Annotated in this window: 206 protein-coding genes, 7 tRNA genes, 6 rRNA genes, 1 other RNA gene, 2 pseudogenes, 1 CRISPR repeat array and 1 riboswitch (2 of these 224 cut by a window edge); of the genes and pseudogenes, 98 read left to right on the top strand and 124 right to left on the bottom strand. The window is 57.3% G+C overall.

Annotated elements, in window-relative coordinates; all coding sequences use genetic code 11:
* The 4 genes from CVE23_RS02160 to lptF form a co-directional block, all read right to left on the bottom strand.
* Positions 1-586: the beginning of a tyrosine-type recombinase/integrase gene (locus CVE23_RS02160; protein WP_100848767.1), read on the bottom strand. It extends 665 nt beyond the left edge of the window; 586 of the gene's 1,251 nt are visible here — the first part of the coding sequence; the start codon lies at positions 584-586; its stop codon lies beyond the left edge, outside the window.
* A 219-nt stretch (positions 587-805) separates the two neighbouring features.
* Positions 806-890: transfer RNA gene (locus tag CVE23_RS02155), tRNA-Leu, on the bottom strand.
* Between the two features lie 190 nt (positions 891-1,080).
* On the bottom strand, positions 1,081-2,151 hold the full coding sequence (gene lptG / locus CVE23_RS02150; protein WP_100848766.1) for an LPS export ABC transporter permease LptG: 1,071 nt from the start codon (positions 2,149-2,151) through the stop codon (positions 1,081-1,083).
* Between the two features lies 1 nt (position 2,152).
* Complete coding sequence (lptF, locus tag CVE23_RS02145; protein WP_049855261.1) at positions 2,153-3,271, bottom strand: LPS export ABC transporter permease LptF; 1,119 nt, start codon at positions 3,269-3,271, stop codon at positions 2,153-2,155.
* 283 nt (positions 3,272-3,554) lie between these two features.
* On the opposite strand from lptF, the gene pepA reads away from it, so the two are divergent.
* The 3 genes from pepA (at position 3,555) to CVE23_RS02130 (ending at position 8,514) form a co-directional block, all read left to right on the top strand.
* On the top strand, positions 3,555-5,063 hold the full coding sequence (gene pepA / locus CVE23_RS02140; protein ID WP_013316104.1) for a leucyl aminopeptidase: 1,509 nt from the start codon (positions 3,555-3,557) through the stop codon (positions 5,061-5,063).
* 114 nt (positions 5,064-5,177) lie between these two features.
* On the top strand, positions 5,178-5,645 hold the full coding sequence (locus CVE23_RS02135) for a DNA polymerase III subunit chi (RefSeq protein WP_100848765.1): 468 nt from the start codon (positions 5,178-5,180) through the stop codon (positions 5,643-5,645).
* Between the two features lie 13 nt (positions 5,646-5,658).
* Positions 5,659-8,514: a valine--tRNA ligase gene (locus CVE23_RS02130; protein ID WP_100848764.1), complete on the top strand. Its 2,856-nt coding sequence runs from the start codon at positions 5,659-5,661 to the stop codon at positions 8,512-8,514.
* Between the two features lie 156 nt (positions 8,515-8,670).
* Here the strand turns inward: CVE23_RS02130 and CVE23_RS02125 are convergent, their stop codons facing one another.
* The 4 genes from CVE23_RS02125 to CVE23_RS02110 all read right to left on the bottom strand — a co-directional run bounded on the left by CVE23_RS02125 (position 8,671) and on the right by CVE23_RS02110 (position 12,893).
* A complete protein-coding gene (locus tag CVE23_RS02125) occupies positions 8,671-10,290 on the bottom strand; it encodes a methyl-accepting chemotaxis protein (RefSeq protein ID WP_038662925.1) in 1,620 nt (539 codons plus the stop codon).
* 155 nt (positions 10,291-10,445) lie between these two features.
* Positions 10,446-11,513 (bottom strand): alpha/beta fold hydrolase, encoded by a 1,068-nt coding sequence (locus tag CVE23_RS02120; protein WP_100848763.1) that lies wholly within the window; start codon positions 11,511-11,513, stop codon positions 10,446-10,448.
* A gap of 282 nt (positions 11,514-11,795) precedes the next feature.
* Entirely contained in the window at positions 11,796-12,278 is a 483-nt protein-coding gene (locus CVE23_RS02115) for a GNAT family N-acetyltransferase (RefSeq protein WP_100848762.1), read from the bottom strand.
* Between the two features lie 27 nt (positions 12,279-12,305).
* Positions 12,306-12,893, bottom strand: a complete 588-nt coding sequence (locus CVE23_RS02110; protein ID WP_100848761.1) for a helix-turn-helix domain-containing protein — start codon at positions 12,891-12,893, stop codon at positions 12,306-12,308.
* Positions 12,894-13,217: 324 nt separating this feature from the next.
* On the opposite strand from CVE23_RS02110, the gene CVE23_RS02105 reads away from it, so the two are divergent.
* A complete protein-coding gene (locus CVE23_RS02105; protein WP_049855257.1) occupies positions 13,218-13,721 on the top strand; it encodes a GNAT family N-acetyltransferase in 504 nt (167 codons plus the stop codon).
* Positions 13,722-13,796: 75 nt separating this feature from the next.
* Here CVE23_RS02105 and rraB read toward each other — a convergent pair whose 3' ends face one another.
* The gene (gene rraB, locus CVE23_RS02100) at positions 13,797-14,225 is read right to left on the bottom strand and encodes a ribonuclease E inhibitor RraB (protein ID WP_038917641.1); all 429 of its coding nucleotides are present in this window, start codon (positions 14,223-14,225) and stop codon (positions 13,797-13,799) included.
* A 162-nt stretch (positions 14,226-14,387) separates the two neighbouring features.
* Between rraB and argF the strand changes: the two genes are divergently transcribed.
* Positions 14,388-15,404: an ornithine carbamoyltransferase gene (argF, locus tag CVE23_RS02095; protein ID WP_038917640.1), complete on the top strand. Its 1,017-nt coding sequence runs from the start codon at positions 14,388-14,390 to the stop codon at positions 15,402-15,404.
* A gap of 105 nt (positions 15,405-15,509) precedes the next feature.
* Here the strand turns inward: argF and CVE23_RS02090 are convergent, their stop codons facing one another.
* Complete coding sequence (locus CVE23_RS02090) at positions 15,510-16,946, bottom strand: 6-phospho-beta-glucosidase (protein WP_049855255.1); 1,437 nt, start codon at positions 16,944-16,946, stop codon at positions 15,510-15,512.
* Positions 16,947-17,012: 66 nt separating this feature from the next.
* Positions 17,013-18,437 (bottom strand): PTS transporter subunit EIIC, encoded by a 1,425-nt coding sequence (locus CVE23_RS02085; RefSeq protein ID WP_038917638.1) that lies wholly within the window; start codon positions 18,435-18,437, stop codon positions 17,013-17,015.
* 71 nt (positions 18,438-18,508) lie between these two features.
* Here CVE23_RS02085 and CVE23_RS22845 point away from each other — a divergent pair, with 71 nt between their 5' ends.
* The gene (locus CVE23_RS22845) at positions 18,509-18,661 is read left to right on the top strand and encodes a hypothetical protein (RefSeq protein WP_157987366.1); all 153 of its coding nucleotides are present in this window, start codon (positions 18,509-18,511) and stop codon (positions 18,659-18,661) included.
* An 8-nt stretch (positions 18,662-18,669) separates the two neighbouring features.
* Here CVE23_RS22845 and CVE23_RS02080 read toward each other — a convergent pair whose 3' ends face one another.
* Positions 18,670-19,137 (bottom strand): NanQ anomerase/TabA/YiaL family protein, encoded by a 468-nt coding sequence (locus tag CVE23_RS02080; RefSeq protein ID WP_038917637.1) that lies wholly within the window; start codon positions 19,135-19,137, stop codon positions 18,670-18,672.
* 410 nt (positions 19,138-19,547) lie between these two features.
* On the opposite strand from CVE23_RS02080, the gene pyrB reads away from it, so the two are divergent.
* The 3 genes from pyrB (at position 19,548) to ridA (ending at position 21,464) form a co-directional block, all read left to right on the top strand.
* Entirely contained in the window at positions 19,548-20,483 is a 936-nt protein-coding gene (gene pyrB / locus CVE23_RS02075) for an aspartate carbamoyltransferase (protein ID WP_100848760.1), read from the top strand.
* Positions 20,484-20,499: 16 nt separating this feature from the next.
* On the top strand, positions 20,500-20,964 hold the full coding sequence (pyrI, locus tag CVE23_RS02070) for an aspartate carbamoyltransferase regulatory subunit (RefSeq protein ID WP_038662952.1): 465 nt from the start codon (positions 20,500-20,502) through the stop codon (positions 20,962-20,964).
* 113 nt (positions 20,965-21,077) lie between these two features.
* Positions 21,078-21,464, top strand: a complete 387-nt coding sequence (gene ridA, locus CVE23_RS02065) for a 2-iminobutanoate/2-iminopropanoate deaminase (RefSeq protein ID WP_033570393.1) — start codon at positions 21,078-21,080, stop codon at positions 21,462-21,464.
* 86 nt (positions 21,465-21,550) lie between these two features.
* On the opposite strand, the gene CVE23_RS02060 is transcribed toward ridA, so the two are convergent.
* Together CVE23_RS02060 and CVE23_RS02055 are read right to left on the bottom strand one after the other, a co-directional pair.
* Positions 21,551-21,880, bottom strand: a complete 330-nt coding sequence (locus tag CVE23_RS02060) for a type II toxin-antitoxin system RelE/ParE family toxin (protein ID WP_049855273.1) — start codon at positions 21,878-21,880, stop codon at positions 21,551-21,553.
* The gene (locus tag CVE23_RS02055; RefSeq protein WP_071605140.1) at positions 21,849-22,085 is read right to left on the bottom strand and encodes a ParD-like family protein; all 237 of its coding nucleotides are present in this window, start codon (positions 22,083-22,085) and stop codon (positions 21,849-21,851) included. Before CVE23_RS02055 ends, CVE23_RS02060 begins: the two co-directional genes overlap by 32 nt.
* 359 nt (positions 22,086-22,444) lie before the next feature.
* On the opposite strand from CVE23_RS02055, the gene CVE23_RS02050 reads away from it, so the two are divergent.
* The 4 genes from CVE23_RS02050 to CVE23_RS02035 are packed head-to-tail and all read left to right on the top strand — an operon-like array spanning position 22,445 to position 26,389.
* On the top strand, positions 22,445-23,884 hold the full coding sequence (locus CVE23_RS02050; protein WP_038917635.1) for a circularly permuted type 2 ATP-grasp protein: 1,440 nt from the start codon (positions 22,445-22,447) through the stop codon (positions 23,882-23,884).
* The gene (locus tag CVE23_RS02045) at positions 23,878-24,807 is read left to right on the top strand and encodes an alpha-E domain-containing protein (RefSeq protein WP_049855251.1); all 930 of its coding nucleotides are present in this window, start codon (positions 23,878-23,880) and stop codon (positions 24,805-24,807) included. The genes CVE23_RS02050 and CVE23_RS02045 overlap by 7 nt, the downstream gene beginning before the upstream one ends.
* Complete coding sequence (locus CVE23_RS02040; protein ID WP_100848759.1) at positions 24,804-25,625, top strand: transglutaminase family protein; 822 nt, start codon at positions 24,804-24,806, stop codon at positions 25,623-25,625. The genes CVE23_RS02045 and CVE23_RS02040 overlap by 4 nt, the downstream gene beginning before the upstream one ends.
* A gap of 29 nt (positions 25,626-25,654) precedes the next feature.
* Complete coding sequence (locus CVE23_RS02035) at positions 25,655-26,389, top strand: proteasome-type protease (protein WP_100848758.1); 735 nt, start codon at positions 25,655-25,657, stop codon at positions 26,387-26,389.
* Positions 26,390-26,512: 123 nt separating this feature from the next.
* On the opposite strand, the gene CVE23_RS02030 is transcribed toward CVE23_RS02035, so the two are convergent.
* The 9 genes and pseudogenes from CVE23_RS02030 to CVE23_RS01990 form a co-directional block, all read right to left on the bottom strand.
* Complete coding sequence (locus CVE23_RS02030) at positions 26,513-26,893, bottom strand: lysozyme inhibitor LprI family protein (protein ID WP_100848757.1); 381 nt, start codon at positions 26,891-26,893, stop codon at positions 26,513-26,515.
* Positions 26,890-27,300 (bottom strand): lysozyme family protein, encoded by a 411-nt coding sequence (locus CVE23_RS02025; protein WP_145958392.1) that lies wholly within the window; start codon positions 27,298-27,300, stop codon positions 26,890-26,892. Before CVE23_RS02025 ends, CVE23_RS02030 begins: the two co-directional genes overlap by 4 nt.
* Positions 27,300-27,479 carry a lysozyme family protein gene (locus CVE23_RS02020; protein WP_100848755.1) on the bottom strand — a complete coding sequence of 60 codons (180 nt, stop codon included), beginning with the start codon at positions 27,477-27,479 and terminating at the stop codon, positions 27,300-27,302. The genes CVE23_RS02025 and CVE23_RS02020 overlap by 1 nt, the downstream gene beginning before the upstream one ends.
* 63 nt (positions 27,480-27,542) lie before the next feature.
* A pseudogene (locus CVE23_RS02015) lies at positions 27,543-28,021 on the bottom strand (Hcp family type VI secretion system effector).
* 112 nt (positions 28,022-28,133) lie between these two features.
* Positions 28,134-29,729 carry an ABC transporter ATP-binding protein gene (locus tag CVE23_RS02010; RefSeq protein WP_100848754.1) on the bottom strand — a complete coding sequence of 532 codons (1,596 nt, stop codon included), beginning with the start codon at positions 29,727-29,729 and terminating at the stop codon, positions 28,134-28,136.
* Positions 29,722-30,543 carry an ABC transporter permease gene (locus tag CVE23_RS02005; protein WP_038917627.1) on the bottom strand — a complete coding sequence of 274 codons (822 nt, stop codon included), beginning with the start codon at positions 30,541-30,543 and terminating at the stop codon, positions 29,722-29,724. The genes CVE23_RS02010 and CVE23_RS02005 overlap by 8 nt, the downstream gene beginning before the upstream one ends.
* Positions 30,544-30,570: 27 nt before the next feature.
* The gene (locus CVE23_RS02000; RefSeq protein ID WP_100850389.1) at positions 30,571-31,569 is read right to left on the bottom strand and encodes an ABC transporter permease; all 999 of its coding nucleotides are present in this window, start codon (positions 31,567-31,569) and stop codon (positions 30,571-30,573) included.
* Between the two features lie 16 nt (positions 31,570-31,585).
* Positions 31,586-33,127, bottom strand: coding sequence for an ABC transporter substrate-binding protein (locus CVE23_RS01995; protein ID WP_049855247.1), 1,542 nt, complete (start codon positions 33,125-33,127; stop codon positions 31,586-31,588).
* Between the two features lie 138 nt (positions 33,128-33,265).
* Positions 33,266-34,174 (bottom strand): homocysteine S-methyltransferase family protein, encoded by a 909-nt coding sequence (locus tag CVE23_RS01990; RefSeq protein ID WP_100848753.1) that lies wholly within the window; start codon positions 34,172-34,174, stop codon positions 33,266-33,268.
* A gap of 379 nt (positions 34,175-34,553) precedes the next feature.
* Here CVE23_RS01990 and nrdD point away from each other — a divergent pair, with 379 nt between their 5' ends.
* Positions 34,554-36,692, top strand: a complete 2,139-nt coding sequence (gene nrdD / locus CVE23_RS01985) for an anaerobic ribonucleoside-triphosphate reductase (RefSeq protein WP_100848752.1) — start codon at positions 34,554-34,556, stop codon at positions 36,690-36,692.
* A gap of 98 nt (positions 36,693-36,790) precedes the next feature.
* Positions 36,791-37,255 (top strand): anaerobic ribonucleoside-triphosphate reductase-activating protein, encoded by a 465-nt coding sequence (nrdG, locus tag CVE23_RS01980; RefSeq protein WP_100848751.1) that lies wholly within the window; start codon positions 36,791-36,793, stop codon positions 37,253-37,255.
* A gap of 111 nt (positions 37,256-37,366) precedes the next feature.
* On the opposite strand, the gene CVE23_RS01975 is transcribed toward nrdG, so the two are convergent.
* From CVE23_RS01975 to CVE23_RS01965, 3 genes are all read right to left on the bottom strand, one after another.
* Positions 37,367-37,819 (bottom strand): YhbP family protein, encoded by a 453-nt coding sequence (locus CVE23_RS01975; protein ID WP_038917619.1) that lies wholly within the window; start codon positions 37,817-37,819, stop codon positions 37,367-37,369.
* 223 nt (positions 37,820-38,042) lie between these two features.
* Complete coding sequence (locus CVE23_RS01970; protein WP_100848750.1) at positions 38,043-38,417, bottom strand: PIN domain-containing protein; 375 nt, start codon at positions 38,415-38,417, stop codon at positions 38,043-38,045.
* Positions 38,417-38,878, bottom strand: coding sequence for a helix-turn-helix domain-containing protein (locus tag CVE23_RS01965; RefSeq protein ID WP_100848749.1), 462 nt, complete (start codon positions 38,876-38,878; stop codon positions 38,417-38,419). Before CVE23_RS01965 ends, CVE23_RS01970 begins: the two co-directional genes overlap by 1 nt.
* Before the next feature lie 547 nt (positions 38,879-39,425).
* Between CVE23_RS01965 and CVE23_RS01960 the strand changes: the two genes are divergently transcribed.
* The gene (locus tag CVE23_RS01960) at positions 39,426-41,102 is read left to right on the top strand and encodes a methyl-accepting chemotaxis protein (protein WP_100848748.1); all 1,677 of its coding nucleotides are present in this window, start codon (positions 39,426-39,428) and stop codon (positions 41,100-41,102) included.
* A 57-nt stretch (positions 41,103-41,159) separates the two neighbouring features.
* Positions 41,160-42,654: a CRISPR direct-repeat array (repeat unit 29 nt; unit sequence CGGTTTATCCCCGCTGGCGCGGGGAACAC).
* An 84-nt stretch (positions 42,655-42,738) separates the two neighbouring features.
* Here CVE23_RS01960 and cas2e read toward each other — a convergent pair.
* From cas2e to CVE23_RS01920, 8 genes are all read right to left on the bottom strand, one after another.
* The gene (gene cas2e, locus CVE23_RS01955) at positions 42,739-43,032 is read right to left on the bottom strand and encodes a type I-E CRISPR-associated endoribonuclease Cas2e (RefSeq protein ID WP_012883104.1); all 294 of its coding nucleotides are present in this window, start codon (positions 43,030-43,032) and stop codon (positions 42,739-42,741) included.
* A complete protein-coding gene (cas1e, locus tag CVE23_RS01950) occupies positions 43,029-43,952 on the bottom strand; it encodes a type I-E CRISPR-associated endonuclease Cas1e (RefSeq protein ID WP_100848747.1) in 924 nt (307 codons plus the stop codon). Before cas1e ends, cas2e begins: the two co-directional genes overlap by 4 nt.
* 12 nt (positions 43,953-43,964) lie before the next feature.
* On the bottom strand, positions 43,965-44,612 hold the full coding sequence (gene cas6e, locus CVE23_RS01945; protein WP_100848746.1) for a type I-E CRISPR-associated protein Cas6/Cse3/CasE: 648 nt from the start codon (positions 44,610-44,612) through the stop codon (positions 43,965-43,967).
* Positions 44,612-45,346 carry a type I-E CRISPR-associated protein Cas5/CasD gene (gene cas5e / locus CVE23_RS01940; protein ID WP_100848745.1) on the bottom strand — a complete coding sequence of 245 codons (735 nt, stop codon included), beginning with the start codon at positions 45,344-45,346 and terminating at the stop codon, positions 44,612-44,614. The genes cas6e and cas5e overlap by 1 nt, the downstream gene beginning before the upstream one ends.
* Before the next feature lie 7 nt (positions 45,347-45,353).
* Positions 45,354-46,415 (bottom strand): type I-E CRISPR-associated protein Cas7/Cse4/CasC, encoded by a 1,062-nt coding sequence (gene cas7e, locus CVE23_RS01935; RefSeq protein WP_100848744.1) that lies wholly within the window; start codon positions 46,413-46,415, stop codon positions 45,354-45,356.
* Positions 46,412-47,077, bottom strand: a complete 666-nt coding sequence (gene casB, locus CVE23_RS01930) for a type I-E CRISPR-associated protein Cse2/CasB (protein ID WP_038917608.1) — start codon at positions 47,075-47,077, stop codon at positions 46,412-46,414. The genes cas7e and casB overlap by 4 nt, the downstream gene beginning before the upstream one ends.
* Positions 47,070-48,605: a type I-E CRISPR-associated protein Cse1/CasA gene (gene casA, locus CVE23_RS01925; protein ID WP_100848743.1), complete on the bottom strand. Its 1,536-nt coding sequence runs from the start codon at positions 48,603-48,605 to the stop codon at positions 47,070-47,072. Before casA ends, casB begins: the two co-directional genes overlap by 8 nt.
* Before the next feature lie 651 nt (positions 48,606-49,256).
* Positions 49,257-52,022, bottom strand: coding sequence for a CRISPR-associated helicase/endonuclease Cas3 (locus CVE23_RS01920; protein ID WP_100848742.1), 2,766 nt, complete (start codon positions 52,020-52,022; stop codon positions 49,257-49,259).
* A 485-nt stretch (positions 52,023-52,507) separates the two neighbouring features.
* Between CVE23_RS01920 and CVE23_RS22965 the strand changes: the two are divergent.
* From CVE23_RS22965 to CVE23_RS01885, 8 genes and pseudogenes are all read left to right on the top strand, one after another.
* Positions 52,508-52,624, top strand: a pseudogene (locus CVE23_RS22965) (type II toxin-antitoxin system HicA family toxin); the annotation flags it as partial.
* A gap of 46 nt (positions 52,625-52,670) precedes the next feature.
* Entirely contained in the window at positions 52,671-53,030 is a 360-nt protein-coding gene (locus CVE23_RS01915) for a type II toxin-antitoxin system HicB family antitoxin (RefSeq protein ID WP_049855234.1), read from the top strand.
* Between the two features lie 153 nt (positions 53,031-53,183).
* A complete protein-coding gene (locus tag CVE23_RS01910; RefSeq protein ID WP_038917605.1) occupies positions 53,184-54,107 on the top strand; it encodes an aminoimidazole riboside kinase in 924 nt (307 codons plus the stop codon).
* Between the two features lie 193 nt (positions 54,108-54,300).
* Positions 54,301-55,917 (top strand): carbohydrate porin, encoded by a 1,617-nt coding sequence (locus CVE23_RS01905; protein ID WP_100848741.1) that lies wholly within the window; start codon positions 54,301-54,303, stop codon positions 55,915-55,917.
* 83 nt (positions 55,918-56,000) lie between these two features.
* A complete protein-coding gene (locus CVE23_RS01900) occupies positions 56,001-57,371 on the top strand; it encodes a sucrose-specific PTS transporter subunit IIBC (RefSeq protein ID WP_038663021.1) in 1,371 nt (456 codons plus the stop codon).
* Entirely contained in the window at positions 57,371-58,783 is a 1,413-nt protein-coding gene (locus CVE23_RS01895; protein WP_100848740.1) for a glycoside hydrolase family 32 protein, read from the top strand. The genes CVE23_RS01900 and CVE23_RS01895 overlap by 1 nt, the downstream gene beginning before the upstream one ends.
* A 49-nt stretch (positions 58,784-58,832) precedes the next feature.
* Positions 58,833-59,852 carry a substrate-binding domain-containing protein gene (locus tag CVE23_RS01890; protein WP_100850388.1) on the top strand — a complete coding sequence of 340 codons (1,020 nt, stop codon included), beginning with the start codon at positions 58,833-58,835 and terminating at the stop codon, positions 59,850-59,852.
* Positions 59,853-59,979: 127 nt separating this feature from the next.
* Entirely contained in the window at positions 59,980-60,630 is a 651-nt protein-coding gene (locus CVE23_RS01885; protein WP_038917601.1) for a Qnr family pentapeptide repeat protein, read from the top strand.
* A 130-nt stretch (positions 60,631-60,760) separates the two neighbouring features.
* Here CVE23_RS01885 and exbD read toward each other — a convergent pair whose 3' ends face one another.
* Together exbD and exbB are read right to left on the bottom strand one after the other, a co-directional pair.
* On the bottom strand, positions 60,761-61,180 hold the full coding sequence (gene exbD / locus CVE23_RS01880) for a TonB system transport protein ExbD (RefSeq protein ID WP_038663030.1): 420 nt from the start codon (positions 61,178-61,180) through the stop codon (positions 60,761-60,763).
* A 4-nt stretch (positions 61,181-61,184) separates the two neighbouring features.
* Complete coding sequence (gene exbB / locus CVE23_RS01875) at positions 61,185-62,120, bottom strand: tol-pal system-associated acyl-CoA thioesterase (protein WP_072093571.1); 936 nt, start codon at positions 62,118-62,120, stop codon at positions 61,185-61,187.
* Positions 62,121-62,381: 261 nt separating this feature from the next.
* Here exbB and metC point away from each other — a divergent pair, with 261 nt between their 5' ends.
* A complete protein-coding gene (metC, locus tag CVE23_RS01870) occupies positions 62,382-63,575 on the top strand; it encodes a cystathionine beta-lyase (RefSeq protein ID WP_100848739.1) in 1,194 nt (397 codons plus the stop codon).
* Positions 63,576-63,906: 331 nt separating this feature from the next.
* A complete protein-coding gene (locus CVE23_RS01860; RefSeq protein ID WP_038917599.1) occupies positions 63,907-64,566 on the top strand; it encodes a DedA family protein in 660 nt (219 codons plus the stop codon).
* 65 nt (positions 64,567-64,631) lie between these two features.
* Here CVE23_RS01860 and CVE23_RS01855 read toward each other — a convergent pair whose 3' ends face one another.
* Positions 64,632-65,546 carry an AraC family transcriptional regulator gene (locus tag CVE23_RS01855; RefSeq protein ID WP_100848737.1) on the bottom strand — a complete coding sequence of 305 codons (915 nt, stop codon included), beginning with the start codon at positions 65,544-65,546 and terminating at the stop codon, positions 64,632-64,634.
* Positions 65,547-65,757: 211 nt separating this feature from the next.
* Between CVE23_RS01855 and CVE23_RS01850 the strand changes: the two genes are divergently transcribed.
* The 3 genes from CVE23_RS01850 to dkgA all read left to right on the top strand — a co-directional run bounded on the left by CVE23_RS01850 (position 65,758) and on the right by dkgA (position 68,707).
* Positions 65,758-66,498: an NADPH-dependent oxidoreductase gene (locus CVE23_RS01850; RefSeq protein WP_100848736.1), complete on the top strand. Its 741-nt coding sequence runs from the start codon at positions 65,758-65,760 to the stop codon at positions 66,496-66,498.
* A 21-nt stretch (positions 66,499-66,519) separates the two neighbouring features.
* Positions 66,520-67,683 (top strand): alcohol dehydrogenase, encoded by a 1,164-nt coding sequence (yqhD, locus tag CVE23_RS01845; RefSeq protein WP_038917596.1) that lies wholly within the window; start codon positions 66,520-66,522, stop codon positions 67,681-67,683.
* Between the two features lie 178 nt (positions 67,684-67,861).
* Positions 67,862-68,707, top strand: coding sequence for a 2,5-didehydrogluconate reductase DkgA (gene dkgA / locus CVE23_RS01840; protein WP_038917595.1), 846 nt, complete (start codon positions 67,862-67,864; stop codon positions 68,705-68,707).
* 75 nt (positions 68,708-68,782) lie between these two features.
* Here the strand turns inward: dkgA and ftsP are convergent, their stop codons facing one another.
* The 3 genes from ftsP to parC all read right to left on the bottom strand — a co-directional run bounded on the left by ftsP (position 68,783) and on the right by parC (position 73,562).
* The gene (gene ftsP, locus CVE23_RS01835; protein ID WP_049855170.1) at positions 68,783-70,192 is read right to left on the bottom strand and encodes a cell division protein FtsP; all 1,410 of its coding nucleotides are present in this window, start codon (positions 70,190-70,192) and stop codon (positions 68,783-68,785) included.
* 87 nt (positions 70,193-70,279) lie between these two features.
* A complete protein-coding gene (locus CVE23_RS01830) occupies positions 70,280-71,017 on the bottom strand; it encodes a 1-acylglycerol-3-phosphate O-acyltransferase (protein ID WP_038917593.1) in 738 nt (245 codons plus the stop codon).
* A 238-nt stretch (positions 71,018-71,255) separates the two neighbouring features.
* The gene (gene parC, locus CVE23_RS01825; protein ID WP_038663060.1) at positions 71,256-73,562 is read right to left on the bottom strand and encodes a DNA topoisomerase IV subunit A; all 2,307 of its coding nucleotides are present in this window, start codon (positions 73,560-73,562) and stop codon (positions 71,256-71,258) included.
* A gap of 276 nt (positions 73,563-73,838) precedes the next feature.
* Here parC and CVE23_RS01820 point away from each other — a divergent pair, with 276 nt between their 5' ends.
* A complete protein-coding gene (locus CVE23_RS01820; RefSeq protein WP_038663063.1) occupies positions 73,839-74,420 on the top strand; it encodes an NAD(P)H-dependent oxidoreductase in 582 nt (193 codons plus the stop codon).
* A gap of 64 nt (positions 74,421-74,484) precedes the next feature.
* On the opposite strand, the gene CVE23_RS01815 is transcribed toward CVE23_RS01820, so the two are convergent.
* The 6 genes from CVE23_RS01815 to nudF all read right to left on the bottom strand — a co-directional run bounded on the left by CVE23_RS01815 (position 74,485) and on the right by nudF (position 80,166).
* A complete protein-coding gene (locus tag CVE23_RS01815) occupies positions 74,485-75,381 on the bottom strand; it encodes a LysR family transcriptional regulator (protein ID WP_100848735.1) in 897 nt (298 codons plus the stop codon).
* 12 nt (positions 75,382-75,393) lie between these two features.
* Positions 75,394-77,289, bottom strand: coding sequence for a DNA topoisomerase IV subunit B (gene parE, locus CVE23_RS01810; RefSeq protein WP_038917588.1), 1,896 nt, complete (start codon positions 77,287-77,289; stop codon positions 75,394-75,396).
* Between the two features lie 185 nt (positions 77,290-77,474).
* The gene (gene yqiA / locus CVE23_RS01805) at positions 77,475-78,056 is read right to left on the bottom strand and encodes an esterase YqiA (protein ID WP_038917587.1); all 582 of its coding nucleotides are present in this window, start codon (positions 78,054-78,056) and stop codon (positions 77,475-77,477) included.
* The gene (gene cpdA, locus CVE23_RS01800; protein WP_100848734.1) at positions 78,056-78,883 is read right to left on the bottom strand and encodes a 3',5'-cyclic-AMP phosphodiesterase; all 828 of its coding nucleotides are present in this window, start codon (positions 78,881-78,883) and stop codon (positions 78,056-78,058) included. Before cpdA ends, yqiA begins: the two co-directional genes overlap by 1 nt.
* Positions 78,884-79,090: 207 nt before the next feature.
* Complete coding sequence (locus CVE23_RS01795; protein ID WP_188726099.1) at positions 79,091-79,513, bottom strand: DUF1249 family protein; 423 nt, start codon at positions 79,511-79,513, stop codon at positions 79,091-79,093.
* Positions 79,513-80,166 (bottom strand): ADP-ribose diphosphatase, encoded by a 654-nt coding sequence (gene nudF, locus CVE23_RS01790; RefSeq protein WP_100848733.1) that lies wholly within the window; start codon positions 80,164-80,166, stop codon positions 79,513-79,515. The genes CVE23_RS01795 and nudF overlap by 1 nt, the downstream gene beginning before the upstream one ends.
* Positions 80,167-80,569: 403 nt before the next feature.
* Here nudF and tolC point away from each other — a divergent pair, with 403 nt between their 5' ends.
* The 3 genes from tolC to CVE23_RS01775 all read left to right on the top strand — a co-directional run bounded on the left by tolC (position 80,570) and on the right by CVE23_RS01775 (position 84,117).
* A complete protein-coding gene (gene tolC, locus CVE23_RS01785; protein ID WP_038917584.1) occupies positions 80,570-81,982 on the top strand; it encodes an outer membrane channel protein TolC in 1,413 nt (470 codons plus the stop codon).
* Positions 81,983-82,171: 189 nt separating this feature from the next.
* The gene (locus tag CVE23_RS01780) at positions 82,172-82,945 is read left to right on the top strand and encodes a DUF1190 family protein (protein ID WP_100848732.1); all 774 of its coding nucleotides are present in this window, start codon (positions 82,172-82,174) and stop codon (positions 82,943-82,945) included.
* A gap of 11 nt (positions 82,946-82,956) precedes the next feature.
* Positions 82,957-84,117, top strand: a complete 1,161-nt coding sequence (locus tag CVE23_RS01775; RefSeq protein ID WP_100848731.1) for a glutathionylspermidine synthase family protein — start codon at positions 82,957-82,959, stop codon at positions 84,115-84,117.
* A 73-nt stretch (positions 84,118-84,190) separates the two neighbouring features.
* On the opposite strand, the gene ygiD is transcribed toward CVE23_RS01775, so the two are convergent.
* From ygiD to rsmI, 4 genes are all read right to left on the bottom strand, one after another.
* Entirely contained in the window at positions 84,191-84,979 is a 789-nt protein-coding gene (ygiD, locus tag CVE23_RS01770) for a 4,5-DOPA-extradiol-dioxygenase (protein WP_100848730.1), read from the bottom strand.
* A gap of 167 nt (positions 84,980-85,146) precedes the next feature.
* Positions 85,147-85,956: a shikimate 5-dehydrogenase gene (locus CVE23_RS01765; protein ID WP_100848729.1), complete on the bottom strand. Its 810-nt coding sequence runs from the start codon at positions 85,954-85,956 to the stop codon at positions 85,147-85,149.
* Between the two features lie 265 nt (positions 85,957-86,221).
* Positions 86,222-86,600, bottom strand: an RNA gene (gene rnpB, locus CVE23_RS01760) — RNase P RNA component class A.
* A 41-nt stretch (positions 86,601-86,641) separates the two neighbouring features.
* The gene (gene rsmI, locus CVE23_RS01755) at positions 86,642-87,511 is read right to left on the bottom strand and encodes a 16S rRNA (cytidine(1402)-2'-O)-methyltransferase (RefSeq protein WP_100848728.1); all 870 of its coding nucleotides are present in this window, start codon (positions 87,509-87,511) and stop codon (positions 86,642-86,644) included.
* Positions 87,512-87,570: 59 nt separating this feature from the next.
* Here rsmI and CVE23_RS01750 point away from each other — a divergent pair, with 59 nt between their 5' ends.
* The 4 genes from CVE23_RS01750 to dolP are packed head-to-tail and all read left to right on the top strand — an operon-like array spanning position 87,571 to position 91,183.
* The gene (locus CVE23_RS01750; protein WP_100848727.1) at positions 87,571-89,616 is read left to right on the top strand and encodes a penicillin-binding protein activator; all 2,046 of its coding nucleotides are present in this window, start codon (positions 87,571-87,573) and stop codon (positions 89,614-89,616) included.
* Entirely contained in the window at positions 89,613-89,969 is a 357-nt protein-coding gene (locus CVE23_RS01745; RefSeq protein WP_174213758.1) for a YraN family protein, read from the top strand. The genes CVE23_RS01750 and CVE23_RS01745 overlap by 4 nt, the downstream gene beginning before the upstream one ends.
* A gap of 37 nt (positions 89,970-90,006) precedes the next feature.
* The gene (diaA, locus tag CVE23_RS01740) at positions 90,007-90,597 is read left to right on the top strand and encodes a DnaA initiator-associating protein DiaA (RefSeq protein ID WP_013316039.1); all 591 of its coding nucleotides are present in this window, start codon (positions 90,007-90,009) and stop codon (positions 90,595-90,597) included.
* A gap of 10 nt (positions 90,598-90,607) precedes the next feature.
* Positions 90,608-91,183 carry a division/outer membrane stress-associated lipid-binding lipoprotein gene (gene dolP, locus CVE23_RS01735; RefSeq protein WP_038663100.1) on the top strand — a complete coding sequence of 192 codons (576 nt, stop codon included), beginning with the start codon at positions 90,608-90,610 and terminating at the stop codon, positions 91,181-91,183.
* A gap of 97 nt (positions 91,184-91,280) precedes the next feature.
* Here dolP and CVE23_RS01730 read toward each other — a convergent pair whose 3' ends face one another.
* The 5 genes from CVE23_RS01730 to mnmL form a co-directional block, all read right to left on the bottom strand.
* Complete coding sequence (locus CVE23_RS01730; protein ID WP_100848726.1) at positions 91,281-92,582, bottom strand: alginate lyase family protein; 1,302 nt, start codon at positions 92,580-92,582, stop codon at positions 91,281-91,283.
* A gap of 93 nt (positions 92,583-92,675) precedes the next feature.
* Positions 92,676-93,425, bottom strand: a complete 750-nt coding sequence (gene mtgA / locus CVE23_RS01725) for a monofunctional biosynthetic peptidoglycan transglycosylase (protein WP_049842483.1) — start codon at positions 93,423-93,425, stop codon at positions 92,676-92,678.
* Positions 93,422-94,075, bottom strand: coding sequence for an isoprenoid biosynthesis glyoxalase ElbB (gene elbB, locus CVE23_RS01720; RefSeq protein ID WP_038917574.1), 654 nt, complete (start codon positions 94,073-94,075; stop codon positions 93,422-93,424). The genes mtgA and elbB overlap by 4 nt, the downstream gene beginning before the upstream one ends.
* Before the next feature lie 236 nt (positions 94,076-94,311).
* Positions 94,312-96,651: an aerobic respiration two-component sensor histidine kinase ArcB gene (gene arcB / locus CVE23_RS01715; protein WP_038917572.1), complete on the bottom strand. Its 2,340-nt coding sequence runs from the start codon at positions 96,649-96,651 to the stop codon at positions 94,312-94,314.
* Between the two features lie 93 nt (positions 96,652-96,744).
* A complete protein-coding gene (mnmL, locus tag CVE23_RS01710) occupies positions 96,745-97,674 on the bottom strand; it encodes a tRNA modification radical SAM protein MnmL/YtqA (protein WP_100850387.1) in 930 nt (309 codons plus the stop codon).
* Positions 97,675-98,392: 718 nt separating this feature from the next.
* On the opposite strand from mnmL, the gene gltB reads away from it, so the two are divergent.
* Positions 98,393-102,853, top strand: coding sequence for a glutamate synthase large subunit (gltB, locus tag CVE23_RS01705; RefSeq protein ID WP_100848725.1), 4,461 nt, complete (start codon positions 98,393-98,395; stop codon positions 102,851-102,853).
* Between the two features lie 9 nt (positions 102,854-102,862).
* Entirely contained in the window at positions 102,863-104,281 is a 1,419-nt protein-coding gene (locus CVE23_RS01700) for a glutamate synthase small subunit (RefSeq protein WP_038917570.1), read from the top strand.
* A gap of 71 nt (positions 104,282-104,352) precedes the next feature.
* Here the strand turns inward: CVE23_RS01700 and CVE23_RS01695 are convergent, their stop codons facing one another.
* From CVE23_RS01695 to rplM, 5 genes are all read right to left on the bottom strand, one after another.
* A complete protein-coding gene (locus CVE23_RS01695) occupies positions 104,353-104,763 on the bottom strand; it encodes a GFA family protein (protein ID WP_038663113.1) in 411 nt (136 codons plus the stop codon).
* Positions 104,764-104,897: 134 nt separating this feature from the next.
* Positions 104,898-105,395, bottom strand: coding sequence for a ClpXP protease specificity-enhancing factor (gene sspB / locus CVE23_RS01690; protein ID WP_100848724.1), 498 nt, complete (start codon positions 105,393-105,395; stop codon positions 104,898-104,900).
* 4 nt (positions 105,396-105,399) lie between these two features.
* Complete coding sequence (gene sspA, locus CVE23_RS01685) at positions 105,400-106,041, bottom strand: stringent starvation protein SspA (RefSeq protein WP_024104257.1); 642 nt, start codon at positions 106,039-106,041, stop codon at positions 105,400-105,402.
* A gap of 318 nt (positions 106,042-106,359) precedes the next feature.
* Complete coding sequence (gene rpsI, locus CVE23_RS01680; RefSeq protein WP_013316025.1) at positions 106,360-106,752, bottom strand: 30S ribosomal protein S9; 393 nt, start codon at positions 106,750-106,752, stop codon at positions 106,360-106,362.
* A gap of 15 nt (positions 106,753-106,767) precedes the next feature.
* On the bottom strand, positions 106,768-107,196 hold the full coding sequence (gene rplM / locus CVE23_RS01675) for a 50S ribosomal protein L13 (RefSeq protein ID WP_012883052.1): 429 nt from the start codon (positions 107,194-107,196) through the stop codon (positions 106,768-106,770).
* Between the two features lie 473 nt (positions 107,197-107,669).
* On the opposite strand from rplM, the gene yghX reads away from it, so the two are divergent.
* A complete protein-coding gene (gene yghX, locus CVE23_RS01665) occupies positions 107,670-108,557 on the top strand; it encodes a YghX family hydrolase (RefSeq protein ID WP_049854026.1) in 888 nt (295 codons plus the stop codon).
* A 55-nt stretch (positions 108,558-108,612) separates the two neighbouring features.
* Here the strand turns inward: yghX and zapE are convergent, their stop codons facing one another.
* A complete protein-coding gene (zapE, locus tag CVE23_RS01660) occupies positions 108,613-109,743 on the bottom strand; it encodes a cell division protein ZapE (RefSeq protein ID WP_100848723.1) in 1,131 nt (376 codons plus the stop codon).
* A 210-nt stretch (positions 109,744-109,953) separates the two neighbouring features.
* Between zapE and zapG the strand changes: the two genes are divergently transcribed.
* From zapG to degS, 3 genes are all read left to right on the top strand, one after another.
* The gene (zapG, locus tag CVE23_RS01655) at positions 109,954-110,358 is read left to right on the top strand and encodes a Z-ring associated protein ZapG (RefSeq protein WP_038663124.1); all 405 of its coding nucleotides are present in this window, start codon (positions 109,954-109,956) and stop codon (positions 110,356-110,358) included.
* Positions 110,359-110,595: 237 nt separating this feature from the next.
* On the top strand, positions 110,596-111,966 hold the full coding sequence (gene degQ / locus CVE23_RS01650; RefSeq protein ID WP_038917566.1) for a serine endoprotease DegQ: 1,371 nt from the start codon (positions 110,596-110,598) through the stop codon (positions 111,964-111,966).
* An 88-nt stretch (positions 111,967-112,054) separates the two neighbouring features.
* Positions 112,055-113,116: an outer membrane-stress sensor serine endopeptidase DegS gene (gene degS, locus CVE23_RS01645; protein WP_100848722.1), complete on the top strand. Its 1,062-nt coding sequence runs from the start codon at positions 112,055-112,057 to the stop codon at positions 113,114-113,116.
* A gap of 53 nt (positions 113,117-113,169) precedes the next feature.
* On the opposite strand, the gene murA is transcribed toward degS, so the two are convergent.
* The 7 genes from murA to mlaF all read right to left on the bottom strand — a co-directional run bounded on the left by murA (position 113,170) and on the right by mlaF (position 118,041).
* Complete coding sequence (murA, locus tag CVE23_RS01640; protein ID WP_038917564.1) at positions 113,170-114,432, bottom strand: UDP-N-acetylglucosamine 1-carboxyvinyltransferase; 1,263 nt, start codon at positions 114,430-114,432, stop codon at positions 113,170-113,172.
* A 53-nt stretch (positions 114,433-114,485) separates the two neighbouring features.
* Positions 114,486-114,740: a BolA family iron metabolism protein IbaG gene (gene ibaG / locus CVE23_RS01635; protein ID WP_038663133.1), complete on the bottom strand. Its 255-nt coding sequence runs from the start codon at positions 114,738-114,740 to the stop codon at positions 114,486-114,488.
* A gap of 132 nt (positions 114,741-114,872) precedes the next feature.
* Positions 114,873-115,175, bottom strand: coding sequence for a lipid asymmetry maintenance protein MlaB (mlaB, locus tag CVE23_RS01630; RefSeq protein WP_038663136.1), 303 nt, complete (start codon positions 115,173-115,175; stop codon positions 114,873-114,875).
* Positions 115,168-115,800 carry a phospholipid-binding protein MlaC gene (mlaC, locus tag CVE23_RS01625; protein ID WP_100848721.1) on the bottom strand — a complete coding sequence of 211 codons (633 nt, stop codon included), beginning with the start codon at positions 115,798-115,800 and terminating at the stop codon, positions 115,168-115,170. Before mlaC ends, mlaB begins: the two co-directional genes overlap by 8 nt.
* 11 nt (positions 115,801-115,811) lie before the next feature.
* Positions 115,812-116,441, bottom strand: a complete 630-nt coding sequence (gene mlaD, locus CVE23_RS01620) for an outer membrane lipid asymmetry maintenance protein MlaD (protein WP_038663142.1) — start codon at positions 116,439-116,441, stop codon at positions 115,812-115,814.
* A gap of 4 nt (positions 116,442-116,445) precedes the next feature.
* Complete coding sequence (mlaE, locus tag CVE23_RS01615; RefSeq protein ID WP_038917563.1) at positions 116,446-117,228, bottom strand: lipid asymmetry maintenance ABC transporter permease subunit MlaE; 783 nt, start codon at positions 117,226-117,228, stop codon at positions 116,446-116,448.
* 3 nt (positions 117,229-117,231) lie between these two features.
* Positions 117,232-118,041 (bottom strand): phospholipid ABC transporter ATP-binding protein MlaF, encoded by an 810-nt coding sequence (gene mlaF / locus CVE23_RS01610; RefSeq protein WP_038917562.1) that lies wholly within the window; start codon positions 118,039-118,041, stop codon positions 117,232-117,234.
* A 281-nt stretch (positions 118,042-118,322) separates the two neighbouring features.
* Here mlaF and CVE23_RS01605 point away from each other — a divergent pair, with 281 nt between their 5' ends.
* From CVE23_RS01605 to rnk, 12 genes are all read left to right on the top strand, one after another.
* Positions 118,323-119,285 carry a calcium/sodium antiporter gene (locus tag CVE23_RS01605; protein WP_038663150.1) on the top strand — a complete coding sequence of 321 codons (963 nt, stop codon included), beginning with the start codon at positions 118,323-118,325 and terminating at the stop codon, positions 119,283-119,285.
* Positions 119,286-119,315: 30 nt separating this feature from the next.
* Positions 119,316-120,302: an arabinose-5-phosphate isomerase KdsD gene (kdsD, locus tag CVE23_RS01600; protein ID WP_038663153.1), complete on the top strand. Its 987-nt coding sequence runs from the start codon at positions 119,316-119,318 to the stop codon at positions 120,300-120,302.
* Positions 120,303-120,351: 49 nt separating this feature from the next.
* Complete coding sequence (gene kdsC / locus CVE23_RS01595; protein WP_038663157.1) at positions 120,352-120,918, top strand: 3-deoxy-manno-octulosonate-8-phosphatase KdsC; 567 nt, start codon at positions 120,352-120,354, stop codon at positions 120,916-120,918.
* Entirely contained in the window at positions 120,915-121,484 is a 570-nt protein-coding gene (lptC, locus tag CVE23_RS01590; RefSeq protein WP_038917560.1) for an LPS export ABC transporter periplasmic protein LptC, read from the top strand. The genes kdsC and lptC overlap by 4 nt, the downstream gene beginning before the upstream one ends.
* Positions 121,462-122,040, top strand: a complete 579-nt coding sequence (gene lptA / locus CVE23_RS01585) for a lipopolysaccharide ABC transporter substrate-binding protein LptA (RefSeq protein WP_038663163.1) — start codon at positions 121,462-121,464, stop codon at positions 122,038-122,040. Before lptC ends, lptA begins: the two co-directional genes overlap by 23 nt.
* Before the next feature lie 15 nt (positions 122,041-122,055).
* A complete protein-coding gene (gene lptB / locus CVE23_RS01580; RefSeq protein WP_022631820.1) occupies positions 122,056-122,781 on the top strand; it encodes an LPS export ABC transporter ATP-binding protein in 726 nt (241 codons plus the stop codon).
* 49 nt (positions 122,782-122,830) lie between these two features.
* Positions 122,831-124,264, top strand: a complete 1,434-nt coding sequence (rpoN, locus tag CVE23_RS01575) for an RNA polymerase factor sigma-54 (RefSeq protein ID WP_038917559.1) — start codon at positions 122,831-122,833, stop codon at positions 124,262-124,264.
* Between the two features lie 24 nt (positions 124,265-124,288).
* Positions 124,289-124,576, top strand: coding sequence for a ribosome hibernation promoting factor (hpf, locus tag CVE23_RS01570; protein ID WP_022631818.1), 288 nt, complete (start codon positions 124,289-124,291; stop codon positions 124,574-124,576).
* 92 nt (positions 124,577-124,668) lie between these two features.
* Positions 124,669-125,157: a PTS IIA-like nitrogen regulatory protein PtsN gene (ptsN, locus tag CVE23_RS01565; RefSeq protein WP_024104239.1), complete on the top strand. Its 489-nt coding sequence runs from the start codon at positions 124,669-124,671 to the stop codon at positions 125,155-125,157.
* Between the two features lie 148 nt (positions 125,158-125,305).
* The gene (gene rapZ, locus CVE23_RS01560; protein ID WP_013316003.1) at positions 125,306-126,160 is read left to right on the top strand and encodes an RNase adapter RapZ; all 855 of its coding nucleotides are present in this window, start codon (positions 125,306-125,308) and stop codon (positions 126,158-126,160) included.
* Positions 126,157-126,429 (top strand): PTS phosphocarrier protein NPr, encoded by a 273-nt coding sequence (npr, locus tag CVE23_RS01555; RefSeq protein WP_038917558.1) that lies wholly within the window; start codon positions 126,157-126,159, stop codon positions 126,427-126,429. The genes rapZ and npr overlap by 4 nt, the downstream gene beginning before the upstream one ends.
* Positions 126,430-126,652: 223 nt before the next feature.
* Positions 126,653-127,063, top strand: coding sequence for a nucleoside diphosphate kinase regulator (gene rnk, locus CVE23_RS01550; protein WP_038917556.1), 411 nt, complete (start codon positions 126,653-126,655; stop codon positions 127,061-127,063).
* A 59-nt stretch (positions 127,064-127,122) separates the two neighbouring features.
* On the opposite strand, the gene pmbA is transcribed toward rnk, so the two are convergent.
* A complete protein-coding gene (pmbA, locus tag CVE23_RS01545) occupies positions 127,123-128,463 on the bottom strand; it encodes a metalloprotease PmbA (RefSeq protein ID WP_038917555.1) in 1,341 nt (446 codons plus the stop codon).
* 190 nt (positions 128,464-128,653) lie between these two features.
* On the opposite strand from pmbA, the gene yjgA reads away from it, so the two are divergent.
* Positions 128,654-129,202 carry a ribosome biogenesis factor YjgA gene (yjgA, locus tag CVE23_RS01540; RefSeq protein WP_038663181.1) on the top strand — a complete coding sequence of 183 codons (549 nt, stop codon included), beginning with the start codon at positions 128,654-128,656 and terminating at the stop codon, positions 129,200-129,202.
* A 31-nt stretch (positions 129,203-129,233) separates the two neighbouring features.
* Here the strand turns inward: yjgA and CVE23_RS01535 are convergent, their stop codons facing one another.
* Complete coding sequence (locus CVE23_RS01535; RefSeq protein ID WP_038917553.1) at positions 129,234-129,860, bottom strand: LysE family translocator; 627 nt, start codon at positions 129,858-129,860, stop codon at positions 129,234-129,236.
* Positions 129,861-129,975: 115 nt separating this feature from the next.
* Between CVE23_RS01535 and CVE23_RS01530 the strand changes: the two genes are divergently transcribed.
* The gene (locus tag CVE23_RS01530; protein WP_038917552.1) at positions 129,976-130,476 is read left to right on the top strand and encodes a DUF1543 domain-containing protein; all 501 of its coding nucleotides are present in this window, start codon (positions 129,976-129,978) and stop codon (positions 130,474-130,476) included.
* A 12-nt stretch (positions 130,477-130,488) separates the two neighbouring features.
* Here the strand turns inward: CVE23_RS01530 and aaeB are convergent, their stop codons facing one another.
* The 3 genes from aaeB to aaeX are packed head-to-tail and all read right to left on the bottom strand — an operon-like array spanning position 130,489 to position 133,610.
* Positions 130,489-132,438 (bottom strand): p-hydroxybenzoic acid efflux pump subunit AaeB, encoded by a 1,950-nt coding sequence (gene aaeB / locus CVE23_RS01525; protein WP_100850386.1) that lies wholly within the window; start codon positions 132,436-132,438, stop codon positions 130,489-130,491.
* Positions 132,439-132,451: 13 nt separating this feature from the next.
* Entirely contained in the window at positions 132,452-133,375 is a 924-nt protein-coding gene (gene aaeA / locus CVE23_RS01520) for a p-hydroxybenzoic acid efflux pump subunit AaeA (protein ID WP_080762624.1), read from the bottom strand.
* A 31-nt stretch (positions 133,376-133,406) separates the two neighbouring features.
* The gene (gene aaeX / locus CVE23_RS01515) at positions 133,407-133,610 is read right to left on the bottom strand and encodes a p-hydroxybenzoic acid efflux pump operon protein AaeX (protein WP_022631808.1); all 204 of its coding nucleotides are present in this window, start codon (positions 133,608-133,610) and stop codon (positions 133,407-133,409) included.
* A gap of 337 nt (positions 133,611-133,947) precedes the next feature.
* Here aaeX and aaeR point away from each other — a divergent pair, with 337 nt between their 5' ends.
* Entirely contained in the window at positions 133,948-134,892 is a 945-nt protein-coding gene (aaeR, locus tag CVE23_RS01510; RefSeq protein WP_038663193.1) for an HTH-type transcriptional activator AaeR, read from the top strand.
* A gap of 46 nt (positions 134,893-134,938) precedes the next feature.
* On the opposite strand, the gene tldD is transcribed toward aaeR, so the two are convergent.
* The 8 genes from tldD to csrD all read right to left on the bottom strand — a co-directional run bounded on the left by tldD (position 134,939) and on the right by csrD (position 147,503).
* Positions 134,939-136,384, bottom strand: coding sequence for a metalloprotease TldD (gene tldD, locus CVE23_RS01505; RefSeq protein WP_038917549.1), 1,446 nt, complete (start codon positions 136,382-136,384; stop codon positions 134,939-134,941).
* A gap of 46 nt (positions 136,385-136,430) precedes the next feature.
* Positions 136,431-140,267, bottom strand: a complete 3,837-nt coding sequence (gene yhdP / locus CVE23_RS01500; protein ID WP_100850385.1) for an AsmA2 domain-containing protein YhdP — start codon at positions 140,265-140,267, stop codon at positions 136,431-136,433.
* A 109-nt stretch (positions 140,268-140,376) separates the two neighbouring features.
* On the bottom strand, positions 140,377-141,846 hold the full coding sequence (rng, locus tag CVE23_RS01495) for a ribonuclease G (protein WP_038663199.1): 1,470 nt from the start codon (positions 141,844-141,846) through the stop codon (positions 140,377-140,379).
* Entirely contained in the window at positions 141,836-142,429 is a 594-nt protein-coding gene (locus tag CVE23_RS01490; RefSeq protein ID WP_038917548.1) for a Maf family protein, read from the bottom strand. The genes rng and CVE23_RS01490 overlap by 11 nt, the downstream gene beginning before the upstream one ends.
* A 24-nt stretch (positions 142,430-142,453) precedes the next feature.
* Positions 142,454-142,942, bottom strand: a complete 489-nt coding sequence (gene mreD, locus CVE23_RS01485) for a rod shape-determining protein MreD (RefSeq protein ID WP_033570505.1) — start codon at positions 142,940-142,942, stop codon at positions 142,454-142,456.
* 13 nt (positions 142,943-142,955) lie between these two features.
* Positions 142,956-144,095 (bottom strand): rod shape-determining protein MreC, encoded by a 1,140-nt coding sequence (mreC, locus tag CVE23_RS01480; protein ID WP_049854032.1) that lies wholly within the window; start codon positions 144,093-144,095, stop codon positions 142,956-142,958.
* A gap of 103 nt (positions 144,096-144,198) precedes the next feature.
* Positions 144,199-145,242: a rod shape-determining protein MreB gene (gene mreB, locus CVE23_RS01475; protein WP_012883014.1), complete on the bottom strand. Its 1,044-nt coding sequence runs from the start codon at positions 145,240-145,242 to the stop codon at positions 144,199-144,201.
* 314 nt (positions 145,243-145,556) lie between these two features.
* Complete coding sequence (gene csrD / locus CVE23_RS01470) at positions 145,557-147,503, bottom strand: RNase E specificity factor CsrD (protein WP_038917545.1); 1,947 nt, start codon at positions 147,501-147,503, stop codon at positions 145,557-145,559.
* Between the two features lie 152 nt (positions 147,504-147,655).
* Between csrD and acuI the strand changes: the two genes are divergently transcribed.
* The 11 genes from acuI to fis all read left to right on the top strand — a co-directional run bounded on the left by acuI (position 147,656) and on the right by fis (position 157,507).
* Entirely contained in the window at positions 147,656-148,642 is a 987-nt protein-coding gene (gene acuI, locus CVE23_RS01465; protein WP_100848720.1) for an acrylyl-CoA reductase (NADPH), read from the top strand.
* 276 nt (positions 148,643-148,918) lie between these two features.
* Positions 148,919-149,920, top strand: a complete 1,002-nt coding sequence (gene msrP, locus CVE23_RS01460; protein WP_100848719.1) for a protein-methionine-sulfoxide reductase catalytic subunit MsrP — start codon at positions 148,919-148,921, stop codon at positions 149,918-149,920.
* 68 nt (positions 149,921-149,988) lie between these two features.
* Positions 149,989-150,588 (top strand): protein-methionine-sulfoxide reductase heme-binding subunit MsrQ, encoded by a 600-nt coding sequence (gene msrQ, locus CVE23_RS01455; RefSeq protein WP_049854035.1) that lies wholly within the window; start codon positions 149,989-149,991, stop codon positions 150,586-150,588.
* A 238-nt stretch (positions 150,589-150,826) separates the two neighbouring features.
* A complete protein-coding gene (gene aroQ / locus CVE23_RS01450) occupies positions 150,827-151,279 on the top strand; it encodes a type II 3-dehydroquinate dehydratase (protein ID WP_029456545.1) in 453 nt (150 codons plus the stop codon).
* A 35-nt stretch (positions 151,280-151,314) separates the two neighbouring features.
* On the top strand, positions 151,315-151,776 hold the full coding sequence (accB, locus tag CVE23_RS01445; protein ID WP_038917541.1) for an acetyl-CoA carboxylase biotin carboxyl carrier protein: 462 nt from the start codon (positions 151,315-151,317) through the stop codon (positions 151,774-151,776).
* An 11-nt stretch (positions 151,777-151,787) separates the two neighbouring features.
* Positions 151,788-153,131 (top strand): acetyl-CoA carboxylase biotin carboxylase subunit, encoded by a 1,344-nt coding sequence (accC, locus tag CVE23_RS01440; RefSeq protein WP_038917540.1) that lies wholly within the window; start codon positions 151,788-151,790, stop codon positions 153,129-153,131.
* A gap of 172 nt (positions 153,132-153,303) precedes the next feature.
* Complete coding sequence (locus CVE23_RS01435; RefSeq protein ID WP_033570481.1) at positions 153,304-153,546, top strand: YhdT family protein; 243 nt, start codon at positions 153,304-153,306, stop codon at positions 153,544-153,546.
* Positions 153,536-154,987, top strand: coding sequence for a sodium/pantothenate symporter (panF, locus tag CVE23_RS01430; protein ID WP_049854037.1), 1,452 nt, complete (start codon positions 153,536-153,538; stop codon positions 154,985-154,987). Before CVE23_RS01435 ends, panF begins: the two co-directional genes overlap by 11 nt.
* 14 nt (positions 154,988-155,001) lie before the next feature.
* Positions 155,002-155,889, top strand: a complete 888-nt coding sequence (gene prmA, locus CVE23_RS01425; protein WP_038917538.1) for a 50S ribosomal protein L11 methyltransferase — start codon at positions 155,002-155,004, stop codon at positions 155,887-155,889.
* A gap of 332 nt (positions 155,890-156,221) precedes the next feature.
* Positions 156,222-157,187, top strand: a complete 966-nt coding sequence (dusB, locus tag CVE23_RS01420) for a tRNA dihydrouridine synthase DusB (protein ID WP_100848718.1) — start codon at positions 156,222-156,224, stop codon at positions 157,185-157,187.
* A gap of 23 nt (positions 157,188-157,210) precedes the next feature.
* Positions 157,211-157,507: a DNA-binding transcriptional regulator Fis gene (gene fis, locus CVE23_RS01415; protein ID WP_012883002.1), complete on the top strand. Its 297-nt coding sequence runs from the start codon at positions 157,211-157,213 to the stop codon at positions 157,505-157,507.
* A 144-nt stretch (positions 157,508-157,651) separates the two neighbouring features.
* Here the strand turns inward: fis and CVE23_RS01410 are convergent, their stop codons facing one another.
* The 3 genes from CVE23_RS01410 to CVE23_RS01400 are packed head-to-tail and all read right to left on the bottom strand — an operon-like array spanning position 157,652 to position 159,899.
* Complete coding sequence (locus CVE23_RS01410; RefSeq protein WP_049854038.1) at positions 157,652-158,704, bottom strand: NAD(P)-dependent alcohol dehydrogenase; 1,053 nt, start codon at positions 158,702-158,704, stop codon at positions 157,652-157,654.
* 30 nt (positions 158,705-158,734) lie between these two features.
* Positions 158,735-159,475 (bottom strand): SDR family oxidoreductase, encoded by a 741-nt coding sequence (locus CVE23_RS01405; RefSeq protein ID WP_100850384.1) that lies wholly within the window; start codon positions 159,473-159,475, stop codon positions 158,735-158,737.
* A 28-nt stretch (positions 159,476-159,503) separates the two neighbouring features.
* Complete coding sequence (locus CVE23_RS01400) at positions 159,504-159,899, bottom strand: (R)-mandelonitrile lyase (RefSeq protein ID WP_038917535.1); 396 nt, start codon at positions 159,897-159,899, stop codon at positions 159,504-159,506.
* A 351-nt stretch (positions 159,900-160,250) separates the two neighbouring features.
* On the opposite strand from CVE23_RS01400, the gene CVE23_RS01395 reads away from it, so the two are divergent.
* A complete protein-coding gene (locus CVE23_RS01395; RefSeq protein WP_100848717.1) occupies positions 160,251-161,144 on the top strand; it encodes a LysR family transcriptional regulator in 894 nt (297 codons plus the stop codon).
* A 53-nt stretch (positions 161,145-161,197) separates the two neighbouring features.
* On the opposite strand, the gene CVE23_RS01390 is transcribed toward CVE23_RS01395, so the two are convergent.
* Together CVE23_RS01390 and CVE23_RS01385 are read right to left on the bottom strand one after the other, a co-directional pair.
* Entirely contained in the window at positions 161,198-162,043 is an 846-nt protein-coding gene (locus CVE23_RS01390; RefSeq protein WP_100848716.1) for an SDR family oxidoreductase, read from the bottom strand.
* 246 nt (positions 162,044-162,289) lie between these two features.
* Positions 162,290-163,432: an endonuclease/exonuclease/phosphatase family protein gene (locus CVE23_RS01385; protein ID WP_100848715.1), complete on the bottom strand. Its 1,143-nt coding sequence runs from the start codon at positions 163,430-163,432 to the stop codon at positions 162,290-162,292.
* 245 nt (positions 163,433-163,677) lie between these two features.
* On the opposite strand from CVE23_RS01385, the gene CVE23_RS01380 reads away from it, so the two are divergent.
* The 8 genes from CVE23_RS01380 to CVE23_RS01345 all read left to right on the top strand — a co-directional run bounded on the left by CVE23_RS01380 (position 163,678) and on the right by CVE23_RS01345 (position 170,684).
* Positions 163,678-164,448 (top strand): amino acid ABC transporter substrate-binding protein, encoded by a 771-nt coding sequence (locus CVE23_RS01380; protein WP_038917532.1) that lies wholly within the window; start codon positions 163,678-163,680, stop codon positions 164,446-164,448.
* A 25-nt stretch (positions 164,449-164,473) separates the two neighbouring features.
* Entirely contained in the window at positions 164,474-165,139 is a 666-nt protein-coding gene (locus CVE23_RS01375; protein WP_038917530.1) for an amino acid ABC transporter permease, read from the top strand.
* A gap of 114 nt (positions 165,140-165,253) precedes the next feature.
* Positions 165,254-165,949, top strand: coding sequence for a CTP synthase C-terminal region-related (seleno)protein (locus CVE23_RS01370; protein WP_100848714.1), 696 nt, complete (start codon positions 165,254-165,256; stop codon positions 165,947-165,949).
* Between the two features lie 297 nt (positions 165,950-166,246).
* On the top strand, positions 166,247-167,272 hold the full coding sequence (locus CVE23_RS01365; RefSeq protein ID WP_038669033.1) for an amino acid ABC transporter substrate-binding protein: 1,026 nt from the start codon (positions 166,247-166,249) through the stop codon (positions 167,270-167,272).
* Positions 167,273-167,344: 72 nt separating this feature from the next.
* Positions 167,345-168,523 carry an amino acid ABC transporter permease gene (locus CVE23_RS01360; RefSeq protein WP_038663268.1) on the top strand — a complete coding sequence of 393 codons (1,179 nt, stop codon included), beginning with the start codon at positions 167,345-167,347 and terminating at the stop codon, positions 168,521-168,523.
* Positions 168,524-168,532: 9 nt separating this feature from the next.
* Positions 168,533-169,627, top strand: a complete 1,095-nt coding sequence (locus tag CVE23_RS01355) for an amino acid ABC transporter permease (RefSeq protein WP_038917525.1) — start codon at positions 168,533-168,535, stop codon at positions 169,625-169,627.
* An 8-nt stretch (positions 169,628-169,635) separates the two neighbouring features.
* Complete coding sequence (locus CVE23_RS01350; protein ID WP_038663273.1) at positions 169,636-170,397, top strand: amino acid ABC transporter ATP-binding protein; 762 nt, start codon at positions 169,636-169,638, stop codon at positions 170,395-170,397.
* Between the two features lie 65 nt (positions 170,398-170,462).
* Complete coding sequence (locus tag CVE23_RS01345; protein WP_225622630.1) at positions 170,463-170,684, top strand: P-loop NTPase family protein; 222 nt, start codon at positions 170,463-170,465, stop codon at positions 170,682-170,684.
* 179 nt (positions 170,685-170,863) lie between these two features.
* Here the strand turns inward: CVE23_RS01345 and rrf (CVE23_RS01340) are convergent.
* The 4 genes from rrf (CVE23_RS01340) to CVE23_RS01325 all read right to left on the bottom strand — a co-directional run bounded on the left by rrf (CVE23_RS01340) (position 170,864) and on the right by CVE23_RS01325 (position 175,903).
* A 5S ribosomal RNA gene (rrf, locus tag CVE23_RS01340) occupies positions 170,864-170,979 on the bottom strand.
* A 120-nt stretch (positions 170,980-171,099) separates the two neighbouring features.
* Positions 171,100-174,006 (bottom strand): 23S ribosomal RNA (locus CVE23_RS01335).
* 193 nt (positions 174,007-174,199) lie between these two features.
* A tRNA-Glu gene (locus CVE23_RS01330) sits at positions 174,200-174,275 on the bottom strand.
* 86 nt (positions 174,276-174,361) lie between these two features.
* Positions 174,362-175,903 (bottom strand): 16S ribosomal RNA (locus tag CVE23_RS01325).
* The 16S, 23S and 5S rRNA genes sit together here with 1 tRNA gene alongside, the layout of an rRNA operon.
* Positions 175,904-176,503: 600 nt before the next feature.
* Between CVE23_RS01325 and purH the strand changes: the two genes are divergently transcribed.
* Entirely contained in the window at positions 176,504-178,093 is a 1,590-nt protein-coding gene (gene purH / locus CVE23_RS01320; RefSeq protein ID WP_100848713.1) for a bifunctional phosphoribosylaminoimidazolecarboxamide formyltransferase/IMP cyclohydrolase, read from the top strand.
* Between the two features lie 15 nt (positions 178,094-178,108).
* The gene (purD, locus tag CVE23_RS01315) at positions 178,109-179,398 is read left to right on the top strand and encodes a phosphoribosylamine--glycine ligase (protein WP_100848712.1); all 1,290 of its coding nucleotides are present in this window, start codon (positions 178,109-178,111) and stop codon (positions 179,396-179,398) included.
* A gap of 81 nt (positions 179,399-179,479) precedes the next feature.
* Here the strand turns inward: purD and CVE23_RS01310 are convergent, their stop codons facing one another.
* From CVE23_RS01310 to nudC, 6 genes are all read right to left on the bottom strand, one after another.
* On the bottom strand, positions 179,480-180,190 hold the full coding sequence (locus tag CVE23_RS01310) for a DUF1481 domain-containing protein (RefSeq protein ID WP_100848711.1): 711 nt from the start codon (positions 180,188-180,190) through the stop codon (positions 179,480-179,482).
* 4 nt (positions 180,191-180,194) lie between these two features.
* Entirely contained in the window at positions 180,195-180,467 is a 273-nt protein-coding gene (gene hupA / locus CVE23_RS01305; RefSeq protein ID WP_012882985.1) for a nucleoid-associated protein HU-alpha, read from the bottom strand.
* Between the two features lie 311 nt (positions 180,468-180,778).
* Positions 180,779-181,369: a YjaG family protein gene (locus CVE23_RS01295; protein WP_038663285.1), complete on the bottom strand. Its 591-nt coding sequence runs from the start codon at positions 181,367-181,369 to the stop codon at positions 180,779-180,781.
* 91 nt (positions 181,370-181,460) lie between these two features.
* Positions 181,461-182,135: a deoxyribonuclease V gene (nfi, locus tag CVE23_RS01290; RefSeq protein WP_082202678.1), complete on the bottom strand. Its 675-nt coding sequence runs from the start codon at positions 182,133-182,135 to the stop codon at positions 181,461-181,463.
* Positions 182,135-183,208 (bottom strand): uroporphyrinogen decarboxylase, encoded by a 1,074-nt coding sequence (gene hemE / locus CVE23_RS01285; protein WP_038917520.1) that lies wholly within the window; start codon positions 183,206-183,208, stop codon positions 182,135-182,137. The genes nfi and hemE overlap by 1 nt, the downstream gene beginning before the upstream one ends.
* A 55-nt stretch (positions 183,209-183,263) precedes the next feature.
* Positions 183,264-184,037, bottom strand: a complete 774-nt coding sequence (gene nudC / locus CVE23_RS01280; RefSeq protein ID WP_039695248.1) for an NAD(+) diphosphatase — start codon at positions 184,035-184,037, stop codon at positions 183,264-183,266.
* 103 nt (positions 184,038-184,140) lie between these two features.
* On the opposite strand from nudC, the gene CVE23_RS01275 reads away from it, so the two are divergent.
* The 7 genes from CVE23_RS01275 to thiH all read left to right on the top strand — a co-directional run bounded on the left by CVE23_RS01275 (position 184,141) and on the right by thiH (position 190,391).
* Entirely contained in the window at positions 184,141-184,590 is a 450-nt protein-coding gene (locus CVE23_RS01275) for an Rsd/AlgQ family anti-sigma factor (RefSeq protein WP_038663305.1), read from the top strand.
* Positions 184,591-184,647: 57 nt separating this feature from the next.
* A riboswitch (TPP riboswitch) is annotated at positions 184,648-184,763 on the top strand.
* Between the two features lie 148 nt (positions 184,764-184,911).
* Positions 184,912-186,879, top strand: a complete 1,968-nt coding sequence (gene thiC, locus CVE23_RS01270; RefSeq protein WP_039695250.1) for a phosphomethylpyrimidine synthase ThiC — start codon at positions 184,912-184,914, stop codon at positions 186,877-186,879.
* Positions 186,879-187,514, top strand: coding sequence for a thiamine phosphate synthase (gene thiE, locus CVE23_RS01265; protein ID WP_049854499.1), 636 nt, complete (start codon positions 186,879-186,881; stop codon positions 187,512-187,514). Before thiC ends, thiE begins: the two co-directional genes overlap by 1 nt.
* Before the next feature lies 1 nt (position 187,515).
* Positions 187,516-188,265: a HesA/MoeB/ThiF family protein gene (locus tag CVE23_RS01260; RefSeq protein ID WP_100848709.1), complete on the top strand. Its 750-nt coding sequence runs from the start codon at positions 187,516-187,518 to the stop codon at positions 188,263-188,265.
* Positions 188,262-188,462 carry a sulfur carrier protein ThiS gene (thiS, locus tag CVE23_RS01255; RefSeq protein WP_038917511.1) on the top strand — a complete coding sequence of 67 codons (201 nt, stop codon included), beginning with the start codon at positions 188,262-188,264 and terminating at the stop codon, positions 188,460-188,462. The genes CVE23_RS01260 and thiS overlap by 4 nt, the downstream gene beginning before the upstream one ends.
* A gap of 1 nt (position 188,463) precedes the next feature.
* Entirely contained in the window at positions 188,464-189,243 is a 780-nt protein-coding gene (locus CVE23_RS01250; protein WP_100848708.1) for a thiazole synthase, read from the top strand.
* Positions 189,243-190,391, top strand: coding sequence for a 2-iminoacetate synthase ThiH (thiH, locus tag CVE23_RS01245; RefSeq protein WP_039695259.1), 1,149 nt, complete (start codon positions 189,243-189,245; stop codon positions 190,389-190,391). Before CVE23_RS01250 ends, thiH begins: the two co-directional genes overlap by 1 nt.
* A 55-nt stretch (positions 190,392-190,446) precedes the next feature.
* Here thiH and CVE23_RS01240 read toward each other — a convergent pair whose 3' ends face one another.
* Together CVE23_RS01240 and CVE23_RS01235 are read right to left on the bottom strand one after the other, a co-directional pair.
* Positions 190,447-191,880, bottom strand: a complete 1,434-nt coding sequence (locus CVE23_RS01240) for a heavy metal sensor histidine kinase (RefSeq protein WP_100848707.1) — start codon at positions 191,878-191,880, stop codon at positions 190,447-190,449.
* The gene (locus CVE23_RS01235; RefSeq protein WP_038663326.1) at positions 191,877-192,548 is read right to left on the bottom strand and encodes a heavy metal response regulator transcription factor; all 672 of its coding nucleotides are present in this window, start codon (positions 192,546-192,548) and stop codon (positions 191,877-191,879) included. The genes CVE23_RS01240 and CVE23_RS01235 overlap by 4 nt, the downstream gene beginning before the upstream one ends.
* A gap of 164 nt (positions 192,549-192,712) precedes the next feature.
* Here CVE23_RS01235 and CVE23_RS01230 point away from each other — a divergent pair, with 164 nt between their 5' ends.
* The 5 genes from CVE23_RS01230 to CVE23_RS23205 all read left to right on the top strand — a co-directional run bounded on the left by CVE23_RS01230 (position 192,713) and on the right by CVE23_RS23205 (position 195,615).
* Positions 192,713-193,336, top strand: a complete 624-nt coding sequence (locus CVE23_RS01230) for a hypothetical protein (RefSeq protein ID WP_038663328.1) — start codon at positions 192,713-192,715, stop codon at positions 193,334-193,336.
* Positions 193,337-193,349: 13 nt separating this feature from the next.
* Positions 193,350-193,949: a cytochrome b/b6 domain-containing protein gene (locus CVE23_RS01225; protein ID WP_100848706.1), complete on the top strand. Its 600-nt coding sequence runs from the start codon at positions 193,350-193,352 to the stop codon at positions 193,947-193,949.
* Positions 193,942-194,709, top strand: coding sequence for a molybdopterin-dependent oxidoreductase (locus tag CVE23_RS01220; protein WP_100848705.1), 768 nt, complete (start codon positions 193,942-193,944; stop codon positions 194,707-194,709). Before CVE23_RS01225 ends, CVE23_RS01220 begins: the two co-directional genes overlap by 8 nt.
* A 203-nt stretch (positions 194,710-194,912) precedes the next feature.
* Entirely contained in the window at positions 194,913-195,290 is a 378-nt protein-coding gene (locus CVE23_RS22590) for a hypothetical protein (RefSeq protein ID WP_145958391.1), read from the top strand.
* A 22-nt stretch (positions 195,291-195,312) separates the two neighbouring features.
* The gene (locus tag CVE23_RS23205) at positions 195,313-195,615 is read left to right on the top strand and encodes a DUF2645 family protein (RefSeq protein WP_100848704.1); all 303 of its coding nucleotides are present in this window, start codon (positions 195,313-195,315) and stop codon (positions 195,613-195,615) included.
* 155 nt (positions 195,616-195,770) lie between these two features.
* Here CVE23_RS23205 and CVE23_RS01210 read toward each other — a convergent pair whose 3' ends face one another.
* Positions 195,771-197,201: an aminotransferase-like domain-containing protein gene (locus CVE23_RS01210; RefSeq protein ID WP_100848703.1), complete on the bottom strand. Its 1,431-nt coding sequence runs from the start codon at positions 197,199-197,201 to the stop codon at positions 195,771-195,773.
* A gap of 161 nt (positions 197,202-197,362) precedes the next feature.
* Here CVE23_RS01210 and CVE23_RS01205 point away from each other — a divergent pair, with 161 nt between their 5' ends.
* Both CVE23_RS01205 and CVE23_RS01200 read left to right on the top strand, forming a co-directional pair.
* Positions 197,363-197,569 (top strand): DUF1127 domain-containing protein, encoded by a 207-nt coding sequence (locus CVE23_RS01205; protein WP_082202679.1) that lies wholly within the window; start codon positions 197,363-197,365, stop codon positions 197,567-197,569.
* Between the two features lie 259 nt (positions 197,570-197,828).
* The gene (locus CVE23_RS01200) at positions 197,829-198,011 is read left to right on the top strand and encodes a DUF1127 domain-containing protein (protein ID WP_072093542.1); all 183 of its coding nucleotides are present in this window, start codon (positions 197,829-197,831) and stop codon (positions 198,009-198,011) included.
* A gap of 273 nt (positions 198,012-198,284) precedes the next feature.
* On the opposite strand, the gene CVE23_RS01195 is transcribed toward CVE23_RS01200, so the two are convergent.
* The 15 genes from CVE23_RS01195 to CVE23_RS01125 form a co-directional block, all read right to left on the bottom strand.
* Complete coding sequence (locus CVE23_RS01195) at positions 198,285-199,382, bottom strand: DUF1176 domain-containing protein (protein ID WP_100848701.1); 1,098 nt, start codon at positions 199,380-199,382, stop codon at positions 198,285-198,287.
* Positions 199,383-199,468: 86 nt separating this feature from the next.
* On the bottom strand, positions 199,469-199,804 hold the full coding sequence (locus tag CVE23_RS01190; protein ID WP_225622629.1) for a hypothetical protein: 336 nt from the start codon (positions 199,802-199,804) through the stop codon (positions 199,469-199,471).
* A 134-nt stretch (positions 199,805-199,938) separates the two neighbouring features.
* Complete coding sequence (gene rpoC, locus CVE23_RS01185) at positions 199,939-204,162, bottom strand: DNA-directed RNA polymerase subunit beta' (RefSeq protein ID WP_038917499.1); 4,224 nt, start codon at positions 204,160-204,162, stop codon at positions 199,939-199,941.
* 107 nt (positions 204,163-204,269) lie between these two features.
* A complete protein-coding gene (gene rpoB / locus CVE23_RS01180) occupies positions 204,270-208,298 on the bottom strand; it encodes a DNA-directed RNA polymerase subunit beta (protein WP_038663343.1) in 4,029 nt (1,342 codons plus the stop codon).
* 323 nt (positions 208,299-208,621) lie between these two features.
* Entirely contained in the window at positions 208,622-208,990 is a 369-nt protein-coding gene (gene rplL, locus CVE23_RS01175) for a 50S ribosomal protein L7/L12 (protein ID WP_015855383.1), read from the bottom strand.
* Between the two features lie 66 nt (positions 208,991-209,056).
* Positions 209,057-209,554, bottom strand: a complete 498-nt coding sequence (rplJ, locus tag CVE23_RS01170; RefSeq protein WP_012882962.1) for a 50S ribosomal protein L10 — start codon at positions 209,552-209,554, stop codon at positions 209,057-209,059.
* Between the two features lie 314 nt (positions 209,555-209,868).
* Positions 209,869-210,573 carry a 50S ribosomal protein L1 gene (gene rplA, locus CVE23_RS01165; protein ID WP_038917498.1) on the bottom strand — a complete coding sequence of 235 codons (705 nt, stop codon included), beginning with the start codon at positions 210,571-210,573 and terminating at the stop codon, positions 209,869-209,871.
* Positions 210,574-210,576: 3 nt separating this feature from the next.
* Positions 210,577-211,005 carry a 50S ribosomal protein L11 gene (gene rplK / locus CVE23_RS01160; protein WP_015855385.1) on the bottom strand — a complete coding sequence of 143 codons (429 nt, stop codon included), beginning with the start codon at positions 211,003-211,005 and terminating at the stop codon, positions 210,577-210,579.
* 149 nt (positions 211,006-211,154) lie between these two features.
* Positions 211,155-211,700: a transcription termination/antitermination protein NusG gene (nusG, locus tag CVE23_RS01155; protein ID WP_015848189.1), complete on the bottom strand. Its 546-nt coding sequence runs from the start codon at positions 211,698-211,700 to the stop codon at positions 211,155-211,157.
* Between the two features lies 1 nt (position 211,701).
* On the bottom strand, positions 211,702-212,085 hold the full coding sequence (secE, locus tag CVE23_RS01150) for a preprotein translocase subunit SecE (RefSeq protein ID WP_033568032.1): 384 nt from the start codon (positions 212,083-212,085) through the stop codon (positions 211,702-211,704).
* Positions 212,086-212,319: 234 nt separating this feature from the next.
* Positions 212,320-213,504: an elongation factor Tu gene (tuf, locus tag CVE23_RS01145; RefSeq protein WP_012882957.1), complete on the bottom strand. Its 1,185-nt coding sequence runs from the start codon at positions 213,502-213,504 to the stop codon at positions 212,320-212,322.
* 106 nt (positions 213,505-213,610) lie between these two features.
* Positions 213,611-213,686 (bottom strand) — tRNA-Thr (locus CVE23_RS01140).
* 9 nt (positions 213,687-213,695) lie between these two features.
* Positions 213,696-213,770, bottom strand: a tRNA-Gly gene (locus CVE23_RS01135).
* Positions 213,771-213,907: 137 nt separating this feature from the next.
* Positions 213,908-213,992, bottom strand: a tRNA-Tyr gene (locus CVE23_RS01130).
* Between the two features lie 17 nt (positions 213,993-214,009).
* Positions 214,010-214,085: transfer RNA gene (locus CVE23_RS01125), tRNA-Thr, on the bottom strand.
* Positions 214,086-214,458: 373 nt separating this feature from the next.
* Between CVE23_RS01125 and CVE23_RS01120 the strand changes: the two genes are divergently transcribed.
* Together CVE23_RS01120 and coaA are read left to right on the top strand one after the other, a co-directional pair.
* Complete coding sequence (locus tag CVE23_RS01120; RefSeq protein WP_038663360.1) at positions 214,459-215,007, top strand: GNAT family N-acetyltransferase; 549 nt, start codon at positions 214,459-214,461, stop codon at positions 215,005-215,007.
* Between the two features lie 215 nt (positions 215,008-215,222).
* Positions 215,223-216,173, top strand: a complete 951-nt coding sequence (gene coaA / locus CVE23_RS01115; protein ID WP_038917496.1) for a type I pantothenate kinase — start codon at positions 215,223-215,225, stop codon at positions 216,171-216,173.
* Between the two features lie 25 nt (positions 216,174-216,198).
* Here coaA and birA read toward each other — a convergent pair whose 3' ends face one another.
* The 10 genes from birA to pepQ all read right to left on the bottom strand — a co-directional run bounded on the left by birA (position 216,199) and on the right by pepQ (position 227,829).
* Complete coding sequence (gene birA / locus CVE23_RS01110) at positions 216,199-217,158, bottom strand: bifunctional biotin--[acetyl-CoA-carboxylase] ligase/biotin operon repressor BirA (RefSeq protein WP_100848700.1); 960 nt, start codon at positions 217,156-217,158, stop codon at positions 216,199-216,201.
* Positions 217,155-218,192, bottom strand: coding sequence for a UDP-N-acetylmuramate dehydrogenase (murB, locus tag CVE23_RS01105; protein WP_049854925.1), 1,038 nt, complete (start codon positions 218,190-218,192; stop codon positions 217,155-217,157). Before murB ends, birA begins: the two co-directional genes overlap by 4 nt.
* 227 nt (positions 218,193-218,419) lie before the next feature.
* Positions 218,420-218,535: ribosomal RNA gene (gene rrf / locus CVE23_RS01100) — 5S ribosomal RNA — on the bottom strand.
* Between the two features lie 120 nt (positions 218,536-218,655).
* Positions 218,656-221,562: ribosomal RNA gene (locus CVE23_RS01095) — 23S ribosomal RNA — on the bottom strand.
* A 193-nt stretch (positions 221,563-221,755) separates the two neighbouring features.
* Positions 221,756-221,831 (bottom strand) — tRNA-Glu (locus tag CVE23_RS01090).
* An 86-nt stretch (positions 221,832-221,917) separates the two neighbouring features.
* A 16S ribosomal RNA gene (locus CVE23_RS01085) occupies positions 221,918-223,459 on the bottom strand.
* A 373-nt stretch (positions 223,460-223,832) separates the two neighbouring features.
* Positions 223,833-224,372 carry a menaquinone-dependent protoporphyrinogen IX dehydrogenase gene (hemG, locus tag CVE23_RS01080; protein ID WP_038920530.1) on the bottom strand — a complete coding sequence of 180 codons (540 nt, stop codon included), beginning with the start codon at positions 224,370-224,372 and terminating at the stop codon, positions 223,833-223,835.
* 18 nt (positions 224,373-224,390) lie between these two features.
* A complete protein-coding gene (gene trkH / locus CVE23_RS01075) occupies positions 224,391-225,842 on the bottom strand; it encodes a Trk system potassium transporter TrkH (protein ID WP_013319883.1) in 1,452 nt (483 codons plus the stop codon).
* 41 nt (positions 225,843-225,883) lie between these two features.
* A complete protein-coding gene (locus CVE23_RS01070; RefSeq protein WP_100848699.1) occupies positions 225,884-226,498 on the bottom strand; it encodes an IMPACT family protein in 615 nt (204 codons plus the stop codon).
* Positions 226,498-227,829, bottom strand: coding sequence for a Xaa-Pro dipeptidase (pepQ, locus tag CVE23_RS01065; RefSeq protein WP_100850382.1), 1,332 nt, complete (start codon positions 227,827-227,829; stop codon positions 226,498-226,500). Before pepQ ends, CVE23_RS01070 begins: the two co-directional genes overlap by 1 nt.
* Before the next feature lie 181 nt (positions 227,830-228,010).
* On the opposite strand from pepQ, the gene fadB reads away from it, so the two are divergent.
* Together fadB and fadA are read left to right on the top strand one after the other, a co-directional pair.
* Entirely contained in the window at positions 228,011-230,200 is a 2,190-nt protein-coding gene (gene fadB, locus CVE23_RS01060) for a fatty acid oxidation complex subunit alpha FadB (protein ID WP_100848698.1), read from the top strand.
* A 12-nt stretch (positions 230,201-230,212) separates the two neighbouring features.
* Positions 230,213-230,686 carry the start of an acetyl-CoA C-acyltransferase FadA gene (gene fadA / locus CVE23_RS01055; protein WP_100848697.1) on the top strand. Its footprint extends 690 nt past the window's final position, so only the first 474 of its 1,164 coding nucleotides appear in the window; its start codon is at positions 230,213-230,215; its stop codon lies beyond the right edge, outside the window.

Raw genomic sequence — 230,686 nt, 5'->3', positions numbered from 1 at the left:
TTAATGCCCCGCTCATGTCACTGGCCGGGTTAGAGTCAATATAATCGTTCTGCACGGCATAGCGCATAATCGCCGTAACACGCTGTTGCAGGCGTTGTGCTACATCGTGCTTGCCGCTGGCATCCACCGCTTTTATCGGCGCTAACAGATGGCTGGTTTTGAGTTTACGGATATCTGCCGTGCCAATATGCGGAAAAATGTACAGTTCAAGATAACGCATCACCCGTGCGCGGTGATAATCGCCCCAGCGCTTGTTGCTGGCGTGCCACTGCCGGGCGATAGTCTCAAAGGTATACGCCCCCGCAGTTTCAGCCTGTGCCTCTTTTTGTTCAGCCTTTGGGTCAATACCTTGCACCAGCAGCTTTTTAGCTTCATCACGTTTAGCGCGAGCCTCAGCCAGGGTGACTGTCGGCCAAACACCAAAAGCCAGCCGATCTTCTTTCTTGTCATCTGGACGCCGATACTTCATGCGCCAGTATTTTGAACCGCGTGGGGTAATCTCAAGGTATAAGCCGCCCCCATCCGCCATCTTGTAGGTTTTCTCTTTGGGCTTGGCAGTCTCGACCTGACGGGCATTGAGCTTCATTTTGGGGGCACATATCTTATCGAAGTGGAGATGCCCCCCATTATGCCCCCAACAACTTCTGGATTACAACGGATGCAAAAAGACCATTGTGGAAAAAACGCACAATCCACACAGACAATAAAATTAGATTAAATTTTTATTTAACAATTACATATGGAAGTTACTGGACGATAGCGGACACAAAAAAAGCCACCCGAAGGTGGCTTGATTTTTGAATTTTGGTGCCGAAGGCCGGACTCGAACCGGCACGTATTTCTACGGTTGATTTTGAATCAACTGCGTCTACCGATTTCGCCACTTCGGCACGAAGTAGTACTTTGCGGAAAACGTGGTGGATTATACCGTGGTGCGGGCCCGGCGCAACCCCAATCCGTCGTATGGCGTTGCGAGCGCTGAAAAAATCGCCGTTGTCGGGACGATATCGGTGGATGGCAGAGTAGTCTGATAAAAAAACGGGCGAACCGCAGGCCCGCCCGTTTGGTGGAAAAGGTGAATCAGCGCCGTTTCAGCAGCAGCGTGATGCTGATACACAGGAACAACGCACTCGGCAACAGAGCGCCCAGCACCGGTGGAATGTGGTACACCAGACTGAGCGGGCCGAAGATCTGATCCAGCACGTAGAACATAAAGCCAAAACTGATGCCGATGATGATACGCACACCAGCCGGCACGCTGCGTAGCGGACCGAAAATAAATGACAGCGCCATCAACATCATCACCGCCACCGACAGCGGGGCAAACAGCTTACTCCACATATTGAGCTGATAGCGGCTCGCTTCCTGGCCGCTCTGGTGCAGGTAGTTGATATAGTCGAACAGACCGCGGATCGATAACGCATCCGGATCCAGCGCCACCACGCCGAGCTTGTCCGGCGTCAGGTTAGTTTTCCACTCTCCACTCACCGTCTGGCTGCCGCCAATCTGCTTGTTGTCGCGCAGGTCGGATTCTTCCACCTGCGACAGTTTCCAGGCGCCGTTCTCATACACCGCCGACGACGCATAGCGTATCGATAACAGTTTGCTCTGTTTGTCGAAGTGGTAGATATTGACCCCGGCCAGCTCGTTTTCTCCCGCCACCCGCTGGATGTAGACAAAATCATTGCCGTCTTTGGCCCATAACCCGCCCTGGGTTGATAACATCGAGCCGCCGTACATCATCTGGGAACGGTAATTGCGGGCCATCTGCTCGCCCGCCGGCGCCAGCCATTCACCAATCGCCATAGTCAGCAGCACCAGCGGAATAGCGGTTTTCATCACCGCGGCGGCAATCTGTAAACGGGTAAAGCCGGAAGCCTGCATCACCACCAGTTCACTGCGGGTCGCCAGTGTGCCAAGCCCGAGCAGGGCACCCAGCAACGCGGCCATCGGGAAGAAAATCTCAATATCTTTCGGCACGCTGAGCAAAGTATACAGCCCGGCGCCCATCACCGAGTAACCGCCCTGCCCGACTTTGCGTAACTGATCGACAAATTTGATGATGCCGGAGAGCGACACCAGCATGAATAACGTCATCATGATGGTGTTGAAAATGGTTTTACCGATATAGCGGTCCAGTACGCGAAACATCTCAGGCCGCTCCTTTTATTTTCTGACGATTGCCCGATTTCAGGCTGGCGCGAATTTTACGCGCCGGCACGCTGTCCCACAGGTTCAGGATGATGGCAAACGAAAGATAGGCCAGATTGGTCAGCCACATCCACATCATCGGGTCAAGCTTACCTTTGCCGGCGTTGGAACGTAGCGAACTCTGCAACAGGAAGAACACCAGATACAGCAACATGGCGGGCAACATGCTCAGTACCCGGCCCTGACGCGGGTTAACCACGCTCAGCGGCACCACCATGATAGCCATCACCAACACCGACAGAATTAGCGTCAACCGCCAGTGAAACTCGGCTCGGGCGGCGATATCCGACGAACGCCACAGCGTTTGCATATCCATCTGATCGACGTTATTCGGATCGAGCGCGACCGGCTGGTAACCGATAATCGCCTGATAATCGATGAAATCGGTAATGCGAAAATCGCGCAGCATCGCCGTGCCTTCATAGCGGGTGCCCTTGTTCAGCGTCACCACCTGGGAACCGTCGCTGCGTGCCGCAACCGTGCCGCTCTCCGCCACGACCACCGACGGTCGGGAGTTCTCGCGCGGATGCAATTGCGCCAGGAACACCCGCTCAAAATCACTGCCGTTCGCCTTGCCGACGAACAACACCGAGTTGCCGTCCTGCGTCTGCTGGAACTGGCCTTCCGCCAGCGACGCCATGCCCGGGTTGGCGCGCGCCTCCGCCAGCACTTCATCCTGATGGCGCGACGACCAGGGGCTCAGCCACAGCACGTTTGCGGCGGCGAGCGCTCCCGTCAGCAGCGACAGCAGCAGCGCGGCCTTGAGCAACACGCCTTTGCTCAGCCCGCAGGCATGCATGACGGTGATTTCGCTTTCAGCATAGAGCCGCCCGAAGGTCATCAGCAGCCCGAGGAACAGACTCAACGGCAGAATCAGTTGCGCCATCGCAGGCACGCCCAACCCCAGCAGGGACAAAACCAGATTCGTCGGGATGTCGCCGTCCACGGCAGCGCCCAATATCCGCACCAGTTTCTGACAGAAAAAAATCAGCAACAGGACAAACAGAATGGCCACCTGGCTCTTAAAGGTTTCCCGTACCAGATATCGAATGATGATCACGCTTAATTACGCCTGTGAAAACTTGTATTTTTGCAGGAAAGTCGATAGTTTTTTCGCTAACTCGCCATTTACACTCATTTGTGGCAACCTTCGTAGCTAAAGCTTTATTAAAACATCCCTGTTTGTAGGATGTTTATCAGAACCTGCTGAGTATCCTCTGCACAGATTCGCTACGTCGTTTAGATTAACACAGGTTATGTTAACGCAACGGCGGGAAAATATTACGGAATGTCACATTCTAGCCGTAGATCCCGCCGTTGTCTTTAAAGATTCAGGAGAGTACATGGAGTTCAGCGTAAAAAGCGGTAGCCCGGAAAAACAACGCAGTGCCTGCATTGTCGTCGGCGTGTTTGAACCGCGTCGGCTGTCCCCTATCGCAGAACAACTCGATAAAATCAGCGACGGTTACATCAGCGCGCTACTTCGCCGTGGCGAACTGGAGGGCAAGGTCGGGCAATCCCTGCTTTTGCACCATGTACCCAATATTCTTTCCGAACGCATTTTGCTGATTGGCTGCGGCAAAGAGCGCGAGCTTGATGAACGTCAGTACAAGCAGGTGATCCAGAAAACCATCAACGCCCTCAATGAAACCGGCTCGATGGAAGCAGTCTGCTTTTTGACCGAACTGCATGTAAAAGGCCGCAACACCTACTGGAAAGTGCGTCAGGCGGTCGAAACCGCCAAAGAGACGCTCTATACCTTTGATCAACTGAAGACCAACAAGGTCGAGCTGCGTCGCCCGTTGCGCAAGATGGTGTTCAACGTGCCGACCCGCCGCGAGCTGACCTCCGGCGAGCGCGCCATCCAGCACGGTCTGGCGATCGCCTCCGGCATCAAGGCGGCCAAGGATCTGGGCAACATGCCGCCCAACATCTGCAACGCCGCCTATCTGGCCTCGCAGGCGCGTCAGTTGGCCGACGGCTACAGTCAGGTCACCACCCGCGTCATCGGCGAACAGCAGATGAAAGAGCTGGGTATGAACGCTTATCTGGCGGTAGGACAGGGCTCGCAGAACGAATCGCTGATGTCGGTGATCGAATACAAGGGCGACCCGGACAACAACAGCAAACCGATCGTGCTGGTAGGCAAGGGCCTGACCTTTGACGCCGGCGGCATCTCCATTAAACCGGCCGACAGCATGGACGAAATGAAGTACGACATGTGCGGTGCGGCCTCGGTTTATGGCGTGATGCGCGTGGCGGCGGAGCTGGCGTTGCCGCTCAACATCATCGGCATTCTGGCTGGTTGCGAAAATATGGTCGATGGCCGTTCCTATCGCCCCGGCGACATTCTGACCACCATGTCCGGCCAGACGGTGGAAGTGCTGAATACCGACGCCGAAGGCCGTCTGGTTCTGTGCGATACCCTGACCTACGTCGAGCGCTTCGAGCCGGACGTGGTGATTGACGTCGCCACCCTGACCGGCGCCTGCGTCATCGCGCTGGGGCACCACCTGACCGGGCTGATGTCGAACCACAATCCGCTGGCGCACGAACTGCTGGGCGCGTCGGAACAAGCGGGCGACCGCGCCTGGCGCCTGCCGCTGGGTGATGAGTATCAGGAACAGCTGGACTCCAACTTCGCCGACATGGCCAACATCGGCGGCCGTCCAGGCGGTGCAATCACCGCCGCCTGTTTCCTGTCGCGCTTTACCCGCAAGTACAGTTGGGCGCATCTGGATATCGCCGGCACCGCCTGGCGTTCCGGTAAAGCTAAAGGCGCGACCGGCCGCCCGGTGGCGCTGCTGTCGCAGTTCCTGCTGAACCGCGCCGGGTTGAATGACGCCGAGTAACCATCGGCAATCGCCACCGCTGGCCGGTGGCGCATTCATCCCCTTCCGGCCTGATCCCCGCGCTTGCGGGGATTTGTTATTCTGTCTGTGACCCTCATCGGTATGCGGAGCACCATGAAAAACGCGACCTTCTATCTTATTGATCATGAAAGCCTTATTGATCACGATCACCCCAGCGGCGAACTGAACGCCTGCGAGGCGCTGGCCTGCTCCCTGGCGGCGGCGCGCTGGCGTGCCGGCCAGCGAGTGCTGATCGCCTGCGAGGACGAGCAGCAGGCATTAAGGCTGGACGAGGCGTTGTGGCAACGCGAACCTCACGCGTTCGTGCCGCATAATCTGGCGGGAGAAGGGCCGCGACAGGGCGCGCCGGTGGAACTGGCATGGCCGCAGAAGCGCGGCAACGCGCCGCGCGACGTGCTGATCAGCCTGCAGCCGCAGTTCGCAGATTTTGCCACCGCTTTCCATGAAGTGATAGACTTCGTCCCTTACGAAGAATCTCTGAAACAGTTGGCGCGCGACCGCTACAAGGCCTATCGCAGCGTCGGCTTCCAATTGACCACGGCGACGCCGCCAACTCACTGACTTTTTGAGCATAATGGAAAAGACATACAACCCGCACGACATTGAGCAGCCGCTGTACGAGCACTGGGAAAAACAGGGCTACTTCAAGCCCAACGGCGACACCAGCCAGGAAAGCTTCAGCATCATGATCCCGCCGCCCAACGTCACCGGCAGCCTGCACATGGGTCATGCTTTCCAGCAAACCATTATGGATACGATGATCCGCTACCAGCGCATGCAGGGTAAAAACACCCTGTGGCAGGCCGGGACCGACCACGCCGGTATCGCCACCCAGATGGTAGTGGAGCGCAAGATCGCCGCCGAAGAGGGCAAAACCCGCCACGATTACGGCCGTGAAGCGTTCATCGATAAAATCTGGCAGTGGAAGGCGGAATCCGGCGGCACCATTACCCGTCAGATGCGCCGTCTGGGCAACTCGGTAGACTGGGATCGCGAGCGTTTCACCATGGACGACGGCTTGTCCAACGCGGTGAAGGAAGTGTTCGTCCGTCTGTATAAAGAAGACCTGATCTACCGCGGCAAACGCCTGGTGAACTGGGACCCGAAACTGCGCACCGCCATTTCCGATCTGGAAGTGGAAAACCGCGACGTCAAAGGCTCAATGTGGCACCTGCGCTACCCGCTGGCGGACGGCGCCAAAACCGCTGACGGCAACGACTATCTGGTGGTCGCCACCACCCGTCCGGAAACCGTGCTGGGCGATACCGGCGTGGCGGTCAACCCGGAAGATCCGCGCTACAAGGATCTGATCGGCAAATTCCTGATCCTGCCGCTGGTCGGCCGCCGCATTCCGATCGTCGGCGACGAACACGCCGATATGGAAAAAGGCACCGGCTGCGTGAAGATCACCCCGGCGCACGATTTCAACGACTACGAAGTCGGTAAGCGTCATCAGTTGCCGATGATCAACATCCTGACCTTTGACGGCGATATCCGTCAGGAAGCGGAAGTCTTCAGCACCAACGGTGAAGCCAGCACCGCCTACAGCAGCGAAATTCCGGACGCTTTCCGCGGGCTGGAACGTTTTGCCGCCCGTAAAGCAGTCGTGGCCGCCTTTGACGAACTGGGCCTGCTGGAAGAAATCAAAGCGCACGACCTGACGGTGCCGTACGGCGACCGCGGCGGCGTGGTTATCGAACCGATGCTGACCGACCAGTGGTACGTGTGCGCCGGCGTGCTGGCTAAGCCGGCCGTCGAAGCGGTGGAAGACGGCCGTATCCAGTTCGTGCCGAAACAGTACGAAAACATGTACTTCAGTTGGATGCGCGATATTCAGGACTGGTGTATCTCCCGCCAGCTGTGGTGGGGTCACCGTATCCCGGCGTGGTACGACGACAACGGCAAGGTGTATGTCGGCCGCGATGAAGCCGAAGTGCGCCGCGACAACAACCTGAGCGCCGATGTAGCGCTGCGTCAGGACGAAGACGTGCTGGACACCTGGTTCTCCTCCGGGCTGTGGACCTTCTCCACCCTGGGCTGGCCGGAGCAGACGCCGGAGCTGAAAGCCTTCCATCCGAGCAGCGTGATGGTCAGCGGCTTCGACATCATTTTCTTCTGGATTGCCCGCATGATCATGCTGACCATGCACTTCATCAAGGATGAAGACGGCAAGCCGCAGGTGCCGTTCCACACCGTGTACATGACCGGCCTGATCCGCGACGAGGAAGGCCAGAAGATGTCCAAATCCAAGGGCAACGTGATTGACCCGCTGGATATGGTGGACGGTATTTCGCTGGAAGCGTTGCTGGAAAAACGCACCGGCAACATGATGCAGCCGCAGTTGGCGGAAAAAATCCGCAAGCGCACCGAAAAACAGTTCCCGAACGGCATCGAGCCGCACGGCACCGATGCGCTGCGCTTTACGCTGGCGGCGCTGGCTTCCACCGGCCGCGACATCAACTGGGACATGAAACGTCTGGAAGGTTACCGCAACTTCTGCAACAAGCTGTGGAACGCCAGCCGCTTCGTACTGATGAATACCGAAGAACAAGATTGCGGTTTCAATGGTGGGGAGAAAGTACTGTCGCTGGCAGACCGCTGGATTCTGGCGGAATTCAACCGCACGGTGAAAACCTACCGCGAAGCGCTGGACGGCTACCGTTTCGACTTGGCCGCCAACGTGCTGTACGAGTTCACCTGGAACCAGTTCTGCGACTGGTATCTGGAACTGACCAAACCGGTGATGACCGGCGGCAGCGAAGCCGAACTGCGCGGCACCCGCCATACGCTGGTCACCGTGCTGGAAGCGCTGCTGCGTCTGGCGCACCCGATCATCCCGTTCATTACCGAAACCATCTGGCAACGGGTGAAAGTGCTGAAAGGCGTGACTGCCGACACCATTATGCTGCAGCCGTTCCCGGCCTTTGACGCTGCGCTGGACGACGAGCAGGCGTTCAACGATCTGGAGTGGATCAAACAGGCGATCGTCGCGGTGCGCAACATCCGTGCCGAAATGAACATCGCGCCCAGCAAGCCGCTGACGCTGCTGCTGCGTGATGCCTCCGCCGATGCCGCCCGCCGCGTACAGGACAACCTCGGCTTTATTCAGACGCTGGCGCGTCTGGAGAGCATCACGCTGCTGCCGGCTGGCGACAAAGGCCCGGTATCCGTTACCAAACTGGTGGATGGCGCCGAGTTGCTGATCCCGATGGCGGGTCTGATCGACAAAGTGGCCGAGCTGGATCGTCTGGCAAAAGAAGTGGCGAAGCTCGAACTGGAAATCAGCCGCATCGACAGCAAGCTGTCCAACGAGGGTTTTGTCGCGCGCGCGCCGGAAGCGGTTGTCGCCAAAGAGCGCGAAAAACGCGACGGTTACGCGGTCGCCAAAGCCAAGCTGCTGGAACAACAGGCCACCATCGCCGCGCTGTAATCAGGTCATTGGCCGGCGCAGATAAACGCGGCGTCGGTCTTGATTGATTCAATAATCAGCCTCTCCCCAGTGGAGTTTAACGCTGACAGTAAAAAGCCCCGCTTTTCATCGCGGGGCTTTTTCATTGATGTGATTCTACTTTATATCCGGCGTGGGTTACTGCGCGCCGACCAACGCCACGCGCGGCTGCGCATTGAGGCTGCCGCCCAGCACCGGCTGCGTCTCATTGTCGAGACGGAAGCTGGCGATCGACTGTTGCAGATGCGTCACCTGCGCCTGCAGCGAACTGGCGGCGGTCGCCACTTCCGCCACCAGGCTGGCGTTCTGCTGGGTCACCCCGTCCATCTGGCTGATGGCGATATTGATCTGCGAAATGCCCCGGCTCTGCTCGCCGGAAGACAGCATGATTTCGCCCATGATATCCACCACCTTGCGGACATCCGACAGGATCTCATCCATCGTCTTGCCGGCCACTTCCACCAGCCCGGCGCCTTTTTCGATACGGCTCAGCGAGTTATCGATCATGTTGCCGATCTCTTTGGCGGCCGTGGCGCTGCGCTGCGCCAGCGTGCGCACTTCGGACGCCACCACCGCGAACCCTTTGCCCTGCTCGCCCGCCCGCGCCGCTTCCACCGCCGCGTTCAGCGCCAGCAGGTTGGTCTGGAAAGCGATGCCGTCGATGACGCCCACGATGTCGGAAATGCGGGACGAACTCTGCTGGATAGAACGCATGGTATCCACCACTTCCGTCACCACATCGCCGCCGCGGGATGCGGAATCCGACGCTTTCTTCGCCAGATCGTTGGCCTTGCGGGTGTTGTCTTCGTTATTGCTCACCGTCGCCAGAATCTGTTCCATACTGGCGGCGGTTTCATCCAGCGATGCGGCCTGCTGCTCAGTACGACTGGACAGATCGATGTTGCCGGACGCGATCTCCTCGACGCCGACGCTGATGGCGTCGGTGCCGTTACGCACCGCAAGCACCATATCTTCCAGCCCATCGCGCATATGCTGTACCGCGCCAAACAGCTGGGCGATTTCATTATTGCCGCGAATCTCAATTTTCGCGCGCAGGTCGCCTTCGGCAATCCGGTCAAACACGGTAATCGCCTGATTGAGCGGTTTTACCACCAGATTGGTCAGAATCGACCAGGCCAACGCCGCCAGCACCAGCGCGCACACAATCACCACGGTCAGAATGACCTGCATACGGCTAACGCGCGCATTAGAATCACTGTACGCCTCATCAATGCTCTGACGTTTGTACTGCACCAGCTTTTTCGCCGCGCCGTCAAAATTGGCGTACAGCGAAGTGGATTTACCCGCCCGCTGGCGATACTCATCCAGATTACCGGCTTCCAACGCGATAAACGCCGGGTTGATGAATTCATTCATCAGGGTGTCGCGTTTGGTCGCCATATCGGAAGAAATGGCCTTTTCCTGTTCGAACTGCGGATACGTCAGATACTCCTGCCACTTCTTGCCGGCGTCATCGATTTTGCCTCTGGCGCGCTTGAGCGCCACCGTGGCGGCATCCTTATCTCCGTTGCTCATCAGCGACTCGTACAACCGTAAATCCAGACGGGCGCGCAATAACAATTCCGAGCTTTCATTCAGCGCCACCAGCCCCGGCAGCACCACATTATCCACATGCGCAAAAGATTTATTACCCGACTGGACGGCTACCAGCCCCAGGATGCCCACAATCAATGACAGCACCGCCAGAGAGAACACCATAATACTGAGCGTTGTGCGGATCTTTATCTTACGAAACATAATTGTCCCTGTTGTTTGGTAATGAAAACCATGAGCTTCAGCTCACACGTAAACCGCAACAAAAATGAAAAGGAAATATCATGAAAGGAAAAGGCCGGCGTTATTGTATAGACATCATTGTGTAGTAGTCGCCGGCCCAGTGTTTTCAATTTCCGTTATTTATTATGTGGCGGAACCGCCGCCAGGAATTCACCCAGCTTATTTTTGTAAAACTTCGCCGACATCATGGTGGCGTGTCCGCTGGTTTCTTTACTTGCCGGGATCAAAAACAGCTCGGCGCGTTTCACTTTTTTCAGTTCACTTTCCAGTATTCCTGTTTCAACCGGATTACGCTCATCGTCGGCGGAATTGATCACCAGCAGCGGCGCCTTGATGCGGCTTAATTCCGGCGAGGCGTTATAATCCGCCGAGGAATTCCAGATATAAATAAAGTCGTTGGCGTCGCTGGTTACCGGCGCGGCCAGACGCTCGTCCACCAGTTTGTCCGCCTGCGCGCGGGTCGGCGCTTTGCTCTGGTAGGCCAGCGTACCGCCCGTGGTGGCGATGCTGAACATGATGTTGGCGGTCTGCAACGACGGCGGCTGGCTAGTGTAATCGCCGTTTTTCCACGCCGGATCGCGCTTGATGGTCTCAATCAGCATGCGGCGTAGCATCCAGTTGCGGCCCGAGAGTTCGTTCGGCTGCGACGCCATCGGCACCAGCGCATCCATCATGTCCGGGTATTTTTCGCCCCACATCCAGGTATGCATACCGCCCATCGAATATCCCATCACCAGACGCAGATGCTTAATGCCAAGACCTTCGGTCAGCAGGCGATATTGCGCCAGCACCATGTCATCGTAGTTATATTGTGGGAATTTAGTACGCAGGCCGTCGGACGGCTTGGCGGATTTTCCGGAACCGATGCTTTCAGGAATGATGATGAAATATTTGCTGACGTCCAGCGGCTGGCCGGGACCAAATAATTCACCGCCAAAACCGGCGGCCAATAAGGCGATGATCGGCTGATTAGTGCCGTGCAGCAATAATACGGCCGGCTTTTTACTGTCGCCCAACGTGTAATAATGAATACGGAGATTGTTGACGGTTTCTCCGGTATGGAATCGGAATTCAGGCGCGGCCCAATTTCCTTCTTGTGGTTGTAGCGTTTGTGCAGTCGAAAAAGGGGATAAAACAAACAGAAAAACCAGACCAGCCAGTCCAGACAACAAGCGATTAACCATAGAACAACTCTTCCGTAATCATAGGCGGGGGACCCTGATGTTAATATTTCCTGTAAAATATCCCAATAATGCTCGCAGACTAATGATTGAAAAAATAATTATATGCCGCCAATTTTAGTTATCGCGGCATATAATTTAGTCCTGAACAATACTCATGAAATAATCCGTGTCCCGATTCTGTTCAGGCATACGCCGCTAACCGCAAAGGACGCCCGCCGTTACCCTCCGGTTGCCGATATTGTCGCCTGTGCGCAGCGGCAAAGAGATGAACCAAGCCGTCATTTACAGTGGCAGATGCAGGAACTGATTGAATTCGCTGGCTGTATACTCAGCGAACGCCTCGCCATTCACGAAACCCTGTTTACGATACAGCGCCAGCGCCGGTTCAAATGCCGGACCGCTGCCGGTTTCCAGACTCAGGCGACACAAGCCGCGCCGACGCGCTTCGGCCAGAATATGGGCCAGCAGACACGCGGCCACGCCCTGACGCAAACACTGCGGATGGGTGCGCATCGATTTCAGTTCTCCGCTGCCGTCCGGCAGCATTTTCAGCGCGCCGATACCGGCGATCTGCTCGCCGCGCCAGACGCTCCAGAACGTGACGTCCGGTGCCTGTAAACCGGACAAGTCCAGCGCAAATACCTGCTCCGGCGGCGAATTATCGTGCATTCCAGTCAGATGCAGGGCCACCAGCGCTCGCGTGGCCTCGCCGGTCAAGTCATCGTTGCGGATCACCAGCGGATCACGTGGGGATGTGTTTGTCATTATCATCAGCTCCGTTGCAAAAAAAGATCAGGGGGCGCAGATAGCAATCAGGTAGCGAACCGGACCCGGACCGGGATTATGGAAACCGGACGCGCCATACAGGCGATAGCGCAGGCTGTCCCGCGGGCCAAGCGTGTGCGCCACGCCTTCCAGCGTCATAACCAGTTGGCCATCGAGCACATACAGATGATGTTCCAGGCCCGCCAGCGGCGGCACGGCGTAATCGATAAGCACGCCGGCCGGCAGCTCGCCGTGGATCACTTCGGCGCGAAACCCGGCGGAAGGGGGAGAAATACTGCGCCGGACAAACCCGGTTTCCGGGTCAATCCATACCGGTTGTTGCGCTTCGCTCAGCTTCTGCGGCAACTGAGTTTCCACCTCGGCCAGCAGGCACGATAGGGTACAGCCATACACCGCACACAGGCGGCCCAGCAACGCCGCCGTCGGGCTGGACTCCATACGTTCCAGCCGGGATAAGGTTGCGCGGCTGATGCCGCTGTTCTGCGCCAGTTCGTCCAGCGACCAGCCGCGTTCACGTCGCAGCCCCGCCAGCCGCCCGGCCAAGCGACGATCGGTTTCGGAAAGACGATCGGTTTCAGAAATGGAAGGTTCCATCGCGTCTCCTGAAATATCAATTTTGATAAAAAATCTCATAAATGAGAAAACAGATCAAGATATGTTCAGAATGAGACGCAATGGGAACGGATTATTCAGCTGTATGTTTAACGCGGGATCCACATCATTGTCGGGCGATTACCGCTGCGCTAATCCGCTGTTGCGCTTTTTGTTACGCGCCTTTATCAATAACAGGGTTTTGAGCCGGCGCGTCGGTACGTATAATCGGTGATACGTGTAAACGACGGTACGTATCATCGGGAAACGCCAGCCGATTACCGCCGTTTTCGACCTGACAGGATTCTGCCGACAAGAGTGAGCAACATGACAACTTCAGCGTCCACACCACTGCTGACCCGCCCGATTACGGCCGCGGATAACGCGGCGATTGCCAGCGTGATACGCCGGGTTTCCGCTGAATTCGGCCTGACGGCCGACAAGGGATATACCGTGTCCGACCCGGATCTGGACCGGTTGTTCGAACTCTACTGTCGCCCCGCCAGCGCTTACTGGGTGGTGGAATGCAACGGCGAAGTGGTGGGCGGCGGCGGTCTGGCCCCGCTGTCCGGCGGCGAGCCGGATATTTGTGAATTGCAAAAAATGTATTTTCTGCCGCTGGCGCGCGGCCAGGGCATTGCCCGGCAACTGGCGGAACTGGCGCTGACGTTTGGCCGCGAGCAGGGGTTTCGCCGCTGCTATCTGGAAACCACCGCGCACCTGACCAGCGCCATCCACCTGTATGAAAGACTCGGCTTCGAGCATATCCCGCATGCCATGGGCAACACAGGTCATGTGGACTGTGAAGTCAGAATGCTGAAAACGCTGTAAGGGCGCAGGCGCCGTCATTGCGCTGCGTAGAAAACACATCGCCCGGCGGGTGCCGGGCGATAGAGAACACGAGAATCAGTGACGTTTGCCGTCGTCATCCTCATCGTAAAAGTCTTCGTCTTCCCCGAATTCGTCTTCATCCTCGCCGTCCGGGTCTTCGAAATAGGTGCCCCAGCCGTCGTAGTTGACGCCATGACGCTCGGCCAGCGACAGCAGTTGTTCCACCTGCTGATCGATCAGCTCGGCGCTCAACGCCACCTCGCTGATAGCATCGCAGCACATCAGCACCACGCCGTCTTCCATTTCCATTTCTTCGGCGTCGGTAACTTCGTAACCCAGTTTGAACGCATCCACCGCCACTTTTTCCAGATCTTCAAACTTCTCGGCGGAGAAATGGTGTTCGATGGTGTAGAGCGCATCGGGATCGCTGCCGTCCTCCAGCAATTCCTCAATGATCAGACGGGTCTCTTCACGTTGTTCTTCCAGCAGTTCGCGGTTTGCCATGTCTCAGTCCTCATAAAAGCGGCAAAGATAGGGTTATTTTCCCACAGGCTAGCCTCTCTCTCCACCATAAAGTTTGAACGCGGCACTTGAATTTGAATATTTACACATATAAAGTGAATTTTAATTCAACCTTCAGTGTTGAGCCACATGGAGAAGACAACGATGAACCCGTTCTACAAACGCCATTTTTTACGGCTGATGGATTTCACGCCGGCTGAAATCAGCAGCCTTCTGGCTCTCGCCGCCACGCTCAAAACCAATAAGAAAAACGGCGCCGAAGCCCGCTACCTGCAAGGTAAAAACATCGCACTCATCTTCGAAAAAGATTCGACCCGCACTCGTTGCTCTTTCGAAGTTGCTGCATACGATCAGGGCGCGCAAGTCACCTACCTCGGCCCCAGCGGCAGCCAGATCGGTCATAAAGAATCAATGAAAGACACCGCCCGGGTGCTGGGCCGCATGTACGACGGCATCCAGTACCGCGGTTACGGTCAGGAGTTGGTGGAAACGCTGGCCGAGTTTTCCGGCGTGCCGGTCTGGAACGGCCTGACCAACGAATTTCACCCGACCCAGTTACTGGCGGACCTGCTGACCATGCAGGAGCACCTGCCGGGTAAATCGCTGTCGGGCATGAAGCTGGCCTACGTGGGCGACACCCGCAACAATATGGGCAACAGCATGCTGGAAGCCGCCGCCATCACCGGGCTGGATCTGCGATTAATCGCCCCGAAAGCCTGCTGGCCGGATGCCGGTCTGGTGGCGGAGTGTCAGGCGGCGGCAGCCAAAACCGGCGGTTCGATTACGCTGACAGAAGACGTGGCGGCCGGGGTGAACGGTGTGGACTTCATCTATACCGATGTGTGGGTTTCGATGGGGGAACCGAAAGAAGTGTGGCAGCAGCGTATCGACCTGCTGCGGCCGTATCAGGTTAACGCCGCGATGATCGCCGCTACCGGCAACCCGCAGGTGAAATTCCTCCACTGCCTGCCGGCGTTTCACGACGACCAGACTACGCTCGGCAAACAGATGGCGGAGCAATACGGCCTGCACAACGGTATGGAAGTCACCAACGATGTGTTTGAATCCGCCCACAGCATTGTGTTCGATCAGGCGGAAAACCGCATGCACACCATCAAAGCGGTGATGGTGGCGACACTGAGCCAGAGCGTCGAGATTTAAGTAGCGAGAATATGAGCCAAATCCACAGGTGATTTGGCTCAGCGTATGGGCCGGATAAACCAACGTTATCGGCCCAGTCACAAATCCCGGCGCTTCCGGCCCGGCTTACAGTTCTTCGCCGTTCGAGGTAATCACCCGCTGATACCAGTGGAAGGATTTCTTCGGCGTACGTTTTAACGTCCCGGTGCCGTCGTCATGCTTGTCGACGTGGATGAAACCGTAACGCTTCGCCATTTCACCCGTCGTGAACGACACCAGATCGATGCAGCCCCACGGCGTATAACCCATCAGGTCGACGCCATCTTCCCACACCGCCGCCTTCATGGCTTCAATATGGGAACGCAGATAATCGATACGGTAGTCATCCTGACACACGCCGCTCGCGTCCGGCTTATCGACGGCGCCCAGCCCGTTTTCCACGATAAACAGCGGCACTTCATAACGTTCATACAACGTCACCAGCGCATAGCGCAGCCCGGTCGGATCGATCTGCCAGCCCCAGTCGCTGGCTTTCAGGTGCGGGTTGGCAATCGAATGTTCGGAACTGCCGTCCATGCTGGCGTCAATATCGTTCTGCACATCGTGTTTCACCACGTTCGACATGTAATAGCTAAAGCCGATGTAGTCCGCCTTACCTTCCTGCAGAATCCGCTCGTCCTCCGGCTCCATATGGATGTGGTAGCCCTTGAGCGCCCACTCGCGTTTCGCATAGGCCGGATAGTGGCCGCGCACGTGCACATCGGAGAAGTAGAAACGGTCATGCATCGAACGCGCCGCCAGCATCACGTCTTCCGGATGGCAGGAATACGGGTAGTACGGCACAAACGAGCACATGCAACCCACTTTTATATCCGGGTTGATGTCATGCGCGGTTTTCACCACCAGCGCGCTGGCGACGAACTGATGATGCACCGCCTGATACATCGCTTCTTCCGGTTTTTCCTTCTGCGGGAACTTCACCCCGGAACACATCCAGCCGAAAATCTCGGCCGACACGTTCTTCTGGTTGTTGATCTCGTTGAAGGTCATCCAGTACTTCACTTTGTGCTGATAACGTTCGATCACCGTGGCGGCGAAATGCACGAAGCAGTCCAACGTCTTGCGGCTCATCCAGCCGTCGTACTGCTGCACCAGATGCAGCGGCATCTCGAAATGACTGAGAGTCAGCACCGGCTCGATACCGTGTTTGAGCAGTTCGTCGATCAGGTCGTCGTAAAACTTCAGCCCTGCTTCGCACGGCTCCGTTTCGTCGCCGTTGGGGAAAATACGCGTCCAGGCGATGCTGGTGCGAAAACATTTGAAGCCCATTTCCGCAAACAGCGCGATATCGTCCTTATAACGATGATAAAAGTCGATTGCCTCATGGTTCGGGTAGGACTCGCCGGGAATCACGCCGTCGGTAATGCGCCGCAGTTTGCCGTGCGCGCCGGCGGTCAGCACATCCACCACGCTGACGCCCTTGCCGCCTTCATTCCAGCCGCCTTCCAGCTGATGCGCAGCCACCGCGCCCCCCCATAAGAACCCTGCGGGTAATTGACTCATACTCTCCACCTCCTCTTTAAATGCCGTCATACGCCGACGGCAAGGCACTCAATATTCACAGTCATATCAAACCGATGCGCTGGTCCGGGTCGACGCCGCCTCCGCTGGCGCCGCGGCCGTTTCCTCCACCGGATCGTCAAACCCCACCACCATCACCAACCCGATAGTCAACACGATTGCCACGCCGCAGCCGGCCAGCTCGCCGATAAACGACATCGGTGCGGACGGGCTGATGGCGTTGATCACCGTCAGCACGCCCGGCAATGCGGCATAGGCGTAATACAGCGATCCGAACAGGCTGGCGACGACCGCCCCCACCGCACCGCCGATGCAGCCGCAGATAAAGGGTTTCTTGTAGCGCAGCGTCACCCCGTAAATAGCCGGTTCGGTGATGCCGAAAATCGCCGTCACCCCCGCCGACATCGAACGCGCTTTCAGTTCACGGTTGCGCGTTTTCAAAAAACAGCCGAAAGCGGCCGCCATCTGGGCGACCACGGCGACGGTCTGGAACGCCTGAAACGAGTCGTAACCGTTCAGATCAAAGTTGGCGACCACTACCGGCGTGATGCCCCAGTGCACGCCGAAGATCACAATGATCTGCCACACGCCGCCAATAATCGCGGCCGCCAGCGCCGGGAAAGCATTGAACAACGCGTTGTAGCCGGCGGCGATCCCGGTGGCGACCCAGGTACTGGCCGGGCCGATCAACAGCAGCGTCAGCGGCACCACAATCACAAAGCAGATCAACGGGGTAAACAGCGCGCTGACGATATCCGGCAATCGCTTTTCCACCCGGCGCTCCACCCACGCCAGCACCCACACCAGAAACAGCGGCGGCAACACCGACGCGGTATACACCGTCTTCGCCAGCGGCAGCCCCAACAGAGTGATCGACTCGCCGGCGGCGATTTTCCCCGCCATCGCCGTCCATTCCGGGTTGATCAGCGCGCAGCAGCACAGCACCGCGATATAGGTATTACAGCGAAAATGACGGGAAGCCGTCAGGGCGATAAACACCGGCAGAAAGGCAAACGGCGTCCAGGACATGAAATTGAGCACACGATAGGTGCCGGTCAGCGTAAAACCGGCGGAGAACTGCTGAATAACGATCAGTATGCCCTGCAGTATCCCTGCCGCCGCCAGAATATACACAATCGGCGCGAACACCGCCGACATGGTGGCGATCACCGTATCCAGTACGCGCCGACGGGGCTCTTCGCCGCGCTTTGCGCCTTCGCCGAGCAACGCCGCCATCTGGCTATACACTTCCGCCACATGCACGCCGATGACAACCTGAAACTGACCAGCGCTCTCCACCACCGCAATCACGCCGGGCAGGCTCTGAACGCGCGCTTTCGCGTTATCAGGCGTTTGCGCCAGTATCAGGCGTAGCCGGGTGGCGCAGCGGGAAAAATCGACAATATTCGGTTGACCACCCACTTCCTGCAGAATGCTTTGCGCTAATTTCGCGTAATCTCGAATCCCTGACATGGCGCTACCTCACGTTGATATTCGGTAACCACTTCGTTGATCGGCTACAACTGAAACCGGTTTCAGACTGCATGAAAGCCATGATTACTGCAACCGGTTTCATAAAGCCTTACGTCGGTTTTACGGGCGGGATCACATCAGATACGCTGTTAACAGAAGGGATATCAGGAGAAAAAACGAGGCCGGTCAAAATACAAAAGGCGCTGCTGCGCCTTTTGTCATGAATAGCAGATTACAGCACCAGCGAGGCGTCGATCTTCACCACCGCCTTGCGCACGTGGGCCGGGGCGCCGACCGCGCACAACGGTTTGTGCACTTCACCGGGGAAGAACACCACGAAGTCGCCTTTATGCAGCACAAACTGTTTTTCCTGTTCGCCGGCCGGCAGGAACGCGATGTCCTTGTCCGCCAGCCAGTCCACGTCCGGTTTGCCCGCCGGCAGGTTACTGAAGGTCATGCCTTCGGTGCCGTTCAGCACAATCTGGATATCCAGGTATTTGGCGTGATACTCGGCGCGGCGTTTCTCAAACAGATCCGTGCTGTCGTTCGACACCAGCACAAACACCTTATTGCCGTCGATATCGTGCTTACCCAGCGGAGTATCGGCGTTGATATGCTGCTTCACATACTCAATTGCCTCGCGCAGTTTAATGGGCAGATAGGGAACCAGCTCCAGATGGTCGACATTACCGGTAATCATGATCGCTCCTTAAATAAATAAACTGAAACAACGTTTTGATTCCTTATACTCCTGTCGGTATCGGGCCGCCAGCCAGCGATAGTAAAAAAGTGATCCGAACGATGCGTTTCTTCTTACTGTGAAACAATCAACCGCAACCGATTGCCTATCGCGAAAAGACAGCGTTTTTCTGCTTGAATTCACCTCTTCGGCGCGTATAATTCCGGACAATTTGCCGGGAGGGAACATGTCTGACGCTGCTGTTTTTGTGAGTGCCGAACCGCAACTGCCTGTTGGCGGCATGACAGCGTTTTTCCTTCCGTTGCCTGACAGATTCGTAAAAAAAGCCCCTCGTTGAGGGGCTTTTTTTTGCCTGTCGCCGCCAGTCATACCGTTTGTTTACCGGGCCTAACCGAGGGGAGCATAGCCAAATGGTCAATCCGCTATATAAAAGACACATCATCTCAATCAACGATCTCAGCCGGGACGATCTGGAACTGACGCTCAAGGTGGCGGCCAGCCTGAAAGCCCGTCCGCAGCCGGAACTGCTGAAGCACAAAGTGATTGCCAGCTGTTTCTTTGAAGCCTCCACCCGTACCCGCCTGTCGTTTGAAACCGCCATTCACCGGCTGGGCGCGTCGGTGGTCGGGTTTGCCGACAGCAACAACACCTCGCTCGGCAAGAAAGGCGAAACCCTGGCGGACACCATTTCGGTCATCAGCAACTATGTGGACGCCATCGTGATGCGCCACCCGCAGGAAGGCGCGGCGCGACTGGCGACCGAGTTCTCCGGCGGCGTACCGGTGTTCAACGCTGGCGACGGCGCCAACCAGCACCCGTCCCAGACGCTGCTGGACCTGTTCACCATTCAGGAAACCCAGGGCCGTCTGAACAACATCAATATCGCCATGGTCGGCGACCTGAAGTACGGCCGCACCGTACACTCGCTGACTCAGGCGCTGGCCAAGTTCGACGGCAACCGCTTCTACTTCATCTCCCCGGACGCGCTGGCGATGCCGGATTACATCCTCAATATGCTGAAAGAGAAAGATATCCCCTACAGCCTGCACACCAGCATTGAGGAAGTGGCGCCGCAACTGGACATTCTGTACATGACTCGCGTGCAGAAAGAACGGCTGGACCCGTCGGAGTACATCAATATCAAGTCGCAGTTTATCCTGCGCGCCGCCGACCTCAGCAGCGCCCGCGACAATCTGAAAGTATTGCACCCGCTGCCGCGCATCGATGAAATCACCACCGACGTGGACAGCACCCCTTACGCCTACTACTTCCAGCAGGCGGGCAACGGTATTTACGCGCGCCAGGCTCTGCTGGCGCTGGTTCTGAACAGCGAACTGGTTCTGTGAGAGAGGAGCATACAGCATGACTCACGACAACAAATTGCAGGTAGAAGCCATCAAACGCGGCACCGTGATCGACCATATTCCGGCGCAGGTGGGCTTCAAGTTACTGACACTGTTCAAACTGACCGCCACCGACCAGCGCATCACCATCGGCCTGAACCTGCCGTCCAACCATCTGGGCCGCAAGGATCTGATCAAGATCGAAAACATCTTCCTGACCGAAGAACAGGCCAACCAGCTGGCGATGTACGCGCCGCAGGCCACCGTTAACCAGATCGACAATTACGAAGTGGTGCGCAAGCTGCACCCGCAATTGCCGTCGCACATCGAAGGCGTACTGACCTGCCCCAACAGCAACTGCATCAGCCGCAGCGAGCCGGTCAACTCCTCCTTCGGCGTGAAACAGCGCGGCGACGACGTGCAACTGAAATGCAAATACTGCGAGAAAGAGTTTGAACGTCAGGCGGTGCTGAACAGCCACTGATACGCGGTTGCCGTCAGGAAAACGCCGCCTATCGGATTGCGGTATTGGCCTGACGGCAGGCTTTTTGGAATAATGCGGAAGTCGCATCATTTCAGACATAATCAGGAGAAAACATGTCACGCATTATCAGTACGGAACAGGCTCCGGCCGCCATCGGCCCTTATGTTCAGGGTGTTGACCTGGGCAGCATGATCATCACCTCCGGTCAGATCCCGGTGGATCCGAAAACCGGTCTGGTGCCGGACGACGTCACCGCACAGGCCCGTCAGTCGCTGGAAAACGTGAAAGCCATCGTGGAAGCGGCCGGTCTGAAAGTGGGCAACATCGTCAAAACCACGGTGTTCGTGAAAGATCTGAACGACTTCGCCACGGTTAACGCTGCGTACGAAGCCTTCTTCACCGAGCACAACGCGCCGTTCCCGGCTCGCTCCTGCGTGGAAGTGGCCCGCCTGCCGAAAGATGTGAAAATCGAGATCGAAGCTATCGCGGTTCGGGGTTAAAAACCAACCGGCATCTCTGCAATAACGACAGATTGCGAATAGAGTTATTGTTAAATGACGAACCCCGGTTAGTACCGGGGTTTCATTTACCTGATGAGTTTTAAATCTGACTTTCTCATCCTTTTCTGTTCCTGATAAAAGTTCTCATGAGAACCCAAACTTAACAGGTGGATGATAAGCTGGTTCTGGTTCCAACTGTATCCCAGCAATATTAACTGGTTGTTCAGCTTGAACTTATGAACTCTTAAATAACTCAAGTCGCCTTTCTTGAGCTCACCCAGTTCAGGGTTTTCAACAATCAAATCAATCTCATCTTCAACAACGGATCTGAACTGCTGCGGCAATTTGTCCAATGCTTTTTCAAACCGGTTGGTCTGATAAACCTCAATCTCTGCTCGGTTTTGTTCTTCGGACATAACGAGAAACCTTACCATTCTCTGCTTCGCTTCGGGCGAGCAAAGTTTCCATAATAAATTCGTATGTCAGATCGGGATTATCCTCAGCAATCCTGCCGATTCTGGCCCAGTGTTCTATCTGCTTGGGCACACTACGGCTGGATGCTTCTGCATACACCTTTACTTCGGTGACAAAATCTTCATCCAATCGAATGCTGATAGCCATACTGTTGATACCTATATGAATTCGTAGTGTTCGTAGTGTTCACTGTAGCCGCAGGCATTTGCTATAGCGTATTAAGATACTAGGACATTAAATCGCAACACGCAACATTTTGTCGCATCAAAGCATCTATCCAATATTAATGGTGCTTACCCAAATAGGTGCGCCCGCCTCCGCTATCGCACCATTCTCTCTCGTTATTTTCGCTGCATCACCCCGCCATAGCGCACCGTTCGTCGTCATTTGCACCAGCGAAGTGCAGTTTTCCCCCGCCGCCAGCAATAAGCACCTCATTTACCACGCTGGCATGTTTTCTGCATTTTTCTCAGTATCTTCCATCAAGCGGAATGCAGGGGACGACAATGATAAAAATGACGCTTCCGACCGCGCCTTACTACGATGAGATGCTCAGCGCAGAAGGCGGGCAACGCCAGCACTACGACGCCTACTGGCAATGGTTGCAACAGACCGACCAGCACGCTATCCGCCAGAAGAAAGAACAGGCGGAACTGCTGTTCCACCGGGTGGGGATTACCTTTAACGTGTATGGCGAAGAAGGCGGTACCGAGCGCCTGATTCCTTTTGACAGCGTGCCGCGCATCATTCCGGCCCATGAATGGCGCATGCTTGACCTTGGCATCCGCCAGCGCGTCAAAGCCCTCAATGCTTTCCTCTACGACATCTACCATCAGCAACACATTCTCAACGCCGGCATCGTGCCCCGCGAACAGGTGCTCGCCAACGAGCAGTATCAGCCGTGCATGCAGGGCGTCGACTTGCACAACAATATCTACGCCCACATCACCGGCATCGACATGGTGCGCAACAGCGACGGCCACTATTACGTGCTGGAAGACAATCTGCGCACGCCATCCGGCGTGTCGTATATGCTGGAAAACCGCAAGATGATGATGCGGCTCTACCCGGACCTGTTCGCCAGCCAGCACATCGCGCCGGTGGAGCGTTACCCCAGCTACCTGTTGCAGACGCTGCGGGAAAGTACCCACGTCGACGACCCGACGGTGGTGGTAATGACGCCCGGCCGCTTCAACAGCGCCTATTTCGAGCACAGTTTCCTCGCCCAGCAAATGGGGGTGGAACTGGTGGAAAGCGCCGATCTGTTTGTCAAAGAAGGCGCGGTGTATATGCGCACCACCGAAGGCCCGTGCCGGGTGGATGTGATCTACCGCCGCATCGACGACGCCTTTCTTGACCCGCTGGCGTTCCGCGCCGATTCGATGCTCGGCGTGCCGGGGCTGCTGTCGGTGTACCGCGCCGGCGGCGTGGTGCTGGCGAACGCCATCGGCACCGGCGTGGCGGACGACAAATCCATCTACCCTTACGTGCCGGAGATGATCCGCTTTTACCTGTCCGAAGAGCCGATTCTCGGCAATATTCCCACCTGGCAGTGCCGCAAGCCCGACGATCTCAGCTACGTGCTGGCTCATCTGGACAGCATGGTAGTGAAAGAGGTTCACGGCGCGGGCGGCTACGGCATGCTGGTCGGCCCCAAATCCACCCGCCAGCAAATCGAGGATTTCCGTCAGCGATTGCTGGCTAACCCCGGCAACTATATTGCTCAGGACACGCTGGCGCTCTCCACCTGCCCGACGTTTGTCGAGGAAGGACTGGCGCCGCGCCACATCGACCTGCGCCCGTTCGTGCTGTACGGCGAGGAGATCCGGCTGGTGCCCGGCGGGCTGACCCGCGTGGCGCTGACCGAAGGCTCGCTGGTGGTGAACTCCTCGCAAGGAGGCGGCACCAAGGACACCTGGGTGATGGAGGAGGACGAATCATGCTAAGCCGTACCGCCAGCGAACTGTACTGGATGGCCCGTTATCTGGAACGGGCGGAGAGTTTTGCCCGCGTGCTGGACGTCACCTACAAGCTGTCGATGATGCCGCGTCACAACCAGCAGCAGCATGACCTGTCGCTGCCGCTCAACCTGACGTTTACTCACGAGCTGTTTCAGCAGCGCTACGCCCGCTTCACCATGAACAACCTGCTGAACTTCTTTGCGCTGGACAGCCACAACCCCAGCAGCATCTACAGTTGCATCGAAATGGCGTGGAATAACGCCCACGCGGTGCGCGGCAGTCTGTCGTCCGAAGTGTGGGAATGCATCAACACCACCCGCATCGATATCCGTAATCTGCGGCAGTCCGGGGTGGACAAGATCGGCATCGACGCCTTTTTCGACTGGGTGAAAGAGCGTGCGCACCTGTTTCGCGGCGCCATGTTCGGCACCCTGCTGCGCAACGACGCCCAGTGTTTTATTCGCATAGGCACCCTGATCGAACGGGCGTTCGCTACCGCGCAATTGCTGGCGGTCAAGGATCAGCAGCTCAACAACGACCCGGACCCGGTGCGAGAATACTACCGGCTCGACACCCTGCTGCGCGCGGTGAGCGCCCGCGAGGCGTACCACAGTATTTATCGCCAACCCATCAGCCGGGAAACCGTCACCGAATTGCTGGTGCTGCGCAACGACGTGCCGCGCTCGCTGCACGCCTGCGTGGGCGATCTGGTGCAACAGCTGGAGATGATCGGCAGCGAGCGGGCGCGCATCCCGCAGCGGCTGGCCCACCTGCTGCACGTGGAGCTGCGCTTCGGCTCGATCGACGACGTACTGGCTGACGACCTGCAACATTACCTCAGTCGTTTCCTCATTAAAATCAATGGACTGGCTGACAGCATCCGTCATACCTATCTGGAGGCGCTATGAAACTCACCATCAATCACCTGACCCACTACCGTTACGATGAAGAAGTGAAGTTCAGCACCCAGTACCTGCGGCTCACGCCGCAGAGTTCCGCCCGCCAGCGCATCCGCGACTGGAAGCTGACGCTGCCGGCCTCGGCGGTCGCCACCACCGACGCCTACGGCAACCTGATGCACGTGCTGACGCTGGACCATCCTCATCACGACATTCTGATCCACGCTCAGGGTGTGGTGGAAATCGCCGATAATGGAGAAGAGCAGCCCGAGGAGAGCAGCGAGTCGCTGTCGCCGCTGGTGTTCCTGCGCGGCACCGAGCTGACCGAGGCGGACGAGCCGATCCGCGAGTTTGCCCGGCGCTATTACCGCGAGGCCGATCCGGCGGGCAGCCTGGAAACGCTGATGGCGGAACTGCGGCTGAAAATGCCGTATACTCCCGGCGCCACCCGGGTGCACGATACCGCGGCGGCGGCTTTTGCCAAAGGCAAAGGGGTGTGTCAGGATCACACCCACGTATTCCTGGCCTGCTGTCGCAGCCTGCGCATTCCGGCGCGCTACGTCAGCGGCTACGTCTACAGCCGGGATACCGAGCACGTGGCGATGCACGCCTGGGCCGAAGCCTGGCTGAACGAGCGCTGGCACAGTTTTGATATCACCAACAATACTCGCCGGCTCAATCAGCACTTGCGGCTGGCGGTGGGGATGGATTATCTGGATGCCTGCCCGGTGCGCGGCAGCCGCCTCGGCGGTGGTTGTGAAGAGATGTTTTCCGAGGCTGAAGTGAGCCTGTTTGAGCGACAGCAGCAGGTGCAACAACAGCAATAGTGAGCACTGTTTAACTCAAAAGGTGTTGTATGACCTACTGTGTGGCCATGCGTCTGTCTGACGGTCTGGTTTTCGCTTCCGACTCCCGCACCAACGCGGGGGTCGACCACATCGCAACCTTCAGAAAGCTCCATGTGTTCCGTCAGGAAGGCGAACGGGTGCTGGTGCTACAGTCCGCCGGCAATCTCGCCACCACCCAGAGCATCATCAGCCTGCTGAACGCCCGCATTCAGGACCAGCACACGCCGAACCTGATGCAGGTCAGCACGCTGTACGACGCCGCCACGCTGGTGGGCGAAACCGTGCGCGAGGTCATTCACCGCGACAGCCAGGCCCAGCAAAACGGCAGCAGCACCAATTTCGGCTGCAACCTACTGCTGGGCGGTCAGATTGGCGACGAAACGCCGCGGCTGTTCCACATCTATCCGGAAGGCAATTTTATCGAAGCCACCGTCGATACCCCCTACTTTCAGATCGGCGAAAGCAAGTACGGCAAACCGATTATCGACCGGGTACTGACGGCGGACACCTCGCTGGAACAGGCGATGTGCTGCGCGCTGATTTCCATCGACTCCACGCTGCGCAGCAACCTATCGGTCGGCCTGCCGCTGGACGTGATGATTTATCGCACCGGCAGCTTCGATGCCAGCGAACAGCACCGCATCACCGAAAGCGACCCTTACTTCGTCGCCATCCGCAAAGCCTGGTCGGAAGGCCTATTGAATACCTTTCGGCAACTGCCGCCGTTTCCGGCGCAGGGATAAGGTGTGCGTTGTCGTCGAGGAGTATTCAAAGATTGCCCTCGACCCTAAACAATTTGAGTGACAGGTGCGTTGGTTTTCCTGCAACTCAAATTATTTAGGGTATAGATACATTGCATTAAAAAATCAGAATGGATAATTTTTATAAAAAGTCACTCTGATTCTGTAAGCTTTAATCATGCACTCATTATAAGCGATAGCGTAAGCTGGAGAGTCTTTGATGTTTAACAACCCTTCAGCCTGGCACTCACTGGCAATATATTTTTCCCAAAAAACTTTAGCACTATTAGTCGATTCAATAAAATCATTATAATTAGCTAAATCTTCACGACGAATACTTTTGATGAAACTATCATATTCATCATGGTATTTTTTATTCTCATCATGAGCTAAAGCCTCCATGCAACTCTGAATATACGCCGTCACTTTTTTGTCATAACAGGATTGAATGTCTTTTGCCTGAGATGAGAATGATAAAAATAAAACAACAAAAATTATAAATTTCATTGCCCCTCCTTTAAATAGATGATTCTTTTTCTGCTTTTATCATAAGCAGCCAAACTGGGTGTTTTCTTTATAAGCAGAATAACATCTTCAGGATCATTTCTCTCAAAAGAAGAGATATATCTAACTCTCATCGCACCTTGATAAATCATGTCAATAAATATATCTTTCATTCTGCTATTCATATCTTCCCAAGAGACGGCATTAGAGTTTTTATACTTATTATAAAAGCCTTTAGCTCTTGTAATATACATAGAAAATGATAGTTTAAAAAGATTAGCTTGCTGAGAATGCGTTATTTCACCAACTTTATCTCTGTTTTGCATAACAAACGCTGATGCTTCACATCCATGCATTCCTGCTCCTTCTGAGATCATAATTGCCTTATCTTGTGGAATACCTGCACTCATCAGGTGATAATATGACTCAGTTTGAGTTCTTCGAATCCTCTTCCTATCGTCACTCCAGATGCTATGTCCTTGCAAATAGACAGATTACCAGGCCAATGGATCTTTCTTGAAAAATAGAGACTATTAGGAATGTCATCACCCTCAGCATTGAAGGTAAATAGGCCTTCTTTGATATCCATTCCCTTCCCCTCTATATAAATCCTTTATTAATTATAAAAAATCAGGATTGAGCCCATGAAATATCATTCACAATCATCATTCCATATACTATACCCTGACGTCCCTGCTGTTTTATGTGACCACTCTATTGACTTGTACTTCAATCTAATCACTTCATATGGCAGAGTTTCATTACTATTAATGGAGTGAGGATAGAAGGAGGATACATCCACAACTCTGGCATCTATTAGCTTCAGCTCATAGAAAATCTCTAATTGCCCAGCAGAGTCGTTCTATAAAAAAAGAAATTAGCAGTGAGTTTCTCATTAGAAGTAATAGACATACCAAGTAATGGTGATGACTTATCTATCGGTTTAATTAGTTGTATAGGATGATGAGCAATATTATCATCTCTGGTTATAGAGTGACTTAAGCCTAATACTTGTATCTGGTCCTCATGCCCACTTTGATATCTATTTCCAATAGAGTCAAAGGTTGAACAACCAGAAGAAATTAATCCTTGCTGGTTTCCCTCTAGCGTTAAATAAATCAGATGTGACATAAAAATACTCCTTGTTCACTTAGATCATCATAAAGTCCATGTAAAGATCCCCCCAAGTATATCCTTCAACATATAGCGCGCAAGGCAAACAGAACCTGATAATCACAGCTAATCATAGCCCCTTATCCATCACTTCCCGCAGCCAGCCGCAGCGCATTTCCGGCACCGCCAGCAGCAGTTGCTGCGTGTAGTCGTCCAGCGGCGGTGACAGCGCTTGCGCCACCGGCCCTTGCCGGACAATGCGCCCCTGGCGCAGCACCGCCACGGTATCGGCCACTTCCCGCACCACGTGTAAATCGTGGGTGATGAACAGGTAGGCGACGCCGGTTTCCTGCTGGATCTGGCGCAGTAGCGAGAGCACGTCGCGCGCCACCAGCGGGTCCAACGCCGATGTCGGTTCGTCGCAGACGATAAGCGACGGCTGCGCCGCCAGCGCGCGGGCGATACATACCCGCTGTTTTTGACCGCCGGACAGCGCGGTGGGATAACGCTGCGCCATCTCCGGCGGCAATCCGACCTGATGCAGCAGGTCGTTCACACGCGAACGTCGCGTCGCGGCGTCCAGTTGGGTCAGGCACACCATCGCCCGCTCAATCTGCACGCCGATCGGCAGACGCGGGTTGAGCGCGGTATCCGGGTGCTGGTGAATCATCTGGACAGCTTGCAACTGGGCGCGACTGCGCTGCGCCAGTCGCGGCGGCAAGGCGTCGCCATTCAGTCGAATCTCACCGCCCGCCGGAGCCAGCAGCCCGCACAGGGTACGCCCAAGCGTCGATTTGCCGGAGCCGGATTCGCCGATCACCGCCAGTGTGCGTCCGCGCGCCAGTTGCAGCGACACGTCCTGCAATACCGGCTGTTGCTGGTAACGGGCATCAAGATGGCGGATATCCAGCAGGACGTCGCCGGTCGCCGGTTGCGGCGTTTTCGGCTCGCCGCGCGCCTGTAGCAGCGCGCGGGTGTACGCTTCGGCTGGGTTTTCCAGCAATGGCGCGGTGTCGCCGGTTTCCACCTGACGGCCGTGACGCAGCACCATGATGCGGTGGCTGATTTGCGCCACCACCGCCAGATCGTGACTGATATACAGCGCGGCCACGCCGGTCAGGCGGATAATATCATCGATGGCGTTGAGCACCCCGAGCTGGGTGGTGACGTCCAGCGCGGTGGTCGGTTCGTCAAAAATAATCAGATCGGGGCCGGCGCACATCGCCATCGCGATCATCGCTCGCTGCAACTGTCCGCCGGACACCTGATGCGGGTAGCGCTGGAAAAAGATCTGCGGTTCCGGCAGCGACAACTGTGCAAACAGTTCGATCGCCCGCGCGATGGCCTGCTGACGCGACAGCACGCCGTGGCGTACCGCCGTTTCAATCACCTGCTCGCCGATGCGCTGCGCCGGGTTGAACGACGCGCTGGCCGACTGCGCCACATACGCGATGCGCGCGCCGCGCACCCGCCGTAACTGCCGCTCCGATAACGCCGCCAGGTCGCTGTTGTTATCGCCGTTCTGAAACCAGATATGCCCGCTGTCGATACGCATGCCGTGACGGCAGTGGCCGAGAATCGCCTGGCCGATGGTGGACTTGCCCGCGCCGGACTCGCCAATCAGCCCCAGCACTTCGCCTTTATTGAGGGTAAAGCTGATGTCCTGCACCAGCGCCCGACCGCCCGCCGTGACGCGCAGATGTTCAACCCGCAGCAACTCACTCATGACGGCCTCCGCGCCAGTTACGCCCATCGCGGCTCAGCAGCCAGTCGGCCACCACATTGAGCGACACCGCCAGCAGGGCGATAGCCGCCCCCGGCACCAGCGCCGCCCACACGCCAAACAGAATGCCGTCTTTGTTGTCGCGCGCCAGCCCGCCCCAGTCGGCGGTCGGCGGCTGGATCCCCAGCCCCAGAAACGACAGCGCCGACAGAAACAGCAGGATGAAGATGAAGCGCAGCGCGAACTCCGCCACCAGCGTGTTGCGCGCGTTCGGCAAAATTTCGCGCCACAGAATCCAGCCCATCGACTCGCCGCGCATGCGCGCCGCTTCGATGAACTCCTGCGTGGCGATATCCACCGCCAGCGCACGCGAAACGCGCAGCACGCGGGTGGCCTCCAGCACGCCCAGCACCAGAATGATGATCAGCGTGCTTTTCGGCAGCATCGCCAATACCACCAACGCCAGAATCAGCGTCGGGATCGCCATCAGCACGTCGTTAACGCGGGAAATCAGTTGGTCGACCCAGCCGCCGCACACCCCGGCCAGAAACCCCAGCCCGGCGCCCAGCACAAACGCCAATGCGGCCGCCAGCGCGGTCACCGCCAGCGAAGTGCGGGTACCCCAGACTAAACGGGAGAACAGATCGCGCCCGATATTGTCGGTGCCGAGCCAGACCTGCGGCATCGGCCCCAGCCAGGCGCCGCCGACCACCTTGTCGGCCGGGTAAGGCGCAATCCAGGGCGCAAACAGCGCCACCCCAATAAACAGGCCCAGCCCCAGCAGGCCGAACGCCACGGAAGGTTTCACAGCAGGCATGTACAGATATCCATTCGGTTGACGGTATTACCGCCGGGCATGGCGCAAACGCGGATTCGCCATCAGCGATACCACGTCCGCCAGCAGATTAAGCAGGATGTAAATCGTCGCCAGCACCAGCGCGCAGCCCTGAATCACCGGCATGTCGCGCTTGCTGATGCTGTCGACCATGTACTGCCCCAGCCCTGGGTAAACAAACACGCTTTCGACGATCACTACCCCCACCATCAGATACGCCAGATTGAGCACGATAACGTTGATGATCGGCCCCCAGGCGTTGGGCAGCACGTGGCGCAGCAGGATAGCGGAAGGCGACATCCCTTTCAGCAACGCCGTGTCGACATAGGCCGCGTTTTGAGCGCCGATCAACGCCGCGCGGGTCATGTTGCTCATGTGCCCCAGCACCGCCAGCACCAGCGTCAGGCACGGCAGCGCGATGGCGGTCAGATGCGCGCCGAGCGGCATACCATCGTTGACGCTGCTGTTGCTCGGCAGCCAGAACAGGGTGATGGAAAAAATCAGAATCAGCAGGTAGCCGGAGAAAAACTCCGGCAGCGCCACCGCGACGCGGGTAAACAGGTTCAGTAGCCTGTCCAGCCAACTGCCCTGATAACGCACCGACAGAAAGCCGATCAGCAGCGCCAGCGGCACCGCAATCACCGCCGTGCACCCGGCCAGAAACAGCGTGTTTTCCAGCCGCCAGGCCAGCACCGGCGCAATGCTCTGACGGCTGGTGAAGCTGTGGCCGAAATCGCCGCCCAGCACGCCCCACAGCCAGCCGAGATAGCGCGAAACCGCCGGCTGATCCAACCCCAGTTGGGCGTTCAGCGCCCGCACCGCTTCCGGCGTCGCCGTCTGCCCCAGAATGGCGGTGGCGGCGTTGCCCGGCAACAGTTGGATACCGGCGAAAATCAGCGCCGATACCACCGCGATCATCGCTACGCCCGCCAGCAGACGCCGCAGAATCAGCGTCAGCAGCGGGTAGCGCTCGGTCCATCGGTAAAGATCGGTCCATCGGTGAAGAATCGTCACGTTACCCGCCTCAGGCCAGCCACACTTTTTCCGCCGCGCGGTTGCCGCTCAGCGGGAAGCCCGGAATGGCGGTCAGCCCTTTCACCTTATTGCTGCAGGCATCGAGCGCGTCAGCGTATAGCGGGATGATTTCGCTGCCCTTGTCCACCAACATCACCTGAATGTCGTGGTAGATCTGACGACGCTTTTCTTCGTTCACTTCACCGCGCGCCGCCTGCACCAGTTGGTCGAAGCCGGCGTCTTTCCAGGCGGACTCGTTCCACGGCGCCTGACTGGTGAACACCAGCGACAGCAGTGCATCGGCGGTCGGACGCACCGACCAGTTGGAGGAGACGAACGGTTTTTTCATCCACACATTGTCCCAGAAAGCGTCGTCCGGCACGCGCTCCACATTCAGCGGAATACCGGCTTTCTGCGCAGACGCCTGATACAGCTGGCCGGCGTCCACCGCGCCGGGGAAACCGGCATCGGCGACCGACAGCGTCAGCGGGCCGCTGAAGCCGGCTTTCTGCCAGTGCCATTTGGCTTTTTCCGGATCGTACGGACGCTGGGGAATGTCTTTGGCGAAATAACGGTTGGACGGGAAAATCGGGTTGTCGTTGGCTACGCTGGCGTAGCCGCCCAGCACGGTGTCGATGATCTGCTGGCGATCGATGGCGTATTTCAGCGCCAGCCGGCCGTCTTCGGTGTTGAACGGCGCCACATTGCCGAGGCCGGGGAAAGTGAAAATCTGGCTGTCGCGCGAGCGCAGCAGTTGCAGGGTCGGCATGTTCTGGATACGGCCGACGATGCGCGGGTTAACGCGGTTAATGATGTGCGCCGAGCCGCTCACCAGCGCCGCCACGCGGGCGGTGGAGTCGTTCATCGCCAGCGTTTCGACCGAGTCGACGTGGCCGCGTTCGCTGTTCCAGTGATTCGGGTTACGTTTCACCAGCGTGCGCACGCCCGGCTGGAAGCTCTCCAGCATAAAGGCGCCGGTGCCGATGCCCTTGTCGAAGCTCTCGTTTTCCGGGGTAATGGCAAAGTGCACGTCGCTCAGCAGCGCGACGAATTCCACGTTCGGCTCACTCAGGCGGATAGTCACTTCGTGACTGCCGGTGGCGTCCATCGCCATCACCGGGTCCAGATAGCCTTTCACCGACGAACTGGATTTCTCGCCGCGGTGATGGTTGAGCGAGTAGATCACGTCTTTGGCGCCGAGCGCACGGCCATCGTGGAACTGCACGCCTTTGCGGATGTGCAGCACCCAGGTGCGGCCGCCGTCTTTGCTGTCCCAGGATTCGGCCAGCGATGGCGCCAGTTCGCCTTTTTCGTCCAGTTCCAGCAGGTTGTTGAACAGTTGGGAACCCACGAAGTACATATAAGTCTCGAACCAGAACGCCGGGTCGAGGCGGTCGGTGCTGGAGGCGTTGTCCACGCCGACAATCAGGTGACCGCCCTTTTTCGGTTGTTCACCGCCTTCCGCCCCCCAGGCGGCGCTCAACGGCCAGCCGGTAGCGGCCGCGGCGACAGACAGGGCGCAGGCGCTCTTGATAAAATGACGACGATTCATGTTGTGTTCCCTTCGTGAGTGTTCATCCATTATGAATACGGATGATTATTATCCCCGTCATACTTCAAGTTGCAGGTGCGTTGGCTTTCCTGTAGCTCGAATTATTTAGGGGACATATCGTTATATTTTTCGCCGCCATCAGGACTGACGGTGAAATGCCTGCGCCAGACGGGCGATGTGCTCCGGGCCGATGCCGCAACAGCCGCCGACCAGCGACGCCCCCTGCGCCACCCATTCCTGCGCCCATTGCAGGTAACCTTCCGGGTGCGTGTCGGTACGTAAACGGCTCAGCCCTTCGTTAGCACCGCGCTGGTTATCTTCCGGCTCGAAGGCGTTGGCATACACGCCCACGCCGATATTGGCGGGCTGCGCTTGCAGCACCACGCTCGCCTGCGCCACCGCCGGCGCCATCACTTCCGGCCGACTACAGTTAAACAGCACATTGGCGGCGTGCAGGCGGGCAGCCGTTTGCGCCGCGTCCGTCACGGTTTCGCCGGAACGCAGGCGGGCGTGGCCGTCGGCATCCAGTTCATCCTGCAACGTAAACGACAGCCACAGCTCGCGCGGATCGCTCGCCAGCAGCTCGCGCACCAGCGTCACCTCCGCCAGCGAACTCTGGGTTTCCGCCAGCCACACATCCACGTAGGGATTCAGGGCGTCGATGAGCGTTTTCAGAATCGGCGTCGCCGCGGCGGCGTCGAACAGATCCGGACGATAAGAACCCAGCACCGGCGGCAGCGAACCGGCGACGCGCACCGAATGCGCAGCGGCATCCGCCGCCTGACGGGCCAGTTGCCCGGCCAGCGCCGCCAGCGCCTGACCGCGCGCGTTGAACACCGCCTCGCTGATATGGAAAGGCACCACGGCGTAGCTATTGGTGGTAATCACCTGCGCGCCGGCGGCAATAAAGCTGTCATGCACCTGCCGCACATGCTGCGGCGACTCCATCAGCGCCAACGCCGACCACTCCGGCTGGCGAAAAGGCGCGCCGATGCGTGCCAGTTCACGCCCCATTCCCCCGTCCAGAATCAGAACGTTGTCTGCCATCGTCTTTCCTTATCGCGTAAAAAAATTTCCCGCCACCATACAAAAAACCCTATATGGATGTCTAGATGCCTTGATAGCCAAAAAGCACAGACTGTCGTCAGGCCAGTGATGACGGGGCTGCATCACGGCCGGTCACTTTTGTGCGTTATTTGTACAAGACTGATTTATCTACGATGCCGGAATTTCCTTGAGCCAGGTCAATTTCGGCGCAATAAAACCGGGTCCCCTCCCAGGCGAATTCAATATATAGTGTCTATCCTTTTACAAGAACCTACATATTGTGTTTATCCACAAGAACATCCACAGCCTCCGCATCCGTTGTCAGCCGCGGCTTCCGCCTGTGGATAACATCAACAAAGGAAGAACACCGAGGAACAACATGAAACCAGTAGTGATTAAACGGGACGGATGTCAGGTACCTTTTGACGAAAACCGAATCAATGACGCAGTCATCAAAGCGGCAAAAGCTGCCGGCGTGGATGATGCGGACTACTGTGCCACCGTCGCCGGCGCCGTCGCTCAGCAGGTGCAGGGAAAAGCGCGCGTTGACATTCGCGAGATTCAAAACGTGGTGGAAAACCTGCTGATGTCCGGCAAGTACAAGCAACTGGCGCGTACCTATATCGAATACCGCCACGATCGCGATGTGGCTCGTGAGCGTCAGGGGCGGTTGAATCAGGAAATCCGCGGACTGGTGGAGCAAAGCAACGTCGCCCTGCTCAACGAAAACGCCAACAAGGACAGCAAGGTCATCCCTACCCAGCGCGACCTGCTGGCGGGGATTGTCGCCAAACATTACGCCAAACAGCACATCCTGCCGCGCGACGTGGTGCTGGCTCACGAACGCGGCGAGATCCATTACCACGACCTCGACTACTCGCCGTTCTTCCCCATGTTCAACTGCATGCTGATCGACCTCAACGGCATGCTGACGCAGGGTTTCAAGATGGGCAACGCGGAAATCGAGCCGCCCAAGTCCATCTCCACCGCCACCGCGGTCACCGCGCAGATCATCGCGCAGGTCGCCAGCCATATCTACGGCGGCACCACCATCAACCGTATCGATGAAATTCTGGCGCCGTTCGTCACCGCCAGCCACGAGAAGCACTGCGCCGTGGCGCGCGAATGGCAGATTCCGGACGCCGAAGGCTACGCGCTCAGCCGTACCGAGAAAGAGTGCTACGACGCTTTCCAGTCGCTGGAGTACGAAGTCAACACCCTGCACACCGCCAACGGCCAGACGCCGTTCGTCACCTTCGGTTTTGGGCTTGGCACCAGTTGGCAATCGCGGCTGATTCAGCAGTCGATCCTGCGCAACCGTATCGCCGGACTGGGTAAAAACCACAAGACGGCGGTGTTCCCGAAACTGGTGTTCGCCATCCGTGACGGCGTTAACCACAAACCGGGCGACGCGAATTACGACATCAAGCAACTGGCTCTGGAGTGCGCCAGCAAGCGCATGTACCCGGATATTCTCAATTACGACCAGGTGGTGGAAGTCACCGGCTCGTTCAAGACGCCGATGGGCTGCCGCAGTTTCCTGGGGATATACGAAGAAAACGGCGAACAGATCCACGACGGCCGCAACAACCTGGGCGTCATCAGCCTGAACCTGCCGCGCATCGCGCTGGAAGCCCACGGCGACGAAGCCCGCTTCTGGCAATTGCTGGACCAGCGGCTGCTGCTGGCGAAAAAGGCGCTGATGACGCGTATCGCGCGGCTGGAAAATGTAAAAGCCCGTGTAGCGCCTATACTTTATATGGAAGGGGCATGCGGAGTACGCCTGAAGGCGGACGACAATATCGCCGAGATTTTCAAGAACGGCCGCGCTTCCATTTCGCTGGGTTATATCGGGGTGCATGAGACCATCAACGCCCTGTTCGGCAATCAGGTTCATGTGTTCGATGATGAAACCCTGCGGCAGAAAGCGGTGGCGATTATCGCCCGTTTGAAGGCCGCGACCGAAAGCTGGAAGGAAGAGACCGGTTATGGTTTCAGCCTGTACAGTACGCCAAGCGAAAACCTGTGCGACCGCTTCTGCCGTCTGGATACCGCTGAATTCGGCGTAGTGGCCGGCGTCACCGACAAAGGTTACTACACCAACAGCTTCCATCTCGACGTGGAGAAAAAGGTCAATCCGTACCAGAAGATCGATTTTGAGGCCCCTTATCCGCCGCTGGCGAATGGCGGTTTTATCTGTTACGGCGAGTATCCCAACCTGCAGCACAACCTCAGGGCGCTGGAAGACGTATGGGACTACAGCTACACCCGAGTCCCTTATTACGGCACCAACACGCCTATCGACGAGTGCTACGAGTGCGGCTTTACCGGCGAGTTCGACTGCACCAGCAAAGGCTTTACCTGCCCGCAGTGCGGTAACCACGACTCCTCGCGCGTCTCGGTGACGCGGCGGGTGTGCGGCTACCTGGGTAGCCCGGATGCGCGTCCGTTCAACGCCGGCAAGCAGGAAGAGGTCAAACGCCGGGTAAAACACCTTGCCAGCGGACAACTGGGCTGACAGTCTGCGCCGCGCTCCTTCTGGGCGCGCGGCCTCATGCACGACTGCGGCGTTAGGCTGATGCCGCCCGGTGGGCGGCCTTTTGGACGGTAATCGCTATGAACTACCATCAATACTACCCGGTGGATGTGGTCAACGGTCCGGGAACGCGCTGTACGCTGTTTGTGGCAGGCTGCGAGCACCAGTGCGCCGGCTGCTATAACCAGAGCACCTGGCGAGTGAACTCCGGGCACCCTTTCACGCAGGAAATGGAAGATCGCATCATCGCCGATCTGCAAAACACCGACGTACCGTTGCAGGGACTGTCGCTGTCGGGCGGCGACCCGCTGCACCCGCAAAACGTGCCCGATATCCTGCGGCTGGTGAAACGGGTGCATGACGAATGCCCCGGTAAGAATATCTGGATGTGGACCGGTTATCAGCTGGATGAACTGACGCCGGAACAGCGCGACATAGTGGATCTGATCAACGTGCTGGTGGACGGCCGGTTCGTGCAGGAACAGCGGGATTTGACGCTGATATGGCGCGGCAGCCGCAATCAGGTGATTCACCATCTGCGCTGAGCCGGCGGCGGGTACAGACACACCGCGTGGCGCAGGCATCGCTCCACGCGGATACCGTTAGATGAAAACGGCACATATATGGAAAACCGGCACACGGAAAACCGACGTCGGTTACATCGGTTCCGTCACCGTATCACGACGCCAAAGGTGCTTTTTTCCAAACCCCAGCGCGTTATCGGTCATTTTCATTTCATTGATCGACAGCTTCCAGACCGGCGCGCCGCTGCTGCGGGCAATCGGAAAGCGAACGTTATAGCGACTGCGCGCCTGCGCTTCTTCATCGCCGCTCAATCGGCTGATCTCGCCCAGAAACTGCACGCCTTTAATCAGCAGCACGCTCTTCGGCTGACCATTGACCGTGCCCGCCACCTGTGGGCATCGCCGCATAATCTCGCCATGCCTCGTATCCGGCTCCGTCATCAGATAAAAGGCGATCTGTTCATCATCAAACACATAAAAGCAGTTAGCACACCATAAATCGTCATCGTCGCTGACACACAGCGTCAGCACATGCAATTTCTTCAGATAGCGGGAAATAACTCCCAGGGTATTCTCTGCCTCCACGGCCCCTCTCCCGGTAGAACGTCGTTAATCCTTGCCTGACCGGATAGCATCAGTCCCTGTTATCACGAACTGCACATAATGCCACTTCCCGGGCAAAATACAGACCTGTTGCGCCGATATTTTGCCCGAGATTGATAGAAAAAACGGATAACGTCTTCACAGAAAGGGAAATTTTGGTGATGTTGGCGGTGGGTTGGATTGTCCGCTATGGTCACCAAGCAGACTAAATCAGGGCGTGGAATTTACTCAATTCTTTTACTGTTTGCGGTAAGCTCTGCCGGAGTAACGCATCAAGATACTCATCAACCGATTTAGGCGGTTTTCTCATGCTGTGACGCTGCCTGCTTACTGCGGATAACACAAGCGCCTGATTCAAATCGAGCAGGTCTGTGATGAAATCATCCGGGTGTAGCGCTTCAATGCCAAAGTTATCGATCTCGGGATGGGGAAAATCTTTCAGGTTAAACGTAACGATGATTTCAGCGTTACTGCGAATGGCGGCTGCAACCACATGCTGATCATCAGGATCAGGGAGCGTGATGCCTGGAATGAGCGCTTCAAACCCAGTAATCATCGCATCAGGAATAGCCTGATTCATCAGTACAATCCAAGCTCTTGGCCATGATCTGCCAACGCCTGCATTGCTCTACTGCTTTCATTATCCCTCTGGTGTTTATAGTCCATCAGGTCAGCGAAAAGCACACGGCGGTGGCGACCGGTTTTATGAAAAGGTAGTTTCCCATCCTCCAGAAGCTTCACCATGTGAGGGCGTGAAACATTCAGAATGTTGGCTGCCTCCTGTGTCGTTAATTCAGCATGAACAGGAACAACCTGAACCGCGTTACCCACAGCCAGCTCGCCTAAAATCGACATCAATAATGTCAGTGCCGACGTCGGTAATTCGACCTGACGAGTGTTGTTATCTGCATCCTGAATCGAGATTTTTTGTGTTTCCATCTTTGTGGAGAGATAGGCAGCAAGCTCCCTTTGTCCACGAACAGCCGCCTCAATCTCCCCCGGTGCCGGAAGGCTCAGGCTATCAAGAATTGAGTTTGTCATTTTGGGTATTCCATTTTCAGTTTGAGGTCTAGTGATAACCGTAACGGTTGCAATCAGACTATACGAAATAAACGAAAAGCACAACAAACGAAATAAACGAAACAACGCCGAGTTCGACAAGCAACCGCAGAGGTGCATGGTTTATCCCCGCTGGCGCGAGGAACACCTCGGCGGTAGGGTCGTCACGGGGGCGCTCAGCAGCCAAAGAACCCTGGCTTATTTTCAGCAGCACAGACGAGTTTAAGCCACGTGAAGTGATGAAAAATTAGCGGAGAATGTCCTGCGACACTCTCCGCTAATGTTAAGACGAACGGTGCTGAGCACCGTTCTTAACCACCTCGCCAACACCTACTGGAGTATGGTGTTGGTTTATTAGCGCTGATTTTATGGGGATCCCTCAGGACCTCCGTGGGGAAAAAGAGTCAACACAAATCCGGCGAGCCTGCTGCACACCTGAGAATATCTGCTATACAAATCACTGAGCATATCCGTTACGTCGAACATAAGAAAATCTGACAAACAGCGACAGAGAAACCCAGGAGTAAAAATGAAAAACTACAACATTGGTATTCGGCTATCCATCGGGTTTGGGATACTTATCGCATTTTCGTTAACCATGCTTGCCAGCGGCATCTATCAACTCCGCCAGATTAGCCAAAACGCGGAGCAGATTATGCAAATACCGCTGCGCAAAGAACGGCTGGTGGCGGACTGGGGAGCGGCTCTCGCCGCCGGCATACAGCGGGCCACCGCCACCGCGCGCAGCAGTGATGCCTCACTGGCGCAGGTGTTCGCGGCGGATAACGCCAACGCCACCAAAGAGAACAATGAGCGTGCGGCGCAATTTACCGCGCTGGTGTCTTCGAGTGAAGAAAAGGCCCTGCTGGATAACTTAAACACCAACCGTCAGGCGTACATCAAAGCGCGGGATGACATTTTCGCCGCCAAGTCAGCGGGAAACTCGGAACAGGCCAAGCAATTCTTTGAACAAAGATTGCAGCCTATCGCCATCGAGTACCAAAAAAGCATGAACATCTTGCGCGACTACCAGCGCACCAGCATTGACCGGATGCGGATGGACATTGCCGAACGCGCCAGTAACAGCTATTTCTTTCTCGGCGGGCTGGGGGTGTTGATTACCGTCATCGGTTCGCTGCTCGCCTGGATGCTGACCCGCAGCATTGTGCGCCCGCTGCAAAAAGCGGTACTGATAACGCATGCCGTCGCCAAAGGCGATCTCACCGCAGAGATCTCCCCGCAAGGCCGCGATGAACTGGCGCAGTTGCAATTCGCGCTAAAAGCCATGATCGCCCAGTTACGGACGGTGGTCGGAGAGGTGCGCGAAGGGGCGGAAGCCATCGCCGGCGCATCGTCGCAGCTCTCGGCGGGCAACCTGGACCTCTCGAATCGTACCGAAGAGCAGTCCGGCGCGCTGCAAGAAACAGCGTCCTCGATCGAACAGCTCACCTCGACCGTTCGGCACAATGCCGATAACGCCAGACAAGCCAGCCAGTTGGCGCAAGATACCGCCATTCAGGCGCAATCCGGCGGGCAACTGGTCAGCGAAGTGGTGCAAACCATGGGCGCTATCGATAGCTCTTCCAAAAAAATCGTCGATATCATCGGCGTCATCGACAGCATCGCGTTTCAGACCAATATCCTGGCGCTCAATGCAGCGGTTGAAGCGGCTCGCGCCGGCGAGCAAGGCCGGGGGTTTGCGGTGGTGGCAAGCGAAGTGCGCAGCCTGGCGCAACGCAGCGCCTCGGCCGCCAGAGAAATCAAAGAGCTTATCGGTCATTCGGTACAAACGGTGGACGCCGGGAACCAACTGGTGGAAAAAGCCGGCGCCTCAATTCAGGGGATTGTGGATGGCGTGCGCAAAGTGAGCGAGTTGGTGGGGGAAATCAGCGTCGCCAGTCAGGAGCAGTCGCTTGGCATCGAACAGGTGAATATGGCGATCAATAAGATGGAGCAAACCACCTTGCAAAATGCCTCGCTGGTCAGAGAAGGCAACACCGCCACGCAAGCCTTGCAACAGCAGGCCGAACAGTTAAAACAGGTGGTCAGCATCTTCCATCAGGAAGAAACCAGCCCCCGCGCTTATAGCGCACCCGGCAACAAACCCCGGCTTTCAGCCCCACCCGCCGCGAAAACACTGGCGTTAAAACCGGCGGCATCCTCGGGCAAGGCATCAGGCAGCGAGGACGACTGGCACGCGTTTTAACCCAAACCTGGGTAGTGGCTTTTCGTAACCGGCCGCCGATCAGGCTATCTTAATCAACGGGTTATCCCCGCTGGCGCGGGGAACACATCATTGAGCTGATGCGCAAAGAGGCCGCCCGCGGTTTATCCCCGCTGGCGCGGGGAACACATGCTGAGAAACTGAACGCACCGCGCCCCGGTCGGTTTATCCCCGCTGGCGCGGGGAACACATCGGTGGAACAGACAACCCGTTGTTGACGTGCGGTTTATCCCCGCTGGCGCGGGGAACACAGCGACACGTTTTCTGCAATGATGGCATCAACCGGTTTATCCCCGCTGGCGCGGGGAACACGCAGGTAAGTTTTGCCGTTAAGCTCGTGAATCTCGGTTTATCCCCGCTGGCGCGGGGAACACTGAGGGATAAAGGTGCTGGTCAGGATGTTACGCGGTTTATCCCCGCTGGCGCGGGGAACACTGTTACAGGAAGAGGAAGTTCGCCAGGAGTAGCGGTTTATCCCCGCTGGCGCGGGGAACACTCGGAAGAAATATATATCTGTCTTGCTGCATCCGGTTTATCCCCGCTGGCGCGGGGAACACTTACCCGCTCGGAATAAGTGCCGTTCGTAATCCGGTTTATCCCCGCTGGCGCGGGGAACACTTTTCCTGATTTTCCGTCTTGATACCGGTCAGCGGTTTATCCCCGCTGGCGCGGGGAACACGTTTTCAGACGAGCCTGGTCGGCCGCGATGAGCGGTTTATCCCCGCTGGCGCGGGGAACACTAGGATTGATGCGTGCGTTGTTCAAAAGAAGGCGGTTTATCCCCGCTGGCGCGGGGAACACGGGCAGAGGTGGCTACGGCCTGCGCGGTCGCTCGGTTTATCCCCGCTGGCGCGGGGAACACCGCTGTACCGCTACTGTGCTGTGTCTAGCGCACGGTTTATCCCCGCTGGCGCGGGGAACACACAGCCTCGGTGAGGGCGTACGCAGCAAGGCCCGGTTTATCCCCGCTGGCGCGGGGAACACGTTCATTGCCATGAGTACCAGCTACCTAGCATACGGTTTATCCCCGCTGGCGCGGGGAACACGCATGCTGGTACTCTGGATTGTATTTGGCGTACGGTTTATCCCCGCTGGCGCGGGGAACACTACAGCCCCGGTAATAACCGAATCAACGTATGCGGTTTATCCCCGCTGGCGCGGGGAACACACAGCGGTATCTGTACGGCAACAGGTAAACCGCGGTTTATCCCCGCTCTCGCGGGGAACACCTGACGCAGAACCAGTTTGATGCGCTGGTTAGCGGTTTATCCCCGCTCTCGCGGGGAACACGCCGTGTCCGTCCGGCTGTAATTCCGGCAGCTCGGTTTATCCCCGCTCTCGCGGGGAACACATCCCGGAGTCCTGCCAGCTGGCGGGTCTGCCCGGTTTATCCCCGCTCTCGCGGGGAACACGTGACGAATACCACCAGAGATTCATGACAACGCGGTTTATCCCCGCTCTCGCGGGGAACACGGCAACGCCAACTGGCTGACGGGTATACCTCACGGTTTATCCCCGCTCTCGCGGGGAACACTCTAAAAGTATATACCTGTTTTATAAGGCATTTTAAAGGCAGGAAAATTCCACCGATTTTACCCGGTTGTTAAAGAACATTAACCTATTGATTTTCAACAGGGTGAAATGAGACTAACCGCAGTCCGTCGAGGTCCACCGGCATCCGGCGGTTTTCACCGAAGGTCTGGAACTCGAAACCGGATTCGGTATTGGTGGCCCAGGCCATCACCACGTTGCCCTGCTCCGCCAGTTCCACCACCTGTTGCCAGATCATCTCCCGCACCCGACGCGAGGTGTCGCCCACATATACGCCGGCGCGCACTTCCAGCAGCCAGACCGCCAGCCGACCGCGCAGGCGCGGCGGCACATTCTCGGTGACCACCACCAGCATACTCATCCGCCATGCCCCCGGTGACCGGCGTCGCCAAACGGCGTCGGCTCGGGAATGGCCGGCGGTTGCGCGTCCGGCGGTGCCTGTGGCGGCGCGATCTCGCCGGCGGCCAGCACGTCTTCAATCAGCGGAATCAGTTTGGCCAGCGTCTGCTGGCTGCGGAAAATATCGCGACACGCCACCCGCACGTCGCGATCCGGTTCCAGCGGATTACGGGCGGCAATCTCGAACGCTTTAGGCACCACGCCCTCGAACTTGATGATGTCGGCGATATCGTAGACAAACGATAACGGCTTGCCGCTGTGGACAAAACCGATGGCGGGCGCGTAGCCTGCCGCCAGTACCGCCGCCTCGGTAATGCCGTACAGGCAGGCGGTGGCGGCGCTGATGCACTGGTTGACCGTGTCGCCGCGTTCCCAATCTTTCGGGTCGTAGCGGCGGCCCTGCCATTTCACGCCGTACTGCTTCGCCAGCAGGCTGTAGGTCTGGCGTACCCGCGCGCCTTCAATGCCGCGCAGTTGATCCACCGAGCGTCGACTCGGCGCCGGTTCGCCAAAACGCAGCTCAAACATGCGTCTGACTACTTTCAGCCGCAATTCTTCATCCAGCGCCAGCTTCGCCTGATACAGCAACCGGTCGGAACGCGCGCCGCCCGGCTGCCCGGCGGCGTACAGCCGCACCCCGGCCTCGCCCACCCACACCAGCAACGTGCCGACGGTAGCCGCCAGCTTTGCCGCCGCGTGGGAAACGCGGGTGCCCGGCTCCAGCATAATGCAGGCCACCGAGCCGACCGGGATATGGGTGCGCACACCGTTTTTGTCGATCAGCACAAAAGCGCCGTCAATAACGTCAATCTGCCCGTATTGCAGGAAGATCATCGAGGTACGGTCTTTTAGCGGCAGCGGGTTAAGCGGAACAAACGACATTCACCCTCCCGTTCAGGCGCGTCGCAACAGCAGCAGCCCACACCCCAGCGACCGGCTTTTGCCCAGCCCCTGACTGACCGCCTGGGCAAAACGCCCGGCGTCGGTGATACGCAACAGGCCGTCGAAATCCACCGAACTGAAGCTGACCGGCGCGGTCTGCTGCGGTTTATACAGCCGATGACGCTGATAACCGTCAACGCGACAGGCGTTCACCTCAAACCCGCAGCGCTCGCCCTGACGCGCCAGCCAGTCAGCGGCGGCCTGTTGCTGGCGCGGCCAGATCTCCGCCTTGTCCGCCCCTTGCGCTTTGGCGTGGTATTTGGCGTCCATCAGCACATCACTCCGCTGCCGTTGGCGCGTCACCACCGGATTGGCGCGCAGGGAAAACGCCAGTTGCATCCCGACGCTCAGCTGTGGCTGCCAGGGTTTGGTTTCCACCACAAACAGGTTGTGATCCTGCCGGGGCGCGCAGGCCGAGAGCAGGTAATAGCGGCTAAGCGTCGCATGGTCGTCCTGCCGAAACAGAAAACCGCGTTGCGCTTCCTGCGGGAACAGTTGCCACAACCACTGATGGCTGGCGTAGACCGGCGAGGTCTGCCACTTGTCCGCCATCACCGATGGCAGCGCCGCCGGTTGCAGCGTCACCCGGGAAAAGAACATCACTGACCTCCTTTCAGCACGCCGCGATACTGTACCCGCGTGGTAAATTGCCAACGCCGACGGCTGGCGGGCTGATCGCCGCGCAACACCTGCATCACCCCGTCCGCCGCCACATCCTCACCCGCTTCCCAGTAGCAGGTGCCGTCCGGCTGATTGATGAACTGCAGATCCGGGTCGTTTAACAACGGCGACCCATCAACCTGTTGCCATACCTCAGGGAGCGAGCCGCTGAACAGGTGCGGCGCCATCGGCAACGCCAGCGGGCAGCTTTTGCGGCCGAGATACAGCGGGAACACCGGCGTGCGCAGCGCGTCGGCCAGGTGCGCGAGCGTGACCGGCGCGCCGTCGGTGGCGCTCACCGCCACGTGGTAGTAGGCGTCGCAGCGGTATTCGCGGGCGGTCAGCAGCGTTTCCAGCCCTTGCGCCGGGTCTGAACACAGCTCATCGCGACGGGTGTGGCGCACCCGCTTGCGTTCTTCACGCGGCATTTGCACGGTATGGTAGTCACGCAGCCAGCCCTCCCGGCGGGAAAGCGGCCTGACCGCGAAGCGGTAGTGGGCGTTGAATTGCGTCAGCCGTTCTTCGTCGTCGCGCCGGATGCCGAGCGCCGCCGCCAGCAGCCCCAGCAGCGCGGAACGGCTGGGCACCGGCGAGGTATGGCGCACCTCGCCCACCGCCGGTTCCCCCCAGGACGCCAGCGGCGCGTAAAGCTGAAACACCAGATACTCAGTCATGCCGCCCTCACTGGCTGATGAAATCCAACAGTTGCGGCAGGCTGCCGGCTCCGGCTTCCACATCCAGCACATAGTCGGTCATGCCGTCGGCGCCGTAGGCGCGATTGAACTTCTCCTGCTGGTTTTTCAGCGCGCTAATCGCCGTTTCCAGCGGTTCGGCGCTGCGCACCGGTTTGAAAAACGCCACCGACAGCGCGCGCGGCTGCGCCGAGCCACGTTCCGCCAACACGTAAGAGGCATACGCGCGGGAGGCGAAACTGTTCTGCTTGCCGGTGGGCGACACGGTGAGCGCGGTTTCCCCCAGCGCCCGCAGCGTGCGCTGCACCAGCACCTCGTCACCGCCGAGGTTTTCCCGCAGCCGGTCGCGGTCGATGCAGATATATTGATAGAACAGCGCCGAGGCAAAGCCTTGCTCGCCCATATGGCCGGAGCCGCTGTTGTCCTCGCCGGTGTTGAGGTCATCCACCGCGGTGAAGAAATCGTCTTCTACCGTCACCGCGCTGACGCCCAGCGCGTGCGCCACCTGACAGGCGGCCTCCACGTTAAATTCCGGGCTGGACGCCAGCATACGGCCGAACAGCGCGATATCGACGCTCGCCACCTCTTTGCGCAGCAGTTTCAGCTCTTCGCTGTTGGGTTCGCGGGATTCGGCAATCAGCGCATCCACCAGTTGATCCACCCGCGCCCGCTCCGGCACGCTGACGTGCGCCAGTTGTTCGATGTCGAACTTCTCCAGCGGGTCGGGGCTGTTTTTCTCTTCTTTTTTCAGCTTGCCGAACTGCCCGGCAATTTTCTTCGCGGCTTCCTCCGCGGTTTTGGTCGCCACGCCGCCGTCGGTAAGCGCCTTATACACCACTCGCCCCAATTGGCGGGTACGTTTGCCTATGTGCTCGCCCAAGGCGGTTTCAAACACCTCGGAGGTGCGCCAGGCGCGTTTGAGACTTTGTGACGACACCCGCAGCCGCTCTACCCCGCCGACGATGGCGGTTTTCGGGCGGCCGGTGTCGTCCCGGTTCAGGTTGGCTGGTGCGTAAGCGGTCAAAAAATGCAGTTGAATAAAGGTGGTCATGCCGGTTCCTTGTTGTCGGTCGGGTGATTTCCGGTCGGTTCGTTGGCGGTATGGGCTGATGGCGTATCGTCCGGCGCGGGATCCAGCGACGTCTGGTTGTATTCGCAAGCCCAGCGCACTGCGTTGCGTTTTAACGGATTGGGTTGTGCCGGTAGGTTGTGCTGTCGGTCGTACCATTCGTCCATCCACAGCAGAATGCCGTCGGCCAGCGACGGCAGATTGACCCCGTCGCTGCCGCGAATCGTGACGGCGCGGATCAGCAGGCGGCACAGTTCCTCCGGCGTCTGCGCCCTCAGCAGGCGTTCAAAGCGCAGTTCGGACAGGTAGCGCCGGTCGCTGCCGGCAGTGACCTTTTCCCCCAGTTGCGCGGCGAAACTTTTCTTGCCGTTATGCTCGTCCGCATGAACCGCCACCGCCGCGAATATCGCCACCGCCAGCAGGCGATGTTCCTTATCGCCGATTTGCGACGCCAGTATCCGCGCAATCCGTTGAAATCCTGGACAGGTCAGCGCGCCATAAGGGGCGGCGGCGCGCCGCAACGCCGCCCGATCCGCCCGCCCGTTGTAGTTGTCGTTATGCCGGTTCTGTAATGCGTAAAACCAGGCACTGATTTTCGCCGCCGCCGGCGCGTCTATCACCAGCAGCGTTGCGGTATTACCCATTCACCGCCTCCTCCTGAGGTTGCATTTGTTTAAACTGCTTCATCGATTTCTGACCGTAGAACAGCTTCACCATGTCGCTGCGTGCTTTCACCGCCTGCGTCAGGTCGCCCAGTTGGTCCGGGTTGCCGAACGTCAACCGGTCAAAGGTGCCGAGCAGGTATAAATAGAGCTGGTTCTGCCAGGCTTTCAGCGCGCTGATGGCGCACTTGCCGCTGGCGATGGAGCGGTAAAGCTGGCGGAAAAACTGTTCGGTTTCCTGCCAGAACGACACATCGATAATACTGAAATCGCCGCCCACCTCTTTCGGCCGACGGAACCAGGCCGCCTTCACCGACTGGCGCAGCAGTTGCTGAGCCTCGTGAGCCATCTGCAAGCCCAGCGGCAGGTAGTCGTGCACCGCCGGGGGGATCTCTTTCCACACCGGCACATGGTGTTCGTACCAGCAGCGCGCCTTCATGTTGTCCATGTCGTAGCCGAAGCACCACAGCCCGACCTTGTGCAGCAACGGCGCCCGTTGCTGGTTGAGGCTCACCACGCGGGCGGGCAATGTCTGGCTGAGCGCATCCTGCGTGCCGATCACCAGCCCCAGCCAGTCGCGGTACGACAACCCGCCCGGCTGACCTTTTACCGACAGCAACATGCCGTCTTTGTTCGACAGGCGATACGGCGTCAGCGGGTGCTGCCAGTGTTCGTACTGTACGCCGTAGTTTTTGGTGCGGTAGTGCGTCAGCAGTTGCTCCGACTTATCGCCGCACAGGTCGCAATGCCCGGCCTCGGTGTGGCCGAAATCCAGTTCAATGCGACGCGGCATACCCCAGAACGCCTGCAACCGATGCGTGTTTTCCGGCGTCACCTTGTCTTTATCGCCTTCGCTGGTGCGGGTGGCCGCCAGCCAGGGGAACACCGCCGCCACGCAGTCGCCGCGCTCGCCGGGCGTGACGTTGGCCCACAGCTTGCGCCACAGCGGCACCGGGTTTTGCGCGTCGTAAGGCATCAGCAGGGTGGTGATCGGCCCGCCGCCGCGCACGCCGACCCGGTGCCCCACCCCGCCCGACGGCGCGTTGGTTTGCAGCGTGTACAGCGCCAGCGCAGCGCAGTGCGGGCAGATGGCGTTCACCGTGCCTCGCTTGACGAAGTGGTCTTTATTGAGCTTGAGGGTATTGCCGCCCGGCGCATCGATCAGCAAACCGGAAATCGGGCTGTCATCGGCATCCAGTGGGGAAAAGTCCTGCATAAACGAGGGCTTGTCGGCACCGAAATTGAGCGCCGGCGCCAGCGTGTCGAGCGCGCGCACCCAGCCGTCGCCCAGCCCGTCGCGCCAGATGTCCTCCCAGTCTTCCTCATCCGAGGGAGCGTACGCGGTTTGCAACAGGCCGATCAGCAGCTGCCAGGCCGCGCCCTGAAAATCGGGTCGTGGACACGCCAGATCGATAATCCGGTCGTCGGCCAATTGCCGTGGAGAAATGTGGGTGCGGTGTCCGTCCGCGCCCACTACGGGTAACCAGGGTGTGTCAATCAGTGAAAACATGAACCTACCTCTTCAGTAAGGCCTCATCCGTGAGGTCGTCATGATTCCTGTTATTGTTTTCTGCCCCGGCGCGGCCAGAGTTCGCGCCAGTGGCACCGATGTTTCCCGGTGGTTTTTGGTGTAGAGCAAACAGTTGTGTTTTCCATGTTTTTACCGCCAGAGCGGTAGACATGGATATTAATTGTTATAGATATCGGTATTGGAAACATGTGCAATTCCTGAACAAAGGTTGTCTAAAGCAGGACGCACAATTATTATGATCAATGCCACTCGACCCATTTCTGTGTGCCCCGCGACTTCGGTAACGGTTCACCATTAATGGGTCAACTCATCACCTGCACAGACTTTACCTCATAAAAAACAAAAACAGAAGGGTGCATCAATTTATTCAACTATATTTTTATCTACACTTTCACAAAGTTTAATTTTTTCTCATAGTCTCTATTGCTAAAGTAACTTCCTTCCCCGGGCAATCGGGGATGAACCGGGTACATCAATGTATTCAGCTACGTTCCCCGCGCCAGCGGGGATAAACGCTCCAGACACCTCTCGGCATCGAGACTGTCGGGGCGACCACAGGGGTGAGGTGTCCCTCCGGGAACCTCCCCCCTGTGTTTCCCCTGATACCCCAGCCATCGCGAACTTGCTTCTTCAACATGTGATCTGGCTATCGGCCACCGGGGTTAACCCCTGTCGCTCGCTATAAAACGCCGCCGCTTCGCCCAGCGCCAGCAACAGCACTTCGGCGCCGGGGCGGTGCAGTTGTTGCCGGAAGCGCTCCAGCGCGTCGCCCTGTAAGGTCGGCCACTGTTTTTCGTGCTGTTGCCACCAGTGCTGGCGCACCGACAGGCGGCTTTTCTCCCAGCCAAATTCCCCCTCACCGGCATAGGGCTGAGGTAAAGCGTCGTCGCTGTCCGCCCGCCATGCCAGATAGACATCCTGCGATGTCTCGCCTGAGCGGGTGAACAGTTCGGCGTCATCGCGCCAGCCGCGCTGACCGGCGGCGGCGCAATACCCCAGCTCAAATGCCAGTGACGACTGCGACGCGATGGTACGATCGCCCAAACTTTTCCCTTCAGCCTGATAGCCGCGCTCCTCCAGCGCCGCCGGTGCCGGTATGCGTTGTTCATAAACGCTGTCTATCAGCAAACGCGCCTCTTCCGGCATGCGCAGCGCGCCGCATTCTCGCAGCATCGCCTGCGTGCGCCACAGCACCGCATGATGCTGATACACCGCGCCGGTACCGCTCAGTTCCACTCCCAGCCAGTCAGGACCGGCCTCGGGCTGCCATTGCGGCGCCAGAACCCACAGCACCGGCGGGGCGCGGTCATCCTGCTGCGGCGCAGCGTCGTCCAGCTGTTTACAACGACCATCTGCCCGGCGGATATGACGTTGCAGGCGCCCGGCGCGCTGGATCAGCAAATCCACCGGCGCCAGATCGCTTATCATCACATCCACATCAATATCCAGCGACTGTTCCACCACCTGGGTGGCGATCAGCACCTTGCCGCGCCGCTGTGCGCCTGTGCTGTGCTTGCCGAAGCGCTCAACCGCCGTGTCTTCAATCACCATGCGGTCGCAAAACGCAAACCGGCTGTGGAACAGCAGCACATCGTCCGCTGTTATCTCGCTGCACTGGCGCAACTGCCGCCAGGCGTCAATCGCCTCATCCACCGTGTTGCGAATCCAGCAGACGCACTGCCCGGCGGCCACCGCCTGACGAATCAACGCGATGGCTTCCGACCGGCGAGACAGCCAGTCAACCGTCACCGTGCGCCGGACCTCGGCGCGGGTTTCCACCGGCCACTCCCGCAGCGCCTGCGCGCTCACCTGGGTAAACCACGGGTATCCGGCCTGCTCCGCCAGACGGCCGGGCGGTTGCTGCATCCCCCGACAGAACGCCTGCACCAGCCGCTCCCGCTGAGACGCCGCCAGCGTGGCGGTAAGAATAATCGCGCTGCCGCCCTGACCGGCGTGGAAGGTCAGCAGGCTTTCCAGCAGACGGCCGGTATAAGCGTCGTAGGCGTGCACCTCATCCAGCAGCAGAATTTTTCCGCCCAGCCCTAACAACCGCAGCGACTGGTGGCGAAACGCCATCACCGCCATCAGCGCCTGATCGAGCGTACCGACGCCGACATCCGCCAGCAGCGCTTTCTTGCGCGAGTCGGCAAACCACTGATTGCAGGCGGCGCTGGCGCTGTCTTCATTATCCGGCCCGTACCGCATCTGCCCCGCCTGCGCTGGCCCCCATAGCGACAGGCGGAAATCCGTCACCATGTCGCGCGCGCCGTGCGCCAGCATCAGCGATGGCGCCACTCGTTCGTCAAACAAGGCGCGATACGCCTTCGCCAACCGCCGGTACATGGCGTTGGCGGTCGCCATCGTCGGCAGGCCGACATACAGCCCGTCGCCGCGACCGGCGCTCATCAGCCGGTGCGCCAGCGCCAGCGCGGCTTCGGTTTTGCCCGCCCCGGTGACATCCTCCAGTACAAACAGCTGCGGGCCAGGCGCGTCAATCTCGACCGCCATCGCCTGCTGCTGCAACGGCGTCGGCCGGGTGATAAAGGGAAAGAGGTTGCGCATTCCCGTAAACGGCGCAGCCACAGCGGCGGCCGGCAGGCGAGACACCGACCGCTCGGCCTGCGGCAACGCGCATTGCCGCCAGTATTGCGCCAGCGTCAGCGTCGGCTCCGCCCGATAGGGGAAATCGTCCTGCGATGAGCCAAGCCAGTCCGCCAGTACCACGCTGCCTGCCAGCGGCCAGCTTTTCTGTTGCAACAACACCCGCCAGTTTTTGTCGCTAAAACTATCGGGAAATGCCGTTAGTTCAGGAAACACGGCGTGCAGATCGGCCAGATAAGCCTGTGCGGCCAGAATATCGTCAGGGTGGAAAGCCAGCGCGCCGTTGCCCTCTTCCCGCGGCGGCTGTCCATGATGGCCGCATACCAGCCGCAGCCATACATCCATCGCGTAATGCAGTTTTTCCGGTCGGGATGTGGCGGGCAGCCAGTCCGTTTGCTCCCGCCAGTTGTCATGCAGCTTAAAACGCCACAACCACAACCCCAGCGAGTCATGGCGCATTGAATAAGCCTGCCCCGCCCCACGCACCAGCGGCGCGGCAGGGTTCTGGTAGAGCTGTTGAAAACCACGGGCGAACTTGCCGATATCGTGCCAGGCCAGAAACCAGGCCAGCCATAACGCGGCGCACTCTTCATCCAGTCCCAACGCCTGCAAATGGTCACGGACATGAAAACGGTTATTTTTCACCAGCCAATAGCCACAGGCCGCCACATCCAGACAGTGATAAGGCAATAAATGATAAGGCGCGCCGTTTTCGTTATTGGAAAACGTTCGGGCTTTTCCCCAGTAACGAAAATAGGACTCAGACAACAGTTCCGAATGGACTGCCTCGGGCATCGGCTTACCTCACCACTAAAAACACGTGACTATTTATTAAGTATGGAAAACAAATAGGCGGTGACAAGATAATTTTTATAAATAAAAAAGCGACTTATCACATATGTGACATTCATTAGCCGATGAATAGCATTTGAGAATAAATATAACGTTATCCCAATAATAATTATTGGAAATTATTTCGCATTCCGGCGAGATAATTATTTTCTATGACCGCAGTTCCGGCTTTTTTATTGTCATAAATTCAACCAGCTGCCATTAGCGACTTCCCCGGATTACGCCGCTATACAATCATTCTTCAAGTTGCAGGTGCGTCGGCTTTACTACACTACTCCGCTCATCCCTGAGCCTCTCCCCGCGGGCTGGATACCCACAAAATCAGTTAGAGAATGAGAGGCGTCCATATAATACATGACTTCATGACTTAACTTCACTTATGGTGGTTTTGATAATGACTTCAGGAAGTGACGTCGTGAGGCGAGGGAATGAAAGCGCAGGTTTCATCACTACGGAAGAGGCAAAAAAGTACGCTTGAACAGGTGTTTAAATCGCCCGTCCAGTCAGGCATCAAATGGGCCGATATCGAGTCACTGATAAAGGCGCAGTAGCCAACCTGCGCGACTGGCTTGAAAGCATAGGAGTGAAGCCATGAGCAAACCATCCACGCCAAACACCATTGAGATAGCCGGACAACTGGCTGTTATCAGTTATGTGCCGGAACTTGGCGCATTTCGTGGCAAGTTTCTGGGTCTGACCGGCTATTGTGATTTTGTGTCGGACAGCATTCAGGGGCTGAAAAAAGAAGGTGAAATCTCACTGCGCGAGTATCTGGATGACTGCAGCGCAGCGGGCATTGAGCCATACGTCCGCCAGGAAAGGATTAAAACATTTACGTTACGCTACCCTGAGTCGTTCGGGGAACGTTTGAATCAAGCTGCTGCCGAGCAGGGAACCTCTGTCAACGCCTTCATCATCGAGACGCTAAACGAGAGAATGAAACACGCGTGACGGCGGTTTCAAACTGCTTAGGGTATACACCACAACCATAAACCGCGTTCCTGATGAGCTTTTCATGCCCCTCGCCGATCAACGAGTTGATTAGCTAAACCGTTTCTTCTATTTTAGCCAACAGTTTAACTATCCCCGATAAAGAGTGTAATTATGTCTCACAAAGTATGGGTAATGGGCGATGCGGTGGTCGACCTCATTCCGGAAGGCGAGGAGCGCTATCTGAAATGTCCGGGGGGCGCGCCCGCCAACGTCGCCGTGGGCGTCGCCCGATTGGGCGGACACAGCGGCTTTATTGGCCGCGTCGGCGAGGACGCGTTCGGTCACTTCCTGCGCGACGTACTGGCCCGCGAGCAGGTGGATGTCCGTCACATGCAACCGGATGCGGAACACCGCACCTCCACCGTGGTGGTGAGTCTGGATGCCCAGGGTGAGCGCACCTTCACGTTTATGGTGCGCCCCAGCGCCGATCTGTTCCTGCAACCGTCCGACCTGCCGGCGTTTCAGCGCAGCGAATGGCTGCACCTGTGCTCCATCGCCCTGTCGCGTGAACCGTCGCGCAGCACGGCGCTGGAAGCGATAACGCGGATTCGCGCCGCCCAAGGATGGGTCAGTTTTGACCCGAATATCCGCGCCGACCTGTGGCACAGCGAGCAGGAGTTGAGAACCTGTCTGGATCAAGTGCTGGCGCTGGCGGACGTAGTGAAACTGTCGGAAGAGGAATTCCGGTTTCTCAGCGGCAGCGAGGACATTCGTCAGGGCAGCGCCAACCTGATGGCCCGATACCCCATCAAGCGGTTGCTGATTACTCAGGGCGGCGACGGCGTCTGGCTGCATGACGGCCACCAGTTGCGCCATTTCCTGGCGCACCGCGTCACCCCGGTCGACACCACCGGCGCGGGCGACGCCTTTGTCGCCGGCATGCTCGCCGCACTGGCCGGCTACGATAGCCTGTACCAGATTGACGACTGGCATACCGTACTCACGCAGGCGCAGCGCTGCGGCGCGCTGGCGACCACCGCCAAAGGCGCGATGACGGCGCTGCCGTTCGCCCATCAACTCACCGCCTCGCTATAGCCTTTCAGAGCCTGTTCCCGACGACCGCATTGCACCGTCGGGAGCGGGTTTTGTTGTCATGATCACAGTTAGCACAGCAAGAAAACAAAATTCCTTGCCAACCCCTTCGGCCCCATTTAGCTTTCGCTGCATAACCGGTTTAGCAATTTAGCAAAACAAAAAAACCATCTGACCATCCAAGGGAAAACCCAACATGATAAAGCCAGGTTATCTTGCCGCCGCCGTGGGACTCGCACTCTGTACCTCTCAGGCGCTGGCAGCCCCTTCTGATAGCATTGAAGCGCGTCTGAACGCGCTGGAGCAGCGTCTGTTGCAGGCGGAGCAACGCGCGAAGCAAGCGGAAGCCCGCGCCGACGCCGCCGAAAAACAAGCTAAACAACTGGCGGCTCGCACTGCGCAGGTCGAGCAGAAAACCCAGCAGGTGGAACAAACCACCCAGCAAGTGGCGCAGCAAACCCAACAGGTCGCGGCGCGCGCCACGCAAAACGAACAGCAGACCCAGCAGGTAGCGCTGAAAACCGACTCGCTGGCCAGCAAGCGCAGTATCGCCGATGGCTTTGAGTTCCACGGTTATGCCCGTTCCGGCCTGGCTATCCACGATTCCGTCACCAGTTCGAAGGCGAACATCGGCCCCAGTATGACGCCGGCCGGTGAAACCGGCGGCCATGTCGGCCGTCTGGGCAACGAAGACGACACCTACCTGGAACTGAAGCTGGAACACCGCACCAAACTGGATAACGGCGCCACCACCCGTTTCAAAGTGATGATGGCGGACGGCCAGCGCAGCTATAACGACTGGACCGCCAGCACCAGCGACCTGAACGTGCGCGAAGCGTTTGTGGAGTTGGGCTCGCTGCCGACGTTCACCGGCGCCTTCAAGGACACCACGCTGTGGGCAGGTAAGCGTTTTGACCGCGACAACTTCGACATCCACTGGATCGACTCCGACGTGGTGTTCCTGGCAGGAACCGGCGGCGGTATCTACGACGTGAAACCGGTGGATGGCTGGAAAACCAACTTCTCCCTGTACGGCCGCAGCCTCGGCGAGATCACCACGCTGGACAATGAGATCCAGAACTACATCGTCACCAGCAATAACTTCGTCGGCCCGTTCCAGTTCATGCTGAGCGGCCTGCGCGCCCGCAACAACGACATAAAAGAAAATACCGGGCGCAACAACGCCAACAACGTCACCAACACCAATGCCGGCGACAGCGGTTATCACGCGCTGGCCGCCTGGCACGGCGACAGCTTCTACGGCCTGCGCGACGGGACGTCCAAAGTGGCGCTGCTGTACGGCCACGGCCTCGGCGGCGAAGTTAAATCCATCGGTTCCGACGGCAACCTGACCCAGAATGCCAGTACCTGGCGCCTGGCGACCTACGGCACTACCGCGCTGAATAAAACCTGGAGCTTCGCCCCGGCGATTCTGGCGCAAAGCAGCAAAGATCGTTACGTTCAGGGGGATGACTATCGCTGGGTGACATTTAATGCGCGCTTTATTCAGGAAATCACCGAAAACTTCGCACTGGCCTATGAAGGCAGCTATCAATATATGAATCTGGATCCTCAGGGATACTTATCGCGTAATCAGGTAAGCGGCGGGTTCTACAAGCTGACTTTCGCCCCGACGTTCAAAGTGGGCGATATCTCCAATTTATTAAGCCGTCCGGAACTGCGCGTCTTCGCCAGTTACATGGATTGGGACAAGCGGCTGGATAACTACGCCAGCGACGACGCCTTCGGCTCCACCGGCTTCAAAGCCGGCGGCGAATGGACCTTCGGCGTCCAGATGGAAACCTGGTTTTAACGGTTAACGCGGCCGTCACCGGCAAGGCTTATGCTACCGGTGACGGGTGACCGCACACCTGTTATTGATAAAAGAGGAATACTATGGATATTCATGCCACTGCGGCATCCCTGATTCCCTTGCTGGGCGGCAGGGAAAATATCGCCAGCGCCGCGCACTGCGCCACCCGCCTGCGGCTGGTGCTCAACGATGACAGCCTGGCCGATAAAACCGCCATCGAAAGCGTCGAGGGCGTCAAAGGGTGTTTCCAGAATGCCGGCCAGATGCAGATCATTTTTGGCTCCGGGCTGGTGAACAAGGTCTACGCCGAGTTCATCAAGGCCGCCGGCATCAGCGAAACCAGCACCGCCGAAACCGCCACGCTGGCGGCGCAAAAGCTCAACCCGCTGCAACGGCTGGCGCGCTTGCTGTCGAACATTTTCGTGCCGATTATCCCGGCGATTGTCGCCTCCGGCCTGCTGATGGGCCTGCTCGGCATGATCAAGACCTACGGCTGGGTCGACGCCGGCAGCGCCATTTTCGTGATGCTGGATATGTTCAGCTCCGCCGCTTTCATCATTCTGCCGATTCTGATCGGCTTTACCGCCGCGCGTGAATTCGGCGGCAACCCTTATCTGGGCGCGACGCTGGGCGGCATCCTCACCCACCCGGCGCTGACCAACGCCTGGGGCGTAGCCGGCGGTTTCAAGACCATGCACCTGTTCGGTCTGGAATTCGCCATGATCGGCTATCAGGGCACCGTGTTCCCGGTATTGCTGGCGGTCTGGTTCATGAGTCTGGTGGAAAAGCGCCTGCGCAAGGTGGTGCCGAACGCGCTGGATATCATCGTGACGCCGTTCCTGACCGTGATCATTTCCGGCTTCGTCGCCATGCTGGTGATTGGCCCGGCGGGCCGTATGCTGGGCGACGGCATTTCCTTAGTGCTGAGCACCCTGATTGCCCACGCCGGCTGGCTGGCCGGGCTGCTGTTCGGCGGGCTTTATTCGGCTATCGTCATCACCGGCGTGCACCACAGCTTCCATGCTATTGAAGCCGGGCTGCTGGGTAACCCGTCCATCGGCGTCAACTTCCTGCTGCCGATCTGGGCGATGGCTAACGTAGCGCAGGGCGGCGCCTGTCTGGCGGTGTACTTCAAAACCCGCGACGCTAAAATCAGAGCCATCGCCGTGCCGTCGTCGCTTTCCTGTCTGCTCGGCATTACCGAAGCGGCGATCTTCGGGATTAACCTGCGCTTCATCAAACCGTTTCTGGCCGGGCTGGCGGGCGGCGCGCTGGGCGGCGCCTGGGTCGTCGCCAACCACGTCAACATGACGGCGGTCGGGCTGACCGGCATTCCGGGCCTTGCCATCGTACAGGCAGGCTCAATCCTGAATTATCTGATTGGCATGTTGATCGCCTTTGGCGCAGCCTTCCTGATCTCTCTGTTGCTGAAATACAAAACGGACAACGCATAATGAAGGAAATCCATCTGTTAAAACGCATGGCCTACGCCCTGATGTCCGGACCGTCACGGCAAACCTATGACCCGCATCGTCCGCAGTGGCACCTGTCGCCGCTGGTCGGGCTGCTGAACGATCCGAATGGCTTCGTGCAGCATAAGGGGCGTTACCATCTGTTTTATCAGTGGAATCCGCAGGCCTGCGCCCACGGCGCCAAGTTCTGGGGGCACTGGAGCTCCGCCGATCTGGTGCACTGGCGTCACGAACCGGTGGCGCTGGTGCCATCAGAAAGCTATGAAAGCCACGGCTGCTACTCTGGCTCCGCCGTGGTGGACAACGACGCTCTGGCGCTGATTTATACCGGCAACGTGAAATACGACGACGGCTCACGCACCGCGTATCAGTGCCTGGCGCGCGCCAACGACGACGGCGAATTCGACAAGGTCGGCCCGGTGCTGTCATTGCCGGAAGGGTACACCGGCCACGTCCGCGACCCGAAGGTCTGGCGTCATCAGGACAACTGGTACATGGTGCTGGGCGCACAGGATGTGGATTTACAGGGCAAAGTGCTGCTGTATCGGTCATCCGACCTGCTGCAATGGCATTCTCTGGGTGAAATCGCCGGCTCCCGCCTCAACGGGCTGGGCGATTTCGGTTACATGTGGGAATGCCCGGACCTGTTCGCACTAGAAAACCATGAGGTGTTGATCTGCTGTCCGCAAGGGCTGCCAGCCGAAGAAGAGCGCTACCTGAATACCCATCAGTCCGGTTATTTCATCGGTTCGCTCGACTACGACAACGGCAGTTTCCCCCATCAGGCGTTCCACGAACTGGATCTGGGCTTCGAATTTTACGCACCGCAAACCACGCAGAGCGAAGATGGCCGCCGTCTGCTGTTCGGCTGGATGGGCGTGCCGGATCAGGACGAATTCTTTCAACCGACAATCACGCACGGCTGGATCCATACCATGACCTGCCCGCGCGAACTGACGCTGCGCGATGATCGGGTTTATCAGCAACCGGCGCGCGAGCTGCAAAGCCTGCGTCATCTGGAACATCTGTGGCAGGGCGTCGCTAACTACGCGCCCGCGCTGCCCGCCAGCAGCGCGGAACTCATGCTGGACACACAGGGTGAATTTCAGATCAACTTCGCCGGGGTGATGGTGCTGTGCTGGGACGGCGAACGCCTGACCCTGAGCCGTCGCAATCGCCGCACCAACGAGCCGGAACACCGTTACTGGCATGACGGCCCGCTGCACCACTTGCAGATTCTGTGCGACCGCTCCAGCGTGGAAATTTTTATCAACCACGGGCAGGCGGTGATGTCATCACGCTATTTCCCCACCAGCGACGCCATGGTCAGCTTCAGCGGCTCGGGTCGCATCACGTTGCAACACTGGCTGTTGGCACCGTGCGTGATAGAATAAGGTTCCTTTTCATGCCATTAAAGGCACATTGTTCTCTAAAGATACCACGGTGAAACAGACCAAACGCGTCACAATCAGCGACATCGCACGACTGGCGGGAGTATCCAAATCCACCGCCAGTCTGGTTCTCAATGGCCGCAGCAAAGAGTTCCGCGTTTCGGACGAAACCCGTGACCGGGTGCTGGCGCTGGCGCAGCAGCAACGCTATCAACCCAGCATCCACGCCCGCTCTTTGCGCTCCAGCCGCAGCAACACGCTGGGGCTGGTGGTGCCGGAAATGACCAACTACGGTTTTGCGGTGATCTCCCGCGAACTGGAGTGCCTGTGTCGGGAAGCCGGGTTGCAATTGCTGATTGCCTGTACCGATGAGAACGCCAGCCAGGAAATGATGGCGGTCAACAGCTTGATTCAGCGTCAGGTGGATGGCCTGATCGTCGCGTCCAGCATGCTGAGCGATGTCGAATACCAGAAGATTAACCAGCAGTTGCCGGTATTGCAGTTCGACCGGGTGATCGGCGAGTCCGACCTGCCGATGGTGGTCTCCGAGGCGGTGGAATCGACCGCCACGCTGGTGGAAAACATCGCCCGTCAGCATCCGGACGAATTCTATTTCATCGGCGGTCAGCCGCGCATTTCCCCCACCCGCGATCGATTGGCCGGTTTTCAGCTCGGGCTGGAGCGCGCCGGCGTCGAGTGCCGCCCGGAATGGATTATCCACGGCAACTATCATTCCAGCGCCGGTTACGAGATGTTCGCCCAACTGTGCGCCCGCCTCGGCCGCCCGCCCAGGGCGCTGTTTACCGCCGCCTGCGGCCTGCTGGAAGGGGTGCTGCGCTACCTGAACCAGCACAACCTGATGGACTGCGACATGCGGCTGTGCAGTTTTGACGATCACTACCTGTTTGATTGCCTGCCGATGAAGATCGATACCGTGGCGCAGGATTGCGAGACGCTGGCGCGCAACAGCTTCGGGATGATCAACGCGCTGATTGAAGGGCAGCCGTTGCAGGAAAGCCGCGTGTATGTGCCGACCCGCCTGCACTGGCGTCACCCGGACTCCCGCGCCTGAAGGCGATGCATCTGGAAGACCTCACTGAAGAGATAGCGTGACAAAAAGAGAAGCGCGACAAAAAGTAGCTTGCGAGGCTGGCGACCGGTAAGATAACCGACAACTGGTTATATTTACAGGTATGATAATGAATGCCCAGACCTTTGAAGAGCAAAAGTTTAGTGCGGATCGCTTCACCCATCAGCGCGTCGAAAACTGTAAATTCCATAATTGCGACTTTGCCGGCTGCGATTTAACTGATACTCAGTTTTTGGACTGCCAGTTTTTCGATCAAGAAAGCCAAATGGGCTGTAATTTTTATAGAGCGACATTGAAAGACGCCAGCTTTAAAAACTGTGATTTGTCGCTGTGCAATTTCCGCTCGGTGAAGGCTCTGGGCATTGAAATACGCGACTGCCGGGCGCAGGGCGCTGACTTCCGGGACGCCAGCTTCATGAACAGGATTACCGCCCGCACATGGTTTTGCAGCGCCTACATCACGAAATCAAATTTAAGTTACGCCAACCTGTCGGGCGTCATACTGGAAAAGTGTGAGCTTTGGGAAAACCGCTGGACGGGCGCGAATGTCAACGGCGCCAGCTTTGTCGGCTCCGATTTATCAGGGGGAGAGTTTACTTCTTTTGACTGGCGTTCCGCCGACTTTACGCAATGCGATTTAATCAACTCAGAATTGGGGGAGCTTGATGTGCGCTCGACAAACCTCGAAGGCGTGAAGTTAGATAATTATCAGATAAATACGTTGATGGAGCGTCTTGGAATAATCGTGATTGAACAATAGTTGAAAGCCGCAAGAATCCGTCAGGCGCCGCCAGCTCTCTCGGTTTATTCGCGGCAGCGTGCAAAAAACCAGACGCCCATAAAAAAACCACCGCCGGAGCGGTGGTTCAGTGCAGGCAGCAAACCGCGACTCAGCGTGCTTTCTCCGCGCCCATCAGGCCAATTTTGAGATAGCCCGACTCACGCAGCGAATCCATCACCCGCATCAGGGTTTCATAATCCACACTCTTGTCTGCCTGAAAGAAAATGGTGGTGTCTTTATTGCCCAGGGTTTTGGCTTCCAGCGCCTGAGCCAGCGTCGCTTCGGTGATCGCATCGTCGCCCAGATAGAGCTGTTTATCGGCCTTCACCGTCAGGAACACCGGTTTTTCCGGGCGCGGCTGCGGCGTGGCGCTGGAGGCCGGCAGGTTGACCCGCACATCCACCGTCGCCAGCGGCGCCGCCACCATGAAGATGATCAGCAGCACCAGCATAACGTCGATAAACGGCGTCACGTTGATGTCATGCATTTCACCGTTTTCACTCTGCCCGTCGTTCAGATGCATCGCCATCGACTTACCCTACCCGCAGTTTCTGCGCCGGTGAAGAAGAGGCGTTGCCGGTACTGGCTGCAATATCCAGATCGCGGCTCTGCAACAGCAGAATCTGCGCGGCCACATCGCCTACTATCGCCTTGTAGCTGGCCGTCCAGCGCGCGAACACGTTATAGATCACCACCGCCGGAATCGCCGCGACCAGACCGACGGCCGTCGCCAGCAGCGCTTCGGCGATACCCGGCGCCACCACCGCCAGATTGGTGGTCTGCGACTGGGCGATGCCGATAAAGCTGTTCATGATGCCCCAGACGGTACCGAACAGACCGATAAACGGCGCGATAGCGCCCACCGTCGCCAGATAACCGGTGCCGCGCCCCATCTGACGCCCGGTAGCCGCCACCCGGCGTTCAAAACGAAACGCGGTGCGCTCTTTGATGCCGTTATTGTCGTCGGAACGTTCGGACAGCTCCTGCTCATTGCGGGCATCCGCCAGCAGTTGCAGCGAAACGCTGCCCGGCTTGAACACGCCGGCGATATCCGACGCGTCATCCAGCGAGCGGGCATCGTCCAACGCCTGATACTCTCGACGGATGCGCTTTTTGGCGCTCATCAGGCTGGCGCTCTTGCCGAAGAAGATCGCCCAGGTAACCACGGATGCCAGCAACAGGCCGATCATCACCGTTTTTACCACCACGTCAGCGTGCTGATACATTCCCCAGACGGACAGATCCGTGCTCATCAGGCTGCTGACGGCTCCCGGCGGCGCGGACGGAGCAACCGTCGCCGCTGCCGTGCCGGTCGCGATCGGCGCCGACGTCGGCGCGGCCAATGCGCCGCCTGCCATGCCCAGCAACGCGAACGCCATCAGACGATGAGTAAAGCCCCCGAACACACGGCCGGACTTACGCCAGACTGATGATCCCCGTTGGTTAATATTCTTGTCAGCCGTATACACGCTGTGCCTCCACCAATCATTTTCATGCCACTTTAATCTGGCGAAAATGATACCAAACCCAGAATTAATTGATAGTCGTTCTCATTATTATTTACGCATTTTGCTGCACGCTTTACCTCTAACGCGCCGTTTCCCGGCACATTCGCTGCATCGCATCAACGACATATTCATCTTGATAAGAAAAGCCGCCCCCCTGTCATCCCAGCCGTGATAACGTACGGGAATAGACGCAAGGAATGTTTGAGCTACAGGTGATGCCGTATGACGAGTAAAAAAATCGCCACCGCGCTGGTGGCCGCCGGGCGCAGCAAAAGAGTGACCCAGGGGGCGGTAAACCCGGTGATTCAGCGCGCCTCTTCGCTGGTATTCGACAGCGTGCAGGACAAGAAACACGCTACCATCAACCGCGCCAAAGGCGCGCTGTTTTACGGTCGCCGCGGCACCCTGACCCACTTCGCTTTTCAGGACGCCATGACCGAACTGGAAGGCGGCGCGGGCTGTGCGCTTTACCCCTGCGGCGCCGCGGCCACCGCCAACGCCATCGTATCGTTTATCTCGGCGGGCGATCACCTGTTGGTCACGGGTTCCGCCTATGAACCGACGCAGGATTTTTGTAACAAAGTGCTGAACAAAATGAACATCAGCACCACCTTTTTCGATCCGATGATCGGCGGCGACATCGCCAGTCTAATCCAACCCAATACCCGGGTCGTGTTTCTGGAATCTCCCGGTTCCATCACCATGGAAGTACAGGACGTTCCGGCGATTGTCGCCGCCGTGCGCCGCGTTAACCCGGATATCGTCATCATGATCGACAACACCTGGGCGGCCGGCGTGCTGTTCCGGCCGCTTGATCTTGGCGTAGATATTTCGATTCAGTCCGGCACCAAATACATCACTGGTCACTCCGATGTCATGATTGGCACCGCCGTCGCCAACGCGCGCTGCTGGGATCAACTGCGCGAGCAGTCCTACCTGATGGGGCAAATGGCCGACGCCGACAGCGCCTACATGGCCAGCCGCGGGCTGCGGACGCTCGGCGTCAGGTTGCAGCAGCATCAGGAAAACGGCTTGCGCGTGGCGCGCTGGCTGGCGGAACGCCCGGAAGTGGCGACGGTCAACCACCCGGCGCTGCCCGGTTGCAAAGGGCATGAATTCTTCGTGCGGGATTTCAGCGGCGCCAACGGCCTGTTCTCATTCGTGCTGAAAGAGAAGCTAAACCGCGAGCAACTGGCCCATTATCTCGACCATTTTAGCCACTTCCGCATGGCCTATTCCTGGGGCGGTTTCGAATCGCTGATTCTGGCTAATCAGCCGGAAGAACTGGCGGCGATTCGCCCGGCAGGCGGCGTCGACTTTACCGGTACGCTGGTACGGCTGCACATCGGCCTGGAAGATTGCGACGATTTGATCGCCGATTTGGAAACCGGCTTCAGGAGATTGCGGGAAATGTGACGCCACTATCCCTCCGGCCCCCTGATGCCGCTGTGGTAAGTGAGGCAAAGCGTATATGATGAACAGTAACAATGATGATAATACGTTTACCTTTTTTACCCTATCCTGATGCTCGTCTTTTCAGGCTTAGAGCCTATCCCAATAGGCGTCATTGGCGCAGCCAGTTTGGACGCGGACAGCGCGCAGAACCCGGAGCGTACACGTAGTACGTGAGGAGTTCGAGCACTGCCCAGGTCCAAAATGGCAAGTAAAATAGCCCTATTGGGATAGGCTCTTAGTGCGGCGTATTTACGCGGCTTCAGGGGTTATAGCAAACCAGACAGGATGCGATATGAGTGTTGTTCATGAAATTATTCAGGCGCTGTGGCAACAAGACTTCAGCGCGCTGGCCGATCCACGTGTGGTATGGGTCATTTATGGCGTGCTTTTCACCACCCTGTTTCTGGAAAACGGTTTGCTGCCCGCCTCCTTTCTGCCCGGCGACAGCCTGTTGCTGCTGACCGGCGCCATGATCGCCAAAGGCGTGATGAGCTTTATTCCCACTATGGTGCTGTTGACCGTGGCCGCCAGCCTCGGCTGCTGGCTGAGTTACCTGCAAGGGCGCTGGCTGGGCGATACCCGGCTGGTGAAGAAATGGCTGCATCAGTTGCCGGCTCACTATCATCAACGCACCCACAACCTGTTCCACCAGCATGGGCTGGCAGCGCTGCTGATTGGTCGTTTTCTGGCGTTCGTGCGGACCTTGTTGCCGACCATTGCCGGGGTGTCCGGACTGAGCAGCACCCGCTTTCAGATTTTCAACTGGTTGAGCGGTTTTCTGTGGGTCACCGGTATCGTCACGCTGGGCTACGCTCTCAGCCAGATTCCGCTGGTCAAACGCTATGAAGATCAGGTCATGACCGCGCTGTGCATTCTGCCGCTGGTGTTGTTGTTCAGCGGGCTGGTGGGGATGCTGCTGGTGTTGTGGCGTAAAAAACGGGCGATGGCCTGAGAAATACAATTACCGGCGGAGCAAACACGCGCCGCCGGATAATCGATATGCGGTTCATGCGCGGTTCAACTGCTCTCCACCACCCCTGACCCCGAACGCAGTCTGGCGACTTCATCGCCTGGCGTAACGCCAAAGAAGCGCTTGAATTCCCGGCTGAACTGCGAAGAACTTTCGTACCCCACCTGCATGGAGGCCGCATTGGCTTTCAGCCCGTCATGCACCATCAACAAACGCGCCTTGTGCAGCCGGTAGGACTTCAGGTACTGCACGGGCGAGGTGTTGGTCACCGCCTTAAAGTTATGGTGAAACGCCGACACGCTCATGTTCACTTCCATTGCCAGCCGCTCCACGCTCAGGTTGTCCGCGTAATGGTTTTCGATATAGCGCAGCGCGCGGGCAATCTGGCTGAAATGGCTGTAGCGGTTCATCAGCGCCTGTAACGAATCGCCGCAGGGTCCGCACAGCACATGGTAGAGAATTTCACGCACAATCCACGGCCCCAGCACCCTGGCGTCGCGGGTGTTCGCCATCGCCTCCAGCAATCGCTCCGTCGCACACAGGATGGCCTCGTTAAGCGGCACGCTGTTGATGCCGGCGCTATCGGCACGTCGTTTCTCGCCGCAGCCGTCATCCCCCATCTCGATCAACAGATCTTGCAGAATCGGGATATCCACCCGGATGGAAATGCCGACCAGCGGATTTTCCGGGCTGGCGAAACTTTCGCACTCGAACGGCAGCGGCACCGTCATCAGCAGGTAGTTGTCCGGGTCATACTGGAAGACCTTGTCTCCCAGATACCCCACCTTGTGACCCTGAAAAACGATCACGATACGAGGGTCGTACAGCACCGGCGCCCGCGCGCCGTGGCGGTCGATGTAAATCACCTTGACCTGCGGAATCGGGGTCTGACTGACGCCATTGCCGGCGGTGTGCAGCATCGCCAGATTGACCAAACGCTGGCGTGGGCTAGGACTTTGCATATATTCATCTCTTACTGACAACGGAAATAAAGTGACATATATGTGCGATAGAATCACCCTTTTCTCCTAAGCTTTGCAGAAACAGGCAATACATAGCGAGAAATGAGCATTGCCGGAACACCGGGAGAAGCCGAGAATAAAATCCACATTAATGTACGCCGTTCCACCAGCCATCACGTAATGGCTCGGCCGTGCATGACAAGGAATCCCCATGAATCAAACCATTGAGTTACTCACTCATCATCGCAGCGAGCGCAGCTATCTGGACAAACCGATTCCGGAAGAGGTGCTATCCACCATTATCGAGGCCGCGCGTCTGGCGCCGACGTCGGTGAATTCGCAGCAGGTTTCCATCGTAGTAACCCGTGACCCGGCCCGGCGCGCCCGCATCGCCGAACTGGCGGGAGGACAGCCCTGGATCGCCCAGGCTCCGGTCTTCCTGACACTGGTTCTGGACATGCACAAAACCGCGGCCGGCATTGCCATGAGCGGCAAAGAACAGCACGCCAACGAGAGCGTCGAGAGCATCGTTTCCGGCTCCACCGATGTCGGCATCGCGCTGGGTACTCTGATCACCGCCGCCCACGCCTTTGGCCTCGGTATTGTGCCAATCGGCGGCGTGCGCCGTAATCCACAGGGTATGATCGACCTGCTGGAACTGCCGCCGCTGACATTCCCGGTCGTTGGATTGGCGCTAGGCTATGTAGACCAACCGGCGTACCAGAAACCGCGCCTGCCGCTGAATACGTTCCGCCACGACGAGGTTTACCGCACCGAACCTCTGGCAGCAGCGATCGAACAATATAACAACACCCTGATTAACCACTGGAAGCAAACAGGACGCAGCGATGGCGAAGCCTGGGGCAGCAATACCGCCAGCTACTATCAATACGTCTATTACCCCCATGTCCTGCCTGCGCTGTTACAGCAAGGCTTCAAACTGGACCAGTAACCTTACAAGGGATTTATAACCATGCAGAATTTTACTCTCCATACCCCGACCAAAATCCTGTTCGGCGAAGGGCAAATCGCCAGTCTGGCCGATCAAATCCCGACGGACGCCCGTATCCTGATCACCTACGGCGGCGGCAGCATCAAGAAAAACGGCGTGTTCGACCAGGTGATCAACGCGCTGAAAGGCCATAACGTACTGGAGTTTTCCGGTATTGAACCGAACCCGACCTACGAAACGCTGATGAAGGCGGTTGAGATTGTCCGTAAGGAAAAAATCGACTTCCTGCTGGCCGTGGGCGGCGGTTCAGTGGCGGATGGCACCAAGTTCATCGCCGCGGCGGCACACTACAGCGCAGCAGAAGATCCGTGGCACATCCTGCAAACCTGGGGCGCACAGGTCGAAACCGCCATTCCGCTGGGCGTGGTGCTGACCCTGCCGGCGACGGGCTCCGAATCCAACAGCGGCGCGGTCATCACCCGCAAGAGCAGCGGCGACAAACAGGCGTTCATGAATCCGCTGGTGTGCCCGCGCTTCGCCGTGCTTGACCCGGTAGTCACGTACACCTTGCCTGAGCGCCAGATCGCCAACGGCGTGGTGGATGCCTTTGTCCATACCGTCGAACAGTACCTGACCTACCCGGCTAACGCCAAAGTACAGGACCGCTTCGCCGAAGGGCTGCTGCTGACGCTGGTCGAAGAAGGTCCGCGCGCGTTGCAAGAGCAACAGAACTACGACGTACGCGCCAACGTGATGTGGAGCGCCACCATGGCGCTTAACGGCCTGATCGGCGCCGGCGTGCCGCAAGACTGGTCGACCCACATGCTGGGCCATGAAATCACCGCCATGCATGGGCTGGACCACGCCCAGACGCTGGCTATCGTGCTGCCGGCGATGCTCAATGAGCGCCGCGTCCAGAAACGTGAAAAACTGCTGCAATACGCAGAACGCGTCTGGAACCTGCGCGACGGCACCGAAGACCAGCGCATTGATGCGGCTATCGCCGCCACCCGCGCCTTCTTCGAACAGATGGGCGTACCGACCCGCCTGTCCGACTACCAGTTGGACGGCAGCTCCATTCCGGCGATGGTGGCGAAGCTTGAAGAGCACGGCATGACCGCGCTGGGCGAGCACCACGACATCACGCTGGACATCAGCCGCCGCGTGTACGAAGCCGCCCGCTAACCGCGGCAGGCTGACTTTCGACTACACTTAGGGCATGCCGCCGGGCACCGCCTGATGTGAAAACCGGCATTCAGACGCCGCCGTTCGGGCGGCGTCTTTGTCTCATCGCCACATCACCGCCATAACGTCTGGCTCCCTCAAGCGTCGGGCGTAGAAAGCGCATAACAAGGAGAATGACATGACGATGCAACCTCTGGTTAAACTGGCTGACGGCAATATCATGCCCCAGCTAGGGCTTGGCGTCTGGCAGGCCAGCAACGAACAGGCTGCCGCTGCCGTTACCGAAGCCCTGAACATCGGTTATCGCGCCATCGATACCGCCGCCATTTACAAGAACGAAACGGGTGTTGGCAAAGCATTACAGGAAACCAATATCCCGCGCAGCGATATTTTCATCACCACCAAACTGTGGAACAGCGATCAGGCGCATCCGCGTCAGGCGCTAGAGGAAAGCCTGCGCAAACTGCAGCTGGAGTACGTCGACCTGTATCTGATCCACTGGCCGTTGCCGGAGCAGAACACCTACGTCGAAGCCTGGCGCGGATTGCTTAATCTCAAGGAACAGGGGCTGGCGAAAAGCGTCGGCGTCTGCAATTTCAACCCGCACCACCTGCAGCGCCTGAAAGAAGAAACCGGCGTGATGCCGGTCATCAATCAGATAGAGCTGCACCCGCTGTTCCAGCAGCGCATGCTGCACACCTGGAACACCACCCACCACATTCAGACCGAATCCTGGAGCCCGCTGGCGCAGGGCGGAGAAGGCGTATTCGACCATCCGGTGATTCACGCGCTGGCGAAAAAATACGGCAAGACGCCGGCGCAAATCGTGATCCGCTGGCATCTGGACAGCGGTCTGGTGGTGATCCCCAAATCCGTTACCCCAGCGCGTATTCGGGAAAACTTCGAGGTATTTGACTTCAGGCTGGAGAAAGAAGAGTTAAGCGAGGTGGCGACGCTCGACTGCGGCAAACGGCTGGGACCGGACCCGGATCAGCCGCGCACCGATGCGCCGCGTAAAGACTAGCATTGCCAAGACTAACATCGCGCCCGCGCCTGACGCGCGGGCGACGCTTATCAGGGCTGCGCGACTAAACGCCCATCAGGGCTGAACTACCAATTGAGCCGTGGAGCCGCGATCGGCCATTTCCAGCGTGTGGCTGTAATACAGGAACGGGAACTGCGGCGTGGAGAACTGGCCGAAATACACCAGCAGTTCCACGTCATTTTCCACCCACACCGTGTCTTTCCAGCCACTGTCCTCCGGCGGCGTCAGGCCGCCGTTCACGCTGCGCACCAGAAACATCGCGCCCTGAACGTGGAACGGCTGCGGCTGATCGGCATGCACAATCCAGCGCTCATAGCGCCCGACCTGCGTTTGCACATCCACACGATTCATGTCCCACATGGCACCGTTGATGCCCGGCAGGCTGTCGCCGAGGCGGAATTCTCGCGTCCGGCTGACCGCGCCGTCGATGATATTGTCGGCCAGCAGGCGCATCGGCAGGGTGTTGGTCACCAGCGGCAGCAGGCCGGTGGGCCGCAGGGTCAGAATCGCCGATGACACCAAAATAGTGGAGGGTTCGAACAATCCGCGCAGCCGCTGCATGATGCTGGCGGATTCGCCGGCGGTCAGCGTCGCCTCGTTGCCCTGGGACATATCAACCAGCACTTCGCGGCGCTCGCCGGGCGCCAGCGAAACCTGATTCAACGCCATCGGCGCAGGCAGAAAACCCTGATCGTTGGCGATCAGGTGCAGCGGCCGGCCGTCGCTCATGCGCATCACGTAGCGACGGGCGTTGGAAGCGTTGAGCAGACGCAGACGCACCCAGCCGCGGGAGACTTCCACATACGGGCTCCGCGCGCCGTTCACCAGCAGCGTATCCCCCATAAAACCGCCGCTGCCGGGCGGGTTGTACAGCGGCGCGCCAAAGTTATCCAGCCGTTTGTCCTGAATAATCAGCGGGAAATCATCTACGCCGTAATGATTCGGGATAGGCAGCGACTTGCTGAGGTTGTCTTCCACCAGCCACAGGCCTGCCAGCCCGTTATAGACGTGCGGCGCCATGCGGTTGGGCGTATTGGCGTGATACCAGCAGGTAGCCGCCGCCTGACGAACCGGCAATACCGGCGACCAATCCATATTCGGCTGAATCATGCGGCCGGCGCCGCCCATCAGCGAACCCGGCACCTGCAGGCCGCTGACGGTCATCGACACCGGTTCATTAAGGCGGTTGCTGTAAATCAGCTTGACGTCATCATTGCTGAACACCCGCACCGTCGGGCCGAGATAGCGGCCGTTAAACCCCCATACCGGATTTTTTCGCTCGCCGGAGAAGGACCACTGCGCCTGTTGCATGGTCAGAAAGACCGGCTGCCCGCGGCGGGACTCCAGCAAAGGGGGAACGGGCAGCGGGTTTTGCCCGCCATCGGCTCTGGCCGTCAGCGGCATTGCACCCGCGCACAGCGCAATGCCCGAGGCCTGAAGAAACTGACGCCGACTCAATGACATAATGACTCCGAAAACCTATTCAATCCTTTACTCCATCCCGGGCCGATATTCCGCCCGTAAGGTCACGCCGCGCATCCTCGCGCTGACTTAGCGTTTTTCCGCCGCTTCGCGCTGCGCGACTTCGGCGTCCAGCTGTGCGATTTTCGCCGCCATCAGTTCATGGCAATAAGCGGCCAGTTCGCGGACCTGTTCTTTACCGTAAGCGCTGCAGTCGACCGGCGGCAGCACCTCGACGATCACATGGCCGTTGTTCCAGCGGTTCAGCTTCACTTTTTTATGAGTGGTGGACACGCAGATCGGCACCACCGGCACGCCGGCGGCAATCGCGGCATGAAACGCGCCGGTTTTGAACGGCAGCAGGCCGCGCCCACGGCTGCGGGTGCCTTCCGGAAACATCCACACCGAAATGTTGCGCTCTTTAATATGCTTCACTACCTGCGAGATAGTGCCGTGCGCTTTGGCGCGGTTATCCCGGTCAATCAACAGATTGCCGGTGAGCCAGTACAACGGGCCGAAAAACGGGATCCACACCAGACTCTTCTTGCCCACCGTCACGGTGCCCGGCATCACCACGTTTGCCGCCGTCACCATGTCATAGTTGTTCTGATGATTGGCGATATAGATACAATTACCGTCAAAGTGGGACGCCTGCGGATAACGGATTTCCACCTTGAGGCCAAACACCACCGACAAGCGCCCGAACAGGCGACCGAACCGGGAAACATGGCGGGGATCTTTCGGGGTAAACAAGCAGTAAACCAACCCTGCCAGACAGATCACCACAGAACAGACGATCACCACCAAAAACCGGAGAATGAATAACATAGCAACCTCATTAGCCAACAGCCGCCGCTAGTATAGCGGCTTCGCGATAAAACACACGGCGAACCTTGCCGCAGCAGATCGCATTGTCCACCCCAAAGCGGCTATCGGACGTACAGGGAAAGACGAAAAGGGAATCCCGACGGGAAATGCCATCGGCATCGGCGCCTATCGAAAAAAAAGACGTCCCGTTTACGGCCCGCCGCACACAGCGACGGGCCGCCAGCTTCCACAGGAAGGACTATTCTTCGCTGCTGCCGGCGCTTGCGATACCGGCAGGCGCGTCAACCTCGATGCGATCGACTCGCTGCAGACCGCGCGGCAGTTGCGTGCCTTTGCAGCCCCGGCTGGCCTGATACTTCTGCAGTTCTTCCGGACGCAGCGAGTACTTACGTTTGCCAGCATGCAGCGTGATGGTGGATTGCGGCGCGATCGCCATCAGCCACAAGATCCGATCGTCGCCGCTGGCCAGGTGCGCCGCCGGGATCGAGACGATCTTGTTGCCCTTGCCTTTGGACAGCTCCGGCAGGTCGGACACCGGGAACAGCAACATGCGGCCGGCCGCTGTCACGGTCAGCAGCAGATCATCGTCGCGTTGAAGCTCCAGCGGCGGCAGCACGCGCGCATTGTCCGGCAGGGTCAGCACCGTTTTCCCCACCCGGTTGCGGGCCACCAGATCGGCAAAGGTGCAGATAAAGCCGTAACCGGCGTCGGAAGCCAACAGCAACCGCTGATTGTCCGCCGCCATCAGCACCTGCTCGATGCTGGCGCCCGGCGGCAGCGTCAGCTTACCGGTCAGCGGCTCGCCCTGACCGCGCGCCGACGGCAGCGTGAGCGGATCCAGCGCATAGCTGCGCCCGGTGGAGTCCATGAACACCACCGGCTGGTTGCTCTTGCCGCGGGCGGCGGCACGGTAAGCGTCGCCGGCCTTATAACTCAGGCCGGACGGGTCGATATCGTGCCCCTTAGCGCTGCGCACCCAGCCCATTTCCGACAGCACGATGGTCACCGGTTCGGACGGCGACAGGTCATGCTCGCTCATGGCTTTGGCTTCGACGCGCTCATGCAGCGGCGAACGGCGTTCATCGCCGTAGGCTTTGGCGTCTTCCTGAATCTCTTTCTTCAGTAGGGTGTTCATTTTGCGCTCGGACGCCAGCAGCGCCTGGATCTGATCGCGTTCTTTCGCCAAATCGTCCTGCTCGCCGCGGATCTTCATCTCTTCCAGCTTGGCCAGATGACGCAGTTTCAGTTCCAGGATGGCTTCGGCCTGGGTGTCGCTCAGGCCGAACTTTGCCATCAGCACCGGCTTCGGTTCGTCTTCGTTGCGGATGATATGAATGACTTCATCGATATTCAGGAACGCAATCAGCAAACCTTCCAGAATATGCAGGCGCTTGAGCACCTTATCCAGCCGGAAATTGAGGCGGCGGCGCACGGTGTCGCGGCGGTACGCCAGCCACTCGGTCAGGATTTCCCGCAGCCCTTTCACGCCGGGGCGACCATCCAGACCGATCATATTCATGTTGATGCGGTAGCTTTTTTCCAGATCGGTAGTGGCGAACAGGTGGTTCATCACCTGATCGGCATCAACACGACTGGAATAGGGCATTTGCAATACCAGACGGGTCGGGTTCTCGTGATCGGATTCATCACGCAGATCATCGATCATCGGCAGCTTTTTCGACCGCATCTGGCTGGCAATTTGCTCCAGCACTTTGGCACCGGAGACCTGATGCGGCAGTGCGGTAATGACAACTTCTACCTTCTTCTTATTGTCGTCATCTTTTATCGTTTCTTTTTTCCAGATCGCCCGCATGCGCACCGAGCCGCGGCCGCTTTCGTACATTTTGCGGATTTCGTCGCGCGGGGTGATGATTTCCGCCTCGGTGGGGAAATCCGGCCCCTGCACGTGGCGCAGCAACACGTCCATCGAGGTATCCGGCTCATCGATCAGCGCCATCACCGCCGCCGCCACTTCACGCACGTTATGCGGCGGAATATCGGTGGCCATGCCGACCGCTATACCGGTGGTGCCGTTGAGCAGGATGTTGGGCAGACGGGCAGGCAGCATCTTCGGCTCCTGCAGCGTGCCGTCAAAGTTCGGTACGTAATCCACCGTCCCTTGCCCCAATTCGCCAAGCAGCACTTCGGCATACTTCGACAAACGGGATTCGGTATAACGCATGGCGGCGAACGATTTGGGATCATCCGGCGCACCCCAGTTGCCCTGACCGTCCACCAGCGGGTAGCGGTAGGAGAAGGGTTGCGCCATCAGCACCATCGCCTCGTAGCAGGCGCTGTCGCCGTGCGGGTGGTATTTACCCAGCACGTCGCCCACCGTACGGGCGGACTTCTTGAATTTGGCGCTGGCGCTCAGCCCCAGTTCAGACATCGCGTATACGATACGGCGCTGAACCGGCTTGAGGCCGTCGCCAATAAAAGGTAACGCCCGGTCCATGATGACGTACATGGAGTAGTTGAGATAGGCGTTCTCGGTAAACGTGTGCAGCGCAAGACGCTCTGCGCCGTCATGAGTCATGTCACTCATTGATAATCCTTAAACCGTGGCGTTTTGCCATGTTCAAAAAAACTCGCTTATTTTACGCGATGAGCCACGCGGTGGCAGAAGCTGCCCGGATAGTACCGCAAGTTGTGTCTCTCTTCACTGCATCCCGCTGCCGCGACGCCTTGCTCCGGCTCAAAACCGACGATTATTGACGATTCGGCAACAGTGTTGTGCGCCACGGCACATTTTTCTTCGTTAACTCGACGGATAGACTGGCCTACAGCACATGCCCATTTATGCCACCCGAGGTCATCAGCCATGCATAACGTACTCATCATCAACGCCGGAAAATCCTTCGGTCATTCCAAAGGCGAACTCAACCGAACCCTGACGGATGTCGCCGCCTCTTTCCTGCGCGACAAAGGCCGCCACGTCCGCATCACCACCGTCGATGACGGTTATGACATTGAGCAGGAAGTACAGAATTTCCTGTGGGCCGACGCCGTCATTTACCAGATGCCGGGCTGGTGGATGGGCGCACCCTGGATCCTGAAAAAATACATCGACGACGTGTTCACCGCCGGACATGGCGCCCTGTACGCCAGCGACGGCCGCACCCGCGCGGATGCCAGCAAGAAATACGGTTCCGGCGGACTGCTGCAGGGCAAACACTACCTGCTGTCGCTGACCTGGAACGCGCCGCTCGAAGCCTTTACCGACCCCGATCAGTTCTTCCACGGCGTCGGCGTGGATGGCGTCTACCTGCCGTTCCACAAGGCCAATCAGTTCATCGGCCTGTCGTCGCTGCCTACGTTCATCTGCAACGACGTCATCAAGCAGCCGGACGTGGAACAGGACATCGCCCGCTATCGCGCGCACCTTGATCAGGTTTTCGCCTGATTCCGGCCACGTCGCCTTAATTTACCCTCACCGATTTACCCTCGGCGCAGTATCCGCTTTACGACTAGAGCGGGTGCTGCGCCACTTTTTCGCTCAGGAAATCCAGAAAACTGACAATCCGGCTGGCCAGCGCGGTATTGCGGTAGAACACCGCATTAACCGGCAGGCGCATCTCCAGCGTATCGTCGGTCAGAATCTGCACCAGCCGACCGGCCGCCACATCATCGCGGGTCATGAAATCCGACAGCCTGACAATACCTTCTCCCCGCAACGCCAGTTGACGCAACATTTCACCGTTGGACGCCGCAATCGTCGGCACGATCGGGTAATAATCGCCAAAGGCGCTGCGTAACGGCCAGAGATTGAGCGACTCGGACTGGGTAAACCCCAGCAAGGTGTGGCCGGCCAGCGCCTCCACGCCGAGCGGCGTACCGTGACGGTTCAGGTAAGCGGGGCTTGCCAGAATCCGCAGCCGGGTGGCGCCCAGCGGCCGGGCATGGATGCTGGAATCACGCAGCTCGCCGATACGAATCGCGACATCGGTATGCTGTTCCAGCAAATCGATAATCACGTCATCGGTATTCAGCTCCAGCGAAATACAGGGATAACGACGACGAAACTCCGGGATCAGCGGCACGATTACATGCTGCATGAACGAAGCGGCGGCGTTGATGCGCAACCGCCCGCTGGGCTTCCTGCGACGCAGCGCAATCTGCTCCTCCGCCAGTTCCACCGTCTGCAACACCTCCCGCGCATGTTGCAGGAATATCTGCCCTTCTTCCGACAACGCCAGACGGCGGGTGGTGCGGTGCAACAGCGTCATGCCGAGCTTACTTTCCAGGCGGCCCAGCGCCCGGCTGATCCCGGACGTGGTCTGCCCCAGTTGCGCGGCCGCGGCGGTGACGGACCCGCTGTCCACCACCACTACGAATGCCTGCATCTCTTCCAGCGTAACTTTCATCGTACCCAGGCGTCAGACGTCAAGTTCAGCCTTGTCGCCCTTCTCCTGCAGCCAGTTACGGCGGTCTTCGGCGCGTTTTTTCGCCAGCAGCATGTCCATGGTCGCCAGCGTCTGTTCAATGTCTTGCTCATTAATAGTGAGCTGCACCAGACGGCGGGTATTAGGGTCCAGCGTGGTTTCGCGCAACTGCATCGGGTTCATTTCCCCCAGCCCTTTAAAGCGCTGGACATTGGGCTTGCCTTTCTTGCGTTTGAGCTGTTCCAGAATGCCGGCTTTCTCTTCTTCATCCAGCGCGTAATAAACCTCTTTGCCGAGGTCGATACGGTACAGCGGCGGCATGGCGACGTAGACATGGCCGCCTTGCACCAGCGCACGGAAATGGCGCACGAACAACGCGCACAGCAGCGTGGCGATGTGCAGCCCGTCCGAATCCGCATCCGCCAGAATACAGACCTTGCCGTAACGCAGTTGGCTCAGATCGTCGCTGTCCGGATCGATGCCGATCGCCACCGAAATATCATGCACTTCCTGCGACGCCAGCACTTCGTCGGACGACACTTCCCAGGTGTTGAGGATCTTGCCCTTAAGCGGCATGATCGCCTGGTACTCGCGGTCGCGCGCCTGCTTGGCGGAGCCGCCCGCCGAGTCCCCTTCCACCAGGAACAGTTCGGTCTTGTTCAGATCCTGCGAGGTGCAGTCGGCCAGTTTGCCGGGCAGCGCCGGTCCGCTGGTCAGTTTCTTACGCACTACTTTCTTGGCGGCGCGCATACGACGCTGGGCGCTGGATATCGCCATCTCCGCCAGTTGCTCCGCCGCCTGCACGTTCTGGTTCAGCCACAGACTGAACGCGTCTTTCACCACGCCGGAGACAAACGCCGCCGACTGGCGCGACGACAGTCGCTCTTTGGTCTGGCCAGCGAACTGCGGATCCTGCATCTTCAGCGACAGCACATAGGCGCAGCGCTCCCAGATGTCTTCGGCGCTGAGCTTGACGCCGCGCGGCAGTATATTGCGGAATTCGCAGAACTCGCGCATTGCGTCCAGCAGCCCTTGCCGCAGCCCGTTGACATGGGTGCCGCCCTGTAAAGTCGGAATCAGGTTGACGTAGCTTTCTGTCAGCAGCTCGCCGCCTTCCGGCAGCCACAGCAGCGCCCATTCCACCGCTTCGGTGTCGCCGGGAATGGTGCCGATAAACGGTTTTTCCGGCAGCGTCGGCAGGCCGTTGACCGCTTCGCACAGGTAATCGCTAAGACCGCCCTGATAGCACCAGCGCTGTTCGGTGTCGTTTACGCCGTCTTTGAAGACGATTTCCACCCCCGGACACAGCACCGCTTTAGCTTTCAGCAGATGCGTCAGGGACAACACGGAAAAGCGCGGGCTGTCGAAGAATGACGCATCCGGCCAGAAATGCACCCGGGTGCCGGTGTTGCGGCGCCCGCAGGTGCCGGTCACCGTCAGATCCTGTACTTTGTCGCCGTTTTCAAAAGCGATGTCGTAGACCTGACCGTCGCGGCGCACCGTGACCTCCACCCGGGTGGAGAGCGCGTTGACCACGGAAATCCCCACCCCGTGCAGGCCACCGGAAAACTGGTAGTTTTTGTTGGAGAACTTGCCCCCGGCGTGCAGCCGGCACAGGATCAGCTCGACGGCGGGGACGCCCTCTTCCGGGTGGATATCCACCGGCATCCCGCGCCCGTCGTCAATCACTTCCAGCGACTGATCGGGGTGCAGAATCACATCGATGCGACGGGCGTGACCAGCCAGCGCCTCATCGACGCTGTTATCAATAACCTCTTGTCCCAAATGATTGGGACGGGTGGTATCGGTGTACATCCCCGGACGGCGGCGCACCGGCTCCAGCCCGCTGAGGACTTCAATCGCATCAGCGTTATAACTTGATTGCGTCATGGTTAGAATGAATGTTGTCGTTGTTTGAAAGTCAGACGGTATCCCGCGATTATACGTGGCGCAGGCACAACGCCAAGCGTCGATTATCAGGGTGAAAACGCCGTAAAAGCGCGTTAACCAGCCTGACAGACGGGATACGAGTGATGATGGGCGCCGACCGCTCACCGCGGCCGCGCCGGGATGAGTCAGTCCGCCGTCAATCCGAGGAAATCGATAATCGGCGCAAAGTAATGTTCAAAACCCACAAACGCGTGATTACCGCCGGACTCCACCGTCTGACGGCAAGCGGTGTAATAGGCCACCGCCTGACGATAGTCCAGCACCTCATCCCCGGTTTGCAGCAGACACCACAGCAAATCCGGAGATTCCAGCGGCTCGACCTGCATCACCTTGAGATCGTAAATGTGCCGTGACTCTAACACATATTGCTCGCCGGTGTAGGGGTTCTGCTGATCCCCCAGGAAATCAAGCAGCAGTTCATAAGGCCGCACCGCGGGGTTGACCACCACCGCCGGCAGGCGAAAACGCTGCGACAGCCAGGTGGCGTAATAACCGCCCATCGACGACCCGACCAGACCGAGCGGCCGCCCGGCGCGCTCCATAACCAGTTGCTCCACCCGTTCCGCCGCGTCCGCCGGGTAGGGCGGCAACTGCGGCACCAGCATCTCAATGTGAGGGTGATGCTGCGCCAGCCACTGCTGCAACGCCGTGGCTTTCGCCGACAGAGGCGAGCTGTTGAAACCGTGAAGATAAAGCAGGGTGGGCATCAGTAACCGTCCGAATCCATATCTGGCAGAAATTCATTCCCTTCAAGGCGACACACCCGGGTTTCAACCCCGCCATCCGGCAACAATTCCAGATAGCGCCAGCCGGGCGCGACATTATCAATGGTGAAGCTGGTGCAGTGCGGCTTGAATTGCACGCAGGTCGATGGCGTCGCCAGCAGGCGGCGACCGTTCCAGTCCAGATCCATTTCCTGATGAATATGGCCGCACAATACGGTGCGCACGCGCGGGAAACGGACCAGCAGCGCGTTCAGGCTGTGGGCATTGCGCAGGCTGTGCTGATCCAACCAGGTACAGCCCGACGGCAGCGGATGATGGTGCAGCATCAACAGCGTATGGCGTTCCGGCTGGCTTTGCAGGCTGCGCTCCAGCCACTCCAGTTGGTACTCGCTCAACTCGCCGTGCGGCACGCCGAACACCTGACTGTCCAGCAGAATCACCTGCCAGTGTTCGCCCAGCAACACGTGTTTGGAAGGCGCGATTCCCGATCGGGCCAGCACATCCACCATCGCGGGCTGAAAGTCGTGGTTGCCGGGCAACCAGACGCAAGGCGCCTTGAAGCGGCGGATACCATCGGCGAAACGCGTGTAGGCTTCCTGCGTATGATCCTGCGCCAAATCCCCTGTGGCGGTAATCAGATCGAAATCGCATTGCTGGGCGGCGATGGCGTCCAGCACCGCCTGATAGCTGCGGTAAGTATCAACGCCGAGCAGCGTTCCCCGCTCGCCGGCAAAAAGGTGGGTATCTGTTATTTGTAAAATCCTGATTCTGGCCCCACGCGCCACAGGAAGTGTCAACAGGCTTTCCAAATAGTGTCCTTGGGTCTTTGCAATCTGCCTAACAAATCGATCTATACCCTCAATAATTCGCGTTGCAGCAGGCGACACGCGGGGTGAATGACAAATCGACGTCGCCGACTTGAACGCTGCCGACAGCGACCCCAGAGGAGCCAGACCCGAAAACGAATCGGGTAAACGCGGCCAACGCACCTGCAATCTGAAGTATCACGGGTATATCTAACAAACAGGAACCGACATTGAACCACACGCCAGGCAATATCTTAGCCAATCGGCAAGAAACTGATTAATCTGATGCTTTTCGTCACGTTGATGTAACTTCTTGTTCGGATAATCATAACGTGCCTTAAAGCGGAAGATCTGCTGACTGGAACACACTTCCGCAACCATCGCATCGTAATACAGCCGCACCACCAGCGTCGGCAGGCTCCAGTAACTGACCGACGGCGCAATCTGCTGGATCTCCACCAGCGCGGTATACCGCGTAGACTCCAGAATCGTTAAACGGTAGCTGGCGTTATGGACCTGATAAACCACCGCCGCGCCCACCTCTTCATTACGGGGAAGCAAGCGGCGTAGCTGCGCGAAGTTGATTTCGTTTAGCCGCATCATTTCCGGGAAATCCGGGACATAGCGCTTCATTATCCGTCCACCCAGTCTTTTTTTAATGTCTCATGGTGCAATGCCAACCATTGCAAGGCAATGACAGAGGCGGCGTTGTCAATAATCCCCTGTTCCACCCATTGATAGCTTTGTTCGCGGCTGACCACATGCACGCGGATGTCCTCGTTTTCCTCGGTCAGCCCGTGAATGCCGCTGGCGGCGCCGGCGTCCACCTCGCCGACCCAGATGGCCAGCCGTTCGCTGGTGCCGCCGGGGCTTGCCAGATAGCTGAGCGCCGGACGGCAACGCTTCACCACCAGCCCCGCTTCTTCCTGCGCTTCGCGGCGGGCAACCTCTTCCAGGCTTTCGCCCGGCTCGATCATACCGGCCACCAGTTCGAACAACCACGGCGACGTGCTGGTGTCGTAGGCGGCGATGCGAATCTGTTCGATCAACACCACTTCATCGCGCACCGGGTCATAGGGCAACAACACCACGGCATGGCCGCGTTCCAGAATTTCCCGACTGACTTCGCCGCTCATGCCGCCGTTGAACAGGCGGTGGCGAAAGCGATAGCGCTGCAGCGAAAAAAAACCCTTGTAGAGCGTTTCGCGTGCAATAATTTCTACATCATCTTTGGTAAAAGTACCGGGTTTAGTAAAAGTACCGGGATGCGTATCTGAGGACGCCATAAACTCAACTCCTGTGAACAACACGGCAGGCAAGCCACTTTTGTGTGGCGAAAACGTGGACAGGCGTTCACCGTTTTGTGCAATATTCATCATGCAATCGTGCCAGCCCGATACGGATAATCAGGTGCGGAAAGTCTACCAGCAAGAATGAGGCGTTCCCGGTATTAACGCAATGCCTTTGCGACACCCGGAAACGACGATCCTGCCGGGGCAGCCTCTGGCATGCTGCCGGGCATTGTGCCCAGCCACAAGCCGCCAAGTAAAATAGGCTTTTGGGATAACCGCAAGGAAAAGATGGCACATTCAGCCACCTAATTCGATTGGTCGATTCTGATAGAATCGACAGGTATATCGTCTCCAGATGGCGCAACCAAGAAACTTTGCTGCACAACAAGGAATGCAAATGAAGAAACTGCTCCCACTTCTCATCAGCCTGGGTCTGGGCGGCTTTAGCGCCGTAAGTCAGGCCGAAGACTTGTTACAGGTTTACCAGCAGGCCAAAACGACCAATCCGGATTTACGCAGCGCTGCCGCCAACCGAGACGCGGCTTTTGAGAAAATTAATGAAGCCCGTTCGTCCCTGCTGCCGCAACTGGGTTTGGGCGCGGACTACACCTACAGCAGCGGGTACCGCGACCGCAGAGACATTAACAGCAATGCGACCAGCGCCTCGCTGCAGTTGACCCAGTCCATCTTTAATATGTCGCTGTGGCGCGCTCTGACGCTGCAGGAAAAACAGGCCGGCATTCAGGACGTCAGCTACCAGACATCCCAGCAGACGCTGCTGCTCAATACCGCGACCGCTTATTTCAGCGTGCTGCGCGCTATTGACTCGCTGTCTTACGTCAGTGCCCAGAAACAATCGATTTACCGCGAACTGGACCAGACCACCCAACGTTTCAACGTCGGCCTGGTCGCCATCACCGACGTGCAGAACGCCCGCGCCCAATATGACAGCGTGCTGGCAAGCGAAGTGACCGCGCGCAACAATCTGGACAACGCGATGGAAACCCTGCGCCAGGTGACCGGTCAGTTCTATCCGCAACTGGCGGGACTGAATATCGATCGCTTCAGCCCGCAGAAACCCGACGCGGTGAACGGCCTGCTGAAAGAAGCGGAAAACCGCAACCTCAGCCTGTTGTCGGCCCGTCTGAGCCAGGACCTGGCTCGCGAGCAGATTCGTTCAGCGGAAAGCGGCCACCTGCCGACGCTTAACCTGACCGCGTCCACCGGCGTTACCAACACCGATTACTCCGGTTCTCGCGCGGTAGGCGACAATTTCAACAACACCTATGTGGGCCAGAATCAGGTCGGGCTGAGCTTCTCCCTGCCGATCTACAGCGGCGGCGGCACCTCATCCAGAGTGAAACAGGCGCAACACAGCTTTGTAGCATCCAGCGAAAGCATGGAAAGCGCGCACCGCTCGGTAATTCAGACGCTGCGCTCCGCGCATAACAACATCTCTGCCTCCATCAGCAGCGTTAACGCTTACAAACAGGCGGTGATCTCGGCGCAGAGCTCGTTGGACGCAATGGAAGCCGGCTATCAGGTCGGCACCCGCACCATCGTCGATGTGCTGGACGCCACCACCACGCTGTACAACGCCAAGCAGCAGTTGTCCGGCGCTCGTTATGACTACCTGATCAACCAGTTGAACCTCAAGCAAGCGCTCGGTACGTTGAACGAAGAGGACCTGCGCAACCTGAACGCCATGCTGGGCAAACCGGTATCGACGTCCGCCGCCATCGGCGACGATGCGCCGGCGCCGGCAACCACGCCAACGGCAGCAAAAACCGCCGCCAAGGCCAAGCCCTGATATTTCGCAGGGGAACCCGGACGGGCTCCCCTGCGCTTTTCGTCCGCCGCATTCAGACAGGCTATGCCTTGTACACCGGCGCTTTACAAGCTGTTCACCCTTCTCCTATTCTTAAACCCGTTTTAATACATGTAAATGATGGGCACGATGCCCTTTTGCTCTGGGATCAACTTTGTTCTGGGATCAACAATGAAAAGAACGTCAAACATCAACCACGCGCGTTTTCGCAAGCGCTGGGGTTACCGTATCGCACCGATCGCGCTGGCTGTCGGCGCCGTGTTTGTTCTCTCCGGTTGCGAGAAAACCGACGAAACCGTATCGCTCTACCAAAACGCGGACGACTGTTCCCGCGCCAATCCGGCCATGAAGGACCAGTGCGCCGCCACCTATAACAACGCCTTGAAAGAAGCGGAAAGAACCGCGCCCAAATACGCCACTCGTGAAGAATGCGTGGCGGCCTTCGGCGAAAGTCAGTGTACGCAAAGCTCGGCGACCGGCACTACGTCGGCGACCAACACGACGGCCAGCGCCGCGCCGCAGCAGAGCGGCAGTTTCTGGATGCCGTTGATGGCCGGTTTCATGATGGGCAAACTGATGGGCGGCAACAATTTTGCGCAGCAGCCGGTGTTCAGCCCGCGTACCCCCAATAGCCCGGCTAACGGTAGCTATGTGGACGCCAGCGGCAAAAGCTATGGTTCCGCCACCGGACGCCCCATTACCGTTCCTAAAGACGCGATGACGCCCAAACCGACCTCTAGCGTCGCGCCGTCCAGCATCACCACCACCCGCGGCGGCTTTGGCGATTCGGTTAACAAACTCAACAGTGCGCCTGCCGCCAACATGGCCGGCAATCAGGAAAGAGATCGCTCCGCGACAAGCACGACGGGCAGCACATCCGCCAGCGGCGGCAGCACCCGTCAAACCAGCAATGCGGCCCCGATTCGCCGCTCCTTCGGGGGATAAGGTCACCCGCTATGAAACGTATTGCGATTCACGAACGCCCGACCTGGCAGGAAAAAGCGGCCGAGTATGGTTTTCAGTTTCACACCATGTATGGCGAGCCCTACTGGTGTGAAGACGCCTACTATCAGTTTACGCTGGCGCAAATTGAAGAGCTGGAAGAGACGACCGCCGAGCTGAACCAGATGTGCCTGCAGGTGGTCGATAAGGTGGTCAACAGCGAAGCGCTGCTGACCAAATTCCGCATTCCCCGCCACACCTGGGACTTCGTGCGCAGTTCGTGGCTGTCGCGCCAGCCGGCGCTTTATGCGCGGCTGGATTTGGCTTATGACGGCAAGAGCCCGGCCAGGTTGCTGGAAAACAACGCCGATACCCCGACGTCGTTGTACGAGTCGGCGTTTTTTCAGTGGATCTGGCTGGAAGATCAGGTCAATGCCGGCCGCCTGCCGCAGCACGCGGACCAGTACAACAGCCTGCAGGAAAAGCTGATCGAACGCTTTGAATATCTGCGTACCCATCACGGTTTCGGCAATATGCATTTCACCTGCTGCCGGGATACCGAGGAAGATCGCGGTACGGTGCAATACCTGCAGGATTGCGCGCAGGAAGCCGGCGTTCCGAGCCAGTTCCTGTACATTGATGAAATAGGCCTGGGAGATCGCGGGCAATTCACCGATCTACAGGACAACACCATCGGCAACCTGTTCAAACTCTACCCGTGGGAATTCATGCTGCGCGAGACTTTCTCCACCAAACTGGCGGACGCTGGTGTGCGTTGGCTGGAACCGGGCTGGAAAAGCGTGGTGTCCAACAAGGCGCTCTTGCCAATGCTGTGGCAGATGTTCCCCAACCACCCCAACCTGCTGCCGGCCTATTTCACCGAAGACAACCCGCCGGCAATGAGCGACTACGTGGTCAAGCCGCTGTTTTCCCGCGAAGGCGCCAACATACAGATTTATCAGCAGGGCAAGCAGGTCGCCGCCGTGGACGGCCCCTACGGTGGGGAAGGCTCCATCGTGCAGCAATTCCACCCATTGCCCAGATTCAATGACAGCTACACGCTGATCGGCAGCTGGCTGGTGGGCGATATCCCTTGCGGTATCGGACTGCGGGAAGACCGGGAATTGATTACCCAGGACTTATCCCGCTTCTATCCGCATATCATTCTGGATTAACGCCAACACATCTTGATGCACACATCGTCCTTTCGGGCGATGTGTGTTTTTAGCGGCCATAACGGTCAGGGTATTATCCGACCTGTACCGACATCATGCTGAGCGACCCCATCACAATGCCGTCCGTCGGCGTAGATACCGGTTCCTGACCATCCCAACTGCCGAGTACGTACAACAGCGGCAGGAAATGGTCCGGCGTCGGGTTGGACAGCGCCGCGTCATTGTGTTGCATGAAGTTCACCAACGGGTGCTCCGCCGCGTCGCCCTGCCAGGCCAGATTACTGCGAACAAAATCGTTAAACGACGTCGCCCAGCCATAGGGCGCGCCATCGCCGTTCCACTTGATCATCCGCAGGTTGTGCACCACGTTGCCGCTGGCGACGATCATGATGCCTTCGTCACGCAACGCAGCCAGCTTACGACCCAGCTCATAGTGGTAGGCGGGCGGCTTGGTGCCGTCGACGCTCAGTTGCACCACCGGGATATCCGCCTCTGGATAAACCTTGATCAACACGCCCCAGGTGCCGTGATCCAGCCCCCACTCCTGATGATCCGCATACACCGACACCGGAGCCAGAACGTCCTGCACCCGTTTAGCCACGTCCGGAGCGCCGGGCGCCGGGTACTGGGTATCAAACAACGCCTGCGGGAAGCCGCCGAAATCATGGATGGTACGCGGTTTATCCATCGCGGTAACCGCGGTGCCGCGGGTATACCAGTGTGCGGATACCACTACGATCGCCTTCGGACGCGGCAGGGTTTCTCCCAGTTTACGCCAGGCCAGCGTGTAGTCATTTTCATCCAGCGCATTCATCGGGCTACCGTGGCCCAGAAATAATGCTGGCATCCGGGAAGTGCTCATAGCGATATCCTTAGTAACAGTGAGGGTAACAAGTACCGATGGGGATTACTTTACCTCTACTGTTTCATCGATACAGTCGGATTCCCATGATGATGATTGTCAATAAATTTGACGATAGCCGATCTTATACGCTTAACCGGCCGATAACGGGAGACACGGCAAGTTCGTCAGGAGCGAGAATACGCCGAGGCTTCCTGCATTAACGCCTCATCAGGCCGAACACCGGTATACAGGGCAAATTGCTCCAGTGCCTGCAACGCGATGACCTGAGCACCGTTAATAACCGGTTTATTTAATTTTCTGGCCAGCTGGATTAATGGCGTTTCCACCGGAAAGGCCACAACATCAAAAATATGACTGGCGATGAGCACTTGTTCTTCGGTAAATGCCAGTTGATTTTGTTCTTCCCCGCCAGCCATGCCAACAGGCGTGACATTCACCAGAATATCCGCCTTTATACCTGAAGCATCCCGGCACCACTGAAAACCATATTTATTCGCCAGAGAAAGCCCATTTACTTCATTTCTCGCCAGAATAGTCACCTGACGAAAATCACTATCACGGAATGCTGCCACAACCGCTTTAGCCATACCGCCACTGCCTTTTATCAGCACATGCATGGTTTTATCTTTGAGGTTTTTCTCAATCAGATCTTTAACCGCAATATAATCGGTATTGTACGCGGTCAAATGACCATTCTCATTGACGATGGTATTAACAGAATCTATCGCTTTGGCTGAATCCGACAGCGTATCAATAAAAGGAATGCAACTCTCTTTAAAAGGCATGGATACCGAACAGCCGCGGATTCCCAATGCCCGAACCCCTTTCACCGCATGCTCAATATCATTGGTGGTAAACGCTTTATATATAAAGTCGAGATCAAGCTTTTGATAAAGGTAGTTATGGAATCGTGTACCAATATTACTTGGGCGGCCTGAGAGAGAAATGCAAAGTTTCGTATCTTTATTCAGCATAGTCGGCTCCTCGTGTCATTTGTTTCAATGTATCACCGCAGCCAGCACCCGCAAGTCAATTGATCCCCCATGAATAGACTCGTCTGACACTACACGCATCAAACCGGGACACAAATAACGCACGTCCGGAAGGAAAAACCAGAGAAAATAGAACACACAGGCAATCGTACCTGCCACATCGGGGATAGTCGGGAAGAGACAACCGTTGGTGTGCCTCACTTCGCTGTGAAGTCCCCGAGACACACCAACGTATTGTTTTTGAAAAGAGTGAAGTTGACCGATAAGCCGGGTTCTGTCGTGGACAGCCATTCATCTAGGCCAGCGCTCGCGCACTGGCTCAAGCAGCCTACCCGGGTTCAGTACGGGCCGTACCATGTGAACCCCTATTTGGCCTTGCTCCGGGTGGAGTTTACCGTGCCACGGACTGTTGCCAGCCGCGCGGTGCGCTCTTACCGCACCCTTTCACCCTTACCTGATCCCGCTTACGCAGGCCATCGGCGGTTTGCTCTCTGTTGCACTGGTCGTAGGCTTTCGCCTCCCAGGCGTTACCTGGCACCCTGCCCTATGGAGCCCGGACTTTCCTCCCCTCCGCCCGTCTTCCCCGAAGGGAACGACGACGAAGCGGCGACTGTCTGGTCAACTTCGGCGCGGATAATAGGGCAAATCGGCCGGCTTGTCATCTCGATTATGCGTGACCGTCTTCCTGCTCCAGTCCGTAACGGTAAAGGGCGTTCTTCTTCACGCCATGAATCTCCGCCGTCAGCGCCGCCGCCTTCTTCAGCGGCAGCTCCGCCCGCAACAGTTGCAGCGTACGCAACGCCGCCGCAGACAGCGCCTCTTCGTCGGGCTGGTGACCTTCCACGATCAACACCATCTCGCCTTTGCGGCGGTTTTCATCTTCCTGCACCCACGCCAGCAGTTCCGCCACCGGCGCGCCGTACAGCGACTCCCAGGTTTTGGTCAGCTCACGCGCCAGCACGACGTAACGCTTAGGCCCCCAGACCTCGACCATGTCCTGCAGGCTATCCAGCAGCCGATGGGTTGATTCGTAGAAAATCAGGGTGCGCGGCTCTTCCAGCAGGTCGCGCAGCGTATCCTTACGCGCTTTGGTCTTGGCGGGCAGAAACCCTTCATAGCAAAAGCGATCCGACGGCAAGCCGGCGGCGGACAACGCGGTAATCGCCGCGCACGGCCCCGGCAGCGGCACCACGCGCACTCCGGCTTCACGACAGCGACGCACCAGATGATAGCCGGGATCATTAATCAGCGGCGTGCCGGCATCCGACACCAGCGCAATGCTCATGCCTTGTTGCAACCGCGCCAGCAATTGCTCTGCCTTTTGCTGTTCATTGTGGTCATGGAGTGCGAACAGGCGCGCATTAATCGCGAAATGTTGTAACAATAAACCGGTATGACGGGTATCTTCTGCTGCAATAAGATCAACCTGTTGCAACACCGCCAACGCCCGCTGAGTAATATCCGCCAGATTGCCGATAGGCGTGGGAACAATGTAAAGCGTGGAGGCGGAAATCTGTGCTTGTTGGTCTTGATTCATTGTTTCATCCGGTTTGCCGATTTAATATTGAGCATCGTTAAAACATCACTGGATACAGTATGCTTCCGTTAAATTCTGTCCGTACCCATGCAGGCCGTCTGGTTCCTGTCATGCTGGCGGCACTGTTTCTCGCCGGCTGTCCCAGCCAGGCCCCGCAAGACACTGCGACCCAGCAGCACGTAGAGGGCAAAGCCGGTGCGTCTTCCGATTACTACCTGCAGCAGATGCAGCAAAGTGGTGATGATAGCAAGGCTGGCTGGCAATTACTTGCGATTCATGCCCTGATTCAGGAAGGCAAACTCCCGCAGGCCAACGGTCAGTTGAACGCCTTGCCGTCGCAATTGAGCGACAAGCAGCGTCAGGAACAGCGCCTGCTGACCGCCGAACTGGCGGTCGCGCAGAACGACCTGAACGCCGCCAACAGCACGCTGGCCCAGTTGGATGTGAAGTCGCTGTCGCCCCAGCAACAGGAACGTTACTACCAGACGCAAATCAAAGCCGCTCAGGATCGCCCGTCGTTGACGCTGATCCGCGCCTACATTGGGCAGGAGCCGTTGTTGCAGGGCGACGCCCATCAGCGCAACATCGATCAGACCTGGGCGGCATTAACCCGCCTCACCCAGCAGGATCTCGGATCGATGGTGATCAATGTCGACGAAAATACCCTGCAAGGCTGGCTCGACCTGCTGAATCTCTGGCAGACCAAAGCTCAGGTTCCCTCTGACCTGCAGGCTGCGATAGAAGACTGGAAGAGACGTTATCCACGTCACCCGGCAGCCAAACAACTGCCGTCGCAGCTGGGCGGCACGCCGCCCGCCGCGGCTACGCAACCGGGAGAGAGCGCCCCCGCCGGCAGTAACGCCATCGCGCTGCTGTTGCCGCTGAACGGGCAGGCGCAGGTATTCGCCAATGCTATTCAGCAAGGGTTTAGCGCCGCCAGAAGCGGGCAGGCAACGCTGGCGATGCCGCCGCAGGTAGCGCAATCAGCCGCGCCTGCCGAGGCGACCGGCACGGCTGCGCCTACGCCATCGACAGATGCGAATACCCCGTCACTGTCCGCCACAGCGGCTGTCTCAGCGCCTGTTGCAACGGCAACCGCCGTTCCGGCGATTGCGCCGACAGCGGTCAGCAGCATTCCGGTGAAAGTCTACGACACCTCCAATCAGGCATTGGCAAACGTGATTGCTCAGGCGCAGAAAGACGGCGCCACCACCATCGTCGGTCCGCTGCTCAAAAACGAGGTGGAACAGCTACCGGGACTCAACCCGTCCCTGAATGTGCTGGCGCTGAACCAGCCGGAACACATCCAGCCCAATCCGAACATCTGCTATTTCGCTCTGTCGCCGGAAGATGAAGCCGTCGACGCGGCGCAATTCATTCACAAGCAGGGTAAGCAGCATCCGTTGATTCTGGCGCCGCGCGGCAATCTGGGCGACAGGGTGGTGGCCGCTTTCGCCAAGTCCTGGCAACAGCAGGCAGGCGGCGTGGTATTGCAGCAGCGCACCGGCGGCGTGTATGACCTGAAACAGGCGCTCAACAGCGGCGCAGGTATTCCGCTCAACGGCCAACCGGTTATCACAGCGGCTTCCGCTCCACAGTCCTCCACCACGGTTGGCGGGTTGACCATCCCGAATCAGGCGCCGCCGATCGCCACCGTTACCAGTGACGGCAACGTGGATGCGGTTTATATCATCGCCACGCCGGATGAACTGACGCTGCTCAAACCGATGATCGACATGCGCAACAAAGGCGCGCTGCGCCCGGCGCTCTACGCCAGCTCACGTAGCTATCAGGCCGGTCTGGGGCCGGATTTCCGGTTTGAAATGGAAGGGCTGCAGTTCAGCGATATTCCGCTGTTGACTGGCGCCAGCCCGGCGCTGATGCAGCAAGTCAGCACGCAGTTCCGCAACGATTACTCGCTGGTGCGGCTGTTTGCCATGGGGATGGATGCCTGGAAGCTTGCCAGCAACTTTGCGCAATTGCACCAGCCGGGGAATTCGCTGTCCGGAGCGACCGGTGTGCTTAGCACCTCGCCGGATTGCGTCGTCAACCGTAAACTCACCTGGCTGCAGTTCCGTCAGGGACAACTGGTGCCCGCCTCCTGAACCGGCGCATCACCGGCGGTCGCTACGAACAACTGGCCCGACGCTATCTCGAACGCGCCGGGCTGATGTTTGTGGCCGCCAACGTGACGGTGCGCGGCGGTGAACTGGACCTGATTATGCGCGATGGCGGCACCTGGGTATTTGTCGAGGTTCGTTATCGCCGCAACAGCGACTTTGGCGGCGCGGCGGCCAGTGTTACCCGGCAAAAACAGCAATCGTTGCTGCGCGCCGCAGCGGTATGGCTGTCCCGTCAGGGCGCTAGTCTCGATTCCACCGATTGTCGCTTTGACGTACTGGCCGTAACCGGCCCGCAGGTGGAATGGTTGCCCAACGCGTTTGGGCAGTCTGAGTAACATCATGATTTTCAACTTCAAAACAGGTTAACAGAACGTGCTGGAGAGAATTAAAGTCTGTTTCACGGAAAGCATTCAAACCCAAATCGCCGCTGCAGAAGCGCTACCGGACGCCATTTCGCGCGCCGCTCTGGCGATGGTGCAGTCGCTGCTCAATGGCAACAAAATCCTGTGCTGTGGTAACGGTACATCTGCCGCCAACGCACAGCATTTTGCCGCCAGTATGATTAATCGTTTTGAAACCGAGCGGCCCAGTCTGCCGGCGATTGCACTTAATGCCGATAACGTGGTCTTAACGGCTATCGCCAACGATCGCCTGCATGAAGAAGTCTACGCCAAGCAGGTGCGGGCGCTGGGTCAGGCGGGTGACGTACTGCTGGCGATATCCACGCGCGGCAACAGCCGTGATATCGTCAAAGCGGTGGAAGCCGCCGTCACGCGGGACATGACCATTGTGGCCCTGACCGGCTATGATGGCGGTGAGCTGGCGGGTTTGCTGGGCCAGCAGGATGTGGAAATTCGCATCCCGTCACACCGCAGCGCCCGCATTCAGGAAATGCATATGCTGACCGTCAACTGTTTGTGCGATTTGATTGATAACACACTTTTCCCACACCAGAACGATTAAGGAGCACTCCATGAGGATCTACTCTTGCATTGCCGTGCTGTCTGCCTGTCTGATGCTACAGGGCTGTATTGGCGCTGTCGCGATTGGCAGCGCGGCGGTTGCGACCAAATCCGCGACCGATCCACGGACTGTCGGCACGCAGGTCGACGACGGCACGCTGGAAGTCAGGGTATCCAACGCGCTGAGTAAGGACACGCAATTAAGCAAAGAAGCGCGGATCTCCGCAACCGCCTATCAGGGCAAAGTGCTGTTAACCGGTCAGGCTCCTTCGACCGAGCTGGCTAGCCGTGCCAAGCAGATCGCCATGGGTGTGGAAGGCACGACCGAAGTGTATAACGAAATCCGCAAAGGCACGCCGATTTCGCTGGGCACCGCGTCCATGGATACCTGGATCACCACCAAAGTGCGTTCTCAGTTGCTGACCAGCGACACCGTGAAATCCTCCAACGTGAAGGTCACCACCGAAAACGGCGAAGTCTTCCTGTTGGGTCTGGTGACGCGCCGTGAAGCAACGTCAGCGGCCCAGATCGCCAGCAAGGTCGGCAGCGTCAAACACGTGACGACCGCGTTCAGCTACCTCGACTAATCGCTGTCTCCATACGGCGGCCCATCACGGGCCGCCAGACTGACCAATCCGGTAGGTGGCCGCAGGCGCCTGCCACTCTACTCGCTTCCCCCGTTAATCATGGCGTTGGCGTATTTCCTGTGGTCGCTGGCGGCGACAGCAACCAGATGCTGCGGCGGGCATCAACGCTGACCTCAGTATCTTTTTTCCCCTGCGACGCCCCGGTCAGCAACGGCGTGAACCCCGCCTGCCTGATAGCCGCATGATAACGGGGAGAACCGATAGCCTGCTCGGCCTGCAGCATTAGCGGAATCAGCGGGCTGCTCTCTCGCCCCATGGTTTTATAAGGCCAGGGTCTGGATTCATCCAGATACGGAGCCATGAAGTCCAGAGCCGACAACAGGCTGCTGCCTTTGGGGGTACGATACTGCCACAGGTTATCGCCGTACTTCCCTGCCACGGTCGCCATCAGGCTGACAGCCTGCAGATTGAAGCCGCTGTAATGGAACGACCGGGTACGCGCCAGTTCCTCTGGTTGCGAACCATCCGCCGCCAGCTGATGGTCGAGCTTCTGGCGCTGCAATGCCGCCATCGCCTTCACCGTTTCAGGCTGGCCCAGATAGGCGGCGATACCCGCCACCTGCACCGTATACCAGCTGCCATGATTATTCTTTGCCGAGGCCTCCTGTTTGCCGTTATGGCTGGTCAGCAACCAGTGCAGGTAGTCCGTCATCCACTGCCGCATCTGCTGCTCGTCACTGGCCCCCCATCCCGGCGCCTGTCGCAACATGACCAGCGCATCCACGATACGGGTGGCGAAGAAACGGCCGTCAAGCACGCCTGCGCCCCGCCCGTCGTTTCTGCCCGGAATGGCCTGCGCATAATTCAGGTTAGGGTTCATACGCGTTTCAGGAGTGATAAACCAGGTGCGAATCATGGCGATGGCTTTGCCGGCATATTCGGGACGGTCCGAGAAATACCAGGCCAGCGCCAGCACACGCACCCGATCGGTAAACGTCGCCAGACGGATAGCATCCGTCTCCTCGCCCTTGGTCGCCGGGTTCACCTTGCCGTCATGTCGAATCCAGGGTAAGCCGTCTTTCTGCTGCGGATCAGGCCACCAGTAAGCCGCCAAACTCAAATAATCATGACGGTTGCCGCCGGGCGGCATTGAAAGTTTTTGAGTAACCGATAGGTCAGGTTTTTTCATAGCGCTATCCGCCGCCCGCAACAGCTGCTGATAAGCAAGCTGCATCTGTGGTGGCGCGGTCTGGCTGCGTAGCTGCTGTTTTACCTGGGCAAGTTTGTCTGCCTGTAAAAATACATAAGCAGAATTGTCGTTTTTAGCACTGGCCGCCTCGGCAGATGCCCCCAGGCCCCACAGCGAAAGCATCATAAGAAAAACTATGCCATACCGCATTATTTCCCCCTGTTCATGCGGTCATGATTTCCCATACAGCCACGGGAAATGGAAGCCGCTCATTGGAAAAAATCTATCAGTCAATCAGGTTTGTTAATAAAGCCGGTTCGCTTCCAGAAAATTTTCTCCGCCGATTTGGTTCATCTGACGCAAAATCCACTGCTGACGCCGCATGACGTAGCCGGACGGTTTACTGGCGCGATAGCGGATAGGATTCGGCAACACCGCCGCCAGCATCGCCGCTTCCGATGCCGTCAGCCGGCTCGCCGGTTTATTGAAGAACTGACGCGATGCGGCCTCTATGCCAAAAATTCCGGGTCCAAACTCGGCAATATTCAGGTAAACCGTCAGAATACGACGTTTAGTCCAGACCAGCTCAACCGCCGCCGTCAGGCCGGCCTCCAGACCTTTACGCAACCAGCTGCGCCCGTCCCACAGCAGCAGGTTTTTTACCGTCTGCTGCGACAGCGTGGATGCGCCGCGAATACGATTCTCATGTCGCTCGTTATGTTTGAGCGCCGCTGAAATCGCGTCGAAATCAAACCCCCAATGCTGGGGAAATTTCTGATCTTCCGCCGCAATGACCGCCAATGGCGCCACTGCGGCGATCTCATCCATCGACACCCAGTCCGAATGGGCCACATACGCGAAGTCGCCGCTCAGCCAGGCGCTGAGCTGACGATCGATCATCACGGCGGAAAAGGGTACGGGCAGAAATGCAAACAACAGGATCGCCGCTACCCACAACGCAACGACACCAAAGAAGATGCGCAACACCCAACGCCGGATACACGCGGCTATTCGTCCTAATCGGCCTTTCCCGAATAGGCCTGCTGACCTCATTCAGCCAGTTCCAAAACACGCGCCACCAGTTTCTCAATTCCACTGGCGGCTTCACCAATCGAGTTCGCCAGCATGTAAGCCGGAGTCGTCACCACCTTGTGTGTAACGTCAACGACGATGTCATTTACCGGACACTTCACATGCACGCCACCCATCGCTGCTATCGCCTGCGCAGTCCCCTCATCGTTACCAATTGTAAGCTGCACAGAGGTATTAAGCAGTTTCGGTAACATGGCAGGGGCGATGCAAATAAACCCTATTGGTTTATTTTTCTTATGAATTTCACGAGTAAGTATTTTCAGTTCGTTATCAATCTCACAGTCGGCCCCGCGGGTGGCAAAATCGCTCAAATTTTTTGCGGCACCGAATCCGCCGGGGACAATCAGCGCATCAAGCTGTTGGGGATCCGCGCTGGATAATGGCTGGATTTTCCCACGGGCAATACGCGCAGATTCCGCTAAAACATTGCGTTTCTCACCGGTAACCTCACCGGTCAGATGATTAATCACATGCAGCTGTTCTTTGTCCGGAGCAAAGCAGACAGCTTCAGCGCCGGCACGATCGATTGCAAGCAGAGTCAAGACAACTTCGTGAATCTCTGAACCATCATAAACTCCACATCCGCTGAGTACGACACCAACTTTTTTCATCACTCATGCCTCATTTCATTACATCAACTAATTGATTTTTTGATTGACAAACACTAATCTACATCACACATTTTAATGATTCTTGTAACAAACGACGCCATATTTGCTATGGTGTGTGTTGCCAGAAGATGGGATTTCAAAAACGCTTGCGTACCAACAACATCTGAGATTGAACGCAGGTGTACCGCTTTCCCTGGTGTTGGCACATAATTCGCGCACCCCGGCCTCGGTCGGGGTCATTTTTTTTCAGCCTCTGAAACCCAGTCTTTCAATACCTGCACATCCTGCTGCCAGTCGTGTTTCAACTCGTCAATCCACTCCTGAACGTTGTCCCACCATGCCGGTAATGTCGTGGTCTGAATCTGTTGCGCAACCTGTTGCAGATGCTTGAGCCCAACCGAGCCCGCCGCGCCTTTGATTTTGTGCCCTTCTTCCGCAATGCCTTTCTGGTCGCGGGCGGTCATGTTGGAATCAAGAATCGCCAGATAGCCGGGCATCATCTGCTCGAACATCGCCAGGCTCTGATGAATCAGTTTCGGCCCTACCAGCGTCAGGTACTGCTCCAGCATCGGGATATCCAGCAAACGGTCCTGCAGCGACCCGGCGTCCACCTCTGCGGCTTCCGGTTCCGGCTGCGCATGATGATCCCAGTATTGCTGGATTACCGCCGTCAGCGCCGGCACCGCCAGCGGCTTACTCAGCACGTCATCCATGCCGGCGTCCAGGTACTCTTTTTTATCTTTAAGCACATTCGCCGTCAGGGCGACCAGCGGCGGCATCGACTGCCCGGCATAACGCTCACGCAGCCGACGCGCCACATCCAGGCCGGTCATGTCCGGCAACTGGATATCCAGCAGCACCAAATCAAATTCATCCGGATCGAACATATCCAGCGCCGCCTGGCCGGTCATCGCCACTTCGACGCTGCTGCCCAGTTTTTCCAGTACCGAGCGCGCCACCACCACGTTCAGTTCGATATCTTCCACCAGCAGCACATGCAACGCCGGCAGCGGCAGTTCATCCTGTTCGTCTTCGTCAGACTCGTCATTACGCACCACCGGCGCCGTCACCGTCAGCGCAAAGCAGGAGCCCTTGCCCAGTTCGCTGCTCACCTGAATATCGCCGCCCATGCTTTGCGCCAGACGCTTGGAAACCGCCAGCCCGATGCCGGTGCCGGTAGCCGGTTTGCCGCCGTGTTGATCCTTGACCTGGTAGTACATGGAGAAGATTTTCTCCAGCTCGTCGGCCGGGATCCCCATGCCGGAATCCTCCACCTCAAAACGCAGCCGGTCGCCCTGCTCATGCCAGACCCGTACCACCACCCGGCCCTCACGCGTGAATTTCACGGCGTTGCTGAGCAGATTCCACAGAATCTGACGCAACCGGGTACCGTCGGTGACGATGGTTTTCGGCAGCGGCTGATGCAGTTCCATCTCCAGCTGTAGCCCCTTAGGCTGGGCCAGCAGTCCGCCCAGATTTTCCAGATCCACCACAAAGCCGACGAAATCCACCGGCTGGTTATCCAGTTGGACCTTGCGCCGCTCCTGCTTGTCCATTTCGATGATGTCGTTGAAAATATTGCCGAGCGTGATGGCGCTGACGTGGATGGTTTTCAGGTATTTTTGCTGTTCTGCGTCCAAATGGGTGTCGAGCAGGATACGACTCAGGCCGACAATGCCATTAAGCGGCGTACGAAGCTCGTGGCTGATCGTAGAGATGAAGGTAGTCTTTTCCCTGCTGGCGTTCTCTAACGCGTCCTGGTAGCGCTTACGCTCGGTAATATCGCGTCCAAACCCCATCAGGCCGTGTCGCTTACCCATGCGGTCGTAAAACGGCACCTTACGCAACTCGAAACAGGCTTTGCGGCCATCCGGATAGACCAGCCACTGCTCATAGGTCAATGAGACGTTGTGGCGAAACACCTTTTCATCCGTTTCCATGACTTTTTCGGCAATATCGGGCGGATAAACATCTTTCGGCGTCAGGCCGATCAGCTGCTTCTGGCTTTTGCCAAGCAGCAATTCCATCGCCCGGTTGCAGCCGGAAAATTCTTTGTTCTCATTGCGGTAGTAAACCAGGTCCGGCGAAGCGTCGAGGAAAGAACGCAACAGCGCCGATTGCTGCTCCAGCTCAACCTGCGCCTGCTCGCGGCGCGCCATCTCCTCACGCAGTTTGGAGACCATCAGCAGGCGGGCTTCCTCCGCCTTGATGCGATCGCTGATTTCCTGATTGAGCTGGGCGATATTGCCCTGCAACTGTTCGTTCAGTTCCTGATCGCGCTGGCGCATCTCTTCCAGCTTAGCCACCAGCCGCGACAGCCGCTGACGCGACTCTTCAAGTTGCTCCACCACCACGGACAGGAAATAAACCGCCCAGGGCGTGATCAGTAAGCCGAAAAAGATAGAGCGCACCACGTCGATGTTTTCCACCTTGCCGGTGAGCAGCAGCGTCACCGCCATCTGCACCACCAGCGCCAGTAAAACCAGCGCTGACGCCAGCAGCAGGGAAAAACGAACCAGCCCCAGTTTAACCATTAAATCAACGTAGTACTGCGCCAACAGCCTGATTTGCCTCATAGCGGTGTTCCTTAATCATAAACCCGCAAATCATACCGTAAAAAAATCGCGTGCGCGGTAAATGAGCGGTCAATTTGCGAGCCGCCGCGGAGGTTAGTTTGTTGAGTAATGAAACGGCTGCCCCAGCGCGGAACCTTGCGCGCCATGCTGTTGCAGGTAGTCGTGAACGCCGACCATGCCGGTCCAGCGATTTTCGCACCACAGCGGCGCCAGCAGCGTCGGCCGCCGGGCGCTGGCGGAAATACGGTGATAGACAATTCCGGGCGGGGTGTGACGAATCATTTCGCCGGCAATCGACACATAACGCGCCAGCGACAGTTCCGGTAGCCGACCGGCTCCCCAGGCTTTCGCCATTACGCTGCCGGTCACAATGTGCAACGGATGCAGCTTGATGCCGTCCACGCCGGCTTCCACCACCTGCTGCAGCGTCGACAGGCAATGCTCGTCGCTCTCGCCGGGCAAGCCGACAATCAGGTGGCTGCACACGTTGAGCCCTCTGGCGCGCGCGCGCTGTGCGGTCTGCCGGTAACAGGCGAAATCATGCCCGCGATTGATGCGCCGCAACGTTCGGTCATGGGCGCTTTGCAGCCCCAGCTCCAGCCAGACTTCATAGCCTTGTTCGTGATAGTCAGCCAGCAGGTCCAGCACCGTATCCGGCACACAGTCCGGCCGGGTGCCCACGCACAACCCCACCATATCAGCCTGCGTCAGCGCCTGCCGGTACATGGACGCCAGCACCTGCACCTCGGCATACGTGCTGGTATAAGCCTGAAAATAGGCCAGATAGCGGCGGGCGCGATTGACCTTGCCGGCCTGCGCAGCCAGTTGCTCGGCGATGCTGCGCTGCTGCATCTGCTCGTCGGCGAACGACGCCACATTGCAGAAGGTGCAACCGCCGCGTCCCAACGTGCCATCGCGGTTCGGACAGCTAAATCCCCCGTGCAGCGTCAATTTATGGATTTTTTCTCCATAACGACGCTGAAGCTCGCCACCAAACATATTGATTAATTTTTGCAATTGCATATTCTGATTCTTCATTTCACAAAAAATCAGCCTACCTTTAACGCTTATTAACGGCGATGACCCCGATCAATACGCTCCGGTTTATATAACTGCATGTTTATTCGTTTTTATTGAAAATAAAATCACATCTTTCTTGATTAATTTTTCTTATCTGCGGGGTTCATTCCATTAAAAGATGACCGTAAAATGAAAAACAGTGTCATAAGTTAAAAAACTCGCACCAGACAGAATAAGATGCCAGTAAGTCACATTATCGTAGCATGCAGCGATAAAAACCCGCCGTTAGCATAGTGATACAGCTCACAGTTAGACCAATACCCCCACCTTGCCAACGTCTTATTTTTATTAATTAAATCCTTTTATTTCATAAACATAAGTAAATATTATCCCTAAAGTGCTTACCCGCTATGGAGATTTGACCTGAACAGGGTTTCTCGCTAATTTGGGAATCCGCTGGAAGCTTTCCCGACGAGTCAACGTCTCGTCATATTTATGCAGTAAGAAGAAGACTCCCTCATCAAGCAAGCACACCACTTGTGAGACCTTACGAGAGGCCAGATAAAAGAGAGCGGCGCACACCACTGATGTCAAATTGGCGCAGTGAAGGGGTCGCTCGCGGTTAGCGCGCGGTTAACACGCCATTTAATAAGCGCCCGCATTCTGGTGGTGGCATTGGCGATGAGGAAGTCATACAGAGCCTGGGGAGGTTCACTGAGATATGTTGTACGATGCATCCCATGAAAGAGACAACTGTGGTTTCGGATTGATCGCCCATATAGAAGGTGAACCGAGCCATAAAGTCGTGCGGACGGCGATTCACGCCCTGGCCCGCATGCAGCACCGTGGCGCGATCCTTGCCGACGGCAAGACCGGCGACGGTTGCGGCTTATTACTTCAGAAACCCGATCGTTTCTTCCGCCTGGTCGCCGAAGAACACAACTGGCGTCTGGCCAACAATTACGCGGTCGGCATGCTGTTCCTCAGCCGGGATGAAGAAAAGGCTCGGGCCACCCGTCGAATTGTCGAAGAAGAACTGCAGAATGAAACCCTGTCCGTACTCGGCTGGCGCGAAGTGCCGACCAACCCGGACGTGCTGGGTGAGATCGCGCTCTCTTCTCTGCCGCGCATCGAACAGATTTTTGTCAACGCCCCGGCCGGCTGGCGTCCGCGTGATATGGAACGCCGCCTGTTCATGGCGCGCCGCCGTATCGAGAAGCGCGTGCAGGATAAAGATTTCTATGTGTGCAGCCTCTCCAATCTGGTGAATATCTATAAAGGTCTGTGCATGCCCGCGGACCTGCCGCGGTTCTATCTGGATCTGGCGGACCTGCGTCTGGAATCGGCCATCTGCCTGTTCCACCAGCGTTTCTCCACCAATACCGTGCCGCGCTGGCGTCTGGCGCAGCCGTTCCGCTATCTGGCGCACAACGGCGAAATCAACACCATCACCGGCAACCGCCAGTGGGCTCGCGCCCGCGCCTACAAATTCAAGACCCCGCTGATTCCCGATCTGCTGGACGCCGCGCCGTTCGTGGACGAAAGCGGTTCAGACTCCATGTCGCTGGACAATATGCTGGAGCTATTCCTGGCGGGCGGGATGGACATCGTGCGCGCCATGCGTCTGCTGGTGCCGCCGGCCTGGCAGAACAACCCGAATATGGACCCGGAGCTGCGCGCCTTCTTTGACTTTAACTCCATGCACATGGAGCCGTGGGACGGTCCGGCCGGTCTGGTACTGTCCGACGGGCGCTACGCGGCCTGTAACCTCGACCGTAACGGTCTGCGTCCGGCGCGCTATGTCATCACCAAAGATAAGTTGATCACCTGCGCCTCCGAAGTGGGCATCTGGGATTACCAGCCTGACGAAGTGGTGGAAAAAGGCCGCGTCGGTCCGGGCGAACTGATGGTGATCGACACCCGTACCGGCCGTATCCTGCATTCGACCGAAACCGACGATGACCTGAAAAGCCGCCATCCGTATAAAGAGTGGATGGAGAAAAACGTCAAGCGTCTGGTGCCGTTCGAAGAGCTGCCGGACGATCAGGTCGGCAGCCGGGAGCTTGACGACGCGCTGCTGGAAACCTACCAGAAGCAGTTCGGCTACAGTAACGAAGAGCTGGATCAGGTTATTCGCGTGCTGGGGGAAAACGGTCAGGAAGCGACCGGCTCCATGGGCGACGACACGCCGTTCGCCGTGCTGTCGAGCCGTCCGCGCATCATTTACGATTATTTCCGCCAGCAATTCGCGCAGGTAACCAACCCGCCGATCGACCCGCTGCGCGAAGCACACGTGATGTCGCTCGCCACCTGTATCGGTCGTGAAATGAACGTCTTCTGCGAGGCGGAAGGTCAGGCTCACCGTCTGAGCTTCAAATCGCCGATCCTGCTCTACTCCGACTTCATTCAGTTGATCAATCAGGATCCCGAGCACTATCGCGCCGAGAAGATCGATATCACCTTCGATCCGAAACAGCGTTCATTGCAGGACACGGTTGAAAAACTGTGCGACGAAGCGGAATACAAGGTGCGCGCCGGAGCAGTATTGCTGGTGCTGACCGACCGCGGCATCGCGCAGGATCGCCTGCCGGTGCCGGCGCCGATGGCGGTGGGCGCGATTCAGGCTCGTCTGGTGGAAAAGAGCCTGCGCTGCGATGCCAACATCATCGTTGAAACCGCCAGTGCCCGCGATCCGCACCATTTCGCCGTGCTGCTCGGCTTCGGCGCTACCGCGATTTACCCGTATCTGGCCTATGAAGCGCTGGCCCGTCTGGTGGATAACCACACCATCGACAAACCGTACCGTACCGTGATGCAGAATTACCGCAACGGCATCAACAAGGGCCTGTACAAGATCATGTCCAAGATGGGGATCTCCACCATCGCCTCCTACCGCTGTTCGAAACTGTTCGAAGCGGTCGGTCTGCACAACGATGTGGCGTCCCGCTGCTTCCAGGGCGTGGTGAGCCGCATCGGCGGCGCCAACTTCAGCGACTTCGAGCAGGATCTGCAAAATCTGTCCAAACGCGCCTGGCTCAAGCGCCAGAAGCTCGATCAGGGCGGCTTGCTCAAATTTGTCTACGGCGGCGAGTACCACGCTTACAACCCGGATGTGGTGAAAACGCTGCAAACCGCGGTGCACAGCGGCGACTACCACGATTACCAGCAGTACGCCAAACTGGTGAACGAGCGCCCGGCGTCCATGCTGCGCGACCTGCTGGCGTTGCAGCCGCAGGAAGGCGCGGCTATCCCGCTGGAGCAGGTCGAGCCGGATTCTGAACTGTTCAAACGCTTCGATACCGCCGCCATGTCCATCGGCGCGCTGAGCCCCGAAGCGCATGAGTCGCTGGCGGAAGCCATGAACAGCCTGGGTGGTTTCTCCAACTCCGGCGAAGGCGGCGAAGACCCAGCGCGTTACGGCACCAATAAAGTATCGCGTATCAAGCAGGTGGCTTCCGGTCGTTTTGGCGTCACCCCGGCCTATCTGGTCAACGCCGACGTTATCCAAATCAAGGTGGCGCAGGGCGCCAAACCGGGTGAAGGCGGCCAGTTGCCGGGCGACAAAGTCACGCCGTACATCGCGCGCCTGCGTTACTCCGTACCGGGCGTGACCCTGATTTCGCCGCCGCCGCACCATGATATTTATTCGATCGAAGACCTGGCGCAGCTGATTTTCGACCTGAAACAGGTCAACCCGAAGGCGATGATTTCGGTCAAGCTGGTTTCCGAGCCGGGCGTCGGCACCATCGCTACCGGTGTGGCGAAAGCCTATGCCGACCTGATTACCATCGCCGGTTACGACGGCGGCACCGGCGCCAGCCCGCTGTCCTCGGTGAAATACGCCGGTTGCCCGTGGGAACTGGGTCTGGTGGAAACCCAGCAGGCGCTGGTCGCCAACGGCCTGCGTCACAAAATCCGCCTGCAGGTTGACGGCGGCCTGAAAACCGGTCTGGACATCGTGAAAGCGGCGATTCTGGGAGCGGAAAGCTTTGGCTTCGGCACCGGACCGATGGTGGCGCTGGGTTGTAAATACCTGCGTATCTGCCACCTGAACAACTGCGCCACCGGCGTGGCGACGCAGGATGACAAGCTGCGCCGCGACCACTATCACGGTCTGCCGGAGCGTGTGGTGAACTACTTCACCTTCATCGCCCGCGAAACCCGCGAGCTGATGGCGGAACTGGGCATCAGCCGTCTGGTGGACCTGATCGGCCGCACCGATCTGCTGGTCGAACTGGACGGTATTACCGCCAAGCAGAACAAGCTGGACCTGTCGCCGTTGCTGCACACCGTGACGCCGCAACCCGGCAAAGCGCTGTACTGCACCGAAGGTAACCCGTCGTTTGACAAGGGCCTGCTGAACAAAGAACTGATCGCGCAGGCTCAGGCGCATGTCGACGCCAGACAGAGCAAAACGCTCTACTTTGACATCCGTAACACTGACCGCTCCGTCGGCGCGACCTTGTCCGGCGTGATCGCGGAAAAACACGGCGATCAGGGGCTGGCGAGCGATCCGATCAAAGCACATTTCACCGGTACAGCCGGCCAGAGCTTCGGCGTGTGGAACGCCGGCGGCGTTGAGCTGGCCCTGACCGGCGACGCCAACGACTACGTGGGCAAAGGCATGGCTGGCGGCATTATCTCCGTACGTCCGCCGGTCGGCTCGGCCTTCCGCAGCCACGAGGCCAGCATCATCGGCAACACCTGCCTGTACGGCGCGACCGGCGGTAAGCTGTTCGCCGCTGGGCGTGCCGGCGAGCGTTTCGCGGTACGTAACTCCGGCGCCATCACCGTGGTGGAAGGCATCGGCGATAACGGCTGCGAATACATGACCGGCGGTATCGTCTGCATCCTGGGTCGTACCGGCGTCAACTTCGGCGCAGGCATGACCGGCGGCTTCGCCTACGTGCTGGATGAGGACGGCGAATTCCGCAAACGCGTCAACCCGGAACTGGTTGAAGTGCTTGATGTGGAAAATCTGGCGATTCATGAAGAGCATCTGCGCGGGCTGATTACCGAGCACGTCCAGCACACCGGCTCGCAACGCGGTGAGGAAATCCTCGCCAACTGGCCGGTCTGGGCATCGAAATTTGCGCTGGTAAAGCCGAAATCAAGTGATGTGAAAGCGTTGTTGGGTCATCGTAGTCGTTCCGCAGCGGAGCTGCGGGTACAGGCGCAGTAAGAGGTCATCATGAGTCAGAATGTTTATCAGTTTATCGACTTACAGCGCGTTGATCCGCCCAAGAAACCGCTGAAGATTCGTAAAATCGAGTTTGTTGAAATTTACGAGCCGTTCTCGGAAAGCCAGTCCAAGGCGCAGGCAGATCGCTGCCTGGCCTGCGGCAACCCTTACTGCGAATGGAAATGTCCGGTTCACAACTACATCCCGAACTGGCTGAAACTGGCCAACGAAGGCCGGATCATTGAAGCGGCGGAGCTGTCTCACCAGACCAATAGCCTGCCGGAAGTGTGCGGCCGCGTTTGCCCGCAGGATCGCCTGTGCGAAGGGTCTTGCACCCTGAACGACGAATTCGGCGCCGTCACCATCGGCAACATCGAGCGCTACATCAACGATAAAGCGATCGAGATGGGCTGGCGTCCGGACGTGTCGTCGGTACAGCCGACCGGCAAGCGCGTGGCTATTATCGGTGCCGGCCCTGCCGGGCTGGCCTGCGCCGACGTGCTGACCCGTAACGGCGTGAAGGCGGTGGTTTATGACCGCCACCCGGAAATCGGTGGTTTGCTGACCTTCGGTATTCCTGCTTTCAAGCTGGAAAAAGAGGTGATGACCAAACGCCGCGAAATCTTCACCGAGATGGGTATCGAATTCCAGCTTAACACCGAAGTCGGCAAAGACATTCAGTTGAGCGACCTGCTGACGGAATATGACGCCGTCTTCCTGGGCGTCGGCACCTATCAGTCGATGCGCGGCGGGCTGGAAAATGAAGACGCGCCGGGCGTATACGATGCGCTGCCGTTCCTGATTGCCAACACCAAGCAGCTGATGGGCTTCGCAACCGGCGAACAGGAACCTTACACGTCGATGCAGGGCAAGCGCGTCGTAGTGCTGGGCGGCGGCGATACGGCGATGGACTGCCTGCGCACCTCGATTCGTCAGGGCGCGACGCACGTAACCTGTGCCTACCGCCGTGATGAAGAGAACATGCCGGGCTCCAAACGCGAAGTGAAAAATGCGCGTGAAGAAGGCGTGGAATTCCGCTTCAACCTGCAGCCGCTGAGCATCGAAATCAACGGCGCGGGTAAAGTGTGCGGCGTACGCGTGATTCGTACTGAACTGGGTGCGCCGGATGCCAATGGCCGCCGTCGTCCGGAAGCGGTGGAAGGGTCTGAGCATGTGCTGGAAGCGGATGCTGTCATCATGGCGTTCGGTTTCCGTCCGCACAAGATGGCATGGCTGGCGGAGCACGGTGTGGATCTGGATGCACAGGGTCGCATCATCGCGCCGGAGCAGAGCGACAGCGCTTTCCAGACCTCAAACCCGAAAATCTTCGCCGGCGGCGATGCGGTGCGTGGCTCCGACCTGGTGGTCACGGCGATCGCCGAAGGCCGCAAAGCGGCTGACGGCATCATGAACTATCTGGAAGTGTAATTGCTTTCAGGATATCTCAAAGGCGGCTCAGGCCGCCTTTTGCTTTTTTCTTGCTGGCGATCGAGCGGATATTACGCTTTATGTAAATCAATAACATCCTGTTCGGTCATCATTGGGGTTTGCTGCGCAAAGTCGTAATAATCAGGCTTATTATCAATATAGATTTGCGAAACCAATCGTTTTTGTCCGTCTGAAAATAGCCCCGCCGAAAGCGAATAGATCTCCGGTTCAAACAACCGATAAAACAGATGAGTCCCGCATGTACGGCAGAACGCGCGCTCTGCCCAGTCGGAAGAGCGATAAAAACCGATATGCTCTTTCCCTTCAATCACCACATCATGCTGAGATTCAATCGCCATCAACGGCCCGCCGCCCCACTTCTGGCACATACCGCAATGGCAGACGTAAACATCGTGCGTACATGACTCAGGGACCGTTATGGTTACCGCACCGCATAAACAGCGGCCTTGACTGGTTTTCATCACATTCTCCTTCGATTAGACACGACACTGACAATGGATAAACCCGTTGATAAACAGCAAAGTACGTTACTGTTGCTGCTTTTCTTCCAACCAATAAAAAAGGCACATTACTGTGCCTTTTTTATCAATCGCGATTATTTGACCACGCGCAGGGAAGGTCTGCCGCCTCGCGGCGGCTGCGGCGGCTCGTCATCCGGCTGCTCGTTCTGCGAAGAGGGAGATTCGTTGTCCACCACCGATATCAGCGTCGGTTTGGACTCATCTTCGGTTTGAGGCTGCTCGCCAAACTCTTCGACGATTTCGTAGGCTGGCTCCGGCTCAAACATGGTGCCCGCGCCATTTTCCCGGGCATAAATCGCCATAACCGACGCCATCGGAACAAACACCTGCCGGGGAACACCACCAAAACGCGCGTTGAAACGTACGCTGTCGTCAGCCAGTTCGAGATTTCCCACCGCACGCGGCGCAATATTCAGGACAATTTGCCCGTCGCGTGCAAACTCCATCGGCACCTGCACGCCGGGAACGGTCACATCCACCACCAGATGCGGCGTCAGCTGGTTGTCCAGCAACCAGTCATAAAAGGCCCGTAATAAATACGGGCGGCGCGGAGAGAGCTGAGACAACGTCATGCCATTACCCTCTGGATTGCAACCGGATTTCGCGCTCGGCTTCAGTCAGGGAAGCGAGGAAGGCATCGCGTTCGAACACACGCGTCATGTAGCCTTTCAGTTCCTTGGCGCCGGAACCGCTCAATTCAATCCCCAGCAGCGGCAGACGCCACAGCAGCGGTGCCAGATAGCAATCCACCAGACTGAATTCTTCACTCATGAAATACGGGGCTTCGTTGAAAACCGGGGCGATAGCCAGCAGCTCTTCACGAAGTTGCTTGCGCGCGGCCTCCGCATCCTGTGCATTGCCATTCAGGACGGTTTTCATCAACGAATACCAATCCTGCTCAATCCGGTGCATCATCAGGCGACTGTTGCCGCGCGCCACCGGATAGACCGGCATCAACGGCGGATGAGGGAAACGCTCATCCAGATATTCCATGATGATACGTGATTCATACAACGTCAGCTCACGGTCAACCAGCGTCGGTACGGAACCGTAAGGATTGAGGTCGATAAGGTCCTGCGGCAGATTATCCATGTCCACCTGTTCAATCTCGACACTCACCCCTTTCTCGGCCAGTACGATGCGGACCTGATGGCTAAAAATGTCGGACGGACCGGAAAACAGCGTCATCACCGAACGTTTGTTGGCAGCGACAGCCATGAAAACCTCCAAGTTATCGAAAAAATACGGCGAACAACCGATCGAATAGGATCCTGCTGGCCTTGCCGCGTTTGGACTTCCCCGCGGGGAAAGCGGACGACATCCGTCGTTCTGTTAAAATCACTTGCTGGCGAACAGGCACAAAACCGGCGAATAGTGTATCAGATTCTGTTTGTTTTGTGGGGGGATAAGCGTATTTTCATGACTAACCCACGGTAATCAAAGCAGATTTTTTCCATGAACGATACAGGTCGAAAAAAAACCCGGTGACAGGCACCGGGTTTTTCTGCGTTGATTTCGCTGCCAGGCAGCCAGAAATTAACGTTTGGAGAACTGCGGACGACGACGTGCTTTGCGCAGACCAACTTTTTTACGTTCAACCTGACGAGCGTCACGAGTAACGAAGCCAGCTTTACGCAATTCAGAACGCAGAGATTCGTCGTATTCCATCAGAGCGCGGGTGATACCATGACGGATAGCACCGGCCTGACCGGAGATACCACCACCTTTAACGGTGATGTACAGATCCAGTTTACCAACCATGTCGACCAGTTCCAGCGGCTGGCGAACGACCATGCGAGCAGTTTCGCGGCCGAAGTACTGTTCCAGAGTACGCTGGTTGATGACGATGTTGCCGCTACCCGGTTTGATAAATACGCGAGCGGCGGAGCTTTTGCGGCGACCAGTGCCGTAGTATTGATTTTCAGCCATTGCCTGTAATCCCGATTAAATGTCCAGAACTTGCGGTTGCTGTGCCGCGTGATTGTGCTCGTTACCAGCGTAAACTTTCAGTTTACGGTACATAGCACGACCCAGCGGGCCCTTCGGCAGCATGCCTTTAACCGCGATTTCAATTACGCGCTCAGGACGGCGGGCAATCATCTCTTCAAAGGTCGCTTCTTTGATACCACCGATGTGGCCGGTGTGGTGGTAGTACATCTTGTCAGAACGTTTGTTGCCGGTTACAGCAACTTTTTCTGCGTTCAGAACGATGATGTAGTCACCGGTATCAACGTGCGGAGTGTATTCCGCTTTGTGCTTACCGCGCAGACGACGAGCCAGTTCAGTAGCCAGACGGCCAAGAGTTTTACCGCTCGCATCAACAACGTACCAGTCGCGTTTTACGGTTTCTGGTTTAGCTGTAAAAGTTTTCATTAAAAGCTTACCCAATTTAAGTTACACGTTGGTGAACACCCAAACGCTTCATAAATATAGTGTTTTGAGGTTCACACGGCTATCTAGTCCAGCAAACCTACCCCTTCGAATAGCTATTGCCAGCGCGATTAAAGTTTCGGGAAAAAACTTTGTTGTAACGTGGGGTCGCAAGATTATAGAGAAGTCGATTCCAAAGATCGACTTTTTTCTCAACCAAATGGCGAAAGATTTGAGCCGGCGTAACCGCGTCGGAGCAAAACCGCATCCACGAAAAGTAAAGCATGGTAAGCATTGTGGAGGCGGCGCAAGCAACCGAACATCACCGCCGCGTTGCATCACGATAATGATTTGATAAGTAACGGTTTTCATACCTCACCGCAACATCCCCCCTGCTGGCATATGGTGCATCCACTCCGGCCCGCTTTTCTTTTTGCTACATTGATTTGGAACAACATCAGCGGAGGAAGAGTGAGATGACGCGCCTTACAGCAAAAGATTTTCAACCGGAATTGCTTGAGCTTTATGACTATTACGCGCACGGCAAACTGACCAAGCGCGAGTTTCTGGAGCGCGCCGCCAGGTATGCCGCGGGCGGCCTGACCGCCATGACCATTCTATCCCTGATGAGCCCGAACTATGCGCTGGCGCAGCAGGTGGAATTCACCGACCCGGCGATCATCCCGGAATACATCACCTACCCTTCCCCTAACGGTCACGGCAGCGTACGCGGCTATCTTGTGCGCCCGGCCAAAACCAGCGGCCCGGTTCCCGCCGTGGTGGTGGTGCATGAAAATCGGGGTCTTAACCCGTATATCGAGGATGTGGCGCGGCGTTTGGCCAAAGAAGGATTTATCGCGCTGGCGCCGGACGGCCTGAGCTCAGTCGGCGGCTACCCGGGCAACGACGACAAAGGGCGGGAACTCCAGCAGCAGATCGACCCGACCAAACTGATGAATGATTTCTTTGCCGCAGTCGAATTTCTGATGAAGCATAAAGACGCGACCGGCAAAGTCGGCATCACCGGATTTTGCTACGGCGGCGGCGTATCCAACGCGGCGGCCGTGGCCTATCCGGAGTTGGCCGCTGCCGTGCCGTTCTACGGACGTCAACCCAAACCGGAAGACGTCGCCCGCATCAAGGCGCCGTTGCTGTTGCACTACGCAGAGCGCGACGACAACATCAATGCCGGCTGGCCGGCGTATGAATCCGCGTTAAAAGCCGCCAATAAAACCTACGAAGCCTACGTCTACCCCGGCACCAATCACGGCTTCCATAACGATTCCACGCCGCGGTACGACAAAGCCGCCGCCGACCTGGCATGGAACAGGACCATCGCCTGGTTCCGGCGTTATCTGGTATAAACCGTCATGCGCTAAAAGCGTCTTGCCGCCGTCATTTCCCGGCGGCAAGCGACAATCACGGCAGGTGGGGCTGACGCAGGTACTCTTCGCTCTGCATTTCCTGCAAACGCGACAGGCAGCGCTGGTATTCAAACTTCAGATGTTCGCCCTGATAAATCTCGAACATCGTCGCCTGCGCAGACATGATCAGCTTCACCCGGCGTTCGTAAAACTCGTCCACCAGCGCCAGAAAGCGGCGGGCAGCGTTTTCATCTTTAACTTCCATCACCGGAACATGGTGCAACAGCACGGTGTGGTACAGCCGCGATAGCGCGATGTAGTCATTCTGGCTGCGCGCCTCAAGGCACAGAGTGGCGAAATCCACCGCCAGCACCCCGTCGCCGGCGCTCAGCGTCGCCAGCGGTCGATGATTAATCTCCAGCACCGGACCGGGCTGACTGAAATCACGCCCGGACAGGCGGCGGAACATCGCCTGCATCTCTGCGTCGGTATCCGCATTGTTCGGGGTCAGATACAGGTGCGCCTGAGTCAGGGTGCGCAGCCGGTAATCGATGCCGGCATCCACATTCAATACAGCGCAATGCTGCTTGATCAACTCGATAGCCGGCAGGAAACGCGCGCGCTGCAACCCGTTGCGGTACAGTTCATCCGGCGGAATATTGGAGGTCGCCACCAGCGCAATGCCCCTGGAGAACAGCGCCCGCAGCAGTTCCGCCAGCAGCATGGCGTCGGTAATATCGGAGACGAAGAACTCGTCGAAGCACAGAATGTCGGTTTGCGCCTTAAACCCGTCGGCCACCTTTTCCAGCGGATTTTCCTGTCCCTGCAACTGATTCAGCTCTTCATGCACGCGCAGCATGAAACGGTGAAAGTGCAGACGCAGCTTGCGTTCCGAAGGCAAACTGTGAAAAAACAGGTCCATCAGCCAGGTCTTACCCCGCCCCACGCCGCCCCACATATACAGCCCTTGTACCGGCGACGGCGATTTTTCCTTGTGCCCGATCCAGGCTCGCCATTTTGCCATCAGTCCCGGCGCGCTGCTTTCCGCGGGCGCCCACACCTGTTCCGTCAGCGTCTGATGAATGGCGTTCAGGCGGATGACCGTCTGATGCTGCACTTCATCCGGCTGGTAGGTCTGTGCCGCCAAAGCCTGCTGGTAAAGTGCCAAAGGGGTTGTTCTCTGCATAGCGCAAAATCCCTGAGAAAAATTTCGTTGTATTTTATCGTGCGTTAACGCCGGTTCAGCCCGCGATCGTGGGCGTTACCGCTTCGCGGCGCCTGTGTTCCCGGTCAGACCAGACACAGGGGCTCCACTCCGGCGAGGTTAGCGGTTATAGTGACTATTATTAAGTGAAAAAACCCTACGGGACAACGAAGTCAAAATAGGAGTCGTTTTATGACCTGGGAGTCTGCGCTGATTGGATTTGTTATCGGTGTCATCATTGGCGCTGTCGCGATGCGGTTCGGCAACCGTAAACTGCGCCAGCAGCAGGTACTGCAAAACGAACTGGAGAAAAACAAAACCGAGCTGGAAGAATATCGTCAGGAACTGGTCAGTCACTTTGCCAGCAGCGCGGAACTGCTCGACAACATGGCGCGCGATTACCGCCAGCTTTATCAGCACATGGCGAAAAGCTCCAACAGCCTGCTGCCGGATGTCCCGATGCAGGATAACCCGTTCCGCTATCGCCTGACCGAAGCCGAGTCGGACAACGATCAGGCGCCGGTGGACATGCCGCCCCGCGACTACTCGGGCAGCGCTTCCGGCCTGCTGCGCGGTACACGCCCGATCGGCAAGTAACCGGTTATTTTTACCGTTCTTTCCGATTGTATTCACCCTGACGGCACGACGTTTGTCGTCAGGGTACGACCCTACCGTCGGCCGCTATTATCTTCCCCCGCACCGATGGCCGTTACATTCTGCTGACGAAATATCAGTGAACTTTACACACTGCCCTGGGTCTGAGTCTTCACCGCAAGTTTGAGTTTATATATCATTGTTTTATTCATAGGCAGGTCGTGAGAGAGTTAACAATCAATGAAAAAAACATCGTTGTTATATAGCGCACTGGCACTCGGTATTGGACTGTCGTTGTCTTCGCTGCCCCCGGCCAATGCCGCATTGCCTGCGGTTGTAGAAGGTCAGGCTCTGCCCAGCCTGGCGCCGATGCTGGAAAAGGTGCTGCCCGCCGTAGTGAGCGTCCACGTGGAAGGCACGCAGGTACAGCGCCAGCGTATCCCGGAAGAGTTTAAATTCTTCTTCGGTCCCAATACGCCTTCTGAAAAACAGAACTCTCGCCCGTTTGAAGGGCTGGGTTCCGGCGTCATCATCAATGCCGAAAAAGGCTACGTGCTGACCAATAACCACGTCGTCAACAACGCCGATAAAATTCAGGTGCAGCTGAATGACGGCCGTGAATACGACGCCAAACTGATCGGCCGCGACGAGCAGACCGATATCGCCCTGTTGCAGTTGAATGACGCCAAGAATCTCACCGAGGTCAAAATGGCCGACTCCGATCAGCTGCGCGTCGGTGACTTCGCCGTTGCCGTCGGCAACCCATTCGGACTCGGTCAGACCGCGACGTCCGGCATCATTTCCGCGCTGGGTCGCAGCGGCCTGAATCTGGAAGGGCTGGAAAACTTTATCCAGACCGATGCCTCCATCAACCGCGGTAACTCCGGCGGCGCGCTGGTTAACCTACGCGGCGAACTGATCGGCATCAACACCGCGATTCTGGCGCCGAGCGGCGGTAACGTCGGCATCGGTTTCGCCATTCCGAGCAACATGGCGCAGAATCTGACGCAGCAGTTGGTGGAATTCGGCGAAGTGAAACGCGGCCTGCTGGGTATCAAGGGCAGCGAGATGACCTCTGAAATCGCCAAAGCGTTCAAGGTGGACGCACAGCGCGGCGCCTTCGTCAGCGAGGTCATTCCTAAGTCCGCCGCCGCCAAGGCCGGCATCAAAGCGGGCGACGTACTGGTATCGCTGGATGGCAAATCCATCAGCAGCTTCGCCGAACTGCGCGCCAAGATCGGCACCACCGCGCCGGGCAAAACTGTACGTATCGGCCTGCTGCGCGACGGCAAGCAGCAGGAAGTCGCAGTCGTACTGGATAACAGCGCCAACGTCACCACCAATGCCGACACCCTGTCTCCGGCCCTGCAAGGCGCGACCCTCAACAACGGGCAGTTGAAGGACGGCAACAAAGGCGTGGCGATCGATAATGTGGCTAAAGACAGCGCCGCTGCCAAAGTCGGTCTGCAAAAAGGCGACATTATTGTCGGCGTGAACCGCGAACGCGTGGAAAACATCACCCAATTGCGCAAAATTCTGGAAGCCAAGCCTTCAGTGCTGGCCCTGAATATTGTCCGCGGCGACGAGAGTATCTATCTGTTGCTGCGTTAAGCCATGAAAAAATGGACGCCGCGCGATGCGGTGTCCATTCTTCTCTGATATTCTGCGATCCAACCTTCTTTATGCACCCAAAACGCTCATGCTAACCAAACTGTTACGTTCGGCGCTGTTCGGTGTCATCGTGGCCGGCATCCTGCTGCTGGCAATCCCGGCATTGCGTTCCAATCAGGGATTGCTCAAATCCGGCGGCGGCGACAGCCAGGAAACCCCGGTCAGCTATTATCAGGGAGTGCGCCGCGCCGCGCCAGCCGTGGTGAACGTATACAATCAGGCCAACGACCCGAGCGCCCAAAACGAGCTGAATATCCGTACGCTGGGCTCCGGCGTGATCATGAACAACAAAGGGTACATCCTCACCAACAAGCATGTGATCAGCAATGCTGAACAAATTGTGGTCACGCTGCAGGATGGCCGCATCTTTGAAGCGCTGTTGGTGGGCTCAGACAGCCTGACTGATCTGGCGGTACTGAAAATTGAAGGTGCAAATCTGCCGGAAATCCCCATCAATCCGAAACGGGTGTTCCACGTCGGCGATGTGGTGATGGCCATCGGCAACCCCTACAACCTCGGCCAGACGGTGACACAGGGGATTGTCAGCGCTACCGGCCGGGTAGGACTTAGCTCCTCCGGCCGGCAGAATTTTCTGCAAACCGACGCCTCCATCAACCGCGGCAATTCCGGCGGCGCGCTGGTTAACACGCTTGGCGAGCTGGTCGGCATCAACACGCTATCATTTGATAAAAGCAACGATGGCGGTACGCCGGAAGGCATCGGTTTTGCCATACCTACCGCACTGGCGACCAAGATCATGAACAAGCTGATCCGCGATGGACGGGTGATTCGTGGTTATATCGGTATCAGTGGCGCGCAGCGCGAGCGACTAGGCAATCAGGTAACCGGTCTGGAGCGGCTACAGGGTATCATCGTCAATAAGGTTGATTCCGGCGGCCCGGCGGATAAGGCTGGCATCAAAGAGGGCGACCTGCTGCTGGAGGTCAACAGTAAACCGGCGCGTTCGGTGATAGAAACTATGGATCAGGTGGCGGAAATTCGCCCCGGTTCAGTCATTCCGGTGGCCATTTTACGTGATAATCAGGAAATAAAGCTTGATATGACTATCCAGGAATATCCCAGCGACTAAGCCAAACCCTAGGGAAAATGCCGGGCGACGAACAGGCCGCCCGGCAGGAACGATTAGTCGTTAGCGCTTACACGTTCAATGTTGGCGCCCAACGCGCGTAATTTGTCTTCAATGCGTTCGTAGCCGCGATCGATATGATAAATACGATCCACCAGCGTGGTGCCTTCCGCGATACATCCCGCCAGTACCAGACTGGCTGACGCACGCAGGTCGGTCGCCATTACCTGCGCACCGGACAGGTGCTCAACGCCATGACAAATCACCGTGTTGCTCTCGATTTCCGCCTGCGCGCCCATACGAATCAGTTCGGGGATATGCATGAAGCGATTTTCGAAGATGGTTTCAGTGATGACGCCGGTACCTTCCGCCACCAGATTCAGCAGGCTGAACTGCGCCTGCATATCGGTCGGGAATCCCGGATGCGGAGCGGTACGCACGTTGACCGCTTTCGGCCGGCGACCATGCATGTCCAGGCTGATCCAGTCTTCGCCGATTTCGATATCAGCACCCGCTTCGCGCAGTTTGGACAACACCGCATCCAGCGTATCCGGGCGAGTGTGGCGGCACATGACCTTACCGCCTGACACCGCGGCCGCCACCAGGAAAGTACCGGTCTCAATGCGGTCCGGCAGCACGCGATAGACCCCGCCGCCCAGACGCTCCACGCCTTCAATGACGATTTTGTCGCTACCCGCGCCGCTGATTTTGGCGCCCAGCGTATTGAGGAAATTGGCGGTATCGACGATTTCCGGCTCACGCGCGGCGTTTTCAATGATGGTTTTGCCCACCGCCAGCGTAGCGGCGCTCATGATGGTGACAGTCGCGCCGACGCTGACCTTGTCCATCACGATGTGTGCGCCTTTCAGTCGACCTTCGACCGTGGCCTTCACATACCCTTCTTCCAGCGTGATGTGCGCGCCCAGCTGTTCCAGGCCATTGATGTGCAAATCAACCGGACGAGCGCCGATGGCGCAGCCTCCCGGCAACGACACCTGCCCCTGACCAAAGCGCGCCACCAGCGGGCCCAGCGCCCAAATTGACGCGCGCATGGTTTTCACCAGGTCATAGGGTGCACAGAACACGTTAACCGTGCTCGCATCCACATGCACGGAACCGTTGCGCTCGACGCGCGCGCCCAGTTGGCTCAACAGCTTCATGGTGGTGTCGATATCACGCAGCTTGGGAACGTTCTGGATTTCTACCGGCTCTTCAGCCAGCAATGCGGCAAACAGAATGGGCAGAGCTGCGTTTTTAGCGCCGGAAATGGTGACTTCACCAGCGAGCCGGGTTGGACCCTGCACACGAAATTTATCCATAGTGACGATTTCTCAATGTTCAGACTCAATAGCACGGCCGGGCGGCCGCTGAATTACAGACCGCTCAGTTTGCGGTCGCGCTGCCATTCTTCAGGGGTGTAGGCCTTGATCGACAACGCATGAATGCGATTATCCGCGATATATTCCATCAGCGGCGCGTAGACCGCCTGCTGCTGTTTTACGCGGCTCATACCCTTGAACAACTCACCTATCACAATGACCTGGAAGTGGCTGCCGTCACCGGAAACATGCACTTCCTGCAGCGCCAGCGCGCTCATCAGCACGTCTTTAATTTCGTTGTTTTCCATTGCTCTCGATTCTACGTCAGGGGGATGATAAACAGGGTGGTATCTTAGATGAATCTGTCGCTATCTTAAACAAAAGAAATCCCCCTTGCGCACACGCGACAAGGGGGATCGATGCTAACCGGAATGCAAGGTTCAGTCGGCTGGCTGAACGGGAATGATTTCACTCAGGTTATATAACTGAATCAGGGTACGAAGCCGGTCGCTGGCGCCGATAATCGCCAGCGGTTTCCCCCGCTGTTCCTGCTGATGATAAAAATGCACCAGCAGGGCAAGCCCGGAAGAATCCACCCGCGCCACCTGACCGACATCCAGCACGCTGCTGTCGTTCAGCAGTGCCTCGCGCTGCCGCCACAGCGGCAACAGCGTATTCCGGTCCAGATCGCCTTCCAGACGCAGGGCGCCGTCCTCCTGTCGCCAGCGCAGCGCGTCAGCCATTTTTCTGACCCAGCGAAATCGGCTGCTGAGCCGCGGCCTGCAACTGCTTAGTCAGGCCGTCGACCCCGTTCTGACGCAGCGTGGACGCCCACTCGTTCTGCTTGGTGGTAATCATGCTCACCCCTTCGGCGATCATGTCATACGCCTGCCAGTAACCGGTTTTGGTGTTCTTGCGCCACTGGAAATCCAGACGAATCGGCGGGCGGCCGCCGTTATCGATGATGGTCACGCGAATGGAAACGATCTCGGCGTTGCCCACCGGCTGCTCCGACGCGATCTCGTAGGTCTGACCGTGATAAGACGCCAGCGCCTGACCATATGCCTGTTCCAGATAAGCCTCAAACGCCTTGAAATAAGCCTCGCGCTGATCCGGCGTGGCGTTCTTGTAATACTGACCCAGCACCAATGCGCCGGCGTATTTCACCTGCACATACGGCAGCAGTTCTTCACGCACCACGGTACGCAGATAGTTGGGGTCCTGCTTAATGCGCGGCTGTTCATTTTTGAGGCGGTCGAAGGTTTTCTGCGCCGCGTCGCGCATCAGGCTGTAAGGGTTGGTCTGGTCAGCAGCGCTGACAAACGGGGCTACCACCAACAGAGCAACCATCAATAAACGTTTCAACATGCTGTGTCCTCTCAAGGCTGTTGGGCTGGTTTTGCGCCAGATTCAGGGGTTGCCGCCTCGCCACTTTTCTCCGCCGGTTTGGTTGGTGCCGGTTGAGCATGGCTCTGATTCGCATTATTTGGGGTAACCGTGTCCTGACCGGCATTATTCTGGCTGGCATTGTCAGTATTGTTGCCGCCGCTCTTATATAGGAATTGACCGATAAGGTCTTCCAGGACCATGGCCGACTTGGTGTCCTGGACGGTGCCGCCGTCTTTCAGAATCGACGTGCCCATATCCTCGTCTTCAAAACCCATGTTCAGCGCCAGATACTGTTCTCCCAGCAGGCCGGAAGTACGAATCGCCAGCGAGCTGGTATCCGGAATGTGGTCGTAGCGCTTATCGATATCCATCGCCACCCGCGGCAGATACGTCTTGGTGTCCAGCGAGATATCCGCCACCCGGCCAATCACCACTCCGCCGATTTTCACCGGGGAACGCGCTTTGAGACCGCCGATATTGTCGAAGGTCGCGTACAAACGGTAGGTCTGTTGTTGCCCCAGCGATTTCAGGTCAGCGACTTTCAGACATAAAAAGACTATGGCGCACAGCGCAATCAGCATGAATACGCCAACCCAAATTTCATGTTTCTTTGTTTGCATCGACTCATTTCCCAAACATCAGTGCTGTCAGCACAAAATCCAATCCCAGTACCGCCAGCGACGAATGCACCACGGTGCGGGTCGTCGCGCGGCTGATGCCTTCTGACGTCGGAATCGCGTCATAACCGTTGAACAGCGCAATCCAGGTAACGGTAATGGCAAACACCAGGCTCTTGAGAGCGCAGTTAAGCAAGTCTTTCTGCCACTCCACCGCGTTTTGCATCGCCGACCAGAAAAAGCCGTTGTCGATGCCTTTCCAGTCCACGCCGACCAGCGCGCCGCCCCAGATACCGACGGCGACAAAAATCACCGTCAGCAGCGGCATGGTGATTACCCCGGCCCAGAATCGCGGAGCCACCACGCGGCGCAACGGGTCCACCGCCATCATCTCCATACTGGATAACTGCTCGGTGGCCTTCATCAGCCCGATTTCCGCCGTCAGAGCGGAACCGGCGCGTCCGGCGAACAGCAACGCGGTCACCACCGGCCCCAGCTCGCGCAGCAACGACAGCGCCACCATCATGCCCAGACTGGCTTCGGCGCTGTAGGTAGTCAGGACCAGATACCCCTGCAACCCCAGCACCATACCGATGAATACGCCGGATACCATGATGATCAGCAGCGACTGCACGCCGACGCTATACAGCTGTTTGCGCAGCAGCGGCCACTGTTTGACCAGCTCCGGCTTTCCGACCAGCGCATTGAACAGCATCAGCCCGGCACGCCCGAAAGCGGCGCAGACCTGAATGCCAACGCGTCCCAGCGACGCTAATGCCTGTACTAGCATGAATTACTTACTCCCCAAGCCTAACAGCCCACGCTGATAATCGCCTGCCGGATAGCGGAACGGCACCGGGCCATCGGCAATGCCATCCAGAAACTGCCTCACGCGCGGATCGCCATTCTGCTGCAATTCAGCCGGCGAACCTTCCGCCACCACGCGTTGGTCGGCGATGATGTAAGCATAATCGGCAATACTCAGCACTTCCGGCACATCGTGGGACACCACGATGCAGGTCACGCCAAGCGCATGGTTCAACTCGTCGATCAGCTTCACCAGCACGCCCATGGTAATCGGGTCCTGGCCGACGAACGGCTCATCGAACATGATCAGCTGCGGGTCGAGCGCAATGGCGCGCGCCAGCGCCGCCCGCCGCGCCATTCCTCCCGACAGCTCCGACGGCATCAGTTCCGCCGCGCCGCGTAGCCCAACCGCTTCCAGCTTCATCATCACCGTACTGTGCAGCAGCGGCTCGGGCAGTTGCGTATGTTCGCGCAGCGGCCAGGCGACATTGTCGAACACGTTCAGATCGGTAAACAGCGCACCGGACTGAAACAGCATGCTCATTTTCTTACGGGTCTCATACAGACGGGAACGGGAAAGAATCGGAATATTTTCCCCGTCGAACCAGATTTCGCCGCTGTCCGGTTGCAGTTGTCCGCCAATCAGACGCAGCAGCGTGGTTTTACCGATGCCGGACGGCCCCATGATGGCCGTGATCTTTTGTTTTGGCACGTTCAGCGAGACATCCGAAAAAATCGGCCTGTTGCCCCGCCGGAAACTGAGCCCGCGAATTTCTACCAGATTTTCGTGGTTCATGGTCTCTTTCCTCAACGGCCCGCCGATGGCAGCCGCCCGTTTTCACATTTTTGCGCCGCACAGCCCCGACAACCGTCTTCCGGGGTGTTACGCTGGCCCTTCACTGTTACAGAATCAGGACACCGGTTCGTGACCAAAATTGCCATTGGTTTTACTTTTTCGCCCTGCGCAGTCAGAATTAGCGCTAACGAGGAAAAATGGCGGTTTTGCTTATTATTCGTCCAGAAATACTGGTTTGTTCGCCAATAAACCGGTGATTATACCTGAATAAAGGACGCTGCATGCTTTTTGCGACAGTACTGTTAATTGTTGGTTTAGTATTACTGGTTTATGGCGCCGACCGTCTGGTGTATGGCGCTGCCGTACTGGCCCGCACATTTGGCGTACCGCCGATGATTATCGGCATGACGATTGTAGGAATGGGCACTTCGCTGCCCGAACTGATGGTATCCGTGACCGCCGCGCTCAACCATCAGACCGATATGGCGGTCGGCAATGTATTGGGGTCGAACATCGCCAATATTCTGCTGATCCTCGGCAGCGCCGTCCTGATCCGCCCATTGACCTTTCATTCCACACTGCTGCGTCAGGAACTGCCGCCCATGCTGGTGGTGACGCTGCTGTGCGGCGTCCTGCTGCACGACAGCTTCCTGAGCCGCCTGGATGGCGTGATTCTGTTGCTGGCCGCCGCTGGTTGTATCGTGCTGATGCTGCGTATGGCGCACGCCGCCCAGAACCGCGGCGACGACAGCCTGACCCGTGAGCAGATGGCCGAACTGCCCAGAGAGAACAACCAGACCGTGGCGCTGTTATGGCTGCTGATCGGCCTGATTATTCTGCCGATGTCGGCGCGGATTGTGATCGATAACGCCACGGTCATCGCCAATTACTTTAATATCAGCGAACTGACCATCGGGCTGACGGTGCTGGCCGTCGGCACCAGTCTGCCGGAATTGGCGACCGCGATCGTCGGCACCCTAAAAAAAGAAGACGACATCGCGCTCGGCAACCTGATTGGTTCAAATATCTTTAATATCGTGATAGTGCTGGGCGTGCCCGCCCTGTTGTCCCCCGGTGCGGTAAACCCGCTCGCGTTTGCGCGCGACTACTGGGTGATGCTGGGGGTCAGCGCGCTCCTGACGGTTCTCTGTCTCCGCCAGAAACGGCGCATCGGTCAGGGCGCGGGCGCATTGCTGTTGTGTGCGTTCATCGCGTACCTTTCGGTGCTGTTCTTGTTCTCATAGCCAGAGCATTGGCAACGCAGGATGTTTTACATGTCACATTTCGAACTACAACCTGGTTTCGATTTCCAGACCGCCGGTCGGCAGGTCCTGTCCATCGAACGCGACAGCCTCGCGCAGTTGGATCAATACATTGACGACAATTTTTCGCGTGCCTGCGAGAAAATGTTTTACTGCCACGGCAAGGTAGTGGTGATGGGCATGGGTAAGTCGGGGCATATCGGCTGCAAGATGGCGGCCACCTTCGCCAGCACCGGCACGCCCGCATTTTTCGTCCACCCCGGCGAAGCCAGTCACGGCGATTTGGGCATGATTACCGCGCAGGATATCGTAATCGCCATTTCCAACTCCGGCGAGTCCCATGAAATCCTGGCGCTCATCCCGGTGTTGAAGCGCCTGCAAGTGTGCCTGATCTGCATGACCGGCAATCCGGAAAGCACCATGGCCAAAGCGGCGGACATCCATCTTTGCGTCCACGTATCGCAGGAAGCCTGCCCGCTGGGTCTGGCGCCGACCTCCAGCACCACCGCCACGCTGGTGATGGGCGATGCGCTGGCCGTCGCGCTGTTGCAGGCGCGCGGCTTTACCGCCGAAGATTTCGCGTTGTCGCACCCCGGCGGCGCACTTGGCCGCAAACTTCTGTTGCGGATCAACGATATCATGCACACTGGCGACGAGATCCCCCGCGTCAGCCGCGACGCATCGCTGCGTGACGCGCTGCTGGAGATAACCCGCAAGAATCTGGGGATGACGGTGATTTGCGGCCCCGACGATCGTATCGAAGGCATCTTTACCGACGGTGACCTGCGCCGGGTGTTCGACATGAATATCGACCTGAACAGCGCCGGCATCGCCGATGTGATGACCCGCGGCGGTATCCGGGTTACACCGCAAACGCTGGCGGTGGATGCGCTGAACCTGATGCAATCCCGCCATATCACCTCGCTGCTGGTGGCGGAGGACGACCGCCTGCTGGGGATCGTCCACATGCACGATATGCTGCGCGCCGGCGTGGTGTGAACCGGCGACGTGCGTACAACGCAGAATGAAAAACCAAGGATATGTGTGAATGAGTGAAATCCGGCCGCAAACCGATACCTGTTACGGGCCTGTCGATACCCAGGTGATGCAACGCGCCCGTGATATACGTCTGTTAATCTGCGATGTCGACGGGGTACTTTCCGACGGCCTGATCTACATGGGAAATCAGGGCGAAGAACTCAAAGCCTTCAACGTACGCGACGGCTACGGTATTCGCTGCCTGCTGACGTCCGACATCGACGTGGCGATTATCACCGGCCGTTCGTCGCAGCTGCTGGTCGACCGCTGCCAGACGCTGGGTATCCGCCATCTTTATCAGGGACAATCGGATAAGCTTTTGGCCTTCCGCGAGCTGTTGGATACACTGTCGCTCACCGCCAGCCAGGTTGCCTACATCGGCGATGATCTGATCGACTGGCCGGTGATGGCCGAGACAGGGCTGAGCGTCGCGGTAGCCGACGCCCATCCGTTGCTGCTGCCCAACGCGCACTATGTGACGCGCATTGCCGGCGGCCGCGGCGCGGTCAGAGAGATTTGCGATCTTATTTTGCTGGCGCAGGGTAAACTGGATTTCGCCAAAGGGCTGTCGATATGAGTAAAACAAAACGCTGGCTAACGCTGTTGCTGGCATTGATTGCGTTGGTGCTGATCGGGTTAAATCTGACAAACCAGCGTGCGGGAAACGGGCCGACGGAAGTGCAGAATAACGATCCGGCCTATACCATGCAGAAAAACATTACCGTGGTGTATGACCCGACCGGAAAGCTGAGCTACAAGCTGGTGGCCGAAAAAGCGGAGCACTACAACGCCGACCAGGTAAGCTGGTTTACCCAGCCGGTGGCGACCATGTTCAATGAACAAGCCGTCGCCACCTGGTCGGTACGGGCCGATCGCGCCAAACTGACGAAAGATCGCATGCTGTATCTGTACGGTCATGTCGAAGTCAACAGCCTGACCAACGACTCGCAACTGGAGCGGATTAAAACGGATAATGCGCAGATAAATCTGGTTACGCAGGACGTGACGTCGGATGACGAAGTCACCCTGTACGGTGTCAACTTTACTTCTAACGGATTGAAAATGCGCGGAAATCTGCGCAGCAAAACCGCTGAGCTGATCGATAAGGTAAAATCCTATTATGAAATCCAACCAAAAAATTAATGTCTTACACAGCATCCTGATCGCCAGCTCGCTTTTTGCCGTCAGTATTCCGGCACTGGCGCTGACCGGCGACACCGATCAACCCATCCACATCACCTCCGATCAGCAGGCGTTGGACATGCAGGGCAACGTGGTGACGTTCACCGGCAACGTTATCGTCACGCAGGGATCGATAAAAGCGCAGGCCGACAAGGTCGTGGTCACCCGTCCTAACGGCCAACAGGGCCATGAAGTGATCGAAGGCTACGGCAACCCGGCCACCTTTTATCAGATGCAGGACAACGGCAAGCCGGTCAAAGGCCATTCTCAGAAGATGCGTTACGAAATGGACAAGCAGCTGGTTATTCTGACCGGCGACGCCTATCTGGAACAGCTGGACAGCAACGTTAAGGGCGACCGCATCACCTATCTGGTGCAACAGCAGCAGATGGAAGCGTTCAGCGACAAAGGCAAACGAGTCACCACCGTGCTGGTCCCGACGCAGTTGCAGGACAAAGGCACCCAGAACGGCGCCAAGCCCAGCGGCAACACCGGCAAGCCCACCAAACAACAGTGAGTAACGCGCTAACCCATGGCAACACTAATCGCCGAAAATCTGGCCAAGGCGTATAAAGGCCGCAAAGTGGTGGAAAACGTCAGCCTGAATGTGAATTCAGGCGAAATCGTCGGGCTGCTCGGGCCCAACGGGGCCGGCAAGACCACCACCTTTTATATGGTTGTCGGTATCGTCCCGCGCGACGAAGGCCGCATCGTGATCGACGATGAGGACATCAGCCTGCTGCCGCTGCACGATCGCGCCCGCCGCGGCATCGGTTACCTGCCGCAGGAAGCCTCGATTTTCCGGCGTCTGAGCGTCTACGACAACCTGATGGCGGTGCTGGAAATCAGAAAAGATCTGACCCGTGAACAGCAGCAGGATCGCGCCAACGAACTGATGGAAGAGTTTCATATTGTTCACCTGCGCGATAGTTTGGGACAATCGCTGTCCGGTGGCGAGCGCCGCCGGGTGGAAATCGCCCGGGCGCTGGCCGCTAACCCCAAATTCATCCTGCTGGACGAACCCTTTGCAGGGGTAGACCCGATTTCGGTCATCGATATCAAGAAAATCATTGAGCATCTGCGCGATAGCGGGCTGGGCGTGTTGATTACCGACCATAACGTTCGCGAAACGCTCGATGTCTGTGAACGCGCTTATATCGTTAGTCAGGGCCAGCTTATTGCCCACGGCTCACCGATGGATATACTGGCGAATGAGCAGGTAAAACGAGTCTATCTGGGCGAAGGCTTCCGACTCTGATAACGTCATGTTTTAGGTTGATCATTCAAAAAGGAAGTTAGCGCGCGTTATGAAGCAAGGTTTGCAACTCAGGCTCAGCCAGCAACTGGCTATGACACCGCAGTTACAGCAGGCCATCCGCCTGCTGCAGTTGTCCACGCTTGAACTCCAGCAGGAAATCCAACAGGCGCTGGAAAGCAACCCGTTGCTGGAGCAAGCCGATATTCATGACGAAGTGGAAACCCAGGAAAGCAGCGACAGCGAAACGCTGGATACCCGCGAGGCGCTGGAGCAGAAGGAGATGCCCGACGAGCTGCCGCTCGACGCCGCCTGGGATGAAATCTACACCGCCGGCACGCCGTCCGGCACCAGTACTGACTACCGCGACGAAGAGCTGCCTGTCTATCAGGGCGAAACCACCCAGACGCTACAGGATTACCTGATGTGGCAGGTGGAACTGACGCCGTTTTCCGACACCGATTCCGCCATCGCCACGTCTATCGTGGACGCGGTGGACAATACCGGCTATCTGACCGTGTCGCTGGACGATATCCGCGACAGCATCGGTAATGACGATGTGACGATGGAAGAAGTGGAAGCGGTGCTCAAGCGCGTACAGCGTTTTGACCCTGTCGGCGTAGCCGCCCGCGATTTGCGCGAATGCCTGCTGGTGCAGCTATCGCAGTTCGACAATGACATTCCCCGTCTGGCCGAAGCCAGGCTCATCGTCAGCGAATACCTCGACCTGCTCGCCAACCATGACTTCCGCACCCTGATTCGTACCAGCCGTCTCAAGGAGGAGGTGCTGAAAGAAGCGCTGGCGTTAATCCAGTCGCTGGATCCGCGCCCAGGGCAGTCGATCAACACCGGCGAATCCGAGTATGTCATTCCGGATGTGCTGGTGCGCAAGATGCAAGGCCACTGGACGGTGGAACTCAACACCGACAGCGTGCCGCGGCTGCAGATCAACCAGCAGTACGCCGCGCTCGGCAGCAGCGCGCGCAACGACAGCGACGGCCAGTTCATCCGCAGTCATCTGCAGGAAGCCCGCTGGCTCATCAAGAGCCTGGAAAGCCGTAACGATACCCTGTTGAAGGTGACCCGCTGTATTGTGGAACAGCAGCAGGCGTTCTTCGAACACGGCGAAGAATTCATGAAACCCATGGTGCTGGCGGATATCGCCCAGGCCGTGGACATGCACGAGTCCACCATTTCCCGCGTAACGACCCAGAAATTTCTGCACAGTCCGCGCGGTATTTTTGAGCTGAAGTATTTCTTTTCCAGCCACGTCAACACCGACAGCGGAGGCGAGGCGTCATCCACCGCTATCCGCGCGCTGGTCAGGAAACTCATTGCAGCGGAAAACCCCGCTAAACCGCTGAGCGACAGCAAGCTGACCACACTGCTTTCCGAACAGGGAATCATTGTGGCCCGCCGTACTGTCGCCAAGTATCGAGAGTCTTTATCTATCCCGCCGTCAAACCAGCGTAAACAGCTGGTTTGACCCCTACATGAGAAGGAAGACGATATGCAGCTTAACATTACCGGACACCACGTCGAAATTACGGATGCTCTGCGCGAATTCGTGACCTTAAAATTCGCCAAACTTGAGCAATACTTTGATCGTATCAATCAGGTGTACGTGGTATTGAAAGTGGAAAAGATCCTGCACATTGCGGATGCCACCATCCACGTCAACGGAGGTGAGCTGCATGCCACATCGGAAGCGGATGATATGTATGCCGCCATCGATCTGTTGATCGACAAGCTGGCAAGACAGTTAAACAAACATAAGGATAAACTGAAACAGCACTGATTTTGCCGTTTCAGGTGCAGGGACAGCAACCGGCCTGCTGTATGATGGCGGGCCGGTAACCGAAGGCAACAGTGTCGTTAAGTGAACGTATCATGAACAACGAGCCCGTTATGCAACTTAGCGCCGTTCTCCGTAAGGAGTGCACGCGTAGCGCCGTCCACTGTCAGAGCAAAAAGCGCGCACTGGAAATCATCAGTGAACTGGCCGCCAGACAGCTCAACCTGCCGCCGCAGATGGTGTTTGAAGCGATTCTGACCCGGGAACGCATGGGCAGCACCGGTATCGGCAATGGCATCGCCATTCCGCACGGCAAGCTGGAAGACGAGAATACGCTGGGCGCGGTCGGCGTCTTTATCCAGTTGGAGCAGCCGATCGCTTTTGACGCCATCGACAACCAGCCGGTCGATCTGCTTTTTGCCTTGCTGGTTCCCACTGAACAATGTAAAACCCATTTACATACTTTGTCGCTCGTCGCCAAACGGCTGGCGGATAAAACCGTGTGTAAGCGGCTGCGCGCCGCTCAAAGCGATGAAGAGCTGTATCAGATCATGACGGAAGCGGATCTGTCCGACCAGCCCTGACGGCTGGCGGCGCCGGTTTCGGTTGCTATCCACAACGCACGTAACAGCAGGCGCGAGCCTGACAGGATGCCGGCCCGGCCGGGAAAACGAAGTTAGCTAACTGTGGCGGTGGACATTCACCATCCCGCTGCCAGGGGGGAGTCGTCAGATGGTGCTGATGATTGTCAGTGGTCGTTCAGGTTCGGGGAAATCCGTAGCCCTGCGCGCGCTGGAAGACATGGGTTTCTATTGTGTGGATAACCTGCCGGTGGTGTTGTTGCCCGAGCTGGCGCACACGCTGGCGGAACGGAATATCTCCGCGGCGGTCAGCATTGACGTGCGCAACCTGCCGGAAACGCCGGAAGTGCTGGAACATGCCCTGACCCGCCTGCCCCAGAGCTTCTCTCCCCAACTGCTGTTTTTGGACGCCGATCGCAATACGCTGATTCGGCGTTACAGCGACACCCGCCGCCTGCATCCGCTCTCCAGCAAAAACCTGTCGCTGGAAAGCGCTATCGATGAAGAAAACGATCTGCTGGAGCCGCTGCGCTCGCGCGCCGATCTGATCATCGATACCTCGGAGATGTCGGTGCACGAGCTGGCGGAAATGCTGCGTACCCGTTTACTGGGTAAACGCGAGCGCGAGCTGACTATGGTATTCGAGTCATTCGGCTACAAGCACGGCATCCCGATTGATGCGGATTACGTGTTTGACGTGCGTTTCCTGCCTAACCCGCACTGGGACCCGAAACTGCGCCCGATGACGGGTCTGGATAAACCGGTGGCCGCGTTTCTCGACAGGCACACCGAAGTCCACAACTTCATCTACCAGACCCGCAGCTACCTGGAACTGTGGCTGCCGATGCTGGAAACCAACAACCGCAGCTATCTTACCGTCGCGATCGGTTGTACCGGCGGGAAACACCGCTCGGTCTACATCGCCGAGCAACTGGCGGATTACTTTCGCTCCCGTGGCAAAAACGTGCAGTCACGCCACCGTACGCTGGAAAAACGCAAATCATGACCGTCAGGCAAACCGTTGAAGTGACAAACCGTCTGGGGATGCACGCCCGCCCGGCCATGAAACTGTTCGAGTTGGTGCAAAGCTTTGACGCCGCGGTGTTGCTACGCAACGAAAGCGGCACCGAAGCCGACGCCAGCAGCGTCATCGCCATGCTGATGCTGGATTCGGCCAAAGGGCGCCATATCGAAGTGGAAGTCACCGGCCCGGATGAAGAACAGGCGCTGGCGGCGGTCATTCAGCTGTTTGAAGCCGGGTTTGACGAGGATTAATCTGCCGGGGCGGCTCCTGCTGACGCAAGTCGCCTCGTGATCCCGCGCGCTTCCTTTTTCTGCGGTCAGTTTTTATGTGGTAGGTTTTTCTGTAGTCGGCTTTTATGCGGCGAGTTTTTATGCGGTAAGTTCTCGACATCCCTGCTACCATCAGATTAACTTATGCCCCTGCCCTTCGCGGCGGGGGTGTTGTTATCTGCTATTGCAAAAACTGGAGAGACATATGGATAAACCGCACCTGACGATTAGCGAGCTGGATGCCGAACGCCTGGATGCGCTGCTGGAGCAACCCGCTTTTGCCGATACAGAGGTGGCTCAGGCCCTGAGCGAAGAACTGGATCGGGCGGATATCGTCCAGCCGGTCGAGATTCCGGCTGATGTAGTCACCATGAACAGCCGGGTTCGGTTCCGCGACCTGCTCACGACGGAAGAACATATCCGCACGCTGGTCTATCCGGCCAGCCTTAAAGACAGCCGGGAGCAGATTTCGGTCATGGCGCCGCTGGGCGCCGCACTGCTCGGCATGCACGTCGGCAACAGCATTGCCTGGCCGTTGCCGAATGGCGAAGAAACGCGGATTGAAGTGATGGAACTGCTCTACCAGCCGGAAGCGGCGGGTGAATACCACCGCTGATAACGGCGACATGCGACTGCCCTGAAGATCCGGGCAGTCAATGTCATTGAAAATAAAACTTATACCCCGGCAATCTTCATCGACGGCAACAAGACCGAGCCGCACTGGATGTTGCTGCGCGTTTCGATATCATCACCGATGGTCACCATGTTGCGCAGCATATCTTTCAGGTTGCCGGCGATGGTGATTTCGCTCACCGGATACTGAATTTCGCCGTTCTCCACCCAGAATCCGGCCGCGCCGCGGGAATAATCCCCGGTTACCGCGCTCACGCCTTGCCCCATCAGGCTGGTGACCAGCAAGCCGGTGCCCATTTCCTTCAGCATGCCGTCAAAATCCAGCCCGCGCCCGGCAATACGCCAGTTATGAATCCCGCCGGCATGGCCGGTGCTCTTCATGCCCAGTTTACGACCGGCATACGTGGTCAACAGCCAGGTTTGCAATACGCCGTCTTTGACGATATCGCGCTGCTCGGTGCGAACGCCTTCGCTGTCGAACGGGGTGGACGCCAGCCCTTTACGCAAATGCGGCAGTTCCTGAATGGTCAGCCATTCCGGCAGAATCTGTTTGCCGAGGCTATCCAGCAGGAAGGTGGATTTACGGTAGACGCTGCTGCCGCTGATGGCGCCGACCAGATGACCGAACAACCCGGTCGCCACTTCGGCGGAGAACATCACCGGCGCTTCCATGGTGGCCAGTTTACGCGGCGACAGGCGCGCCAGCGTACGGCGGGCGCACTCTTCCCCAACCCACGCCGGCGAGCTCAGATCGCCCAGCGCGCGGCCGATGGTGTAGGCGTAATCGCGCTCCATCTCGCCGTTGTGCTCGGCAATCACGCTGACCGACATGGAGTGGCGGCTGGAGCAGTAGCTTTGCAGCATACCGTGGCTGTTGCCGAACACCTTGATGCCATAGTGGCTGTTGAAACTGCCGCCTTCGGTATTGGTAATGCGTTTGTCGGCTTTCAGCGCCGCCTGTTCAGCGGCGGCGGCCAGTTCGATGCCGCGATCGGCGTCCAGCTCCGCCGGGTGGAACAAGTCCAGATCCGGCGCCTCAAACGCCAGCAGATCCTTATCCGCCGGGCCAGAGCATGGGTCAACCGAGGTGTAACGGGCAATATCCAGCGCCGCCTGCACCGTGCGGGCAATGGCGTCCGGGCTCATATCGGTGGACGACGCGCTGCCCTTGCGCTGTTGATAGTAGACGGTAATACCGAGCGCACCGTCACTATTGAATTCGACGTTTTCAACTTCACCATACCGGGAGCTGACGCTGATCCCCGTTGTTTTCGTGACGGCAACTTCCGCCGCATCAGAACCGGCACGGGCCAATTCCAGCGCCTGCGATACCGCCTGTTCCAGCACTTTACGCTGTTCTGCAACCTGAGTGATTATTGTCATCGATTTGCCATAATGAGTGAGAAAACATTCAGATAATCCATGATGCAACGAATGCTGTCCGCCTGCTATTCGTCACCTTACCTCAGACGTAAAATGAGGTAGCCTGTGATTGAGTCTAACAGGATCGGCGGACAATTTCGCACAAAGCCCATAACCTGATAGGATCAGCCTCTTTTATTGGGGAGCCACGATGAACAAACATCCCGAAGACTGGCAGGATGACGTCCCGGACGCCAGCCAGGACGATGAAGACGAAGAGATAATTTGGGTCAGCAAAAGCGAAATCAAACGCGATGCTGAAGCCCTGAAAGCGCTGGGCACCGAGCTGGTTGAGCTGGGTAAGAACGCGCTGGAGCGCATCCCGCTGGATGAAGACCTGCGTGCCGCGATTGAACTGGCGCAGCGCATCACCAAGGAAGGCCGCCGCCGTCAGTTGCAGCTGATTGGCAAGATGCTGCGCGCCCGCGACCCGGAGCCAATCCAGACCGCGCTGGACAAGCTGCGCAACCGCCACAACCAGCAGGTGTCGCTGTTCCACAAACTGGAGCAGTTGCGCGACCGGTTGGTGACTGAAGGCGACGGCGCGATTCCAGACATCCTCGCACTTTATCCGCAGGCCGATCGCCAGCAGCTGCGCTCGCTGGTGCGTAACGCCCAGAAAGAAAAAGCCGCCAACAAGCCGTCCAAGTCGGCCCGGCAGATTTTCCAGTATCTGCGCGAACTGGCGGAAGCCGAGTAATGTCAGGCAGGCACCTTACGGTGCCTATTTTTTATTTGGTTGACGCCACCAGCGCGGAGCCGGCGAAAATGAACAGGGTGCCGGTGGCGCGGTTGAACAACCGCAGGCGGCGCGGATGGGCAAACAGCGCCGATACCCGGTGGCCCATGCAGGCGTAAGTAAACATGATGCTGAAATCCAGCACTACCCAGGTGAGCGCCAGCAGCGCGAACTGCATGGCTTGCGGCGCGCTGGTATCGATAAAATTGGGAAACAGGGCGGCAAAGAACAGGATGTCTTTGGGATTGCTGACCCCCACCATAAAGCCGTGACGATAGAGACCCAGCGCGCCCGGCGCCGCTTCATCCACCTCAGTTGACGGCGTCAGGGTGCTTTCCCGTGTCCGCCAGGCGGAAATGCCGAGCCAGATCAGGTAGAGCGCGCCCACCACTTTCAGCGCCAGAAACGCCGTCGCCGACGCCGCCAGAATCGCGCCCAGCCCCAGCGCGGACGCCGTCATCAGCACCAGCGAGCCGGTCGCGCCGCCCAGAATGGTCGCCAGCGCGCGCCGTTGCCCGTACCGCAGGCCATGCGCCATACTGAGCAAAGCCGACGGACCCGGTACGGCAATCAGCACGGCGATCACACCGAGGTAAACCAGCCAAAGATGCAAAGTCATTATTCTGTCTTCCGTTGATGTCAATTTATCTAACAAGCGGTTAAGGTAACGCTTTCGTTATGTAATTTAAAACACAACGAAATGGCAGACCACAACCCTAAGAGACTGATCCCACATGACAACGCTATTTCTGTATTACGTGGGCGGGCGCGCCCAGGGCGCCAACATCGAACTGCATGACGTCCAGTTCGCCGCAGTGGAACGCCCAGAAGACGGATTTCCCCTGCTGAAAGCCAGCTGGTTCGGCGATAAAAGCCAGGTCCACGTCGATAGCTACACCCCCTGTCAGTGGGCGGACGGCTATGATATCACGCTCAGCCGTCAGCCGTTTCATGGGCGGGAAAAACTCTGGTTCATCAATATGGGCGGATATCTGCCGCACGACCCGGCGGAAGTGCATCAGTTCGGGCTGTTCGTGGCGCCGGATGCGGAACAGGCCAAACAACGCGCCAAAGCGGTGTTGCTGACCGAGGTGTTCCAGCAGCACAAGGACGATCTGCGCGATGTGGACGACTGCCTGCCGCTAACCCTGCTGGACCGCTGGCATATCCACCTGACCGCCAACCTGACCGGTCGCGTATCGCCGCCGCAGTGGCAGGGGTATCACCCGCTGTAATCGCTTCCCGGCTTAATCGCCGAGCGCGTGTTTATGACGGTGCAGCAGCGCCGTCAGGCGGCCGACCGCATTAATTGCGTCATCCGATACCTGATGGTCGCGCAACAGGTGCTGATATTCATCCATCTGCGCCAACAGCCGGGAAAAATGGTGACTGCGGTCGCGGGTAGCGGCAATCACTTGTTCCGCCGTCGCCCGCATCTGGCGGTGAAAAGCGGACAGGCTGGGGCTGACCGGCAACTCCAGCGTCCGCAGGCGCTGATGCATCATGATCAGCGACAGCGCCAGCCGGTATTTGCCGATTTCCCCCGGAAACAGGTTCAGCAGCAAAAACAGGTGCTGATACAACGCGGGCAGGTGGTTCTCCTGCCGCCGTGCCGGACGGGTCGACAGCGCCGACACCGCGCCGAACACAAACCGGTTAAGTAGCGTGCGCTCGGTGCGGTCGCGGGTATTATCCCGAATCAGCAGAATAACGATCAACGCCAGAAAACAACCAATAATCTGCCCGATAGCGTTATCAAGGAACTGGGACAGGTTGAACTTCATCGGATTGCTGAGTACCAGGATGTTGATGGTGCTGGCCAGCGTACCCAACGATCCCAGCCGCCGCTTCTGCACCTCAATGCCGATCACAAACGCCATACCGCCCAGACTCAGGCACAACAACAGCAGGCTTTGCTGGGTGGACGGCAACACCAGCATGAACATCAACGCCCCCAGCGGCAGCGCCACCAGAGAACCAATCAGAAAGTCCTTGGCCGCCATCAATGGATTAGGCAGCCGCATCGCCAGCGAGGTCACCACCGCGATGATCACCATACATGAACTGCCCGATGTCCAACCGGTCCACAACCAGAACAAACACCCCAGGCCGGTGGCGACAGCGGTGCGTATGCCGTTGATCATGGCGTGATGCGTTTCCGCCGAGCTGGCCTTCACCGGCACGTCGGCATCCAGCAACGCCGCTTCGCTCTGACTGATGCGCACATTGGTTTTTACGCCTTTCGACAGCAGTTGGTAGCGGGCCGCCGCCGACAGCCAGCTCACCAGCGTCGGCGGCAGGCTGCGGCTATGCGCGGCAGCCAGATGACGAAACTGTCGCAAACGTCGCTGCACGTCCGCCGGCGTATCCGCCGGTTGTTCCAGCATCATGGCGATCGCCCCTTTAACGGCATCGGGGTGGTCCTGCAGCGTCAATCGGGTTTCGCACGCCTGGGTAATCATGATCCAGGATTGGGTCAACAGCGTTTTTATCCGGCGGCTAGCCCCCTGCCAGCGGGATGACTCCATCATCAGCACGCTGCGCATACCGTTGATGGCGTGTGTTTTACGCACCAGTCCGTTCCACGCGGCGTCCAGCTCCTCTTTCGACATGCCATTCACGCAGCGTTGCAGCAATTGATATTGCCCCACCAGCAGTTCATCCACCGCCCGGTCGATATCCTGTTTGATAGAACGGGGTGAAAACAACAGGTCGGCCAAAATGGCGCAGACAATCCCCAGCACGATTTCACTGCAACGTTCAACGGCGAATTGCGGAATACGCAGCGGCGCGCTCTGGCTGGTAACGATGATGATCAACGTCGTGTAGCCCGCCAGCGCAAACACATAGGCGTTCTCTACTTTTACCAGCGACGAAATCCAGACGCAGACGCCCGCCCACAGGCAGCACAGCATCAGCATCACCACCGGTGCCCGCACCGTGGCGATGATAATAACCAGCGCGCCGATACAACCGATAAAGGTGCCGATCACCCTGAGCATACCGCGGTGACGAATGGCGCCGGAGAACGGATCGCCGCCGGCGGCGAAAGCCGGACCGGCCGCTACAATCGCGGCGGTCAGCGCCGCCCAGCGCGGAGTTTCCAGTTGCAGATGAAACCCCAGCACCAGCGACAGCACGATAGCCGTGCTGAGTTTGAAGGCAAACCGCAGGCGCAAAAACGCGGGACTGTTCATCATAGGCGCTCGCTTAGCCAAACTCGCGCAGACGATGCAGCAGTTGCAATAACGGCGACATCGACTTGGTGTTGCGGGTATGCTCGCCGGTCACTACCACCGTGGCGGTGGTCCCGGCCGGATACAGGTCGCCCCATTGCTGATCGAGACGAATCCTGACCGGCACCCGCTGTGCCAGCCGTACCCATTCCAGATTGGAATCCACCGTCGCCAGCCCTTTGGTGTCGGCGGAACTGCTGCTGTTGGTTACTCCGGCGGCGATGCTATCCACCGCGCCGAACAGAATCTGATTGCTGCCCAGCGGGGTGATTTCCACCCGATAGCCGGGGCGCACGCCCGCCAGTTTGGTTTCTTCCATGTAGGCCAGCAGATAGAACGAATCCTTTTTCACCAGCGCCACCGCGGTGGAGCCGCGGGTAATGTATTCGCCAGCGTGCACGTGCAGGTTGGTTATCCAGCCATCGGCCGGGGCTCGCACCACCGTACGCGCCAGATCGAGCTTCGCCAGTTCCAGCTCCGCCTGCGCCTTTGCCAGCTGATGCAGCGTGGTTTGCAGCGCATTGCCGGACTGTTCAATCTCTTCACGCGACATCGCCTGCACGCCGAGACGCTGGCGGCGCGCCGACTCCCGCTTTTTCTCATCAGCCAGCGCCTGATAGTAGGCCACGTCCGCCTGCGCCTGCTCCAGCGCCTGCTGGTAACGCGGCTGATCAATCACGAACAGCACATCGCCCTGCTTCACCGGCTGGTTATCCTGCACTTTCACATCGGTCAGCAGGCCGCTGACATCGGGGGCGATCGCCACCACATCGGCGCTGAAACGAGCGTCGCGGGTCCAGGGAGATTCGGTGTAAAACGACCACACGCGCACCAGCGCCACCGCGGCCAGCAACACCAGCACTAGCGTGATGGCCATGCGGCTGAATTTTTTGATCATCACTTTCACAACAGATGCTTTCACAACAACCTCAAAGACCGAAACGAAACAGCAGATAGAACAGGCAGACAAACAACGCGGTATTAAACAGAGCCGGGTGCCAGACCCGGTCGTAAATGCCCGTGGGATGCAGCAGTCGGATACAGATAAAAAACAGCGCCAGCGTCACCAGCAGCACAAAAAACACCGGCGGGAACGACAGGCCGAACAGCACCATGACCGGGAGTGAATTCATCCTCTTTTCCTTTTTTTCACCATCACGCCGCCCGTCGCTCGCATCAGCAACCGTATGTGTCGGGGTCGGGGAAGATGAGGTAAACACCCATTCCCGTCGGCATCGCTGCCAGCGGGTGAAAGACACAGCTTTAACTGAATAATCACGATGGCGGGCGCTGATTTAATGCAGATCGCTTGCGGCGTTAAATCAGCGTTTTAAACCCTTCAGAACGACCACGGCAGCAAAGACGAGTAATCAGGACCGCTCTTCGTGGTCAAACAGGCTATATTATGAAACGTTATTATTATGTTATCTACGCAGTGTGATCTAAATCACTTTTAAGCCAGGATTAACAATGGAACGATTAAAGAGCATGTCGGTCTTCGCCAGAGTAGTGGAGTTCGGCTCGTTCACCGCCGCCGCCCGTCAGCTGGAAATGAGCGTATCTGCCGTCAGCCAGACGGTTACCCGGCTGGAAGATGAACTGCAGGTGAAACTGCTCAACCGCAGCACCCGCAGCATCGGGCTGACGGAAGCCGGCAGGATCTACTACCACGGCTGCCGCCGCATGTTGCACGAAGCGCAGGAAGTGCATGAGCAGTTATATGCGTTCAACAACACCCCGATCGGTACGCTGCGCATCGGCAGCTCCTCCACCATGGCGCAAAACGTGCTGGCGAATATGACCACCGACATGCTGAAGGAGTACCCAGGGCTGTCGGTCAATCTGGTGTGCGGCATTCCGGCGCCGGACCTGATTGCCGACGGATTGGACATCGTCATCCGGGTCGGCGCGCTGCAGGACTCCAGCCTGTACAGCACCCGTCTCGGCTCCATGCCGATGGTGGTCTGCGCCGCCAGAAGCTATCTGGCGCAGCACGGCACGCCGGAAAAACCCGCCGACGTGAGCAACGTATCCTGGCTGGAGTACAGCGTCCGCCCGGACAGCGAATTTGAGCTGATAGCGCCGGAAGGCATCACCACCCGGCTGACGCCGCAAGGACGCTTCGTCACCAACGACCCGGTCACGCTGATTCGCTGGCTGAAAAACGGCGCCGGCATCGCCTATATGCCGTTAATGTGGGTATTTGAAGAGATCAAACGCGGCGAAATAGAGATCCTATTCCCGCGTTATCATTCGGACCCGCGCCCGGTGTACGCGCTCTACACCCGCCGCGACAATCTGCCGCTGAAGGTGCAGGTGTGCATTAATTACCTGACCGAGTATTTCAACAAGGTGGCGCTGATTTATCAGGGATACCGGCAGGAACACCCGCAGAGCGAGCCGCCGCAGAAATAAATCAGGCCGCATCGGCGGCCTGATTTAACAACCAACGTATCAACGCTTAGGCGGTGCCGCCTACCGTAATGTTGTCGAGCTTCAGAGTCGGCTGACCGACGCCGACCGGCAAGCTTTGCCCTTCTTTGCCGCACACCCCGACGCCTCTATCCAGCGTCAGATCGTTGCCGACCATCGAAATCTGCTGCATGGCTTCAATGCCGGAGCCAATCAGCGTCGCGCCTTTCACCGGTTTGGTGACGCGGCCGTTCTCGATCAGGTACGCCTCGGACGTGGAGAACACGAACTTGCCGGAGGTGATATCCACCTGACCGCCGCCAAAGTTCGGCGCGTACAGACCGTAATCCACGCTGGCGATGATCTCTTCCGGAGTGGATTTGCCCGCCAGCATGTAGGTGTTGGTCATACGCGGCATCGGCAGATGGGCGTATGACTCGCGGCGGCCGTTGCCGGTCGGCGCGACGCCCATCAGACGGGCGTTCAGTTTGTCCTGCATGTAACCTTTGAGAATGCCGTTCTCAATCAGCACGTTGTACTGGCCGGGCACGCCTTCGTCATCCATCGCCAGCGAACCGCGGCGCCCTTCCAGTGTACCGTCATCCACCACCGTACACAGCTCGGATGCTACCAGCTTGCCGACCTGACCGCTGAACACCGAAGTGCCGCGACGGTTGAAGTCGCCTTCCAGACCGTGCCCGACCGCCTCGTGCAACAGCACGCCCGGCCAGCCTGAGCCCAGCACCACCGGCATCGACCCAGCCGGCGCCGCCACGGCGGACAAATTGACCAGCGCCATGCGCACCGCCTCTTTGGCCCAGGCTTCCGCCCGCACTTCGCCATCCGCCTGCTGCCAGAAATAGTCGTAGCCGGTACGCGCGCCGCCGCCGCTGGAGCCGCGTTCACGACGGCCGTTTTCTTCCACCAGCACGCTGACGGACAACCGCACCAGCGGGCGCACGTCCGCCGCCAGAGTGCCGTCGGTGGCGGCCACCAGAATCAGCTCATACACGCCGGTCAGGCTGGCGGTGACTTCCTGCACGCGCGCATCCGCCGCGCGGGCGGTGGCGTCAACCCGTTGCAACAGCGCGATCTTCTCTTCACGAGTCAGGCTGTCCAGCGGATTGGCCTGCGGGTACAGGCCGCGATGCGGCACTTCGCCCAGCGTTTTAACCGCGCCGTTGCCCTGCTCACGCACAATGCTGCGCGCGGCCTGCGCGCTTTGCTGCAGCGCGTTGAGCGTAATCTGGTCTGCGTAGGCAAAACCGGTCTTCTCGCCGTTAATGGCCCGGATCCCCACGCCCTGATCGATATGATAAGAACCGTCCTTGATGATGCGATCTTCCAGCACCCAGGACTCATGGTAGCTTGACTGAAAATACAGGTCGGCGTAGTCGATACGCCGTTCACTCAACGTGCCTAAAATAGACTGTAAATCCTGATGGCTCAGTTTATTGGCCGTGAGTAATTGCTCACTGACAAATGTCAGACTCATAGAATGTCACTCTTATTGTCAATGTCATCAGATAACCAGACCGCAGTTACTGGCCCGCCGCCTCGGCGGCCTTGGCTTTTTGCGGTTCACGCACTACTTCCTGAATCTTTGGTTGATCCACACTACCGGAAATGTGGTAACGAATCAGGGAAATTTTACTCCACAGCGGCGCCAGCACCTTGCTGGCGGCAAACACCGCCGCCCCGATTACCGGGTTGACCGCAAAGGCGGTCGCCACGCCGACGGTGGCGGAAATCTCCGGCGCCACCACCGCTTCCATCGACAGTTCGCGCTTCACCAGGTCGATGTCGCCTTTCATGGCGATATCCGCCTCAAGGCCGTCCACCAGCAGATTATCGGTGTGCAGCACCCCGTCTTTTATCCACGCCGTGCTGCGAACCGAGTCAAAGTAAAAGCCTTTGCCGAAGGTGTCGCTGAAATCAAACTGTAGCTTACGCAGCAGCGCATCGAAACTCACCAGCCGTAATAATTGCCCGGCCTGGCCGGTGCCGACGTTGACGATTTCGCCTTTGCCGATATCGGTTTTCAGGATCCCGCTCAGGCTCGGAATATGCGGCGCCCACGGCGAACCGTGCCAGTATAGGTCGTAGTCGATCTTGAACGCGCCGGCGCGCAACGGCGTCGCCAGCCCCAGCCAGTCGGCGTTGTCGCTCAGGCTGCCGCCGGACAATTGCCCTTTGATCGCGGTGCGGGTGCCTTCGCCGCTTTCCTGCCAGCTGCCGTCCAGCGTCAGCCTGGCCTTACCGTTGTCGACCAGCCCGTTAGCCAGCACCAGCTTGTTGGGTTCCGGTTGCAGCGTGCCTTTCATCTGCCCGACGTTTTGCCCCATCAGCCAGCATTCACGGCATTCAAACTGCAGCGCCGGCCAGTCTTCAAAGCGAATGCTGGGATCGTTGAGCGGCGATTTTTTCTCCGCCAGCGCCGCCGGGTTGGTCGCATCGTCCCCTTGCCACTGCGGATTATAATAAAGATAGCGCACATCGCCGCGCCACAGCCCGGAAGCTGGGATCAGCAGGCGACCGTCGATTTCTCTGCCGGCGGCGGTAATTTCGCTGCCGCCGTTCTGGCTGCGGCTGGTAAACATCAGGTCATGCCATTGCTGACCGAGTATTTTCAGTTCCGGCGTGGTCAGCGTCACCCGCTCCGGCCACTGAAAGCGGCTGGCTCCGGCCTGCGCCGTAACGGCGTTGCGCACGCCGGGCAGCAGCGCCAGCCAGCGCTCGCCGTCCAGCGGCGGCAACGCCAGCGTCAGCGACGAATCATCCGGCAGCGGCGGGGGTTTCACCCCTTCCTGCCAGGCGGCTCGCGTCAGCATGACTTGGTTATCTTTAAGCAGCCACTGACTGTTGAAAGACTGGTTTTTTCCCAATGAACCGGTGAGCGAGAAACCGCGAACGTCCCCTTTGGCACTGACCTGCAGCCCCAGCGCCGTTCCTCCGGCTTTATTCAGCGGAGAAGGTAAGCGACTGCTCACTTCCTTAAGATCGCCCTGAACCGTCACGTCATAACTGGATGGCCCCTGATGCGGCAGCGTTACCTGTACCGCGCTCTGCCAGCCGGCATTGCCATTCAGCGCCGTCGTTACCGGTTTGGGCAGCCCCGGCAAACGGGACACCGCCCAGCTTCCCTGCAATCCGACATTGACCAGAAACGCCTTTTCCTGTTCCTGAGTCGAAAAGTTGAAGGTCAGCGGTTGTTCGAGCCAGCGCGCCTGTAGCGTCTGGCTGGAGAGGTTGCCGTTATCGTAATGGAACGTCCCGCTGACCGACTGGAGCGACACGTCCAGCGGCTTGATAAACAGATGGTTATTGTTGAGCGCTACGTCGCCGCTGGCCTTCACCAGCCCGCCATTGAGCGGGATGTCGAGATGCAGGTTGCCCTGCACGTCTCCGCCAATCTGGAGCTGCGTCAGCGCGCTGCCCAGCGTGGGTTTCATCGGCGTCTGCGCGAAGTAATCGCTCACTTTCTTACCGCTTCCGCTGATGTCGCCGTCAATCAGCAGCTTTTCCTTGCTGTAGTCCGGGATCACCGCATTGATGTTGCGCCCTTCGGCCTCGCCCAGCATCACATGCGGCGCCGACATCCACAGGCCGTTGTTAAGGAAATTCAGGGTAATATTCAGATTGTCCAGCGCGGGCCAGCCGGGCTGGAACTCGAAACGCGATTTTTCCAGCGGCACCCAGACCTGGAATTGCCCTTCCTGATGCTCGAACGGGAACTGCGCCGGATTGCCGGCGAACACCAGCGTGGCGTTATCCACCTGACCCGATTTGATGGCGCCGGTCAGGTAATTCACCAGATCCTTGCCCATAAACGGCTCGGGATAATAGCGCCAGGCATCGGCGGCATCGCCGAGCCGAATCCCGGCCAGAATATCCAGCCGTGGTTCTCCCTGCGCGGGATGGCGATAGCGGAAATCACCGTTGGCCCACAACGAACGGGAGCGAACATCCAGCCCTTGTCCCCACAGCTCCCAGCCCTGAGGATCGTTGCGCCAGTCCAGCGTGGCGTCCGCCTGCCGGATATCCAGCGGTGCGCGGAACATGTCCTGATACGGCAAGGTACTCTGCGCCAGATTCACCCGCACCCGCCCGCGCGCCAGACTGCCTGCCGCCTCGCCGGAAACATGATTGGCACCCGGCAGCAGTCGCCAGTTTTTCCAGCCGACATCCTGCCAGCTCGCCTGAAAGCGGGTCTGTTCGGGTTGCTGCAAGGGGATATCCAGCGCCAGCGTGGTCAGTTGTCCCTCCGGTTGCAGTGCCTGCCAGCGGGTTTTCAGTTCCGGCGTGGTGGTGCTTAACAGCGGCAGCAACGGCCCCAGACGATCCAGCGCCAGATGACGACCGCGGATGCGTAACTCGGCCGGGCGGTCCGGCCCCAGCAACTGCGTATCCGACGGCAGCCACAGGGCGGACAGTTGCCCTTTCGGCCAGTCGACGCCATCGGTGGACAGGTTCAGCGCCGGCACATCCAACTGCCAGCCGTTCTGGTAGCGGCTGGCGTGCAGCGTCATGCCGTTAATGCCCAGCCGGTGCAGCGTGGTGCCGTCGCGCCAGCTGGCATCGCCCTGACTGAGCAACAGATCGCCGCCGTATATGTCGCCTTCCCGCACCTGCAACCAGGCGGCGAGGCTGAAATTGGCGCTCTCCAGCCCGGTGTTGTTGCGAATCCAGCGGCCCAGCCACGGTTTCATGTCGATGTTGTCGGCCTGCAGATAGACCACGCCGTTATTCAGCCAGCCCTGCTCGTCGCGCAAATCCATGCGCAGCTGCACCATGCCGTGCGGGCCGTTAAGGCTGGACAGGCTAATTTGCCCTTCCGCCCGGTGCCGGTTTTTACCGTTCAGCCAGGTCAGTTGGGGAATTTGCAGTTCGGCCTGGGTACCCGCCGGGGTCAGGAAACGAATGCGGCTATTGCGCAGATCGAAATGATCGAACTGTCGCAGGAACAGCGAGCCAAGTTGATCCGGTTCCCAGGTGCGGGCGCGCTGTCGATCGGGATCGATCGGCGTTTTGATGTCTACTTGCAGGTGATAAAACGTGAGATCGCGGAATTTCCACTTCAGATGCAGCAGCGACTGCCAGACATCCAGCGCTACCGAAATGCGTTCCGATTGCCACTCGGCATCCGGATGATGAATACGTAGATTAGTGATATCCAGCGTGGGGCCGAAGGTTTCCCAACTGCCGCTGAGGCTCTCCACCTCCATCGGCAAACCGGTGACGGACTGCGCCCAGGCCACGACCTGTGGCCGGAAAGTATCCAGCGTCGGCAGCACCATTCTCAGGCCGCTGACCAGCAGCGCGACCAGTACAATCAGAATGGCCCCCGTGGCTGCTGCTATTCCGGGCAATCGTTTTATGCCGGCCAGTCGCCTCACACATGTCTCCTCGTTGTTCGTCACCGGCGACGAGCGAAAACCTTAACAGAGAAAAACCCGCCAGCCGGTCTTGGCGGCGGGCGGCATGGCCTTACATCATGACCACATCAAACTGTTCCTGGCTGTACAGGGGTTCGATCTGAACCTTGACCTGTTTGCCGACGAAAATCTCCACTTCCGCCAGTGCATGCGACTCGTCGCTTTTCAATGCTTCGCCCACCGCCGGCGAGGCGTAAACCAGGAAGCGGTCGGAATCATAAGCATGGTGTACACGCACGATTTCGCGCATGATTTCATAGCACACGGTTTCCACGGTTTTTACCGACCCGCGGCCGTGACAGGTAGGACACTCGCTACACAACACATGTTCTATGCTCTCACGGGTGCGCTTGCGCGTCATCTCCACCAGTCCCAATTGAGAGAAGCCGCTGATGCCGGTTTTGACCCGATCCTTGCTTAGCGCCTGCTCCAGCGAATGCAGCACGCGACGGCGGTGATCCTCATTCCCCATGTCGATGAAATCGATGATGATGATCCCGCCCAGATTACGCAGCCGCAGCTGACGGGCAATCGCCTGCGTCGCTTCGATATTGGTATTGAAAATGGTTTCGTCCAGATTGCGGTGACCGACAAACGCGCCGGTGTTGATGTCGATGGTGGTCATCGCTTCCGTCTGGTCGATAATCAGGTAGCCGCCGGATTTCAGTTCTACCTTGCGATCCAGCGCCCGCTGAATCTCGTTTTCCACGTCGTACAGGTCGAAAATCGGCTGTTTGCCGCTGTAATGCTCCAGCTTGCTGGTCATTTCCGGGATGTATTCGGCGGTGAATTCCAGCAGCGAGTCGTAGGTCAGCTTTGAATCAACACGGATGCGATCCAGCGACGCGCCGGCGAAATCACGCAGGATGCGATGGGCCAGCGCCAGCTCGCCATACAGTTTGCATTTGGTCTGGTTGCGCTTTTTGCGTTCCATCACCTTGGTCCACAAGCGCTTGAGAAAGGCGGCATCTTGCGCCAGCTCTTCTTCGCCCACGCCCTCGGCGGCGGTACGGATGATAAAGCCGCCCTGCTCGTCGCAGTAATCGGCCACCGTCTTTTTCAGGCGCTCGCGCTCGGCTTCGCTTTCAATACGCTGAGATACCCCGACGTGCGACGCGCCCGGCATGAACACCAGATAACGCGACGGCAGCGTAATATCGGTAGTCAGGCGCGCGCCCTTGGTGCCGAGCGGGTCTTTCACCACCTGGACCATCAGGTCCTGCCCCTGACGCACCAGTTCGGCGATGTCGCGCACATGGAAATTTTTCTGCTCGTCGCCAGCCACGCACTCGGTATGCGGCATGATATCGGACGCGTGCAGAAACGCCGCTTTATCCAGCCCGATATCGACGAACGCCGCCTGCATGCCCGGCAGCACACGGCTGACCCGGCCTTTGTAGATATTGCCGACAATTCCACGCCGGGCTTCCCGCTCGATATGGATTTCCTGCAAAATACCGCCGTCGATATAAGCGACACGCGTCTCTGAAGGGGTAATGTTTACCAGCAACTCAGCGGTCATGGGTTCCTCGTTCTTTACGCCGTGCAGAAAAATGTGTGAACAATTCAAGAGTTTCCACCAATGGCAACCCTACCACGGCGTGATAGCTCCCGAAAATCGATTTAACGAAACATCCGCCCTTTCCCTGAATGCCGTAAGCGCCGGCTTTATCCATCGGCTCGCCGCTGGCGATATATTGCGTAATTTCGTCGTCGGACAGCGTGCGGAATTGCACCTCGGTCACGACCCGCGCCGACACGCTCTCACGACGGTCCGCCAGCGCCAGCGCGGTCATCACCTGATGACGCTGGCCGGACAACGCGCGCAGGATGCGGGCGGCATCTTCTTCATCGCGGGGTTTTTCCAGCACCTGACCGTTCAGCACCACAATGGTATCGGCGCCCAGCACCGGCAAATCCACCGGCGCCGTCGCCACGCCGGCGGCGGCTTTGTCGCACGCCAGACGGCTGACATACTGTTCCGGCGTTTCATCCGGCTGGCGTTGCTCGGCGACATCGATCTTCAAAATATCGAACGAGAGGTCCAGCAACGTCAGCAGTTCGCGGCGACGAGGCGACGCGGACGCCAGATACAGATCGGTCATCTCTTTCCTCTTATCATTTGCTTGTTATTGAACGGCAAACTGGCGGCGAATCTTGCGCATCAGCAGGAACAGCCACGGCCACAATATGCCGTCGACGACACTATTCCAGAAAATTTCCGGCCGTAAAGAGACATTGATCACCAGGAACTCCGCCCAGAACACCAGTAAATCCAGCACCAGCGACAACAGCATGACGATCAGCGCCTGCTGCCACAGCGCCATGTTGCGGAACAACTGGAATTTGAACGCCACCAGATAAGCGATGATGCTCAGCCCCAGCGCCCGTACTCCCAACGTGGAGCCGAGGATCAGGTCGGTGATCATCCCCAGCACAAACCCGGTGCCGACATTGACCCGGTGCGGCAACGCCATCACCCAATAAATCAGGATCAGCGTCAACCAGGAAGGGCGATACATGTAGAGGTCATCCGGCCAGGGCATGATCTGCAGCACCATTGCCACCAGAAAAGAGAGCCAGATGATCCAGTGCCCGTGCCGGCGGTAACTATTCATGGGTTACCTCCCGTCATTGGTTACCTCCCGACGCGCCAGGCGCGGGCGTGGTCCTTTGCTGCGACGGCGCAGCCGGATTGGCGGCTGGCGTCGTGGTATGCCGGGTCGATGTGGCGTTAGCCGGTTTAGACGGCGCCGCATTATTGGTTTTGGCCGGCGCCGTTTTAGCAGGCGGCGCGGGCGGGCCGACAAAGTCAGCCGCCGGTGTGTTTGATGACGGCGCAGGCGGCCCCATTTCCTCTGGCGACGGCAGCACGTGCGGCATCATCTGCATCAGGCGCTCGTTCGCTACCCGGTGCACGTCGTCCGGCGGCAGCGCGGTGCGGGAATTGCTGTCGACGCCCCACATCAGCAACAGATAACGCAGACGTTGCAGCTCAGCGGTAGGACGCGCCTGAATAACGGTGTAAGCGCGCTGGGTGTCCACTTTCACGGACGACACCACCGCCACCGGATACCCTTCCGGGAAACGCCCGCCCAGACCGGAGGTGACCAGCACATCGCCGACCCGAATATCGGTATTGTTGGGCAGATGTTCCAGTTGTAAATCCTCGGTGCAGCCGTTGCCGGCGGCGATAACGCGGATGTCGTTGCGCAGCACCTGAATCGGCAGCGCATGAGACGCATCGCAAATCAACAGCACGCGGCTGGTAAACTGCCCCACCGCGACAACCTGGCCGACCACGCCTTTATCGCTGATGACCGGTTGCCCTTCATACACGCCATTGACGTTGCCTTTGTCGATCACCACCTGATCGCTATAGGGATCGGAACCGGAGGACAGCACCTGCGTGACCATCTTCTGCTCTTCCTGACGCAGCGGCGACCCCAGCAGTTCGCGCAGACGGGCGTTCTCCTGACGAAATTGCCCCAGCAGCAGCAGATCGCTGTTTTTCAGCAGCAGTTCCTGACGCAGGGCGGTATTTTCCCGCTCCAGCTGTTCACGGGAGGTCAGATTGGCGGACAGGTTATCCAGCATGGCGCGCGGGCCATTCGCCAGAAAATAGAACGGGCTGACGGCGGTATCCATGTACGTTCTGATTTTGACAAACGTACCGAGCCGACTGTCAGCAAAAATAATGACAATTGCGGTAATAACTGCAAGAAAAAGGCGCAGTTGCAGGGAAGGGCCCCGGCTAAAAATCGGCTTCATAAAATTGCGTATTCCTCGACAATAAAAAAGGGGGCTACCACGCGGGATGAATACGGCAGGCTTTCATCCATGCGATCGGTCCCCCTTCTTTGTTCTGGCCGGATTATTCTTCGCTGAACAAATCGCCGCCATGCATGTCGATCATTTCCAACGCCTTACCACCGCCACGCGCTACGCAGGTCAGCGGATCTTCCGCCACCACGACCGGAATGCCGGTTTCTTCCATCAGCAGGCGATCGAGGTTGCGCAACAGCGCGCCGCCGCCGGTCAATACCATGCCGCGTTCAGAAATATCGGACGCCAGTTCCGGCGGGCACTGCTCCAGTGCGACCATCACGGCGCTGACGATACCGGTCAGCGGTTCCTGCAGCGCTTCCAGGATTTCATTGGAGTTGAGGTTGAAACCGCGCGGCACGCCCTCAGCCAGATTACGACCGCGCACTTCGATTTCGCGCACTTCGTCGCCCGGATAGGCGGAACCGATTTCGTGTTTGATACGCTCAGCGGTCGCTTCACCAATCAGGGAGCCGTAGTTACGACGAACATAGTTGATGATGGCTTCGTCGAAACGGTCGCCGCCGATACGTACCGAGGAGGAGTACACCACGCCGTTCAGGGAGATCACCGCCACTTCCGTGGTACCGCCGCCGATATCCACTACCATGGAGCCGGTCGCTTCGGATACCGGCAAACCGGCGCCGATCGCAGCCGCCATCGGCTCTTCGATCAGGAACACTTCACGGGCGCCTGCGCCCTGAGCGGATTCGCGGATCGCACGGCGTTCAACCTGGGTAGCGCCGACCGGCACACACACCAGCACGCGCGGACTCGGACGCATGAAGCTGTTGCTGTGCACCTGCTTGATGAAGTGCTGCAGCATTTTTTCGGTGACGAAGAAGTCGGCGATCACGCCGTCCTTCATCGGACGAATGGCGGCGATATTACCCGGCGTACGGCCCAACATCTGTTTGGCCTCGTGACCGACGGCGGCCACGCTTTTCGGGGAACCGGCACGATCCTGGCGAATAGCCACCACGGAAGGCTCATTCAGTACAATGCCTTGTCCTTTTACGTAAATCAGGGTATTGGCGGTACCCAGGTCGATGGACAAGTCGTTGGAAAACATGCCACGAAATTTCTTAAACATAACTAAAGGATAATCCTGCAAGCTGGGGGCGGAAATGAAATCCGCTTACTGTACCAACCACACGCAACAGCGACAAGGCGCTAACCGGCTCTGCTACGGTGAAAAAATGATGTTTGCGCAAATTGCCATGATAATAAATGCCTGCAGAACAGCGATCCTTCTGGCAGCGGCTGGGATTGTCGCGAGCTGTCCCCGAAAATTGCGCGAACCACCGACATAAAATCTAACATTTTCGTGCGCGCCGCCCCGTTCAGCAAACCGGTCAGCTACGCTATGGCGCCGATATTCTACGCTAATTTGTTCGGATTTTGACATCAAACATACGTGCGCGGTGAATATTTTTTCAGCGTGTTGCCGACGGGCTCGGAAGCGGCGAACAGATCGCCCTGACCGCCGCAAACGCCTTTATCCAGCAACGTCTGCCACTCTTCGCGCGTACGCACGCCGGCGGCGAACACCTGGGCGTGCGTCCCCTTACAGGCCTCGGTCAGACTACTGACGAACAGCTGGTTCTCCGGTCGCTTATCCAGGCTGCGCACCAGCCCCGGGTGCAGCTTGATCACCTCCACCCTCAGCGACTTGATATAGGCGGTGCTGACCAGCGTCAGCCCGGCCTGCGTCACCGCCAGCCGGCAGCCCAGACCGGTGATCATGGCAAGTATCGGTCGCAAACGGCCGATATATTGACACACATCCGCTTCAGCAAGTTCAAACAATAATCGCTCGCGCTGCCTTTTCGGACACTGGAGCAACGTTTCGCGCAGCCAGCGCAGGAACGGCCGCTGCAACAGCGAATCCACCGTAATCGGTAAAGCCAGTACCGAATCCTGCCAACTGACCGTCAGGGCAATCACCCGGTTGATCAACTGACGGTCATAACCGGAAGTCAGGCCAAGCTGACGCACCAGCGGCATGTACTCCGCCTCCAGCAATTCCTGGGTGCCATCATAAATTCGGCTAAACATTTCCCGGTGATGCAACTCGCCGTCGCGGGTAATCGCCGGTTTCTGATACAAACGCGGCCCGCCGCGCAACAGGGTATGTTCCAGCAGCGTGCGCCACTTCACGCTGCCGCGGCCTTTTTCCGGCACCCGCCGGTCATAAACGCACCAGCCGTTGCCGCCCTGCAATACGGCGTTGCGGGTGGCATCTTCCACGCTTTCCATCACCTGTTCGGTGGTCTGCCCGCCGTGATAGGCGCTGATGCCGATGTGCAAAATGTCTTCCCGATCGATCAGCGGCGTAACCGGCAGAATATCGATCGCTTTCACCAGTTGGCTGGCGATGCTGTCCGCTTCTTTCAGGGTGCGGTGCGGCAACAGCACCGTAAAATCACTGTGGTAGTAACGCGCCAGCAGCGCGGAGGGGTAGCGTAAGACAAACGTGGACAGCAGGTTGATCAGGGTATTGCGATACTCTTCGAGCACGCCGCCGTAGCCGTGCGTTTCCTGCAGGGTGTCAAAATCCGGCAGGCGGATCATCATCACCACGCCGTGCGTGCCGACGTCTTCCGGATCTTCCAGTTGCGTGGCGAGCTGATTTTCAAAAAACAGCCGGTTATTCAGGCCGGTTTGCGCATCCTGCGCCGCGAACGAGCGGATCAGCGTATCCACCCGACTGCGCGCTTCGCGCGCTTCCGCCAGATCCAGCAGCAACTGGTCCAGCGCGCCGCTGGCCGTCGCCGGCCATTCGTGTACCGAACCGTGCATCACGGTGTCGCGCTCGCCCGCCAGAATGCGTCGGGCTCGCTTCTCCAACTGTTCCTGTCCGGCCATTTGACGTCGTAGCCAGCGCACGCCATGAAACACGGTCACCGCGATCAGCAAAATCACCAGCACGATGGACAAGGCGGATTTGAGATAACGCGGTATGCCGAACAGCGGGTCGACGTAGGTTACGTTTACCCGCACGTCAGTATGGTGCAGCAGCGATAAACGGGTGTGACGATAGAGCAGCGCCCGATCCTCGCCGTCAGACAACATTTCCGGCAAACGTAATAAATAGAGGCTTTCGTGACCGTCGCGAATCTCCAGCTCCACGATTCCGGCCGCTTTCATCACCGCCGGCAACCAGAACTGGATACTGCCGGGCGGCTGCACCAGCAGCGCCTGATCAATACTCGCCGCCACCGCCCTGAGCTGGTGCTCCATCCGTTGCTGGCTATAACACACAAAACTGAAAATGCTGCTGGCCAACATTAGCACTACGGCCAATGTCGTTAGCATCGTCATCAATATCGATATTCTGGCAGTCAACCCCATCCCTGCGCCTAACTCCGTATCAAAGAATTGAAAAGTGCTTTCATGAGATACTTTGTGTGTTCTTTGCGATTTATCAGTTCGCATACTACCCGTTACAAATATAGTCCTTAAATGATTTACCTCTATTTTTGTCCCCGATAAGGAGGATTTTTATGCGCGCTTTAGTGCTCAGGCAACAAGACGGTCTGACTTTGGCCGATGTCAGCACCATTGAACCGTCACAATTACCTGATGGCGATGTCACCGTCGACGTCGACTGGTCCGGCATCAACTATAAGGATGCGCTGGCTATCACCGGTAAAGGGAAGATCATTCGTCAATTCCCGATGGTGCCGGGTATCGATTTTGCCGGAACCGTTCACCACAGCGACCATCCCGACTTCCAGGCCGGGCAGCCCGTAGTACTGACCGGATGGGGCGTGGGAGAAAATCACTGGGGCGGGCTGGCGGAACAGGCGCGGGTGCGGGCCGACTGGCTGGTGCCGTTGCCGCAGGGACTCACGCCGCGTCAGGCGATGATCCTCGGCACCGCCGGTTTCACCGCCATGCTGTGCGTCATGGCGCTGGAAGAAGGCGGGGTGACCCCGGCGAGCGGCGAGGTGGTGGTCAGCGGCGCCAGCGGCGGCGTCGGCAGTACCGCCGTCGCGCTGTTGCACGCGCTGGGTTATCAGGTTACGGCGATCAGCGGCCGGACGGACAACAGCGCCTATCTGCAGCAACTTGGCGCTCATCAGGTGTTGGATCGCAAGGAGTTCGCCACTGCCGGTCGTCCGCTGGAAAAACAACGCTGGGCAGGCGCCATCGACACGGTGGGCGATCAGGTGCTGGCGACGCTGCTGACCCAAATGCATTACGGCGCGACCGTCGCGGCATGCGGGCTGGCGGGCGGCGTATCGCTGCCCGCCACGGTGATGCCGTTTATTCTGCGCAATGTGCGCCTGCAAGGGGTCGACTCGGTGATGACGCCACGCGCGCGGCGTCAGGAAGCCTGGCGTCGTCTGGCCACGCTGCTGCCGGCGTCCTTCTATGAACAGGTTACGCAGGAAATTACGCTGGAGCAGGTTCCCGCCACCGCCGCTGCACTGCTGGAAAACCGGGTTACCGGCCGTACGCTGGTGCGCGTCGGCGCTGCGGATTAGCCCTGTTTCAGGACGGGCCGGCAACGGCCTGTCCTCTTCTCCTTTTGCAACAACCGCCAGAATGAACAACTGGAACACCCAGCAGAATGTAACATCCGGTATAATGCAACATCCGGTATAATGCAACATCCGGTATAATGTAACACCCGGTAAAAAAAGAACGTTTCCCCGGCACATTATTTCACCGCATACTGACCACATCGCCATCACGTTCAGGGCGAGCATTTAACCCGAATCCCCCAGCCAGACATCAATAATCAAAAGCGGGAGTTCACCATGCCCAGACATCGCAAACTGACCGACGCCGATGTGACGCCGGAATCCCTGTTCCACCAACGCCGAACCGTCCTCAAGGCGCTGGGTCTTACCGCCGCCACGCTGAGCCTGTCGTCCGGCGCGCGCGCCGACCTGCTCAACTGGTTCCAGGGCAAGCAGGCGCCTGTCGCCCCGCCCGGTAAGCCGCTGACGTTCAGTCAGCCGCCGCAGTGGCGCCCGGATCTGGCGTTAACGCCGGAAGACAAAGTAACCGGCTACAACAACTTCTACGAATTCGGTCTGGACAAGGCCGACCCTGCCGCCAACGCGGGCGGTCTCAAGACCGAGGGCTGGAAAGTCCGGATTGACGGCGAAGTCGCCAAACCCATGACGCTGGATATCGACGACATTCGTCGCCGTTTCGCGCTGGAAGAACGCATCTACCGTTTTCGCTGCGTCGAAGCCTGGTCGATGGTGATCCCGTGGGTCGGCGTTGAACTGTCGCAATTGATAAAACTGGCCGAACCAACCAGCGACGCCCGTTATGTCGCCTTTCAGACGCTCTATGACCCAGCGCAGATGCCCGGTCAGAAAGACAGTTTCGTGGGCGGCGGCCTGGACTATCCCTACGTCGAAGGGTTACGCCTGGACGAAGCCATGCACCCGCTGACGTTGCTGGCGGTCGGCGTATACGGCAAAACGCTGCCGCCGCAAAACGGCGCGCCGATACGGCTGGTTACGCCGTGGAAATACGGCTTCAAGAACATCAAATCCATCGTGCATATCCGGCTGACCCGACAGCAACCGCCGTCCACCTGGAACCTGTCCGCGCCCAACGAGTACGGGTTTTACGCCAACGTCAATCCGAACGTCGACCATCCGCGCTGGTCACAGGCCAGCGAACGGGTGATCGGCTCCGGCGGATTGTTGAACGTTCAGCGCCAGCCGACGCTGCTGTTCAACGGTTATGCCGACCAGGTCGCCTCGCTGTATCAGGGGCTGGATTTACGGGCGAATTACTGATCGCCGCAGGGTTTACTCCATATGGCCCGGGACTCACAGGAATGCTCAATGCACAGGAAAACGTCCGCATGCGTTTAACCGCCCGACACATCACAGCCCTGAAAGTGGTGCTGCATCTGGCGGCGTTCCTGCCGCTGGCATGGCTGGTATTCGCCGTCAATCAGGGCGCGTTCAGCGCCGATCCGGCAAAAGATATCCAGCATTTTACCGGCCGAATGGCGCTTAAACTGCTGCTGGCGACGCTGATGGTGACGCCGCTGGCGCGCTACGGCAAACAGCCATTGCTGATCCGTTGTCGCCGCCTGCTGGGGCTGTGGTGTTTTGCCTGGGCCAGCCTGCACCTGCTTAGCTACACCTTGCTGGAGTTGGGGGCCAATCATCTCGATCTGTTGGGAAAAGAGATTTTCCTGCGACCTTACCTGACGCTCGGTATGGCGAGCTGGCTAATCCTGCTGGCGCTGACGGCGACCTCCACCCAATCGGCGCAGCGAAAACTGGGAGCTCGCTGGCAAAAGCTGCATAATCTCATTTATCTGGTCGCGATCCTCGCCCCGGTTCATTATCTTTGGTCGGTCAAATCGCTGTCGCCATTGCCAATCATTTACGCGTCAGTTGCCGTCATCTTGCTGCTTTTTCGCTACAAGAAATTGCGTCAGTGGCGTCGTTAATCGCGAATATCGGCGTAAATCAGGCGGCGTTCTCCGTGAAATTTCGTAAAAATTTGTCAATGACGACGTGGCAACTCCGGAGATAAGACCAGTATTTCGCTGCCAACTGCTACGATATGGCTATAATGTTCAAACCTTGCGGGTGAAAACGGATATTTTCGCCCGGCAAAGGGTGACAAACGGATAGCTTCGCGTTATGTTGTGCGCCACTGAGCCAATCGAGGGAGATAGCAGCACAATGGCAGACAAGTTTCACATTTTGCTCCTTAACGGTCCAAACCTGAATCTGCTGGGCACCCGTGAGCCGGACAAATACGGCCATACGACGCTGGCGGAGATTGTGAGCCGACTGGAGCAGGATGCGGCAGCGCTAAACGTGCAGCTTTCCCACCTGCAGTCGAATGCGGAACATGAGCTGATTGACCGTATCCATCAGGCCAGAGGAAACACCGATTTCATTCTGATTAACCCGGCAGCCTTTACCCACACCAGTGTGGCGCTGCGGGATGCCCTGCTGGCGGTCGCCATCCCGTTTATCGAGATCCATCTGACCAACGTGTACGCGCGTGAACCCTTCCGCCATCACTCCTACCTGTCCGACGTGTCGGCCGGGGTGATCTGCGGTCTGGGGGCAGACGGATACCATTATGGTTTACAGACGGCGGTCAAACGCCTGTCAACGTCCAATTAACCGTTTCCAATAAACAAGAGTACGGAACCACATTCATGGATATTCGTAAAATCAAGAAGCTGATCGAACTGGTTGAAGAATCCGGCATCGCCGAACTGGAAATCTCCGAAGGCGAAGAGTCAGTACGCATCAGTCGCGCTCCGGCGCCGGGTAGCTACCCCATTATGCAACAGGCCTACGCACCGATGCCGCAGGTCGCTCCGGCCGCCGCCCCGGTTGCTGCGCCCGCCGCCGCTGCAGAAGCCGCGCCGGCCGCCATCAGCGGTCACGTCGTGCGCTCGCCGATGGTCGGCACCTTCTACCGTACGCCGAGCCCGGACGCCAAAGCCTTCGTGGAAGTCGGCCAGCAGGTAAAAGTGGGCGATACCCTGTGCATCGTTGAAGCAATGAAAATGATGAACCAGATCGAAGCGGACAAAGCAGGCGTGGTGAAAGCCATTCTGGTTGAAAGCGGCCAGCCGGTTGAATTTGACGAGCCACTGGTTGTCATCGAATAACGAGGCTTACCATGCTAGATAAAATTGTCATCGCCAACCGCGGTGAGATTGCTCTGCGCATTTTGCGTGCCTGTAAAGAACTGGGCATCAAAACCGTCGCCGTGCACTCCACAGCGGACCGCGACCTGAAACACGTATTGCTGGCGGACGAAACCGTGTGCATCGGCCCGGCGCAGTCTGCGAAAAGCTACCTGAATATTCCGGCGATCATTTCTGCGGCGGAAATCACCGGCGCGGTGGCGATCCACCCCGGTTACGGTTTCCTGTCCGAAAACGCCGACTTCGCCGAGCAGGTTGAGCGCTCCGGCTTCATTTTCATCGGTCCGCGCGCCGACACCATTCGCCTGATGGGCGACAAAGTGTCCGCCATCAGCGCCATGAAAAAAGCCGGTGTTCCCTGTGTGCCGGGCTCTGACGGCCCGTTGGGCGACGACATGGATAAGAACCGCGCTATCGGTAAGCGCATCGGTTATCCGGTCATTATCAAAGCCTCCGGCGGCGGCGGCGGTCGCGGTATGCGTGTGGTACGCAGCGAGAAAGAGCTGGAGCAATCCATCGCCATGACCCGCGCGGAAGCAAAAGCGGCGTTCAACAACGACATGGTCTACATGGAAAAATATCTGGAAAATCCGCGTCACGTGGAGATCCAGGTATTGGCAGACGGCCAGGGCAACGCCATCTATCTGGCTGAGCGCGACTGCTCCATGCAGCGCCGCCACCAGAAAGTGGTCGAAGAAGCGCCGGCGCCGGGCATCACCGCCGATCTGCGTCGCTATATCGGCGATCGCTGCGCCAAAGCCTGTGTGGACATCGGCTACCGTGGCGCCGGTACGTTTGAGTTCCTGTTCGAAAACGGCGAGTTCTACTTTATCGAGATGAACACCCGTATTCAGGTAGAACACCCGGTGACGGAAATGATTACCGGCGTCGACCTGATCAAAGAACAGCTGCGCATCGCCGCTGGTCAGCCGTTGTCCATCAAGCAGAGCGAAGTGCAGGTGCGCGGCCATGCGGTGGAATGCCGTATCAACGCGGAAGACCCGAACACCTTCCTGCCGAGCCCTGGCAAGATCACCCGCTTCCACGCGCCGGGTGGTTTTGGCGTGCGCTGGGAATCGCACATTTACGCGGGCTACACCGTGCCGCCGCACTACGATTCCATGATCGGCAAGCTGATCACCTACGGTGAAAGCCGCGACATCGCTATTTCCCGTATGAAGAACGCACTGGCGGAACTGATCATTGATGGCATCAAGACCAATGTGGAATTGCAGATGCGCATCATGTCCGACGAAAACTTCCAGCATGGTGGCACCAACATCCACTATCTGGAAAAGAAACTCGGCCTGCAGTAATCTCCCGCACCGATGAAACGGGCCGGCCATGCCGGCCCGCTTTTATTTCCGCGCCGCCCGCCTCTTTCTGGCTCGATGCATCGATTTTTCGCTGGGCAATTGGCTGGCATGCCGTAAAATCCCCTGTTTTGTGTCACCTATACACTGATTCCTGCCGGATTAAGGGGAAATCATGGATAAACGCTTTCTCCAGGCCCACCGCGAAGCCCGCTGGTCACTGATACTGACGCTGGCTTATCTAGTAGCCTGGGTGCTCTTTGCCTATCTGCCCGACAACCGTCCCGGCCTGACTGGCCTGCCGCACTGGTTCGAACTGGCCTGTCTGGCGTTGCCGTTGCTGTTTATCGGCCTGTGTTGGCTGATGGTGCGCGTGGTGTTCCGCGATGTTTCACTGGAGGATCACGATGCAAAGTGATGTCATCCTGCCGCTGATTGCTTATCTGCTGCTGGTGTTCGGCCTGTCGATATATGCCTGGCGGCGTCGCCAGCAGGGCAACTTTCTCACCGAATACTTTATCGGCAACCGCTCGATGGGCGGCTTCGTACTGGCGATGACGCTGATCGGTACCTATGTCAGCGCCAGTTCGTTCATCGGCGGCCCTGGCGCGGCTTACAAATACGGGCTGGGCTGGGTACTGCTGTCGATGATTCAGGTGCCGACCATGCTGTTGTCGCTAAGCATCCTCGGCAAGAAGTTCGCGATTCTGGCGCGCCGTTACAACGCCATCACCCTCAATGACATGCTATACGCCCGCTACGGCAGCCGTTTGCTGGTCTGGTTCGCCAGCCTGAGCCTGCTGGTGGCGTTTATCGGCGCGATGGCGGTACAGTTTATCGGCGGCGCCCGGCTGCTGGAGACGGTAGCGCACGTGCCTTATAACATCGGGCTGCTGATTTTCGGCATTACCATCGCGCTCTACACCGCGTTCGGCGGCTTTCGCGCCAGCGTGCTGAACGACGCGTTGCAGGGGATTGTGATGCTGATCGGCACCCTGCTGTTGCTGGCAGGCGTGATCTACGCAGCGGGCGGTTTGCCGGCCGCCGTCGGCAAACTGGCGCAGATCAACCCGGCGCTGGTCGATCCGCACGGCAGCAACCAGATCCTGTCCGCGCCGTTCATGGCGTCGTTCTGGGTGCTGGTGTGTTTCGGCGTCATCGGCCTGCCCAACACCGCCGTGCGCTGCATTTCCTACCGCGACAGCAAGGCGCTGCACCGCGGCATCCTGATCGGCACCCTCGTCATCAGCGTACTGATGCTGGGTATGCATCTGGCCGGCGCGCTGGGACGCGCTATCCTGCCCAACCTGACGATTCCCGATCAGGTGCTGCCGGAGCTAATGCTGACCGTGCTGCCGCCGCTGGCCGCCGGGATCTTTCTGGCTGCGCCGACCGCCGCCATCATGTCGAACATTAACGCCCATTTGCTGCAGGCTTCCGCGACGATCGTGAAAGATCTTTACCTGAGCGTCTATCCTCAGAAGATCAGCAACGAGCGTTATATCCGCCATCTGTCCAGTTTCACCACCTTGCTGCTCGGCCTGCTGGTATTGCTGGCGTCATGGCGGCCGCCGGAAATGATCATCTGGCTGAACCTGCTGGCGTTCGGCGGACTGGAAGCGGTGTTCCTGTGGCCGCTGGTGCTGGGCCTGTACTGGGAACGCGCCAACGCCTCCGGCGCGCTGTGTTCAATGTTCAGCGGCGCAGCCAGCTACACCCTGCTCGCCAGCTTCAACATCCAGCTGGCCGGTTTTCATCCGATCGTGCCATCGCTGCTGTTAAGCCTGGTGGCGTTTATTCTGGGTAACCGCTTTGGGCGCCAGCCCGCGCCTGCGGTTGCCGCATCTTCATCACTTTGAGGTCAGAGGCTGCTATGCCGTGGATTCAACTGAAAATCAATACGTCCGGCGCACACGCGGAACAACTGGGCGACGCGCTGTCTGAAAGCGGCGCCGTCTCGGTCACGTTTCAGGACACCCATGACACGCCGGTGTTCGAACCGCTGCCGGGTGAAACCCGTTTATGGGGCGATACCGACGTCATCGGTCTGTACGACGCCGAAACCGACATGGCCGAGGTCGTCGCCATGCTGGAGCAGGAACCGCTGCTTGGCGCCGGTTTTCGGCACAAAATCGAACAGTTGGAAGACAAGGACTGGGAGCGGGAATGGATGGAAAACTTCCACCCGATGCAGTTCGGCAAGCGGCTGTGGATTTGCCCGAGCTGGCGCGACGTGCCGGACCCGAACGCGGTCAACGTGATGCTGGACCCCGGCCTGGCGTTTGGCACCGGCACCCATCCCACCACCTCGCTATGTCTGCAATGGCTCGACGGGTTGGATCTGGACGGCAAGACCATCATCGATTTCGGCTGCGGTTCCGGCATTCTGGCGATTGCCGCGCTGAAACTCGGCGCCGCCCACGCCATCGGTATCGATATCGATCCGCAGGCGATTCAGGCCAGCCGCGACAACGCACAGCGTAACGGCGTGTCCGAGCGTCTGGAGCTGTATCTGCCGAAGGATCAGCCAAAAGACCTGTCCGCCGACGTGGTGGTCGCCAACATTCTGGCCGGCCCGCTGCGTGAACTGGCGCCGCTGATCGGCGTACTGCCCAAGAGCGGCGGCCACCTCGGCCTGTCCGGAATTCTGGCTTCGCAAGCGCAAAGCGTGGCGGAAGCCTATGAAGACCGATTCCAGCTCGACCCAGTGGCGGAAAAAGAAGAGTGGTGCCGCATTACCGGCGTTCGTAAACCGGTCTGACCTGTTGCGATTGCCTGCCGGAACATCGCGGTTCCGGCAGGCGTCTCCTGTGGACATTTCGCTGGACAAATGTACTGCCGCTGCCATCAATCACTGTTTCTATGCGGTGAAACAGCATATTCAGGCAGATGTTTTATTTCCCCAGCCTGTTTACAAAATCAGCGACATGAAAATAACATTCTGTAAATAAAGGAAAAATAAAAACAGCGTGGAAGCAATGCGGCATTTCCTTGATCTGTTCCGCTCAATTGCTCAAAGTTTGGCCTTTCCTATCGCGTAAAAAATGCGTAATATACGCGCCCTTGCAGGCACAGTATGGTCACTCTTTGTCTATGCGCATTGGACAATTTCAGCTTCCCAATCGTTTGATTGCCGCCCCGATGGCGGGCGTAAGCGATCGCCCGTTCCGGGCACTCTGTCACGCGATGGGCGCTGGAATGACGGTCTCCGAAATGCTTTCTTCCAATCCGGAAGTGTGGCTTTCGGACAAGTCGCGACTGCGCATGGTACACAGCGATGAGCCCGGTATCCGGGCGGTGCAGATCGCCGGCGGCGATCCGGACGAGATGGCGACGGCCGCCAGAATCAATGCGGAGAACGGCGCGCAGGTAATCGACATCAACATGGGATGCCCGGCCAAGAAGGTCAACCGCAAGATGGCCGGATCGGCGTTGTTGCAGTATCCGGAACTGGTCAAACAGATCCTGACTGCGGTAGTGAAAGCGGTAGACGTACCGGTAACACTGAAAATCCGCACCGGCTGGGCGCCAGAGCACCGTAACTGTGCAGAGATTGCCAAATTGGCTGAAGACTGTGGTATTCAGGCGCTAACCGTTCATGGACGCACGCGCGCGTGTCTGTTCAATGGCGAAGCGGAATACGACAGTATTCGGACAGTTAAGCAGAGCGTCTCCATTCCCATCATTGCGAATGGCGACATTACTGACCCGCGCAAAGCCAGAGCGGTTCTTGATTACACCGGGGCAGACGCCCTGATGATAGGACGAGCCGCTCAGGGAAGACCCTGGATCTTTCGGGAAATCCAGCATTATCTGGACACAGGGGAGCTGCTGCCCCCGCTGCCACTGGCAGAGGTCAAGCGCTTGTTGATCGGGCATATACGGGAATTGCACGACTTTTATGGTCCAGGCAAGGGATTTCGTATAGCGCGTAAGCACGTGTCCTGGTATCTCCAGGAGCACGCCCCAAACGACCAGTTTAGGCGCACATTCAACGCCATAGAGGACGCCAGCGAACAGCTGGAGGCGTTGAAGGCATATTTTGAAAATCTTGCGTAAACAGAAAAAGAGCTGACAGAACTATGTTCGAACAACGCGTGAATTCTGACGTACTGACCGTTTCCACTGTAAACTCTCAGGCTCAGGTAACCCAAAAACCCCTGCGCGACTCGGTTAAACAGGCACTGAAGAACTATTTCGCTCAACTGAATGGTCAGGACGTGAATGACCTGTATGAGCTGGTACTGGCTGAAGTAGAACAGCCGCTGTTGGACATGGTGATGCAGTACACCCGCGGCAACCAGACCCGCGCTGCTCTGATGATGGGTATCAACCGCGGCACGCTGCGTAAGAAACTGAAAAAATACGGCATGAACTGATAACCATCAGTCATCCACTGAATACAAAAGGCGCGATACCGGATAGGAATCGCGCCTTTTTACTTATTACCGTGTCACAGTTTCACCATCTCACCTTCGCGTTTTCCGCTTAATCAGACTGTCCTGAACCAGCGTGCCGGAAGCTTATGCCAGCGATGCCATATCGATGACAAACCGGTATTTCACGTCGCTTTTCAACATACGTTCATAGGCCGCGTTGATGTTCTGAATATCGATCATTTCCACGTCGGACGTGATGCCATGCTCGCCGCAGAAGTCGAGCATTTCCTGCGTCTCGGCAATCCCGCCAATGCAGGAACCCGCCACCGAGCGCCGCCCCAGAATCATCGAAACGGTACTGAGCATCGGGTTGATATCGCCCAGCAGGCCCACAAACACCAGGGTGCCGTCTACCGTCAACGTCGGCATGTAAGGGTTGATATCATGTTCGTAGGGTACGGTATCGATAATCAGCTCAAACTGCCCTTTGACGGTTTCCATCTGCGATGCCGAAGTAGAAAGCACAACACGATCGGCGCCTAAACGCCGGGCGTCGGCCTCTTTGCCGGGAGAACGAGTGAATAGCGTCACTTCCGCGCCGAGAGCGTGAGCCAGTTTGATCGCCATATGACCCAGACCGCCCAATCCAACCACCGCCACTTTGCTGCCTTTACCTACGTTCCAGTGACGCAGCGGCGACCAGGTGGTAATCCCGGCGCACAGCAGCGGCGCCGCCGATTTCAGGTCCATCGATGCGGGAATCCGCAGCACAAAATCCTGCGAGGCGACGATTTGCTGAGAATAGCCGCCATAGGTCGGCTGGTGATCATGACGGTCGACCCCGTTATAGGTCTGCACGTTTCCTTCATCGCAGTATTGTTCCAGGCCCTGCTTACAGGGCTGGCATTCACGACACGAATCCACCATGCAGCCGATGCCCACCAGATCGTCAGGTTTGAATTTGGTGACGCCGGCGCCAACGGCGGTCACACGCCCGATGATTTCATGGCCGGGAACCAGCGGGTAGTGGCTAAAGCCCCAGTCATTGCGCGCCTGATGCAGATCGGAGTGGCAAACGCCGCAATAGAGCACCTCCACCACCACATCATCAGGGCGCGGCGTACGGCGGGTGAAGTGAAACGGCGCTAACGGCGCGGTTGACGACTGCGCAGCATAACCCAGTACTTTCATGGTCATAGTTGACTCCTTGCCTTATTCAAAGCGTGATTACAATTCCTGCCGGGTCGGACGGAACAGAATTTCGTTAATATCCACGTCTTCAGGCTGGCGGATGGCGAAGGCCACGACCCGGGCGAACGACTCTGCAGAAATAGCATAGTCGTCATAGAACGACTTGACGCCCGCTGCCATGTCAGGATCGGTAATACTTTGCACCAGTTCGCTTTCCACCGCGCCGGGCGAGATAACGGTGGTGCGAATATTGTAGGGTTTGACCTCCTGACGCAGCCCTTCCGAAATCACCCGGACCGCGGTCTTGGTGGCCGCATAAACCGCGCTGCCGGGGCGGACTTTGTGTCCGGCCACCGAAGAAGTATTAATGATGTGCCCGCTCTGTTGCTGCTTCATATAAGGAAGCGCGGCGGCGATGCCGTACAGCACGCCTTTCAGATTGACATCGATCATGGCGTCCCAGTCCTCAATCCGGCGCCGTTCCAGCAGGGAATGCGGCATTAACCCGGCGTTGTTGACCATCACGTCGATGCGGCCGTACAGTGCAACGGCACGGTCGACCAGCGCCTGAACCTGCTCCGGACGGGTCACATCGGTGCCGACTACCGCAGCCTCCGGCAGCCCCAGCGAGCGGGCAAGCGCCTGTAACCGATCTAACCGGCGTGCGCCCAATACCAACCGGGCGCCCTGCGCGGCCAGATGGCGAGCCAGCGCTTCGCCAAGCCCGCTGCTGGCTCCGGCAATCACCACCACCTTATTACCTTGGTTCTCAGTCAAAATATCTGCCTTCTCGTGATCCCCCAGGTTATTTCGGGTATTGCTCATCACTGACGTGCTCCATCCATTCCACCACGCTGCCGTCAAGCGACTCGGCAATCGCAATGTGCGTCATCGCCGTTTCCGCCGCCGCGCCGTGCCAGTGCTTGACCCCTTCGGGGATCCATACGATATCTCCCGGATTGATTGCCTGAACCGCCTGTCCCCATTCCTGAACCCAGCCCTGCCCGTGAGTGACAATCAACGTTTGCCCCAGCGGATGGGAGTGCCAGGCGGTGCGTGCGCCGGGCTCAAACGTCACGGTCGCACCGCCCACGCGGGCGGGTTCAGTCGCCTGAAACGGCGCGTCAATGCGCACCTGACCGGTAAACCATGCTTCCGGGCCTTGCCGGGAAGGCTGTGAGCCATTACGAATAATCTTCATTTTTTCCTCTACTCCCGGCCAGATTGCCGGCGTTAACATCAACAGGGCGACGGGGGGCATGGCATCAAGGCTGTGCGCCATACGTCGCTATCAGTATGGTTGGCGCCAGCCAATATCGACGTCGCGCCCGACAAGGCGTTGCCGTCGTCAACCACGCCGTTCTCGTCTGAAACGCCGCTTTCGCCTTAAACGCCACGTCCGCCCAAGCTCAATCGCTGATGAAAACGTATCGCGCCTGATAACCGGCGACTAGACAGGGAAATCCGCATGGAGCTATGAGTTAAATTCATATATTTATTCAGTATAGTGTCAGGCGACGACACGCGCGCTGCGCCACAGGAGGCAAATCAATTGATTAAAGAAAACTTCAGCGATCTCATTTCGTTTCGCATGGTCGCGCAGGAAAAGAGCTTCACCCGCGCCGCAGCGAAGCTGGGCATATCCCAGTCGGCGCTAAGCCATGCCATGCGCAGCCTGGAAGAACGGTTAGGCATCCGCCTGCTGACGCGTACCACGCGCAGCGTGTCATTGACCGAAGCCGGCGAGCGCCTGCTCGGGAATATTTCGCCATCGCTCAGTGAACTCGAATACGCGCTGGAAGATCTGGGAGAAATGCGCGACAAACCGGCGGGCAATATCCGTTTGACGGCCGGCGAACATGCGGTGAATTTTGTCCTCTGGCCGGTATTGAAACCGTTCCTCAGCCAGTACCCGGATATCCATCTGGAAATTACCGTCGACAACGCGCTGACGGACATCGTTAACGAGCGTTTTGACGCCGGAGTCCGGCTGGGCGAGCAGGTCGCCAAAGACATGGTGGCTGTTCGCATCGGCCCGGATATGCGCATGGCGGTAGTCGGTTCGCCGGCGTATTTCGCCCGTCACACCGTGCCCGAAACCCCACAGTCGCTACAGCAACACAGTTGCATCAACATGCGTCTTCCAACATTAGGGGGATTGTTCGCCTGGGAGTTTTCCAGAGACGGGCGCGAAATCCGCGTCCGGGTCGACGGCCAGCTGACATTCAACAACCTGCAGCACCGTATCGACGCCGCGCTGTCCGGTTTGGGGCTGGCTTACGTTCCGGAAGACACCATTCGGCAAGCGGTCGCAGAAGGGCGTCTTATTCAGGTACTGGAGTCATGGTGCGAACCGTTTCCCGGCTATTACCTGTACTATCCCAGCCGTAAGCAGCACACAGCCGCCTTTTCACTGTTTATCGACGCGCTGCGCTATCGCGGCTGATTACGGATGCGCGTGGCGCACGCGCCCTGCGGTAAAAGGCAATCGATAATGCATTACGCTCCCGGCGGGAAGTCGGTGGACACGGCCAAATCGACCTGCTGTTCAAAATCCTGCAGCCGTTTGCGCAGTACGTCGATCGTGCCTTGCAACGCCTGAGAACCCAGCACCATGCGCAACGGCGCCGGTTGTTGATCAACGCTTTCGATAATGCGCGCCGCCATTCTGACCGGATCGCCCGGCGCCAGCCCATTCGCAGGATCAAGCATACGCAAAAAAGCATGGGCGGGCGTCGCGTCATAAACCGGCGTCAATGTGGCGACCTGCGCGCTGCCGTAGCGGAATTCGGTGCGGGCGCCGCCGGGTTCAACCAGCGTCATGCCAATGCCAAAGGGCGCGACTTCCTGCGCGACCGACTCGACAAAGCCTTCAATCCCCCATTTGGTGGCGTGATAGAGAGAATTGCCGGGGAAGGCCACCTGCCCGCCATAGGACGAGATCTGGATAATGCGCCCTCCGCCCTGCTGGCGCATGATGGGAATCACGCTGCGGATAAATTGAATGGACCCCAGCAGATTGGTGGCGATCATCTGCTCGATCTGACGATCGGAAAGTTCCTCCGCCGCGCCAAACAGCCCATAACCGGCGTTGCTGATCGCCACGTCGATACGGCCGAACTGTTTGAATGTCCGCTCGACCACACCGGTTATCGCTGCGGTATCCGTGACATCCAGTATTTCCGGGCGGAACGTCTGCGGCCATTGATCTATAAGGGGCTGCGCGCTGGCCGGATGTCTTACCGTGCCCACCACGCGGTCGCCCTTTGCCAACAGTTGCTGCGTCAGTTCACGACCAAAGCCGGTGCTGACCCCGGTAATCAGCCAGATTCGCTGTGACATCATCTCTTCTCCATCATTGTCTTGATGGTCGATAATTTAAGCAGCCGCCGGGGTGAAGACTATAGATAGAAAATGCTTGTACTTATGAATAGGAATCATGAGTTCACAGGCAGACTCCGCTGCCGCGCCTTTCTTCCTGCGCCGAGAGGCACATTAAGACGAGGCGGATGATCCGAAAACGAGGCGGATAACCCGCCCCGTTCACAACGGTGCAATCTCCTCACTGTCGCCACCCCATGCCGGACGAATTCAGGAGATATCCAGCTCGACCCACACGGCAGCATGATCCGACGCCGCGGTATCCCAGGAGGTGACGGTCGGGAACGGCTTCACCGGTTCCGCGCCTTCTTTGGCGGTGATCTTGTCAATGTTATAGATACCGCGCCGTTCAATGCCGCAGGTGACCTTCGCCTGATGCAACGGCGTGGAAATGAAAATATAGTCCAGTTGGTTCAGCCGTTCCCCGGCCTTACCGCCAGAAAAGTAATAGGTATAACGCGCCGTTTCCGGCAGGGAAGGATCGATCGCCGGGTGCAAATCCGGCACGGAAAACAGCGGCGCCAGGCTATGCCAGGGATTGGCGACATCCTCGTTCAGGTCGCCCATCACCACCACATACTCCTGCTGCAGATTGTACCCCCGGACAATGTCGGCAACCCGCTCCGCCTGCGCGCGCCGCCGTTTGGCCGCGCGTTCGCGTTCGTCATCGTTACGGCCGTTCTGGCTTTTGAAGTGATTACACAGCACATGCACCGGCCTCGACAGGCCGACATCTATCGTCACCTCCAGACAATCGCGGCTGAACAGCGGGATAAACGACTCGCCGGCGTCAAAAATATGGGTACGCAACTGGATAATACGATGACGCGTCAGGCAGGCGACATCGATGCCGCGCGGATCGTTCGGGCTGTCGATCAAGACATACTGAGCGAACGCCTGATCCGCCAGAATTTGCCGGTTGAAATCACGCAACACCGCCATGTTTTCCACTTCCGCCGCACACAGGATATCGGCATTCAGCGCCTTGATGACCAGCCCGGTATTTTTTCGCTGTTGATCGCCGAACGCTTCGGCGCGAAAAATCAGCTCGCCCAGCCAGTCGCCTCGCCCCTGGCAACTCTTGTTAATCCGGAATCCGGTCTTGCCCGCCTCGCTTTTCCAACTGCCGAGCGAGCCGCCGTCGACGCGAAGGTCAATGTAGGGTTGGAGATTGCTGGTCAGGGTAAAGATTCGGTCTTTCAGGGCATCGTCATACTTATCGGCATCCAGCAGCGTTTGCAACTGGCGTACTTTCTCCAGTAACTCACTGCTTTGCTGCGGGTCGGGCAGGTTGAGAATAGCGGTGCGGTGAAACAGGTTTTCAACGTTATAGCTGGCAAGTCTGAGCTTCATAACTCCTCCTCAGGCAACAGACTACGGCGGGAAAGTACAAGTCTGGCAACCGATTGTTACCACCGTATATCACGCCTTCCCGCGATGCTAACCCGCGGCCCTCAGTGGTAAAAAACACCGGCGCTCACTATATTCATAGCAGATATAAGCCATGTCTTTATGTACTTGGCAAACATCATGACATCACGTAAATTCGCAGCATTTCTGACTTACAACGGCAATAGCCATACCTGGCAGGAACTATGATGAAAAAATCTCGCTTAGCATTACTTACCGGCGCTTTACTGGTTACCAGCGCGCTGGCACAGGCTCAGGACGATCTCAGCGCCATCAAGGCCGCGGGTGTGATTAAATTCGGTACCGAAGGCACGTACGCGCCTTACACCTACCATGATGCCTCCGGCAAACTGGTAGGTTTCGATGTGGATGTCGGCCGTGCCGTGGCGGAAAAACTGGGCGTAAAAGCGGAGTTCGTCGAAGGCCGCTGGGACGGGCTGATTGCCGGCGTGGACGCCAAACGCTACGACGCCGTTATTAACCAGGTGGGCGTAACCAAAGAGCGTCAGGCGAAATACGATTTCTCCAAGCCGTATATCGACGCCAAATCGGTGCTGATCGTACGTGGCGATAACACCAGCATCAAATCGTTCAACGATCTGAAAGGCCACAAATCCGCCCAGAGCCTGACCAGCAACTACTCCAAGCTGGCGACCAGCTACGGTGCGGAAATCGTGCCGACCGACGGCTTCAACCAGTCGCTGGAACTGGTGCTGAGCGGTCGCGCCGAAGCCACCCTGAACGATAACCTGTCGTTCCTGGACTTCAAAAAACACAAGCCGGACGCCAATGTGAAAGTGGTTGCCACCGCTGAAAGCGGCGACCCGTCCGCCATTCTGGTACGTAAAAACCAGCCGCAACTGGTGGATGCGCTGAACAACGCGCTGGATCAAATCAAAGCGGACGGCACCTATAAGACGATTTCTGTGCGATACTTTGGACAAGACGTTTCCAAATAATGCATTGATATCGGAGTTATTTTAGATGCCATCATGGCTACAACTCATGGCAGACTCCTTCTGGAGTCTGCTTTCCGCTGGGCTGACATTTACCGTTCCTCTCGCGATTCTTTCCTTTATCCTCGGTTTGATGATCGGTGTGCTGGTCGCCTTGCTGCGCCTGTACGGCCCGAAATCGCTCAAGCGAATTTGCGACTTTTATGTGTGGGTGATTCGCGGTACGCCGCTGCTGGTCCAGCTGTTCCTGATTTTTTATGGCTTGCCCAACGCCGGCATCACGCTGGATGCATTCCCGGCGGCCCTGATCGGCTTCAGCCTTAACGTCGGCGCTTACAGCTCGGAAATCGTGCGCGGCGCCATTCTGTCCGTACCGCGGGGGCAGTGGAACGCCGCCTATTCGCTCGGCATGAGCGGCGCACAGGCCATCCGCTGGGTGATCGTGCCGCAGTCGGTATTCGTATCGCTGCCGCCGCTGGCGAATACCTTTATTTCGCTGGTCAAGGACACGTCGCTGGCCGCCGTAATCACGGTGCCGGAAATGTTTCTGGCGGCGCAGCGTATCGTGTCGGTGACCTACGAGCCGCTGATTCTCTATGTCGAAGCCGCATTAATCTACCTGCTGTTCAGCACCGTGCTGAGCAAACTGCAGACCTGGCTGGAAAAATACTACCAGCGCCACATCGTGCATTGATAACCGGCAGGCAGGCCGTCTGGCCTGCCTTTCCCCTCTCTCACAATCAGACTGACCACCTCGACATTACCTCCGATTTACCGTAGCCTTCTGTTTTACCAGCCGGAGAATGTCATGAAACAGACTGTCAGAATCGCGCTGATAGGTGACTACAACCCTGCCGTCACCGCCCATCAGGCCATCCCGCCCGCTCTCGACCTCGCCGCCCGCCAGCTTAATCTCAACCTTCAGTACCAATGGATAGACAGCGAACAGTTGTCGCCCGCGGCTCAGCTCGACGCCTTCGACGCCGTCTGGTGCGTACCCGCCAGCCCGTACCGCCACGACGACAATATCCTGCAGGCCATTCGGTTTGCCCGCGAAACACAGCTCCCTTTTCTGGGCACCTGCGGAGGCTGCCAGTACGCCCTGCTGGAATACGCCCGTCATGTGTTGGGCTGGCATGACGCCAACAATGCGGAAGTCACTCAGGAAGGCCGGGCGGTGATTGCTCCATTACAATGCGAGATGGTGGAAAAACAGGGCGATATTCGTCTGTCGCCCGACTCACGCATCGGCCGCGCTTACGGCCGCGACGCGATCACCGAAGGCTATCGCTGCCGCTACGGCATCAACGAAGCGTTTCGGGATGCGTTCACCGCCGCCGGCGTCCGGGTGTCTGGCGTGGATGACAACGGCGATATTCGCGCGGTCGAACTCACCGATCACCCGTTCTTTGTCGGCACCCTGTTTCAGCCGGAACGCGCTGCACTAAAACAGATAGCGCCGCCGCTGGCAGTTGCCCTCCTTGAGGCAGCCTCAACGTATTAATTCCCGGTTTTTACGTAAGTTGCACCAAAATGGATCGAGCACAGCCTGCTTCCTCCATTTTGGTGCATCCTATGCCTTTCCTTTATCCCCCCATACCTCTGATTTATCACGGCGTACCACTGATACGATTTAGTTTCTTGCCCGTAGCACGATGATTACAAGCTGGCATTGTTTTTGCTTTCTGATAACGACGGCTCCCGAATCCGGGGCACAACGCCGACAGACAGAGCAGGTGCAGCCATGACTGCGCCAAAACACAACAGCACATTACTATTACATTAGGCACATACGATGATTATGAAGAAAGTGATTATGTCCACGCTGGTCGCCAGCGCTTCACTGTTTGCCTTCATCAACCAGGCACACGCAGGCGCAACTCTGGATGCGATTCAAAAGAAAGGGTTCGTGCAGTGCGGTATCAGTGATGGACTTCCTGGTTTCTCGTATGCCGATGCCAACGGCAAATACTCCGGTATCGACGTTGACGTCTGCCGCGGTGTCGCTGCGGCCATTTTTGGCGATGCCAATAAAGTCAAATTCACCCCGCTGACCGCCAAAGAGCGCTTCACCGCCCTGCAGTCCGGCGAAGTGGATTTGCTGTCCCGCAATACCACCTGGACTTCCTCCCGTGACGGCGGCATGGGCCTGCTGTTCACCGGCGTAACCTACTACGACGGTATCGGCTTCCTGACCCATAACAAAGCCGGACTGAAAAGCGCTAAAGAGCTGGACGGCGCAACCGTTTGTATCCAGGCCGGCACCGACACCGAGCTGAACGTGGCCGACTACTTCAAAACCCACAACATGAAATACACCCCGGTGACCTTCGACCGCTCTGACGAAAGCGCCAAAGCGCTGGATTCCGGCCGCTGCGATACGCTGGCTTCCGACCAGTCTCAGCTGTACGCCCTGCGCATCAAACTGGGCAAACCGGCCGACTTCGTAGTACTGCCGGAAGTGATCTCCAAAGAACCGCTGGGACCGGTAGTACGCCGCGGTGACGAAGACTGGTACGCGATTGTCCGCTGGACGCTGTTCGCCATGCTGAATGCCGAAGAGATGGGCATTACCTCTCAGAACGTCGACCAGATGGCCGCCAAACCGACCACCCCGGACATGTCGCACCTGCTGGGCAAAGAAGGCAACTACGGCAAAGACCTGAAACTGCCGGCCGACTGGGCCTACAAAATCGTCAAACAAGTGGGCAACTACGGCGAAGTGTTTGAGCGCAACGTGGGTCAGGGCAGTGAGCTGAAAATCAAACGTGGCCTGAACGAACTGTGGAACAAAGGCGGCATCCAGTACGCCCCTGCCGTTCGCTGATTCCTGATGTAAAACCGGGCACGTGCTGCGAACCAGCCGTGCCCTTGCTTTATCTGTCACTGAGGCTCCAACATGCTGCAACGCCCAACCGTGAAAGGTGATTTATCACTGACTAATCCAGCGGTGCGCGCCTGGTTGTATCAAATCCTGGCGGTCGTCATCGTCGTGGTTACCGTCGGTTATCTGCTGCACAACACGGTAACCAATCTGGCGCAGCGCGGGATTACGTCAGGTTTTGCCTTTCTGAACAATAGCGCCGGCTTTGGTATTGTTCAGCACCTGATTGACTATGAACAAGGCGATACTTATGCCCGCGTCTTTGTCGTCGGTCTGCTGAATACGCTGCTGGTCTCGGCTATTTGTATTGTCTGCGCCTCGCTGCTGGGGTTTATCGTCGGCCTGGCTCGTCTGTCCGACAACTGGCTGTTGCGTAAACTGTCCACTATCTATATCGAGACATTCCGCAATATTCCGCCGCTGCTGCAGATTTTCTTCTGGTATTTCGCGGTACTGCGCAACCTGCCGGGCCCGCGTCAGGCGGTCAACGCGCTCGATACCTTTTTCCTGAGCAACCGCGGATTGTATATTCCGGCCGCCGAATTTGGCCCGGGGGCGCTTCCTTCGATACTGGCGCTGATCATTACGCTGGTCGTCGCCGCCATGATTTTCCGCCGCAATAAGCGCTACCATGCCCTTACCGGTCAGCAACGCAGGTCCTGGCCGATTCCGCTGGCGATGCTCGTAGTGTTGCTGGGCTTATCGCATCTGATTTTCGGCCGGGCGCTGCATTGGGATTTCCCGGTACTGAAAGGATTCAACTTCAGCGGCGGGCTGGTGCTGATTCCTGAACTGGCGGCGCTGGCGCTGGCATTGTCGGTGTATACATCCTCCTTTATCGCCGAGATCATCCGCTCCGGGATCCAGTCCGTCTCTTATGGGCAACACGAAGCGGCGTTGTCGCTGGGCCTTCCCAAACCGGTCACCCTGCGTAAGGTTATTCTGCCGCAGGCGCTGCGCGTGATTATTCCGCCATTGACCAGCCAATATCTGAACGTGGTGAAAAACTCGTCGTTGGCTGCCGCCATCGGTTATCCGGACATGGTGTCGCTGTTCGCCGGCACCGTGCTGAACCAGACCGGCCAGGCCATCGAAACCATCGCCATCACCATGTCGGTCTACCTGATTATCAGCCTGCTGATCTCGTTACTGATGAACATCTATAACCGGAAAATCGCCTTAATTGAGCGTTAAAGGAATAGGATGACCATGATTACACACACACCATCCAACCCGACGCCCATTAACCGCGCCATCGTCTGGGCGCGACGGAACCTGTTCTCCAGCATCACCAACAGTGTGTTGACGCTGGCCTGTCTGTGGCTGCTCTGGACTCTGATCCCGCCGCTGCTGAACTGGGCCATTCTCAAGGCCAACTGGATCGGATCCACCCGCGCGGATTGCACCAGTGACGGCGCCTGTTGGGTGTTTATCCATGCCCGTTTCGAGCAGTTCATGTACGGGCTTTACCCACGGGAAGAGCTCTGGCGCATCAATTTCGCACTGGTACTGGCGCTGATCAGCATCCTGCCGATGTTCTGGCGCAACCTGCCGCGCCGCGGTCGTTACATCGCCATCTGGTGCGTGGTCTATCCGCTAATCGCCTGGTGGTTGCTGTTCGGTGGTTTTGGCGGCCTGACTCGGGTGGAAACCCGCCAGTGGGGCGGCCTGACGTTGACCATCATCATCGCGGCTATCGGCATTGCCGGCGCCTTGCCGCTGGGAATCCTGCTGGCATTGGGACGTCGCTCCAACATGCCGGTACTGCGGGCGCTCTGCGTCATCTTTATCGAGTTCTGGCGCGGCGTACCGCTGATTACCGTACTGTTCATGTCCTCCGTCATGCTGCCGCTGTTTCTGACGGAAGGCACCAACATCGACAAACTGCTGCGCGCGCTGGTCGGGGTGATTCTGTTTCAGTCCGCCTATGTGGCGGAAGTGGTCCGCGGCGGTCTGCAGGCGCTGCCCAAAGGGCAATATGAAGCGGCCCAATCTCTGGCGCTCGGCTACTGGCGTATGCAGGGGTTGGTGATTCTGCCTCAGGCGCTGAAGATGGTGATACCCGGTCTGGTCAACACCATCATCGCGCTGTTCAAAGACACCAGCCTGGTGATCATCATCGGCCTGTTCGACCTGTTCAGCAGCATTCAGCAAGCGACCGTTGATCCGGCCTGGCTGGGAATGTCCACGGAAGGCTACGTATTTGCCGCCATCCTCTATTGGATCTTCTGTTTCAGCATGTCGCGTTATAGCCAGCACTTAGAAAAACGTTTTGATACCGGACGCAAGTCTCATTGAGGTTACCCATGAACCAGGACACGTTAACACCATCTTCCGACTACATGATCACGCTGGAAAACGTGAATAAGTGGTATGGGCAGTTCCACGTACTGAAAAATATCAACCTGCAGGTCAAACAAGGGGAACGTATTGTTCTGTGCGGACCGTCAGGCTCCGGTAAATCAACGACCATCCGCTGTATCAACCATCTGGAAGAACATCAGCAGGGACGTATCGTGGTAGACGGCATCGAACTTAACCACGATAGCCGCAACATTGAGAAAATCAGAACAGAAGTGGGCATGGTGTTCCAGCATTTCAACCTGTTCCCGCATCTGACGGTTCTGCAAAACTGTACGCTGGCGCCGAGCTGGGTTCGCAATATGCCGAAAAAAGAAGCGGAAGAGCTGGCGATGCACTATCTGGAACGAGTGCGCATCGCCGCGCATGCCCATAAATACCCCGGGCAGCTTTCCGGCGGCCAGCAACAGCGTGTCGCGATTGCCCGCTCACTGTGCATGAAGCCGAAAATCATGCTGTTTGACGAACCGACATCGGCGCTGGATCCGGAGATGGTGAAAGAAGTACTGGATACCATGCTGGGTCTGGCGGAAGACGGCATGACCATGTTGTGCGTGACCCATGAAATGGGCTTCGCCCGTACTGTAGCCAACCGGGTGATCTTTATGGATCAGGGTGAGATCGTCGAACAGGCGCCGCCGGATATCTTCTTCAGCAGCCCGCGCTCAGAACGTACACAAACGTTCCTGGCTCAGATACTGCATTAATCACACCCAACATCTCTCAGGCCCGCTCACCGTAGCGGGCTTTTTCATGCCCTGAATACCACACATTGGAATCAACAGGCAGAAGCGAACCGATCGATAAAATCCTGCTTTACCGTCACGAGTCTGGGCGTGATATCGCCACGCTGATCGATGCCGACAGGCTGGCCGTGGCCAGCGACTCCGCCTTAACGCTTGCCCTGCCCTGTCTGGATCTCAACCAGCCGGTACAGATCGCCGCGTTTATCCGTGACTGGCTGCGAAGGCGAACCGGGACAACCGGAGACTGAGCGCGTATTGAGGGATGTTTTATCTGCCGGCAGGCACAAAAAGGGACAGGGTACACCGAGGAAGCATCGCGTAACGCCGGGAGACCGGGCCGCCGGCCATCTCCGCCCTGGCACTCGGTTCTGCCACCGCACCCCCAAAGCAAAAAACCCCCGGCATAACCGGGGGTTTCTTATGTGATGCCTGGCAGTTCCCTACTCTCGCATGGGGAGACCCCACACTACCATCGGCGCTACGGCGTTTCACTTCTGAGTTCGGCATGGGGTCAGGTGGGACCACCGCGCTCTCGCCGCCAGGCAAATTCTTTTCATTCCAACCGTTATGCCCACACTCATGCGCCGCACAACCATCAGAATCCATCCGTCGAACAAGCCAAATTCTTTCTCGTCTCTCTCACCAAAACACCTTCGGTGTTGTAAGGTTAAGCCTCTCGGGTCATTAGTACTGGTTAGCTCAACGTATCGCTACGCTTACACACCCAGCCTATCAACGTCCTCGTCTCGAACGTCCCTTCAGGGGCCTCAAGGGCCCAGGGAAGACTCATCTCGGGGCAAGTTTCCCGCTTAGATGCTTTCAGCGGTTATCTCTTCCGCACTTAGCTACCGGGCAATGCAATTGGCATCACAACCCGAACACCAGTGGTGCGTTCACTCCGGTCCTCTCGTACTAGGAGCAACCCCCCTCAATCTTCCAGCGCCCACGGCAGATAGGGACCGAACTGTCTCACGACGTTCTAAACCCAGCTCGCGTACCACTTTAAATGGCGAACAGCCATACCCTTGGGACCTACTTCAGCCCCAGGATGTGATGAGCCGACATCGAGGTGCCAAACACCGCCGTCGATATGAACTCTTGGGCGGTATCAGCCTGTTATCCCCGGAGTACCTTTTATCCGTTGAGCGATGGCCCTTCCATTCAGAACCACCGGATCACTAAGACCTGCTTTCGCACCTGCTCGAGCCGTCACTCTCGCAGTCAAGCTAGCTTATGCCTTTGCACTAACCTCCTGATGTCCGACCAGGATTAGCTAACCTTCGTGCTCCTCCGTTACTCTTTGGGAGGAGACCGCCCCAGTCAAACTACCCACCAGACACTGTCCGCAACCCGGTTCACGGGTCCACGTTAGAACATCAAACATTAAAGGGTGGTATTTCAAGGTTGGCTCCATGCAGACTGGCGTCCACACTTCAAAGCCTCCCACCTATCCTACACATCAAGGCTCAAGGTTCAGTGTCAAGCTATAGTAAAGGTTCACGGGGTCTTTCCGTCTTGCCGCGGGTACACTGCATCTTCACAGCGAGTTCAATTTCACTGAGTCTCGGGTGGAGACAGCCTGGCCATCATTACGCCATTCGTGCAGGTCGGAACTTACCCGACAAGGAATTTCGCTACCTTAGGACCGTTATAGTTACGGCCGCCGTTTACCGGGGCTTCGATCAAGAGCTTCTCCTTACGGATAACCCCATCAATTAACCTTCCGGCACCGGGCAGGCGTCACACCGTATACGTCCACTTTCGTGTTTGCACAGTGCTGTGTTTTTATTAAACAGTTGCAGCCAGCTGGTATCTGCGACTGGGCTCAGCTCCGTCCGCAAGGGACTTCACCATGCCCAGCGTGCCTTCTCCCGAAGTTACGGCACCATTTTGCCTAGTTCCTTCACCCGAGTTCTCTCAAGCGCCTGAGTATTCTCTACCTGACCACCTGTGTCGGTTTGGGGTACGATTCAATGTTACCTGATGCTTAGAGGCTTTTCCTGGAAGCAGGGCATCTGTCACTTCAGTACCGTAGTACCTCGTCATCACGCCTCAGTGTTGACAGCAGACCGGATTTACCTGGTCCACCCACCTGCACGCTTAAACCGGGACAACCGTCGCCCGGATGACATAGCCTTCTCCGTCCCCCCCTCGCAGTAACACCAAGTACAGGAATATTAACCTGTTTCCCATCGACTACGCTTTTCAGCCTCGCCTTAGGGGTCGACTCACCCTGCCCCGATTAACGTTGGACAGGAACCCTTGGTCTTCCGGCGTGCGGGTTTTTCACCCGCATTATCGTTACTTATGTCAGCATTCGCACTTCTGATACCTCCAGCAGACCTCACAGTCCACCTTCAACGGCTTACAGAACGCTCCCCTACCCAACAACGCCTAAGCGTCGCTGCCGCAGCTTCGGTGCATGGTTTTAGCCCCGTTACATCTTCCGCGCAGGCCGACTCGACCAGTGAGCTATTACGCTTTCTTTAAATGATGGCTGCTTCTAAGCCAACATCCTGGCTGTCTGGGCCTTCCCACATCGTTTCCCACTTAACCATGACTTTGGGACCTTAGCTGGCGGTCTGGGTTGTTTCCCTCTTCACGACGGACGTTAGCACCCGCCGTGTGTCTCCCGTGATAACATTCTCCGGTATTCGCAGTTTGCATCGGGTTGGTAAGCCGGGATGGCCCCCTAGCCGAAACAGTGCTCTACCCCCGGAGATGAATTCACGAGGCGCTACCTAAATAGCTTTCGGGGAGAACCAGCTATCTCCCGGTTTGATTGGCCTTTCACCCCCAGCCACAAGTCATCCGCTAATTTTTCAACATTAGTCGGTTCGGTCCTCCAGTTAGTGTTACCCAACCTTCAACCTGCCCATGGCTAGATCACCGGGTTTCGGGTCTATACCCTGCAACTTAACGCCCAGTTAAGACTCGGTTTCCCTGCGGCTCCCCTATGCGGTTAACCTTGCTACAGAATATAAGTCGCTGACCCATTATACAAAAGGTACGCAGTCACACCCAAAAGGTGCTCCCACTGCTTGTACGTACACGGTTTCAGGTTCTATTTCACTCCCCTCGCCGGGGTTCTTTTCGCCTTTCCCTCACGGTACTGGTTCACTATCGGTCAGTCAGGAGTATTTAGCCTTGGAGGATGGTCCCCCCATGTTCAGACAGGATACCACGTGTCCCGCCCTACTCATCGAACTCACGGCCTGTGCATCTTCGTGTACGGGACTTTCACCCTGTATCGTGCGACTTTCCAGACGCTTCCACTGACACACAAGCCGATTCAGGTTCTGGGCTCCTCCCCGTTCGCTCGCCGCTACTGGGGGAATCTCGGTTGATTTCTTTTCCTCGGGGTACTGAGATGTTTCAGTTCCCCCGGTTCGCCTCATTAACCTATGGATTCAGTTAATGATAGTGTGACGAATCACACTGGGTTTCCCCATTCGGGTATCGTCGGGTATAACGGTTCATATCACCTTGCCGACGCTTTTCGCAGATTAGCACGCCCTTCATCGCCTCTGACTGCCTAGGCATCCACCGTGTACGCTTAGTCGCTTAACCTCACAACCCGAAAGTGTCTCGGGATGCAAGTATTTTGAGAGACTCGAACAACATACGAATTCACACTCATATGCCGTCGTTTCAAATTTTCAGCTTGTTCCGGATTGTTAAAGAGCAGATAACATAAACCTGACTATCGCTAATCAGTTTTAGGTTAACGTCGACCGTGCCTTTCACCCACTGTCAGTCATATTGGCGTCCCCTAGGGGATTCGAACCCCTGTTACCGCCGTGAAAGGGCGGTGTCCTGGGCCTCTAGACGAAGGGGACATCACTTGTCAGCTTCGCAAGACGCTTTTGACTCTTTCTTATCATCAGACAATCTGTGTGGACACCACGCAGGCGCTTCAACTCGGTAAGGAGGTGATCCAACCGCAGGTTCCCCTACGGTTACCTTGTTACGACTTCACCCCAGTCATGAATCACAAAGTGGTAAGCGCCCTCCCGAAGGTTAAGCTACCTACTTCTTTTGCAACCCACTCCCATGGTGTGACGGGCGGTGTGTACAAGGCCCGGGAACGTATTCACCGTAGCATTCTGATCTACGATTACTAGCGATTCCGACTTCATGGAGTCGAGTTGCAGACTCCAATCCGGACTACGACGTACTTTATGAGGTCCGCTTGCTCTCGCGAGGTCGCTTCTCTTTGTATACGCCATTGTAGCACGTGTGTAGCCCTACTCGTAAGGGCCATGATGACTTGACGTCATCCCCACCTTCCTCCGGTTTATCACCGGCAGTCTCCCCTGAGTTCCCACCCGTAGTGCTGGCAACAGAGGATAAGGGTTGCGCTCGTTGCGGGACTTAACCCAACATTTCACAACACGAGCTGACGACAGCCATGCAGCACCTGTCTCAGCGTTCCCGAAGGCACGACCGCATCTCTGCAGTCTTCGCTGGATGTCAAGAGTAGGTAAGGTTCTTCGCGTTGCATCGAATTAAACCACATGCTCCACCGCTTGTGCGGGCCCCCGTCAATTCATTTGAGTTTTAACCTTGCGGCCGTACTCCCCAGGCGGTCGATTTAACGCGTTAGCTCCGGAAGCCACGCCTCAAGGGCACAACCTCCAAATCGACATCGTTTACAGCGTGGACTACCAGGGTATCTAATCCTGTTTGCTCCCCACGCTTTCGCACCTGAGCGTCAGTCTTCGTCCAGGGGGCCGCCTTCGCCACCGGTATTCCTCCAGATCTCTACGCATTTCACCGCTACACCTGGAATTCTACCCCCCTCTACGAGACTCTAGCCTGTCAGTTTTGAATGCAGTTCCCAGGTTAAGCCCGGGGATTTCACATCCAACTTAACAGACCGCCTGCGTGCGCTTTACGCCCAGTCATTCCGATTAACGCTTGCACCCTCCGTATTACCGCGGCTGCTGGCACGGAGTTAGCCGGTGCTTCTTCTGCGGGTAACGTCAATCGGTAAGGTTATTAACCTTACCGCCTTCCTCCCCGCTGAAAGTGCTTTACAACCCGAAGGCCTTCTTCACACACGCGGCATGGCTGCATCAGGGTTTCCCCCATTGTGCAATATTCCCCACTGCTGCCTCCCGTAGGAGTCTGGACCGTGTCTCAGTTCCAGTGTGGCTGGTCATCCTCTCAGACCAGCTAGGGATCGTCGCCTAGGTGAGCCGTTACCCCACCTACTAGCTAATCCCATCTGGGTTCATCCGATGGCGTGAGGCCCGAAGGTCCCCCACTTTGGTCTTGCGACGTTATGCGGTATTAGCTACCGTTTCCAGTAGTTATCCCCCTCCATCAGGCAGATCCCCAGACATTACTCACCCGTCCGCCGCTCGCCGGCGGGGAAGCAAGCTTCCCCCCGCTGCCGCTCGACTTGCATGTGTTAGGCCTGCCGCCAGCGTTCAATCTGAGCCATGATCAAACTCTTCAATTTAAAGTTTGATGTGTTTTCCGAAGAAAACGTGCTCAAAGAATTTACTGTTAGTTCGTATGAATTAACTGTTGTCACTCTTCAAGACTTTTCACATAATTTTTTAGTGAAGCGTCCTGCGAGTGCCCACACAGATTGTCTGATTGATTGTTAAAGAGCAGTGCGACCGGCTTACAGCCTGCTGTCGCGAGGTGGCGTATACTACGCTTTCCTCATTCAGAGTCAACGACTTTTTTCTCGCTTTCTCCGCCTCACACCGCGTTGACTCATCGCCGTTGCCGTGTCAGTGGATGCGCATTATAGGGAGTTCCTCGCAGGCCGCAACCGGTATTTTTGATTAAATCGCGCGTTCGCTGCATTCCACAGCAAAAGTGCCGCTTATACCTTATTTTGCACAGAGTTATCCACAACTCAGGCATTTTTTGAAATTTGGCGAGCATCACGCAAACGTTTTCGCTACAATTCCCCCCCTGATGAATGACGCGTATCCGTGAGCGCGTTAGCTGAATATCGGTGACTCAATCCGTATTTTTCTTTATGTGACCGCCACTATTCACGTAACGCTCTTTAAAGTAAGAACCTAAGTCAGGGGATCAAACCATCATGCAACAACGTCGTCCTATCCGTCGTGCTTTGCTCAGCGTGTCTGACAAAGCCGGTATCGTCGAATTCGCCCAGGCGCTGTCACAACGAGGCATTGAGCTGCTCTCCACTGGCGGCACTGCACGCTTGCTGGCCGACGCCGGCCTGCCGGTGACAGAAGTCTCGGATTACACCGGTTTTCCGGAAATGATGGATGGACGCGTCAAAACCCTGCATCCCAAAGTGCATGGCGGCATTCTGGGTCGCCGCGGTCAGGATGACGCCATCATGACTCAACACCATATCCAGCCGATCGACATGGTGGTCGTGAATCTCTATCCGTTCGCCCAGACCGTCGCCAAAGCCGACTGCACGCTGGAAGACGCGGTAGAAAATATCGATATCGGCGGCCCGACCATGGTGCGCTCCGCGGCCAAGAACCACAACGACGTGGCTATCGTGGTTAAAAGCAGCGACTACACAGCCATCATCACCGAGATGGACGCCAACGAAGGTTCTCTGACTTACGAAACCCGTTTTGATCTGGCAATCAAGGCATTCGAACACACCGCCGCTTACGACAGCATGATCGCCAACTACTTTGGCAGTAAGGTTCCGGCCTATCACGGCGATACCACCCAGCCTTCCGGCCGTTTCCCGCGCACGCTGAACTTGAACTTCATCAAAAAACAGGATATGCGTTATGGCGAGAACAGCCACCAGCAGGCCGCCTTCTATATAGAAGAGAAAGTCGCTGAAGCATCGGTGGCCACCGCTCAGCAGTTGCAGGGCAAAGCGCTTTCCTACAACAACATCGCCGATACCGACGCCGCGCTGGAGTGCGTGAAAGAATTTGCCGAGCCGGCCTGCGTAATCATCAAACACGCCAACCCCTGCGGCGTGGCAATTGGCGGTTCGATTCTGGACGCCTATGAGCGCGCCTACAAAACCGACCCGACATCGGCGTTCGGCGGCATCATCGCTTTTAACCGCGAACTCGACGAAGCCACCGCGCAAGCCATCATCAGCCGTCAGTTTGTTGAAGTGATCATTGCTCCTTCCGCCAGCGAAGCCGCGCTGAAAGTCACCGCCGCCAAGCAAAACGTACGCGTGCTGACCTGCGGTCAGTGGCAACAGCGTACGCCGGGGCTGGATTTCAAACGCGTCAACGGCGGCCTGCTGGTGCAGGATCGCGATCTCGGCATGGTAGAAGCCGCCCAGTTGCGCGTGGTCACCGAGCGTCAGCCGACTGAAGCCGAACTGCGCGATGCGTTGTTCTGCTGGAAAGTGGCGAAATTCGTTAAATCCAACGCCATTGTTTACGCACGCGACAATATGACCATCGGCATCGGCGCCGGTCAGATGAGCCGTGTTTACTCGGCCAAAATCGCCGGTATCAAGGCTGGTGACGAAGGTCTGGAAGTCAAAGGTTCCGTCATGGCGTCCGACGCATTCTTCCCGTTCCGTGATGGTATCGATGCAGCGGCGGCCGTAGGCATTACCTGCGTGATTCAGCCGGGCGGCTCCATTCGCGATGATGAAGTCATCGCGGCAGCCAACGAACACGGCATCGCGATGCTGTTTACCGACATGCGCCACTTCCGTCACTAATCCGGAGTTATGACGATGAATATCTTGATTATTGGTAATGGCGGCCGCGAGCACGCGCTGGCCTGGAAAGCAGCCCAGTCTCCACTGGCTGACAAGGTTTACGTTGCGCCGGGTAATGCCGGCACTGCGCTGGAACCGACGCTGGAGAACGTGAATATCGCCGCGACCGACATCCCGGCGCTGCTGGATTTCGCTCGCCAGAATGCCATCGGCCTGACTATCGTCGGCCCGGAAGCGCCGCTGGTAATTGGCGTGGTTGACGCCTTCCGCGCCGCCGGTCTGAATATTTTCGGCCCAACGCAGGCGGCCGCTCAGTTGGAAGGTTCCAAAGCCTTTACCAAGGACTTCCTGGCTCGCCAGCACATCCCAACGGCGGAATACCAGAATTTCACCGACATCGAACCGGCGCTGGCTTATATCCGCCGCAAGGGCGCGCCTATCGTCATCAAGGCGGACGGTCTGGCCGCCGGTAAGGGCGTGATTGTCGCCATGACGCTGGAAGAAGCGGAAAATGCGGCCACCGACATGCTGGCAGGCAATGCGTTTGGCGATGCCGGTCACCGTATCGTGGTCGAAGATTTTCTGGACGGCGAAGAGGCCAGCTTTATCGTGATGGTGGATGGCGAGCACGTGCTGCCGATGGCAACCAGCCAGGATCACAAACGCGTTGGCGACAAAGATACCGGCCCGAACACCGGCGGCATGGGCGCTTACTCACCTGCACCGGTAGTGACGGATGAGGTTCACCAGCGGGTAATGGACCAGATTATTTGGCCAACCGTGCGCGGCATGGCGGCCGAAGGTAATGTCTACACCGGCTTCCTGTACGCGGGCCTGATGATTTCCCCGGACGGTCAGCCGAAGGTGATCGAATTCAACTGCCGTTTCGGCGATCCGGAAACCCAGCCGATCATGCTGCGCCTGAAATCCGATCTGGTGGAGCTGTGTCTGGCGGCTTGCGACGGCAAACTGGATGAGAAGACCTCTGACTGGGATGCTCGCCCGTCATTGGGCGTGGTGCTGGCGGCAGGCGGCTATCCGGCCGATTACCGTAACGGCGACGTGATTTCGGGCCTGCCGACGCAAGATGCGGCCGATGGCAAGGTGTTCCATGCCGGCACCAAACTGAATGGCGACGACGTGGTGACCAACGGCGGGCGCGTATTGTGCGTGACGGCGCTGGGCCACAGCGTAGCCGAAGCGCAGCAACGCGCCTACGAGCTGGCTAAGCCGATCAGTTGGGAAGGCTGCTTCTGTCGCAGCGACATCGGCTATCGCGCCATCGCACGCGAGCAGCAAGCCTGACGATAGCGCGCAGATCTCAACAAGGGGTCATGCCTGACGGGCTGGCCCCTCCTTTCTTGTTTTACCGCTTCTCTTCCCTGACTACCACGCCTCGGCTGTGGGTTCCCAACGACAGAAATCCGTCTCTGCCGCCTGCAACAACTGCGTGCCTTCCGGTGACGTCAGCCAGGCAATGCTAAGCGGTGCGGCGGCGCGTTCGGCTTGCTGTGCGATCCAGGCCAGCGAAGAGCGGTCCAGCTCCGGGCGTACCGTTTTTCCGTCGCACGTGGTTACCTGCCCTGCATTCCAGCGCCCCTGCATCAGCGATACCTTGCCGGCGCGCAGAGAATCGCTCAGTTCCAGCAAGCGCCGGGCATCGAACTGGAACAGCGCAATCTCGTCTTCCGACAACGACTCACGCCGGTCCGGCAACTGGCGCTGCATGTAACTGACGGTTCCCGCCTGATCAAAACGCAGCCTGACCTCTTCCCGCGCCGACGCAGAATTGGTCTGCAGGACCTCACGCAAAGCGCCCTGCTGGAAGCGGTAGCGGGTAATCCGGGCTTCTTTTCCTGATAGCGGACTGAGAGCTGTCACCAGTGTGGTGAGATGCTGCTGCGCGTCGTCTTTACGCCACAACCGCACCACGCCGCTATCAGCCAGGTAGCCGCTGGCATACACGGCGGGCGGCGGCGTCAAGGAACTACAGGCGCTCAGCCAACACACCAGCGCCGGCGCGGCAAAGCGGATGTGCCGTCTGCAAAAAAGCAAAAGGGGCGAAATCGCCCCTCTGCTTAAACCTTGTATCAGCATGCGCTTATTTGACAGCGTCTTTCAATGCCTTACCGGACACAAACGCAGGCACGTTAGCGGCAGCAATTTTGATTTCTTTACCAGTCTGCGGGTTGCGGCCAGTGCGCTCGTTACGATGATTGACTTTGAAAGTGCCAAAACCAACTAATTGTACTGCATCACCTTCTTTCAGAGACTCCGTGATCGCTGCCAGAGTAGCTTCCAGGGCAGCTTTAGCCTGGGTCTTGGAAAGGTCAGCTTTGTCAGCAATTACATCAATCAGTTGAGTCTTATTCATAAGTTATCCTTACAGTGTGTTTATCGCTTGCTAAGCATCGAGTGCGACGGATATGCCATCTCCCGTCATACTTCGAGCCACAGGTGCGTTGGCTTTCCTCGCTCACCTCATTCACTTACTCAAGTAAGCTCACGGGGATTCGCTGCGTCGCCGCCTTCCTGCAACTCGAATTATTTAGGGGGTAGTAGCACTCTCCTGCATACACGCACCGACAGCCACTTTTATTACGCCCCCCAAATGTAGACCAGACAGGGTGCGGATGTGAAGCCTAAAGACAGGCCATTTCAGGCCTTAAATCACGTTTTATCGCGTTATTGATACAAATTTATCCCAATGTTACTAATTCCTGCCTCGCGCAGGTCGGCGCGCAGGCCTTTTATCAGCTCGACGTCGCGTTCTTCGCAGTCGGCCAGCAGGCGGAAAATCTCCCACTGGATGTCCCATTCTTCTTCGACGGCAGGCACAACCTTCAGTTCTTCATCGGTCATTTCCCGCCCCGCCTGCGTCATCTCCAGCATCGCCACAGTACGGATCGAAGTTTCGCTGATAGCGACCGCGTGTTCCAGCGTTTCACCGCTCAAACGCGAATGCAACAGCTCGCTCAGAGCAACGCAAGCGTCAATGGCCGGGTATACGCCATAAATGTCGTAATCGTCTGCGGCAGGAATCGCATCTTCCAGCTTTTCCAACTGACTGTCGAAATTGACCTTGGCATCTTTGACCACCAGCGTTTCCCACACCAGATCCAGCATGCGCCGGTAAAGCTGCGCATCCCCAAAACCCGTTTGCTGACAAAACTCATGATAGTTGGGGTACATACGTTCACAAAGACAGGCCATAAAGGTGACATGCTGCCAACTTGCCAGCTTTTCCAGACGCAAATGAATGGGGTTACGTAACATTGTTCATCTCAATAATAATGGGCGGCAGTGTAACGAAAAGCGCCGCACCGCCATATACCTGAATTCCTAAAGTTTCCTGCCCGGCATTATCCTACAGGCCGGCCTGACGTTGCCAGCGTTGAAACGCCGGACGGTTGGACGCCACCGCATCCGCCCAGCGGGTAGGTTCCGGCAGGCGATAGCCGTTCATGCAACGCATCACCCACTGCAGCGCGCTGTCCATACCGACACGGTGACCGGTGGAGACAAACAGCGGATTGCAACGGGCCTTGCTGCGCCATACCCAGCCGAGCTGCTCATCCCGGTCCAGCAACGGCTGACGACTGCCCACCGCGTCCGCCAGCGGCGCAAACTGCCCGCACAGGCGCCGTTTGGCGACGCCGATGGTCGGCACGTTGACCAGCAAGCCGAAATGGCTGGCGACGCCCAGACGACGGGGATGAGACACGCCGTGCCCGTCGACAAACAGCAAATCCGGCCGGTGCTGCAACTGTTCCCACGCCGCCAGCAGAGCCGGGTACTCGCGGAACGACAGGAAACCGGGGATATAAGGCATGATAGTCGGAATACGCGCAATCTGGTATTCCACCAGTTGCAGCGACGGATAGGTCAGCACGGCCAGCGCAGCGCGGGTTACCGCGCCGTCCTGCTCGAAACCGACATCGGCGCCGGCGATCAGCGTCGGCTGCTCAAAAGGCACATCGTCATGACGAATCACCTGAACGGCTTTGTCACGTTGTTCTTCGCGCAGCGCCTGCATATCCATCAGGCGAGGTCCTGATGATACGGCGCGGATAAGCGGTGTACCGCCTCGACGAACGCGCCGGCATGCTCTGGCGGTACGTCCTGATGAATGCCGTGCCCCAGGTTAAACACATGGCCATTACCGGTGCCGAATCCGGCCAGAATGGTAGCGACTTCCTGTTCGATACGGGCAGGCGGCGCATACAGCATCGACGGGTCCATATTGCCCTGCAACGCCACCCGATCGCCGACGCGACGGCGCGCGTCGGCAATATCGGTGGTCCAATCCAGCCCCAGCGCGTCGCAGCCGGTATCCGCCATCGCCTCCAGCCACTGACCGCCGCCTTTGGTGAACAGCGTCACCGGCACCCGGCGGCCGTCGTTTTCACGCAGCAGGCCGTCGACAATCTTGTGCATATAATGCAGCGAGAATTCACGGTAATCAGCCCCGCTCAGCGCCCCGCCCCAGGTGTCGAAAATCATCACCGCCTGCGCGCCGGCCCGAATCTGGGCGTTAAGGTAGAGCGTCACGCTGTCCGCCAGCTTGTCCAGCAACAGATGCAGCGTGCGCGGCTCGGTAAACATCATCTTCTTGATTACGGTGAAGGCTTTGCTGCTGCCGCCTTCCACCATATAGGTCGCCAGCGTCCACGGACTGCCGGAAAAACCGATCAACGGCACCGCGCCCGCCAGATTGCGGCGAATCGTCCGCACCGCGTTCATTACGTAGCCGAGCTCCAGTTCCGGGTCCGGCACCGGTAGTTTTTCCACGTCGGCATGACAGGTGACCGGCGAGGTAAAGCGCGGCCCTTCGCCGGCTTCAAAATACAGCCCCAGCCCCATAGCGTCGGGTATGGTGAGAATATCGGAAAACAGAATGGCCGCATCAAGGTTGTAGCGTCGCAGCGGCTGTAACGTCACTTCGCAGGCCAGCTCGGCATTCTTGCACAGCGACATGAAATCACCGGCTTGCGAGCGAGTCGCGCGGTATTCCGGCAGGTAACGCCCCGCCTGACGCATCATCCATACCGGGGTCACATCCACAGGCTGACGCAACAGCGCACGCAAATAGCGATCGTTTTTCAGATCAGTCATGGTCTTTTCCTTGTAACGCCTGCTTGCAGGCATGATTGTCGCTGGCGACGACCGATCAGCGATCGGCCTCGCGGCACAGCACTACCGTGTCTTCAATCAGACGCCGGGCTACCGTACCCGGCGGCGGCAATTCCGGCAAGCGATCATAACGGAACCAGTCGGCATCCCGCAGTTCGGACGGGTCAGCTTTCACCTCGCCCCCGTCGTAATCGGCCATAAACGCCATCATCAGCGAATGCGGGAACGGCCAGGGCTGGGAACTGACGTAACGCAGGTTCCTGACGCGGATATTGCTCTCTTCCATCACTTCCCGCGCTACCGCCTGTTCCAGGGTTTCCCCCACTTCCACAAAGCCGGCCAGCGTTGTGTACATGTTGCCTTTGTGGCGCAGGTGCTGCGCCAGCAGAATCTTGTCGTCGCGGCGAATCGCCACAATCACGCAGGGGGCAATCTGCGGGTAGTAACGCTCTTTGCAGTGCGCGCACAGGCAGGCCAATTCTGTGGTGCTGACCGACATCTCATGGCCGCAGTAACCGCAAAACCGGTGCGAACGATAGAATTCCGCCAGCTGCACCGCGCGGCCCGCCAGTTGGAACAACCCGGCATCCTGATCCAGCAGTTGGCGCACCGAACCCATGTCGCTGGTCTTATCCTGCAGCACCAGCCATACCGGTTCCCCCTGCCACTCGCCAACCTGGCGGGCGGACTGCTGCTGCAACTGCCACTGCGCCGCCGTTCCCTGCGGCAATTCGCCCTGAGGCAGCCAGATCTGATGGCGGTGATACACCACCCACCATCCGCGTTCTTCACCCTTCAGCGTCACTTCCATCTCTTTTATTGCCCCGCTTATTACCAGATTGGCGTTTTACGACTATGGTTATAAATAATGACACGACTAACTGTCATCATCCTATCGATACCCGGAGTCAACCATGCTGAAACAGTTACAACGTCTGACGGAGAACGTTGGTGGCAATTACGCCTTGATCGATCAGTGGTTGCAGGCCCGCAAACATCTTTTGTTGGCCTATTACCACCTGCTCAGCATTCAGACAGGGAAAATACCGGAAGCACGGACGCTGGATGAATTTTGCCATCATCTGGTCGACTATCTGTCTGTCGGTCATTTTCATGTCTACGAACGCATGTTGCAGGAAAACATCATGCGCAACGACCGAAAGCTGACGCAGGCGTCGCACTTTGATGTCGCGCTGCGCAGCAACACCCAGCAAATCATGGATATTTACGACAGCCATCTGGCGTTTTTCATCGAGCCCGTCGACAGTCAGGAATTTCGCCAGACATTATCCGGCGTGGGTGAAGCATTGGCAATGCGCTTCACCCTGGAAGACAGCCTGATCCGACTGATGTTCGATCATTGACGACACATAGTCACAGCGCATAGAGTGTCAGAGTTTTAGTTCGCCCCGTGAAGGGGCGATATCTTGTCGGAGTGCCCAACACGCCGTATGGCGCGTGGGCTGAGACCGTTAATTCGGGATCCGCGGAACCTGATCAGGTTAATACCTGCGAAGGGAACAAGAGTAATCACATTGCCAGCCCTGGGCGCAACGTTCACGTTGCCGCCGCAGCCGCAAGACCCGGCATCACATAATTGCCGTTGCCAGCGGGCCAGCATCCAGCCATTACTCCCTCCGAGCTCCAGACAAGCAATTTTTCCTTTTAATGAACAGGAACTTGCTATGTCTACAGAACCAACCCAGTCTACAGAACAGAATGTTTCCGGAGAAAAGAAATCCTCCGGCCGTCGCGAACAACGCGCCGCCGCCCAGCAGTTTATCGACACGCTGCGCGGGTCGACCTTTCCCAACTCGCAGCGCATTTATCTGACCGGTTCACAGCCGGACATCCGCGTGCCGATGCGGGAAATCCAGCTTAGCCCGACGCTGGTGGGCGGCAGCCGCGACAATCCGCGCTATGAAGCCAACGAAGCGGTGCCGGTGTATGACACCGCCGGTCCGTATGGCGACCCGGCCACCACCCCGGACGTACACCGCGGGCTTGGCAAATTGCGCGCCGACTGGATTGCCGGGCGCGACGACACCGAAGCCTTACCGAAAGCCAGCTCCGGCTTTACCCAACAACGGCTGGCGGATATCGGCCTCGACCATCTGCGTTTTGAACATCTGCCGCAGCCTAAGCGCGCCAAAGCCGGTCGCCGCGTTACCCAGTTGCACTACGCCCGTCAGGGCATCATCACGCCGGAGATGGAATTCATCGCCATCCGTGAAAACATGGGGCGCGAGCGCGTGCGCGGCGAGGTGCTGCGCCAGCAGCATCCGGGCCACAGTTTCGGCGCGCTGCTGCCGGACAACATCACGCCGGAATTCGTGCGTCAGGAAGTGGCCGCCGGGCGCGCCATCATCCCCGCCAACATCAACCACCCCGAATCGGAACCGATGATCATCGGCCGCAATTTTCTGGTGAAGGTGAATGCCAATATCGGCAACTCCGCCGTGACCTCGTCTATCGAAGAAGAAGTGGAAAAACTGGTGTGGGCCACCCGCTGGGGCGCGGACACGGTGATGGACTTGTCCACCGGGCGCTACATCCATGAAACCCGCGAGTGGATCCTGCGCAACAGCCCGGTGCCGATCGGCACGGTGCCGATCTATCAGGCGCTGGAAAAGGTCAACGGCATCGCGGAAAACCTGACCTGGGAACTGTTCCGCGACACCTTGCTGGAACAGGCGGAACAAGGGGTGGATTACTTCACCATCCACGCCGGCGTGTTGCTGCGCTACGTACCGATGACCGCCAAACGCCTGACCGGCATTGTGTCGCGCGGCGGCTCGATTATGGCCAAGTGGTGCCTGTCGCACCATCAGGAAAACTTCCTGTACCAGCATTTCCGTGAAATCTGCGAAATCTGTGCCGCCTATGACGTCGCGCTGTCGCTCGGCGACGGCCTGCGCCCGGGTTCCATTCAGGATGCCAACGACGAAGCGCAGTTCGCCGAACTGCACACGCTGGGCGAACTGACCAAAATCGCCTGGGAATACGACGTGCAGGTGATGATCGAAGGCCCCGGCCATGTGCCGATGCAGATGATCCGCCGCAACATGACCGAAGAGCTGGAACACTGCCACGAGGCGCCGTTCTATACGTTAGGCCCGCTCACCACCGATATCGCGCCCGGTTACGACCACTTCACCTCCGGCATCGGCGCGGCGATGATCGGCTGGTTCGGCTGCGCCATGCTGTGCTACGTCACCCCGAAAGAGCATCTGGGGCTACCGAACAAAAACGACGTCAAACAAGGGTTGATCGCCTATAAAATTGCCGCCCACGCCGCCGACCTGGCGAAAGGCCACCCTGGCGCGCAGATCCGCGACAACGCCATGTCCAAAGCGCGTTTTGAATTCCGCTGGGAGGACCAGTTCAATCTGGCTTTGGACCCGGAAACCGCCCGCGCCTACCACGACGAAACCCTGCCGCAGGAATCCGGCAAGGTGGCGCATTTCTGCTCGATGTGCGGACCGAAATTCTGTTCGATGAAGATAACCCAGGAAGTGCGCGACTACGCCGCCCGTCAGGAGGCGCAGGCGCAACCGGTGGATGTCGGCATGGCGCAAATGTCGGCCGAATTCCGCGCCCGCGGCAGCGAGCTGTACCACACCGCCACCAGCCTGCCGCAGGAAGAACGCTGATGAACGGCATTTTTCCCGCTACTGACGCCCGGCTGGGGCTGTATCCGGTGGTTGACAGCGTAGAATGGATCGAACGTCTGCTGGCAGCCGGCGTCCGCACCATCCAGCTACGCATCAAGGACCAGCCGGCGGATCGGGCCGAACCCGACATCATCCGGGCGATCGCGCTCGGCCGTCGCCATCAGGCCCGGCTGTTCATCAACGACTACTGGCAACTGGCGGTGAAGCATCAGGCCTACGGCGTACACCTTGGGCAGGAAGATCTCGACACCGCCGATCTAAACGCGATCCGCGCCGCCGGGCTGCGGCTGGGCGTTTCCACCCATGACGACGCCGAACTGGCGCGCGCCGTCGCTATCTCGCCGTCTTATATCGCGCTGGGCCATATCTTCCCCACCCAAACCAAAGCGATGCCGTCTGCGCCGCAAGGGCTGGCCGAGCTGGCCCGCCATATCCGCGCGCTGGACGGGCGCTTTCCCACCGTCGCCATCGGCGGCATCAGCATTGACCGGGCGCCGGCGGTGCTGGAAACCGGGGTCGGCAGCATTGCCGTGGTCAGCGCCATCACGCAAGCGGCGGACTGGCGCGCCGCCACCGCGACGCTGCTGCGACTGATTGAAGAACGGGAGGCGTAACATGCTCGACGATCAGGCCTTTATGCGTTACAGCCGCCAGTTGCTGCTGGAAGACATCGGTCAGGAAGGGCAGCAGAAGCTGGCGGAAGCCCGGGTGCTGCTGGTGGGTCTGGGCGGGCTCGGCTCGCCGGCGGCGCTCTATCTGGCGGCGGCCGGCGTCGGCACGCTGCTGCTGGCGGACCACGACACCCTGCACATCTCCAATCTGCAACGTCAGATTCTCTATCGCAACGCCGACCTTTCACGCCCCAAAGCGGTGCTGGCCCGTCACGCGCTGGAAGCCGTCAATCCGCTGGTGAAAACCGTGGCCCTGACCACCCGGCTGGCAGGCGAGTCACTTGAGAAAGCGGTGGCGCAAGCCGATCTGGTGCTGGACTGCTGCGACAACATGGCGACCCGCCACGCGGTCAACGCCGCCTGCGTCGCGGCGCAAAAACCGCTGATCAGCGCCAGCGCCGTCGGTTTTAGCGGCCAGTTGCTGGTGCTGACGCCGCCTTATCGGCACGGCTGTTATGCCTGCCTCTACCCGGACGCCAGCGAACCGCAGCGCAACTGCCGCACCGCCGGCGTGCTCGGCCCGGTGGTCGGCGTGATGGGTACGTTGCAGGCGCTGGAAGCGATCAAGCTGCTGTGCGGTTTGCCCTCGCCGCTGGACGGCAAGCTGCGGCTGTTCGATGCGCGCCAACAGCAGTGGACCACGCTGCAACTGACGCACTCGTCTACCTGCCCGGTATGCGGAGAGCAGGCATGAAGATCCGGCTTAACGACGATGTTATCGAACTGCAGGACGAGCTGACCGTGGCGCAGTTGCTCAGCCAGTTGAACCGGCTGCAGCCCGGCACGGCGCTGGCTATCAATCAAACCATCATCCCGCGTGATGCCTGGACGCAACACCCGCTGCGCGACGGTGATGACATTTTGCTGTTTCAGGCAATCGCAGGAGGTTGAAATGCTGAAGATTGCGGATACCACTTTTACTTCCCGGTTATTAACCGGGACCGGAAAATTCGCCAGCGCGCGACTGATGCAGGACGCCCTGCGCGCTTCGGGTTCACAACTGATCACGCTGGCGATGAAACGCGTGGATTTGAAAGGCGGCAGCGACGCCATTCTGGCGCCGTTGCGCGAGCTGGGCGTACACCTGCTGCCGAATACCTCCGGCGCCAAAACCGCCGGGGAGGCGGTGTTCGCCGCCCGGCTGGCGCGCGAAGCGCTGGGCACGCACTGGGTGAAGCTGGAAATCCACCCGGACATGAAATACCTGCTGCCCGACCCGGTGGAAACCCTGAAAGCCGCCGAACAGCTGGTGAAAGACGGCTTTGTGGTATTGCCTTACTGCGGCGCCGACCCGGTGCTGTGTAAGCGACTGGAAGACGTCGGCTGCGCCGCGGTGATGCCGCTGGGCGCGCCGATCGGTTCCAATCAGGGGCTGCAAACGCGCGATTTCCTGCGCATCATCATCGAACAGGCACGGGTGCCGGTGGTGGTGGACGCCGGCATCGGCGCGCCCAGCCACGCGGCGGAAGCGATTGAACTGGGTGCGGATGCGGTACTGGTCAACACCGCTATCGCCGTGGCGCGCGACCCGGTGCAGATGGCGCAAGCTTTTCGGCTGGCGGTAGACGCCGGCGCTATCGCTCATCAGGCCGGACTGGGCAACCGCCAGCGCATCGCCAGCGCCACCAGCCCGCTCACCGGCTTTCTGCAGCATACGGAGGCCGTCAACTGATGGACACCCACGATCAATCGCCGTCGTTTGAACAGCGCTGGCAACAGTTGGAGTGGCATGACCTGACACTGCGCATCAACAGCAAGACCGACGCCGACGTAGAACGGGCGTTATGCGCCGATCGGCCGACGCGCGAGGACATGATGGCGCTGCTGTCTCCCGCCGCCGGCCGCTGGCTGGAACCGCTGGCGCAGCGGGCGCAACAGCTGACGCGCCAGCGCTTCGGCAACACCGTCAGCTTCTATGTGCCGCTGTACCTCTCCAACCTGTGCGCCAACGACTGCACCTACTGCGGTTTTTCCATGAGCAATCACCTCAAGCGCAAGACGCTGGACGAGCAGGAAATCCTGCGCGAGTGCGAGGCAATCAAAGCGCTGGGGTTCGATCACCTGCTGCTGGTAACCGGCGAACACCAGCGTAAGGTAGGGATGGACTATTTTCGCCAGATGCTGCCGCTGATTCGCCCGCAGTTCAGTTCGCTGATGATGGAAGTGCAGCCGCTGGCGCAGGCGGAGTACGCCGAGTTGAAAACCCTCGGGCTGGATGGCGTGATGGTGTATCAGGAAACCTACCACCCGGCGACCTATGCCCGCCATCACCTGCGCGGTCACAAGCAGGATTTCGCCTGGCGGCTGGCGACGCCGGACAGGCTGGGGCGCGCCGGGATCGACAAGATCGGGCTGGGGGCGTTGATTGGGCTGTCCGACAGCTGGCGCGCCGATTGCTACATGGTGGCCGAGCATCTGCTGTATTTACAGCAGACTTACTGGCAGAGCCGCTATTCGGTATCGTTCCCACGTCTGCGCCCCTGCGCCGGCGGCATCGAACCCGCTTCGCTGATGGATGAAGCGCAACTGATGCAGGTGATCTGCGCCTTCCGGCTGCTGGCGCCCGATGTGGAACTGTCGCTGTCGACGCGCGAATCGCCCCACTTCCGCGACCACATGATCCCAATCGCCATCAACAACGTCAGCGCGTTTTCCAAAACCCAGCCGGGCGGCTACGCCGACGACCACCCGGAACTGGAGCAGTTCACCCCGCATGACGACCGCCGTCCGGAAGCGGTGGCCGCTGCTCTGACCCGTGCCGGGCTGCAACCGGTGTGGAAAGACTGGGACGGCTATCTGGGGCGACCGGGCGCCGGCTGAGTTTTGCGCCAGCCATCACGATGCAGAGGATCCTGTCCTCACGGCACGATCTTCATCACCTGTCGTCATGACTGGCAGGAAAGATCAGGCTGAAAGTGATCCGCCCGATCGTTTCATCGCGCGGATCGCAACGGGCAATGACCTCGCCGCCGTGCAATGTCATGATCGCCCGCACGATCGACAACCCCAGCCCGCTGGAATCGCTGCTGACGCTGCGGGTGGCGTCGGCGCGGTAAAACCGGTCGAACAAGCGTTCCAGTTGCGCGGGCGGCAGCACCGGACCGAGGTTAGTCACCTCGACCACCACTCGCTCAGAAGATGCGGCTACGCTCAGCCGCACCGGGCTGTCGGCTTTGGCGTAACGCACTGCGTTGGCGACCAGATTGCCCAGCGCACGCTGGAACAGTAACGCATCCACCGCCAGCCGGGCATTGCCTTCGCACAACAGTTCGATACCGCGTTCTTCCGCCAGCATCTCAAAGTAATCCGCTACCCGACGCAGTTCAGTCGCCACCTCGACCGGCACGCGATTGAGCACCGGCTGCTCGTGACTGGCGCGGGCCAGAAACAGAATGTTTTCCACCATGCGCGACATGCGCTCCAGCTCGGCGATGTTGTCGGACAGCAGCGTCTCATACTCTTCCACGCTACGCGGCTGATACAGCGCCACCTGGCAATGCCCCATCAGCGCGCCAATCGGCGTGCGGATTTCGTGCGCCAGATCGGCGGAAAATTGGGTCAGCCGCAGGTAACCGTCGTTCAGTCGGTCCAGCATGGCGTTAAACGCGCGAATCAACTGTCGCATTTCCTGCGGCGCATCCGCGTCGCTGATCCGGGTGGACAGCGTATTCGGCGCGATCGCCGACGCCTGCGCCGTCATCCGCCACAACGGCAATAAACCGCGGCGCAGCGCCAGATAGCCCAGCCCGCCAATCAGCACAAAGGCGATCGCCACCGCCCCCATCACACGCCACAGATAGTGTTCCAGCATCTTTTGTTCGCTGAACATCACGTGAGCCGCCGTGACCTGCAACATCTGACCGTCATTCAGCCGCACCTGTGCGGCTATCGCCCGCAGCGGTACGCCCTGCTCCGTCAGGCTGCCGCGTACCGCATCGGTTTGCAGCGGCGCGTCCACCGCGATCGGGGGAATGTCCGGCAGAGCAATATGCGCCGGGTTGACGTTAATCAGCGGCTTTTGCCCCGGCAGGGAAAACAGCAGCACGTCCTGCTCGTTCCCCAGCATATTTTCGAACATGCCGGTGTTGGCGGTCAGCATCGGCAAGGTGAAATTCCGGCCCAACAGATGGCGGTAGTACTCCACCCGCCCGGTAACCTGCACGTCGCTGCGCCGGTACATCTCCTGACGCAGAGCGCCGTACAGATAGCCGCCGACGCTGCTGACCACCAGCGCGGTCGCCAGCGCGAACAACAGGCTGCAACGCAACGTCAGCGAACTGGCGCGCCAGCGCTGAAAAAACACGTTCATGAGCGCGGCTCGCACACATAGCCGATACCGCGCACGGTATGGATCAACTTGACGTCAAACGGCTTGTCGATTTTGGCGCGCAGGCGTTTCACCGCCACATCCACCACGTTGGTGTCGCTGTCGAAGTTCATATCCCACACCTGCGAAGCAATCAGGGTACGGGACAGCACCTCGCCTTCGCGCCGCACCAGCAAATGCAGCAACATGAACTCCTTGTTGGTCAGTGGAATCACCGTATCCTGACGCGTGGCTTTACGCCGCAGCACATCCAGTTGCAGATCCGCCACCATGTAGTGATCCGCCTCGCGCACCACGCCGCGACGCAACAGGGTGCGAACGCGCAGTACCAGTTCAGTGAAGGAAAACGGTTTGATGAGGTAATCGTCCGCGCCCAGCTCCAGCCCGTGAATGCGGTCGTGTAACTGGTCGCGCGCCGTCAGAAACAGCACCGGCACATCGCTCTTCTTGCGCAGCATCTCAATAATCTGCCAGCCATTGAGCCCCGGCAGCATCACATCCAGAATGACAGCGTCGTAGCCGTGTTCCAGCGCATTGAACAATCCGTCGGTGCCGTTGCGCGCCAGGTCGACCGCATATCCCGCCTCGGTCAGCCCTTTTTTCAGGTAATCCCCGGTGCCGGCGTCATCTTCAATCACCAGAATACGCATCGTTATCACTCCCGCTGTACTGGCGGCATCGCTGCCGAAACATCGCCTCATCATAGCAACTCCGCCCGGCCGACTTGATGACATTAATGTCATCATACGGTCATCCTGACGACCTGATGGCCTCACCATGATGGGGGAAAACGCCAACCCAGGAGCCTGTCATCATGATACGTCATCGTTTTACCGGACTGCTGTTTTCCTCATTGCTGCTATGCAGCCAATGGTCTTTCGCCGCCGATGCTCCCGCCAAACCGCAACCGCCGGTGCGCGGCACCATCAGCGCAGTATCGGACAGCCAGTTACAACTGACCGACCGTAAAGGGCAAAAAATTGATGTCAAGCTGACCGACCGGACCCGGGTGACGAGCGTGACCAAAGCCAGCCCGGACACCATCAAACCGGACAGTTTCATCGGCACCGCCGCCATTCCCCAACCGGACGGCACGCTGAAAGCGCTGGAAGTGCATGTGTTTGACGCCAGCCTGCGCGGCGCCGGCGAAGGTCACCGGCCGTGGGAATCCGCCGATGGTAAAAGCGGCACCATGACCAACGGCACCGTCGGCAAGCTGGTAAACAGCAACGGCCGCACCCTGACCGTCACTTACAACGGCGAACAGAAAACCGTGGTGGTGCCGGATGACGTGCCTATCGTCAGCATCGCGCCCGGCGATCGCAGCCTGCTGAAACCGGGCACGCATATCGTACTGTTCTCCAACGTCGACGAGCAGGGCAACCGGGTCGCCATCGCCATTTCGGCCGGGAAAGACGGCACCGTGCCGCCGATGTAATCAAGGCACAGCGATGCAAACATCACCTCCCGTGCACACCTGGCCGGTCAGGCTCACCCACTGGGTCAACCTGCTGGCGATGACCGCTATGTTCATGAGCGGCTGGGAAATCTACAACGCCTCGCCGCTGTTTGCTTTCCGCTTTCCCCAAGCCATCACGTTAGGCGGCTGGCTGGGCGGCGCTATCGGCTGGCATCTGGCGGTGATGTGGTTGCTGGTGAGCAACGGCTTGCTGTATGTGTTGTGGAGCCTGTGCAGCGGACACTGGCGGCGACGCTGGTTGCCGCTCACGCCGGCATCGCTCCGGCGCGATATCCGGCTGGCGCTGACCTTCCGCCTGCGGCACGAATCCTTCCAGTACAACGCCATTCAGAAGCTGATGTATTTCGGCGTTATCGCGCTGGGCATATTGCTGGTGCTGTCCGGGCTGGCTCTCTGGAAACCGGTGCAGTTGCAGGAACTGACCAATCTGTTGGGCGGTTTCGCCGCCGCTCGCTACGTGCATTTCTTTGCCATGAGCGGAATCGGCCTGTTTGTGGTGATCCACGTGGTGATGGTGCTGGTAGTCCCGCGTACGCTGTGGGCGATGCTGACCGGAGGCAAACATGAGTGATAAATCGCCGCGCCGCGCGCCGCTGATACTGGAGCCGGACCAGAAAAAACAGCTGGTGAATCTGGAACGCCGCCTGATGTTGCGCTCCGGGCTGACGCTCGGCGCCGTGGCGATGCTTACCGGCTGCAATATGCAAGACGGCGACAGCGTCGACAAGGTGCTGTGGGCGATGTCGCGCTGGAACGACCGGGTACAGGCGTGGCTATTCAGCGGACAGCGGCTGGCTCCCAGCTATCGCCCGGATCAGATAACCCAGCCATTTCCGTTTAACGCCTTTTATCCAGAATACAATGTGCCGGAGATCGATCTGGACAGTTATCGTCTGGAGGTTTCAGGCAAGGTGGAGAAAAAGGGAATCTGGACACTGGAGCAACTGCGCCAGCTACCGCAGGAAACACAGATTACCCGGTTGATCTGCATCGAAGGCTGGAGCGCTATCGGCCAGTGGCGCGGCATTCCGCTGCGCCTCTTCCTGCAGCATATCGGCGCTGACCTCACCGCCCGTTATGTCGGCTTCAAATGCGCCGACCGCTATTACTCCAGCATCGATATGGCGACCGCCCTGCACCCGCAAACCATTCTGGCGCTGGAATTCGGCGATCAGGCATTACCCGCCGACTACGGCTACCCGCTACGGCTGCGCGTCCCTACCAAACTCGGCTTCAAAAACGCCAAACATATCGCAGCACTGTTCGTCAGCGACACCAACCCCGGCGGCTACTGGGAAGATCAGGGGTATAACTGGTTTAGTGGTATTTAAAATGTTTATGCATGACCCACAGGCAAGAGTATACCTGCAACACTCCTGGCATCAGTAGCAAGAGTAGAAGCCGGTGGAATGCCTGACCATTTCAAAGACACCGTATTGAATGTGAGGCAAGCTGATTTCCTTGCTAAAAAATGGATGGAAAGAAACATAACCACAATCGGTTCCCCAGAAAAAACATCTATGGGGATTATTGAATGCAAATAAGAGTGGTCGCAGAAATTTTCGGGAAAAATCCCGATAGCTTGACCAACGCAGAAATGACATACATTTCAATTTGTTTACAAAAAGATAATTTTAATCTGGCGATGACAGCGCAACACCTTAACGACCTTATCCATTTTGATTATCCTGATATCGATACAATGAACCTGAATGATGAACAATTTGTTATAGCTGGCTCCCGCTACAATAGAGGTATTCAACGTAATCTAAATGATTTCATAAGATCATATAGTGCTAAAGAAGGAACATCAGAAAGGGTATGGACATCATATGGACGAGCCATGTTACGAAATAGGGAAAGGGTTAACAGATTGCTTTATGGAAACGCCTCCATTAAGGTAACACCTTAAAATTATCATTGAGTGACATTATATGATTAAACAAACAACAAAAAGCAACCTGTTGAATTTTATTTTTATATTATACGTTGTTGTTTTATTTTTTTTCATCAATTTATTTACAACGGGAGAGTACGAATGGATGATCGGTGACGGTTCTATTAGAAGTATTTGCGAATTGCCAATCGAGGACGGATATTTCTTTCATACAATCATACCGTTAGCAATGCTCATTCCTTTCCTCTTCTTAAAAAAAAGCAAAACTAATATAGCCATATTTTTTATTTCTATTCTTTATTACGCATGGAGATCTTTCTTAAGATTTTATGTCTGCTAAGGTGATTATATAACATCCTTAATAGGCGCAGCCAACAAGTGAAAATACCAACGCTACCAATGTTAAAAAGTAACAAGCTAAATAATCCCCTCAACACAACCCCGGCAGCTGCCAGGAAGATCAAGGGGATAATTGGTTTAGTGGTATTTGAACGTCTACCCCGCCACCGGATTGCTGGCAAGCTCCCCGACAATCACATTCCCTAATGTGATAATGGCCGCCTCCCTATCCGGTGTTAATGGCAAGGCATAACTCAATCGCAGGCAATGACGGTATTTCCCGCCTACAGAAAACAGCTCCCCTTCATAAATCCTGATTTTTTTGTTAGCCAGACTGTGATTCAACCGTACGCCATCAAACTCTTCAGGCAACTCAACCCACAGTACAAACCCGCCTTGCGGGCGGCTGAGACAAATCGTATCCGGAAACACACGACGCACCAGGTTGACTAACGCTTCCAGATTGCGCTGATAGAACGAACGCATTCGGCGTACATGCGGCATGTAATATCCCTGCTGGATAAATTCGGCCACCGCCTGTTGGAAATATATGGATATCGCTCCGGTGCTGGTGTACTTCATATACAGCGCCCGATCCAGATAACGCCCCGGCGCCACCCAGCCGATTCGTAGGCCGGGGACCAGCGTTTTGGAAAAAGAGCTGCATGTCAGAACCCGCCCGTCATAATCGAGGGATTTCAGGGTAATCGGCCGCGGATAGTCATACGTTAGATCCCCATACACATCATCTTCAATAATGGCGATGTCATAACGTTGCGCCAGCGTCATCAATGCTCGTTTGCGATGTTCCGGCATAACGAACCCCAGCGGATTGTTGCAACTCGGCACCGTCAGCACCGCCTTCACCGGCCATTGCTCCAGCGCCAGCTCCAGCGCTTCAAGGCTTATCCCGCTGGCAAAGTCAGTAGGAATTTCAATCACCTTGATGCCATGACCGCACAGTATCTGCATGATGCAATGAAACACCGGCGACTCAATGGCAACGATATCGCCGGGATCACACACCGCCCGTATCGCAATCGACAGCGCTTGCGTACAACCATGAGTAACGATGATATCCTGCGCCGATAGCTGGCAGCCGCTATCAATCATTAGTCGGGCAATTTGTTCACGCAACAGCGGCAGACCATCCGGACAGTCATAACCCATAGTGGCGATATCCTGTTTTTGCCCGATACGATTAATGTTCTTCCACAATGGTTTCAGCGTGCTTTGCGCCAGATCGGGAAGACTCCCCCCCAACTGCAGAATTTCCGGATCGGCGCGGGAACGGAGCAGATTCAGTACCGAATCCCACCGGTTAATCTCCACCGGGCGCTGTACCGGGCGAGTCATTGCCGGAATCGGCGCGGCCGCCATACGGGGTTTAACGAAATATCCCGAACGAGGCAACGGTACGATCAGCCGCTTCTCTTCCAGCAAATGATATGCCTGCTGAACCGTGCTGATACTGACGCCATGCTCCTGACTTAACGCACGTACCGATGGCAAACGCTCGCCGCTCTGATACAGCCCTTGTTCAATTCGCTGCGCCAATAAAGTGGCCAGAAGCTGATATCGCGTCATTGATGTATTTTCCTTCTGGTTTCCATACAGAATGCGGCGTAAACGACCATTCAGATCGTCATATCGCTCATCTGTATCAAAAATAAAATCCAAGACTGCCTCTAAAACCAGACAGATGGGTTTGCCATGATAATAAGGGTCATCACCTGCGGAGAATCGCCATGACGATACTATTCCCTCCCCATCGCCTTGAGTCATCCCCCCACATGCCCATTCAACTGCGCCTGCTACGGCGATTATGGATCTGGTACCAGCACCACCAGACCCGCAAAATCCTGAATGAACTGAACGATGAACGTCTCAAAGATATCGGCCTGAAACGGGAAGACATACAGCGCCTTTACCGGAACTGGCCGGACAGGATTTAGCAAGCAGCACTACGATTATAGGCGGCCACGGCCGCCTGTCTGGAAAGCCGCGGCGTTTGGCAACGCCTTATCGCGATAATTGCTTGTTTTCTTTAAACCATGAATTGAGCGCCAAAAACAGGTACAGATCACACAAAAAATCGCAATTCAGATCGCCTAACCGTTCCTCTGTATGATCAGAATAGCCATTTTCTGCATCTGTATCCTAAAACTCACCGGTTGCACACTATTTCCAGCACAGTTCACCGGGGATACCACCATGACACAGCTACACCGCCCTTCAAATACCGCCGTCGGCCCGCGTTTCTTCCTTCATCATTTCCGCCAACGCTGGCACGCCTGGCGACAGCGAGTACAGGCACGAAAGGCGCTACGTCGACTGGACAACAACCGGTTGGAGGACATGGGGCTGACGCGCCGGGATGTGGACAATTTATGGTAGCAACGAACAAACGATAACGAGTCGAATAACACGGAGGCAGGGCAGAATATGCGAGACACTGCGCAGAAAAAAGCAATCAATACCGAGAGAAGGCGATGGTCTGCGTACCGCTGCGCACATCGCCGAATTGCCCGTCGCTGTGCCGCCGGGCGGTTGTTACAGTGCGTGGGCTGATACAGCCGGAGCAGAAACCTACCGCCTGCTCCGCCTCATCCTCGGCCAGCGCGGGCGGAGAGACACAACCCGCGCCGGTCCTGTCAACATCGTGTCGGGCTACTCGGTCGGGTAGCCCGGCATCGCCCATACTGACGGCCAGTCGCCCGGCTGCCCGCCGTTGCATTCCGGCTGATAGTTGTAGGCCACAAGCTGAAAAGTCTTGCCGTCAAACACCCACTGCGCGCTTTCGCCGCAGTCGGCGATGCCGCGCCCTTTCGCCGAGTGATACAACATGCCGCTTTCCGGGTCATAGTCCGCTTCGGTAAACCAACGGATTTTTTCCTCACGGCTGTCCGCCGGGCGAATCGGCCTTGGCAATTCCAGCAACTGCGCGGCCTGCGGGTTATTGCGTGGAGTGACAAACAGCATGCTTGAGGATTGATAGGCTCCCATGCCGCAGTTGAGCATCACCAGCGCCAGCTCGTTGGTCAGCGGTTCGGCCTCACTCAACTGGCGAGCTTCTTTGCTCAACCCGCAGTCTTCCTCTTCCAGCAAGGTTTTTTTAGCGCCGATCACGCCGTTAATCAGCGTTTTCGCATTGGTCAGCGGCGGCGGCTGGGTATAAGCCGGGTTGATTTCCTGTCCCACCGGTACCGGCGGCACCTGCGCCACCTCACCATTTCCGACCTGCAATAATGCGCTGAGGTTATTCAGGCGCCCCTGCCGTTCATCCGCCAGCAATAACGCTGCATTCAGGCCGTTAAGCGAGATGGATTCTTCCTGATTATTACTCTGACTACCACTGTGCTCCGACAGCGACAGCCGTTTGGCGTTTTTGGCCGCCAGCACAAACTGCTGGATCACATCCAGTTGATCGGTATGGACGTAAAACGCGCCTTCTTCCTCATCCGTCTGCCAGGCTGGCTGGGTCAGTTGAAAGCGGACGCCATCCAGATACAGCGCCTGACGCTTATCGGCCAGATCGAAGTCCAATGAGATTTTGCCCTGAGCGCCCGCTTCACGCTTTAGCGTCACACGCAGGTACGGGTCATTGTTCCTGATGTCGCAGTCATTCAGGTTGTTGCAGGTAATCTGCCAGTGCCTGAATACCTTCTGCACCGGAGTCGGATAACCGGAAGGCATCTCGCCGGCGCTGAACGCGCTGCCGGACAGCAAAACCAGAATGATGCCTGAAAGCGTTGTCGTGAATCGCATCGGACATTCCTTATGAAACTTCCATGCTGATGTTATAGCGCAATTATGTCTTTTCCCCGCCACTAAAAAAACGCTGAAAGCGTTTTTTAACGTCGCCTGCGACGGCCCATTGGGTGAGTTCCGCCATTAAAGGCGGAACGAATCATAAAACGCTGAAAGCGTTTTTTAACGTCGCTTGCGACGGCCCATCGGGTGAGTTCCGCCATTAGGGTGGAACGAATCATAAAACGCTGAAAGCGTTTTTTAACGTCGCCTGCGACGGCCCATCGGGTGAGTTCCGCCATTAGGGCGGAACGAATCATAAAACGCTGAAAGCGTTTTTTAACGTCGCCTGCGACGGCCCATTGGGTGAGTTCCGCCATTAGGGCGGAACGAATCATAAAACGCTGAAAGCGTTTTTTAACGTCGCTTGCGACGGCCATCGGGTGAGTTCCGCAATCGACCATTTTTAAACAGTCACGGTCGTCAATAAAAGATCTTCATGTGAAATAAGAATATAAAAAAAACCGCACCTTATCGCTAAGGTACGGTTTTTTATTATCGGTGAAACTGACGGTTATTCGTCGTCGCTGCTGCCAAAGCCCGCGTTCAACAGTTCAGCCAGGTTGGCAGATGCTTCATCCGCGCTCACCTGAGCCACTGCCGGGACTTCGCCAGCCTGACGGCGGCGCATGCGATCCTGATGGTACGCATAGCCGGTACCGGCCGGGATCAGACGACCCACGATGACGTTCTCTTTCAGGCCACGCAGCTCATCGCGTTTGCCGGCAACCGCCGCTTCCGTCAGCACGCGGGTCGTTTCCTGGAACGACGCAGCGGAGATGAAGGACTCGGTAGCCAGAGACGCTTTGGTGATACCCAGCAGGTCGCGGCTGTAAGTTGCCGAAATCTTGCCGTCCGTTTCCAACTGACGATTGGCGATCTTGATGCGCGACATTTCCACCTGCTCGCCTTCCAGGAACTCAGAGCTGCCCGGATTGACGATGGTGCCTTTACGCAGCATCTGACGAACGATAACTTCGATGTGTTTATCGTTAATCTTCACGCCCTGCAGTCGGTAAACTTCCTGCACTTCGTTCACGATGTAACGGGTTACCGCGTGTACGCCGCGCAGGCGCAGGATGTCATGCGGAGATTCCGGACCGTCGGAAATCACGTCGCCGCGTTCCACACGTTCGCCTTCGAACACGTTGAGCTGACGCCACTTCGGAATCATCTCTTCGTACGGTTCGCTGCCGTCAACCGGTGTGATCACCAGACGACGTTTGCCTTTGGTTTCTTTACCGAAGGACACCACGCCGCTGATTTCCGCCAGAATCGCCGGCTCTTTCGGACGACGGGCTTCGAACAGGTCGGCAACACGCGGCAGACCACCGGTAATATCCTTGGTACCGCCGGATTCCTGCGGAATACGCGCCAGGGTGTCACCCGCGCCGATCTGAGAACCGTCTTCCAGCTGGACAATCGCTTTACCCGGCAGGAAGTACTGCGCCGGCATGTCGGTGCCCGGAATCAGTACGTCGTCGCCGTTAGCGTCAACGATTTTCAGCGCCGGACGCAGGTCTTTACCGCCACCGGTACGTTCCGCACTGTCCAGTACCACGATGGAGGACAGGCCGGTCAGTTCGTCGGTCTGACGAGTAATCGTCTGGCCATCGATCATATCGGTAAAGCGAATGCTACCGCCCACTTCGGTGATAACCGGCATGGTATGCGGATCCCAGTTCGCTACGGTATCGCCACCGTTAACTTCTGAGCCATCGCCTTTGCCCATAACCGCGCCGTAAGGCACTTTATAGCTTTCTTTGGTACGACCGAATTCGTCGATCAGTTTCAGCTCGGTGTTACGCGAGGTGATAACCAGCTTGCCGGCGCTGTTCTTAACGAACTTGGCGTTGGTCAGTTTCAGGCTACCTTTGTTTTTCACCTGAATGCTGGATTCGGCTGCCGCACGGGATGCCGCACCACCGATGTGGAACGTACGCATCGTCAGCTGAGTACCCGGTTCACCGATGGACTGCGCCGCGATAACCCCGATGGCCTCACCTTTGTTGATGATGTGACCACGCGCCAGGTCGCGACCGTAGCACTTGGCGCACACGCCGAAGTCGGTTTCACAACCTACTACGGAGCGTACTTTCACCGCGTCGACCGAGTTTTCTTCCAACAGGTCACACCATTTCTCGTTCAGCAGCGTGTTGCGCGGAACCAGAATGTCTGCGGTGCCCGGTTTCAGCACGTCTTCCGCCGTTACACGGCCCAGTACGCGCTCACGCAGCGGCTCTTTCACGTCGCCGCCTTCGATAACCGGCGTCATCATGATGCCTTCGTGGGTACCGCAATCGTCCTCGGTCACCACCAGGTCCTGCGCCACGTCAACCAGACGACGAGTCAGGTAACCGGAGTTCGCTGTCTTCAACGCGGTATCCGCCAGACCTTTACGCGCACCGTGGGTGGAGATGAAGTACTGGAGTACGTTCAGACCTTCACGGAAGTTCGCAGTGATCGGCGTTTCGATGATGGAGCCGTCCGGCTTCGCCATCAGACCACGCATCCCCGCCAGCTGACGAATCTGTGCCGCAGAACCACGCGCACCGGAGTCGGCCATCATAAAGATGCTGTTAAAGGAAACCTGTTTCTCTTCTTCGCCGTTACGGTTGATCACCGTTTCGGTAGAGAGGTTTTCCATCATCGCCTTGGCCACACGCTCGTTCGCCGCGGCCCAGATGTCGATGACTTTGTTGTAACGTTCGCCCGCGGTTACCAGACCAGACTGGAACTGCTCCTGGATCTCGGCAACTTCGGCTTCCGCTTCGCTGATGATTTCCACTTTCTTCGCCGGAATGACCATATCGTCGATGCCAACGGAAGAACCGGAACGCGCCGCGTAAGCAAAACCGGTGTACATGATCTGGTCGGCAAAAATAACCGTCGGCTTCAGACCCAACACGCGATAGCAGGTGTTCAGCATCTTGGAGATCGCTTTCTTACCCAGCGCCTGGTTGACGATGGAGTAAGGCAGACCTTTCGGCACGATCATCCACAGGATAGAACGACCCACGGTAGTGTCGATCAGGCTGGTTTTCTGCGTCCACTCGCCCTGCGCATTCTTCTGGTGCTCGGTAATACGCACCTTCACGCGAGCGTGCAGCGAAGCCAGGCCAGCGCGATAGATACGCTCGGCTTCTTTCGGACCGGTCAGCACCATGCCTTCGCCTTTGGCGTTAACACAGTCACGAGTCATGTAGTACAGACCCAACACCACGTCCTGAGACGGAACGATGATCGGCTCACCGTTCGCCGGCGACAGAATGTTGTTGGTGGACATCATCAGCGCACGCGCTTCCAACTGGGCTTCCAGCGTCAGCGGTACGTGAACAGCCATCTGGTCACCGTCGAAGTCGGCGTTATACGCCGCACACACCAGCGGGTGCAGCTGAATGGCTTTACCTTCGATCAGTACCGGTTCGAACGCCTGAATACCCAGACGGTGCAGGGTCGGCGCACGGTTCAGCAGTACCGGGTGCTCGCGGATGACTTCATCCAGGATATCCCATACAACTGCTTCTTCGCGTTCCACCATTTTCTTGGCGGCTTTGATGGTGGTAGCGAGACCACGCAGTTCCAGCTTGCCGTAGATGAACGGTTTGAACAGTTCCAGCGCCATTTTCTTCGGCAGACCGCACTGGTGCAGACGCAGGTACGGACCAACGGTAATTACGGAACGACCGGAGTAGTCCACGCGCTTACCCAGCAGGTTCTGACGGAAACGACCCTGCTTACCTTTGATCATGTCAGCCAGCGATTTCAGCGGACGCTTGTTGGAACCGGTGATCGCACGACCGCGACGGCCGTTATCCAGCAGCGCATCCACCGCTTCCTGCAGCATACGTTTTTCGTTACGTACGATGATGTCCGGCGCAGCCAGATCCAGCAGGCGTTTCAAACGGTTGTTACGGTTGATCACGCGACGGTACAGATCGTTCAGGTCGGAGGTCGCGAAACGACCGCCGTCCAGCGGAACCAGCGGACGCAGATCCGGCGGCAGCACCGGCAGCACGGTCAGGATCATCCACTCCGGCTTGTTGCCGGACTGCACGAATGCTTCCAGCAGCTTGATGCGCTTGGTCAGCTTCTTACGTTTGGTCTCGGAGTTGGTTTCGTTCAGCTCTTCGCGCAGCTGTTCGCATTCCTGCTCCAGATCCATGTTTTTCAGCAGAGCCTGGATCGCCTCGGCGCCCATCTTGGCGTCGAATTCGTCACCGAACTCTTCCAGCGCGTCCAGATACTGCTCTTCAGTCAGGATCTGACGGCGCTCCAGATTGGTCATGCCGCCTTCGACCACCACATAGGATTCGAAGTACAGTACGCGTTCGATATCGCGCAGCGGCATATCCAGCAGCAGGCCGATACGGGACGGCAGGGATTTCAGGAACCAGATGTGAGCGGTCGGAGACGCCAGCTCGATGTGGCCCATGCGCTCACGGCGCACTTTGGTCTGGGTCACTTCAACGCCGCACTTCTCACAAATCACGCCACGGTGTTTCAGGCGCTTGTACTTACCGCACAAGCACTCGTAGTCTTTTACCGGCCCAAAAATACGGGCGCAGAACAAGCCGTCACGTTCCGGTTTGAACGTACGGTAGTTGATGGTTTCTGGCTTTTTCACTTCACCAAAAGACCAGGAACGGATCATGTCTGGCGAGGCCAGAGCAATTTTGATCGCATCAAACTCTTCGGTTTTAGTTTGCGCTTTCAGAAACTTTAATAAGTCTTTCACGGATTGGCTCCTGTCGGAGTTAGACCTGTCAGACACCTGAACCATGCCGTTAAAAACACGGTTCAGGTGCCCCTGTAACGAATGCTCGCAGCGCTATCAGGCTGGGATTACTCTTCTTCCAGCTCGATGTTGATACCCAGGGAGCGGATTTCTTTCAACAGTACGTTGAAGGATTCCGGCATGCCCGGTTCCATCCGGTGATCGCCATCCACGATGTTTTTGTACATCTTGGTACGGCCGTTCACGTCATCGGATTTCACCGTCAGCATTTCCTGCAGGGTATAGGCTGCGCCGTAAGCTTCCAGCGCCCACACTTCCATCTCACCGAAGCGCTGACCACCGAACTGCGCCTTACCACCCAGCGGCTGCTGGGTAACCAGGCTGTAAGAGCCGGTAGAACGGGCATGCATCTTGTCATCCACCAAGTGGTTCAGTTTCAGCATGTACATGTAGCCCACGGTAACCGGACGCTCGAACTGCTCGCCGGTACGGCCGTCGAACAGACGGATCTGACCAGAAGTCGGCAGATCGCCGAGTTTCAGCAACTCTTTGATCTCGTTTTCCTTGGCACCGTCGAACACCGGCGTGGCGATCGGCATACCTTTCTTCAGATTTTCCGCCAGACGCAGCACTTCTTCATCGCTGAAGGTGTTCAGGTCGACTTTCTGGCGCACGTCGTTACCCAGGTCATAAGCTCTCTGGATAAACTCGCGCAGCTTGGCCACTTCCTGCTGCTGCTTGAGCATGGCGTTGATCTTGTCGCCGATGCCTTTGGCAGCCATACCCAGGTGGGTTTCCAGAATCTGACCGATGTTCATACGTGACGGTACGCCCAGCGGGTTCAGTACGATATCGACCGGCGTACCGTTCTCGTCGTAAGGCATATCCTCGATCGGGTTGATCTTGGAGATAACACCCTTGTTACCGTGGCGGCCTGCCATCTTGTCACCCGGCTGGATCTGACGCTTAACAGCCAGATACACTTTGACGATCTTCAGCACGCCCGGCGCCAGGTCATCACCCTGGGTGATTTTGCGGCGTTTGGCTTCGAGTTTCTTCTCGAATTCGTGTTTCAGTTCATCATACTGCTCGGCCAACTGCTCCAGCTGGTTCTGCTTCTCTTCGTCGGTCAGACCCAGTTCCAGCCAACGCTCGCGCGGCAGCTTGTCCAGTTTGTCCGCTTCGATGCCGCCGGCAACCAGCACGTCATGGATACGGGCAAACAGGCCGGCTTCCAGAATCTGCAGTTCTTCAGTCAGGTCTTTCTTCGCCTGCTTGAGCTGCATTTCTTCGATTTCCAGCGCACGTTTGTCTTTTTCCACGCCATCGCGGGTAAAGACCTGCACGTCGATAACCGTACCGGAAACGCCGTTCGGCACACGCAGAGAAGAGTCTTTCACGTCAGACGCTTTCTCACCGAAGATGGCGCGCAGCAGTTTCTCTTCCGGCGTCAGCTGGGTTTCGCCTTTCGGCGTCACTTTACCGACCAGAATATCGCCGCCGGTCACTTCCGCACCGATGTAAACGATGCCGGATTCATCCAGCTTGGAGAGCGCTGCTTCACCCACGTTCGGGATATCGGCAGTAATCTCTTCAGGCCCCAGCTTGGTGTCACGAGACACGCACGCCAGTTCCTGAATGTGGATGGTGGTAAAACGGTCTTCCTGCACCACACGCTCGGAAACGAGGATGGAGTCTTCGAAGTTGTAACCGTTCCAGGGCATGAACGCGACGCGCATGTTCTGACCCAGCGCCAGTTCACCCAGATCGGTGGACGGGCCGTCGGCCAGCACATCGCCGCGCTCAACCGGCTCGCCCAGCGACACGCACGGCATCTGGTTGATGCAGGTGTTCTGGTTGGAACGGGTGTATTTGGTCAGGTTGTAGATGTCGATGCCGGCTTCGCCCGGGTACATTTCATCTTCGTTAACCTTGATCACGATACGGGACGCATCCACGTACTGGACCAGACCGCCGCGTTTGGCAACGGCGGTTACACCGGAGTCCACCGCGACCGCACGTTCCATACCGGTGCCCACCAGCGGCTTGTCAGCGCGCAGAGTCGGTACCGCCTGACGTTGCATGTTCGCACCCATCAGGGCGCGGTTGGCGTCATCGTGTTCCAGGAACGGAATCAGGGACGCACCGACGGAAACCACCTGCTGGGTGGAAACGTCCATGTAGTCAACCTGATCGCGGCTGAACAAGCTGGATTCGCCTTTGCTACGGCAAGTAACCAGTTCCTCGATGAAGTGACCTTCGTCATCCAGGTTGGTGTTCGCCTGAGCAATAACGTAGTTGCCTTCTTCAATCGCCGACAGGTAATGGATTTCGTCGGTCACCACGCCATCGCGTACACGGCGATACGGGGTTTCCAGGAAGCCGTATTCGTTGGTCTGCGCGTACACAGACAGCGAGTTGATCAGACCGATGTTCGGACCTTCCGGCGTTTCGATAGGACATACGCGGCCGTAATGGGTCGGGTGTACGTCTCGAACTTCAAAGCCGGCGCGCTCACGGGTCAGACCGCCTGGGCCCAATGCGGAAATACGGCGTTTATGCGTAATTTCGGACAGCGGGTTGTTCTGATCCATAAACTGGGACAGCTGGCTGGAACCGAAGAACTCTTTCACCGCTGCGGAAATCGGCTTGGCGTTGATCATGTCCTGCGGCATCAGCGTATCCAGATCGCCCAGAGACAGACGCTCTTTCACCGCACGTTCAACACGCACCAGACCGACGCGGAACTGGTTTTCCGCCATTTCGCCCACGGAACGGATACGACGGTTGCCCAGATGGTCGATATCGTCGACTTCACCCTTACCGTTACGGATATCGATGAGTTTTTTCATCACATCGATAATGTCCGCTTTGCTCAGAATCCCGGAACCTTCGATTTCTTCGCGCAGCAGGGAACGGTTGAACTTCATACGACCAACCGCGGACAGATCGTAACGATCTTCGGAGAAGAACAGATTTTCGAACAGCGTCTCGGCCGCTTCACGTGTCGGCGGCTCGCCCGGACGCATCATGCGGTAGATTTCGACCAGCGCGCTCAGGCGATCGTTGGTCGGGTCGACACGCAGGGTCTCGGACATGTACGGACCGTGGTCCAGATCATTGGTGAACAGCGTGTCGAGACGCTTATGACCCGCCTGGCTCAGTTTAGCCAGCAGATCCAGCGACAGTTCCATGTTCGCCATCGCGATCACTTCACCGGTGCTTTCATCCACGTAATCTTTAGCCAGCACTTTACCGGCGATGTATTCGACCGGTACTTCAATGCGCTCGATGCCGTCTTTTTCCAGCTGACGAATATGGCGCGCGGTGATGCGGCGGCCTTTCTCAACGTAGACTTTACCGTCAGCTTCGATGTCGAACGACGCGGTTTCGCCACGCAGACGTTCCGGCACCAGCTCCATCTGCAGCTTGTTGTTGTGGATTTCGTACACCACTTTATCGAAGAACAGATCCAGAATTTCTTCGGTGGAGTAACTCAGCGCACGCAGAATGATGGTAGCAGGCAGTTTACGGCGACGGTCGATACGGACAAACAGGTTGTCTTTCGGGTCGAATTCAAAATCCAGCCAGGAACCACGGTAAGGAATAATACGTGCGTTATACAGCACCTTACCGGAAGAGTGGGTTTTACCCTTGTCGCTGTCAAAGAAGACGCCCGGGCTACGATGCAACTGAGAAACGATAACACGCTCAGTACCATTGATGACAAAGGTACCGTTGTCGGTCATGAGCGGAATCTCGCCCATGTACACTTCTTGTTCTTTGATGTCTTTAACGGTGCCTTCCGGCGCTTCGCGCTCGTAGATCACCAGACGCAGTTTCACGCGCAGCGGCGCGGAGAAGGTAACACCGCGGATTTGACACTCTTGAACGTCAAATACCGGCTCACCCAGACGATAACTCACGTACTGCAGCTCGGAATTACCGCTGTAACTTGCGATAGGAAATACGGAACGGAATGCCGCTTCCAGACCGTACTGGCCTTCCGGATCTTGCTCGATAAACTTCTGGAACGAGTCAAGCTGGATAGAAAGGAGATATGGGATATCCAGAACTTGTGGACGTTTCCCAAAATCCTTACGAATGCGTTTTTTCTCGGTATAGGAGTAAACCATAGGGTTCCTCAGCTCGCTGACAAGTCGACCCACTTTGTCCACCCTGAAAAGGGCGGTTCATGCGACACCATTTATGTCGATCGGAAAGTGGAACACTTTCCGCAATACCTGTTTCTATCACTCTTAAATCATTTCATTACGCTTTACACAGAACGAACGCCCTGACGCAATATATTAAGTCGTCGATAGAAACAAGCATTGACGGGAAATCGGTAGTCAAACAGTGTGAAACGCTACCGACACCCTACAGCGCAAAAAGGCTGGTGACCAAAAAGTCACCAGCCATCAGCCTGATAACTCAGGCTGCAACCGGAAGGGTTGGCTTATTTAACTTCAACTTCAGCGCCAGCTTCTTCCAGAGATTTTTTCAGAGCTTCAGCGTCATCTTTGCTCACGGCTTCTTTCAGAGCGGCCGGAGCAGACTCAACCAGGTCTTTCGCTTCTTTCAGACCCAGGCCAGTTGCGCCACGAACTGCTTTGATAACGGCAACTTTGTTAGCGCCAACAGCTTTCAGGATAACGTCGAACTCGGTTTTCTCTTCAGCAGCTTCAGCCGGGCCAGCAGCAGCTACAGCAACAGCGGCAGCAGCAGAAACGCCGAATTTTTCTTCCATTGCAGAGATCAGCTCAACAACGTCCATTACAGACATAGCCGCTACTGCTTCAATGATTTGATCTTTAGTGATAGACATGACAATTGTTCCTAACAATCAGAAAAAGTTTATACGTTAGCAAATGCGATAACAGGAAAAGTGCGATTAAGCAGCTTCTTTCTGATCGCGAACAGCAGCCAGAGTGCGGACCAGTTTGCCAGCAGAGGCTTCTTTCATGGTCGCCATCAGGCGTGCAATTGCTTCTTCGTAAGTCGGCAGCGTTGCCAGACGGTCAATTTGAGCCGCCGGAATCAACTCACCTTCAAAGGCCGCAGCTTTAACCTCAAATTTTGCATTCGCTTTCGCGAACTCTTTGAACAGACGAGCGGCAGCGCCCGGGTGTTCCATAGAGTATGCAATCAGGGTCGGACCAACAAACGTGTCTTTCAGGCATTCGAACTGAGTGCCTTCAACGACGCGGCGCAGCAGGGTGTTACGAACAACACGCATGTATACGCCAGCTTCACGACCTGCTTTACGCAGTTCAGTCATTTTATCTACGGTAACGCCGCGGGAATCCGCAACTACCGCAGACAGCGCGCCTTTGGCCACTTCGCTGACTTCAGCAACAATCGCTTGTTTGTCTTGAAGATTTAATGCCATTAGCTTTTGCTCCTGGATTTAGCCGGAGAAAATCTCCGGAACTCACTTCACCTGCCGCCAAAACGGAGACAGGCGCTGAAACACGGTGAGCAGAATCCAGCAGGACTATTCTTTAAAAAAGAATAAAAATGTTCTTTAGGCTCTGTCACCGTCTACGCAGGAAAATTAAGTTTCTGACGAAACACCTGCGGTCTTGGACGGAGGCCTGGATTAGGCCAGGCTCCAACCGAAAAATCGTCTCTTGTTCATTTACAGAACAACGGGCGTAAGATTATAAAGAAATCCCTCGCCCGGGTAAAGAGGAACAAAAGCTATCAGTTTGCGACTGCGTTCAGGCCGCTCTGATCGATGGCAACGCCAGCACCCATGGTGGTGGACAGGCTGATTTTCTTGATATAAACGCCTTTCGCCTGAGCCGGTTTGGCTTTTTTCAGCGCAACCAGCAGAGCTTCCAGGTTTTCTTTCAGTTTATCAGCGTCGAAATCAACCTTACCGATAGTGGTATGGATGATACCGTTCTTGTCGTTACGGTAACGCACCTGACCAGCTTTAGCGTTTTTCACAGCTTCAGCAACGTTCGGGGTTACAGTGCCCACTTTCGGGTTCGGCATCAGGCCGCGCGGGCCCAGGATCTGGCCCAGTTGACCAACAACGCGCATTGCATCCGGAGAAGCAATAACTACGTCGAAGTTCATCTCGCCTTTCTTGATCTGCTCAGCCAGGTCATCCATACCTACCAGGTCAGCGCCGGCGGCTTTAGCAGCTTCAGCGTTGGCACCCTGAGTAAATACAGCGACGCGAACAGTACGGCCAGTACCGTGCGGCAGTACAGTCGCGCCACGGACGTTCTGGTCGGATTTACGTGCGTCGATGCCCAGGTTTACGGCAACGTCAACACTTTCAACAAATTTAGCAGTGGCCAGCTCTTTCAGCAGGGCAACGGCTTCGTTGATGTCATATTGTTTGGTTACATCAACTTTGTCACGGATCACGCGCATGCGCTTGGTCAGCTTAGCCATTTCTTAGTCCTCCACTACCAGGCCCATGGAACGAGCAGTACCTTCAATGGAACGCGCCATGGCTTCCACGTCAGCACCAGTCATGTCCGCCGCTTTGGTCTGGGCAATTTCCAGAACCTGAGCACGGGTCACTTTACCCACTTTGTCTTTGTTCGGCTTACCGGAACCAGACTTGATACCAGCCGCTTTTTTCAGCAGTACGGATGCCGGCGGAGTTTTGGTAACGAAGGTGAAGGAACGGTCGGAGTAAACAGTGATAACAACCGGAATCGGCAGACCTTTTTCCAGGCTTTCTGTTTTAGCGTTGAATGCCTTACAGAATTCCATGATGTTAACACCCTGCTGACCCAGAGCCGGACCAACTGGCGGACTCGGGTTAGCCATACCAGCTGCAACCTGCAGCTTGACATAGGCTTGTACTTTCTTGGCCATTTAGCTTTCCTCTAATGGGTAATAACGCTTCACGAAGAAGCTCCCCCGCGATTTATAAACATGTTATGCGTCTTAGTGACACATAAAACAAAGGCGCGAAATTGTAGGTCAATTTCGCGCCGGATACAAGTATCGAATTTAGGCAGTGATTAGCCTTTTTCAACCTGGCTGAAATCCAGCTCGACAGGGGTCGCTCGACCAAAGATGGAGACGGAAACCTTCAGGCGGCTTTTCTCGTAATCGACTTCTTCCACCACACCGTTGAAATCGGCAAACGGGCCGTCGTTAACGCGCACCATTTCGCCCGGTTCGAACAGCGTTTTCGGCCGCGGCTTGTCGCCCACCTGCTGCAGACGGTTCATGATAGCGTCCACTTCTTTATCGCTGATCGGCGCAGGGCGATCGGACGTCCCGCCGATGAACCCCATGACGCGCGGTACGCTACGGACCAAATGCCAGCTGGCATCATCCATCACCATCTGTACCAGCACGTAGCCCGGGAAGAATTTGCGCTCGCTCTTGCGACGCTGGCCGCCACGAATTTCAACCACTTCTTCGGTCGGTACCATCACCTCACCAAAGTGGTCTTCCATGTTATGGAGCTTGATATGTTCACGCAGAGACTGTGCTACGCGACCTTCAAAGCCAGAAAACGCCTGAACGACGTACCAACGTTTCTTTGGAGCTTCAGACATCTTAGAACCTCAGGCCAGTAATAAACGATACCAGACGCACCAGAATGCCATCCAGTCCCCACAGAATCAGCGACATAACGGCAGTTACAGCAGCAACGATCAGAGTGGTGTGCAATGTTTCCTGCCGGGTCGGCCAGATCACCTTGCGAACTTCGGTCCGGGCTTCACGCGCAAACAAAACCGTTGCTTTGCCTTTCGTCGTCAGCAATGCCACGCCGCCCGCAGCAGCAATTAAAATAACCACAGCCAATGCACGCAGCGGCAAGCTGAATTCACGGTAGTAGTAATTACCTACAATTGCCGCGATCAGCAATACTGCAACGACCAGCCATTTCAGCGCCTCAAGACCACGCCCGCTCTCCTGAGCTTCGGTATTCGCACTCATAAACCAACCTGTCACTAGATTCAGACAAATAATTTTGCCCTGCCGTAAGGGCAAACCAGACCGGAAAGTATTCTAAAATCAAGCAATCCGGGACTCACACCGCTTACACAGAGCCTATCTCACCAATGATTATACTGCACAATCGCTGATGAGATAGGTTCTACGACAACAGCGTAGAAAAAGGGCATCAAATGATGCCCTTTTACCGCATGTTGCGTCAAATTTTATCAGCAATTAAGCGATAACTTTGGCAACCACGCCGGCGCCTACAGTACGGCCGCCTTCACGGATAGCGAAACGCAGACCGTCGTCCATCGCGATCGGCGCGATCAGGTTTACGACCATCTTGATGTTGTCGCCCGGCATTACCATTTCTACGCCTTCCGGCAGTTCGATGGTGCCAGTCACGTCAGTTGTACGGAAGTAGAACTGCGGACGGTAGCCTTTGAAGAACGGCGTGTGACGGCCACCTTCGTCTTTGCTCAGGATATACACTTCAGATTCGAACTGAGTGTGCGGCTTGATTGAGCCCGGCTTGGCCAGAACCTGACCACGCTCAACTTCATCACGCTTGGTACCACGCAGCAGAACACCCACGTTCTCGCCAGCACGGCCTTCGTCCAGCAGTTTGCGGAACATTTCAACACCAGTACAGGTGGTTTTCGTGGTGTCTTTGATACCCACGATTTCAACTTCTTCACCCACTTTGATGATGCCGCGCTCTACACGACCGGTTACTACGGTACCACGGCCGGAGATGGAGAATACGTCTTCGATCGGCAGCAGGAACGGCTTGTCAATCGCACGCTCCGGTTCCGGAATGTAGCTGTCCAGCGCTTCGGCCAGTTCGATGATTTTCGCTTCCCACTCGGCATCGCCTTCCAGCGCTTTCAGCGCGGAACCGCGGATAACCGGCGTGTCGTCGCCCGGGAAGTCGTACTGAGACAGCAGCTCGCGCACTTCCATCTCAACCAGTTCCAGCAGCTCTTCGTCATCAACCATGTCGCATTTGTTCAGGAACACGATGATGTACGGAACGCCTACCTGACGACCCAGCAGGATGTGCTCACGAGTCTGCGGCATCGGGCCGTCAGTCGCAGCAACTACCAGGATCGCGCCGTCCATCTGGGCAGCACCGGTGATCATGTTTTTCACGTAGTCGGCGTGTCCCGGGCAGTCAACGTGCGCGTAGTGACGAGTCGGGGTATCGTATTCAACGTGAGAGGTGTTGATGGTGATACCACGCGCTTTTTCTTCCGGCGCGTTGTCGATCTGGTCGAATGCACGAGCCTGGCCACCGTAGGTTTTCGCCAGAACGGTAGTGATGGCTGCGGTCAGCGTTGTTTTACCATGGTCAACGTGGCCGATAGTACCGACGTTAACGTGCGGTTTTGTACGTTCAAATTTTTCTTTAGACATCGATTGTCCCTCTAAGACACGGATAAATCGGTGGTATCACCACATCAACCAAGCAATTACTTGCTGAGCTTTTAACAGAAAGAAAATCAGGAGGAAAATAAAGAAGTGGTGCTGATAGGCAGATTCGAACTGCCGACCTCACCCTTACCAAGGGTGCGCTCTACCAACTGAGCTATATCAGCACATCTAATTGGAGCGGGCAGTGGGAATCGAACCCACATCATCAGCTTGGAAGGCTGAGGTAATAGCCATTATACGATGCCCGCATCCTGGAACTCGGCTACCTGATTTCTCTGTAGAACATTAAAGCAAGGCACAATTTACATTGATACCTTGCTTTTTTTTCGATTCGGCTTTGATATTTCGTACCGCATCGATTGCATCCTGTCGCCAGGATTGAATTTGGTGGTGGGGGAAGGATTCGAACCTTCGAAGTCTGTGACGGCAGATTTACAGTCTGCTCCCTTTGGCCGCTCGGGAACCCCACCTTATTGTATGTACTTGATGGTGCCGGCTGCCGGAATCGAACTGGCGACCTACTGATTACAAGTCAGTTGCTCTACCTACTGAGCTAAGCCGGCATCAAGTGTTGCGCATTCTAGGCAGAGGGGCCGGTCTATGCAACAAAAAAATTGCTCAAAATGCGCTATCGCTTAGATTTTGCACAAATTCGGATGCTGTTTCACATTACTGTCAATCATTCGTGCAAATAAGCATCAGGAAACATGTTAAAAGCGCTCTGCGCGTACGGTTCTCAGGCATTCAGGCATCAATGATATGTCACCGCCATCACCGAATATCTGCACCAAAAAAGTGATAATGCCCCCCTTTGTGGCAGTCCTGAGCATGAGATGCGGCATTTAGCCACTTTTAGCCGCCATCGATGAATGGAACATTCCTTGCATGAAAAATCAGACGAGACACGTTTTAGCCCAACCCAGCAGGAGAGACAGCATGAAGATCGTATTACTGAATGTCGCCACTCTTCCCGTCTATCGTTACGAGTTAGCCGGCTTACTGGTAAATGCTGTGGCAAAGGGAGCGTCTGTCGGTTACCAGTCACCGCTAACGCACGAGGAAGCCGAGAGCTATTTCCACAGCCTGCGTCCTTCTGTCGCCGAAGGAGAGCGCCTGTTATGGATTGCGCGCGATGATAATGGCGTGATAGGCAGTATCCAGCTTGAACTGTGCCAAAAATCAAACGGACAAAACCGGGCTGAAATACAAAAACTGCTGGTTCATAGCAGCATGCGACGCCAGGGGATTGGAAAACGTTTACTCTCCACGCTGGAGCAGGCGGCATTACAGCATCGACGCGGCTTGATCTATCTCGATACGCAAGCCGGTTCGCCTGCCGAGCACTTTTATCGTGCTCAGGGTTACCGCTATCTGGGAGAACTTCCCGACTATGCCAGTTCTCCCGATGGTTATTACTATCCGACAGCAATTTACTACAAGCGCCTGTTCGCCGTGAATCGCGTAGAGCGCGCCCTCGCCAGCTAATCCCTACCTGATGCCTGTATCACAGGTATCAGGGTTGATACAGATTTTTGCTTCTTTTCCTGACCCTCATGGTGGTAACCTGCCCGCTGGACGATAATTTTATCAGGAAAGGATGCTGCGGCTGTTGCCTGTCCAGCCTCCCGGTGTCTCAGTTTCATGCACTGAAACCTGGCTGTTTCCCTTCCTTACCGGTAGCGTCAAGCAGAAATACATTTATGACTAATAACGCGCAATCTTTCGCAACGCCTTATCTTCAGTTCAATCGCCAGCAATGGGCCAACTTGCGTGACTCTGTGCCATTGACTCTGACTGAAGATGAAATCATTAAACTCAAAGGCATTAACGAAGATCTGTCTTTGGATGAGGTCGCGGAAATTTATCTGCCATTATCTCGACTGCTCAATTTTTATATCAGTTCCAATTTACGGCGTCAGGCCGTGCTTGAGCAGTTTCTGGGAACCGATGGACAGAAAATCCCTTATATTATCGGTATTGCTGGTAGTGTTGCCGTAGGGAAAAGCACGACAGCGCGTGTACTGCAGGCATTGCTCAGCCGCTGGCCGGAACATCGGAAAGTTGAACTGATTACCACCGACGGTTTTCTTCATCCCAATAAGGTATTACAGCAAAAAAATCTGATGAAGAAGAAAGGATTCCCCCAGTCCTATGATATGCATAGCCTGGTAAAATTCGTTTCTGAGATAAAATCCGGTGTCCCTTGGGTAACGGCCCCCACCTATTCTCACCTGACCTATGATATTGTGCCCGATTGCAATAAAGTCATAGAACAGCCGGATATTCTGATTCTTGAAGGACTGAATGTTCTGCAAAGCGGGATGGATTATCCCCACGACCCTCATCGTGTTTTTGTATCTGATTTTGTGGATTTTTCCATTTATGTCGATGCGCCCGAGGAACTACTGAAGAGCTGGTATATCAATCGATTTCTGAAATTCAGGCAGGGTGCATTTACCAATCCCGACTCCTATTTCCACAATTATGCAAAATTGGCGGAAACAGAAGCCGTTAATATCGCATCACAATTATGGAATGAGATTAATGGTTTGAATCTCAAGCAGAACATACTGCCGACGCGTGGACGAGCCAGCCTTATCATGACCAAAAGCGCAAATCACGCAGTCGAGTGTGTACGCTTAAGAAAATAAAAATAGAGGGGATGACAATCCCCTATTACCATCCACGCAGAGAAATCTCACCGCCAATATAAGACTGAATTACCCCATCCTGCTCCAGCAATAACGCCCCCTGGCTATCAATGCCTTTATCAATACCTTTTATTTCCCGATTACCGACAATCAGCTTCACTGCGCGATTATAAAAATTATCCAGATTGTTCCATCGGGAAATAAAGGGAGCTAAACCTTGTTGTTCATAAATAGCCAATGCGGCACGCAGTTCAGTAACGAGCTTCACAGCCAGCATATTACGATCAATATCAATCCCTGCTTCCTGCAGGTTGATCCATCCCTGCTCGATCACAGTCGAGCCTGATGAATTCATGCGCAAATTAATACCTGCGCCGATAACCAGATGCGCAGCATCCCCCGTCCGTCCATTTAATTCAACGAGAATACCAGCCAGTTTTTTATCGTTCAGGTACAAGTCATTCGGCCATTTTACCCGCACCCCTTCAGCTCCCAGATGATGCAAGACTTCCGCCATAATGATGCCAATCACCAGACTCACGCCAACCGCTGCGGCAGGTCCTTGTTCCAGACGCCAATACAGTGACAAGTAGAGGTTACTGCCAAAGGGGGAAAACCATTTTCGACCACGACGCCCCCGCCCAGCCTGTTGGTATTCGGCAATGCAAGCATCACCCGACGATACCGAATCAAGGCGATCCAACAGATATTGATTGGTAGAATCAATCACGGGTAAAACCGCTATATTGCCGCTTTGTATTTGCGAGCGAATCTTCTCTGCATCAAGCAATTGAATTGGGGCTGAAAGTGCATAACCTTTTCCAGTTACAGTAAAGACATCCAACCCCCACTCTCTGATGGTCTGAATATGTTTGTTGATGGCTGCCCGGCTCATCCCCATTAGCTCACCGAGATATTCCCCCGAATAAAACTCACCATCGGACAGAATAGAGATTAGCTTCAACGGGACGGTATAATCTTTCATGCCAAAACCTCCACTGCATTAACCTCTCCCTGAGCGGAAATAAACCGTACCTCAGGCTCCAGCCACACATCGAATTGCTCTGCAACTTTGTTTCTTACATAACGAGCCAGATTAACCAGATCACAACTGGTTGCTTCGCCTTTATTCACCAGAACCAGAGCCTGCTTATCATGAACTGCAGCCTGACCAATTTGATGCCCTTTTAAACCGCATTGATCGATCAACCAGCCGGCAGCCAGCTTTACCTCACCATTCGGTTGAGGATAATGAGGGGCATTGGGATAATTCGCCAGAATGTGTTCAGCTATAGCGGCAGGAATTACCGGGTTTTTGAAAAAACTACCTGCATTACCCATTACCGCAGGATCGGGTAATTTGCTCCGCCTCATCTGACAAACGGCGTCAAAGACTTGTTTTGCTGTCACTGCCGAAGGGTCAAGGCGAGTAAGATCGCCATATTCCAGGACCGGCTTCCACTCTTTCGATAAACGAAATCCTACTGCGATAATGGCAAATCCATCCTGGTATTCATGCTTGAAAACGCTATCCCGATAACCGAACTGGCACTCTTCAGCACTCAGGCGCGCTGTCTCGCCCGTTCTCAGATTTAGCATATCGACATAAGCACAGACCTTTTTCAGCTCTACACCATAAGCGCCGATATTCTGAATAGGCGCGGATCCAACACATCCTGGGATCAAGGCCAGATTCTCGAGACCGGAAATCTGGCGTTCCAGCGTATATTCCACAAGGTGATGCCAGTTTTCTCCAGCCCCAACATGGAGCATCCATTCAGATGCAGTCTCTTTGATCTCAATCCCTTTGAGCCGATTAATAAGTACTATGCCGTGAAAATCGTCCAGAAAGAGTACATTACTCCCTTCCCCCAATATCAGGATTGGTAACCCGCTCTGATTAGCACGCTGCCATGCAGATAACAACTCACTTGAATTTTCGATAATCGCGACCTCTGTCGCAAATACCGGTAAGGAGAAGGAATTAAACGATTTTAGAGATGTGACAGAATTCGTCATGGTAGCCAATACTCAGTAAACAGTTAGGCATAGTCTAACTGATTCTGAGGGATTATTGAGGGATGTTTTATCTGCCGGCAGGCACAAAAAGGGACAGGGTACACCGAGGAAGCATCGCGTAACGCCGGGAGACCGGGCCGCCGGTCATCTCCGCCCTGGCACTCGGTTCTGCCACCGCCCCCCCAAAGCAAAAAACCCCCGGCATAACCGGGGGTTCCTTATGTGATGCCTGGCAGTTCCCTACTCTCGCATGGGGAGACCCCACACTACCATCGGCGCTACGGCGTTTCACTTCTGAGTTCGGCATGGGGTCAGGTGGGACCACCGCGCTCTCGCCGCCAGGCAAATTCTTTTCATTCCAACCGTCATGCCCACGCTCACACGCCGCACAACCATCAGAATCCATCCGTCGAACAAGCCAAATTCTTTCTCGTCTCTCTCACCAAAACACCTTCGGTGTTGTAAGGTTAAGCCTCTCGGGTCATTAGTACTGGTTAGCTCAACGTATCGCTACGCTTACACACCCAGCCTATCAACGTCCTCGTCTCGAACGTCCCTTCAGGGGCCTCAAGGGCCCAGGGAAGACTCATCTCGGGGCAAGTTTCCCGCTTAGATGCTTTCAGCGGTTATCTCTTCCGCACTTAGCTACCGGGCAATGCAATTGGCATCACAACCCGAACACCAGTGGTGCGTTCACTCCGGTCCTCTCGTACTAGGAGCAACCCCCCTCAATCTTCCAGCGCCCACGGCAGATAGGGACCGAACTGTCTCACGACGTTCTAAACCCAGCTCGCGTACCACTTTAAATGGCGAACAGCCATACCCTTGGGACCTACTTCAGCCCCAGGATGTGATGAGCCGACATCGAGGTGCCAAACACCGCCGTCGATATGAACTCTTGGGCGGTATCAGCCTGTTATCCCCGGAGTACCTTTTATCCGTTGAGCGATGGCCCTTCCATTCAGAACCACCGGATCACTAAGACCTGCTTTCGCACCTGCTCGAGCCGTCACTCTCGCAGTCAAGCTAGCTTATGCCTTTGCACTAACCTCCTGATGTCCGACCAGGATTAGCTAACCTTCGTGCTCCTCCGTTACTCTTTGGGAGGAGACCGCCCCAGTCAAACTACCCACCAGACACTGTCCGCAACCCGGTTCACGGGTCCACGTTAGAACATCAAACATTAAAGGGTGGTATTTCAAGGTTGGCTCCATGCAGACTGGCGTCCACACTTCAAAGCCTCCCACCTATCCTACACATCAAGGCTCAAGGTTCAGTGTCAAGCTATAGTAAAGGTTCACGGGGTCTTTCCGTCTTGCCGCGGGTACACTGCATCTTCACAGCGAGTTCAATTTCACTGAGTCTCGGGTGGAGACAGCCTGGCCATCATTACGCCATTCGTGCAGGTCGGAACTTACCCGACAAGGAATTTCGCTACCTTAGGACCGTTATAGTTACGGCCGCCGTTTACCGGGGCTTCGATCAAGAGCTTCTCCTTACGGATAACCCCATCAATTAACCTTCCGGCACCGGGCAGGCGTCACACCGTATACGTCCACTTTCGTGTTTGCACAGTGCTGTGTTTTTATTAAACAGTTGCAGCCAGCTGGTATCTGCGACTGGGCTCAGCTCCGTCCGCAAGGGACTTCACCATGCCCAGCGTGCCTTCTCCCGAAGTTACGGCACCATTTTGCCTAGTTCCTTCACCCGAGTTCTCTCAAGCGCCTGAGTATTCTCTACCTGACCACCTGTGTCGGTTTGGGGTACGATTCAATGTTACCTGATGCTTAGAGGCTTTTCCTGGAAGCAGGGCATCTGTCACTTCAGTACCGTAGTACCTCGTCATCACGCCTCAGTGTTGACAGCAGACCGGATTTACCTGGTCCACCCACCTGCACGCTTAAACCGGGACAACCGTCGCCCGGATGACATAGCCTTCTCCGTCCCCCCCTCGCAGTAACACCAAGTACAGGAATATTAACCTGTTTCCCATCGACTACGCTTTTCAGCCTCGCCTTAGGGGTCGACTCACCCTGCCCCGATTAACGTTGGACAGGAACCCTTGGTCTTCCGGCGTGCGGGTTTTTCACCCGCATTATCGTTACTTATGTCAGCATTCGCACTTCTGATACCTCCAGCAGACCTCACAGTCCACCTTCAACGGCTTACAGAACGCTCCCCTACCCAACAACGCCTAAGCGTCGCTGCCGCAGCTTCGGTGCATGGTTTTAGCCCCGTTACATCTTCCGCGCAGGCCGACTCGACCAGTGAGCTATTACGCTTTCTTTAAATGATGGCTGCTTCTAAGCCAACATCCTGGCTGTCTGGGCCTTCCCACATCGTTTCCCACTTAACCATGACTTTGGGACCTTAGCTGGCGGTCTGGGTTGTTTCCCTCTTCACGACGGACGTTAGCACCCGCCGTGTGTCTCCCGTGATAACATTCTCCGGTATTCGCAGTTTGCATCGGGTTGGTAAGCCGGGATGGCCCCCTAGCCGAAACAGTGCTCTACCCCCGGAGATGAATTCACGAGGCGCTACCTAAATAGCTTTCGGGGAGAACCAGCTATCTCCCGGTTTGATTGGCCTTTCACCCCCAGCCACAAGTCATCCGCTAATTTTTCAACATTAGTCGGTTCGGTCCTCCAGTTAGTGTTACCCAACCTTCAACCTGCCCATGGCTAGATCACCGGGTTTCGGGTCTATACCCTGCAACTTAACGCCCAGTTAAGACTCGGTTTCCCTGCGGCTCCCCTATGCGGTTAACCTTGCTACAGAATATAAGTCGCTGACCCATTATACAAAAGGTACGCAGTCACACCCAAAAGGTGCTCCCACTGCTTGTACGTACACGGTTTCAGGTTCTATTTCACTCCCCTCGCCGGGGTTCTTTTCGCCTTTCCCTCACGGTACTGGTTCACTATCGGTCAGTCAGGAGTATTTAGCCTTGGAGGATGGTCCCCCCATGTTCAGACAGGATACCACGTGTCCCGCCCTACTCATCGAACTCACGGCCTGTGCATCTTCGTGTACGGGACTTTCACCCTGTATCGTGCGACTTTCCAGACGCTTCCACTGACACACAAGCCGATTCAGGTTCTGGGCTCCTCCCCGTTCGCTCGCCGCTACTGGGGGAATCTCGGTTGATTTCTTTTCCTCGGGGTACTGAGATGTTTCAGTTCCCCCGGTTCGCCTCATTAACCTATGGATTCAGTTAATGATAGTGTGACGAATCACACTGGGTTTCCCCATTCGGGTATCGTCGGGTATAACGGTTCATATCACCTTGCCGACGCTTTTCGCAGATTAGCACGCCCTTCATCGCCTCTGACTGCCTAGGCATCCACCGTGTACGCTTAGTCGCTTAACCTCACAACCCGAAAGTGTCTCGGGATGCAAGTATTTTGAGAGACTCGAACAACATACGAATTCACACTCATATGCCGTCGTTTCAAATTTTCAGCTTGTTCCGGATTGTTAAAGAGCAGATAACATAAACCTGACTATCGCTAATCAGTTTTAGGTTAACGTCGACCGTGCCTTTCACCCACTGTCAGTCATATTGGCGTCCCCTAGGGGATTCGAACCCCTGTTACCGCCGTGAAAGGGCGGTGTCCTGGGCCTCTAGACGAAGGGGACATCACTTGTCAGCTTCGCAAGACGCTTTTGACTCTTTCTTATCATCAGACAATCTGTGTGGACACCACGCAGGCGCTTCAACTCGGTAAGGAGGTGATCCAACCGCAGGTTCCCCTACGGTTACCTTGTTACGACTTCACCCCAGTCATGAATCACAAAGTGGTAAGCGCCCTCCCGAAGGTTAAGCTACCTACTTCTTTTGCAACCCACTCCCATGGTGTGACGGGCGGTGTGTACAAGGCCCGGGAACGTATTCACCGTAGCATTCTGATCTACGATTACTAGCGATTCCGACTTCATGGAGTCGAGTTGCAGACTCCAATCCGGACTACGACGTACTTTATGAGGTCCGCTTGCTCTCGCGAGGTCGCTTCTCTTTGTATACGCCATTGTAGCACGTGTGTAGCCCTACTCGTAAGGGCCATGATGACTTGACGTCATCCCCACCTTCCTCCGGTTTATCACCGGCAGTCTCCCCTGAGTTCCCACCCGTAGTGCTGGCAACAGAGGATAAGGGTTGCGCTCGTTGCGGGACTTAACCCAACATTTCACAACACGAGCTGACGACAGCCATGCAGCACCTGTCTCAGCGTTCCCGAAGGCACGACCGCATCTCTGCAGTCTTCGCTGGATGTCAAGAGTAGGTAAGGTTCTTCGCGTTGCATCGAATTAAACCACATGCTCCACCGCTTGTGCGGGCCCCCGTCAATTCATTTGAGTTTTAACCTTGCGGCCGTACTCCCCAGGCGGTCGATTTAACGCGTTAGCTCCGGAAGCCACGCCTCAAGGGCACAACCTCCAAATCGACATCGTTTACAGCGTGGACTACCAGGGTATCTAATCCTGTTTGCTCCCCACGCTTTCGCACCTGAGCGTCAGTCTTCGTCCAGGGGGCCGCCTTCGCCACCGGTATTCCTCCAGATCTCTACGCATTTCACCGCTACACCTGGAATTCTACCCCCCTCTACGAGACTCTAGCCTGTCAGTTTTGAATGCAGTTCCCAGGTTAAGCCCGGGGATTTCACATCCAACTTAACAGACCGCCTGCGTGCGCTTTACGCCCAGTCATTCCGATTAACGCTTGCACCCTCCGTATTACCGCGGCTGCTGGCACGGAGTTAGCCGGTGCTTCTTCTGCGGGTAACGTCAATCGGTAAGGTTATTAACCTTACCGCCTTCCTCCCCGCTGAAAGTGCTTTACAACCCGAAGGCCTTCTTCACACACGCGGCATGGCTGCATCAGGGTTTCCCCCATTGTGCAATATTCCCCACTGCTGCCTCCCGTAGGAGTCTGGACCGTGTCTCAGTTCCAGTGTGGCTGGTCATCCTCTCAGACCAGCTAGGGATCGTCGCCTAGGTGAGCCGTTACCCCACCTACTAGCTAATCCCATCTGGGTTCATCCGATGGCGTGAGGCCCGAAGGTCCCCCACTTTGGTCTTGCGACGTTATGCGGTATTAGCTACCGTTTCCAGTAGTTATCCCCCTCCATCAGGCAGATCCCCAGACATTACTCACCCGTCCGCCGCTCGCCGGCGGGGAAGCAAGCTTCCCCCCGCTGCCGCTCGACTTGCATGTGTTAGGCCTGCCGCCAGCGTTCAATCTGAGCCATGATCAAACTCTTCAATTTAAAGTTTGATGTGTTTTCCGAAGAAAACGTGCTCAAAGAATTTACTGTTAGTTCGTATGAATTAACTGTTGTCACTCTTCAAGACTTTTCACATAATTTTTTAGTGAAGCGTCCTGCGAGTGCCCACACAGATTGTCTGATTGATTGTTAAAGAGCAGGACCACTTACCGTGGTCGCGGGTCGCATATATTATGCTTTCCCGAAAAGAAGTCAAGCGATATGCGCCTGATTTCTTACTGAAACCACTTCGGTTTGTTGCCGTCGCCGTGTCAGTGGAGGCGCATTATAGGGACTTCTCCGTCGCTGACAAGCACTAATTTCAAAAAAATTTCCGAATGTCTCTTTTTTCGCCACGACACGGCGACAAGCCGCATTACACCGCCTTTTTCTGGGCGAGCTGACCAAAGGACTGGGCAAAACGCGCCACCTGTTCCCAGTCGGTATACTCAATTTCTTTGGTGCTGTCGGTCTCGCCGCCGGTCATACGCATAATGAACTGAATCATGACACGGTCGAACCAGCGATAGCGCGGGTAACGCAGCGCGCCGGCAAAGACCGCGCCTAAGTCCGGCTGCCAGGGAGAACGCAGCAGAAACTTACGGGTATAGGCGTTGGTTTGCAGCGAACGCTTTTCCGGCTTGCGGGCGGTCAGGTTGACAGAAAAGAAGGCGCTGGGCTTTTGTTGCAACAAGGCAAGATGCTGGCGGATGAATTTTTCCACCGCCGGATGAAAATGCCCGTAGCGCACTGACGCACCGATCATTATTTTGTCGTACTTGTCGAGGTCAACCTCATGGGCATTCAGAATGTTGACGACATCACATTCCAGCGTTCCCTTGAGGTTATTGGCGATGTAAGACGCTATCGCACGCGTTTGGCCATCCCGACTGGAAAACAATATCAATGCTTTCATAGCACGTTCCCTTATCCGTTATTCCCGCCAAAAAGTGGGAGTAAATAGCACCAGCATGGTGAACACTTCCAGACGTCCAAACAGCATGGTAACAATCAGAATCCATTTGGCGGCGTCATTCATGGATGTGAAATTGTCAGCGACTGTCCCAAGCCCCGGCCCGAGATTGTTCAGCGTGGCGGCCACCGCCGCAAAGGCGGAGAAGTTGTCCACCCCTGTCGCAATCACGGCCAGCATGCTGACGATAAACACCAGTGCATAAGCCGAGAAAAATCCCCACACTGCTTCCAGTATCCGCTCCGGCAAAGCGCGCTGACCGAGCTTAATGGTATAGACCGCATTCGGATGAACCAATCGCTTCAGTTCGCGAGAGCCCTGCAAGAACAGTAACAGGATGCGAATCACTTTCAGGCCGCCGCCGGTCGAACCGGCGCAACCGCCGATAAACGCGGAGCACAGCAGCAATACCGGCAAAAACAGCGGCCAGGAAGCAATACTGTCGGTGGTGAACCCTGCGGTAGTCGCCATGGATACTACCTGAAAGAACGCCTGATTCAGGGTTTCCATACCATTCTTGTACACACCGTGCCCCCACAACACGAGGGTACAAATCACAACCAGCGACATCTGAACGACAATGAACATCCGGAACTCGGGGTCGCGCCAGTACACTCGCAGACTGCGTCCGCTCAATACCGCAAAGTGCAAACCAAAATTACAGCCGGAAATCAGCAGAAATACCGCGATAATGGTGTTGATGGTGGGACTATTGAAATAACCGATGCTGGCGTCGTGAGTCGAGAACCCGCCGATGGCGATAGTGGAGAAACTGTGGCTGATGGCATCGAACACCGACATGCCCGCCAGCCATAGCGAGAGCGCGCAGAGCACGGTCAGCAACACATAGATTAACCACAGGGTTTTGGCGGTTTCCGCGATGCGGGGCCGCATTTTATGGTCTTTCAGCGGCCCCGGCATTTCGGCGCGATAAAGCTGCATCCCCCCGACGCCCAGAATCGGCAGAATAGCTACCGCCAGCACGATGATTCCCATACCGCCCATCCATTGCAGCATCTGCCGGTAGAACAGGATGGCTTTCGGCAGCGAATCCAGCCCGACTAACGTGGTCGCGCCGGTTGTGGTCAGGCCGGAAAAGGACTCGAAAAACGCATCCGTCACCGACAGGTTGGGACGCTCGACAAACAGAAACGGCAGGGCCCCGACGCTACCCAGCACCGTCCAGAACAGCACCACGATCAGAAATCCTTCACGGGCCTTCAGTTCATGGCGGTGTTTACGGTTGGGCAGCCACAGCAATAGTCCCATAACCAGCGCCACGATGAACGTCTGGATAAATGCCCGACCGGCGCCATCACGGTAGATCAACGCCACCATGCCGGGAATAAACATGGTGCCGGAAAACAGGATGACCAGCAGTCCGACAATGCGGGTTATGGCACGCAAGTGCATCAGGGAGCCTTCCTTAAATGGTTCAAGATTACGCGCTGGGATTATTGTGAAATTGGCTGCAAATGCAACGCGCCGCGGCTAATATCGCGCAGCCGCCGCGTCGCGTCTTCTACCGCCGTTACCGGAAACGCCAGTTGGAGCGAGACTTCGCTGGCGTACTCCGTCGAGACGACTTGCCCCTGCAGCGCCAGCACCACGGTTTCAACCTGGGGCAACAGGGCATAGTCGCACTGCAATCGATACATCCGTTGCATGACTTTCTGCTGCAGCGGCAGTTGTTTCAGCGCCTGCTGCACGCCGCCGCCGTAAGCTTTGACCAGCCCGCCGGTACCGAGCCTGACGCCGCCATAATAGCGCACCACCACTGCCACCACTTCGCCGATGCCGCTGCCCATCAGTTGCGCCAGCATCGGTTTGCCTGCGGTTCCCGAAGGTTCGCCGTCATCGGAAAAACCGAGCTGTTGCGAATCGTCAGGCGCGCCCGCGACATAGGCCCAGCAATGGTGAGCCGCCGAGGGATGTTGTTCGCGGATCTGCTGAATCACGCCTCGGGCCGTATCCACGCCGCTGGCCGGGCCAAGCAGCGTGATAAAACGGCTCTTTTTAATCTCTTCGTGAACACTGACAGACGCAGCAGGAACCGGATATGACAGCATCAGGCCAGATCAAGCGCACGGGTCAGGTTTTCAATGCGTTTGTCATGCACCACGATATTGTCTTCAATACGAATACCGCCGAACGGGCGCAGCGCATCCAGCTTCTGCCAGTTGAAGTGCTGGCGCAGTTCGCCCTGACGCCAGGGTTCGAACAGAGAATCGATAAAGTAGATACCCGGTTCGATAGTCAGCACCATGCGCGGCTCCAGAATCCGGGTACAACGCAGGTAAGGATGAGCGGATGGCGCAGCTAGCGTCGTACCGGTGTCGTCCTGCATGAACCCGCCGACGTCATGCACCTGCAAGCCGAGCGGATGACCCAGACCGTGCGGCAGGAAAGGCGAGGTAACGCCCTGTTCCACCATCGCTTCCTCGCTCAGTCCGGTCACTAGTTGATGACGTTTGAGCAGCACCGCCACCCGGTGGTGCATCTGCAAATGGTAGTCGGTATAACGCACGCCGGCCTTTAGGGTATCGATCAACGCCAGTTGCTCGCGGTTCAGATCGTTTACCAGCGCGGCATACTCGTTGTCGTCCTGCGCGGCATAGGTGCGGGTAATATCCGCCGCATAGCCGTTATATTCCGCGCCGGCATCCAGCAGGAAGCTACGCATTTCCGCCGGCACCCGGTGTTCAAGCTGGGTGTAGTGCAGTACCGCCGCATGCTCGTTGAGGGCGACGATATTACCGTAAGGCACATCGGTATCGCGGTGGCCGGTGGCGGTCAGGTACGCCAGATTGATATCGAATTCGCTCATGCCGGACTGGAACGCTTCATAAGCGGCACGGTGACCAACCACCGCCGTTTTCTGCGCTTCGCGCATACAGGCCAGTTCGTAGTCCGTTTTGTAGGCGCGGTGGTAATGCAGATAATCCAGCACGCCTTTCGGGTTGATGTGTTCCGGCGCGATACCCAGATTTATCGCGCGCTGCGGCGCGGAACCGATATAGGCGACTCGCTGGCGCTGAACCGGCAGTTGCTGGCCGATATCGTCGGCCTTGCGCAGCACCTGGATATCCAGCGATTTAGTCCAGAAACTGTCCGGCACCGGCGCCACGTTATGCCAGTAATCAACGGGGGAGTAGAACCACAGCTTCGGCGTATTGACCCCATCCACCCACAGCCAGCAGTTCGGCACCTGCGTCACCGGCAGCCAGGCCTTGAACTGCGGATTGACCTTGAACGGATAGGCATGATCGTCCAGAAACGCCATCATCAACTCACCGGAGTGGATCAATAAGGCATCCAGATTATGCCGCGCCAGAACCGCCTGCGTGCGTTGCTGCAGGGTCGCCACATGTTGATGATACAAAGAAGTCAGCGTTTCCATCACAATCCCCATTGATAACAGCCTGTTTCCCAGTGTAACACAGCGCCCCGGTGACGGCAGCGTTGCTCGCCCTGTGATCCTCCCGGCAAATCCCTCACGTGTTGTTTGCATTTCATTAACATCAAACCCACAATTTCCATCATCTGGTCGTACCAGATCACGGATAACAGTGGAGAACACCATGATCTATCAAGGCGACACGCTGTACCTCAACTGGCTGGAAGACGGCATTGCCGAACTGGTTTTTGCCGCGCCCGGCAGCGTCAACAAACTGGATACCCGCACCGTTGCCAGCCTTGGCGACGCGCTAAATCACCTGAAACGCCAACCGTCGCTACGCGCCCTGCTGCTGCGCTCGGATAAAAACGCGTTCATTGCCGGAGCGGACATCACCGAATTCCTGTCGCTGTTTGCCGCCCCGCCGGAAACGCTGCATCAGTGGCTGACCGAAGCCAACGCCATTTTCAGCCAGTTGGAGGATTTGCCGGTCCCGACGCTATCCGCCATCAATGGCTATGCGCTGGGCGGGGGATGCGAATGCGCGCTGGCGACCGATTTCCGCATCGCGACGCCTGACGTTCGCATCGGGTTGCCGGAAGTCAAACTGGGGATCATGCCCGGATTTGGCGGTACAGTCCGCTTGCCACGGTTGCTGGGCGCGGACGGCGCGCTGGAGATCATCACCGCCGGTAAAGATTTGCCTGCCGGCGAGGCCCTGAAAGTCGGGCTGGTTGATGCGGTTGCGGACAGCGACAAACTGCTGCCCGCCGCCGTGCATATGCTGCGTCTGGCGATGACGGACCGGCTCGACTGGCGTGACCGCCGCCGTCAGAAACAATCGCCGCTACGGCTTAACCGTATCGAAGCCACCATGAGTTTCGCTACCGCCAACGCGTTGGTGCAACAGGCGGCGGGCCGCCACTACCCCGCGCCGATGATGGCGCTCAAAACCATCGAAGCCGCCGCCGGACTCCACCGCGACGCCGCGCTGAAGATAGAAACCGATAATTTCGTCGAGCTAACCCAAACGACGGCGGCGCACGATCTGGTCGGCGTCTTCCTTAACGAGCAGGCCGTAAAAAGCGCCGCCAAAAAATGGGCCGCCGACGCCACGCCGCCGGCTCGTGTTGCCGTGCTCGGCGCCGGGATCATGGGCGGCGGCATCGCCTGCCAGTCGGCACGCAAAGGGGTGCCGGTATGGATGAAAGACATCAGTGAAAAAGCGCTGACGCTGGGGATGGAAGAAGCCGCCAAATTGCTCAACGCACAGCTGGAACGCGGCAAAATGGACGCCATGACCATGGCGGGGGTGCTGGCCCGCATCCACCCGACGTTGAACAACAACGGGCTTGAACAGGCGGACCTGATCATCGAAGCGGTGGTGGAAAACCCGCAGGTAAAAGCCAGGGTGCTGGCTGATGTGGAAGCCTGCGTCAGCGAGCAAACGCTGATCGTCTCCAATACCTCGACGATTCCCATCGGACAGTTAGCAGCCTCGTTGCAGCGGCCGCAACACTTCTGCGGTATGCACTTTTTCAATCCGGTGCATCGTATGCCGCTGGTTGAAGTGATTCGCGGTCCACAAACCGATGAGAAAACGCTGGCCCGCGTGGTGGCCTACGCCAGCAAGATCGGCAAAACCCCGATCGTGGTGAACGACTGCCCGGGATTTTTCGTCAACCGCGTGCTGTTTCCCTACATCGCCGCCTTCAACCTGTTGATGCGCGACGGCGCGGATTTCCGCGACGTGGACGCCGTGATGGAAAAACAGTTCGGCTGGCCGATGGGGCCGGCTTATCTGCTGGATGTGGTCGGATTAGATACCGCTCACCACGCTCAGGCGGTCATGTCGGCGGGCTTTCCGCAGCGCATGGCGAAAACCTATCGCGACGCAGTCGATGTACTGGTGGAACATCAGCGTTTCGGCCAGAAGAGCGGCGCGGGCTTCTACCGTTACTACCCGGACGCTAAAGGCAAACCGCGCCGGGAACAGGACGAGCAGACCGATATCTTGCTGGATGCGGTCTGCGAGCCGAAGCGCACCTTCAGCGCGCAGGAGATTATCCATCGCCTGATGGTGCCGATGCTCAACGAAGTCGCGCGTTGTCTGGAAGAAGGCATCGTCGCCACCCCGGCGGAAGCCGACATGGCGCTGCTTTACGGTCTAGGCTTCCCGCCGTTCCACGGCGGCGCTTGCCGTTATCTGGATACGCTGGGCAGCCAACGCTATGTGGAAATCGCCCAGTCGCTGGCATCGCTGGGACCGCTTTACGCCATACCGGACAGCCTGTTGCAGATGGCGCAGCGCCAGCAGCGTTATTACCCGGCGGTTGAACCTCACGCCGATCTTTCTCTTCACCAACCGGCATAAGGACGCACGACGATGGAAAACGCAGTAATTGTTGATGCGGTGCGCACCCCGATGGGACGCTCCAAAGGCGGCGCGTTTCGCCAGGTGCGAGCAGAAACCCTGTCCGCTCATCTGATGCGCAGTCTGTTGAGCCGTAACCCGGCGCTGGAAGCAGACCAGATTGACGATATCTACTGGGGTTGCGTGCAACAGACGCTGGAGCAAGGCTTCAACGTGGCGCGCAACGCGGCGCTGCTGGCCGAAATCCCCCATTCGGTGCCCGCCGTGACCGTCAACCGCCTGTGCGGTTCGTCCATGCAGGCGCTGCACGACGCGGCGCGCGCCATCATGGTGGGTGACGCCGCGGTTTGTCTGGTCGGCGGCGTTGAACACATGGGACATGTGCCGATGACCCACGGCGTCGATTTTCACCCCGGACTCGGCAAAAGCATCGCCAAAGCGGCGGCGATGATGGGGCTGACGGCGGAACTGCTGGCGCGCCAGCAC

The organism is Dickeya fangzhongdai, assembly GCF_002812485.1.
In the GTDB taxonomy this organism is placed as follows: domain Bacteria; phylum Pseudomonadota; class Gammaproteobacteria; order Enterobacterales; family Enterobacteriaceae; genus Dickeya; species Dickeya fangzhongdai.
This window is presented reverse-complemented; position numbering and strand designations above follow the sequence as displayed.

What these genes read in the sequence shown, in the direction of transcription:
- lptG (WP_100848766.1), bottom strand. Translation starts at nt 2,151, where the DNA reads ATGTTTCGCGTACTGGACCGCTATATCGGTAAAACCATTTTCAACACC.
- pepA (WP_013316104.1), top strand. Translation starts at nt 3,555, where the DNA reads ATGGAGTTCAGCGTAAAAAGCGGTAGCCCGGAAAAACAACGCAGTGCC.
- CVE23_RS02135 (WP_100848765.1), top strand. Translation starts at nt 5,178, where the DNA reads ATGAAAAACGCGACCTTCTATCTTATTGATCATGAAAGCCTTATTGAT.
- CVE23_RS02130 (WP_100848764.1), top strand. Translation starts at nt 5,659, where the DNA reads ATGGAAAAGACATACAACCCGCACGACATTGAGCAGCCGCTGTACGAG.
- CVE23_RS02125 (WP_038662925.1), bottom strand. Translation starts at nt 10,290, where the DNA reads ATGTTTCGTAAGATAAAGATCCGCACAACGCTCAGTATTATGGTGTTC.
- CVE23_RS02120 (WP_100848763.1), bottom strand. Translation starts at nt 11,513, where the DNA reads ATGGTTAATCGCTTGTTGTCTGGACTGGCTGGTCTGGTTTTTCTGTTT.
- CVE23_RS02115 (WP_100848762.1), bottom strand. Translation starts at nt 12,278, where the DNA reads ATGACAAACACATCCCCACGTGATCCGCTGGTGATCCGCAACGATGAC.
- CVE23_RS02110 (WP_100848761.1), bottom strand. Translation starts at nt 12,893, where the DNA reads ATGGAACCTTCCATTTCTGAAACCGATCGTCTTTCCGAAACCGATCGT.
- CVE23_RS02105 (WP_049855257.1), top strand. Translation starts at nt 13,218, where the DNA reads ATGACAACTTCAGCGTCCACACCACTGCTGACCCGCCCGATTACGGCC.
- rraB (WP_038917641.1), bottom strand. Translation starts at nt 14,225, where the DNA reads ATGGCAAACCGCGAACTGCTGGAAGAACAACGTGAAGAGACCCGTCTG.
- argF (WP_038917640.1), top strand. Translation starts at nt 14,388, where the DNA reads ATGAACCCGTTCTACAAACGCCATTTTTTACGGCTGATGGATTTCACG.
- CVE23_RS02090 (WP_049855255.1), bottom strand. Translation starts at nt 16,946, where the DNA reads ATGAGTCAATTACCCGCAGGGTTCTTATGGGGGGGCGCGGTGGCTGCG.
- CVE23_RS02085 (WP_038917638.1), bottom strand. Translation starts at nt 18,437, where the DNA reads ATGTCAGGGATTCGAGATTACGCGAAATTAGCGCAAAGCATTCTGCAG.
- CVE23_RS22845 (WP_157987366.1), top strand. Translation starts at nt 18,509, where the DNA reads ATGAAAGCCATGATTACTGCAACCGGTTTCATAAAGCCTTACGTCGGT.
- CVE23_RS02080 (WP_038917637.1), bottom strand. Translation starts at nt 19,137, where the DNA reads ATGATTACCGGTAATGTCGACCATCTGGAGCTGGTTCCCTATCTGCCC.
- pyrB (WP_100848760.1), top strand. Translation starts at nt 19,548, where the DNA reads ATGGTCAATCCGCTATATAAAAGACACATCATCTCAATCAACGATCTC.
- pyrI (WP_038662952.1), top strand. Translation starts at nt 20,500, where the DNA reads ATGACTCACGACAACAAATTGCAGGTAGAAGCCATCAAACGCGGCACC.
- ridA (WP_033570393.1), top strand. Translation starts at nt 21,078, where the DNA reads ATGTCACGCATTATCAGTACGGAACAGGCTCCGGCCGCCATCGGCCCT.
- CVE23_RS02060 (WP_049855273.1), bottom strand. Translation starts at nt 21,880, where the DNA reads ATGTCCGAAGAACAAAACCGAGCAGAGATTGAGGTTTATCAGACCAAC.
- CVE23_RS02055 (WP_071605140.1), bottom strand. Translation starts at nt 22,085, where the DNA reads ATGGCTATCAGCATTCGATTGGATGAAGATTTTGTCACCGAAGTAAAG.
- CVE23_RS02050 (WP_038917635.1), top strand. Translation starts at nt 22,445, where the DNA reads ATGATAAAAATGACGCTTCCGACCGCGCCTTACTACGATGAGATGCTC.
- CVE23_RS02045 (WP_049855251.1), top strand. Translation starts at nt 23,878, where the DNA reads ATGCTAAGCCGTACCGCCAGCGAACTGTACTGGATGGCCCGTTATCTG.
- CVE23_RS02040 (WP_100848759.1), top strand. Translation starts at nt 24,804, where the DNA reads ATGAAACTCACCATCAATCACCTGACCCACTACCGTTACGATGAAGAA.
- CVE23_RS02035 (WP_100848758.1), top strand. Translation starts at nt 25,655, where the DNA reads ATGACCTACTGTGTGGCCATGCGTCTGTCTGACGGTCTGGTTTTCGCT.
- CVE23_RS02030 (WP_100848757.1), bottom strand. Translation starts at nt 26,893, where the DNA reads ATGAAATTTATAATTTTTGTTGTTTTATTTTTATCATTCTCATCTCAG.
- CVE23_RS02025 (WP_145958392.1), bottom strand. Translation starts at nt 27,300, where the DNA reads ATGAGTGCAGGTATTCCACAAGATAAGGCAATTATGATCTCAGAAGGA.
- CVE23_RS02020 (WP_100848755.1), bottom strand. Translation starts at nt 27,479, where the DNA reads ATGGATATCAAAGAAGGCCTATTTACCTTCAATGCTGAGGGTGATGAC.
- CVE23_RS02010 (WP_100848754.1), bottom strand. Translation starts at nt 29,729, where the DNA reads ATGAGTGAGTTGCTGCGGGTTGAACATCTGCGCGTCACGGCGGGCGGT.
- CVE23_RS02005 (WP_038917627.1), bottom strand. Translation starts at nt 30,543, where the DNA reads ATGCCTGCTGTGAAACCTTCCGTGGCGTTCGGCCTGCTGGGGCTGGGC.
- CVE23_RS01995 (WP_049855247.1), bottom strand. Translation starts at nt 33,127, where the DNA reads ATGAATCGTCGTCATTTTATCAAGAGCGCCTGCGCCCTGTCTGTCGCC.
- CVE23_RS01990 (WP_100848753.1), bottom strand. Translation starts at nt 34,174, where the DNA reads ATGGCAGACAACGTTCTGATTCTGGACGGGGGAATGGGGCGTGAACTG.
- nrdD (WP_100848752.1), top strand. Translation starts at nt 34,554, where the DNA reads ATGAAACCAGTAGTGATTAAACGGGACGGATGTCAGGTACCTTTTGAC.
- nrdG (WP_100848751.1), top strand. Translation starts at nt 36,791, where the DNA reads ATGAACTACCATCAATACTACCCGGTGGATGTGGTCAACGGTCCGGGA.
- CVE23_RS01970 (WP_100848750.1), bottom strand. Translation starts at nt 38,417, where the DNA reads ATGAATCAGGCTATTCCTGATGCGATGATTACTGGGTTTGAAGCGCTC.
- CVE23_RS01965 (WP_100848749.1), bottom strand. Translation starts at nt 38,878, where the DNA reads ATGACAAACTCAATTCTTGATAGCCTGAGCCTTCCGGCACCGGGGGAG.
- CVE23_RS01960 (WP_100848748.1), top strand. Translation starts at nt 39,426, where the DNA reads ATGAAAAACTACAACATTGGTATTCGGCTATCCATCGGGTTTGGGATA.
- cas2e (WP_012883104.1), bottom strand. Translation starts at nt 43,032, where the DNA reads ATGAGTATGCTGGTGGTGGTCACCGAGAATGTGCCGCCGCGCCTGCGC.
- cas1e (WP_100848747.1), bottom strand. Translation starts at nt 43,952, where the DNA reads ATGTCGTTTGTTCCGCTTAACCCGCTGCCGCTAAAAGACCGTACCTCG.
- cas6e (WP_100848746.1), bottom strand. Translation starts at nt 44,612, where the DNA reads ATGTTCTTTTCCCGGGTGACGCTGCAACCGGCGGCGCTGCCATCGGTG.
- cas5e (WP_100848745.1), bottom strand. Translation starts at nt 45,346, where the DNA reads ATGACTGAGTATCTGGTGTTTCAGCTTTACGCGCCGCTGGCGTCCTGG.
- cas7e (WP_100848744.1), bottom strand. Translation starts at nt 46,415, where the DNA reads ATGACCACCTTTATTCAACTGCATTTTTTGACCGCTTACGCACCAGCC.
- casB (WP_038917608.1), bottom strand. Translation starts at nt 47,077, where the DNA reads ATGGGTAATACCGCAACGCTGCTGGTGATAGACGCGCCGGCGGCGGCG.
- casA (WP_100848743.1), bottom strand. Translation starts at nt 48,605, where the DNA reads ATGTTTTCACTGATTGACACACCCTGGTTACCCGTAGTGGGCGCGGAC.
- CVE23_RS01920 (WP_100848742.1), bottom strand. Translation starts at nt 52,022, where the DNA reads ATGCCCGAGGCAGTCCATTCGGAACTGTTGTCTGAGTCCTATTTTCGT.
- CVE23_RS01915 (WP_049855234.1), top strand. Translation starts at nt 52,671, where the DNA reads ATGAGCAAACCATCCACGCCAAACACCATTGAGATAGCCGGACAACTG.
- CVE23_RS01910 (WP_038917605.1), top strand. Translation starts at nt 53,184, where the DNA reads ATGTCTCACAAAGTATGGGTAATGGGCGATGCGGTGGTCGACCTCATT.
- CVE23_RS01905 (WP_100848741.1), top strand. Translation starts at nt 54,301, where the DNA reads ATGATAAAGCCAGGTTATCTTGCCGCCGCCGTGGGACTCGCACTCTGT.
- CVE23_RS01900 (WP_038663021.1), top strand. Translation starts at nt 56,001, where the DNA reads ATGGATATTCATGCCACTGCGGCATCCCTGATTCCCTTGCTGGGCGGC.
- CVE23_RS01895 (WP_100848740.1), top strand. Translation starts at nt 57,371, where the DNA reads ATGAAGGAAATCCATCTGTTAAAACGCATGGCCTACGCCCTGATGTCC.
- CVE23_RS01885 (WP_038917601.1), top strand. Translation starts at nt 59,980, where the DNA reads ATGAATGCCCAGACCTTTGAAGAGCAAAAGTTTAGTGCGGATCGCTTC.
- exbD (WP_038663030.1), bottom strand. Translation starts at nt 61,180, where the DNA reads ATGGCGATGCATCTGAACGACGGGCAGAGTGAAAACGGTGAAATGCAT.
- metC (WP_100848739.1), top strand. Translation starts at nt 62,382, where the DNA reads ATGACGAGTAAAAAAATCGCCACCGCGCTGGTGGCCGCCGGGCGCAGC.
- CVE23_RS01860 (WP_038917599.1), top strand. Translation starts at nt 63,907, where the DNA reads ATGAGTGTTGTTCATGAAATTATTCAGGCGCTGTGGCAACAAGACTTC.
- CVE23_RS01855 (WP_100848737.1), bottom strand. Translation starts at nt 65,546, where the DNA reads ATGCAAAGTCCTAGCCCACGCCAGCGTTTGGTCAATCTGGCGATGCTG.
- CVE23_RS01850 (WP_100848736.1), top strand. Translation starts at nt 65,758, where the DNA reads ATGAATCAAACCATTGAGTTACTCACTCATCATCGCAGCGAGCGCAGC.
- yqhD (WP_038917596.1), top strand. Translation starts at nt 66,520, where the DNA reads ATGCAGAATTTTACTCTCCATACCCCGACCAAAATCCTGTTCGGCGAA.
- dkgA (WP_038917595.1), top strand. Translation starts at nt 67,862, where the DNA reads ATGACGATGCAACCTCTGGTTAAACTGGCTGACGGCAATATCATGCCC.
- ftsP (WP_049855170.1), bottom strand. Translation starts at nt 70,192, where the DNA reads ATGTCATTGAGTCGGCGTCAGTTTCTTCAGGCCTCGGGCATTGCGCTG.
- CVE23_RS01830 (WP_038917593.1), bottom strand. Translation starts at nt 71,017, where the DNA reads ATGTTATTCATTCTCCGGTTTTTGGTGGTGATCGTCTGTTCTGTGGTG.
- parC (WP_038663060.1), bottom strand. Translation starts at nt 73,562, where the DNA reads ATGAGTGACATGACTCATGACGGCGCAGAGCGTCTTGCGCTGCACACG.
- CVE23_RS01820 (WP_038663063.1), top strand. Translation starts at nt 73,839, where the DNA reads ATGCATAACGTACTCATCATCAACGCCGGAAAATCCTTCGGTCATTCC.
- CVE23_RS01815 (WP_100848735.1), bottom strand. Translation starts at nt 75,381, where the DNA reads ATGAAAGTTACGCTGGAAGAGATGCAGGCATTCGTAGTGGTGGTGGAC.
- parE (WP_038917588.1), bottom strand. Translation starts at nt 77,289, where the DNA reads ATGACGCAATCAAGTTATAACGCTGATGCGATTGAAGTCCTCAGCGGG.
- yqiA (WP_038917587.1), bottom strand. Translation starts at nt 78,056, where the DNA reads ATGCCCACCCTGCTTTATCTTCACGGTTTCAACAGCTCGCCTCTGTCG.
- CVE23_RS01795 (WP_188726099.1), bottom strand. Translation starts at nt 79,513, where the DNA reads ATGAAGCGCTATGTCCCGGATTTCCCGGAAATGATGCGGCTAAACGAA.
- nudF (WP_100848733.1), bottom strand. Translation starts at nt 80,166, where the DNA reads ATGGCGTCCTCAGATACGCATCCCGGTACTTTTACTAAACCCGGTACT.
- tolC (WP_038917584.1), top strand. Translation starts at nt 80,570, where the DNA reads ATGAAGAAACTGCTCCCACTTCTCATCAGCCTGGGTCTGGGCGGCTTT.
- CVE23_RS01780 (WP_100848732.1), top strand. Translation starts at nt 82,172, where the DNA reads ATGAAAAGAACGTCAAACATCAACCACGCGCGTTTTCGCAAGCGCTGG.
- CVE23_RS01775 (WP_100848731.1), top strand. Translation starts at nt 82,957, where the DNA reads ATGAAACGTATTGCGATTCACGAACGCCCGACCTGGCAGGAAAAAGCG.
- ygiD (WP_100848730.1), bottom strand. Translation starts at nt 84,979, where the DNA reads ATGAGCACTTCCCGGATGCCAGCATTATTTCTGGGCCACGGTAGCCCG.
- CVE23_RS01765 (WP_100848729.1), bottom strand. Translation starts at nt 85,956, where the DNA reads ATGCTGAATAAAGATACGAAACTTTGCATTTCTCTCTCAGGCCGCCCA.
- rsmI (WP_100848728.1), bottom strand. Translation starts at nt 87,511, where the DNA reads ATGAATCAAGACCAACAAGCACAGATTTCCGCCTCCACGCTTTACATT.
- CVE23_RS01750 (WP_100848727.1), top strand. Translation starts at nt 87,571, where the DNA reads ATGCTTCCGTTAAATTCTGTCCGTACCCATGCAGGCCGTCTGGTTCCT.
- dolP (WP_038663100.1), top strand. Translation starts at nt 90,608, where the DNA reads ATGAGGATCTACTCTTGCATTGCCGTGCTGTCTGCCTGTCTGATGCTA.
- CVE23_RS01730 (WP_100848726.1), bottom strand. Translation starts at nt 92,582, where the DNA reads ATGCGGTATGGCATAGTTTTTCTTATGATGCTTTCGCTGTGGGGCCTG.
- mtgA (WP_049842483.1), bottom strand. Translation starts at nt 93,425, where the DNA reads ATGAGGTCAGCAGGCCTATTCGGGAAAGGCCGATTAGGACGAATAGCC.
- elbB (WP_038917574.1), bottom strand. Translation starts at nt 94,075, where the DNA reads ATGAAAAAAGTTGGTGTCGTACTCAGCGGATGTGGAGTTTATGATGGT.
- arcB (WP_038917572.1), bottom strand. Translation starts at nt 96,651, where the DNA reads ATGAGGCAAATCAGGCTGTTGGCGCAGTACTACGTTGATTTAATGGTT.
- mnmL (WP_100850387.1), bottom strand. Translation starts at nt 97,674, where the DNA reads ATGCAATTGCAAAAATTAATCAATATGTTTGGTGGCGAGCTTCAGCGT.
- gltB (WP_100848725.1), top strand. Translation starts at nt 98,393, where the DNA reads ATGTTGTACGATGCATCCCATGAAAGAGACAACTGTGGTTTCGGATTG.
- CVE23_RS01700 (WP_038917570.1), top strand. Translation starts at nt 102,863, where the DNA reads ATGAGTCAGAATGTTTATCAGTTTATCGACTTACAGCGCGTTGATCCG.
- CVE23_RS01695 (WP_038663113.1), bottom strand. Translation starts at nt 104,763, where the DNA reads ATGAAAACCAGTCAAGGCCGCTGTTTATGCGGTGCGGTAACCATAACG.
- sspB (WP_100848724.1), bottom strand. Translation starts at nt 105,395, where the DNA reads ATGACGTTGTCTCAGCTCTCTCCGCGCCGCCCGTATTTATTACGGGCC.
- sspA (WP_024104257.1), bottom strand. Translation starts at nt 106,041, where the DNA reads ATGGCTGTCGCTGCCAACAAACGTTCGGTGATGACGCTGTTTTCCGGT.
- rpsI (WP_013316025.1), bottom strand. Translation starts at nt 106,752, where the DNA reads ATGGCTGAAAATCAATACTACGGCACTGGTCGCCGCAAAAGCTCCGCC.
- rplM (WP_012883052.1), bottom strand. Translation starts at nt 107,196, where the DNA reads ATGAAAACTTTTACAGCTAAACCAGAAACCGTAAAACGCGACTGGTAC.
- yghX (WP_049854026.1), top strand. Translation starts at nt 107,670, where the DNA reads ATGACGCGCCTTACAGCAAAAGATTTTCAACCGGAATTGCTTGAGCTT.
- zapE (WP_100848723.1), bottom strand. Translation starts at nt 109,743, where the DNA reads ATGCAGAGAACAACCCCTTTGGCACTTTACCAGCAGGCTTTGGCGGCA.
- zapG (WP_038663124.1), top strand. Translation starts at nt 109,954, where the DNA reads ATGACCTGGGAGTCTGCGCTGATTGGATTTGTTATCGGTGTCATCATT.
- degQ (WP_038917566.1), top strand. Translation starts at nt 110,596, where the DNA reads ATGAAAAAAACATCGTTGTTATATAGCGCACTGGCACTCGGTATTGGA.
- degS (WP_100848722.1), top strand. Translation starts at nt 112,055, where the DNA reads ATGCTAACCAAACTGTTACGTTCGGCGCTGTTCGGTGTCATCGTGGCC.
- murA (WP_038917564.1), bottom strand. Translation starts at nt 114,432, where the DNA reads ATGGATAAATTTCGTGTGCAGGGTCCAACCCGGCTCGCTGGTGAAGTC.
- ibaG (WP_038663133.1), bottom strand. Translation starts at nt 114,740, where the DNA reads ATGGAAAACAACGAAATTAAAGACGTGCTGATGAGCGCGCTGGCGCTG.
- mlaB (WP_038663136.1), bottom strand. Translation starts at nt 115,175, where the DNA reads ATGGCTGACGCGCTGCGCTGGCGACAGGAGGACGGCGCCCTGCGTCTG.
- mlaC (WP_100848721.1), bottom strand. Translation starts at nt 115,800, where the DNA reads ATGTTGAAACGTTTATTGATGGTTGCTCTGTTGGTGGTAGCCCCGTTT.
- mlaD (WP_038663142.1), bottom strand. Translation starts at nt 116,441, where the DNA reads ATGCAAACAAAGAAACATGAAATTTGGGTTGGCGTATTCATGCTGATT.
- mlaE (WP_038917563.1), bottom strand. Translation starts at nt 117,228, where the DNA reads ATGCTAGTACAGGCATTAGCGTCGCTGGGACGCGTTGGCATTCAGGTC.
- mlaF (WP_038917562.1), bottom strand. Translation starts at nt 118,041, where the DNA reads ATGAACCACGAAAATCTGGTAGAAATTCGCGGGCTCAGTTTCCGGCGG.
- CVE23_RS01605 (WP_038663150.1), top strand. Translation starts at nt 118,323, where the DNA reads ATGCTTTTTGCGACAGTACTGTTAATTGTTGGTTTAGTATTACTGGTT.
- kdsD (WP_038663153.1), top strand. Translation starts at nt 119,316, where the DNA reads ATGTCACATTTCGAACTACAACCTGGTTTCGATTTCCAGACCGCCGGT.
- kdsC (WP_038663157.1), top strand. Translation starts at nt 120,352, where the DNA reads ATGAGTGAAATCCGGCCGCAAACCGATACCTGTTACGGGCCTGTCGAT.
- lptC (WP_038917560.1), top strand. Translation starts at nt 120,915, where the DNA reads ATGAGTAAAACAAAACGCTGGCTAACGCTGTTGCTGGCATTGATTGCG.
- lptA (WP_038663163.1), top strand. Translation starts at nt 121,462, where the DNA reads ATGAAATCCAACCAAAAAATTAATGTCTTACACAGCATCCTGATCGCC.
- lptB (WP_022631820.1), top strand. Translation starts at nt 122,056, where the DNA reads ATGGCAACACTAATCGCCGAAAATCTGGCCAAGGCGTATAAAGGCCGC.
- rpoN (WP_038917559.1), top strand. Translation starts at nt 122,831, where the DNA reads ATGAAGCAAGGTTTGCAACTCAGGCTCAGCCAGCAACTGGCTATGACA.
- hpf (WP_022631818.1), top strand. Translation starts at nt 124,289, where the DNA reads ATGCAGCTTAACATTACCGGACACCACGTCGAAATTACGGATGCTCTG.
- ptsN (WP_024104239.1), top strand. Translation starts at nt 124,669, where the DNA reads ATGAACAACGAGCCCGTTATGCAACTTAGCGCCGTTCTCCGTAAGGAG.
- rapZ (WP_013316003.1), top strand. Translation starts at nt 125,306, where the DNA reads ATGGTGCTGATGATTGTCAGTGGTCGTTCAGGTTCGGGGAAATCCGTA.
- npr (WP_038917558.1), top strand. Translation starts at nt 126,157, where the DNA reads ATGACCGTCAGGCAAACCGTTGAAGTGACAAACCGTCTGGGGATGCAC.
- rnk (WP_038917556.1), top strand. Translation starts at nt 126,653, where the DNA reads ATGGATAAACCGCACCTGACGATTAGCGAGCTGGATGCCGAACGCCTG.
- pmbA (WP_038917555.1), bottom strand. Translation starts at nt 128,463, where the DNA reads ATGACAATAATCACTCAGGTTGCAGAACAGCGTAAAGTGCTGGAACAG.
- yjgA (WP_038663181.1), top strand. Translation starts at nt 128,654, where the DNA reads ATGAACAAACATCCCGAAGACTGGCAGGATGACGTCCCGGACGCCAGC.
- CVE23_RS01535 (WP_038917553.1), bottom strand. Translation starts at nt 129,860, where the DNA reads ATGACTTTGCATCTTTGGCTGGTTTACCTCGGTGTGATCGCCGTGCTG.
- CVE23_RS01530 (WP_038917552.1), top strand. Translation starts at nt 129,976, where the DNA reads ATGACAACGCTATTTCTGTATTACGTGGGCGGGCGCGCCCAGGGCGCC.
- aaeB (WP_100850386.1), bottom strand. Translation starts at nt 132,438, where the DNA reads ATGAACAGTCCCGCGTTTTTGCGCCTGCGGTTTGCCTTCAAACTCAGC.
- aaeA (WP_080762624.1), bottom strand. Translation starts at nt 133,375, where the DNA reads ATGATCAAAAAATTCAGCCGCATGGCCATCACGCTAGTGCTGGTGTTG.
- aaeX (WP_022631808.1), bottom strand. Translation starts at nt 133,610, where the DNA reads ATGAATTCACTCCCGGTCATGGTGCTGTTCGGCCTGTCGTTCCCGCCG.
- aaeR (WP_038663193.1), top strand. Translation starts at nt 133,948, where the DNA reads ATGGAACGATTAAAGAGCATGTCGGTCTTCGCCAGAGTAGTGGAGTTC.
- tldD (WP_038917549.1), bottom strand. Translation starts at nt 136,384, where the DNA reads ATGAGTCTGACATTTGTCAGTGAGCAATTACTCACGGCCAATAAACTG.
- rng (WP_038663199.1), bottom strand. Translation starts at nt 141,846, where the DNA reads ATGACCGCTGAGTTGCTGGTAAACATTACCCCTTCAGAGACGCGTGTC.
- CVE23_RS01490 (WP_038917548.1), bottom strand. Translation starts at nt 142,429, where the DNA reads ATGACCGATCTGTATCTGGCGTCCGCGTCGCCTCGTCGCCGCGAACTG.
- mreD (WP_033570505.1), bottom strand. Translation starts at nt 142,942, where the DNA reads ATGAATAGTTACCGCCGGCACGGGCACTGGATCATCTGGCTCTCTTTT.
- mreC (WP_049854032.1), bottom strand. Translation starts at nt 144,095, where the DNA reads ATGAAGCCGATTTTTAGCCGGGGCCCTTCCCTGCAACTGCGCCTTTTT.
- mreB (WP_012883014.1), bottom strand. Translation starts at nt 145,242, where the DNA reads ATGTTTAAGAAATTTCGTGGCATGTTTTCCAACGACTTGTCCATCGAC.
- csrD (WP_038917545.1), bottom strand. Translation starts at nt 147,503, where the DNA reads ATGGGGTTGACTGCCAGAATATCGATATTGATGACGATGCTAACGACA.
- acuI (WP_100848720.1), top strand. Translation starts at nt 147,656, where the DNA reads ATGCGCGCTTTAGTGCTCAGGCAACAAGACGGTCTGACTTTGGCCGAT.
- msrP (WP_100848719.1), top strand. Translation starts at nt 148,919, where the DNA reads ATGCCCAGACATCGCAAACTGACCGACGCCGATGTGACGCCGGAATCC.
- msrQ (WP_049854035.1), top strand. Translation starts at nt 149,989, where the DNA reads ATGCGTTTAACCGCCCGACACATCACAGCCCTGAAAGTGGTGCTGCAT.
- aroQ (WP_029456545.1), top strand. Translation starts at nt 150,827, where the DNA reads ATGGCAGACAAGTTTCACATTTTGCTCCTTAACGGTCCAAACCTGAAT.
- accB (WP_038917541.1), top strand. Translation starts at nt 151,315, where the DNA reads ATGGATATTCGTAAAATCAAGAAGCTGATCGAACTGGTTGAAGAATCC.
- accC (WP_038917540.1), top strand. Translation starts at nt 151,788, where the DNA reads ATGCTAGATAAAATTGTCATCGCCAACCGCGGTGAGATTGCTCTGCGC.
- CVE23_RS01435 (WP_033570481.1), top strand. Translation starts at nt 153,304, where the DNA reads ATGGATAAACGCTTTCTCCAGGCCCACCGCGAAGCCCGCTGGTCACTG.
- panF (WP_049854037.1), top strand. Translation starts at nt 153,536, where the DNA reads ATGCAAAGTGATGTCATCCTGCCGCTGATTGCTTATCTGCTGCTGGTG.
- prmA (WP_038917538.1), top strand. Translation starts at nt 155,002, where the DNA reads ATGCCGTGGATTCAACTGAAAATCAATACGTCCGGCGCACACGCGGAA.
- dusB (WP_100848718.1), top strand. Translation starts at nt 156,222, where the DNA reads ATGCGCATTGGACAATTTCAGCTTCCCAATCGTTTGATTGCCGCCCCG.
- fis (WP_012883002.1), top strand. Translation starts at nt 157,211, where the DNA reads ATGTTCGAACAACGCGTGAATTCTGACGTACTGACCGTTTCCACTGTA.
- CVE23_RS01410 (WP_049854038.1), bottom strand. Translation starts at nt 158,704, where the DNA reads ATGACCATGAAAGTACTGGGTTATGCTGCGCAGTCGTCAACCGCGCCG.
- CVE23_RS01400 (WP_038917535.1), bottom strand. Translation starts at nt 159,899, where the DNA reads ATGAAGATTATTCGTAATGGCTCACAGCCTTCCCGGCAAGGCCCGGAA.
- CVE23_RS01390 (WP_100848716.1), bottom strand. Translation starts at nt 162,043, where the DNA reads ATGATGTCACAGCGAATCTGGCTGATTACCGGGGTCAGCACCGGCTTT.
- CVE23_RS01385 (WP_100848715.1), bottom strand. Translation starts at nt 163,432, where the DNA reads ATGAAGCTCAGACTTGCCAGCTATAACGTTGAAAACCTGTTTCACCGC.
- CVE23_RS01380 (WP_038917532.1), top strand. Translation starts at nt 163,678, where the DNA reads ATGAAAAAATCTCGCTTAGCATTACTTACCGGCGCTTTACTGGTTACC.
- CVE23_RS01375 (WP_038917530.1), top strand. Translation starts at nt 164,474, where the DNA reads ATGCCATCATGGCTACAACTCATGGCAGACTCCTTCTGGAGTCTGCTT.
- CVE23_RS01370 (WP_100848714.1), top strand. Translation starts at nt 165,254, where the DNA reads ATGAAACAGACTGTCAGAATCGCGCTGATAGGTGACTACAACCCTGCC.
- CVE23_RS01365 (WP_038669033.1), top strand. Translation starts at nt 166,247, where the DNA reads ATGAAGAAAGTGATTATGTCCACGCTGGTCGCCAGCGCTTCACTGTTT.
- CVE23_RS01360 (WP_038663268.1), top strand. Translation starts at nt 167,345, where the DNA reads ATGCTGCAACGCCCAACCGTGAAAGGTGATTTATCACTGACTAATCCA.
- CVE23_RS01355 (WP_038917525.1), top strand. Translation starts at nt 168,533, where the DNA reads ATGACCATGATTACACACACACCATCCAACCCGACGCCCATTAACCGC.
- CVE23_RS01350 (WP_038663273.1), top strand. Translation starts at nt 169,636, where the DNA reads ATGAACCAGGACACGTTAACACCATCTTCCGACTACATGATCACGCTG.
- purH (WP_100848713.1), top strand. Translation starts at nt 176,504, where the DNA reads ATGCAACAACGTCGTCCTATCCGTCGTGCTTTGCTCAGCGTGTCTGAC.
- purD (WP_100848712.1), top strand. Translation starts at nt 178,109, where the DNA reads ATGAATATCTTGATTATTGGTAATGGCGGCCGCGAGCACGCGCTGGCC.
- CVE23_RS01310 (WP_100848711.1), bottom strand. Translation starts at nt 180,190, where the DNA reads ATGCTGATACAAGGTTTAAGCAGAGGGGCGATTTCGCCCCTTTTGCTT.
- hupA (WP_012882985.1), bottom strand. Translation starts at nt 180,467, where the DNA reads ATGAATAAGACTCAACTGATTGATGTAATTGCTGACAAAGCTGACCTT.
- CVE23_RS01295 (WP_038663285.1), bottom strand. Translation starts at nt 181,369, where the DNA reads ATGTTACGTAACCCCATTCATTTGCGTCTGGAAAAGCTGGCAAGTTGG.
- nfi (WP_082202678.1), bottom strand. Translation starts at nt 182,135, where the DNA reads ATGGATATGCAGGCGCTGCGCGAAGAACAACGTGACAAAGCCGTTCAG.
- hemE (WP_038917520.1), bottom strand. Translation starts at nt 183,208, where the DNA reads ATGACTGATCTGAAAAACGATCGCTATTTGCGTGCGCTGTTGCGTCAG.
- nudC (WP_039695248.1), bottom strand. Translation starts at nt 184,037, where the DNA reads ATGGAAGTGACGCTGAAGGGTGAAGAACGCGGATGGTGGGTGGTGTAT.
- CVE23_RS01275 (WP_038663305.1), top strand. Translation starts at nt 184,141, where the DNA reads ATGCTGAAACAGTTACAACGTCTGACGGAGAACGTTGGTGGCAATTAC.
- thiC (WP_039695250.1), top strand. Translation starts at nt 184,912, where the DNA reads ATGTCTACAGAACCAACCCAGTCTACAGAACAGAATGTTTCCGGAGAA.
- thiE (WP_049854499.1), top strand. Translation starts at nt 186,879, where the DNA reads ATGAACGGCATTTTTCCCGCTACTGACGCCCGGCTGGGGCTGTATCCG.
- CVE23_RS01260 (WP_100848709.1), top strand. Translation starts at nt 187,516, where the DNA reads ATGCTCGACGATCAGGCCTTTATGCGTTACAGCCGCCAGTTGCTGCTG.
- thiS (WP_038917511.1), top strand. Translation starts at nt 188,262, where the DNA reads ATGAAGATCCGGCTTAACGACGATGTTATCGAACTGCAGGACGAGCTG.
- CVE23_RS01250 (WP_100848708.1), top strand. Translation starts at nt 188,464, where the DNA reads ATGCTGAAGATTGCGGATACCACTTTTACTTCCCGGTTATTAACCGGG.
- thiH (WP_039695259.1), top strand. Translation starts at nt 189,243, where the DNA reads ATGGACACCCACGATCAATCGCCGTCGTTTGAACAGCGCTGGCAACAG.
- CVE23_RS01240 (WP_100848707.1), bottom strand. Translation starts at nt 191,880, where the DNA reads ATGAACGTGTTTTTTCAGCGCTGGCGCGCCAGTTCGCTGACGTTGCGT.
- CVE23_RS01235 (WP_038663326.1), bottom strand. Translation starts at nt 192,548, where the DNA reads ATGCGTATTCTGGTGATTGAAGATGACGCCGGCACCGGGGATTACCTG.
- CVE23_RS01230 (WP_038663328.1), top strand. Translation starts at nt 192,713, where the DNA reads ATGATACGTCATCGTTTTACCGGACTGCTGTTTTCCTCATTGCTGCTA.
- CVE23_RS01225 (WP_100848706.1), top strand. Translation starts at nt 193,350, where the DNA reads ATGCAAACATCACCTCCCGTGCACACCTGGCCGGTCAGGCTCACCCAC.
- CVE23_RS01220 (WP_100848705.1), top strand. Translation starts at nt 193,942, where the DNA reads ATGAGTGATAAATCGCCGCGCCGCGCGCCGCTGATACTGGAGCCGGAC.
- CVE23_RS22590 (WP_145958391.1), top strand. Translation starts at nt 194,913, where the DNA reads ATGCAAATAAGAGTGGTCGCAGAAATTTTCGGGAAAAATCCCGATAGC.
- CVE23_RS23205 (WP_100848704.1), top strand. Translation starts at nt 195,313, where the DNA reads ATGATTAAACAAACAACAAAAAGCAACCTGTTGAATTTTATTTTTATA.
- CVE23_RS01210 (WP_100848703.1), bottom strand. Translation starts at nt 197,201, where the DNA reads ATGACGCGATATCAGCTTCTGGCCACTTTATTGGCGCAGCGAATTGAA.
- CVE23_RS01205 (WP_082202679.1), top strand. Translation starts at nt 197,363, where the DNA reads ATGACGATACTATTCCCTCCCCATCGCCTTGAGTCATCCCCCCACATG.
- CVE23_RS01200 (WP_072093542.1), top strand. Translation starts at nt 197,829, where the DNA reads ATGACACAGCTACACCGCCCTTCAAATACCGCCGTCGGCCCGCGTTTC.
- CVE23_RS01195 (WP_100848701.1), bottom strand. Translation starts at nt 199,382, where the DNA reads ATGCGATTCACGACAACGCTTTCAGGCATCATTCTGGTTTTGCTGTCC.
- CVE23_RS01190 (WP_225622629.1), bottom strand. Translation starts at nt 199,804, where the DNA reads ATGGCCGTCGCAAGCGACGTTAAAAAACGCTTTCAGCGTTTTATGATT.
- rpoB (WP_038663343.1), bottom strand. Translation starts at nt 208,298, where the DNA reads ATGGTTTACTCCTATACCGAGAAAAAACGCATTCGTAAGGATTTTGGG.
- rplL (WP_015855383.1), bottom strand. Translation starts at nt 208,990, where the DNA reads ATGTCTATCACTAAAGATCAAATCATTGAAGCAGTAGCGGCTATGTCT.
- rplJ (WP_012882962.1), bottom strand. Translation starts at nt 209,554, where the DNA reads ATGGCATTAAATCTTCAAGACAAACAAGCGATTGTTGCTGAAGTCAGC.
- rplA (WP_038917498.1), bottom strand. Translation starts at nt 210,573, where the DNA reads ATGGCTAAGCTGACCAAGCGCATGCGCGTGATCCGTGACAAAGTTGAT.
- rplK (WP_015855385.1), bottom strand. Translation starts at nt 211,005, where the DNA reads ATGGCCAAGAAAGTACAAGCCTATGTCAAGCTGCAGGTTGCAGCTGGT.
- nusG (WP_015848189.1), bottom strand. Translation starts at nt 211,700, where the DNA reads ATGTCTGAAGCTCCAAAGAAACGTTGGTACGTCGTTCAGGCGTTTTCT.
- secE (WP_033568032.1), bottom strand. Translation starts at nt 212,085, where the DNA reads ATGAGTGCGAATACCGAAGCTCAGGAGAGCGGGCGTGGTCTTGAGGCG.
- tuf (WP_012882957.1), bottom strand. Translation starts at nt 213,504, where the DNA reads ATGTCTAAAGAAAAATTTGAACGTACAAAACCGCACGTTAACGTCGGT.
- CVE23_RS01120 (WP_038663360.1), top strand. Translation starts at nt 214,459, where the DNA reads ATGAAGATCGTATTACTGAATGTCGCCACTCTTCCCGTCTATCGTTAC.
- coaA (WP_038917496.1), top strand. Translation starts at nt 215,223, where the DNA reads ATGACTAATAACGCGCAATCTTTCGCAACGCCTTATCTTCAGTTCAAT.
- birA (WP_100848700.1), bottom strand. Translation starts at nt 217,158, where the DNA reads ATGAAAGATTATACCGTCCCGTTGAAGCTAATCTCTATTCTGTCCGAT.
- murB (WP_049854925.1), bottom strand. Translation starts at nt 218,192, where the DNA reads ATGACGAATTCTGTCACATCTCTAAAATCGTTTAATTCCTTCTCCTTA.
- hemG (WP_038920530.1), bottom strand. Translation starts at nt 224,372, where the DNA reads ATGAAAGCATTGATATTGTTTTCCAGTCGGGATGGCCAAACGCGTGCG.
- trkH (WP_013319883.1), bottom strand. Translation starts at nt 225,842, where the DNA reads ATGCACTTGCGTGCCATAACCCGCATTGTCGGACTGCTGGTCATCCTG.
- CVE23_RS01070 (WP_100848699.1), bottom strand. Translation starts at nt 226,498, where the DNA reads ATGCTGTCATATCCGGTTCCTGCTGCGTCTGTCAGTGTTCACGAAGAG.
- pepQ (WP_100850382.1), bottom strand. Translation starts at nt 227,829, where the DNA reads ATGGAAACGCTGACTTCTTTGTATCATCAACATGTGGCGACCCTGCAG.
- fadB (WP_100848698.1), top strand. Translation starts at nt 228,011, where the DNA reads ATGATCTATCAAGGCGACACGCTGTACCTCAACTGGCTGGAAGACGGC.